Genomic DNA, 230,686 nt, shown 5'->3' on the forward strand with positions numbered 1-230,686 from the left:
ACGCGGCGAGCGCGAGGATCGCGGGAAGCCGGCGCTCGTCGACTCCGAACACGACGAACCGGCGCGGATCGAGCTGGTCGACGGATCCGGCCAGGATCGGCGCGACGAAGAAGCCGAGCACGACCGCCGAACTCCCGAGCACGACCACGGTGTGCGCCGCAGCCTCCGAGCTGTGCGCGAGACTGCGGATCGCGAACACGGCGACCAGGGTCGCGGCAATGGTGAGCACGAGGGCGATGACGGTGCGCGTCACCCGACTGCGGTCACCGCGCAGCGCCCCGAGCGCCAGCATCAACCTCAGTCGGAGAACGTGTGCAACCACTCCAGCCCCTCCACCTCTCCGGCGGAGCCGGACAGCTCGACGAAGCGCTGCTCGAGCGTCTGCCCCGCACGCACCTCGTCGACCGTGCCCTCGGCGAGCACCTCGCCGCCGACGATGATGGCGATCCGGGAGCACACCCGCTCGACGAGGTCCATACCGTGGCTGGACAGCACCACCGTGCCGCCGTGCGCGACATACGCGCGCAGGATGTCGAGGATCACGCCGGAGGACACCGGATCCACCGACTCGAACGGCTCGTCCAGCACCAGGACGCGGGGCGAGTGGATCATGGCGCCGGCGAGCATGATCTTCTTCGTCATGCCGGCCGAGTAGTCCGAGACCACCCGGCTGAGCGCGCCGGTGAGATCGAAGGCGCGCGCGAGGTCGGCCACGCGCTTCTCCACGACAGCGGAGGGCAGCCCGCGCAGCAGCCCGTAATAGTGCAGCAGCTGGCGTCCGGTGAGCCGGTCGAAGGTGCGCAGGCGATCGGGCAGCACGCCGAGGACCTTCTTCGCGGCGAGCGGATGGACGGCCTGATCGATCCCGCTCACGCGCACGGTGCCGGCATCGGGGCGCAGCAGCCCGGCGATGATCGACAGCGTCGTGGTCTTGCCCGCGCCATTCGGGCCGACGATGCCGTAGAAGGATCCGGCGGGTACGGTCAGATCGATCCGATCCACCGCGACGGAGTCGCCGAACCGCTTGACCAGCCCCCGGACCACGAGCGCGTGGCCCGCCGGCGCGTCCGGCTCGGCCGCCGTCTCGACGACCTCTGACACGGGTGCCACGTCCGGTTCCGGGGCGACGACCTCTGTGGGCGCGGATACCACCGCCTCCGGCGCGATCGGCGCCGTGGTCCCCCGTTCAATGTCCACAGGAGCATCATCCACTGCCGGAGTGGTCGAGGGCGAGAGCTGGTCGATGATCGGCGCGGCTTCCTCCGGCGCGATGATCTCCTCGGCTGCCCGGGCTGTGCGGGCGCTCGGTCGGCGGGCGGGCGTCGCACGTGGCGCACTCGCCTTGACCGCGGCGACCTTCGCCGCCGACTCCTTCGCCTCCTCAGCGACGGCATCCGCCCTGGCCGATGCCGCCTTCTCGGCCGTCGCCTTGGCCGTCGCGGCGCGTACCGCGGCCGCGCGTGCGGCGGCGCGCTTGGCCGCAGCCGCGCGCGCCGTGTTCGACTGCACCTCCGCCTTCACTCGCGCGGTGTCCGCAGCCGTGCGAGGGCTCTTCGCAACGGGCCGACGGGGTTTCGTGGGCGGGGAGGAGTCCTGAGGCGAACTGGGGTCGTTCGGTGCGGCGCTCACCCCTTCACGCTATCAATCGAGGTGGTCGACATCGATCCCGACGACACGGGACGTGACATCGGAGACCGATTCCCGGTCTCCCCAAGCTGGGAAAGTTCTGTGCACCCCATAACGGAATGGCTACACGACCGGCTTCTCCCGCTCGCTCTCAGGGTGGATCGATAGCATCTTCCCTGGCACGAGGAAGTGTCCCATCGGTGAAGTAACCGTGAACACAAGTAACAGGAGCAGTTCTGTGACTCTTCAGACCATCATTCTTGCCGCAGGAATGGGATCCCGCCTCGGGCGCTCCCTCCCGAAGCCGCTGACCGAGCTCAGCGACGGGCGATCCATCATGCAGCAGCAGCACGACAACATCCACGCGGCCTTCGGCGACGATGTCCGCATCACGTCGATCGTGGGCTACCGCGCCGAGACGATCATCGAGGCGTTCCCGGATGTGAACTACGTGCACAACGAGCGCTACGACCAGACCAACACGTCGAAGAGCCTGCTCCGCGGGCTGGCGGCGACCGGCCGCAAGGGCGTGCTCTGGATGAACGGCGACGTCGTGTTCGACCCGCGCATCCTCGGCCGCGCCATCGACTTCATCGAGCGCGACCAGTCCTTCGTCACCGTGAACACCGCCAAGGTGAGCGACGAAGAGGTCAAGTACACCGTCGACGCCGAGGGCTACATCAAGGAGCTCTCCAAGACTGTGCGCGGTGGCATCGGCGAAGCGGTCGGCATCAATTACATCTCGTCGCGCGACAAGCAGGCCTTCATGCGGCAGCTGCAGCGTGTCGAGGACCAGGACTACTTCGAGCGCGGCCTCGAGCTCGCCATCGTCGAGAACGGCCTGCTGCTGGAGCCGATGGACATCTCCGACCTGTACGCGGTCGAGGTCGATTTCGCCGAAGACCTGGAGCGCGCGAACCAGTTCGTGTGACCTGATCCTTCTTCACCGAGGAGCCCGTGCCGTCCGGCACGGGCTCCTCGGCGTTCGGGGCGGGCTCGGGGTCTTCGCAGACGGCACCCTTAGGCTCGGATCATGGGGCGGACAGACGACAACGGCACGGGCGCGGTCCACAGGGGCAAGGTCCAGCGGATCCATTCGCTGCCTGATGACGCGCCGTGGGCCGGCGGCGTCCCGCCTGCGGGATCCGACGAGCATCCGATGGTGATCCGCGGGCTGGACCGGGTGCTCGCCGTGCAGCGCCCCCTCGTGCTCGCGCACATCCGCAGCATCCGGCTGCGCCACCCCCATGCCTCTCCTGCCGAGATCATCACGCTGCTGGAGCGCCGCTATCTCGCCGCCGTCACCACGGGCGGGGCTGCCGTGGGCGCGACCGCGGTGATCCCCGGGGTCACCACAGGCGTGACGCTGGCGTTGTCCGGGGTCGAGACGGCGGGCTTCGTCGAGTCGACGGCGCTGTTCGCGCAGTCGGTCGCGGAGGTGCACGGGATCTCGGTGACGAATCCGGATCGCGCGCGTGCGCTGGTGATGACTCTCATGCTCGGCAAGGAAGGCATCGACCTCATCCGGCAGCTGGCCGGCCAGGCCGCCGGGAAGGGCGCTGCCCGCCCCGCCTACTGGGGCGAACTCATCACGAAGTCGCTGCCCCGCGCCGCGGTCGGCCCGCTGGCGGATCGGCTGAAGAGCATGCTGATCCGTCACTTCGCGGCCGTCGGCGGCGCGTCCTTCATCGGCAAGGCGCTGCCGTTCGGCATCGGCGCGGTCATCGGCGGCGCCGGCAACCACGTGCTGGGGCGGCGCGTGCTGACCACGTCGCGTCGCGCGTTCGGGGTGCCGCCTCAGCTGCTGCCCGCCGAGCTCGAGCCCGTTCCTGGTGCCGAGCGCATCGAGCGCAGAGTGGCCAGGGGCGCGCAGGTGGCGGGATCCGCCGTAGCCGGTGCCGCCGGAACTGCAGCCCGCGGCGTCGGCGTCGTCGGCCGTCGTGCGCAGGAGCTCGTGCGCCGCCGCAGGACGCCGATCTCTGCACCGGAGGCACCGGGCCCGGCGCTGCATCCGGATCCGGCCTCGACCGACGCCTGACCGCTCCGCACACGAGCTCTTCGGAAGAGGTTCTGCACAGTCTCCGTATACAGCGGCCCGGGCGGACTCCGCACGTCGGGACCCGCTCCTAGCGTGACGGCATGACACGCAGCCCCGGCCCTCCCCCCGCGCGACCCGGCCATCCGGATCCGTCCTACCCTGTGCCCTGGACCGTGGATCGCCGTGACCGCACGCACCCCGTGGTCACCAACGCCGGAGCGAGGATCGACTTCGTGCGCGTGTTCGCTCGCACGACGCACGACCCGGGTCGCACGCAACTCTGGGGCCGCGTCGCCGCCGACGAGAAGCTCGAGATCTGCCTGTGCGACACCGACGTCGACGATGTCGTGATCACGCTCGCCTGGTTCCGCCCCGACGACGGCCTCGAGTACGTGTGGCGGTTCGTGGTGTAGCCGGTGACCGATCCGGCGCGGTATCAGCCCTTGCCGCGTGCGCGCTGGCGATTATTGCGCCATAGCCCCCGGCGATACGACGCGAATTCCCGCGCGCCGGGCGGCCTCGGCGAGCTCGCGATCGTAGGTCACGATCTCCTCTGCGGCGAGTCGCAACGCGATCGTCAGGTGCAGCGCATCGGCAGCACGCAGGCCACGGTGCGTCCCAGCCGCGACGAAGTCGCCCCGGGTGACATCGATGAGTTCGATCGTCTGCAGGACGTCGGCGATCTCTGCAGAGGTGACGCCACCTCGCCGTACCGCAGCGCAGTGCAGTTCCGTGTGAAGCAGTCACGCCGCGACCAGATCGACGCCCTCCGCAGTCGCCAGGTAGCCGAGCGCTGCCGACTCGCGTTCGGCGAAGCGCGCCTTCATCGCTGCCGATGTGTCGCCGTGGACCAAAACCATCAGTAGCCGCGCTCGTGCCCACGGACATCCGCGATGATGTCCGCTGTCGTCACGCCATCGGGAAGCTTCGCGCGCACGATCTCACCCAACGAGCCGCGATCTCGCGTCGCCGGGCGCGTCTGCCCCGCCGCACGGAGTTCATCCAGTACGGAACGGTGGATCGGGGAGAGGTCCGCGACCGGCTCGCCGCGGTTCGTCACAGTGATCGTCTCTCCAGCCTCCACGCGCCGAAGCACCTCGGCGCCGTTGTCGCGCATCTCGCGGTGGCTGATCGTCGACATGCGAACAGCGTAACTCCGCATAGCACCGCGAGATCATGTGAGGACTTCGATGCGAGCTCTGCCACCGAGCCGCGGCGTCCGCAACGGATCCACGTGCGGAGGTGGCAGGAACCACACCTTGCCGAAGACGCTGTCACCCTCGATACGGATTTCCCAGCCGACATCGTGGATGAGGTGTTGGCAGGTCTCGCAGAGCAGCACCCCGTTCGAAAGATCGGTGGGCCCGGCGTCTCGTGACCACCAGCGGATGTGATGCGCCTTCGTCATGCTGGGCGGGAGGCCGCAGAACGCGCACCCTCCGTCGCGCTCTCGCAGCGCGAGCTTCTGCGCCGGGCTGAACAGTCGCCGACAGCGGCCCCAGTCCAGCACTTCGCCGTCGGACCCGCAGACCCACGGGATGACTCCGCCATCGGCGGCCATCCGCCGGACCGTTGCGATGCTCACCGGCTGCTCGATCCCGTCGATCAGACCGGATCCAGTGTCGCTCTCGAGATCCTGCAGATCGACCCGGACGACGACGGTGGCCCCGTTGAGGCTTTCGACACTTTCACACGACAGGGCGTGTTCGGCGAGATGCACCAGCGCATCCGCCTGGATCGCCGTGAGATCATGGCGATCCGCATCTGGCGCGTTCCGGTCCCGCCCGTCTCGCTTCGCGGCGAACTCGGCCGACACGAAACCGTGGATCGCGGCCTGCACCGGAGCGCCCCGCTCCGGATCCAGGACGGCGTTGATGTGCAGCATCCCCGCTCGCTGGAACATGCGCAGTGACGCCTGCCCGCGAAGGTCGCCCTCGCGCGGCTCCACGCCGTCCGGGTCGAGATGCGCTTCCAGGCGAGTGATCATCTTGCGCACCTCGTCGAGGGAGAGCCCCGGCGCCTGATGCACGAGGAACACCTCGGCCTCGGCGACACACTCCCGGCCGACCTTCGGGATCATCCGGTCCAGGAACGTCAGGATCAGATCGGCTGCGGGTGCTCCGATCCGTCCGGCACGCAGCGCCTCACGCACGTCAGGGAACTTCGCCGGCAGGGCCTCCCCGATCAGGTTGGTACGGGGCGCCGTCGCCTGCCCGACCTTCACCAGACGCACGGCGTCGCCGGTGGACGCGCCGGTCGTCATCGCGATCAGCTGAGCGGCGGTGCGGAAGCCCTGCTGCTTCGCCAGCGACTGCGGACCCAGCTCGCGTCGGGACTCAAAGGCCACGCTCGCGGCGACCTCCGAATGCACGGCATCGGCGGTGCGCTTGAGCTGCCCGATCGCGTCGTTCACCGCGATCAGCTGCGCTCGGGAGAGGTCGCTCCCCGACCCAGCACCGGCCCACGTCTGCTCGAGGAGCCTTGCGGCTTCGAGCAGAGGGGCGAGGGTGTTGGACATACCACGATTCTACCAACTATCGAACATTTCTTCTAGATCACTCGACCCCTTTTTTGGCTACTGAGCTGGTTCTTTATTCCGAATCACCCCGCTGATGGTTTCGATTGAACAAGCCATGCAGGCGGGACGTGAAAGGATCGACGGGTGAGCCAGAGCGATCCTTCCCCCCGCAGTCCGGGAGTGCCCCTCCCGGAGGACAGCGGGGTGTCGTTCGTGATGCCGGTGCTGAACGAGCGCGCCTATCTCGAGCACGCGGTGCAGTCGGTGCTCGCACAGGATGTCACAGGTCCCACCGAGCTCGTGCTGGCCCTCGGCCCCTCCACCGACGGCACCACCGAGGTCGCCGAGCGCCTCGCGGCCGCGGAGCCGCGGCTGCGGATCGTGCACAACCCCGCCGCGGACATCCCGGTCGGCCTGAACGCCGCGATCCGCGCCAGCGTCCACCCGACGGTGATTCGGGTGGACGCGCACTCCGAGCTCTCCCCCGGCTACGCGCGCCAGGGCCTCGCGACCCTGAACCGCACGGGAGCGGCGAATGTCGGCGGCGTCATGCGCGCCAACGGTCGCACGCCGTTCCAGGCAGCCGTCGCCCGCGCCTACAACTCCCCGTTCGGCCTCGGCGGCGGCAGCTATCACGGCGGCACCAAGGAGGGTCCGGCAGAGTCCGCCTACCTCGGCGTCATGCGCCGCGCGGTGCTGGAGGAGATCGGGCTGTTCGACGAGTCCATCCGGCGTGGCGAGGACTGGGAGCTGAACCTGCGCATCCGCCAGGCCGGATACGCCGTGTGGTTCGACCCGCAGCTCGCCGTGACGTACTGGCCCCGCGAGAGCTGGATCCGCCTCGCCCGCCAGTTCCGTGCGACCGGCGCGTGGCGCGGAGAGCTCGTGCGCCGCTACGGGCGCCGCAACGGCGTGCGGTTCTTCGCACCCCCCGCGCTCGTGCTGATCGTGGCGCTCGCGCTGATCGTCGGAGTGCTGCAGCTGACCGGCGTGCTCGCCGGGATCGGATCCGTGCTCGCCTCAGTCGTGTACCTCCCGCTGGTCGCCTACGCCCTGCTCGTGATCGCGATGGCGCTCGTGCGCGGCCGTTCCACGGATCCGCCGCGCAGCCCGCGTGAGCGCGTGTGGACGCTGGCGGTGCTACCGACCATGCACCTGTCATGGGGGCTCGGCTTCCTCACCGGCGTGCTCCGCGGTGCGCACGACACGGTCGACGCCTCGCGCCTGGGCACGCGCAACACGCCGCTGCCCTGAGCACCTCGAGAGGTGTCAGGCGTCGAGCCAGCCGTGATCGACGATCCGGTCCACGACGCGGCGCGCAGCGGATCCGTCGTCGCGGCCGTTGAACTGCGCCTGCCAGGCGACGTAGCGGGGCGCATGCGCGGCCACCGCTGACACGTCCTCGAGCGCGGCGATGAGCTCGTCCTGCGTGCGCACCAGCGGCCCCGGGGCGCGCTCGGCGAGATCGAAGTAAAAGCCGCGCAGCGTGCCGCGGTAGTGATCCAGATCGGGGACCAGGAAGTACATCGGCTTGCCTGTCGCGCTGAAGTCGAACATCACGGACGAGTAGTCCGTGATGAGCGCGTCTGCGACCAGGAGCAGCTCAGCGGTGTCCGGGTGCCCGGTGACGTCGATGACCCGCGCACCGGCATGATCGCGGCCCGGGCGGATGGTCCGCGAATGACCGCGCACCAGCACGACGGCGTCGGCGGCCGCGGCGAGCGCGTTCGGGTCCAGGAAGTCGACCATCTCCGTGCGGTCGTCGCGCCAGGTTGGGGCGTACAGCAGCACCCGCTCGTCCGCGTCGATGCCCAGCGCGGTGCGGATCCGGGCGGCGTCTCCGGTGCTGAGCAGGTCGTTGCGCGGATAGCCGTCGACCCAGATCGGCCGGCGCAGGAACGCGTACGCCTTGCCGAGGACTCGTGCGGCGTACGGGTTCTGCGCGAGCAGCGCGTCCCAGCGCCGCGATTCGCGCAGCACCGCCAGCCAGCGCCGCGGATGGAAGCCGGAGCGGTGCAGCGCGAGCCGCTTGAGCGGCGTGCCGTGCCAGGTCTGCAGCACCCGCTGACCGGGCTTGCGGTCGAACCGGCGGCGCAGCCAGTCGTTCACGACGAGCAGCCGCGCGTCGGCGCGAGCCCGCCACCACTCCGGGGACCCCTCGATGACGGCCACGGCGCCCTCCGGCACGGGCACCGACAGATCCACCACGCTCCAGTACCGGGTGACCCCGGGGGCGCGCCGGGCGAGCTCCCGATCGATCGCCCCGGGGTTGCAGCCGCTGCCCTGGCCGTAGAAGGACTCGAAGAACACGGCGTTCTCCCGTGCGCCCGGCAGCGAGACATAGCGCCCCTCAAGTGCGAGGCGGCCTTCCGCTGTCTCGTAGGCGGGGTCGATCGGCGGGGCGATCCGGATCCTCCCGCCCTCCGCCGACACCCGCAGCCGTTCGAGGAGCACCGGATCCAGCCGCACGTCTTCGATCGGGGAACCATCGAGGGTGAGCACGTAGTCCCCGCTCGGCAGCGGCAGCTCGGGTCCGCCCCAGCGCGACACGTGCAGCGGCACGATCGCGGTCCAGCCCTCGACACCGTCCACCGCGGCGCCGTAAGCCGCGGCGCGCGACCCGAGCAGCTCGACCGAAACGGGAGCGGGCCCGGAGCCTGCGATCAGCAGCGACTGCTGCGCCTCATCGACGCGGACAGTGGTCATGCGTTTCCTTTCGGTGCGGTGCGGTGCGGGCGAGGATCGCCGCGAGGACGCGCTCGGCGTTGCGGCCGTCGCGGTGCGCGTGCATTTCGGCGCTCAGCTGCCGCGAGCGCGCGGCCCGGCGGGCGGCCTCCGCACCGCCCGCGAGTGTCTGCTCGAGCTGGGCGACCGCCTCTTCCCAGTCGGAGGCAGGATCGTCCCCCGCGACGTCGGCGTAGCGGCCGTAGAAGCCGCGGGTGCGCGCGTACTCGTCCGGATCCGGAGCCAGGTAGACGACGGGCATGTCCAGCAGTCCGACATCGTAGGCGAGCGAGGAGTAGTCGGTCATGAGCACGTCGACGGCCGGGAGTACGGGTGTGATGTCGGGCACCAGCGCGGAACCGATCGCGCGCACCAGATCGGTCTCGATCGGCGGACGGTAGTCGCCCTCGCCGAGCGGGTGCGAGCGCACCAGCAGCACGGTGTTCGTGCGCTTGAGCATCGCGACGATCCGCTCCCACTCGGCATCCGAGGGCACGGCGGGGTCGGCGGCGCCGTCCCGCCAGGTCGGCGCGTACAGCACGACCTTGGCGTCGTCCGGAATCATCCCGACCGCCGTATCGCGGAGGGTGACGGCCTGCGCCCGGCGTACCGCGGGTTCCCCCGCAGAGAGCACGTCGACGCGCGGCTCGCCGGTCACGAGCACCTGCTCCACGCCGAGCGCGAAGGCCGACTCGAGCCGCCCGCGCGCACGATCCGAGGCGGCCGGCAGCACCCGGATGCGCCGGGTCTGCGCTCGATACAGGGCGCCGATGAGACGCTGCAGGGGCGCGAAGCGCGGCAGGAAGGCGCTCTGCACGGTCGCCGGGGAGTCCAGGCCGATGCGCTTGAGCGGGATCCCGTGCCAGAGCTGCACGAGGAACGCGCCGGACGTGGCGTAGCGGTTCGCGTCGCCGAATCCGTGCGTGACCACGACCACGCCAGCACGGGCGGTCACCCACCAGCCGCGCAGGCCCCCTTTGGGGATCGTGCGGATCCCGAGCGCGCCGGCGTCGCGAGCCTCCCGCGCGGAACCGGTCAGCCAGAGCGGGCTCTCCCCGACCGCGGACGCGGCCGTCCAGAGCGCGAGGGCGCCGTCGCCGATCCCCGCCCCGCATCCGATCACCCAGCCGCGGCCGCGCGGGATGACGAGGGTGCCGAGGCGTCCGGCGAGGTAGAGCGGGATCCGCAGCAGCTTGCCGGCGTTGCCCGCACGGAAGGAGAAGGACGCCACCCCGCGAGCCTATCGCGGGGTGGCGTCCTTCTCCTTCGTGGTTCGAGCGGGGCAGCGCCCGGGTCAGGAGCGGCGGATCACTGGGAGAGCGTGCCCAGCGTAACCGTCACATCCTGAGACTGTCCGTTGCGGTCGAACGTCAGCTTCGCGGTGCCGCCGCCGGCGATCGCCCGCACCTGCGCGGTGAGGTCGCTCGCATCGGTGATCGGCGTGCCGTTGAAGCCGGTGACGATGTCGCCCGCCTGCAGGCCGGCCGCAGCCGCGGCGCCGCCGTTCGTGACGGAGGCGATCGCCGCGCCGACGACCGTGGCGCCCTTGACGCTGCTCGCGTCCTGCACCGACGCGCCAAGCAGGCCGTGCGTGGCCGTGCCCTTCGCGATGATGTCGTTCGCGATGCGGTGCGCGATGTTCGACGGGATCGCGAATCCGACGCCGATGTTGCCGGACTGGGCGGACGAGGACGACGAGGATCCGGTGCTCGCGATCGCGACGTTCACCCCGATCAGCTTGCCGTCGCTGTCCACGAGCGCTCCGCCGGAGTTGCCGGGGTTGATCGCCGCGTCGGTCTGGATGACGGCGATCGAGATCGTCGCCGTCGCGCTCGACGAGCCGGATCCGCGGCCCGGGATGTCGAACTGGAACGGCTGCTGGCCGTCCGGGTTCGGGCTCTGCTGCGGTGTGCTGCCGCCGCCGGACGGCGCCGCCGAGGACTGGATCTGGATGCTGCGGTTCAGCGCGCTGACGATCCCGGTGGTCACCGAGTTCGCGAGGCCCAGCGGGGCGCCCACGGCGACGGTCATGGAACCGACGTTGAGCTTCGACGAATCGGCGAACTCCATCGGCGTGAGGCTCGAGCCGTCCTTGACCTGCAGCACGGCCATGTCGTAGGTCGGGTCGATGCCGACGACGGTCGCGTCCAGGATCCGTCCGTCGGACGTGGTCACGGTGATGGTCGGGTTGGAGACCTGGCCGTCGAGCGTCGCCACGTGGGCATTGGTGAGGATGTGGCCCTGTTTGTCGAGCACGATGCCCGATCCGGAACCCGCGGCGCTGGACCCGGTGACGTTGATGGTGACCACGGACGGCACGGCCTTCGCGGCGATCGCGGTGGCCTGGGAGACCGATTCGGGGTTGTTCACCGTCACCGTGCTCGGCCCGGTGGCGGTCTTGGAGGGCGACGACGAGGCCGTGAGAGCGCCGTAGCCGACGGCTCCTCCGACGCCGGCGATGCCGCCGACCAGCGCGGCTGCGATGACGATGGCGGCGATCTTGCCCCCGCCGACGCCGTTCTTGGGCTTGTGGGCGGTGGCCACCGGTGCGGAGGCGACCGGACCGGTGACGACTCCGAAGGCCGCGCCGGCGGGTGCCGTCGCCTCGGTGGCGGCCGGGAATCCGTATCCGCCGGTCGGCGGAATCGGCTGGGTCGGTGCCGTGCCGGCGGCGTCCGCGGGTGCGGGGTGGCCGGGCACGGCGGGGGTGGACGAGAACGCCGGGGGCACGGAGTGTCCGGCGTCGGGGTGCGGCGTCTGCTCGCTCATTTTCTCTGCTCCTTCGAACCTTGCCCTTACAGACTGACGTTCGATTCTGTGTTTTTCTTATGCTCGATGGGAGATTCCGCTATGCCGTTACCCTGGGCGGCATGAGAAACCTGCACGGGGCGTGGCGTCGGACGGCCGCAGGCGCGGGCCTGCTCTCTTCCACGGGCGACGTCGCTCCCACCATCTTCGCCGAGATCTCCGGGCTCGCGGCGCGAACCGGCGCGATCAACCTCGGTCAGGGCTTCCCCGACGAGGACGGCCCCGCCGAGGTGCTCGAAGCCGCGCGCGCCGCGATCCTGGACGGCGCGAACCAGTACCCGCCCGGGCGCGGCGTGCCCGATCTGCTTCATGCGATCGCTGAGCACCAACGGCGCTGGTACGGGCTCGCGGTGGATCCGGACCGGGAGATCCTCGTGACGGCGGGCGCCACCGAGGCGATCGCCGCGGCGCTCCTGGCCCTCGTGGACGGCCCCGCGGACGAGATCGTGGTGTTCGAGCCGTTCTACGATTCCTACGCCGCCATCGCGGCGCTCAGCGGCGCCACGCTGCGGACGGTTCCGCTGCGCCTGCCCGACTTCCAGCCGGATCCGGCGGAACTGGCCGCCGCTGTCACCGACCGCTGCCGGGTGATCCTCGTGAACGACCCGCACAACCCCACCGGCGCCGTGCTCTCCCCCGAGATCCGCGCCGAGATCGTCCGGCTCGCCACGCGGCACGACGCCGTCATCGTGACCGACGAGGTGTACGAGCATCTCGCCTTCACGGCGCCGCACGTGCCCCTCGCCACGATCGAGGGCGCCGCCGAGCGCACCCTGACGATCTCGTCGGCGGGCAAGACGTTCTCGGTGACCGGATGGAAGATCGGCTGGATCCACGGCCCTGCCGACCTCATCACCGCCGTGCTCAGCGTCAAGCAGTTCCTCACCTACGTCAACGGGGCGCCGTTCCAGCCGGCAGTCGCCGCGGGCCTGCGCCTGCCGGACGCGTTCTTCACGGGTGCTGCCGAGCGGCTGCGCGCCAAGCACGACCTGCTCGCCGAGGGCCTGACGGCGGCCGGCCTCGAGGTGCACCGCCCCGACGGCGGGTACTTCACCGTGGCCGATGCGACGGCCATCGGCGGCGCGGATGCGGCCGCGTTCTGCCGTGCGCTGCCCGAGCGGATCGGCGTCGCAGCGATCCCGCTCACGGCGTTCGTGCGCCCAGAGCACCACGCCCGCTACCGCGGGTTGGTGCGCTTCGCCGCCTGCAAGCGGCCCGAGGTGATCGCCGAGGCCGCCGCGCGGCTGGCGGGACTGCGCGGGTGACTGAGATCGCTCAGCGCGGCATGACGCGGTAGCGGCGCAGCCGCAGCACCGGATTGACCTCGCGCACCCGGGCGATGAGGTCCGGGTCGAGTTCGGCGACGGCGATCCCCTCAGAAGTGCCGATGCCCGCGATCGTGACGCCCTGCGGATCGATCACCGCGGAACGTCCGACACCGATCGGGGTCGGGTGATCGGCGGCGATGACGTACGCCGTGTTCTCGATCGCGCGGGCGGCGAGGAGGGTCATCCAGTGCTCCTCCTTGAGCGGCCCGCGCACCCACTCGGCGGGCACGACGATCGCATCGGCCCCAGCGTCGACCAGCGTGCGGGCGACCTCCGGGAAACGCAGATCGTAGCAGGTCATCAGGCCGAACGTCAGGCCGGCGACCTGGAACGTCGCCGCGGATCCGAGCTCACCCGGCTCGATCCACCGCGACTCGGTCTGCCCGAACGCGTCGTACAGGTGCTGCTTGCGGTAGACGGCGAGGATCCCGGTCGCGTCCGCGGCCACGAGCGTGTTGCGGATCCGTCCCGCGTCCGCCCGCTCGACCATCCCCGCGACGATCACGACGTCGTGACGGGCCGCGAGCTCGCGCAGCCGGGCGGAGAAGGGTCCGTCGAGCTCCTCCGCGTGCGCGGCGAGGGACTCGTCGAAGGGATCCGTGAAGAAGCTGGAGTACTCCGGCAGCACGACCAGGCGCGCCCCCCGATCCGCCGCGAGCGCCACGAGCTCCCCGATCCGTTCTCTGTTCGAGCCGCGGTCGGCGACGGGCGCGAACTGGCAGACGGCGACGGGCATGATTGCGGCGGTCATGGATCCCATCATCCCGCACGATCCCGCGACAAACCGCGCCCTCCGCGCGCCGTGGTGGGAAAATGGAGACACTGGCCCGCGGCACGTCACCGGAGCCGGAGGAGGCGGTTCCCATGATCCCGCTCATCATCATCTCCCTCGCCGCGATCGTCGTGATCATCGTGTTCTTCATGGCGGCCCGGATCGTGCGCCAGTACGAACGCGGTGTGGTCCTGCGCTTCGGCCGGCTGCACAATGTGCGCGAGCCGGGGATCCGGTTCATCTTCCCGATCGTCGACGTCCTGATCCCGGTCTCCCTGCGGATCGTGACGATGCCGATCCAGTCCCAGGGCATCATCACCAAGGACAACGTCACCGTCGGGGTGTCCGCCGTGGCCTATTACCGAGTCATGGATCCGGTGAAGTCCGTGATCGCGATCGAGAACGTGCGCTCGGCGATCGACCAGATCGCGCAGACCACGCTGCGCAAGGTCGTCGGCCAGCACAACCTCGATGAGACGCTCTCCGACACGGCGGCGCTGAACGTGAACATCCGCGAGATCCTCGATGTCACGACCGTGGACTGGGGCGTCGAGGTGACGCTCGTCGAGCTCAAGGACATCCTGCTGCCCGACTCGATGAAGCGCGCGATGGCGAAGCAGGCCGAGGCCGAGCGTGAAAAGAGGGCGAAGATCATCGCAGCGGAGGGCGAGGCGCTCGCCGCCGCCCAGCTGGGCACCGCGTCCGACACGATGATGTCGCACCCCCTCGCGCTCCAGTTGCGGACCCTGCAGACGCTGGTCGAGATCGGCGTGGACAAGAACACTCTGGTCATCGCGCCGGCGCCGCTCGTGAATTCGATCGGCGACGTGATGAACATGATCGACCGGGAGGCCGCCGTCGCTCAGATGCGTGCGCACTGAGTGCCGAAACTCCGAAAGAACGCACGAATGCCGAAGGCCCCCTGATCGGATTTCTCCTGATCAGGGGGCCTTCTCTTGTTGCGGGGACAGGATTTGAACCTGCGACCTCCGGGTTATGAGCCCGGCGAGCTACCGAACTGCTCCACCCCGCGGCACAAGGAATAGCCTAACACGGGATCTCACAGGGCACCAATCGGGGCCTACTTCGTGGTGGTGCTGGACGACCCCTCGAGCTGGATGAGCCGGTTCACCGCGTCGGTGAGGGCCTTGTCCTGCACCGCGAACGCGCTCAGGTCCCCCGCCTTGAGAGCGGCGTCACGCGCCAGCATCGCGGCCTTCGCGTCCTGCAGCGCGGCCTGGATCGCGGCGGTGTTGCCGGACGGCGTGGTCGTGCCGCCGGTGCCGGGAGACGGTGTCGGGTTCGGAGTCGGCGTGAGGTTGCCGTCACCGCCGGTCGCGCCCGAGTCTCCGCCGAACAGCTGGTCCAGGGCCTGGGTCAGCGTGTCTGCGAAGGCGATCTTGTCACCGAAGGCGACCAGGATCTTCTGCAGGCGCGGCAGCTGCGTGCCCGATGACGCCTGCACGAACACGGGCTGCACGTAGAGGAACCCTCCTCCGACGGGAAGCGTCAGCAGGTTGCCGTGGATCACCTCCGACTGGCCCTGTTTCAGCAGGTTGAGCTGCTGGCCGACCGTCGTGTCCGAGTTGAACGTGTTCTGCACCTGGCCGGGGCCCGGCACCGTGGTGTCCGCGTCGATCTCGAGCATGCGCAGCTTGCCGTACGAGGCGGACTTCTTGCCCGCCGTGGATCCGGCGTCGGCGTCGACCGAGAGGTAGCCCATCAGCACGTTGCGGCTGGTCGAACCCTGCGAGGCGGGGATGAAGGTCGTGTACATGGAGAACTGCGAGGCCGTCTGCCCCGGCATCTTCATGGTGAGGTAATAGGGCGGCTGCAGCTTCGGGTTGCTGGTGTCGCTCTGCGGGTCGTTCGGCGTCTCCCACTGGTTGTCCTGGCGGGCGAAGGAGGCGGCGTCGTTGACGTGATACGTGCCGAGCATGGCGCGCTGCACCTTGAACAGGTCCGTCGGGTAGCGCACGTGGCTCATCAGCTGGGCCGACATGTCGCTGATCGGCTTGAGCGTCGACGGGTAGATCTTCTGCCAGGTCTTCAGCACCGGATCCGTCGGATCCCAGGCGTACAGGGTCACCTTGCCGTCGTAGGCGTCGACGGTCGCCTTGACCGAGTTGCGGATGTAGTTGATGTCGTCGGTGACAAAGCCCGGCGCCGTGTTCACCGAGTCGCTGATCGCCTTCGGCAGGTTCACGCTCGAGGAGTACGGGTAGCTGGAGCTGGTGGTGTAACCGTCCACGATCCACACGATGCGGCCGTCCACGATGCTCGGGTACGGGTCGCCGTCGAGCGTCAGGTACGGCGCCGCCTTGGCGACGCGCGTCGCCGGATCCCGGTCGTACAGGATCTGCGAGTCGGCGTTGACGCCGTCGGAGAACAGGATCTGCTCGGACTGGAACTTCAGCGCGTACAGCAGCTTCGTGAAGAAGTTGCCGATGCGGGGCCCGCCGTCGCCCGTGAACGTGGTCTTCGTCTGGCTCTCGCTGGCGTCCTTGCCGCGCGGGTAGTCGATCTCGGTGGGTGCGGTGCCCTTCGGCGCGCCCACGATCGAGTACGCCGGCGACGACTCGCCGAAGTACACCCGCGGCTCGTACTTCTGCGAATCGGTCAGGGCGCCAGAGGTCGGGATCCCGCGCTCCAGGAAGACGGGTTCGCCGTCATCGGTGCGCTGGTTGCCGGCGGCGGCGACCAGCCCGTAGCCGTGCGTGTAGACGAGGGTGTCGTTGTTCCAGGTCTGGCTGCCGATCCGGGAGGTGTCGATCTCGCGGACCGCGACGACCGCGTCCTGGGTCTTGCCGTTGATCGTGTACCGGTCGACGTCGAGGTTCTCGGGGAACTTGTAGTAGCTGCGGTACTGCTCGAGCTGCTGGAACGTCGGCGGGATCACGTTCGGATCCATGATCCGGATCGAGGCGGTGGTGTCGGCGTCGCTGCGCAGCTGTCCCGCCGCGGCGGTGGTCTGCGCCTTGAACGGCGTCGTCTGCACGCTGTCGAGTCCGTAGGCGGCCTTGGTGGCCTTGATGTTGCGCTCGTAGTACTGCGCCTGCAGCTGGTTCTGGTTGGGCTTGACCTGGAAGGTGTTGACCGCCCACGGGTAGCCGACGCCGACCACGAGGGCGGCGACGATGAGCAGCGCGGTCGCGGCGAGCGGGAAGCGCCAGTGGCCGATCACCGCGGTGATGAAGAACAGCACGGCGACGAGGGCGGCGATGATCGCGAGGATCGACAGCCCGGGGATCACGGCGGTGACACCGGTGAAGGCGGGGCCGGTGATCCGATCCTCGGGCGAGGTCAGGGTCTTGAACCGGTCCATCCAGAGGCTCACGGCCTGCACCAGGAGGTAGAGCCCGGCGATCACGGCCAGCTGCACGCGCGCGGCCTTGGAGATGCGCAGCTCGCCCTGCCCGATGCGCACGGATCCGTACAGGTAGAGCACGACGGCGGAGACGATCAGGCACAGGATCAGCACGGCCGACACGAAGCCGAGCAGCGCCTGGTAGAACGGCAGCGCGAACAGGTAGAACCCGGTGTCGAGTCCGAACTGGGCGTCCTTCTGGCCTGTGGCGACGCCGTTCGCCCACTGCCAGACGGTCTCCCACTGTCCGGCGGCGGCGAAGCCGGAGAACAGGCCGAAGAACACCGGCATCCCCCACATCGCCAGTCGGCGCAGCGGCTCCACGACCTCCTGGTAGCGGTCCAGCTGCGAGCTCAGCCGCACGTAGACGGGCCGCAGCCGGTAGGCGAGCTGAATCGCGATGAACATCGGCACCGCCATGCCGAGGAAGCCGATCGCGAACATCACCGCCGTCGCGATCCAGCGCGTGGTCAGCACCTGCGCGAAGTTCAGCTGGTCGTACCAGAGGAAGTCCGTGTACATCGAGGCGAACACGAAGAACGCCGCGATGAGCACCGCGAGGATCACCACCGTCGCGAGCACGATGCGTCGGGTGGTGCGGGGCGCGGCCGGATTCGATTCCGAGGAGGTGGTCACCGTCCCATCCTAGGTCGGGCTCTCCTGGGCATCCTTCGTGCCGGCGACCCCGGCTTCGCCCGTCGCGAACGCCCGCATGCTCCGTGCGCGGTCGGGCTACTTGACGTCGGCGGCCGTGCAGGTGGGCAGGGCCTTCACGTCCCCGCCGTCCGCGATGACGGTGAGCGCCTTGAGCGACTCGCCCAGGCTGTCCGTGCGGATCACCGTGAGCCCCGCGGGAACGTGCCCGTACACCTCGTTGCAGTTCGATCCCGGAGCGAGGAAGTAGTCCGCGCCCGCCGATCGTGCACCGTACAGCTTCTGCCGGATGCCGCCGATCGCGCCGACCGTGCCGTCGGCCGTGATCGTGCCGGTACCGGCGACCTGCGTGCCGCCGTTCAGCTCGCCGGGGGTGAGCGTGTCGATGATCCCGAGCGCGAACATCATCCCGGCGCTGGGGCCGCCCACGTTGTCGAGCTGGAGCTTCACATCGATCGGGAAGTCGTACTTCTGCTGCAGCGTGATGCCGAGCAGCCAGGTCGCGGTGCCGTTGGAGTCCTGCTTGCGCGGGGTCACCGCGACGTCCTGCCGCTTCCCGTCGCGCTCGATCGTCAGCGTCACCGGCGCGCCGTCGGACTTCTGGATCTGCGCGCGCAGGGCGTCCGCGTCGGCCGGGTTCACGCCGTCGACGGCCACGACGACGTCCGTCGGCTTCAGCAGGCCGCTCGCGGCCGATCCGTCCACCACGGAGGCGACCTGGATCGTGACGGGAACGTCGTGTCCGAGCTCACGCAGCGCGGCGGCCGTCGCCTCCTGCTGGGAGTCGACCATCATCAGCTGATTGGCCTGGTCGCGCTGCGAGGTGGTCACGCCCTGGGGGAAGACCGCGTCCATCGGGACGACGGCCCGGGACGGATCGAACCAGGCCAGCACCAGCTCCATCCAGGATGGCGGATGCTCCCGGTTGCCCACGACCTGCACGGTCGTGAGATCCAGGGATCCCTTCGTCGGATAGGTCGTCGCGCCGTTGACGGCGATGAGCGGCTCGGACTTGCCCTGGGCGTCCTGCACCTTGCCGAGCGTGTTGAACACGGGCCCCGGCTGCTCGATCACGAACGGCAGCGGCAGGAACGTGAGCACCAGCAGCGAGGCCAGCGACACGATGAACGCCACGAGCCCGATGCGGGTGGCGCGCCCGGCGCGGCTGCTCGTCACGGTGCCTCCCAGGTGACCGACGGATGCTCGTTCGCGAGCGGCGTACAGCGGAGCGGCCCGGATCCGGGCCGCCGATCAGTTCGTGCGTCTAGCGTAGTCAGCACGGGCTATACACGTGCTGAGAGGGACTGGGCGATGGCTGAGAACGACCCGAATTCCGAGGACTTCCTGCAGTTCCTGCGGCGCATGCTCGGCGAGAACGCGGAAGGCATCGACCTGAGCGCGCTGCAGGGTCTGGAGGGGATGAACCTCGACCCGGCGATGATGCAGCAGATGATGCAGCAGATGCAGCACGCCATGAACACGGACCCGTGGGAGACCACCCTGCGCCAGGCGCTGCACATCGCGAACCGCGACGGGCTCGGCATCGACACGGGTGCGCGCTCCTCGCTCGCCGACGCCTTCGCCCTCGCGGATCTGTGGGTCGGCGAGGCCACCACGATCTCGGAGCTGGCCGCTGCGCCACGTGCGCTCACCCGCGGCGAGTGGGTCGAGCAGACCCTTCCGGTGTGGAAGGAGATCGCCACCCCCGTCTCGACGAGCATCGCGGACGCCCTCATGACCGCGCTGGAGGGGCAGACTCCCCAGGACATGCAGAGCGTGGTGCAGGGCGCGGGCCGGCTCATGCGCGGGATCGGAAGCTCGGTGTTCGCGGCGCAGTTCGGCCAGGTGCTCGGCAACCTCGCGCTCGAGGTCGTCTCCGGCGGCGATGTGGGGATTCCGGTGCTCCCGGCAGGCACGGCGGCCGTGATCCCGCAGAATCTGGCCGCGTTCGGCGAGGGCCTGGAGATCCCGGAGGACCAGATCGCGCTGTATCTGGCCGCCCGAGAGCTCGCCTACGCGCGGCTGTACCGGCACGCGCGGTGGCTGCATCTGCACGTGATGACGCAGATCACCGAGTTCGCGAAGGGCGTCACGGTCGACATGGACGCGCTCGAGGATCTCGCGAGCAGGCTCGACCCGAGCGATCCGGAGGAGCTGCGCCGCGCGATCGAGGGCGGCGCGCTGCTGCCGGCGCAGTCCGAGGCCCAGCGCGAGGCGCTGGAGCGGCTGGAGAACCTCATCGCGACGATCGACGGCTGGGTCGACGTGGTCACGACGCAGGCCACGTCGCGCCTGCCGGACAGCACGCGGATCGCCGAGGCCGCGCGTCGCCGCCGGGCCGCCGGCGGACCCGCGGAGGATGCGCTGGGTGCGCTGGTCGGCCTGCAGATCCGGCCGCGGCGGCTGCGCGAGGCATCCGCGATGTGGCAGGCCGTCACCGACGCCGTCGGCATCGAGGCGCGCGACGCGCTGTGGGATTACCCCGATCTGATGCCGGACGCCTCGGACATCGACGACCCCGCCGCTCTCGTGGCCCGGCTGCAGGCGCGCGCCCGCGGCGAAGAGCCGGCGCAGGACGAGATGGACGAGGCCCTGGAGCGGCTGCTCAGCGGCGACGACTTCGGTGGCCCGGCGGAGGGTGGCGACGAGGACGACCCCGAGAGCGGCTCCGATGGGGATGGATCCGGCGAGAAGCCGGTCTGAGCGGGTTATCCACCGATTCCGCATCGCGCGCCCGCCGCGCTCGCCGGCGCAGTCATGATCGTGGCATGACCACGACGCTTCACCTCGATCCGGCGCACCCCGTGCTGTGGCGCGACGCGGACACCGTGCAGTTCGGCCTCGACGCAGCCCTGACGCTGCCCGTCGAGGGCCCCTGGCTGCCGCGGCTGCTGCATCAGCTCTCCCGCGGCGTGCCGGAGCGGGGCTTCGAGGTCCTCGCGCACGGACTCGGCGCGCCCCTGCCCGCCGCGCGCCGGCTGCGCGCCCTGCTCGACCCCCTGCTCATCGCGGACGCCGCACGGCATGCGGTCCGGCTGGTCGCCGCCCCGGTCGTCGGCGCCAGGACGGTGTTCCGGCTCGAGGAGGCCCTGGACGACGCCGGCGTCGACGTCGTGGACGACCCGTCCGCGCCCGCCCTGCTGATCCGGCATGGCGCGGTGCCCGCGCGGGACGCGGTGTCGTCGCTGTCCGAGGACCGCCCGCACCTGCCGGTGTCCTTCGACGCCGGCGGCTCGACGGTCGGGCCGCTCGTCGTCCCCGGCCGCACGCCCTGCCTGTCCTGCCGTGACGCGCACGACCGCGATCGGGATCCCGCGTGGGCGGCGCTGCACGTGCAGCTGCTCGAGCGCGATCCCGGCCGTATACCGCTCGCGGGCATCGCCGCGGCCGCCGCCGCGGTCGGCGATCTGCTCGCCGGTCACGCGGATGCGGTGCGCGCCGGCGTCGGCCTGCAGATCCGGATCAGCCGCGCCGGGCCCCGATCATCGCGGACGGCGGAGTTTCACGCAGAGTGCGGCTGCCGATCTCCCCGAGGAATCGCGAGGGACGACGTCCGCCCCGATCTGCGTCCCGCGACCACGTCATCGTCAGCGTTCGCGCGGCCCGCGTGATCCCCACGTAGGCGAGCCGGCGCTCCTCGTCGATCGCGTCGAAGCCGCTCGCGTACGAGATCGGCAGCAGGCCCTCCGAGCACCCGATCAGGTAGACATGCGGCCACTCCAGGCCCTTCGCGGCGTGCAGGGTCGACAGCGTGACGGTGCTCAGCACGGGCTCGTGCTGGTCCTTCGCCCGCGCGAACAGGTCGTCGGCGAAGGTGCGCATGCTCGCCTCGGCCGGGGCGTCCTCGGCGAGGCGCAGCACCGCGCGGCGAGCCTCCCACGCGTCACGGAGAGCTCCGCCCGCCTCGGGCGGCTCGTCGGTGTAGCCGAGGCCGCGCAGCACGTCGCGGACGGCGGGCAGGAACGAGTGCTGCTGCGGAGCGACCGCGGCCGCGCGCAGCGCCTGGACGGCCTGGCGCACCTCCGGCATGTCGAAGAAGCGCCGGCCGCCGAGCACGGTGGCCGCGACGCCGGACGCGGCGAGCGCCTGCAGCAGCGCGCCGGACTGCGAGTGCGCGCGGTACAGCACGGCGATCTGCTCCGCCGGCGCCCCAGCCGCGATCCGCGCCGCGATCGCGGAGGCCACCCCCCGCGCCTCCTCGGCATCGCTGTCGAACGCGATCACGGATGCGGTCTCCGCCACCTCGTCGGACGGCGGGTTCGCCGGTGCGGCGGCGAGTTCGAGCGCCCCAGGCCGGCCGTGCATGAGCGCGTTCGCCACCTGCAGCACGGGTTCGGCGGAGCGGTAGTTCGTCTCCAGCCGCACCACGGTGGCGTCGGGGTGGCGGCGTTCGAACTCCAGCAGATAGCGCTGGTCGGCGCCCGCGAACGAATAGATCGTCTGCGAGGCGTCGCCGACGACGCAGAGGTCGCCGCGATCCCCGAGCCACAGCTCCAGCAGCCGGTGCTGCAGCGGCGAGACGTCCTGGAACTCGTCCACGGTGAAGTGCCGGTACTGCTCGTGCACGGCGGCCGCCACCCGCGGCTCGGCCTCGAGCATCCCCGCGCAGGCCAGCAGCACATCCTCGAAGTCGAGCTGATGCCGGTCGTCCTTGAGCGTCTCGTAGGCGCGGGACAGGTCGGCGACCTGCGTCGCGTCGAAGCGGCCGATCGAGCGTCCTCGCTGCGCGGCCTCGTCGATCGAGATCATCGCGACCTTGCGCCATTCGATCGCGGAGGCGATGTCGCGCAGGGTGGCCTTGTCGGGCCGGATCCGCAGCAGGTCGGCGGCCTGCGCGAGCAGGCGCACCTTGTTGTCGACGATCGCGGGTGCGGGAGCACCCGCCAGCGACGGCCAGAAGAACCCGAGCTGCGCGAGCGCCGCGGCGTGGAACGTGCGCGCCGCCACGCCCTCCACGCCGAGCCGGCGGAGCCTTCCGCGCAGCTCCCCCGCCGCCTTCGCGGTGAACGTCACCGCCATCACCCGCGACGGCGAGTATGCGCCGGTCTCCACGCCGTGCGCGATCCGGTGCGTGATCACGCGCGTCTTGCCCGTGCCGGCGCCGGCGAGCACCGCCACGGGGCCGCGCAGCACGGACGCCGCCTCGCGCTGCCGCTCGTCGAGGCCGTCGAGCGCACTCACCGCCGGTACCAGTCCAGGATCAGTCGGTGCGCGATGGAGGCCTCCCCCGGCAGCCCGACCGGTCCCGCGCCGGCCAGGGCGGATCCGATCTCCGCGCGGGTGAGCCAGCGCACGTCGATGATCTCCTCGCCGTCGCCGCGCGCCGCGGATCCGTCGGCCACCGTGGCATGGAAGCCGACCATGAGGGAGCGCGGGAACGGCCAGGGCTGCGAGGAGAAGTACGCGAGATCGCGCACGCGGACACCGGCCTCCTCGAACAGCTCGCGATGCACCGTGGTCTCGAGCGACTCGCCCGCCTCCACGAACCCCGCGAAGCACGAGTACATGCGACCCTTCCACTGCGCGTTGGCGCCGAGCAGCAGGCGTTCGCCGTCCGCGCTCTGCACCGCGACGATGACCGCGGGGTCGGTACGCGGGAAGTGCTCCCGGCCGCAGGAGACGCACCGGCGCGACCAGCCGCTCTGCCGCAGTTCCGCGACGCCTCCGCACACCGGGCAGAACCCGGCGTCGCGCAGCCATCCGGCGAGCGCGATCGCGGTGACCAGGACGTCGGCCTCGAACGCGCCGAGGACCGGCAACGCCTCGCGCAGGTCGCCCCAGCGCGGCGCGAACGAACCGTCCGCGTCGGTGTCGTCGTCGGGATCCTGCAGGGCGAGCAGGAGTCCGGATCCGTCCGCGCGGCGGCCGAGCAGGGCCCAGTGCCGGGTCCGCGCGAGCACGGGGTCGCCGGACGGGAGGAAGATCAGCCCGTCGCCCAGCGGCACGCGGCGCTCGCGCACGACCAGCACGTCCGTGCTCGGATCCGCGCGGAGACGAGCGAGGGCGTCCGAGTCGTCGCGCCACTCGGCGGCTCGGTCCAGGGCGGTGTCCTGCGCGTGCATCGTGTCCTCTTCTAGGCGTGGCGGGCCCGGCGAGGACGAGGCTCGACCTACCCTGGTGACATGGCTCGCTCACCTTTCACTCTAGCCGCGGCGGTCACGGCAGCGGTGCCCGGAGCCGATGTCGTCGGCGCCCGTGCGCTGTCCGCAGACGGTGACGCGCGCTTCGACTCGGCCGTCGCCACGCTGGCGGACGGCCGGGAGGTGGCGATCCGCGCCTCGAGCGATGACGACACGGCGGCAGAGCTCGCCCGGGAGAGCCTCGCCCTGCGGGCGCTGACCCCGGGAGCGCGAGCGATGCTGCGCTTCGCTGCGCCTGAGCACCTCGGCGACGGACGCGTGGGCGATGCCCGCGCGCTCGTGACCACGCTGGTGCCGGGGTTCCAGATCGACGCGGCAGAGATCCCTGCCGGCGCCGGTGCCGCGGTCGCGATCGGCAAGGCCATCGCGGGCGTGCACGCCCTTCCCGTCTCCGTGGTGCGCGGCGCGGGACTCGCCGAGCGCACCCCCGAGCAGGCGCGTGACGAGGTGCGCACCCTCATCGACCGCGCGGCCTCGACCGGACGGGTCTCCGCACGGCTGACCGTGCGCTGGCGCGAGGCGGTGGACGCCGACGAGCTGTGGCGCTTCGAGTCCGCGGTGACCCTCGGCGGCGCGCACGCGGAGTCGTTCCTGTTCGCCGACGACGATGAGCGCGGTCCGCGCGTGGTCGGAGTGATCGGCTGGCATGCGCTGTCGATCGGCGATCCCGCCGTGGACCTGGCCTGGCTCACCCTGGCCGCCGATGCACGGTCCGACGTGCTCGACGCGTACGCATCCGCGACCCTGCGCGCGCCGGACCCCGGTCTCGGCACGCGCGCGCGGCTGCTGGCCGAACTCGAGCTGGCGCGCTGGCTGCTGCACGGCCATGACACCCGGCGCTCCGACATCGTCGATGACGCCGCGACACTGCTCGACGCTCTCGCCGACGGCATCCACGACGATCTCGCGCCCCGGCACCACCCCGGCGCCGGGGTGGACGAGGCGATGTCCGCGCTCGACCGCGTCCCCGAGCGCGCGCCGAACCCGATCGACACCTCGATGCAGACCGACACGTACGACGCGGCCGCATTCGCCGGTCTCACCGCCGATGACACCTCGGCCTTCGGCCCGCGCGGAGGACAGCGCGACCCGGAGTCGTCCGCGCCCGAGGCGTCCGAGGCGTCCGACGAGCACGCCGCCGTCGAGGCCGCGAGCGACCACGAGGCGACGGGCCCGATCGCGGATCTCGACCCGAATGCGACCGCAGAGCTCGGCGAGCTCCGCGACGAGCTGACGGGTGACGAACGTCAGACCCCCCGCCCCCGCACGCTGCTGCCCAGCGAGGGCGGCATCGCCGGCGAGGAGACCGACGTCGCCGAGGCTCAGCGCGCGGCGCGCGCCGCGTTCCAGCGCTGGACCAGCGCCTCCTCGGAATAGACCCGGTCGTCGCGGATAATCAGATCGTCCGCGACGTAGAACAGCGCGACATCGATCTCGTCGAGCGGCACGCCGAACCGGCGGTGATAGGCGAGCCGGTACAGCGCGAGCTGCAGCAGCCGCTCCTCGCGCTCGGCCGCCGTCGCCGGCGGGCGGCCGGTCTTCCAGTCCACGATCTCGATCCGGCCGCCGCGATCCGCACGGCGGTACACAGCGTCCAGCTTGCAGATCACGATCCGCGGCGGCTCCCCTGCACCGACCGGCAGGGCGAAGTCGATCTCGGTCTCCACCGCGATGGGCAGCAGCGGCGCCCATTCGCTGCGCTCGAAGATCTCGCGCAACCGGGCGAGATCCTGCTCGTCGGCCAGCGCGATCTCGTCTGCGCCGCTCCCGCGCTCGGCCGAGAGCTCGCCCGGCCCGGCCTGGTCGTCGTCGAGATCCCACAGCGCATCGTCGAGCGACGTGCCGACGCCCACCGCGCCGGAGCGGTGCTCCACCCAGGCGTGGAACAGCGTGCCGAGCCGGGTCTGCCGATAGGGCCGTTCCGGCATCGGCCGGGTCAGCGAGCGGATCGTGCCGCCGTAATCGGTCACGTAGTCCTTGAACCGCGAGGCGGGCACCCGCGTGGGTGCGTCGGCGACGACGCCGCGCTGCCGCGCCGCACGTTCGGCGAGCAGGCGCTCCAGCTCCTCCGACGGGGCGGGGGCGACCGGCGCGGCCATCGCGGCCCTGACCTCCTCGGCCGCCGCCGACACCCGGGCGCGCCGCCCGCCGAGCGGATCCATCGGCCAGACGCTGGTGCGCGCGGCGCCCTCGTACGGGTTGTCCTCGCTCGCAGGGCCTGCGATCGGGTCCAGTCCGAGCACGTCGATCGCTTCGAGCAGGTACGGGCTGGGCTTGCGGACCGACTTCTGTCCCGACCAGTGCGATCCGGTCAGCAGCAGATCGGTGCGCGCGCGGGTGATCGCGACGTAGGCCAGCCGGCGCTCCTCGGCCCGCTGATAGTGGCGATAGCCGTCCTTGAACCTCCGCAGGGCTCCGCCGTGCGGATAGGCCTTCGTCACGCCGGCGGCGAGCGCATCCAGTGCCGCCTTGTGCCGCTTCTTCTGGTCGTCCCCTGCGGCGTCCATCGCGGCCCGTGGATCCCACTCGAAGCGCGGCAGCGCGTCCCGGTCACCGCGCAGATCGAACGGCACCACCCCGAAGCCGAACCAGCCCTGCGCGTCGACGATCCGGCCCGGCAGCTCCTCCTCCACGAGGCGCACGACGGCGACGGCGTCCCACTCCAGGCCCTTGGAGCCGTGGATCGTGAGCAGCTGCACGACTCCGGGCTCGGGCGGCTCCGTGCGCGGCATGAGCTCATCGGTCATCTCGGCCTTGTCGAGCCAGGCGAGCAGGCTCGAGATCGTGCCACGATCGTCGGCGGTGAGGAACGAGCGCACCTCGTCGCCGAAGGCACGCAGCTGGGTCGCCGCGACGCGCGCGGGGCCCCGGCTCTCGTTCACGGCGAGCTCGATGTCCAGGCGCAGCTCGACCTCGATCAGCCGGATGAGCTCGAGGATCGGCTGCCCCGCCGCGCGGCGCAGCCGCTCGAGCATCTCCCCCGCCGACCGCAGTCGCGCCCGCCCCTCGGGACTGATCCGCTCCAGCAGCCGGTAGTCGTCGCGGCCGGTGCGCACGAAATCCACCGCGTCGATGATCGACACGGCCTCGTCGGCGCCGCGCGAGGTGCGCAGCCGCTCCTTCAGCTCGTCGCCGAGCGGGGCGAGGGCGCCGTCGCGCACGGCGAGCTCACGCGCCAGGTCGTACAGCGCGGCCATGTCGGCGACGCCGATCGCGAACCGCGGGCCGACCAGCAGCCGGATCAGGGCGGATCCGGCGGTCGGGTCGTGGATCACCCGGAGCGCGGAGACGACGTCGACGACCTCGGGGGTGGCGAGCAGGCCGCCGAGCCCGAGGATCCGGTGCGGGATCCCGCGGGCGGCGAGACCGCCTGCGAAGGTCTGCATGTGCCGCTTCGAACGGAACAGGATCGCCCCGGTGTGCGGCCTGCCGGTGGCGACCTCATCATGTGCGGCGCGGAGGCCGTCGAACCAGGCCGCGACCTCGGCGGCCTCGTCATCCACGGTCTCGCCGAACCGCACCCCCACCCGGCCCGCGCCGGAACCGGGACGCGCGGCGAGCTCCGGCACGGCCAGGCTCGGCTGCTGCAGCGGGAGCAGCACGCGGTTCGCGACGTCGAGGATCCGCTCGTCGTTGCGCCAGCTCGTCATCAGGCTGTACGTCTCGGAGTTCTGCTGATCGGCGAACGTGCGACCGAACGCGTACAGGTTGTCGGCGCTCGCACCGCGCCAGCCGTAGATCGACTGATGCGGATCGCCCACCGCCATCACGGCGCCGTCGCGGAACAGGGCCGACAGGAACCGGGTCTGGATCACCGACGTGTCCTGATACTCGTCCAGCAGCACGACGCGATGCTGCAGACGCAGCTCGGCGCGCACCTCCGGGGCTGCCTCGACGATGTCGAAGGCGCCCCCGACCTGATCGGCGAAGTCGAGCACACCTCGGCGACCTTTCGCGGCGATGTACTCGCGCACGAGGTCGGCGAGGATCGGCATCGTCCTCAGGTTCACCACGGCCTTGTCGACGTCGGCGTTCGAGCGGTAGTCCTCGAAGGCGTCGGCCTGCCGCCGCGCGATCCGGACCATGTCATCGATGTCGACGCGGTGGTCGAGCACATCGCCGGCGAGGCGCTGCACGGCGTCGATCACGCCGCCCAGGGCGCGATCCACCTCGTCGAGACCCGGAAGCTCCGCTCGCAGCACCACGGCGCGGGCGATCAGCCAGGACGCGGACTGGCTGAGCATCGCGGCATCGGGGTCGCGGCCGATGTGCGCGGCGTGCTCGCGCACGATGCCGTCGGCGAACGCGTTGTAGGTCGACACGCGCGGACGGATGATGAGCTCCTCCGCCGGACGCGGCGCGGTCGGATCCCATCCGGTCCCGTACCGCTCGGCGAGAGCGTCGAGCACCTCGCGCTGGACGGCCGCCCGCTGCAGGACGGATCCTGCGGCTCCGATCCTGGTCAGCGCGCCGGTCGCGACGAGCTCGGGCAGGTGCGGCAGCAGCCCGCGGCGCCCGTACTCGTCGATGCGGTCGAGGCGGAGCGCGATCCGCTCGGCGAGTTCGCCCGCGGCCTTTCGGGTGAAGGTGAGCCCGAGGATCTCGTCCCGCGCGACGAGCTCGTTCGCGACGAGCCACACCACCCGGCCGGACATGGTCTCGGTCTTGCCGCTGCCGGCCCCCGCCACGACGAGCGCGGGGCTCGGCGGCGCCTCGATCACCCGCTGCTGCGCGGCGGTGGGCGCCGGAAGCCCCAGGGCCGCGGCGATGTCGGTCGCGGAGATGCCGTGCCGGCCCTCCCAGGCGCTCACGCGCTGACCGCCGGGATCGTGTGGATGCGGCACGGACTGATCCGCACCTGGGTGTCGGCGCAGTGCGCCTCGACCTGGGCCGTGAAGCTCGACGCGGCCATGCCGCGCCCCGCCTCGGCCACCCGCTCCAGGAACGCGCTGCGGGCCTCGTCGCCGAGCCGGTGCTGGTGGGCGACCCGGTACGGGCTCGCGCCGATCGTCTGCGCCACGAGCACCAGCCGTGCGCCGGCGAGCGCCGCGGGATCCGCCCCCTCGACGAGCCCCTGCTCGACGGCGAGCTGATAGGCCGCCAGCTGCGCGTGCTCCACGACCTTCGCCTCCGTCTCGGGTTCGTACTTCCCCGTCTTCAGATCCACCACGACCACCCGTTCGCCTCCCGCGCCGTCGGCCATCATGCTCCAACTGCGGCCGCGCGCGGCCTCGTGCTCCCCCGCCCCCGACGGATACACCTCCACCCGGTCGATGTAGCCGTTCACGATCGCCTGCCCTGCGGTGCGCTCGGGATCGACGGGATGCACGGCCGGCTCGTCCTGGCCCAACTCCACCGCGAACCGGAACGGCGCCTCCGAGCCGACGACCCGGCCGTGGTCGCGCCGCACCGTCGCGAGATACGCGTGCAGGCGCTGCAGATACAGGTCGGCGCGGCGGCGCTCCTTGCTGTCGATCCACGGCGTCTCGAAGTCCAGTTCACCCCAGCGCTCGTCCAGGATCCGCCGCATGGCGTCCAGGTCTCCGTTGGGGACCAGCTCCATCGCGGCGTGCACGATCGTGCCGATGCCGGCCGAGGGCGGCGCCACCGTGTCACCGCCGAGCGCGGACACGGCCCAGTTCACGCCGCACTCCTCGAACGCCTCCAGCCGCGACGGCGAGACGCGCACGGGTTCGGCGTCGAGGTCTCGCAGCGGGCGCGCGTCGGAGGGCGCGCGCACGCCGAACCAGCCGTCCGGATCCGCCCCCGGCACCTCGGCCTCGGCCAGCAGCCGCAGCTGCCCGGCGGCGAAGGCCCTGGCCGCGGGATCGGCCGAGGTGGTCAGGACGCGGCGGTGTCGGGCCACGAGCCCGCGCAGGGTCAGCGGGTGCGCATGCCCGTCATCGACGGGCAGCGGATCCGGCAGGAATCCGAAGAAGGCGCTCGGGCCGTGGTCGTCGTCGTCGACCGCGGTGACGAGCAGCCGATGACGCGCCCGCGACACCGCCCGCACGAACAGCCGCAGCTCGTCGTGCAGGGCGGCACGACGGCGATCCAGGGTGGAGTGCACATGCTCCGGCTCGCCCGAGCGGGCGGCGGCGACGGCCTCGCCCAGCCGCCAGGTCTCCAGCAGACCACCGCGCAGCCGCACATTCGGCCAGACCCCGTCCTGCACGCCGGCGATCACGACCGCGTCGAACTCGGTGCCCAGCGCCGTGGCGGGCGTCATCAGCGTCACCGTGGCCGGACGTTTCCGTGCCGACAGCGAGTCCTCCGGGACCTCGCTGTCCAGGATGTCGTGGATGAACGCCTCGGGCCCCTTCTCCGGCGCACGCTCGACGGAGCGCTTGGCGGCGTCGAACAGGGCCACCAGCGCGTCCAGGGCGCGCGCGGTCTCGGCGCCTCCCCCGCCCGGCCCTGACCCGTCCACCGCCTCCTGCCACGCGACGGCGAGCCGACGCCCATCGCGCTCTCGGGAGCCGTCCCACACCCGCCAGAGCAGCTCGTGGATCGTCTCGCCCCGCGCCCGGCCCTCGCGGACCTCGCTCAGCACGCGCCCGAACCGGTCCGCCGTGCGGGCCTCGGCGGTGTCCACCCGCGCCAGCAGCGCCGGTTCGGCGAGCGCGTCCCGCAGCAGCAGCCGCGCGGGAGCGGATCCGCCGGCCTCCAGCTCGAGGTGGCGCAGCCGCGCGCGCAGCCGGCGCAGCCCCACGCCGTCCAGCCCGCCGAACGGCGTGCGCAGCGCCTCCGCCACCAGCTGCGGATCCCGTCCGGATGGCTCGGTCAGTGCGAGCCGGACGATCCCGACGATGTCACGCACCACGCCCTCGCTGCCGAGCGGACGCTGCACGCCGGCAGCCCTGGTCGGCACCTCGCGGGCGCCCAGCTCGGCCTCCAGCATCGCCACCTGCCGGGTGTCGTGCGCGATCACCGCGATCCGGTCCCAGCCGATGCCGTGCAGCACATGCCACTCGCGCAGGGTGCGCGCGATCAGATCGTGCTCCTCATGCGGCGAGGGCGCGAGGAACGCCGACACCTCTCCCTGCCGCTCCCCATCCACGGCCGTCGCGTCCGGCGCCGGCGCACGCCGGTGCTCGACGCGGCCCGAGACGCCGATGGTCTGCACGACGGTGCGGGTGAGGGCGGTGAGCGACGGATCCTGCCGGTGCGGCCGGTCGAGCACGTGCACGTCGCCGAGCATCGCCGCGAGCCCGGCGAACAGCTCGGGCCCCACCCCCCGGAATGCGCCGGAGGAGATGTCCGGATCCCCGAACGCCATGATCGCGATGCCGCGCGCGCGCAGCGCTTCCACGAGCGCCGTCCCGCCCGCCGTCAGCTCCTGCGCGTCGTCGATGAGCACGGCCCGCAGCCGGCCCAGCGGACCGAGCAGCTCCGCGTCCGCCGTGCGCAGGATCGCCGCGGCCTCGGCGAGCAGATCCGCCGCATCCCGATGCGCGGCACGCGCCCGGTCGAGCACGGTGCGGTAGTCGTCGGCGAAGGAGCCGACCGCCCGCCAGGCCGCACGCTCGGACCGCCCCAGCTCGGCCGAGGTGACGCCCAGCTCCGTGCACTCGGCGAGGAAGGCGCGCAGCTCCGAGCGGAACGCCCGCGAGGATCGCACGGTCGCGCCCAGCTCGTCCGGCCAGCGCCGCGCGCCGCCCGGCTCCGCCTCGTCTTCCGCGTCGCCGGCCAGCAGATCGGCGATGATCCGGTCCTGCTCGGCGCCAGTGAGCAGGGCGGGCGGCTGCTGTCCGCTGTGCACCATCGTTCCGCGCACGAGCTGGAACGCGAACGACCCCAGCGAGCGCGCCAGGGGGCCCGGCGTCGCGATCCGCACCCGCACCCCGATCCGGTCGCGCAGCGCGGTGGCGGCCTGCCTGTTCGGCGTCAGCGCGAGCACCTGCTCGGGGGCGAGCCCGCCGTCGAGCAGCGCCGCGACCCGCTCCACGAGCGCGTGGGTCTTGCCCGTGCCCGGCCCCCCGATCACGGTGCCCGTGGCGGTCGCCGAAGCGTCGATCACCGCGAACTGCGCAGCGGTCGGGACGAGGGGTGCGGGCATGCCTCCACGTTATCGGCGGCGGCCGACATCGCCCTCGGCGAACAGGGCCCCGTGCACGGTCCCGCCCTGCTCGGCCCGCGATAGAGTGACGGAACCCTCAACCTTTCAAGGAGCATTTCCGTGGAGATCCGCATCGGCATCATCAACACCGGCCGCGAGCTCAGCTTCGAGACCTCAGCCTCCGCCGACGAGGTGCGCACGCAGATCGCCGCCGCCCTCGATCAGGGCGCGAGCCACGTGACGCTCTCCGACGTCAAGGGCAACTCCTACATCGTCCCGACGGCGAGCCTCGGTTACGTCGAACTCGGGACCGAGGAGTCCCGCCGCGTCGGCTTCGTCGCCTGAGCCGCATGTACATCCTGCTCGCGCTGATCGCCGCCTGCGCGCTGGGCATCGCGGTGCACTACCTCATCCCGCACCGGGATCGCCGCGGCGTCGCACTCGCGCCGGCGATCGCCACGGCCGTGGCCGCTGCGGCGTACGCGCTCGGTCAGTGGGCGGGCCTCAAGGAGTCGAGCGTCTGGCTCTGGCTGATCGCGCTGGGCGGCGCGGTCGCGCTCTCCGTCGCCATGACGCTCGTGCTCACCCAGGTGCGGGTGCGCCGCGACGCGGAGCACCGCGCCGCGCTCGGCATCTGACACAGAATCGAGGTGCGTGCGGTGAGCGTGTTGCTGGTAGTCGGCTACGGTCCGGGTATTTCGCAGGCGGTCGCGAACCGTTTCGCGCGCGAGGGATACGGCATCGCGCTCGTGGCGCGCAACCTCCAGCGGGTCGAGCAGGCGGCGCTCGAGTTGCGAAGGACGGGTGTCGCGGCAGCGGCGTATCAGGCCGATGCGAGCGATCCCGACGCGATCCGGCGCACGGTCGCGCAAGTCCAGCAGGATCTCGGCCCCATCTCCACCGTTCTCTGGACCGCGTTCCGAAACGGCGGGGTGAACAACGTCCTCTCCACCGCGCCGGATCAGATCGAGCGGGTCTTCGACATCGGCGTCGCCGGCCTGCTGACGTGCGTCCAGGCGGTCCTCGAAGACCTGAAGTCCGAACCTGGGGCGTCGATCCTGGTCGCGAACGGGGCGCTCGGCGAGAACACCACCGAAGCCGACAGTTTCGCGAAACTCCTCGACAACGACGGAGTCGCGCTGGAGAACGCCGCCAAGTCCAAGCTCGTCGGCATTCTCGCCGAGCGGCTCCGCGACTTCGGCATCTACGTGGGCGAAGTGACCGTGGTCGGGTCCGTGGCGGGAACCGCGACGGCGGGCCCCTCGACGATCACGCCCGCGCGCATCGCGGATCAATTCTGGCGTCTCACGCAGACGCGCACGACGACGCGCGTGCGGATTCTTCCTTCGTCCTGACCGCCGGCGTCGCCTCAGGGTGACCGGCCCGGTCGCTCAGGACGCCAGCCCCATCGCGTCCATGCGGCGGGCGTGCGCGCCCATCAGCTCAGTGAACACCGGCTCGAGCTTGTCGTGCTCCGCACCGGGGAGGTGCGGACGCAACGCGGCCCGCGCGACCAGGATCGTGTCGCCGACCAGGCGCCGGCCCCACATCGACAGCAGTGAGCGCCACTGCTCGTCGCTCGCGATCGTGGCGCCGATGATCCCGATGATCTCGTGCCGGTCGTCGGCCTCGGAGAGGATCCGAGCGACCTTCGCGCCGGTGTCGCCGTAGCTGGACGCGAGGGCGACGTAGAAGTCGTCCAGCATCCCTGCGGTCAGATATACCGCGAGCATCGTCTCGGCGATGCGGGGCCCGATGGTCTTGCGGCGGAACCCGTCCAGCTGCTCGCGGAACGGCAGCATCACCTCGGTCGGGTCGTCACCCTTGGCCGCGATGATGTCGACGATGCCACGGTGCTTGGCGAGCGCGGCCCCCGCGGCGCGGGACAGGATCTCCTTCTCGGACAGATCGGTGGTGGCGCGGATCAGCCGGGTGAGCGTCTCGAAGTAGCCGAGCTGCAGATAGGCCGCCTGCCCGAGGAAGGTGTTCAGCTCGGGCGCGAGCTCGGCGAAGTCGACACGGGTCGCATCGCCCTGATCCCCTCGGGAGCGCAGTACGAGCGTGCGCCGGGGCGCCTTGTCTCGTTGCCAGAACCACCTCACCACGCGCTCAGCCTACTTCAGGGCCGGATCCGGAGGATCCCGCACCCCTCCGGTAGGCTGGACCCGCTCCGGCGACGGATCGGAGCCCCGCGCCTGTGCATACGGATCCGGCGTGGACCTCACCAACGAGGCGGCGCCGCACTCGCCAGGCCCGCCGGACAGGCAAGAACATACTGTGACGACTTTCGCCGAACTCGGCATCGATCAGGACATCGTGGACGCCATCGCGGCGAAGGGCATCGTGGATGCCTTCCCGATCCAGGAGCAGACCATCCCCCTCGGCCTTCCCGGCCAGGACATCATCGGCCAGGCCAAGACCGGCACCGGCAAGACCTTCGGCTTCGGCGTGCCCGTGGTGCAGCGCCTCGGCCTCAACCCGGAGCCGGGGGTCAAGGCCCTCATCGTGGTGCCGACGCGCGAGCTCGCCGTGCAGGTCTATGAGGACATGGATCTGCTCACCAGCAACCGCTCCACGAGCGTCGTCGCGATCTACGGCGGCAAGGCCTACGAAGGCCAGATCGACCAGCTCAAAGCCGGGGCGCAGATCGTCGTCGGCACCCCGGGACGCCTCATCGACCTCGCCGGACAGCGCCTGCTCGACCTGTCCCACGCCACAGAGGTGGTGCTCGACGAGGCCGACAAGATGCTCGATCTCGGCTTCCTCGCCGACATCGAGAAGATCTTCCAGAAGGTCCCCGCGGTCCGGCACACGCAGCTGTTCTCGGCGACCATGCCGGGACCGATCGTGGCCCTTGCGCGCCGGTTCATGACGAACCCGATCCACATCCGCGCGAACGACCCCGACGAGGGCCTCACCCAGGCGAACATCAAGCACCTCGTCTACCGCGCGCACTCGCTCGACAAGGACGAGGTCATCGCCCGCATCCTGCAGGCCGAGGGCCGCGGCAAGACCGTGATCTTCACGCGAACCAAGCGCGCGGCGCAGCGCCTGGTCGACGAGCTGAGCGACCGCGGCTTCAACGTCGGCGGCGTGCACGGCGACATGGGCCAGGATCAGCGCGAGCGCTCGATGGCCGCGTTCAAGGCCGGCAAGAGGGACGTGCTGGTCGCGACCGACGTCGCCGCCCGCGGCATCGACGTCGACGACGTCACGCACGTCATCAACCACACCATCCCGGATGAGGACAAGACGTACCTGCACCGCGCGGGCCGCACCGGCCGCGCCGGCAAGACGGGCATCGCCGTGACGTTCGTGGACTGGGAGGACCTGCACAAGTGGGCTCTCATCAACCGCGCCCTCGAGTTCGGTCAGCCCGAGCCGATCGAGACGTACTCGTCCAGCCCGCACCTCTTCGAGGACCTGAACATCCCGGCCGGCACCAAGGGCCGCCTGGTCACCGCCCCGGTGTCGGAGAAGCCCGCGCGCAAGCCGCGCGAGCCTCAGCGCGCCGCCGAGGCCGCTGCCGAGGGGACGAGCGAAGGCGGGACGAAGCGCCGCCGCCGTCGCCGCCGCGCCGAGGACGGCGTGGGCTCGACCTTCGCCGAGGGCGTCGAGGCACCCGCCGACAAGGCTGCCGCGACCGGTGACGCGGATCGCGGCGCCGAGCGATCCGGGACGCACGACGGTCAGGGCGCCGAGCACCACGATGGCAAGCCCGCCGCCCAGCGCCGCCGCCGTCGCCGCCGCCCCTCGGGTGGCGCGGCCGCCGGCAGCGCCCCGCAGACCGGAGCCTGAAGCCCGCGCAGCCCTGCGGCCCGCTCGTTCGCGCTGCTGTTTCCTGAGGACGCTGCGCCTCTTTCCGCAGCGCTTTCAGGATTCGGCAGCGTAAGCGGATCGCTGACGGCGCCGACGGGGAGCCATCCCCACCGCGACAAGGGTGCGCGCTTCAGCCGACGGGATACACCGGGGCCGAGCCCGAACCGCGGTCGATGATGCGCTGCAGCATGTCGGCGGCCGTGGTGTTCTCGCCGGGGACGTTGGGCTTGCCCGCACCGTGGTAGTCGCTGGAACCGGTGACGATCAGGTCGTACTCGTCGGCGAACCGGCGCAGCCACTCCCGCCCCTCGGCCGTGTTCTCGCGGTGGTCGATCTCGAGCCCGCCGAGACCGGCGTCGATGAGGCGTCGCAGGGTGGCATCGCTCATCCGCTCCCGCCCCGCCGGGTGCGCGATCACGGGAACTCCGCCGGCGGCGACCACCAATTCGATCGCGGTGAGCGGATCCGGCGCGTGGTGCGCTTCGTAGTACCCCTCGCGCGGGTGCAGGATCCCGTCGAACGCCTCGCCGCGGTCGCGCACGATCCCGCGCGCGACGAGCGCATCCGCGATGTGCGGGCGGCCCACGGTCGCACCCGGATCGGTCTGCTCCAGCACGTCCTCCCAGCGCAGCGGGTAGTCCCGCCCGATGTTGCGCACGATGCGCGCCGCGCGGCCGATCCTGTCCTCGCGGATGCGCGCGGTCTCCGCGGCGAGATCGGCGTCTTCCGGATCGAACAGGTAGGCGAGCAGGTGCACGCTGCGCCAGCCGTCCTTCGATGACAGCTCCATGCCGGGGATGAACGTCATCCCGTGCGCCGTGGCAGCCGCCGCGGCCTCTCCCCATCCCGACGTGGTGTCGTGATCGGTGAGCGCGATCGTGCGCAGCCCCTCCTGCCGTGCCCGCTCGACGACCTCGGCGGGATCTTCGGTGCCGTCTGAGCGGTTCGAGTGCAGATGCAGATCGACGGGCCCGGCGAACAGGGGCGGGCGCTGGTGCGGATCGGCATCGGACATCCTCCGAGCGTAGCGACTCCGCGCACAGCGGGTCCGGAGCCGGGCACCAGAACCCTCACAGACGCGCTCGCCTAGGCTCGTGCACGATGTTTCGACTGATCGGGATCCTGCTCACCGTCCTCTTCGCGATCGCGACGGCGATCGTGACCTGGCCCCGGTTCTTCCGTCTCGAGCAGACGTTCCCGATCACGCAGATCGTGGCCTCCCGCGGGATCCTCGTGCTCGTGTTCGGCGCGATCCTGGTGCTCGCCCTGCTGCTCCTACTCGCCCGGCCGATGCGCGGTTTCGCGGCGTCGATCGCGATCGTGGCGCTGCTCGGCGGCGGTGCCTCGGCGGCCGTCGGCGCCCTGCGCGGCGTGGATGGGAGCACGCTGCCGCAGAAGTCGGCGACCAGCGTCCGGGTGCTGGCCTGGAACACCGCAGGCGAGGCCGTGTCGGCCGACGAGATCGCCCGGACGATCGTCGATCAGAAGGCCGACATCGTCGCGCTGCCCGAGACGACCGAGACGGCGGGCGAGGACATCGCGCTGAAGCTGCGCGCGGCCGGCCACCCGATGTGGGTGCATCACGTGCAGTACCGGCCCGATGTGCAGAAGGGCCCGGACTCCTGGCAGACCACGGTGCTCATCGCGCCGTCGCTGGGCGACTACTCGGTGCTGGAGTCGTCGGCGGACGGCACCAGCAACACCGGATCCGTGCCGAGCGCAGTCGTCATGCCGGTGAACGGCGACGGCCCCACCGTCGTCGCCGTGCACACCGTGGCGCCGCGGCAGGATGACATGGGCGGGTGGAGCAAGGATCTGCGCTGGGTCGCGGATCAGTGCCCCGCGGGCAGGAACGTGATCCTGGCCGGCGACTTCAACGCCACCCTCGACCACATGGCGGGCCTGGGCACCGCTGGCGGCGACATGGGCGCCTGCCGCGATGCGGCGTCACGGGCCGGATCCGGCGGTCTCGGCACCTGGCCGACCTCGCTCCCGGCGCTGGCCGGCGCCCCCATCGATCACGTGATGGCGACGCCGCAGTGGCGCGCGAGCGGATCCGAGGTGCTGCCGGGATCCGCGCACGGCAGCGACCATCGCGCCCTCGTGACGCAGCTGGAGCGCGTCTCGCCCTGACCCGGCGCACGCGGCCCGGGACCGCCGATCGTCAGGGACGGCGCCGGATCCGCAGGACGAGCGCGGCGATCCCGCGCCAGCCCACCAGGAACACCAGCAGTGTGATCGTCGCGACGATGATGAACGCGACCGCGGTCCCGGCGCCGGACACCACCCGCAGCAGCATTCCCCCGACGACGACGATCGCTCCGAGCGGTGCGCCGATGCGCAGCGGGGCGGTCGGATTCCTCCATGCGCGCAGGATCGCCCAGCCTGCGGCGAGCCCGACGAGGAAGGGCCACGCCGTGTCCAGGACCCCGAGCACGTCCACGGAATGCTCATGGCTGGCGCGCCCGATCGCGGCGAAGACAACGACCAGCAGGGCGTCGATCCCCAGTGCCCACGGCCAGGAGAGCGCGGAGACAGCGGGCGAGACGGATTCTGCGGAGCGGGTCATGAGTCCACGTTAACGGGACGCCCTGTGCGTGCGTCGAGGCCCAGGCGCACCACACATCGCCGCTCCCCCATAACCTGAATCCTCGCTATCAGCAAGCATTGAATTAGCTGGGAACACCGGCTAGAAACGAGGGAAGGCGCTTGCCTGCGCCGGCCACCAGCCGGCACCCCACCTGTTCGAGAGGATCCTCACCCATGAGGTTGCTAACCCGTCATCGGTCATTCCATCCCGTCGTCTGCACCGTCGCAGCGCTGGGCATGCTCCTGGCCGGCTCCGTCAGCGCGAGTGCTGCCACGAGCGAGGCATCGACGCCCGTGCCCATCGACCCGCCGGACGGCACTGTCATGAGCTACGTCGTCAACATCGACAACGCGAACCCGGGCCAGACCCGCAAGGCCGAGAAGGCGGTCGTCGACGCCGGCGGAGTCGTGGTGCAGAGCTGGCCGGAGATCGGCGTCGTGATCGCACAGTCCGACCGCGCGGCATTCCGCGACACCGTGAAGGTCACCGGCAAGAACGTGGTCGCCTCGGTCGGCGCGACCCGCACCGCCGAAGTGAAGGACAAGGTCACCGGCCCGCAGGCGCCGTGGGGTCCCGGAGCGTCCGGATGGAACCAGGGCAAGAACAAGCCCGTCAACGGCGACGAGCCCACCACGCCGGTCCCCGCCGAGTCCTCGGACGCGATGGAGGGCCAGCAGTGGGACATGAGGATGATCCAGGCGGATCAGGCCAACCTCGTCACCGACGGCAGCCGCAACGTGCTCGTGGGCGTGCTGGACTCGGGGATCGATCCCACCCACCCCGACCTGCAGGCCAACATCGACGTCGCGGACTCGGTCAACTGCACCACGGGCGGCCGCCCCGACCAGAGCGTCGGCGGGTGGTACCCGACCACGTCGGATCACGGCACGCACGTCGCCGGGACGATCGCGGCCGCACGCAACGGCGCAGGCATCGTGGGAGTGGCGCCGAACGTGCGCCTCGCCTCGGTCAAGGTCGTGAACGACGACGGGTACATCTACCCGGAGTACGCCGTCTGCGGGTTCATGTGGGCCGCGCAGCGCGGGATGGACGTCACGAACAACAGCTACTACATCGACCCGTTCGAGTTCTGGTGCGATGACCAGCCCGACCAGGCGGCGGTCCGCGAGGCCGTGGCCCGCGCCGTCAACTGGTCCAACGCGAAGGGCGTCGTGAGCGCCGCGGCCGCAGGCAACTCGGGCCTCGACCTCACGGTCAACACGACCGACGCGGGCAGCCCGAACGACGCGCCCCAGCCGATCCGCCGCACGATCAACCAGGGCTGCAAGGACATTCCGACCCAGATCCCCGGCGTGGTGACGGTGTCCTCGCTCACCAGCACGGGCCAGCTGTCGTACTTCTCGAACCGCGGCCTCGGCGAGATCGACGTCGCAGCACCCGGATCGAGCATCCTGTCCACGACCCCCGGCGGGAAGTACGGGCTCAAGAGCGGCACCTCGATGGCCTCCCCGCACGTCGCCGGCGTGCTTGCGCTGATGAAGTCCGCCCACCCGGAGCTGACCCCGGCGCAGATGGTGGACAAGCTCCGCGCAGACGCGACGCCGACCGCCTGCTCCGCTCCGCAGCTGAACCGCGGCCCTGCCTGCGAGGGCACGACCGCGCTGAACAGCTATTACGGCTACGGGATCGTGAACGCCCTCAAGGCCGTGCAGTGATCGCGCGCTGAATCGATCGGGCCCGGGGTCGCCATCACGGCGGCTCCGGGCCCGTTCTCGATCCGCGCCGGATGAGAGGATGGAGGCATGACCTCTGAGCACGACACGACCGAGCAGACCGGCGATGACGCCACGCAGACCGCCGGCACCGCGGCGGCGAGGACGAACAGCCGGCAGCCCTTCCCGCAGGGCTTCCTCGACACGATCTCCACCGGGTGGGCCGAGCGCCCCGAGACCCTTCCCGCACCCCGGACACAGACCCGCTACGCCGCCGCACGCCGTGCCGCCGTGTCGGCCGCGTTCCTCGGCAAGCGCCTGGTGATCCCCGCAGGATCCCTGAAGCAGCGCAGCAACGACACCGACTACCCGTTCCGCGCGCACTCGGCCTTCGCCCACCTCACCGGCTGGGCCGCCGACTCCGAGCCCGACTCGCTGCTCGTGTTCGACCCGACCGCCCAGGGTCACGACGTCACGCTGTACTTCCGCGAGCGCGCCGACCGCACCACGAGCGAGTTCTACTCCGACGCCACGATCGGCGAGTTCTGGATCGGTCCGCGCCCCGCGCTCTCGGGAGTCGCCGCCGACCTCGGCCTGAAGACCGCTCACCTCGATGATTTCGCCGCCTCGGACGCCGACCTCGTCGTCGACGAGGACGCTGCGCTCACGCAGTTCGTCTCGGAGCTGCGCCTGGTGAAGGACGAGTACGAGATCGCCGAGATGCGCCGGGCGATCGAGATCACCGCGAACGGCTTCGACGACATCATCCGCGACCTCCCCCGCGCCATCGCGCACCCCCGCGGCGAGCGCATCGTCGAGGGCGTGTTCCACCAGCGCGCCCGCAGCGACGGCAGCTGGGAGGGCTACGACACGATCGCCGCGTCCGGCCCGCACGCCTGCTACCTGCACTGGACCCGCAACGACGGTGCCGTGATCGAGGGCGACCTGATCCTCATCGATGCCGGCGCCGAGGGCGACAGCCTGTACACCGCCGACATCACCCGCACGCTGCCCGTGAGCGGGACGTTCAGCGATGTGCAGCGCCGGATCTACGACACCGTGGTCGAGGCCGCGGACGCCGCCTTCGCCGCTGCCTCTGTCGGGGTGCCGTTCCGCACCGTGCACGCCGCGGCCATGGACGTGATCGCCCGCCGCACCGCCGAGTGGGGTCTGCTCCCGGTCAGCGCCGAGGAGGCGCTCGATGCCGACCGAGGCGGCCAGCACCGCCGGTACATGGTGCACGGCACCAGCCACCATCTCGGCATCGACGTGCACGACTGCGCACAGGCCCGCCGCGAGATGTACTACGACGGCCTGATCGAGCCCGGCATGGTGTTCACGATCGAGCCCGGCCTGTACTTCCAGATCGACGATCTGACCGTGCCGGAGGAGTACCGCGGCATCGGCGTGCGCATCGAGGACGACATCCTGATCACCGCCGACGGACCGGTGAACCTCTCAGCGGCGATCCCGCGCACCTCCGCCGAGGTCGAGGCGTGGATCGCACGCGTGCAGGACGGCGCCTCCTGACCGAGGACATGCATCCCGGATGTCGGTGGCCCGGAGGAGGATGTCGGTGACGGATTTCAGCCGTTGATCTGCGGAAATCCACCTTCGGAATCTTCGTTCAGCTCTTCCGTGTCTCGTACTTATGTACAAACAAAGTCATGTCGAACCCCCGCTCTTCCACCCTCGCCGCAGACCGCGGCGAGCTGCTGGACGAGTGGGTGAGCACGAGGGCCGAGATCGCCCGGCTCGAGGCGCGGTCGGCGGATCTGCACGGGAACGGTGGGGGCGGCGTTCGCCGATGCAGAAGCGCTGGCCGCGCACTTCCCCGGCCTGCACGAGGCTCTCCGGGCTGGGAGGATCTCGGCGCAGCACGTCCGCGTGCTCATCGTCCGCCGACCCTGTCCGCGACGCGGTGCGCGACGGGTGCCTGCCGGAGGCGACGCTCGCGGTGTACGAGGCCGCGTGCCTCGTCGTCGCCGAGCAGGACTCCCCCGCCCGCACCCGGGTGCACGCGCGTCAGATCGCCGCGACGCTCGCCGGGGAGAACCTCGAAGAACGCCATGCTCGTGCGACCGCGGAGCGGTGCGTGTCGGTGAAGGCGCTCGAGGACGGCATGGCACTGCTGACCGTCGTGCTCCCCGAGATCTATGCGGCCGCGATCAAGGACCGTCTCAGCCGGCTCGCGGGCGCCATCGCGGCCGACACGAGAGGCGAGACCGAGCGTGCCCTCGGGATCGCGTTCACCGATCCGGTCACCGATCCGGGTGCGACCATCGCGGCCGGCGCCACGTTCGCGCTCGACCCGGAACATGACCTCCACGATCCTGCGACCGACACCTGCGCGGCGAAGAAGGTCGGCCCCGACGCCCGCCGCGAGTTCGTCGCGATCGACGGCCGCACGCGACGCCAGATCGAGGCCGACGTGCTCATCGATCTGCTGCTGGCCGGCAGCCCGTCGGAGATCCTCGGCAGCGGGCTGGAGAACATCACCGCTACGGTGCAGGTCACGATCAGCGCCACGACCCTGGCCGGTGAGGACGACCGCTTCGCCGAGTTCGACGGACACGGTCCGCTGCCCCCCGACGTCGCTCGAGAGCTGGCCCGGCTCGCGTCCGGGTGGAACCGGCTGTTCCTCGACGAGGGCGGCATGATCACGAAGGTCGACCGGTACACCCCCACGGCCGGCATGAAGCGGTTCCTCCGCGCCAGAGACCAGCGCTGCCGGTTCCCCGGCTGCCATGTCCCCGCCGCTCGCTGTCAGATCGACCACAACCATGACTTCGCGTGCGGCGGCACCACCGACCTCGGCAACCTCAGCTGCTTCTGCTCGGCCCATCATCCGCTGAAGCATCCGGATCTCGATGACGAGTTCCGCTGGTACGCCCGGCAGCTCGACGACGGCACCGTCGAATGGATCAGCCCGACCGGCCGCATCTACGCGGATCCACCGCCGCGCCGCGTGATGTTCGTCTGCGTCCTCAACGATCGGAGCGCGCTGCGAGCGCGGCCGCCATCTGCCGGACGGCCTGCTCGAGGATCGGCCGTGGTGTGGCGAGGATGAAGCGGAGGAAGCCCTCCCCGGCTGCACCGCAGGCGATCCCGTCGGTGAGGGCGACGCCGGCCTGCTCCCGGAAGAAGTCAGCGGGTGATCCGTCGATGCCGAGGGAACGGGCATCCAGCCAGGCGATGTAGGTGCCCTCCGGCGCACGGTACCCCATGCCGGGGATGTGCTCCCCGAGCAGCTCGCCGAGCAGGGTGCGGTTGCCGTCGAGGTACTCCAGCGTCTCGGTCAGCCATTCCCGGCTGTCGTCGAAGGCGGCCGTGGTGGCGATGACGCCCAGATTCGCGGTGCCATGCTCCGCCCAGGCGACCTCGGGGCGCGCCCAGGTCTCCACGTCCGCCGCGTTGCTGAGGATCACCTGCGCCGTCTTGAGGCCCGGCAGGTTCCACGCCTTGGAGGCGCTGGCTGCGGTGATCGTGTGGCCGGCGGTGACCTCGCTGATGCTCGCGTACGGCACGTGCACGTGCGGGGCGAACACGAGCGGGGCGTGGATCTCGTCCGAGAACACCCGGCCCCGGTGCCGTTCGACGATCGCGGCCACCGCCTCCAGCTCTGCCCGCTCGAAGACCCGGCCGAGCGGGTTGTACGGATTGCACAGGATCAGCAGCTCGCCGCCGGCTGCGAACGCACGGTCGATCCCGTCGAGGTCGTAGACGTGGCGGCCGTCCTCGAGGAGCATCGGGACCTCGATGATCTCGCGCTCATGCATCGCCGGGATCGTGAGGAAGGGCATATACGCCGGAGTGGGCAGGATGATCTTCGAGGCGGGAGCGGTGAAGTGATCGATCGTGGTGCGCAGCGCCGTGAGCACATCCGGCACCGGCCTGATGCGCTCGACGGGCACATCCCAGCCGTACCGGTCGCGCTGCCAGCGCGCACAGGCCTCAGCCATCGCCGCTGAGACGGCGCGCGGAAGGTAGCCGATGAGCCCGTCGTCGATCGCGGCCTTCATGGCGTCCTTGATCGCCGGCGCCGTGCCGAAGTCCATCTCGGCGACGAACGCGCCGATGGTTCCCGGGAACACCGACCACTTGACGCTGCCGACCTCCCGCAGCCTCTCGATGCCGATCGCGTCCAGTTCCTGCGCCGTGCTCATCAGCCGTCCTTTCGACCGGTCGCCGTGCGGGTGAACTCCGCGACCAGCGAAGCCAGGGATGCGCCGACCTCATCGGCAGGGCGCTTATGGCCCTTCACCTCGAAGGAATGCCCGCCGCCGTCGATCCAGGCGATCCTGGCGTCGCGGCACGATGCCACCGCCTCCTCCAGCTGGGACACCGGCTGGATGAACGGATCGTTCGATCCCTCCACGAACAGCTGCGGCTGCGGCACCGCGGGCAGATGCTCGACCCGGAGCTTCTCCGGGCGTCCCTGTGGGTGCAGGGGGTAGCCGAGGTAGACCAGGGCTGCGGCATCCAGGCCGTGCTCCCCGGCGGCGGCCATCGACGCCATCCGCCCGCCGTACGACTTGCCGCAGGCGATCACGGGAGCGCCGCCGGCCCTCCGGGTCGCCTCGGCGACGACCGCGCGCCAGGCGAGGATCGCGTGCGCGGCGGGTCCGGGCATGCGCCGGCCCGCCTCGACATACGGGAAGTTGAAGCGCAGGGTCTGCAGGCCCTGCGCGCGCAGTGCGGCGGCGAAGCCGAGGAGGAAGGGATGATCCATCCCGGCACCCGCGCCGTGCGCGAGCACCACCACAGGGGCCGCGACGTCACCGGTGGATCCGAACGCGGCCGAGACCCTCACCTCGCCGGCCGGCAGCGGCACGGGGATCCGGAGGCGCTGCTCGGCGGCCTCGGTCATCGCGCGGAGCCGTCGTCCCCGGACGGCTCGTCGGAGCGCTCCTCTGCGGCAGGTGCGGCCGTCGGGGCCGGAGGTGCAGGCGGAAGCGGCGGACGAGCCGGGACGACCCGCTCGCCGTACCGCGGCGGCTCGTCCATCGTGGACGAGGGCGCCGGCGCGGCAGGCGGGGTCGGTGGGGCGGCGGCGGCGGCCGGCGCATGCGGATCGACCCGTTCGCCGTACCGCGGCGGCTCGGCACCCGCAGGTCCCGAGGGCTCTGCCGGAGGGATCGGGGTCACCGACCGGCCGAGCACCTGCCGCGCCTTGCCGACCGACGCCGGCAGCACGGTCACGTCGTAGTGGTCCGCGCTCAGCTGCATCACGCTCGCGTAGTCACGCCGGCGGCGCAGGACCGAATAGGCGATGAGACTGAGGATCATGCCGATCGCGACGCCGACGAAGATCACGCCGACGAACGCCTGGATCGGCACAGACGGGTTGCCGAGCACGAAGATCGCCGACAGGAACAGCCCGATGAGCACGCCGTTCACCGCTCCCGAGCGCGCCGCGTTCGCGTAGCCGAGGCGACCCGTCACGCGCTCCACGGTGCGCACGCCCATCCCGACGATCGCGATCTCGCGAGCCGGCACCTCCCCGGCGATCAGTTGCGAGACGAGCTTCTGCGCGGCGTTGTAATCGGTGACCGTCGCGACGGTCTCACCGATCTCTCCGACGCCTCCCGAGGTGTTCAGCATGCTCATCCGACCATTGTTCCATGCGGGCGCACGAGGACCCCTCGGAGCGCGTCACCGACCCCGGATCCTGAAGGCCGGGACACTACGCTGGAACCATGAGCACACAGCGGGTTTTCGTCGCGCGCCTGGCCGGGTGCGCCGTGTTCGACCCCGCCGGCGACCGGATCGGCAAGGTCCGGGACGTCGTCGTCGTGTACCGAAGTACGGCCTCCCCGCGGGTCATCGGCCTGGTGTGCGAGATTCCGGGGCGCCGTCAGGTGTTCCTCTCGATCGGACGGGTGAGCTCCATCAGCACCGGTCAGGTGATCACCTCGGGCCTCATGAACGTGCGCCGGTTCAAACCCCGCAACGGCGAGGTGCGGATCATGGCCGAGCTGGTCGGCCGCCGCGTGGACTTCGCGGACGCCTCCGGCACGGCGGTCATCGAGGACGTCGCGATCGAGCCGAACCGGCTCGGCGAGTGGTCGGTCGGCCAGCTGTTCCTCCGCAAGCCGAAGACGAGCGCCTCGCCGTTCGCCAAGGGTCCGACGACGTTCGCCGTGTGGAGCGAGGTGCGCGAGCACAGCGCCCCCGGTGAGGCGCAGTCCGCCGAGCAGCTCGTCGCCACGTACTCCGAGATGCACCCCGCGGACCTCGCCAACACCCTGCTGGATCTGCCGCAGCAGCGCCGCATCGAGGTCGCGGAGGAGCTGCCGGACGAACGTCTCGCCGACGCGCTCGAGGAGATGCCCGAAGACGACCAGATGGACATCCTGGATCGCCTGGGCGACGAGCGCGCCGCCGACATCCTCGACCAGATGGAGCCGGACGACGCGGCCGACCTGCTCGCGCAGCTGCCGCAGGGCCGGCTCGAGCATCTGCTGGACCTGATGGAGCCGGAGGAGGCGGAGGACGTGCGCATGCTGCTGCGGTACAGCCCCGACACGGCCGGCGGTCTGATGACCCCCGAGCCGATCATCCTGTCCGCCGACGCCACCGTGGCCGAGGCGCTCGCCCTGATCCGCCGGCACGAGCTGCACCCAGCCCTCGCCGCCGCGGTGTTCGTCACCCTGCCGCCGTTCGAGACGCCGACGGGGCGCCTGCTGGGCATGGTGCACTTCCAGCGGATGCTGCGCTATCCCCCGCACGAACGACTCGGCGCGATCGTCGACGACACCCTCGAACCCGTGCCGGTGACCGCCTCCGCCGCCGAGGTGGCCCGCATGCTCGCGAGCTACGACCTCGTGTCCCTGCCCGTGGTGGATCAAGCGCACCGCCTGGTCGGCGCGATCAGCGTCGACGACGTGCTCGACTACCTCCTGCCCGACGACTGGCGCTCCCACGACGCGGATGAGCAGACCGTCCCGAGGCGGGGAACGGCAGGATGATGGCGAAGAGGTCGGCCCGCCGGGGCCTGGACGCGCCCCTCGGGCGCAGCGGGATGCTCGGCCGCGGGAGCGGATCCGCGCTGCCGTCCAGCGACACGTTCGGGCGCTTCTCCGAGGCGTTCGCGCGGGCGATGGGCACGTCGGGATTCCTCATCGGCATGTCGGTGTTCGTCGTGATCTGGCTGTGGTGGAACATCTCCATGCCGCGCGCCTGGCAGTTCGATCCCGCGGCGACGAACTTCACCCTGCTCACCCTGATCCTGTCCCTGCAGGCGTCCTACGCCGCTCCCCTGATCCTGCTCGCGCAGAACAGGCAGGACGACCGCGACCGCGTGCAGATCGAACAGGACCGCCAGCGCGCGGAGCGCAACCTGGCGGACACCGAGTACCTGGCCCGTGAGATCGTGGCACTGCGGATGGCGCTGGAGGAGAGAGCGAGCCAGGGCATCACCCGCGAGGTCCTGCGCGCCGAGCTGAGGGCGATGCTCGCCGAGCTGCGTGACGAGGATCCGGTATGACCGATCCCCGGGCCGAGGCCGTCCGCCGCGCCGTCGGCGCGGTGACCGACCCCGAGCTGCGCCGTCCGATCGCCGACCTCGACATGCTCCGCGACATCACCGTCGAGGGGGAGACGGCGCACGTCGGCATCGTGCTGACGATCGTGGGCTGCCCCGCCGCCACGAGGATCGAGACCGACGTGCGAGCGGCCGCCGCGGCCGTGCCGGGCATCGAGGCCGTCGAGGTCGCGGTCGGGGTGATGACGCCGGAGGAGCGCCGGGCCCTCACCGAGAAGCTGCGCGACGGCAGGGCCCCGCGCCAGATGCCGTTCGGGCCGGACTCGCTCACCCGCGTGATCGCCGTCAGCAGCGGCAAGGGCGGTGTGGGCAAGTCCTCGCTCACCGCGAACCTGGCCGTCGCGCTGGCCGCACGCGGACGTCGTGTCGGCCTGATCGACGCCGATGTGCACGGCTTCTCGATCCCGGGTCTGCTCGGGATCGCCCCGGGCACCCCGCCCACGAGGATCGACGACCTGATACTGCCGCCCGTCGCGTACGACGTGAAGGCGGTCTCGATCGGCATGTTCCTGCGCGAGGGCGAGTCGGTCGTCGCGTGGCGCGGGCCGATGCTGCACCGCACCGTGCAGCAGTTCCTCACCGACGTCTTCTTCGGCGACCTCGACATCCTGCTCATCGACATGCCCCCGGGAACCGGGGACATCGCGATCACGATCGGGCAGCTCCTGCCGCACGCTGAGGTGCTCGTGGTGACCACCCCGCAGGAGGCGGCGTCCGACGTCGCGATCCGCAGCGGCCTCGTCGCCCGGCAGACCGGGCAGCGCGTGATCGGCGTGGTCGAGAACATGGCCGCGATGGCGCTGCCGGACGGCACGCTGCTGGAGCTGTTCGGATCCGGTGGAGGTCAGGCCGTGGCGGATGCCCTGTCGGCTGCGGGCGATCCCGTCCCCATGCTCGCGTCGGTGCCGCTGAGCCCCGCGCTGCGCACAGGAGGCGACGCCGGCGTGCCCGTCGTGCTCGCCGATCCCGAGGACCCGGCGGCGCGCGCGATCCTCGCCCTCGCCGACACGATCGACGGCTCCGGTCGAGGTCTGGCCGGGCGCCGGCTGAACGTCACCCCGCACTGAGCGGAGTCCGCAGGATCAGGTGGCTTCGCTGTCGTACGGCGGAAGTTCCGTGGCCGAGAACACGCGCGGCGCCGTCGACGCGGCCGGCCGGTCTGCGCCGGCGGAGGCGGCGTTCATCGCGGTCGCCGTGGCCAGCAGCGCGGCAGCGGATCCGGCAGCGGGCGCGATCGCCTCGGGTTCCGCGATCGCGGATGCCGCCGCGGCGGGCCGTGCGGGGCTGTCGTCCATGAGCGCATCGCGGATGATCCGGCGCGGGTCGTACTGGCGCGGGTCGAGCTTGCGCCAGTCGAGCTCGTCGATCTCCGGACCGACCTCCTCGCGCATCCGGTCCTTGGCGCCGCGCAGGTAGTCGCCGGCCCGCTTGACCATGTGCGCGAACGACTCCGCGTAGCGCGGAAGGCGCTCAGGACCGACGAGAAGGGCCGCGATCACGCCGATCACGACCAGCTTCTCGAAGGTGATGCCGAAGAACATCTCACCAGGGTAGCGTGGATCATCATGAGTGAGCAGGACGCGAACGCGCGCTACGTGCGCGAAGCCATCATCGAACCGGATGAGATCGTCCGTGCCCGCGCGCACGCCGTCGAACTCGGGGCTCAGCCGATCAGCGCCGCCGTCGGAGCGCAGTGCGCGGTGATCGCCGCGGCGACCGGCGCGCGCTCGATGGTCGAGATCGGGACCGGCGCCGGCGTCTCCGGCCTGTGGCTGCTACGCGGTGCGCCGAAGGCCGTGCTCACTTCGATCGACAACGAGCCCGAGCACCTCGCCGCCGCCCGCTCCGCCTTCCAGGACGCCAGGATCGCGCCCACCCGAGCCCGGTTCATCGCCGGTCGTGCGGCCGACGTGCTGCCGCGCATGAACGAGGCCGCCTACGACATCGTGCTCGTGGACGCGGATCCGGAGAACGTGATCGAGTACGTCGAGCACGGCCTGCGCCTGGTGCGCGCCGGCGGGACGGTCCTGGTGCCGCGAGTGCTCGGCGGCGGCCGGGTGGCGGATCCCGTGCAGCGCGACGACGTGACGAGCGCCTACCGCTCGCTCATCCAGGAGACCCAGCAGTCGCCCGCCGTGCTCGCGGCCCTGTCCACGGTGGGCGAGGGACTGCTGCAGCTGACCAGCATCGCCGACTGACACGGCGAAAGGGCCGCCGTTCCGAGGAACGGCGGCCCTTTCAGAATCTGTGAATCGTGCGGGTCAGGCCGGCGTCACGACGGCATTGAGCACGTCGTGAAGCTCCTTCGCCTCAGCGTCGTTGACGGAGACGACCAGGCGTCCGCCGCCTTCGAGCGGGACGCGCACGATGATCAGCCGACCCTCCTTCACGGCCTCCATGGGTCCGTCGCCAGTCCTCGGCTTCATCGCTGCCATCGCGGTGCTCCCTTTCCTCGGTGGTCTACTCCTCCCATATTAGTGGGTTCTCGGACACCGCTTACCCCTCCGGCCGAGTCAGGGCACGCGCCAGAAGGTGTCCGCCAGTCCGTAGACGTTCGAGATCCACAGCCACTGCGTCGCGAGGCACAGCACCAGCACGCCGCCGCGCACCCACCAGGACCGTCGCCAGCCCACCGCACCCCAGAGCGGCGCCACCGGGAACAGCAGCCGCATCGTGCTCGACTGCGGGAAGAACACCGCGAGCAGGTACAGCAGATAGCTCGCGCTGAACAGGCGGATCTCCGGCCCGAGCCGGCGCACTCCCGGTCCCGCGATCAACGCCCAGCCGAACAGGGCGACCAGCACCACCAGCACGGCCAGTCCCACCCACCCGGGAGCGCCGAGCAGCTGTGCCCAGTACGGCATCGCCGTCAGCCAGCCGTCGAACGGCGCGAATGCCGCGTGGCCGGCTCCCGGCATCCAGAAGGCGCGCCACGAAAGCTCCGTCTCCATGTACGCGTTCGGGTTGTGCGTGACGATCCCCGCGATGACCTGCCACGCGAATCCGGCCGCGACCGCCAGCGCGCCCAGGCACAGATAGTTCGCGATCTCCTGCGGCGCGAGCGGATCCTGACGGCGCCGGATCCAGCGCAGCACGAGCATGAGCCCCAGCATCAGCGCGAAGGCGAGCACGCCGGGACGCGTGAAGCCCATCAGCACGATCAGCGGATAGAGCCGCACATAGCGGCGGCGGATCAGGCCGTCCAGGGCGAGCAGCAGGAACAGCATGTTCAGCACCTCGGCGTAGCCGACCTGGAACAGGGCGCCCAGCGGGCCCGAGGCGAAGAACACGACCGTCCAGATCGCGGCCATCCGCCCGATCCGCCCCCGCATCATGCGGAACAGCACGACACAGCAGAAGTAACCCGCCACGAGCGACACGATCACCGCGCCGATCGGCCAGAATCCGCCCAGCGGCCAGCTCACCGCCTGCGCGAGCCAGGAGTACACCGGCAGGAACGCCCACGAGTTCTGGGTGACATGCCCGTTGGGACCGAGCGGCAGCACCTGCGGATACCCGTACACCGAGATATACCAGTACCACTGCGCGTCCCAGCCGGCGACGAAGGATCCCAGGCTCGCATGAGGCCCGAACCGTGCGCCCGGTGCCGTGGACATCCCGGTCGCCGCGAGCAGGAACCCGGTCGTGATCAGACGCGCCCCCACATAGATCGCGAGGATGCCCGCCCACGCGGGCGTGCGCGCATACGCCCTGGCGGCCCAGCGGGGCCCCGTGCGGGGGCGCGTCACCGCAAGCGCCGGCTCAGACACCGCTGAGCCAGGAACGCAGACCCCGCTCGGTGCTCTCGATCTGCGCGACCGGGACCCTCTCCTCATCGTGATGCGCGAGGTGCGGATCGCCCGGGCCGTAGTTGACGGCGGGAATGCCCAGCGCGGAGAATCGCGCCACGTCGGTCCAGCCGTACTTCGGCTTCGGGGTCGCGCCGACCCCGGCGAGGAAGTCCCGGGCGATCGGAGCGTCCAGCCCGGGGCGGGCGCCCTCGGCGACGTCGGTGACCTCCACCGCGAACCCGTCGAACACACGCCGCACGTGCGCCTCCGCGTCGGCCGCGGACTTGCTCGGGGCGAAGCGGTAGTTGACCTCGACCTCGCAGAGGTCCGGGATGACGTTGCCGGCGACGCCGCCGCTGATCCGCACGGCGTTGAGGCCCTCGCGGTAGTCGAGCCCGTCGACGGTGATCTCGCGGGCGCGGTACTCGGCGAGACGGGCGAGGAGGGGAGCCGCGCGATGGATCGCGTTCTCGCCGATCCACGACCTGGCCGAGTGGGCGCGCACGCCGGCGGTGCGCACGACCGCGCGCAGTGTGCCGTTGCAGCCGCCCTCGACCTCGCCGTTCGACGGCTCCCCGAGGATCGCGAAGTCGGCCTGGAACAGCTCGGGGCGGCGGTCGGCGAGCAGCTTCAGCCCGTTGCGGGCCGCCTCGACCTCCTCGTTGTCGTACCACATCCAGGTGATGTCGACCACGGGTTCGACCAGCTCGGCGGCCAGCTTGAGCTGCACCGCGACGCCCGCCTTCATGTCGACCGTGCCGCGACCCCAGAGGAACTCCTCGCCGTCGAGGACCAGATCGCGGCTGGGCACGTTCGCGTTGATCGGCACGGTGTCGATGTGCCCGGCGATCGCCACGCGCTGGGTGCGGCCCAGGTTCGTGCGCGCGATGATCGTGTTGCCCTCGCGGATCACCTCGAGGTGATCCAGTGCACGCACCGCCTCCTCGATCAGGTCGGCGAGCGCCCGCTCCTCCCCCGAGACGCTGGGGATGTCGCAGATCGCACGGGTGATGTCCAGGGACGACGCGGTCAGGTCGAGCGGCATGAACCCCACCCTAGCGCCGCGTCATGAGGGCGAAGCTGGGCGCGACGATTCGGTACCGTGGAGGCATGAGCGACGCCCGCACGATCTTCGGCTCCGGCCTGACCACCCTCGCCGACGACGGCACCGTCCTGGACGCCTGGTTCCCCGAAATCGGCACCGAGGCGGTCGCCGGCTCCGACCTCTCGGCCTTCACCGGGCCGGACGAGCGCCGTGCGGTATCGGTCGAGACCGTGCAGCTGCGGATCGACCTCGATGAGGCCCCCACCTCCACCGCCGACGTGTATCTGCGCCTGCACGCGCTCTCGCATCTGCTGGTGCGCCCCAACGAGCTCAATCTGGACGGGATCTTCTCGTATCTTCCGAACATCGCCTGGACCAGTGCGGGCCCCATGCTCCCCGCAGACGCAGCCCGGCTGCGCCCTGCGCTGCAGCGCGCGGGGATCCAGATCTCCGGCGTCGACAAGTTCCCCCGGCTCACCGACTACGTGCTGCCCGCGGGCGTACGCATCGCCGACGCCTCGCGGGTGCGGCTGGGCGCGCACCTCTCCCCCGGCACCACCGTCATGCACGAGGGCTTCGTGAACTACAACTCCGGCACCCTGGGCGCGTCGATGGTCGAGGGGCGTATCTCGCAGGGCGTCGTGGTCGGCGACGGATCGGACATCGGCGGCGGATCCTCGATCATGGGCACCCTCTCCGGCGGCGGCACGCACCGCGTCTCGATCGGCGCGCGCACCCTGCTCGGCGCGAACGCGGGCATCGGTATCTCCCTCGGCGACGACTGCATCGTCGAGGCGGGGCTCTACGTCACGGCCGGCACCAAGATCGTCCTGGCCGACGGCGCACCCCTGGCCGACGGCGGTCGCCCGGTCGTGAAGGGTGCCGCGCTGTCCGGCGAGGACGGGATCCTGTTCCGCCGCAACTCGCTCACCGGAGCCGTCGAGGCCGTACGCCGTGCGGGCGCCGGCGTCACCCTCAACGAGGCGCTGCACGCCTAAGCGCGCAGCGATCCGATCGCGAGCTCGAGCACGCGCCGGCGCTGCGCGTCGTCGTCGTAGGCGACCGCGCTGACCCCGGCGATGAGCTTCACGACGTCGCCGATGTCGAGGTCCGCCTTCGCGGCGCCCTCCTGCTGCGCGCGCTTCAGCAGCGGATCCCCCGCCGCGAGCATGACGACACGGCACTCGGCGAACACCGTCGACTCGCCGTTCAGGCCGTCCAGCAGCACGTGCTTGGTGCCGACGTACTCCACGAACCGGTCCAGCCAGGCCTCGAAGGCCGCCCAGGGCGCGAGCCCCGAGACCTCGTCGGCGGCGTCGGCGAGAGCCGCGACCTCGCGCAGGTAGAGCGTCTCGATCAGGTCGTCGCGGGTCGGGAAGTTGCGGTACAGCGTCCCGATGCCGACGCCGGCGCGCCGCGCGATGTCCTCGAGCGACGCACCTGATCCCTCTTCCGCGAAGACATCACGGCCTGCGGTGACCAGGGCGTCGAAGTTCCGCGCGGCGTCGGCGCGGCGCGGTCGCCGCTCCTCCAGCGTCATCGTCGCCCGGTTCTGCACGCCCATCGCGTCGTCCTTCCAGAAAGTCCTCGAAACCTCTTGCAAACCGGAGGCACCCTCCGGTAATGTCTATCCGGAGGAACCCTCCGTTCGGAGGCCTTCTTCCACTTTACTCCGTTTCCCCAGGCTCCGGAAGGGAACTCATGTCCCGCTCATCCACCTCGATCCTGGTCGCCATCGCCGTGGCGGTCTCGTCCATCGCGCTGCTGCAGAACCTCGTCATCCCCCTCGTCCCCCTCGTGCAGGCGGAGTTCGGCGTCACCGCCGATGCCGCCAGCTGGACGATGACCGCCTGGCTCATCGCCGCCGCGGTCGCCACCCCCACGCTGGGCCGCATCGGCGACCTGCGCGGGCGGCGCACCACCTTCCTCATCACGCTCGGGGTCACGGCTCTCGGCGACGTGCTCGCCGCCGTGGCGCCTTCTCTCACCATGCTGATCGTCGCCCGCGTGCTGCAGGGCATCGGCGGGGCGCTGTTCCCCCTGGCCTACGGGCTGCTCCGCGACGCCCTCCCGCGCGAGCGGGTCACGGGCGCGATCGGCGTCGTCAGCGCCGTGATCGGCATCGGCGGCGCCGCGGGCACGGTGCTGGCGGGGCCCATCGCCGACCTCGTCGGCTGGCGGGGCACCTTCGCGATCCCGTTCCTCGTCGCCATGATCGGCGCCTTCCTCACCGTCGCGGTGGTGCGCGACAGCGGCACCCGTGCCCACGGCCGGGTGAACACGCGCTCCTCCCTGCTCCTGTCGGCGTGGCTGGTCGCCCTGCTCGTGCCGCTCAGCGCCGGCGCCCGCTGGGGCTGGACGGCGCCGGCGACACTGGCCTTCTTCGGCGTCGCCGTGCTCGCGTTCACCGCGTGGATCCTGTCCGAGCTGCGCTCCGCCGAGCCGCTGGTCGACCTGCGCCTCATGACGTCGCCGGCGATCTGGCCCGCGAACGCCGCGTCGCTGCTGATCGGCGCGGGAGTGTTCGCGTTCTGGGGCTACCTGCCGCAGTTCCTCGAACTCTCCCCGTCCGCGGGCGGCACCGGGCTCTCGGTCCGCGACGCCGGGCTGGTGCTCGTGCCGATGCTGATCGGCATGAGCGGGATCGGCTTCGCCGCCGGCGCCCTGAGCAGGATCGTGTCGCTGCGGACCATGCTCGCCACCGGGTCGGTGCTGATGGGCGTCTCGGCCGCGTCCGCAGCGCTCGCCCACACGGCGCCGTGGCAGCTCGCGATCGCCGGGGCCGGGTTCGGCATCGGCTGCGGCCTCGCCTATGCGGCCTCCGCGAGCATCGTCGTGCAGGGCGTCCCGGCCGCGGTGACCGGCGTCGCGACCGGCGTGAACGCGAACCTCCGCACGATCGGCTCCGCGATCGGATCCGCCGCGACCGGAGCGATCGTGTTCGGCGCCGCCCCGCACGGGTCCGCCCCCGGGTTCGCCAAGGCCTGGGGACTGGTCGCCGTGTGCACGCTCGTGGCGGGGGCGATCGTCTGGGCCGTCCGCACCCGCCCCTCCGACGGCACCGCCACGACGACGCTCCCCGAGCTCGTCGACGCGGTCTGAGCGCCGCGCCCAGGGATCCGCGCTAGGATGGTGAGGTTGTCGGATCATCCGGCTTCTCGTCGCCATCCTGGATCCCTGGGCGCGGAGCACTTCCGAGTCGCTCCCCCTCGCGATCTGGTTCTGTGAGCGGCGACCTCTTGCGTCGTTGCAACACAGACTTTCACCGCGACGCCCCTACCCGCGGCCGTTCCCCGGCCCAGGAGACACCCATGACTTCCTTCCTCGATCTCGGCGTGCCCGCCCCGCTGGCCGCCGTCCTCGCCGCCGACGGCAAGACCGAAGCGTTCGCCATCCAGCGCGATACGCTCCCCGACGCCCTCGCCGGCCGCGACCTGCTCGGCCGCGGCCGCACCGGCAGCGGCAAGACCATCGCCTTCGCCCTGCCCCTGGTCGCCCGCCTCACGGGCTTCAAGGCACGCCCGCAGTACCCGCGCGGCCTCGTGCTGGCACCGACGCGTGAACTCGCGTCGCAGATCGCCGCGACCATCACCCCGCTCGCCCAGGCCGCGAATCTGCGCGTCGCCACCGTCTTCGGCGGGGTCAGCCAGCGCCCGCAGGAGGACGCGATGCGTCGCGGTGTGGACATCCTCGTGGCCTGCCCCGGCCGCCTCGAGGACCTCATGAAGCAGGGCATCGTGCGTCTCGGCGACGTGCGGGTCACCGTGCTCGACGAGGCCGACCACATGGCCGATCTCGGCTTCCTGCCCGGTGTCACCCGGATCCTCACCGCGACACCGTCCGAGGGCCAGCGCCTGCTGTTCAGCGCGACCCTGGACAACGGGATCGACGTGCTCGCGCGCCGCTTCCTGTCCCGCCCCGTCAAGCACGAGGTCGACGAGGAGAGCGTTCCGGTGGGTGAGATGACCCACCGGGTGCTCGAGGTCGCCGACGCCGACGCGAAGAAGGATCTCGTGCAGACCCTCGCCTCGGGCGCCGGCCGACGGATCCTGTTCACCCGCACCAAGCACCAGGCGAAGAAGCTCGCCAAGACGCTGACCGCCGCGGGCATCCCGTCCGTGGACCTGCACGGCAACCTCGCCCAGGGCGCGCGCGAGCGCAACCTCGCCGCGTTCTCCGCCGACCCGGCCGACGGCGGGGTGCGGGTGCTCGTCGCGACCGACGTCGCGGCACGTGGCGTGCACGTGGACGACGTCGACCTCGTCGTGCACGTCGACCCGCCCGCCGAGCACAAGGCGTACCTGCACCGCTCCGGCCGCACGGCCCGTGCGGGCGCCGCCGGCACGGTCGTCACCGTGCTGACCCCCGAGCAGCGCCGCGACGTGAAGGATCTGCTCCGCAAGGCGAAGATCAGCGCCGACATCGAGCAGGTGACGCCCACCTCGCCGACCGTCACTGCCCTGGTCGGCGAGACCGCGGCCTACGTCAAGCCGGTCCTGAAGCCCGTGCAGCAGCAGCCGCAGCGCCAGACGCCCAGGAAGCCGGCCGCTCAGGGCCAGGGTCGTCAGAGCCAGGCTCGTCAGGGCCAGGCCCGTCAGGGCCAGTCCCACCAGGGCCAGGCCCGTGCCGCCCAGCATCCGGCCACGGCCGGCGAGGCGCCCGCGCGTCGTCGCCGCCGCCGGTCCTCGCGCCCGCAGGGCACGGCGGCCGGACGCTGACCCGCTGAACGCACAGAAGAGGGGGGATCCGATCCGGATCCCCCCTCTTCGCGTCTGCGTGCGTCTGCGGCGCTCAGCCGCGGCGGAAGTCGCGCTCGGCAGCGCCCGTGTACAGCTGCTGCGGGCGGCCGATCTTGGTCTGCGGGTCGAGGTTCAGCTCGCGCCACTGCGCCAGCCAGCCGGGCAGCCGGCCGATCGCGAAAAGCACCGTGAACATCCGCGTCGGGAAGCCCATCGCCTTGTAGATGACGCCGGTGTAGAAGTCGACGTTCGGGTAGAGCCGGCGCTCCTGGAAGTAGTCGTCGGCGAGCGCGATCTCCTCGAGCTCCTTCGCGAGGTCGAGGAGCGGATCCGTCACCCCGAGCTCGGAGAGCACCTCGTCCGCCGCGGCCTTGACCAGGGTCGCGCGGGGATCGTAGTTCTTGTAGACGCGGTGCCCGAAGCCCATGAGCTTCACGCCGTCTTCCTTGTTCTTCACCCGCTCGACGAAGCGCTGCACGCTCTGGCCGGAGTCGCGGATCCCCCCGAGCATCGTCAGCACGGCCTCGTTCGCGCCGCCGTGCAGGGGCCCTGAGAGGGCCTGGATGCCGGCGGAGATCGAGGCGAACTGGTTGGCACCGGTGGATCCCACCAGGCGCACCGTCGACGTGGAGGCGTTCTGCTCGTGGTCCTCGTGCAGGATCAGCAGCAGCTCGAGCGCCCGGGACATGACCGGGTTGATCTCGTAGGGCTCGCTGTGCACGCCGAAGTTGAGCTTGAGGAAGTTGTCCACGAAGCTCAGCGAGTTGTCCGGGTAGAGGAAGGCCTGGCCCACGCTCTTCTTGTGCGCGTAGGCGGCGATCACGGGGAGCTTGGCGAGCATGCGCACCATGTTCAGCTCGACGTGCTCGGGGTTGTGCACATCGGTCTCGCCCTCGTAGTACGTCGAGAGCGCCGCGACCGCGCTGGACAGCACCGACATCGGGTGCGCCGTGTGCGGCAGGGCCGAGAAGAAGTGCTTCAGGTCCTCGTGCAGCAGCGTGTGCCGGCGGATCTTCTCGTCGAACTCCGCGAGCTCCGAGGCACTGGGCAGCTCGCCGTAGATGAGCAGCCAGGCGACCTCGAGATACGAGCAGGTGTTCGCGATCTGCTCGATCGGGTACCCCCGGTAGCGCAGGATGCCCTTGTCGCCGTCGATGAACGTGATCTCCGACTTGGTCGACGCCGTGTTCACGAAGCCGTAGTCGAGACCGGTGTGCCCGGTCTGCCTGGTCAGGGTGGAGAAGTCGATGCTGGCGCGTCCGTCGGTCCCTTGCAGGATCGGGAACTCCGCGGTCGTCTCGCCTACTGTCAGCGTCGCCTTCGTAGGCCGCTCGCCCGCTGCGCTCACGCAGACCTCCTCATGCTGAAAGTGTGGGGGATGCACGATCAGGCCGGTGGGCCCGCGATCGCGTCGCTCATACAGCCTAGCCCGCGTGGGAACCTACTGTGACAACAGCCAAGAGTTCCGCGGCAGGCCCTGCGGGAAGCTACGAATTCGCTGCCGAGCGCTACGAAACCGTGCCACGCAGCCGCGCCGCGGCCGCCTCGACGCGCTCCAGCGGCGCGGTCAGCGAGAGCCGCACGTGCTCTGCGGAGAAGTCGCCGTAGAAGGGTCCGGGACCCGCGAGGATCCCGAGATCCGCGAGCGCACCCATCGAATCCCACGCGTCGCGTCCCTGCGTGGCCCAGAGGTACAGCCCCGCCTCCGAGCCGTCGATGCGGAAGCCGGCCTCGATGAGGGCGGGGCGCAGCAGCTCGCGGCGCCGGCGGTAGCGCTCCTTCTGCACGGCGACGTGCTCGTCGTCACGCAGGGCGACCGCCATCGCGTGCTGCACGGGGGCCGGCGGCATGAGGCCGAGGTGCTTGCGCGCCGCCAGGACGTCGCCCACGACGCGGGCGCAGCCGGCCACGAACGCGGCGCGGTAGCCGGCCAGGTTGGACTGCTTGCTCAGCGAGTAGACCGAGAGCAGGCCTGCACGCGTGCCGCCCGTGACCCGCGGATCGAGCACGGAGGGCACCGGCTCGGTCGCCCACCGGCCGTCCCAGCCGAGCTCTGCATAGCACTCGTCGCTGGCGAGGATCGCGCCCAGCTCGCGCGCACGGCGCACGGCCGTGGCGAGCTCGTCGACACTCCAGGTGCGCCCATCCGGGTTGCCGGGGGTGTTGATCCAGATGAGCTTCGTGCCCTCGGGCCACTGCGCCGGGTCGTCCTCGGAGACCACGGTCGCACCGGCGAGAATCGCCCCGACCGCGTAGGTCGGATAGGCGACCCGCGGCTGCACCACGATGTCGCCCGCGCCGAGCCCGAGCAGGGTCGGCAGCAGTGCGACGAGTTCCTTGGAGCCGATCGTGGGAAGCACATTGTCGACACGCAGATCCGGCACCCCGCGCCGGCGCGCGTACCACTCCACGATCGCCTCGCGCAGGGCGGGCGTCCCCACCGTCTGCGGATACGAGTGCGCATCGGTCGCCTCGGCGAGGGCGTGCCGGATGATCTCCGGTGTCGGATCCACCGGGGAGCCGATGGCGAGGTCGACGATTCCGCCAGGATGCGCGGCCGCGCGCTCACGATACGGAGCGACGGCGTCCCACGGGTAGTCGGCGAGGTCGCGGACGCTCACTACTCCCCCTGCGGGGGAAGTGCGGCGATGATCGGGTGGTCGAACGGGTAGACGCCGACCTTGGCGGCCCCGCCGGGGGATCCGATCTCGTCGAAGAACTCCACGTTCGCCTTGTAATAGTCGGCCCATTCCTCGGGCAGGTCGTCTTCGTAGTAGATCGCCTCGACCGGGCACACCGGTTCGCACGCCCCGCAGTCCACGCACTCGTCCGGGTGGATGTACAACGAGCGCTCACCCTCGTAGATGCAGTCCACCGGGCACTCGTCGATGCAGGCACGATCCTTCACATCGACACAGGGAAGAGCGATCACATAGGTCACCGTCCCAGTCTACGACCCGCCGCCCTGCCCCTGGCCCTGCTCCCCCGGTCCCTGAGCCTGTCGAAGGGCCGCCTCCCGCTGCAGCCGGCGGATCCGGGAGAAGTCCGGCCATGCGACCACGAGCAGCACCAGGACCGCCACCGTCCAGGTCCAGACCACGCCGAGCACGTCGTTCGGGACGATCACTGATCCGCCGGGGCCGCTCCCGGAGATGACGACCATGCCGGCCAGCATCCCGAGTCCGGTGATCAGAGCCGCCCAGCGGTCCTGCAGCAGCAGGCGCACGGCGAGCAGCATGCCCCCGCACGCCAGCACTCCGAGCACGATCCCGAGAGCCGCGGACCCCAGCGTGGCCGAGAGCACCGGCGTCTGCGCGATCCAGGGCACCCCGGACAACGACGAGGCGTGCGCGACGGTCGCTGCCAGCCCGAACATCGCCCCCACGACGAGCAGGGCGACCCACGACAGCACTCTGCTCACCCAGGATCCGCGCACGGCTCGAGCTTACGCGGCCCACCCTACGAGCCGCAGGAGAGCGGCGACCGCCGCACCCGCGATCACCACCACGAGGAACGACTGCCGCAGCCACAGCAGGCCCGCGGCGACCAGCACGGCCGGAACCCGGGCGTCCACCACGATGTGCTGTCCCGAGGCGAGCGCCTGCACCGCCACGAGAGCGGCGAGCAGCGCCACCGTGAGCAGATCCGTGATCCGGGCAGGGCGCGGCGCCTCCAGCGCGGAGGCGGGCACGAGGTAGCCGATCCCCTTGAGCGCGAGGCAGCCGATCGCGGCCAGCAGCACGGCGTTCCACAGTGTCATCGCGTCTCCTCCTCCTGCGCCGCGGGGACGCCCTTCGGCGCGAACCAGTCGAACCAGCCCACGGCGATCGCCACCAGCGCCGCGACGAGCACGGGCAGGCCCGGGATGAGCACCGGCGTGAGCGCCGTCGCCACGGCGGCCGCCGCGATCCCGACCGCGATCGCCTGACGTCTGCGGAGCCGGGGCCAGAGCAGCGCGAGGAACGCGGCCGCCGCAGCCGCGTCGAGCCCGTACGTCTTCGGATCCCCCAGCACGTCGCCGAGCAGCGCACCGAGCAGCGTGCTCAGGTTCCAGCCGACGTAGATGCCGATGCCCGTGATCCAGAAGCCGACCCTGCGCGCCCCCGGCGAGCGCTGCGCGAGCGAGACCGCGGTGGACTCATCGATCGTGAAGTGCGCGGCGGCCGCCCGCGTGAGCGCGCGGCGGCCGATCACGGGCGACATGCGGATCCCATAGGCCACGTTGCGCACGCCGAGCAGCAGCGCGGAGGCGATCGCGGCGGGAGCGGCGGCCAGTCCCCCGGCCCCGATCACCCCGGCGAACGCGAACTGCGATCCGCCGGTGAACATCACCAGGCTCAGCACACAGGTCTGCCACACGTCGAAGCCGCTCGCGACGGCCAGCGCCCCGAACGAGATGCCGTACGCGCTGGTCGCGAGCGCGACACCGAGCGCCTCTTTGCGCGCCACGCGGACCTCGGCGGCGGTGTCCTCGCCCTGCGGATCCGTCGTTCGGTTGACTGAACGCATGACTAACATTCTGAACACCCGTGGAACCGTCTGTCAAGATGAACGATCGTTTGGAATACTGGCCGCATGGACGATCTCCGCGCACGCATCTCCCGGTCCCTCCGTCGCGAACGGGAAGCCGCCGGGATCTCGGTGTCGGAGCTGGCCCGCCGCGCCGGGGTCTCGAAGGCCACCGTGTCGCAGCTGGAGAGCGGATCGACCGGCCCGAGCGTCGAGACGCTGTGGGCGATCGCCGACGCCCTGGGTCTGCCGTTCGCGGCCTTCGTCGAAGAGCGCGTGAGCATGCCGACCCTGATCCGTGCGGACGAGTACGCCGGCGTGCCCTCCGCAGCGGCGCCCTACGTCGCCACGCTCATCGCGGCGTGCCCGCCCGGCGCCCGCCGCGACATCTACATCATCCAGGCCGAGCCCGGCGAGCCGCGCCGCTCCGCGCCGCACCACACGGGCACGACCGAGCACGTGGTGCTGATCAGCGGGCGCGCGCTGATCGGCCCGTCCGACGCCGCCTCGGAGCTGCACCCCGGCGACTATCTCTCCTACCCGGGCGACGCCGGGCACGTGTTCGAGGCGCTCGAGCCCGGCACGTCGGCGGTGCTCATCTCAGAGCTGCGCTGACGGCCGGGCTGGGGCGTCGGTGAGGCCTCGTCCGCCTCAGACGTTCGCGTCCTGGCGCTTCAGACGCGCCGTCTCACGGGCGCGGATCGTCTGGTCGAGCGTGACCTTGCGGATCCGTACCATCTCCGGGGTGACCTCGACGCATTCGTCGTCGCGCGCGAACTCGAGGCTCTCCTCGAGCGAGAGGCTGCGCGGCGGGGTCATCGACTCGAAGTTGTCGGCGGTCGACTGACGCATGTTCGTCAGCTTCTTCTCCTTGGTGATGTTCACGTCCATGTCGTCGGAGCGCGAGTTCTCGCCGATGACCATGCCCTCGTAGACCTCCTGCGTGGGCTGCACGAAGAACGACATCCGCTCCTGCAGGGCGATGATCGCGAACGGCGTGACGACGCCCATGCGGTCCGCCACGATGGAGCCGTTCTGGCGCGTCACGATGTGACCGGCCCAGGGCTCATAGCCGTGCGAGATCGCGTTCGCGATGCCGGTGCCGCGCGTGGTCGTGAGGAATTCGGTGCGGAAGCCGATGAGGCCGCGCGACGGCACGATGAACTCCATGCGCACCCAGCCGGTGCCGTGGTTGATCATGTTGTCCATGCGACCCTTGCGGCTCGCGAGCAGCTGCGTGATCGCACCGAGGTACTCCTCGGGAGCGTCGATCGTGAGGTGCTCGAACGGCTCGAAGGTCTTGCCGTCGACCTTCTTCGTGACGACCTGCGGCTTGCCGACGGTGAGTTCGAAGCCCTCACGGCGCATGTTCTCGACGAGGATCGCCAGGGCGAGCTCGCCGCGGCCCTGCACCTCCCAGGCGTCGGGGCGGCCGATCTCCACGACCTTGAGCGAGACGTTTCCGATCAGCTCGCGGTCCAGGCGATCCTTCACCATGCGGGCGGTGAGCTTGTGCCCCTTGACCTTGCCGACCAGCGGCGAGGTGTTGGTGCCGATCGTCATCGAGATCGCCGGGTCGTCGACGTGGATCTGCGGCAGCGGTCGCACGTCCTCGGGGTCGGCGATCGTCTCGCCGATCGTGATGTCCTCGAAGCCGGCGATCGCGACGATGTCGCCGGGGCCGGCCGACTCTGCCGGGTAGCGCTCGAGCGCACGGGTCTTCAGCAGCTCGGTGATGCGCGCGTTGCTGGTGGTGCCGTCCGCACGCACCCAGGCCACGGTCTGGCCCTTCTTCAGCGTGCCGTTGAAGACGCGCAGCAGCGCGAGACGGCCGAGGAACGGGCTGGAGTCGAGGTTGGTGACCCAGGCCTGCAGCGGGGCGTCATCGTCGTAGGCCGGTGCGGGGACGTGCTCGAGGATCGCCTCGAACAGCGGCTCGAGGTCGGCGTTGTCGGGCAGCTCGCCGTTCGCCGGACGGTTGCGCGAGGCGGCGCCGGCGCGACCGGAGGCGTAGACCACAGGCACGTCGAGCAGGGCGTCGACGTCGAGGTCGGGCACATCGTCGACGAGGTCGGACGCGAGGCCCAGCAGCAGATCGTGGGCCTCCTCCTCGACCTCGGCGATGCGGGCGTCGGGGCGATCCGTCTTGTTCACCAGCAGGATCACGGGCAGCTTCGCCTCGAGCGCCTTGCGCAGCACGAAGCGGGTCTGCGGCAGCGGGCCCTCGCTCGCGTCGACGAGCAGCACGACGCCGTCGACCATGGACAGGCCGCGCTCGACCTCGCCGCCGAAGTCGGCGTGACCGGGGGTGTCGATCACGTTGATCGTGACCGGGGTCTCGGTGTGGATGCCGCGGTAGGTGATCGCCGTGTTCTTGGCGAGGATCGTGATGCCCTTCTCACGCTCCAAGTCGTTCGAGTCCATCGCACGCTCTTCCATATGCTCGTGCGAGCCGAAGGATCCGGTCTGGCGGAGCATCGCGTCGACCAGCGTGGTCTTGCCGTGGTCGACGTGCGCGACGATGGCGACGTTGCGGAGATCGGAACGGAGGGCGTGCGCCATGAAAAATCCTAAGCAGAAGGGGGTTGCGCCCGGGATTCCGGACTCTTCAGGATACATGACGGGGCTGAACGAGGCCTGCGCGGCGGATCCTGATCGGATCCCCGTACGCTCGTCGCATGAGGATCACGCTGCCGCTGGACCCGCCGGACGCACCGCCGCGCGGGCGGATCAGGTGGGAGATCGCGATCGTGCTCGCGCTGGGCCTGGGCCAGTCCGCGGTGTACTCGGTGGTGCAGCTGCTCGACCGGCTGACGCTGAGCACGCCGCTCGCCGACCAGACCGCGACGCTGAATCCCGCGCAGTCCAGCCGCGAGCTGTTCGACCTCGTCTACCAGCTGCTGGGCATCGCGTTCTCCATCGTGCCCGTGCTGCTGGTGTGCTTCCTGCTCTGGCGTTCGAGCCGGCCGCGCCTGGGCGCGCTGGGCCTGTACGGCACCCGGATCGGCCGCGACACCGGCTGGGGCCTCGGGCTGGTCCTCGCGATCGGGATCCCCGGCCTGGCGCTGTACATCGTCGGGCGCCTGCTGGGGCTGTTCGTGGCCGTGGATCCGGGAGCGCAGAGCAGCTACTGGTGGACCGTCCCGATCCTGCTGCTGTCGGCGGCTCGGGCCGCGGTGCAGGAGGAGTTCGTGGTGCTGGGATATCTGTTCGCCCGGCTCCGCCAGCTCGGCTGGGGGCCGTGGAGCATCGTGCTGAGCACCTCGGTTCTGCGCGCGAGCTATCACCTCTACCAGGGACCCGGCGCCTTCATCGGGAACCTCGCGATGGGCCTGCTGTTCGGCTTCCTGTTCCTGCGCACCGGCCGGCTGCTGCCGTTCCTCGTCGCGCACTTCCTCATCGACGCCGCCGCCTTCGTCGGCTACCCCTGGGCGGCGTCGCTCTGGCCCGCCCTGTTCGGCCTCCCCGCGCACTGACCCCGGCAACACCCGCGCGGCCCGCTCCGGCCCCTCGAACCCTTCGAGCCCGTCGAGCCCTGGGAACCCGCGAGACTGCATCTGCGCGGTGAGACTGCAGCACGTTGCCGCAGTCTCGCGTCGGACACGCAGTCTCGCCGGTTTGGACAGGGGTGGCGCGATCGTGGTGGTTGAGTCCGCGCGGGTGGCGGCCGTCGCGCGTTGTGCACCGGTTTCGTGCCGAGGCCGATCGAGGGTTGCGGGATTGCCCAGGATGAGCCCATGCCCGTCATGGAACTCACCGCTCTGGCGCCTTCGCCCATACCGCTGATCCGCTCGGCCGCGACGACGAACCCGTCCGGGCTCGTCTCCGCGCATCGGCGGGGAGAGCTCACCCGTGTCATCCCGGGGGTGTACGTCGGCACCGCAGCCTGGCGCACGCTCGCCCCGGGGAAACGGTATCTGGCGAAGGTGCATGCTGTGGCGGCCCGGCATCCCGAACTCATCCTCTGCGGGCCGTCGGCGGCAGCGCTTCTCGGCGTGGTCCTGGCTCGGACCGCGGATCCCATTCACGTGCTGGACGCCCGGGGCACCAGCCGGCTGTCCGGTGCGGTCAGGACCTTCGTCTCGCGTGACGAGCGCGAGATCGAGAGTCAGGACGGGATCCTGTTCACCTCGCGCGCGACACGATCGTCGACGTCGCCCGGGCAAGCACGCCGGGCGTCGGACTCGCCTACGCCGATGCGCTCAGGCGAAAGGCACCGGACGTCACGATCGAACAGCTCCAGGCGGTGAACGAGTCACGCCTCTCGTCCCGGTATCGGCGACGGGCCCGCTGGGTGCTGGATCGCGCGACCGGCATCCCCGAGAGCGTGCTGGAGTCGCTCAGCCTCGCTGTCATGGAGTTCGGCGGTTTCGAACTTCCAGAGCTTCAAGTCGCCTTCCGCACGGAAGGCGAAGAGGATCGTGTCGACTTCTTCTGGCGCGATCGTGACCTGATCGGCGAGGCGGACGGCGCCGTCAAGTACTCCGGCGAACTCGGGGATCCGAGCGACGTGATCCGGGATGAGAAGCGACGCGAAGCGCGGCTGCGCCGGAAGGTGCGCGCCCACCTGCGATGGGGGATGGCCCGAGATCCGAGATCCCGACCTGCTGACGACCATGCTGGCCCGCACCGGCGTTCCGCGTATCGGCAGCCCCGATCCCGCCATGCTCGCGGCTCTCCGTCTCGCCCTGCGTTGACTCACCCTCGAAGCCCGCGAGACTGCAACGATGCCGCGAGACTGCAGCACATTGCTGCAGTCTCGCGGCGCAGTTGCCGTCTCGCGGGTTGGAGGCTGGTCGCGGGTTGGGGGCTGGCCTATGGGATCAGCGGGTGACGGCGATCGCGATCACGGCCCAGACCACGATCACGACCAGGGCGGCCAGCGCCGGCCAGTCCCAGCTGCGGCGGATCGGCGCGTCCGCACCGGTCGGCTGCTCGACCGCGTGCTCCCACCGCGCGCTGACCTCGGTCAGGGTGCGCAGGCTCTCCGGCACCTTCACGCCGTCGCCGCCGCGGCTCATCCGCGGGGACTGGATCCGTCCCGGTCCGCCCCAGCAGGACAGGCGGCGCCCGTCTTCGAGTGCGAAGTCGAGCTGCCAGCGCAGATCCAGCGCCGTGACCCGGCGCCAGCCGAACGACGTGCGGCGCAGCACGTTCTGCACGACCGCGCCCTCCTCATCGACGCGCACCATCGACACCACGCTGATCTCGTAGATCAGCCAGAGCACCAGCAGCACCCACGGCGCGTACAGGAGCATGAGCCCCCAGCTGCCGCGCACCACGGCGTCGCCGAGCAGGAACACCGACAGCACCGCGCACACCACCAGCACGGCGATGCCCGTGGTCGCGCGGTACGTCCGCGCGCCCACGGGCAGCAGTTCGGGAGAACTCACGCGCTATGACCGCCCAGGGGGATCGAGACGCCAGGGATCGCCTGCAGCAGACGATCCGTGTACTCCTGCTGCGGGTTGGCGAAGATCTCATCGACCGTGCCCTGCTCGACCAGCTTGCCCTTCTCCATCACGCAGACCAGGTCGGCCGCGACGCGCACGACAGCCAGGTCGTGGGTGATGAACAGGTACGTGAGGTCGAGCTCGTTCTGCAGCTCCGCGAGAAGCTTCAGGATCTGATCCTGCACCAGCACGTCGAGTGCCGATACCGCCTCGTCGAGGACGACGATGTCGGGCTTGAGCGCCAGCGCACGGGCGATCGCCACGCGCTGCCGCTGACCACCGGACAGCTCGTTCGGATACCGCGTCGCGAGCTCCCGCGGCAGCGAGACCTGATCCAGTAGCTCCAGCACGCGCGCGTGCCGTGAGGCCTGATCGCCGACGCTGTGGATGTCGAGCGGCTCCGAGATCGTGTTGCCGATGTTGCGCAGCGGATCCATGGATCCGTACGGGTCCTGGAACACGGGCTGCATGCGCCGGCGGAGGCCGAGCGTCTCGCGCCCGGACAGGGCGGACACGTCGGCGCCGTCGATCTCGATGGTGCCGGCCGTCGGGTTCTCCAGCTTCAGCACCATCTTGGCGACGGTCGACTTGCCCGAGCCGGACTCGCCGACCAGTGCCAGCGTCTTGCCCTTCGGGATGTCGAACGACACCGCGTCGACCGCGCGGAACGGCACGCTGCGGAACTGACCCTGACGAATCTTGTAATCCTTGGTCAGATCGCGCACGCTGATCGCCGGCGGGATGCCCGCGATGTCGTCACTCGTCTCGATGCCCCGACGCTCGGCCACGGCCTGGATGCGCTGGGACGCGATGCTGGGCGCGGCCGCCACGAGCTTCTTCGTATACGGGTGCAGCGGGTTCTCCAGGATCTCCCTGCTCGGACCCGACTCGACGATCTCGCCGTTCTGCATGACGATGATCTTCTCGGCGCGCTCGGCCGCCAGCCCCAGGTCGTGCGTGATGAGGAGCACCGCGGTGCCCTTCTCCTGGGTCAGCTTGGCGAGGTGATCGAGGATCACGCGCTGCACGGTCACGTCGAGCGCCGAAGTGGGCTCGTCCGCGATCAGCAGCTTCGGGTCGGCCGCCAGTCCGATGCCGATCAGCGCGCGCTGCCGCATGCCGCCGGAGAACTGGTGCGGGTACTGATGCAGGCGCTTGGAGGCGTCCGCGAGTCCCGCCTGCTGCAGCACCTCGACGGCGCGGGCCTCGATCTCCTTGCGTCCGGTGGCGAGGCCGTTCGCACGGACCGCCTCCTTCACCTGGAAGCCGATGGACCACACCGGGTTGAGGTTGGACATCGGATCCTGCGGCACGTAGCCGATCTCGCGTCCGCGCAGCCGCTCCATCTGACCGGTGGTCAGCTCGGTCAGCTCCTGACCGTCGAGCGTGATGCTCCCGGCCGTGACATGCCCCGTTCCGGGGAGCAGGTTGATGATCGCCGAGGCGGTCGTGGACTTGCCCGAACCGGACTCCCCCACGATCGCCAGCGTCTCACCCGCGAACAACTCGAGGTTGATGCCGTGCAGCACCTCGCGAGATCCGGACTGGGTGTCGAACGCGACCTTGAGATCGCGGATCCGCAGCAGCGGCGTGTCTGTCGAAGCACTCATCGGCGGGCCCTCGCTCTCGGGTCGAGGGCGTCTCTGACGAGCTCGCCCAGCATGATGAACGCGAGGACGGTGACGGTCAGCGCGATCGACGGGTAGATCAGGGCCATCGGGGCCACGCGCAGAGACTGCTGCGCCTGGCTGATGTCGTTGCCCCAGCTCATCGTGCTGCTGCCGAGACCGACGCCGAGGAACGACAGCGTCGCCTCGGCGACGATCGCGGCGGCGAGGCTCAGCGTGGACACCACGAGCAGCGGCGCCATCGCGTTCGGGATGACGTGCCCCATCAGCGTGCCGAACCGGGACTTGCCCAGGGCCCGCGACGCCATCACGAAGTCGGCCTGCCGCACGCGGAGCACCTCGGCGCGCACCACGCGGGCCGTGGAGGCCCACGCGAATCCGCCGATCGCGACCGCGAGAGTCAGCACGTTGCGGAACTGTGCGAACACGCTCATCACGACGACCGCCGCGAGGATGTACGGGATCGAGAAGAAGATGTCGCCGATCCGGGACAGCAGCGAGTCCAGCCAGCCGCCGTAGAAGCCGGCCAGAGCGCCCATGACCAGACCGATGACCGATCCGATGAGTGTGGCGATCACGCCGACCGAGACGGAGGTGCGCGCACCCCACACGGTCCGCGCGTAGATGTCGCAGCCCTGGAACGTGAACCCGAGCGGATGCCCCGCGGTGGGACCGGAGTTCGAGTTGGAGAGCTGGCAGTTGCTGTTCGGCGGCGTCTGCGTGAACAGCGTCGGCCACACGGCCATCAGCAGCACGAGGAACACGATGACGAGCGAGATCCAGAACATCGGCCGGCGGCGGATGTCGGCCCAGGCGTCCCGCCAGAGGTTCGACGGCTTCTCGCCGACCTTGACGGTGTCGACCGCGATCGTGGTCTCTTTGATAGGGGCGACGTAATGCGTCGCGCTGGTGTCACTGGACATAGCGGATCCTCGGGTCGAGAAGGCCATAGAGCATGTCGACGACCAGGTTGACGAGCACGTAGATGATCACGAAGACCGTCACGAACGAGACGATCGTCGGGCCCTCGTGCTGCAGCGTGGCGTGGAACAGCGTGTTGCCGACGCCGGGGACGTTGAAGATGCCCTCGGTGACCGTCGCGCCGACCAGGAGCACGCCGAAGTTCGTCGCGGAGTTGGTGATGACCGGGATGAGCGAGTTGCGCAGCACATGCACGGGGATCACGCGGCTCCTGGACATGCCCTTGCTGTACGCGGTGCGCACCCAGTCCTGGTTGAGCGTGTCGATGACGGATCCGCGCATCAGCCGCATGCTTGTCGCGTACAGGCTCACACCGAGTGTGATCGCCGGCAGCCACATGCCGCTCCAGTCGTTGTCCGCGCCGACGGTCGGACTGAACCAGTGCAGCTTGACCGCGAGGAAGTACTGCGCCAGGAAGGCGAGCACGAACACGGGCAGCGAGATGAAGATCAGCGAGACGACCAGCATGCTGTTGTCGAAGATCTTGCCCTTGCGCAGCGCAGAGAAGGTTCCGATGATGATGGCGAGCACGAACTCGATGCCGATCGCCATCACTGCGAGACGTCCCGTGACCGGCAGCGTCGCCGCCAGGACGTCGTTCACGGACTGACCGGAGAACGTGGTGCCCATGTCACCGCGGAAGATCCCCGTCAGGTAGAACCAGTACTGCACGATGAACGGCTGATCCAGGTGGTACTGGGCGGTCAGCGCTGCGTGCAGTTGCGGGCTCGGCTGCTTGTCGCCGAAGAGCGCCGCGATGGGGTCGCCGGGCATGGCGAACACCAGAAAGTAGATGAGCAGGGTGGCCCCGATGAAAACCGGGATCACCTGCAAGAGGCGTTTGAGGATGTAACCGATCATTCGCCCTCCCTCCAGATGAGGAGGCGCCTCGGGTGCCGGCACGGTCTGTGCTGGTTTGGCGCCTCACTGAGAATCGTGTCACGTGTTCGACGCGCACGACACTGTTTTCGACAGCGCGCGAGGCGGTGACGTGATCGTCACCGCCTCGCGGGTGTGATCCCTCGGGCCGGTCAGCCCTTGGTGATCTCGTAGTACAGCGGAACCGAGTTCCACCCGAACTGAACGTTGCTGACGCCCTTGGCGAAGCCGCCGTTCACGTTGGAGTACCACAGCGGGATGGACGGCAGGTCCTTGAGCAGCAGCTCCTGGGCCTGGGCGTAGTCCTTCGTGGACGCGGCCGGGTCGGACTCCGAAGCGCCCTTCGCGACCAGCTTGTCGAACTCGGGGTTCGAGTAGTCGGTGTCGTTCGACGACGCCTTGGTCGAGTACAGCGGCTGCAGGAAGTTGTACTGCGCCGGGTAGTCGGCCTGCCAGCCGGTGCGGAACGCGGTCTTGATGGTGCGTGCGTTCACGTCCTTGCGGAGCGAGGCGAAGTCGACGTACGGGTTGCCCGACGCGTCGATGCCGAGGTTGTTCTTCAGCTGGTTCGCCACAGCGTCGACCCAGGCCTGGTGGCCGCCGTCGGAGTTGTACGCGATCTGGAAGGATCCGCTCCACGGCGAGATCTTGTCGGCCTGAGCCCACAGATCCTTCGCCTTCTTGGCGTCGAACTTCAGCACGTCCGCGCCCGTGAGGGAGTCGGACCAGCCCGCGATGACCGGCGAGGTGAAGTCGCTGGCCGGGGTGCGGGTGCTGTTGAAGATCGTCTTCGTGATGGCGGCACGGTCGATCGCCATCGAGATCGCCTGACGGCGCAGCTTGCCCTCGTCACCGGTGAAGTGCGCGAGGTTGTTCGGGAGCGAGAACGACTGGAAGATCGCGGCCGGCTGGTTGACCGCACGGTCGCCCAGGTCGGACTCGAACGTCTGCTGCGCGGACGACGGGATCTGGTCGATCACGTCGACCTTGTTGCTCTGCAGGTCGGCGTACGCGGCGTCCGGCGTCGCGTAGAACACGAACGTCAGTCCGCCGTTCTTCGCCTGACGGCCACCCTTGTAGGTGTCGTTCTTGACCAGGTCGAGCTGGATCTTGTGCTGCCAGGCGCCGGCCTTGGCGAACTTGTACGGGCCGTTGCCGATCGGGTTCTCACCGGCTGCCGCCATGTCCTTGAGGGACGCCGCGGGCAGCGGGTAGTACGCCGAGTAGCCGAGGCGCTGCGAGAAGTCCGCGGCGACGGGGTTGGCCAGCTTGATGTCGAACGTGTAGTCGTCGACCTTCTTCAGGCCGGTCAGCGGGGAGTCGGCCGAGTCGCTGAAGCCCTCGATGTCGCTGAACCAGGACTGGTTGAGCTGCTTGTTCGAGAACAGCGCGCCGTACTGCCAGGCGTTGATGAAGCTGTCGGCCGTGACCTTCTCGCCGTTGGAGAAGGTGTTGCCCTGCTTCAGCTTCACCGTCAGGTCGCTGGCGTCGTCGACCTTGATCGAGTCGGCCATGTCGTTGACGAGCTTGCCCTTGGCGTCGTAGTACGCCAGACCGGCGAACATCGAGTCGAGGATCTTGCCGCCGCCGACCTCATTGGTGTTGGTCGGGATGAGCGGGTTCTCGGGTTCGCTTCCGCTGACCTTGATGATGGCGGTCGAGTTGCCACCCGTGGTGGGGGTGGCGTTTCCGCCGCTCGTACCCGAGCAGCCGGCGAGGGCGAGTGCGCCCATCGCGAGCAGCCCGACGCCCGCAAGGGCGATCTTGTTGCGCTTCACGTGTGTCCTCCTGTGGACAGTCAACTGCAATCTGCATGCTCGTCGTCGAGCATGAAGGGATATTCGAGCGTAACCGCGGTGCGCCCGATCCGGCGAACCGACTGCGTTAACCGTTACTCACTGGTGACCTGAACACGACGCGCCCCGGAGCATGCTCCGGGGCGCGTCGTGGTCTGTCGAACGGGTGCGAACGTCAGGCGAACGCCTCCACGGGCGGGCAGGCGCAGACCAGGTTGCGGTCCCCGTAGGCGTTGTCGATGCGGCGCACCGGCGGCCAGTACTTGCCCGCGATCAGCGCGTGCACCGGGTACGCGGCCTTCTCTCGCGTGTAGGCGTGCTGCCACTCCCCCGCGATCAGCGCGGCCGCGGTGTGCGGCGCGTTCACGAGCGGGTTGTCGTCGGCCGGCCAGACGCCCGTGGCGACCTCGTCGGCCTCGGCGCGGATCTGGATCATCGCCTCGACGAAGCGCTCCAGCTCGCCGAGATCCTCCGACTCCGTCGGCTCCACCATGAGCGTGCCCGCGACCGGGAACGACATGGTCGGGGCGTGGAAGCCGTAGTCGATGAGGCGCTTCGCCACGTCGTCGACGGTGATTCCGGTCGCCTCCTTGAGCGGACGCAGATCGAGGATGCACTCGTGCGCGACCCTGCCCTGCTCGCCGGTGTAGAGCACGGGGTAGTGCGCGCCCAGGCGCGCGGCGACGTAGTTCGCGGCGAGGACCGCGGCGGCCGTCGCGTCGCGCAGGCCGTCGGCGCCGAGCATCCGGACGTACGCCCAGGAGATCGGCAGCACGCCCGCGGATCCGTAGGGCGCCGCCGAGACCGGCCCGCCTTCAAACACGTGACCGCCCGCGTGCGCGGCGCGCTGCGCCTGCGGATGCCCCGGAAGGTACGGCGCGAGATGCGCCTTCGCCGCCACGGGACCCACGCCGGGGCCTCCGCCGCCGTGCGGGATCGCGAACGTCTTGTGCAGGTTGAGGTGCGAGACGTCGCCGCCGAGGTCGCCGAAGCGGGAGTAGCCGAGCAGCGCGTTCAGGTTCGCCCCGTCGATGTACACTTGGCCGCCGACCGCGTGCACGGCCGCCGTGATGTCGAGCACATCGTGCTCGTACACGCCGTGCGTGGACGGGTACGTGATCATCAGCGCCGCGATCTCGTCCGCGTGCTGCGCGATCTTCGCGCGCAGGTCGTCGAGATCGACGTTGCCGAGCTCATCCGTGGCCACGACGACCACCTTCATGCCGGCGAGCACCGCCGAGGCGGCGTTCGTGCCGTGCGCGGAGGATGGGATGAGGCACACCGTGCGGTGGTCATCGCCGTTCGCGAGGTGGTAGCCGCGGATCGCGAGCAGGCCCGCGAGCTCGCCCTGGGATCCTGCGTTCGGCTGCAGGGAGACCGCGTCGTAGCCGGTGACATCGGCCAGCCACGCCTCCAGCTGATCGATGAGCGCGAGCGATCCCTGCACGTCGGCCTCGGGGGCGAACGGGTGCAGCTGCGCGAACTCGGGCCAGCTGACGGCCGCCATCTCCGTCGCCGCGTTGAGCTTCATCGTGCAGGATCCGAGCGGGATCATGCCGCGATCGAGCGCGTAGTCGCGGTCGGCGAGGCTCTTCAGGTACCGCATCATGGCGGTCTCCGAGCGGTGCGCGTGGAACACCGGGTGGGTGAGGTACTCGTCCTGGCGCGCCAGCGCCGCGGGGACGCTCGTCACCGGGATGTACGCGAAGGAACCCTCGCCCGCGCCGAAGACCGTGGCCACCGCGAGGATGTCCTCGTAGGTGGTGGTCTCGTCGGCCGCGATGCTCACGGTGTCGGCGTCCACGCGATGCAGCAGGATACCGGCCGCGTGAGCTGCGGCGACGATCTCCTCGGCCCGGCCCGGGATCTGCACGGTGATGGTGTCGAAGTAGTCGGCGTGCACGACGTGCGCGCCCGCCTTCTCGAGCTGGGTGGCGAGGAAGCGGGCCCGCGATGCGACGCCGGTCGCGATCTCCTTCAGCCCCTCGGGACCGTGGTAGACCGCGTACATCGCCGCCATCACGGCCAGCAGCACCTGCGCGGTGCAGATGTTCGACGTCGCCTTCTCGCGGCGGATGTGCTGCTCGCGGGTCTGCAGCGCGAGGCGGTAGGCCGGGTGGCCGTCCGCATCCTGCGAGACGCCGACGAGACGGCCGGGCAGCTGTCGCTCCAGGCCGCTGCGCACCGCCATGTACCCGGCGTGCGGTCCGCCGAAGCCCATCGGCACGCCGAAGCGCTGCGTGGTGCCCACGGCGACGTCGGCGCCGAGCGATCCCGGCGACGCGATCAGCGTCAGCGCGAGCAGGTCGGCCGCGACGACCGCGAGGCCGCCCGCGAGATGCGTCGCGTCGATGACCGAGGAGGGATCCCAGATCCGTCCCGAGGCACCCGGATACTGCACGAACACGCCGAACAGCGCCTCGGGCAGGATCTCCCCCGCCGCGAAGTCGCGCTCGACCAGCTCGATCCCGACCGCGCCTGCACGCGTGGCGAGCAGCGCCTTGGTCTGCGGCAGGGCGTCGGCGTCGACCACGAACACGGGCGACGCCGACTTCGAGCCGCGGCGCGCGAGCAGCATGCCCTCGGCGACCGCGGAGGACTCGTCGAGCATCGAGGCGTTGGCCGTGTCGAGACCGGTGAGGTCGGAGACCATGGTCTGGAAGTTGATCAGCGCCTCGAGCCGGCCCTGCGAGATCTCGGGCTGGTAGGGCGTGTACGCCGTGTACCAGGACGGGTTCTCCAAGACGTTGCGCTGGATCACGCTGGGCGTGATCGTGCCGTAGTAGCCGAGGCCGATCATGGGGCGGTTCACCGTGTTGCGGGAGGCGAGGGCGCGCAGCTCGGCGAGCGCCTCCGCCTCGCTCGCGGCTGCAGGGAGGGCGCTGACCCGGTCGGACGCGACGCGAATCGAGGCGGGGACGGCCTCGCGCATCAGGGCGTCGACCGGACGCTCGTCGGCGCCGTGGGAGATGCCGATCGCGTCGAGCATCGCCCGCTGGGCGGCCGCGGTCGTGCCGATGTGGCGGTCGAGGAACGCGGTCACGCTCAGCCCTCCGTGAGTGCGACGTACGCGTCGCGGTCGAGGAGGCCGTCCACGGCGCCCTCCGCGATCGAGATCTTGATCAGCCAGCCGCCCTCGAACGGCGCCGAGTTGACCAGCGACGGGTCATCGACCACCGCGTCGTTGATCTCGACGACGGTGCCGTCGACCGGGGCGTAGAGCTCGGAGACCGACTTGGTCGACTCGGCCTCTCCGAAGACGTCGCCGCGGCTGAACGACGTGCCGACGGCGGGCAGCTCGACGAAGACGATGTCGCCGAGGGCATCGGCGGCGAAGTCGGTGATGCCGATGCTCGCGGTGTCGCCGTCCACGGCGACCCACTCGTGCTCTTCGCTGTAGTGCAGGGTGTTCAGATCGGTCATTTCTTCCTCCGGTAGAAAGGCAGGGCGGTGACGGTGGCGGGGATCTTGGTGCCGCGCACGTCGAGGAACAGGGGGGTCTCGCCGTCGGAGACGGCCGGGGCGACGAAGGCCATCGCGATCGGGTGGCCGAGCGTCGGGCTGAGCGCGCCGCTCGTGATCTCGCCGACCACGGCGCCGTCCTCGGTCTGGACGGCATAGCCGGCGCGTCCGGCGCGGCGGCCCTCGGCGACGAGGCCGACGAGGACGGGCGCGTCTTCCGCGGGCGTCACGCCGCCCTTGCCGACGAAGCTCTCCTTGTCGGCGACGACGACCCGGCCGAGGCCGGCCTGGGCGGGCTTGGTCTCGCGGTTCAGCTCGTGGCCGTACAACGGCATGCCCGCCTCCAGGCGCAGCGTGTCGCGTGCGGCGAGCCCGGCCGGGACGAGCCCGTGGTCGGCTCCCGCGGCGACGACCGCATCCCAGAGCACCGGGGCGTCTTCGGCGGGGACGAGCAGTTCGAAGCCGTCCTCCCCGGTGTAGCCGGTGCGCGCGAGCAGCAGGGGCTTGCCGTTGTAGGTCGCCGAGGCCCAGGCGTAGTACTTCTGCTCGGCCCAGGGAACGCTGACGGCGTCGATGCCGGCGGTCTCGGCGAGGATGACCTCGGCGTTCGGGCCCTGCACGGCGATGAGGGCGTAGGCGTCGGAGACGTCCTCGACGGTGACGTCGCGGCCCGTCGTGCGTGCCTGCAGCGCCTCGCTCACGGCGTCGCGATTGCCCGCGTTGCTGATGATGAGGAAATCGTCATCACCCAGGCGGTACACGATCACGTCGTCGATGATGCCGCCGTCCTCGGCGAGCAGCAGCGAGTACTTCGCCTTGCCGAGGGCGAGAGCGGAGAGGCGTCCGGCGAGCGCGTAGTCGAGATACTCCGCCGCACCGACGCCGACGACGGTGAACTCCGCCATGTGCGAGATGTCGAAGATGCCCGCGGATGCGCGCACCGCGTGGTGCTCGGCGAGGTCGGACGTGTACCGGACCGGCATCTGCCAGCCGCCGAAATCGGTGAAGGATGCCCCGAGCGCCTCATGGCGCTCTCGGAGCGGGGTGTAGCGGGCGGGTGCAGATGGGTCCTGGGTCATGGAGCTCTCCCGTGCGGATCGGTGAGGATCCGTGCGGCGCGCGGATCCGAGAACTCCCCCTCTGTCATGGGCCTGAGAGCTTCGCCCGCGCGGCGAGGTCTCGCTGCGGGGGCTTTCACCGTCGGCGGATCTCGAGCGAGATTCGCTCGAGATCGCTTTTCAGAGCGGCCGGATCTGCGCGGTGCGGATACCTGAGAGATTGGCGGGGAGGCTTGCTCCTTCGGTGTCCGGCTGTCTTCACCGGACTCTCCCGCGCGGACCATGCGGCCACGTGTTCAGTTTTTCTGCGCCCATCCTACCGTGATGCGCCTGCGCGACGGCAGCTCTTGTGTGACGTCATCGACTGGCCTTCTGGTCACGATGACTCTAAGATCGTTTTTCGGAGGTTAAAGTCATCATGACCAGAAGCAGCGGCACCGAGGATCCCATCCGCGTCGCCGTCTCGACCGTGATCTTGACGCTGCGCCGCGACGGCGCGCTGCAGGGCCCCGCGGGGCCCTCACCGCGAATCGCGCTCCCCCTCGTGCGGCGCACCAGGGACCCGTACCAGGGCTCGTGGGCGCTGCCCGGCGGATGGCTCGATGCGGAAGAGGGGCTCACGGCGGCCGCCGCGCGCACCCTCGGCGAGACCACCGGGCTCGCGCCCAGCTATCTCGAGCAGCTCTACGCGTTCGGCGCGGTGGACCGCTCCCCGAGCCGGGTGATCTCGGTCATCTACTGGGCGCTGCTGCGCGAGGAGGAGGCGGCCGCGGCGGTCGGCTCCGATCCGGAGAACGTGGCCTGGTTCGACGCGGCGCATCTGCCGGAACTCGCCTTCGATCACGCCCGGATCATCGAGTACGCGCTCTGGCGGCTGCGCAACAAGGCCGGCTACAGCCGGGTCGCACAGGGATTCCTGCCCCCCGAGTTCACCCTCGCCGACCTGCGCGAGGCCTATGAGACGATCCTGGGCCGCAAGCTCGACCCCGCGAACTTCCGCCGTCAGGTCGACGCGACGAGGACCCTTGTCCCCACCAACGCGTTCCGCACCGGCAGCCACCGCCCCGCCCGGCTGTACCGCGACGCCGCCGATGTCGAGCTGGCCGATCGTGGCCCGCTCTCCCCCGAAGAGACCAGCACTGCAGAGACGAGAACGTCATGACCCTCACCGATCCCTCTGTCGACCACGCCCTCCGCCTGATCGTCACGGGTGCCTCCACTGAGGAGACCTGCGCGACCGACCTCGCCGCCGGTCCGTGGAACTTCGATGCCGTCCCCGGGTACGGGCCCGGATCCTCGATGGGCGACGTGATCCCGACCGGATCCCCCCGGCAGGGCGAGCTGCCCGCCGCTTACCGGGAGGCCGACGAGGCGGAGCTGCACGACCGGATCCGCGCCGCGAAGGAGACCCTGGGCGAGCGCGTGGTGGTTCTCGGGCACTTCTATCAGCGCGAGGAGGTCGTCCGGCACGCCGACTATGTGGGCGACTCGTTCCAGCTCGCGACGGCCGCGAAGGAGCACCCGGACGCGGAGGCGATCATCTTCTGCGGCGTGCACTTCATGGCCGAGACCGCCGACCTGCTCTCAGGCCCGGATCAGGCCGTGATCCTGCCCAATCTCGCCGCGGGCTGCTCGATGGCCGACATGGCCGACATCGACCAGGTCGAGGAGTGCTGGGAGCAGCTCGCCGACGCCCTCGGGCCGCTGGATGTCGCGGATGCCGACGGCCTCGTGCCGGTGATCCCGGTCACCTACATGAACTCCTCCGCCGCGATCAAGGGCTTCGTCGGCCGGCACGGCGGGATCGTGTGCACCTCCTCGAACGCGCGCACGGTGCTGGAGTGGGCGTTCGCGCGCGGACGCCGGGTGCTGTTCTTCCCCGACCAGCACCTCGGCCGCAACACGGCCAAGGCGATGGGCGTGCCGCTCGCGCAGATGCCGATGTGGAATCCGCGGCGCCCGCTCGGCGGATCCTCCACCGAAGAACTGCAGGACTCGCGCGTGATCCTCTGGCACGGCTTCTGCTCGGTGCACCGCCGCTTCACGGTCGCTCAGATCGATCAGGCCCGTGCCGAGCACCCCGGCGTGCGGGTGATCGTGCACCCGGAGTGCCCGATGGAGGTCGTGGACGCGGCCGACGAGGCCGGATCCACCGACTACATCCGCAAGGCGATCGCCGCTGCGACCGAGCCCACCACCTTCGCGGTCGGCACCGAGATCAACCTCGTCCGCCGGCTCGCCGCCCAGTACCCGCAGCACGAGGTCTTCTGTCTGGATCCGGTCGTCTGCCCGTGCTCGACCATGTACCGGATCCATCCGGGTTACCTCGCCTGGGTGCTCGAAGAGCTTGTCGCCGGGCGCACCCCGAACCGGATCACGGTCGCGACGGACGTCGCCGACCCGGCGCGAGTGGCGCTGGAGCGGATGCTCGCGGCCCGACCCCCGGTGACGGTGGCGTGATGAGTGCGCGCGGCGGGCTCGACGTGCTCGTGATCGGCGGCGGGATCGCCGGACTCACGGCCGCTCTGCACGCCCATGAGGCGGGGCACCGTGTCGAGATCGTCGTGAAGGACGTGCTCGGCGACGGCGCCACGGCTCTCGCCCAGGGCGGGATCGCGGGCCTGTACGGGCCTGGCGACTCCCCTTCAGCCCACGCGGAGGACACCCTCGCTGCGGGATCCGGGCTCTCCGACCTCGCCGTCGTGCGGACGCTGGTCGGGGACGCGCCGGCCCGGATCGCCGAGCTGATCGCGCGCGGCGTGCCTTTCGACCGCGATCCGGAGGGCCGCTTGCTGCGCGGCCTCGAAGCCGCGCACTCCGCGGCCCGGATCGCGCACGCCGGCGGCGATGCGACGGGCGCGGCGATCTCGGCCGCCCTCTCCGCGCAGGTCAGGGCGGCGGGGATCCCGGTGCGGGAACGGGCGGTGCTGGCCGATCTGCGGGTGCGCGCCGGCAGGGTCGAGGGCGCCCGCCTCCTCGTCCGCGGACGGATCGAGGAGGTCGCCGCCGACGCGGTGATCCTCGCCACCGGTGGCGCCGGACAGCTGTTCGAGCACACCACCGCACCCGCCGTCTGCACGGGCGACGGGATCGCCGCCGCGCTGGGCGCAGGAGCCGAGGTCGCCGACCTGGAGTTCGTGCAGTTCCACCCGACGATCCTGGCCGGGCCGGGGCCGGCGTTCCTCATCTCCGAGGCGGTCCGCGGCGAGGGGGCGATCCTCATCGACGATGACGGCCGCCGGTTCGCCTTCGACGCGCACCCCGACGGCGAGCTCGCCCCGCGCGACGTCGTGGCCAGGGCCATCGTCCGGCGCGCGCACGAGCAGGGCGGACCGGTGCGGCTCGACGCGACGGCGCTCGGTGCGCAACTGCTCGCACGACGCTTCCCGACGATCGACCGGGTGACCCGGGAGCGCGGCTTCGACTGGGCCCGCACACCGATCCCGGTGACGCCCGCCGCGCACTACCTCATGGGCGGCGTGGTGACCGACGCCGACGGGCGCACGACGTTGCGCGGCCTGTTCGCGGTCGGGGAGGTCGCCCGCACGGGCGTGCACGGCGCCAACCGGCTCGCCTCGAATTCGCTGCTCGAGGGCGCCGTGTTCGGCGCGCGGGCCGCGGCCGCGCTCTCGGGGTCGTTGAGCGAGGACCGAGCGCCGGCGAGGACCGAGACGAAACGCCGGCTCCTCCACGACCACCGCGTTTCGTCTCGCTTCGCTCGCTCAACGACCCCTCGCTTCGCTCGCTCGACGACCCCGGAAGGAGCCGAGCCCTTCACCCGCGCCGCATTGCAGCAGCTCATGTGGGAGCGGGTCGGGCCGCTGCGCACGCACGACGGCCTCACCGAGGCGCTCGCCACGGTCCGCTCCTGGCAGCCGCCGGAGGCGATGACCCGCACCGCGCTGGAGGACCGGAACCTGCTCGAGGTCGCCGAGGCCATGATCTGCGCCGCCCTCGCTCGTCCTTCCTCGATCGGCGCACACCATCTCGAACCCGCCCCCGCGTTGATCGGAGCACGATGATCACCACCGCCGTCCTGAACCGCGTCGTCGGCGCCGCCCTCGAAGAGGACGCGCCCTGGGGCGACCTGACCAGCACCGCGCTGCTGCCCGCCGACGCAACCGCGACCGCCGACCTCGTCGCGCGCGAGCCCGGCGTGCTGGCCGGCGGTGCGGTGTTCACGGCGGCGTTCGCGCTCACGGATCCGGGAGTCGCGGTGGACCTGCATTTCGCCGACGGGGACGCCTTCGACGCCGGCGATGTGCTCGCCACCGTCACGGGATCCGCCCGCAGCGTGCTCACCGCCGAGCGCGTCGCCCTGAACTTCACCCAGCGCCTGAGCGGCATCGCGACGCTCACGGCGGCCTACGTGACCGCGGTCGAGGGGGCCGGACCCGACGGCAAGGCCGTGCGCATCGCCGACACCCGCAAGACCACGCCGGGGCTGCGCGCATTCGAGCGGCACGCGGTCGTCGCGGGCGGCGGCCACAACCACCGCTTCTCGCTTTCGGACGCGGTGATGGCGAAGGACAACCACCTCGCCGTGCTGACCCGGGGCGGGCGGGACCTCGCCACCTCCCTGCGCGAGGCCATTGCGACCTTGCCGCACACCACGCACGTGGTGGTCGAGGTGGATCGACTCGATCAGATCCCGGCCGTCCTCGCGGGCGGGGCGCACACGGTCCTGCTGGACAACTTCTCCCTCGAGGACCTGCGCACGGGAGTCGCCCTCATCGCCGGCCGCGCGACCGCCGAGGCGTCCGGCGGTGTCAGCCTCGACACCGTGCACGACGTCGCCGCCACCGGGGTCGACGTCATCTCGGTGGGCGCGCTCACGCACTCCGCCCGCGCCCTCGACCTCGGCCTCGACGTGCGGATAGACACCGACCCGCGGATCGACTGAAATGCCCCCCGGTCTGCTCTATCTCGACCACGCGGCGACCTCCCCGGTCCGCCCGGAGGTGCTCGAGGCGATAGCGCCATACCTGACCGGGACCTTCGGCAACCCGTCCAGCCATCACACGGTGGGCGAGGCCGCGGCCGCCGGACTGGAGGATGCGCGCGCCCGGGTCGCGCGCATGCTCGGGATGCGCACGGGCGACGTCGTGTTCACGGCCGGCGGCACCGAGGCCAACAACCTCGCCGTCAAGGGGATCGCGCTCGCCGCGCTCGCCCGCGGCGGCCGGCACGTGATCACGACGCCGATCGAGCACGAGTCGATCCTGGAATCGGTGGCCTATCTGCAGCGGTTCCACGGCATGACGGCGACGCTGGTCCCCGTCGACGGCGCGGGCAGGGTGGATCCCGCCGATGTCGCCGCCGCGCTCCGCCCCGACACCGCGCTCGTGGCCGTCGGGCACGCCAACAACGAGATCGGCACGATCCAGGACATCGCCGGGATCGCCGCCGCCGCGTCCGCTGCCGGCGTTCCGGTGCACGTCGACGCCGTCCAGTCCGCCGGCTGGCTGGCGCTCACCGGTCTCGGTGCCGACGCTGTCGCGATCGCGGGGCACAAGCTCGGCGCTCCCAAAGGCGTGGGCGCGCTCGCGGTACGCGGCCGCGTGCCGCTCGAGCCGCTCGTGCACGGGGGTGGCCAGGAACGCGGGCGCCGCTCTGGCACCGAGAACGTGGCCGGAGCCGTCGGGCTCGCGACCGCGCTCGAGCTCGCCGAGGCCTCCCGCGCCGAGACGGCCGCCCGCGTCGGGACGCAGTCGGCGCGGCTCATCGCCGGGGTGCTCGCAGCGGTGCCGTCAGCGCACCTCACGGGCGATCCGCAGAACCGGCTCCCCGGCACGGCGAGCTTCACCTTCGCCGGCGTCTCCGGCGAAGCGGTGCTGCTCGAGCTCGAGCGCCGCGGTGTGGTGTCATCGAGCGGATCCGCATGCGCCGCGGGCAGCGATGACCCCTCGCACGTCCTGCTGGCCTGCGGCATCGATCCGGCGGTCGCTCAGACCTCGGTGCGGTTCACGCTGGGCAGGGACGGCCTCCCCGGTGACGCGCCGGAGCGGCTGGCCGCCCTCGTGTCCGACGCGGTCGCCGCCGTCCTCGCGTGACCCGCTCCGCGCCCGCCGGATCCCTGCGCTCCTAGACTGGCCGGGTGCCCGCCCCGACCGTGACCGTGATCGTCCCCGGTCGCGACATCGCCGCCTTCGCTCCCGCCGCGCTCGACTCACTGCGTGCGCAGACCCTGCCCAGCTGGCGCGCGATCCTGGTGGACGACGGATCCGCCGACGACACGGGCCGCATCTTCGACGCCGCGGCGAGCGCCGATGAGCGCTTCACCGTCGTACGTCACACCGAGTCCCGCGGCCTCGGCGGTGCCCGCAACGCTGCGCTCGACCTCGTCGACACGCCCTATCTCGGCTTCCTCGACGGCGACGACGAGCTGTTGCCGACCGCGTTGCAGCGTCTGACCGGGACGCTGGAGGCGACCGGCAGCGACTTCGCCGCGGGCGCCTACGTACGCTCGCGGTGGGACGGGAAGCGCTATGCGAACGGACGTGTGCAGCCGTGGGTCGCGGCCGCGACGGATCCGGAACGGCACGCGACGACGATCCTCGATCACCCGGCGGCGTCCGCGAACATCGTGGCCTGGTCGAAGGTGAGCCGCAGCGACTTCTGGAGCCGCCTGCGCTTCCCGGAAGGCGTCGCGTACGAGGACCAGATCGTGGCGCAGCGCATGTACACGACGGCGCGGGCGTTCGACGTGATCCCCGACACGGTCGTGCGGTGGCGGCTGCGGGCCGACGGATCCTCGATCACGCAGGGCAAGGATCAGCTGCCGGTGCTGCGGGACTACCTCGCAGCCCTCCGCGGCGGGATCGCGGTGCTGCATGAGGCGAACGCGCACGCGGCCGTCACCGCTAGGCTCGAACTCATCCTCGCGATGGACGTGCCGCCGCTCCAGGAGATCGCCGGCACCCATCCCGACCCCGCCTATCAGGCCGCGGTCACGGCGTTCCTGGAAGAGCTGCGGTCATACCCGGAACTCACCGACGCCCGTCCCGATCCCTCTCTCGCCGCAGCACTGCGCTGGTGACCTCAGGAGACCCATGCCCGGCTATCTCGACTCCCTCTTCTCCCTCGACGGCCGCACCGCAGTCGTCACCGGCGGCAGCTCCGGCATCGGCCGCGGCATCGCGACCGCCCTCGCCCGCGCGGGGGCGGCGACCGTGATCGTCGCGCGCGGTGCGGACCGCGTCGACGCGACGGTGCGCGAGCTCGCAGACGCCGGCTGCCGCGCCGCCGGGGTCGTCGGCGACCTCGGCACAAGAGACGGGATCCGCGCCGCCGCCGAGGCCGCGACCGAGCCGTTCGGCGAGCCGGACATCCTCGTGAACTCCGCCGGGATCAACATCCGCCCGCCCTACCCGGAGATCACCGAGGCCGACTGGGACGCCACGATGACCGTGAATGCGCTCGCCCCGTTCCTGCTCGGCCAGCGCTACGCCGCCGGCATGGCCGAGCGCGGCTACGGCCGGCTCATCCACATCAGCTCGCAGCAGGCGCACCGCGCGTTCGTCGGCAGCGGGATCTACGGCGCGTCCAAGGGGGCGGTGGAATCCCTGATGCGCTCCGAGGCCGAGGCCTGGGGCGGCACCGGCGTGACCAGCAACACCCTGGTGCCCGGGTTCGTGCTGACGCCGCTGAACGCACGACTGCAAGAGGACCCGGAGAAGATCGCCGCCCTCGCCGCGCGCACGATGATCGGCCGCAACGGCCTGCCCTCCGATTTCGCGGGTGCGGCGGTGTTCCTCGCGAGCGCCGGATCCGGGTACGTCACGGGGCATTCGCTGTTCGTCGACGGCGGGCTCTCCGTGCACTGACCACGGCGGGTGGCGCCGATCAGATCGGCTCGATCTGCGCCGCGGCCACCTGCTGCGCCGCGAGATCGGCGTAGAGGCCGCCGTGCGCGAGCAGCTCCGCGTGCGTGCCCGACTCGACGATGCGCCCCTCCTCGATGACGTGGATGACATCCGCGCCGATCACCGTGGAGAGCCGGTGCGCGATCGTCAGCGTCGTCCTGCCCCGGGCGGCCTCGTCCAGCGCCTCCTGCACGACCCGCTCCGAGACCGTGTCGAGCGCCGAGGTGGCCTCGTCCAGCAGCAGCACGGGAGGATCCTTCAGCAGCACCCGCGCGATCGCGATCCGCTGCTTCTCACCGCCGGAGAGCCGGTAGCCGCGCTCGCCGACCACGGTGTCGTAGCCGTCCTCGAAACCGGCGATCACGTGATGGATGTTCGCCGCCCTGCACGCCGCGATCAGCTCAGCCTCGGTGGCGTCGGGCTTGGCGTAGACCAGGTTCTCCCGGATCGTGGCGTGGAACAGGTAGGTCTCCTGCGACACGATGCCGATCTCGTCGATGATCGACTCCTGGGTGAGGGTGCGCACGTCCGCGCCGTCGAACAGCACGGCCCCCGACGTCGCCTCGTACAGCCGCGGCGCGAGGTAGAGGATCGTGGTCTTTCCCGCGCCGGAGGGCCCGACGAACGCGACGTGCTGTCCCGGCTCGGCCGTGAACGACACCCCCTGCAGGGTGGCGCGGGTCGAGGCCGACGCGTCCGGGTAGTGGAACTCGACGTCGCGGAACTCCACCTTCCCGCGCGGGCCCTGCGCCTCCGAGGCCGTGATGGCGGTCGGCGCATCCGCGATCTGCGGCACCAGGTCGAGGTACTCGAAGATCCTCGCGAACAGGGCGGAGGAGGTCTGCACGTCCAGCGCCACCCGCATGAGCCCCATCAGCGGCATGAGCAGGCGGGCCTGCACGGTCGTGAACGCGACGATCGCTCCGGCGGTGATCGCCCCGGTCCCGCCGGCGATGAGGAACCCGGCGACGAGGTAGATGATCGCGGGGATGCTCGACATCAGCACCATCACCACGGCGAAGAAGCCCTGACCGCTCATCGCGGTGCGCACCTGCAGCCGGATCTGGGTGCGGTTCTGCGCCTGGTACCGCGCCGACTCCGAGCGCTGACGGTTGAACGACTTCGACAGCAGGATCCCGGACACGCTCAGGGTCTCCTGCGTGATCGAGGTGAGCTCGCTGAGCGACTCCTGTGTCTGCGCGGCGATCCGGGCGCGCACCTGCCCGACGCGGCGCTGCACGAGCACCAGGATCGGCATCACGCACACGGCGATGATCGTGAGGCGCCAGTCCAGCACGATCATCGCGACGAGCGACGCGATCACGGTGACGGTGTTGCCGAGGATGCTGGTCACGGTGCTGGTGAGCACCCCGGACACGCCTCCGACGTCGTTCTGCAGCCGGGACTGGATCACGCCGGTCTTGGTGCGGGTGAAGAAGCCGAGCTCCATGGCCTGCAGATGCTCGAACAGGCGCACGCGCAGGTCTCCGGTCACGCTGTTGCCCACCGTGGAGGTGAGCCAGGTCTGCAGCACGCCGAGGCCGGCGGAGAGCAGATACAGCGCGATCATCGTGACCACCAGGCCGACCAGCAGGCCCAGCTGCACGCCGCCGCCCTTCGGGAACAGCGCGTCGTCGAACACGCGCTGCACGAGCAACGGCGGGACGACCCCGAGAGCCGCGCCGAGGATGACCAGGAGGCCCGTCATCAGGATCCGCCCGCGATACGGCCGGAACAGCACCACGACGCGCTTGCCGAGATCCTCGACCTTGGGCGCCTCCGCGTTCTGCCTGCGCTGGGAATCCTCATCGACGGGACGCATGCCGCGCCCACCGCCCATCCTCGCCATGCTCATTCGCACACTCCTGCCACGGCCGGGGTCGCAGCCACCGGCACTCCGCAAGCGTACGACCGGCCTGCGACGCCGGCGCGACGCCCGCCGCCCCGTCCGCTCAAGGCGCAACGCCGGGTCGGACGGGAGGCGGGAATGGAATGTCCGACCCTGTGGTTAGCCTGAGAGGTCTATCGCGCACTCGCGCATCTCCCCAGAGCGCTTTCCCGGAGGAACGCATGTCTGCCATCGAAACCGGACCGGTGCCGACCGGCACCGGATCCTCCCTCATCCCCCGCCGTGACATGGCGGTCATCTGGGTGCTCCTCGCCGCGGCCTTCGTCGCGATCCTCAACGAGACGACGATGAGCATGGCGATCCCGCATCTCATCGACGACCTGAGCATCACGCCGATCGCCGCGCAGTGGGTCACCAGCGCGTTCATGCTGACGATGGCCGTGGTCATCCCGACCACGGGATTCCTGCTGCAGCGGTTCACGACCCGGCAGATGTTCCTCGGCGCCCTCGCCCTGTTCTCCGCCGGCACGCTCATCGCCGCCCTCGCGATCGGCTTCCCGATGCTGCTCGCCGCCCGCGTCGTGCAGGCGTCCGGCACGGCGATCCTGATGCCGCTGCTGATGACGACGCTGATGAACCTCGTTCCCGCGGAGAGTCGCGGGCGGATGATGGGCCGGGTCAGCATCGTGATCTCGCTGGCGCCCGCGATCGGCCCGACGCTGTCCGGCTTCCTGCTCGACCACTTCAACTGGCGCTCGATCTTCGTGGTCGTGCTGCCGATCGCCCTGGTCGCGATGGTGATCGGCTGGCGCTGGCTGACCGACGTCGGCGAGCGCACCGACGCCCCGCTCGACGTGTTCTCGATCGTGCTCTCTGCCTTCGGCTTCGGCGGGCTCGTGTTCGGGCTCAGCCAGATCGGCGCGATCGCCGGGGGCGACGGATCCGCGTGGCCGATGGTGATCGCGCTCGTGGTCGGCGTGCTGGGCCTCGCCTCGTTCCTGCTGCGCCAGGTGATGCTGCAGCGCGAGGATGACGCCCTGCTCGACCTGCGGGTCTTCCTCTCCCGCGACTTCTCGCTGTCGATGGTGCAGATGTTCCTGTTGTCGCTCGCGTTCTTCGGCACGCTCACGGTCATGCCGCTGTTCCTGCAGAAGGCACTCGGCCTGGAGACGACCGAGGCGGGCCTCGTCATGCTGCCGGGCGCGCTCGCGATGGGGCTGCTCGGCCCGGTCATCGGCCGCATCTACGACGCGCGCGGCACGAAGGTCCTGCTGATCCCGGGATCCGTGCTCACCGCCGCCACGCTGTGGTTCTACACGACGCTGAGCACCACCACCTCGGTCTGGATCGTGCTGGTCGCGCAGACCCTGCTCTCGATCGGGCTCGCCCTGTCGTTCACGCCGCTGTTCACCGCATCCTTGGCCTCGCTCACGCCGAAGTTCTACTCGTACGGCAGCGCGGTCATCGGCACGGTGCAGCAGGTCGCCGGAGCCGCGGGCATCGCGGTGATGATGGCCATGTTCACGCTGATCGTCAACGCGAACGGCGGCACCGGGGTCGCCACTGCCGTCGCCGCCGGATCGCGGACCACGTTCCTGATCGGCGCAGTCATCGCGACGGTCACGATCCTGGGTGCGTTCGTGATCCGCAAGCCCGCGAACCAGCCGTCAGAGGCCGACGGCGCCCCCGCTCCCGCGATGCACTGACACTCTCATCATTCGAGTCGTCCCCGCCAGCGCACGCCATAGGGTGCGCTGGCGGGGACGACTCGAAGGCTGTGGACAACTCGAAGCACCCCTGCGCGCAATGCGGCACCCTTGCCAACCATGGGATGGCGAGACGTGGCACAGGCGCAGCACGGACTGATCACTCGCACGCAACTACGCGCTGACGGGATCAGTCGCGGCATGGTGCAGCACCGGATCGCGACGGAGCGCTGGGTCGCCCGCTCTCCTCTCGTGATCGGCACGACAACGGGTGAACTCACTCGGCGTCAACTCATGTGGCTGGGCGTGCTGCACGCCGGAGGCCCCGCGCTGATCGGCGATCTCACCGCCGCTGAAGTCTCGGGCCTGAGCAACTGGCATCGCGACGAGGTCACCGTACTGGTACCGCAGGGCAACGATCTCGGCCCGCCCCTCGACGGGATCCGATTCGTCGAGACCCGACGTCCGCTGACGGCGATGCGCCGGCTCGACCACGAACTTCCGGTCTGCAGAATCGAGCCGGCCGTGCTGCATTTCGCGGCATATCAGCGTTCCAGCCGCACCGCGGAGGGCGTGATCGCCGCGACCGTGCAGCAAGGTCTGACGACACCCGAACGGCTCCTGGAATGGGTCGCCCGCCTGCGACCCCTGCGCTGGGCGAGGATGTTCCGGCAATCGCTCGGTGAGATCTCCGATGGTGCCCAGTCTGTGGCGGAACTGGACGTTCTCAGGATGTGCCGTCAATTCGGCCTCGCCACGCCTCGACGTCAGACGAAGCGCCAGGACGCCGGCGGGCGGATCCGCTTCACCGACTGTGAGTGGCTTCTCCCCGACGGGCGGCTGCTCGTTCTCGAGGTCGACGGAGCCTTCCACATGGAGATCGCGCACTGGGAGGACGACATCGCCCGCCAACGGGCGCTCGCAGCCCGGGATCGCGTCCAGATCCGATGCACCGCACGCGAACTGCGCGACACGCCCTGGTCCATCGCCCGCGACCTGAGGATCCTCGGCGTACCCCGCGCCGCCTGACCCAGTCGTCCCCCTCAGTGCACGCCAGAGAGTGCGCTGACGGGGACGACTGCAAGAGGGGGGAGGGCTGCGCTCAGGCGCGCTGGCCGGGGAGACGGCAGACGCCGTCGATGCACACGCCGACGTCGGATCCGTCGAGGTCCGGCAGCAGGGTGAGTCCGCCGGGTAGCGTCCCCTGCGTCGGGCGCTCGGCGCCCGCGGGAGTCTGCTGCTCGGATCCGGCTGCGATGGTCATCCCTCGATGCTACGCCCGTTCTGACGCGCGGGCGCGGGTGAGGCATTCGCCCCATGTCACCGGCCCGATCTCGGGCGTAGTCTTCGCTCGGGCGCAGGATCTCGCCTCCTCCGAGACCCGACGGACGCGAAGGAGCATCCCATGATCATCAGCACTCCCCCTGTCGAGACCGCCGACGGGCACGTGGCTGAGATGTACGCCGACGACCTCTCCGACGACGGCTTCGTGTTCGCGTACACACGGGCGATGGCGGTGAATCCTGAGGCGCATGCCGCGTTCCTGGCACTGATCCGGGCGATCGTGCCGTCGATCGGCGTGCGGGTCTACGAGGCGGCGACGCTCGGCGCCGCCCGCGCGATCGGCTCACCGCACTGCCTGCTCGCACACGGTCGGAAGGCCCTCCGGGCCGATGTGCTCGACGGCGACGGTCTTGCGGCGTTCGCCCAGGGCGACGACGGAGGCTTCACCCCCGCCGAGCAGGCGGTGATCCGGTATGCCGCGAAGCTGTCGACGGATCCGCGGGCCATGACCGATGCCGACGCGCGTGAGCTGCGCGAGGCCGGCTATGACGATCGCCAGATCGTGGACATCACTCTGGCCGCCGCCGCGAGGAACTGCTTCAGCCGGGCGCTGCTCGCCCTCACCGTCCCGACGGAGAAGGTGCCGGGACTGGATCTGGATGTCGCCGCCGCGCTGCGAGCCCTCGCACGATGAAGCCGGTGCCGCCGCACAGCCTCGCCCAGGTGGGAAGACCCTCCGAATACCCGCCCGCCGGTTGAGACCTCGGCGCAGAGGGGGCATCGTGGCCCGGACATGTCGCGTCCGCGGCATGTCCGCAACCGGAAGGAGTGCCTCGTGCTCACCTTGACCGACAACGCCACCGCGCTGGTCACCACGCTCGTCCGTCGTCGCACCGACACGGAAGGAGCGGGCCTGCGCATCCACACGGCGGATACGCCGGGAATGACCGGCGAGCCTCGTCTCGCCGCCGACGTCGTCGTCGTGCCGGAGGCAGACGACCAGATCATCGACCTGCCAGGGGCGCCGGTGTTCCTCGAGGGGGAGGTCGCGATCGTCCTGGACGACAAGATCCTCGACGCGAACGTGGACGAAGAGGGCGCCGTGTCGTTCTCGCTGCTGCCGCAGACCGCCTGAGCCCACCCGGCTCACCGAGGGCGTCCATCGCGTACCGCGGTGGACGCCCTCTTCCGTGCCGTTCGCGTCAGCCCAGGCCGGTGACGAGGTTGATGATCGTGCCGAGGATGAGGGCGCCGAACACGTAGGCGATCGTGGTCTGGGCGATCACGATCCGCCGGATCGCGTTGCGGGTGACGTTCGTGTCGGCGACCTGATACGTCATTCCGAGGCCGACCGAGAAGTACGCGAAGTCGGTGTACTCGGGATCCTCGTCCTGGTTGAAGATGATTCCGCCCGACCCGTCGTAGTAGAGCTTGGCGTAGCGCAGCAGATAGTCGGTCTGGATCAGCCCCCAGGAGGCTGCGACGCTGAGCACCGCGATCCCCGCGAGCGCGAACTGCGTCCAGCCCGTCGCGTGCCGGGCCTGCAGCACCACGACCAGGACGGCGGCGATGCTCACGAAACTGCCCGTCACCGCGATCACGCGAGCCGCTCCCCGGCCGGGATCCTCCTCGGTGGCATGTGCGCGGGTCTTCGCCGCGTCCATCGGCCAGACGACGAGCAGCACCCAGACCACGCTCACGAGCGCCAGAGCACCCCAGCCCGCCAGGATGCCGGCTGCGAGGCCGAGGAACGGGGTGACGACGAAGCCCGTGACGACGCCGATGACGGCCGACACCAGCGCACGTACCCGCCAGCGGTGGCGCAGAGGAAGGCCGCTCATCTCCGAATGCTAACGCGACCCGCGAAGCCATCTCCGACGCGATCGGCCTGACACACCGGACAGAGCTGGGCCGATGCACCGGAGAACACATGATCCACGATGGTCGTGCCGCACACCGGGCACGGCTGCCCGCCCCTGCCGTGCACGGCCATCGCCTCGACCTTCGCCTGTTTCAGGCGGTCCGGCGGCAGCCCGCGCCTGCCTGCTAGCGCACCACTCATGATGTCGACGATCGCACGGAAGAGTCGCTCCCGCTCGCCGTCATCGAGCTCGGCCGCGTGCACTGTCGGGGCGAGTCCGGCCTTGTGCAGGACCTCATCCGAATAGGCGTTGCCGATCCCGGCCAGCGAGGTCTGCTCCTGCAGCAGCGCCTTGATCTGCTTGCGCCGCCGGCCGAGGGCGCGCTCCAGGTCGTCGGCGGAGAAGTCCGCGGCGAGCGGATCCGGTCCGAGCGCGGCGATGCCGGCGACGTCCTCCGGCGCGTCGACGACCCAAACGGCCACCGCGAGGAAATCCCCGGTGTCGACGATCTGCAGCGCCGCGCCGTCGTCGAGCGCGATCCGCGCCACCTCGGGCACCGGCTCGTCATCGGCGGCCGTCCCAGGCGCGTGCCATCGGATCCAGCCGTTGCGCCCGAAACTGACGATCAGCCAGCCCGCGGTGGTGCGGAACCCGATGTACTTGCCGAAGCGCTGCATGCTGTCGATGCGGCCGCCGGCGAGCGCACCCGGCGGGCGACCACGCGTCTTGACGATGCGGTACTCATCCACGTCCAGCTCCGCAATGACGCGACCACGGACCCGCTCATCGAGGAACTCGACGAGCGCCTGCACCTCCGGCGACTCGGGCATGCGATCATCCTCGCACCGGCCGCCGACATCGGCGCGTCGTCAGTCCCAGGCCAGGTAGTCCTCGATCGCGAAGGCGGTGTCGACCGGGTCGCTCACGGGGAACAGGTGCCCGCCGCCTTCGATCGTGACGACCGTGGCGCGCTCGAGGGCCGCCGCGCGCAGCTTCTCGCCGTTGGCCTGCGGCATCACGTCGTCGTCGGATCCCTGGATGATCAGGATCGGCACCGCCGGGGCGATGGGAACATCGACGTCCTCGACGCCGAGCAGCAGGACTCCCAGCGCGCGATCGGTGCGCTGCGCCGAGAGGGCGCGGGCGACCGTCCCGCCCACGCCGTGGCCGCCGATCCAGGTCGCGCCGATCCCGACGTGATCCATGACGTCGCTCGCGTCCTGCACCCGCTGCTCGAGCGTGGCGCCCGCCTCGTCTTCGGCGCGGGATCCGACCCGCAGCACCCGGATCCCCTCCCCCGCGAGGATGTGAGCGACGGAACCCAGCGCACCACCCTCCAGGCCGCGACCGGGGATCAGCACCAGGGCCGGTCCGTCGCCTTCCGACATCTCGTCGACGTACGGGATCGCGCGGCCATCGGGCTCGAAGATGCTGTTCTGCGTCACTTCGATATCGTACCTAGTCCGGCTGGCCGGCCCTGTGGTCCTGGGTGTCCGGCTCGGCACGGAGCAGATCGGCGATCTCCTCCTCCGGGCGTGGCGCGATCGTCTCGTCTTCCTCGAGCTCGGGGACCGTCGGCTCGCCCGGAGCGGGGATGTGCGGGGGCGGGGACTGCTCCGCGTTGTCGGACATGGGCTGTCTCCTCTCGACACCGTCAGCGTACGCCGCGCGATCCCCCCGGTACGCTGGGGAGCGGCCGCGATCCGTGCGGGAGAGGACGCGTGTGCATGAACATCACCCAGTTGCGACGCTTCGTCGCGGTGGCCGAGGAGCGGCACTTCCCGCGCGCTGCGGCGCGCCTCGGGATCTCACTCGCCGCGCTGTACTCGTCGATCGAGAAGCTCGAAGAAGAAGTCGGACATCCGCTCATCGTCCGTGGCAACGACACCCGGCTGACCAGCGCCGGATCCCTGCTGCTCTCTGAGGCGCAGGAGCGGATCGCCGCTGCGCCGCCGCCTCCGGCGAAGTCGGGCGCCCCGTCCGGCGGAAAAGCGAAGGCGTCGAAGGGGAAGGGACGGGCGCCGGTCGTGAAGGGGCAGCCCAAGCCGTACAAGAAGCGCCAGGGCCGCTGACGCCCTCAGTCCGCTCGTCGATAGTGCATGGCGACAGCACCGTTGCTGAGCGGTGCTGCCGAGATCAGATCGAGGCGGCGGGTGCGGGGCAGCCCGCCCTGGTACAGGGTCGGACCGTGGCCGGTGATCAGGGGATGGACGAGGAAGTTGTACTCGTCGATCAGATCGAGCCTGTCCAGCTCCGTCGCGAGCTTTCCGCTGCCGACGAGCACTCCCTCGGGGGTCTGCTCCTTGAGCTGCTGCACCGCCGTGCGCAGTTCGCCGACGACGGGGTGACTGTTGGTCCAGGGGAAGTCGCTGCGCGTCGAGGACACCACGTACTTCGGCTTGGCGTCCAGCTTGATCGCCCATTCACGCAGCGCGGGCGGCGCGTCCACGTCTCCGCGGGCGACCGCCGGCCAATAGCTCTCCATCATCTCGTAGGTGGTGCGGCCCCAGAGCATCGCACCGGCCTCATCCAGAAGGCGCGTGAAGTAGGCGTGCGTCTCGTCGTCGGCGATGCCCTCGCGGTGGTCGACGCAGCCATCCAGGGTGACGTTGATGCTGAAGGTCAGGAGGCCCATGGGACGACCCTAGTCACGCTTCCTGCCGCTGCGCGAGCGTTCACGGCGTCTCCGCTCGCGCGAGATTCGCCTCGTGGCAGGGTTGGTGCCATGACATCAGCAATCGATCAGTGGGAAGCCTCCGTCGTCGATCTCTGGGAGCGCTTCGACTCGTTCGATCGCGATACCGGCGTGGCGGCGATGCGCGAGGTGGCCACGACGTGCCCGGCGACCGACGGAAGGGCGGCGTTCGAACTCGCCGGCATGTACGACTCCTTGGGATTCGAGGCCGAAGCGGGTGCGGAGTACGAGCGCGCTCTCGAACTCGGCCTCGACACGGCCCGGCATGCGCAGCTCGCCGTCCAGTACGGATCGACCCTGCGCAATCTCGGCCGCATCGACGAGGCGATCGCTGTCCTGCAGGCCGCGCCGACGCATGAATCGACAGGCTCCGCACCCCGTCTCGTCCTGGCGCTGGCTCTCCACAGCGCGGGACGAAAGGATGAAGCGCTCCGAGTCGCGATCGAAGCGCAGATCGACACGTTGCCCCGCTACCAGCGTTCGATGCGCAGCTACGCCGCCGCGCTCACACCTTCAGCGGCGTGATCGAGGCGACCTGCTCCGCTGCTCGCGAGCCGCGCATCAGCACTTTCCTCACGAGGCGCTCACCGCGCCGGGAGCAATCACGTCAAGTCCGGCAGCCCGCGCCGCCTCACTGAGCCGGTGGTCGTATGTGAGGACGGCTTCAATATCAAGGCGCATCGCCGCCTCCAGATGAAGGGCATCGAGGGTGCGCAGAAACGGCATCGGGAGGAATCCCGCGGACCGATATGTGGCCCTGTCCAGCGCCGCGAGCGACACGCCATCGAGTATCGCGCTGACCTTCGCTTGATCACGCCCTTCTCTCACTGCCATACGACGCAACTCCGTCTCGAGCAGATCACTCGAGACGAGCCTGACGGGAGTCCGGTCCAGCCAATCCACGAGCGCCTGAGTCTCAGGCTGCGCGATCAGGAGCGCACCGAGTGCGGAGGTGTCCGCGTAGACGAGCGGGGCGTCCTTCACACCCGATCCGCTCGTAGCTCATCAAGGATCCGCGCGATCGGACGGTCGCCCTCAGAAGGCTGAGGTGCCAGCGCTGCCCAGCCAGCCGCGCGCTTGGCCGGCCGCGCGATCAGCAAAGTGGGCGCGGGAGCGTCGAGAGGGACGATACGACCGACGGGGACTCCACGGTTCGTGAGCACGAAGGAATGCCCCTCCCCGACTGCGCGAAGAACGCGTCCGGACTCGTTGCGCAGCTCGCGCTGCGAAAGACTCTCGACTTGCGGTTCACCCACACTCATACCGCAATTGTAGCACCCGCGCTACACGTTGAGCCGGAACGTCACTGGGTGGCACGACGTGCATTCGAGTCCGTCAACCCTTCCAGTCGGTGGGCCGGGGAGTCATCTGTGCCGTTGCTCAAGAGATCTCCCAGATACCGAGCTGCGACGGAGACCCGATGGCTAGCGCTTCACCACAATGTCCGCGGGCATCAGATCGATCCAGACTTCATCCAGTGGTGCGGATGCATCAGGAGTAGATTTCACAACGCGAGTCCGGGCCGCGGGGGACGGGACCACGATCTCGCCATCCGCATCTCCGACTGAGATCCGCTCGTCGTCCTTGTCCAGTGTCACCTCGCCAATAACGATCCGCGCAAACGGGCCCGACCTAACCAACGTTCGGGCACCGGCCCACGATCCTGCTGGTGAGGGTGCGCCGCTACCGGTGCGCGCACTGCGGGAAGACGTGGCGGCAGGACACGTCGAAGGCCGCCGCGCCGAGGGCCAAGATCTCCCGTAGCGGGCTCGGCTGGGCCCTGGAAGCGATCGTTGTCGAACACCTCACCGTGACCCGTGGCAGCGTCCGCTTCAGCCCGACTAGATACCACCTAGCAGATTGCGAATCTCCTGCACATTCTGCGCATACGTCTTGCTTCCATTGTATTCGCAAAAGACATAGAACTCTGGACGATATTCTTTCACGTCCACTGCCGTTGCTAGGAGTCGAGCCACAATGGGCCCCATCTTTTCGATGCTTTCAGCATCAGACAGCGGCCTACTCGAGAGAACCTGAGCAATCCCAACGGTGAGAGTTAGGGGGAAGACCCAAACTACCAAGTTCTCTATACATCGAATCCATTTTGGTCGATTCAAATCTTCATAGACCAGAATCGCGATCAGCATGCCTACAGGTATTCCATGGCGTTCCGCGACCATTTCAACAATCTGCCCATATTGCCTTTTGATAGCGGCGGCCCGATTCCGCAAAAGCTCATTCAATGCATGAGAGTTTTCAGAGACCGGCCGATGGGAGCTCATATTCGTCAGCCGCAAGAATGCGGCAAGCGCGATAGCTATGATCAGCGCTGCCCAAGCATTGTCTCGAAGACCCTCCATCGACGGGACAAGCCACCGAAAGTCGAGCAAGACTCCCAGGGGAGCCAAACCAAGCGCAATCAGCAGTGCGAAGAGAATCATACCAAGATGGATGAACTGAATTGAAAGGTAGCCGCGAGCATCGGCCATGGCCTTCCAATGTGGAACTGAACTCACCATCCAACCCATCCCGCCGAGCAAGAAGCCGCCGAGGAAGCTCATCTGCTCGAACGTTTGAGCAATTCCAATCCCCAACGCAACTGAAACTATTAGAGGAGCAAACCGAAAGAATGCATAATTGGGCCAGCGACGATTTCGCATGGCCAACATCTCATGCAAAGTTCCGTAATTTATCGACGCTTCAAGCTTCAAATATTCTATTGGAATATCCAGCACACCTCGTCGCAACCTGAGGACTTGGGATATCCCCAGTACCAATAGCCCGGAAAAGGCGCCGATTACAAGAGCTGCAAGCATTACAGTTGACCAGTCTCAGCTACGCGCGAGGCTCGCGCTAGACGTTGAAGCGGAACTCCACCACGTCGCCGTCCTGCATGACGTAGTCCTTGCCCTCCAGGCGCGCCTTGCCCTTGGAGCGCGCCTCGACGACGGATCCGGTCGCGACGAGATCCTCGAACGAGATGACTTCGGCCTTGATGAAGCCCTTCTCGAAGTCGGTGTGGATGACGCCGGCCGCCTGCGGGGCCTTGTCGCCCTTGTGGATCGTCCAGGCGCGGGCCTCCTTCGGCCCCGCCGTGAGGTAGGTCTGCAGGCCGAGGGTGTCGAAGCCGATGCGGGCGAGCTGGTCCAGGCCCGACTCGTCCTGGCCGGTGGAGGCGAGGAGCTCTGCGGCGTCCTCCGGATCCAGGTCGATGAGCTCCGACTCGATCTTCGCGTCCAGAAAGATCGCCTGGGCGGGCGCGACGAGGGCCGCGAGCTCCGCCTTGCGCGCGGAATCCGTCAGCACGGCCTCATCGACGTTGAAGACGAAGATGACCGGCTTCGAGGTCAGCAGGCCCAGCTCCTTGATCGCGGCGAGGTCGATGCCGCTCGTGGAGAGCAGCTGCCCGCGCTCGAGGGCGTCCTTGGCGGCGTTCGCGGCCTCGAGGACCGAGGCGTCGGTCTTGCGGCCGCGCACCTCCTTCTCGATCCGCACGATCGCCTTCTCGAGCGTCTGCAGATCGGCGAGCATGAGCTCGGCGTTGATCGTCTCGAGGTCGTTCTTCGGGTCGATCGCCCCCTCGACGTGCACCACGTCGTCGTCGGCGAAGCCGCGCACGACCTGCGCGATCGCGTCGGCCTCGCGGATGTTCGCGAGGAACTGGTTGCCCAGCCCCTCCCCCTCGCTCGCGCCGCGCACGATGCCGGCGATGTCGACGAACGACACCGTCGCGGGCAGGATCCGCTCGCTGCCGAAGATCCCGGCGAGGGTGTTCAGCCGAGAGTCAGGCAGGCTCACCACGCCGACGTTCGGCTCGATCGTCGCGAACGGGTAGTTCGCCGCGAGCACGTCGTTCTTGGTGAGAGCGTTGAAGAGGGTGGACTTGCCGACGTTGGGCAGTCCTACGATTCCGATGGTGAGAGCCACGGGGTACGAGTCTACCGGGGCCGCTCCCCGCTCAGGATCCGCGGACCGCGCGGTAGGCGGCAGTCACGTACGGCATCTCGAGGGTGCCGCCCTCGCCGAGGCCCAGCTCGTCGAACAGCTCGTCCATGCCGCGGGCGATCCTGCGCTTCTCGTCATCCGGCGCCGTGATGACGTAACTGCGCGATGCGGCCATGGCGTGCAGCTCGGCCCTGGTCATCGCACGGGCCCACTCCCAGCGCCGCTCCTCGAGCGGACCGAACGGCGCGAACACCGCGACGGCGTCGTCCGCGATCATCTGCTCCGCAGGGCTGCCGTGCATGATGCCGCTGAGCCGGTGCACCCAGTCGACGCGCTCGTCGCGCACGTTCCAGATCAGCCCGAGCACGCCGCCCGGTCGCAGCGCACGGCCGATCTCGGCGGACGCCGCGACGGGGTCCACCCAGTGCCAGGCCTGGCCCAGGGTCGCGGCGTCGGCGGCCGCGTCCGCAAGCGGCAGCGACTCGGCCGTGCCGACGATGGCCTCGACCTCCGGGGTCCTCGCCTGCAGGGTCGCCAGCATCTGCGCATCCGGATCCACTGCGGCAACGGTCGTGCCGCCGAGTCCGAGCAGCGCCCGGGTGAGCTTGCCGGTGCCCGCGCCGATGTCGACGACGCGCGCCGCACCGTCGCCGCCGAGCGCCGGTTCGAGCAGCCAGCGCACCGCCTCGGCCGGATACTCCGGGCGCCCCTTCTCGTAGCTCTCGGTCTCGGCTCCGAAACTGGTCGCGCGCTCTGTCATGGTTCGACCCTACGCCCCGGATCGACGCCGCCCCGGCGCGCCTGAGCGACACCCGCCGGGCCGGGACGGAAGGTGGATCCGTGCCCCTGGACTTCACCGCGATCGACTTCGAGACGGCGAACTCCTCCCCTGCGTCGGCGTGCTCCGTGGGCCTCGTCCGCGTGCGGGACGGGGTGGCCGTCGCCCAGACCGGCTGGCTGATCCGTCCGCCCGCAGGGCACGACGAGTTCCAGGAATGGAACGTGCGGATCCACGGGATCCAGGCGCACGAGGTCGAAGACGCGGCCGGGTGGAGCGATCAGCTCGACCGGCTGTGCGCCTTCGCGGGTGCCGATGTGCTGGTCGCGCACAACGCCGGCTTCGATCTGAACGTGATCCGCCGGGCCTGCGAGGCCACCGGAGACGACTGTCCGCCGTACCGCTCGCTGTGCAGCCTGAGCGTGGCGCGCAAGGTGTACGACCTCGACTCCTACAAGCTCCCGGTCGCGGCGGCTGCCGCAGGGTTCGGCATGTTCCCGCACCACGACGCCTTGGCCGACGCGCGGGCCTGCGCGCAGATCGTGATCGACGCCGCCCGCCGCACCGGATCCGGCACGGTTCTCGAGCTCGCCGACGCCGTCGGGATCCGGATTGCGGACCCGCTCGCCGCCGCACCCGCGAAGGTGCGCACCGCCGCCTGACGCTCAATGTCCGTGGCCGGTTGCAGGATGGGGTCATGGAACCGATCGCGCTGCTGCTCATCGTCCTCGCCCTCGTGGCCGGGATCGCGCTCGGCTGGTACCTCGGGCGTTCTCGAGGCGCCACCGAGCTCGCCCGCGCGGAGGCCGAGCTCGCCGCCGTGCGCGAAGACCGCGACCGTCAGAACGACCTCTACCGCGACGCCGTCGAGCACTCCCGGCAGGCGCAGCACGACGCCGCCGACCGCGCTCGGCAGGAGAGCGCGGTGCTCACGGCCCTTGCGCCCGTGCGGGAGAGCCTGCACCGCATGCAGCAGACGGTGACGGTGCTCGAGCGCGAGCGGCAGACGCAGTTCGGTCAGCTCAGCGAGCAGCTGCGCCGATCCGAGGAGAGCGGCGAGGCGCTGCGCTCGACGACCGCCTCGCTCGCCGGCGCGCTGCGCTCCACCTCCGCGCGCGGCGTGTGGGGCGAGACGCAGCTGCGCCGGGTGGTGGAGGCGGCGGGACTCACCCGGCATGTCGACTTCGATCTGCAGACGACGATCCGCTCCGACGCCGGGCCAGGGCGCCCCGACATGGTCGTGCGCCTCGCCGGCGGGGCATCGATCGCCGTCGACGCCAAGGCACCTCTCGACGCGTTCCTCGCCGCGGGCGTGCTGGACACCGAGGATCCGCAGCGCCGCACGCTCATGCAGCAGCATGTGAAGGCGGTGCGCGCGCATGTGGACGCGCTCGCCAAGAAGGCGTACTGGTCGGGGCTCGACGTCAGCCCCGAGTTCGTCATCTGCTTCCTGCCCACCGAGTCGCTGCTGTCGGCCGCGCTCGACGAGGATCCGACGCTGCTCGACTACGCGTTCGGCAAGCACGTGGCTCTCGCCACACCCGTCAACCTGTGGGCGGTGCTGAAGACCGTCGCCTACACGTGGAAACAGCAGGAGCTCTCGGCCGAGGCCGCCGTGCTGCTCGATCTCGGCACGCAGCTGTACGACCGGCTGGGGGTGCTCGCCGGTCACGCCGACGATCTGCGCCGGGCGCTCGAGCGCACCGTCGACAGCTACAACCGCTTCGCCGGATCGCTGGAGAGCCGGGTGCTGGTCACCGCGCGGCGCTTCCCCGGCGTCGATGCGGACGCGCTGTCCTCCCCGGCACCGATCACGGCCGCGGCGCGGCGGTTCACGGCAGACGAACTCGTGCCGGACGAGCTCGTTCCGGGAAAAATCGTGCCAGACGGATCAGGAACCGGGATCCTGGCCGATCTCGGCGAGCTGCGCGCGCGGCTCGACGCCGACGACACAGCCGAGGGTGAGATCACGCGCTCCCGGGAACCCCGCTCAGGAGCATGACGACGACGCCGGAGAACAGCACGAACGCCCCGACCATCCACCAGGGGCTGATCTCGTGGCCCTCTTCGCGGCGCACGCGGAACAGCACGTCGGGACGGCGCGCGGCGTCGACCTCCACGACCTTGACGGTGCCGGTGTCGGTGACCGTCTCCTGGCGGTAGATGTTCTCGGAAGCCATCCCGCTCGCCCTTCTCCTGAATGCACGCCGATCGGCGATGCACGCCGAACGGCGCTCCTCCATTGTGCCAGGTGGTAGCTGAAAGGCGGGGAATGCGATCAGGTCGTTATGGCACCGGGTCCGACGACGCCGTGCGCCGTCACAGCCACTTCGAGACGAGATGCTCTGAGGCGACCCGTCGCAGCGTGCCGGACGCGCTGCGCAGCACGACGCTCTCCGTGTACAGGTAGTCGCCCTCACGGCGGACGCCGGCGACGAGCTGACCGTCGGTGACACCGGTCGCGACGAAGATGGTGTTGTCGCCGCGCACCAGGTCGTCGGCCTCGTACACTTTGTCCATGTCGAGGCCCGCGTCGATGCCGCGCTGACGCTCGTCGTCGTCACGGGGCCACAGCCGGCCCTGGATGTGCCCGCCGAGCGCCTTGATCGCGCACGCGGTGACGATGCCCTCCGGGCTGCCGCCGACGCCGATGCACATGTCGGTGCGGGCTCCGTGACGGGCCGCGTTGATGCCGCCGGCGACGTCGCCGTCGCTCATCAGGCGGGTGCCGGCGCCCGCTTCACGGATCTCCTGGATGAGCGTTTCGTGCCGCGGGCGGTTCAGCACCGACACCACGATCTCGTCGACCGGCTTGCCGAGCGCCCGGGCGAGGCGGGTGATGTTCTCCGCGACGGGGAGGCGGATGTCGACGACGCCGACGCCCGCGGGGCCGGTGACGAGCTTGTCCATGTAGAAGACGCTGGACGCGTCGAGCATCGTGCCGCGGTCCGATACCGCGATGACCGAGAGCGCGTTCTGTCGTCCGGCCGCGGTGAGCGAGGTGCCGTCGATAGGGTCGACGGCGATGTCGCACTGCGGTCCGGTGCCCGCGCCGTTGCCGACGTGCTCGCCGTTGAAGAGCATCGGGGCGTTGTCCTTCTCGCCCTCGCCGATCACGACGCGCCCGTCGAAGTCGACCGTGCCGAGGAATGCGCGCATCGCGTCGACGGCGGCCCCGTCTGCGGCCTCCTTCGCGCCGCGGCCGATGAACGGGACGGCCCGGATCGCGGCCGCCTCTGTCGCGCGGACGAGCTCGAGTGCGAGGTTGCGGTCAGGACGAAGAGGGCTGAGATCAGCAGTGAGGCTCACCATGAGGCCCATGCTAGGGGCGGGACTGTTACGGATCCGGAGAATTCCGCGTCCAGAACTCGAAAGATTCACACTTCTTGCCGCACGCGAAGATCCGCGCCTCCGACCCTGCCGTCACGCGCTCGGAACCGCGGATCCTGCGGCGATAGAGTGGCCCTGACCCCCGTCATCCAGCACAGGAGAAGCCATGCCCGTTGCCACCCCGGATCAGTACGCCGAGATGCTCGACCGCGCCAAGGCAGGCGGCTTCGCCTACCCGGCGTTCAACGTCTCCAGCTCGCAGACGATCCACGCCGTGCTGCAGGGCCTGACCGAGGCCGGCTCCGACGGCATCATCCAGGTCACCACCGGCGGCGCCGACTACTTCGCCGGCCAGACCGTCAAGGCGCGCGCCACCGGCGCCCTCGCCTTCGCGAAGTTCGCCACCGAGGTCGCCAAGTCCTACCCCGTCACGGTCGCGCTGCACACCGACCACTGCCCGAAGGACGCCCTCGCCGGCTTCGTCGAGCCCCTCATCGCAGCTTCCGAGGAGGAGGTCCGCGCCGGACGCAACCCGATCTTCCAGTCCCACATGTGGGACGGCTCGGCCGTGCCGCTCGCGGAGAACATCGAGATCGCGAAGGAGCTTCTCCCCCGCATGAAGGCGATCAACGCGATCCTCGAGGTCGAGATCGGCGTCGTCGGCGGCGAAGAGGACGGCGTCGCGCACGAGGGCTCGAACGAGGCCCTCTACACGACCTTCGCCGACGTCGACCAGGCCGTGCAGGCGCTGGGCCTCGGCGAGCAGGGCCGCTACATCGCCGCCCTTACCTTCGGCAACGTGCACGGCGTGTACAAGCCCGGCGGCGTGAAGCTGCGTCCGGAGCTGCTCGGCGAGATCCAGGCTCAGGTCGCGGCCAAGTACGGCACCGGCGCGAAGCCGCTCGACCTCGTCTTCCACGGCGGATCCGGCTCCACCGACGCCGAGATCGCGCTCGCGGTCGCGAACGGCGTCATCAAGATGAACATCGACACCGACACGCAGTACGCGTTCACCCGCTCGATCGCGGACTACATGTTCCGCAACTACGACAGCGTCCTGAAGGTCGACGGCGAGGTCGGCAACAAGAAGGTCTACGACCCGCGCGCGTGGGGCAAGGTCGCCGAGACCGCGATGGCGCAGCGCGTGATCGAGTCCACCCGCCAGCTCGGCTCGTACGGCCAGTCGAAGAGCTGACCGCCGCACACGACGCGAGCGCCGCAGGGATCGGCCCCTGCGGCGCTCTTGCGTCTCATCTGGCCGTCACGGCGTCGCGAGATCGCGCTGCAGCAGGACCTTGCCCGCCTGGTCCCGGATCTCGACAGAGCGGATCCCTGTCAGCGGCAGCGCTGTCGCGGCGTGCACCCGGGCCGTGACTCCGGGAGCGACCCGCCACGTCGACAGCGCGGTGGTGGTTCCGTCCGCCGACACCACCGCCAGGACGTACGTGACATCCGGGACCGTGTCCCCCGCCGGGTAGCTGCACGCCATGTCGAGCTCCGTGCCCCAGGCGGTCGGGGTGAGCGCGACGGTCGCGGTGGCGTGGACGTAGGCCGCGGAATCGAGGGCGATCTCAACCGCGGGGCGAGGCGCGAAGACGGCGACGCTCATCGGGATCGCGATGACCAGCGCCGCGGCGATCCCCGCGACCGCCCAGATCCTCCGCCGGCGGGATCGGCGCCGCCACTGTGCGACCTCGCGCAGCAGGATCGGCGCCTCGTCGACGGGCGGCGTCACGGTCCGCTCCGCGTCCTCCGCGCTCAGCCGCGAGAGCAGCGCGGCGGTCGAGGTGAGCTCCGCCACCGCCGCGCGGCAGTGCGCGCATCCGGCGAGGTGCGCCTCGTAGTCGGAGCGTTCATGCGCCGAGAGCGCCCCGAGCACGTACGCGGCGTCCCACGTCTCGTACAGCAGGTGCTCCGCGTTCACCGGGTCACCCCTCTCTCCTGCAGCGCGAGCCGCAGCGCCCTCAGCCCGTAGTGCATCCGGGACTTCACCGTGCCCTCCGGGATGCCGAGCTCCGCGGCGACCTGGGCGGTGCTGCGCCCCCGGTAGTAGGCCGCGACGATCACCGAGCGGTGCCCGTCGTCGAGACCCGCCAGCGCGTCCTCGATGAGCAGGGCGTCGAACAGCCGATCGGTCTCGTCGTCGCCGGCGCGCTCCGGCAGCTCGGCGACCGGGTGCTCGTGACGGTGACGCGCGCTGCGCACCTCGTCGATGACGATGTGCCGGGCGACCGTGATCATCCAGGCTCGGGTCGTGGCCGGCTCCTGCGCGAGGATCCGCGGCGTGCGCCAGGCCCGCAGCAGGGTCTCCTGGACGATGTCGTCGGCTCCCGCGCCGTCGCCGGTGAGATGCGTGACGTACCGACGCAGCACCCCGGCGTGCAGGTCGTAGAGCGCAGTCAACCGCTCTTCGTCGTCGTCCACAGTCGCCTCCTCACCGGAGAAACGATGCCGAGGCCCGCGTGGTTCACCGCCGCCGGCTCCGGGCTCGGCGCTACTTCTTCGCGAGCCCGTTCAGGTAGGCGAGCACGGCCGGATCCGAATAGAACGGGATCAGCATGCACAGCGAGGACAGCGTGACGAAAACCGCGCCGCCGACCAGCGGCACCCACCAGGCGAGCTTCCCGCCGCGCAGGCGCCGCACCGTCCAGGCGGCCGTCGCGATCCAGCCCACGATCAGCAGGGCGGCGGCGACCATGCCCCAGGTCTTCGCCTGGGAGTAGTTCGAGAAGGATCCGGAGATCCCCAGCATCTGCATCATCGTCGCCATGAGCGACGACGGATTCAGGAAGGCGGCGACCGAGGTGATCACGTTCCACAGGCCGTAGGCGAGCAGGGCGAGCGCCACCAGGCGGTCGACCGGATGCGCCGGGCGCGCCGCCTGCGCGGCGGCAGGGGTCGGCTGTGCTGCGGCGACCGCCGCAGGCGCCATCGGGGCGGGCGCCACCGGTGGAGGCGCCTGCTGCCCGGATCGGCGGCGCTGCTCCTCCGGCGTCGCATACTCGCCGTACTGGGGTTGGGGGCGCGACGAGTCCGTCGTCATCGTGGGCTCCGTCCGCCCAGCGCACGCTCGTCCCGCTGACCGGAGACGTCCTGGCGCAGCTCCTTCGGCAGCGAGAACATCAGATCCTCCTCCGCGGTGCGCACCTCCTCGACGTCGCCGTAGCCGGCTTCGGCGAGTGCCTCGAGCACCTCCTGCACGAGCACCTCGGGCACAGAGGCGCCGCTGGTCACACCGACCGTCGCGACCCCGTCGAGCCACTCCTGCCGCACCTCGTCGGCGTAGTCGACGCGGTAGGCGGCCTGGGCGCCATACTCGCGCGCCACCTCGACCAGCCGCACGCTGTTGGAGGAGTTCGCGGATCCCACCACGATCACCAGGTCCGCGTCGCGCGCGACCTTCTTGATCGCGACCTGCCGGTTCTGCGTGGCGTAGCAGATGTCGTCGGACGGCGGATCCTGCAGCTCCGGGAACCGCGTGCGCAGCCGGTTCACCGTCTCCATGGTCTCGTCGACGCTCAGCGTCGTCTGCGACAGCCAGACCACCTTGGACGGGTCGCGCACCTCGACCGTGTCGGCCTCGGCCGGGGAGTTCACCACCGTGACGTGGTCGGGCGCCTCCCCCGCGGTGCCCTCGACCTCCTCGTGGCCGTCGTGGCCGATGAGCAGGATCTCGTAGTCGTCGCGGGCGAAGCGCACCGCCTCACGGTGCACCTTGGTCACCAGCGGGCAGGTCGCGTCGATCGCGTGCAGGTGGCGATCCTCGGCGGCGGCGACGACCATCGGCGAGACGCCGTGCGCGCTGAAGACGACATGGGAGCCCTCGGGCACCTCGTCGACCTCGTCCACGAAGATCGCCCCCTGCTCTTCGAGCTCGGTGACGACGTGGATGTTGTGCACGATCTGCTTGCGCACGTACACCGGCGCGCCGTAGCGCTGCAGCGCCTTCTCGACCGCGACGACCGCGCGATCGACCCCGGCGCAGTATCCGCGCGGCGCCGCGAGCAGCACCCGCTTGTGTCCGTCCACCGGGTTATCCTGAAGGCGCACCCGGGTCTCCGCTCGTGCGCTACGGCGGATCTGCGGCACGGGCAGGGAAACGGCTGTCGAAGTCACATGCCGATTCTACCGGCGCGCACCTGCGCGCGGCCGGTGAGCGGGCGCAGAGCAGACCGGGAGAGACGAGAGCATGACCTCCTTCGAAGCCACCGCCGTCGCCGGCGAGGCTCCGCCTGCGGACTCCGTGCCGCCGCGTGACTCCACCGTCGACGCGCCCACCTCGATCGCCCGCCTGAACGCCACCATCCGCGATTTCGTCGCGCAGTGGGGCACGGTGTGGGTCGAAGGCGAGATCACGAGCTGGAACCTCCGTGCCGGCAACGTCTTCGCTCGACTCAAGGACACCCGCTCGGATGCGCAGATCTCGATCCGGATCTGGTCCAGCGTGCGGGCGCGGATCCCCGCGGACCTTGCGGTGGGCGATCACGTCGTCGCCGCGGTGAAGGCCGACTACTTCGTCAAGGCGGGCGACTTCAGCTTCACGGTGTCGGCGATGAAGCACGTCGGCCTCGGCGATCAGCTCGAACGCCTCGAGCGGCTGCGCGCGCAGCTGCGCCAGGAGGGGCTGTTCGACCCGGCCCGCAAGCGGCCGCTGCCGTTCCTGCCGCATGTGATCGGGCTGATCACCGGCGAGAACTCCGACGCCGAGAAGGACGTGCACCGCAACGCCGAGCTGCGCTGGCCGCAGGTGCGGTTCCGCACCGTGCACGCCGCCGTGCAGGGCGACCGCTGCGTGCCGGAGACGCTCGCCGCCCTCAAGAAGCTGGACGCGGATCCGGACGTCGACGTGATCGTGATCGCCCGCGGAGGAGGGGATCCGCAGACCCTGCTCGGCTTCAGCGACGAGCGCCTGGTGCGCGCGGTCGCCGCCGCCACCACGCCGGTCGTGAGCGCGATCGGCCACGAGAACGACCATCCGCTGCTCGACGACGTCGCAGATCTGCGCGCCTCGACTCCGACCGATGCCGCCAAACGCGTCGTGCCCGACGTCGGCGAGCAGCGCGCGCTCATCGGACAGCTGCGCGCACGGGCGACCACGCGGGTGTCGCAGCGGGTGTCGCACGACATCGCCCAACTGGAGCAGCTGCGGTCGCGCCCGGTGCTGCGGGATCCGGATCCCCTCCTCGAACGCCGAGCGCAGGAGGTGTGGCTGCTCACGGCGCGCTCGCGCGACGCCCTCGGTCGCCGTGTCGAGACGGCGGGTCGGCGTACGTCCGAGCTGCGCGCCTCGCTGCGCGCGCTCTCGCCGGCGGCGACCCTGGCCCGCGGCTACGCGATCGCGCACCGCTCAGACGGGGTGATCGTGCGCGACGTCGCCGACGCTCCCGCGGGCACGGCTCTCACGCTCACGGTGGACCGCGGATCGCTGCGGGCGATCTCCGAGGGCGAGGTGCCCGAAGGGGCAGAGGCGGGCCGTGGACGCGGCCGGGGGCCCGAATGCGCGCCGGTAGGATGAAGGAGTGACCGTGTCGAACGAGCCGTCCGCGTCTGCTCACTCCGCTTCCGGGGACAGCTCTGCGCCGGACATCGCCGATCTCGCGGGTCTGAGCTTCGAACAGGCCAGGGACGAGCTCGTGCGCGTCGTCGCCGAGCTCGAGCAGGGCGCCCCGACACTGGAGCAGTCGCTGACGCTCTGGGAGCGCGGCGAGGCCCTGGCGGCCCGCTGCGAGGAGTGGCTGCTCGGCGCCAAGCGGCGCCTGGACGCGGCCCGCTCCGCCGTCGAGGGGGACGCCCGATGAGCCGCGCACCCAAGCACGCTCCGATCGTGGCCGAGCTCGGCCGCCCAGAGACCGCGCAGGAGGCCGCCGATCGCAAGGCCGCCTCGTCGGCGGCGTATCGCTCCAGCCAGACCTTCCGCAGTCTGATCGCCGCGCTGATCGCCACCGTCGGCGTGGTGCTGATCATCGTGCTGCTCGTCCCGCGCGGGGACATCACCAGCGTTCCCGGCGTGGATCTGAACAGCGCCGCCAAGAACGCGCAGAGCACGATGAACCGTCCCGTGCTGGTGCCGGTGCTCCCGTCGAACTGGCGCGTGAACAAGGCCGTGCTCGTCGACGGCAAGCCCGCGGTGTGGGACATCACGGCCGCGCCCGAGGCCGCCGACGCACGCGGCTACGCCCACATCGCGCAGGCCTTTGACGCGAGTGCGGACTGGGCGCGCACCCCGCTGCACGGCACGGCGCCCACGGGGACGATCTCGATCGGCGGACGCACCTGGGACCAGTACCGGCTGCCGAACGCCGACCAGTCGGGCAACATCACCGACGCGCTGGGCGCGCAGGTCGGCAAGGACTACATCCTCGTCTACGGCGCCCTCGGCAAGGCGGCCACCGCGGAGCTGGTCGCGAAGATCAGCCCGCAGATCGATGACCTGGAAGGCGGACGATGACCCCTGTGCGCGAGCATGCCCTCACCCCTGACGAGGCCTGGCGCCTGATGCACGAGGGCAACCGGCGTTTCGTCGCCGGCGACCCGCAGCACCCGAATCAGGACGTCGGCAAGCGCCACGAGCTCGTCGACGGGCAGGCGCCGCTCGCGACCCTGTTCGGCTGCTCCGACTCGCGCCTGGCCGCCGAGATCATCTTCGACAAGGGGCTCGGCGACCTGTTCGTGGTCCGCAACGCCGGGCAGGTGCTCGGCGAGTCGATCGTGGCGAGCCTGGAGTACGCGGTCGCCATCCTGGGCGTGCCCCTCATCGTCGTGCTCGCGCACGACAGCTGCGGCGCGGTCCGGGCCGCGATCGACGGCACCGCGATCGACGCGGCTCCTCTCCCCCCGCACATCTGGCGGCTGATCGCACCGATCGTCCCGGCCGCACGCAAGGTGCTCTCCGAGCAGGGCGGATCCACCACCGCCGACATCGACGCCGAGCTCGTGGGTCAGGAGCACCTGCGCAACACCGTGGACGATCTGCTGCAGTCATCCGAGCTGATCGCCGCCGCCGTCGCGGAGGGCACCCTCGGCATCGTCGGCGCGAACTATCGTCTGGTCGACGGCGCCGCGATGCCCGTCGTCACGGTCGGACTCTCCGACGTGCACCCCTGAACATCCCCCTTCACCCACCGTCGCATCTGGAGGAAACGCAGTGACCGACATCGAGTACCGCATCGAACACGACACCATGGGCGAGGTGCGTGTGCCCGTGAACGCCTTGTACGGGGCGCAGACGCAGCGCGCCGTGGAGAACTTCCCGATCTCCGGCAAGGGCCTCGAATCGACGCAGATCGCCGCCCTCGCCCGGATCAAGAAGGCCGCCGCGCTCGCCAACAAGGAGCTCGGCACGCTCGACGGCGCCATCGCCGACGCGATCGCGCAGGCCGCCGATGAGGTCGCCTCGGGCGCGCACGACGACGAGTTCCCGATCGACACGTACCAGACCGGATCCGGCACCTCGTCGAACATGAACATGAACGAGGTGCTCGCGACCCTCGCCACGCGGATCCTGGGCGCGACCGTGCACCCGAACGATCACGTGAACGCGTCCCAGTCGTCGAACGACGTCTTCCCCACCTCGGTGCACATCGCCGTGACGCAGGCGCTCATCGACACGCTCATCCCGTCGCTCGACCACCTCGCGGTCGCGCTGGAGGCCAAGGCCGAGCTGTGGAAGGGCGCCGTCAAGTCCGGCCGCACCCACCTCATGGACGCCACCCCGGTCACGCTCGGCCAGGAGTTCGGCGGCTACGCGCGCCAGATCCGCCTCGGCATCGAGCGCGTGCAGTCCGCCCTCCCCCGCGTCGCCGAGGTCCCGCTGGGCGGCACCGCGGTCGGCACCGGCATCAACACCCCGCTCGGCTTCCCGCAGAAGGTCATCGCGCTGCTCGCCGCCGAGACTGAGCTGCCGATCACCGAGGCCAAGGATCACTTCGAGGCGCAGGCCAACCGCGACGGGCTCGTCGAGGCCTCCGGCGCCCTGCGTACGATCGCGGTGTCGCTGACCAAGATCAACAACGACCTGCGCTGGATGGGCTCGGGCCCGAACACCGGCCTCGGTGAGCTGCACATCCCCGACCTGCAGCCGGGCTCGTCGATCATGCCGGGCAAGGTCAACCCCGTCATCCCCGAGGCCGTGCTGATGGTGTGCGCACGCGTGATCGGCAACGACGCGACCGTCGCGTGGGCCGGTGCCTCCGGATCCTTCGAGCTGAACGTGGCGATCCCGGTCATGGGCACGGCACTGCTCGAGTCGATCCGCCTGCTCTCGAACGCCGTGCGCGTGCTCGCCGACAAGACCGTCGACGGGTTGCAGGCCAACGTGGAGCGCGCGGCGGCCCTCGCCGGCATGAGCCCGTCGATCGTCACCCCGCTGAACAAGGTCATCGGCTACGAAGCCGCCGCGAAGATCGCCAAGCATGCGGTCGCCCAGGGCATCACCGTCCGCGATGCCGTGATCGCCCTCGGCTACGTCGAGCGTGGCGAGATCACGGTCGAGGAGCTCGACGCCAAGCTCGACCTGCTCTCGATGACGCACGCCGGCTGAGGCCGGTCGTCCGCGGCTCGGCCGGGCTGAGGCTCGGCCGGGCCGCGTCGTGCATTCCCGCGCGCTCGTCCTCCACAATCACGACTCTCGCCGGGTTCTGCACCGAGTTCGTCCCCGCCCCCGCACGCGTATGACGGCGTCGGCATCCTCTTGTTAGCTGAGAGGAGCATCGACGATGTCACGGAGAGCACAAGCGGCGGTCGAGACCGGACGGAAGCTGTGGTGGGGCATCGCCCGGCATCACCCGCACACGGGCGGACGCCCTCGCGGACGCGGAGGATCGCGTGCGCTCGTCGCCGTGGGAGTGGCCGTGGCCGCCTTCGTGACGGCGGTGGCCATCGCACCGGAAGCATCGGCGGTGTCCTCGTCCGGGCCGGGTGTGCAGGGCACCTACGGTCACATCGGCGCCAGCGTCGCGCCAGGGGTGGGCAACGTCTACTGCATCGACAGCAGCCTGGACATCCCCTTCGGGCGGGGTGTCGTCACCGACACCGTCGTCTCATCTCTACCCGCGCGACCTGGCGTATCCCGCGCCGTCGACGCCGATCGCGACGCGGTACGCGGCGTGAACTTCATCGTCAGCACCTGGGGCAGCACGGGAGATCCCGTGACCGCTGCGGCGGTGGGCATCGCGACCATGTCGTTCCTGAAGACGGGCGGCTTCGACACGGCCGCGTCCTACGTCGGCAGGGACGATGTGATCCGACTGGCACGGAGCATGTACGACCAGGCGCGGGCCGTGGCCGCCGCCGCGGCCGGGGCGACCGCGCCGAGCGGGACGGTCGTGCTCACCGTCGATCCCTCCGACAACTCTCTGGGGTCGTTGCGCGTCGACGCCACCGTCCCTGCGAGCGGCACGCTCACCCTGACCCACGGGACCTTCGTCGAGAGCGGTACCGACACGCTCGCGGGCGTCCGCACCGGCGTGGACTACCCGATCGTGGGCGTGCCGCCGGCCGCCGACGGCGCGCCGTACCGGATCGGGGCGGCGAGCGTCGGCGGCTTCACCGGGGGACGGATCTGGCCGGACCGCATCCGGGTGCTCGACTACGGCGGGGGCTTCCAGCGCATGATCGTCGGCGTGGGCCAGGTCCCGTCGAGCTTTCCCGTGCGCGGCGAGGACCAGCACGAGCGCACCACCACCTTCCAGCCGGTCCTCACCAGCCGGACGGCGATGGTGAGCCCCGACGGCACGCTGAGCGACACGCTCGCTTTCGCCACGGCCCCGGACGAGAACCGGGTGAACAACCCGTGGCCGCGTCGAGACGGCGGATACCACCCGGTGTCCTTCACCGTCACCGCCTACGCCGCGGGGGGCTCCGCTCCCGCCGAGACCCCGGACGTCCCCGAGGATGCACAGCCCGTGGGTGCGGCCGCCGTGCTCGCCGCAGGTCCCGGAACGTCGCAGACCGTCGTGATCCCGGGCACGCATGCGCAGGGACGCTACACGTTCGTGGCGTCCTACGACGAGGCCGGAACACCGCCGGAGACCCGCGCGCTCCTCCCGGCGGATTACGCCTGGTCCCACGCGTACGGCATGGCGTCCGAGACGACGACGGTGCCGATGCGGGTCACGCTGTCCTCGAAGATCCTCTCGGACTCGATCGGTCCGGGCGGAAGGGGCGACGACACGGTCTCCGTCGACACGGATGGACCGTGGCTGAGCGACGCCGACGGACGGCCGATCGAGATCATCGCACTCGGCGCGTACATCCATCTGCCGCCGTCCCTCGGCACGCCCGTGCCGACCGACGCACTCCCCGACGGCGCCGAGATCCGCGGCATCGTCAAAGCCGTCTTCACGTCCGCGGGCACGCAGCAGACGACCTCGCTCGAAGTCCTCTCCGGCGAGATCTCCGCACCCGAGGTCGGCGACGGCAGCATGACCTGGCAATGGTCCGTTCCTGCCGAAGCGCAGTCGTCGCCCGAACTGGTGATCCCCATCACCGAACGACTCGGCCTCCCCGAGCAGACGCAGCGCATCGCACTGCCGACCGTGACCACGAAGGCCCAGACGGGTGTCCCGTGGGGCGGATCCGCGACGGACACGGCACTGGTCACTGGGCCCCTGCCGGGCAGAGGAACAGTCGCCGTCCGATGGGAGGCGTTTCGCGCTCCGGATGGCGCGACGGATCTCACCACTGTATGTACCGCGGACAATCGACTCCCCCTCGACGGCACGCCTGTGACGGTGACGGCGAGTCCGGGCGAGTATGCGAGCCCCGCGGTCGGGGACGTCCGCTTCCCGGTCGTCTGGCAGGAGATCGTGACCTGGATCCCGACCTCGGGTGCGCCGGTCGACTTCCACCGCGGCGAGTGCGGGATCGCGGACGAGGTCAGCACTCCGCTCCCGCCCGTCGCGTCACCGCCGCCCGTCTCCGCCCAGCTCGCGGCCACGGGTGGCTCCGCACCGGTCGCCGCGCTCTGCTTCGCCGCGGGCCTGGGCCTCACCGGCGTCCTGGCGCTGCTCCTCGCCAGGGCGAGACGACGCCGCCGCGCGGGGCGGACTCCCGTCGCGCGGTGACCCTTCGCCGGGCTGACCTGTCAGCTGAGTTCTCCGCCCTCCAGCAGCTCGGTGACCAGGGCGGCGATCGCGGAGCGCTCGGAGCGCTGCAGGGTCACGTGGCCGAACAGGTCGTGGCCCTTCAGGGTCTCGATGACGCTCGCGATGCCGTCGTGGCGGCCCACTCGGAGGTTGTCGCGCTGCCCCACGTCGTGGGTGAGCACCACCCGCGAGTTCTGCCCGATCCGGCTGAGGACCGTGAGCAGCACGTTGCGCTCCAGCGACTGCGCCTCGTCGACGATCACGAACGCGTCGTGCAGCGAGCGACCGCGGATGTGCGTGAGCGGCAGCACCTCCAGCAGACCCCGCGCCACGACCTCCTCCATGACGTTGCCGGAGACGACGGATCCGAGCGTGTCGAAGACCGCCTGACCCCAGGGCCCCATCTTCTCGCCCTGGTCGCCGGGGAGGTAGCCGAGCTCCTGCCCGCCGACCGCGAACAGCGGCCGGAACACGATGATCTTCTTCTGCTGCTGGCGCTCCAGCACCGCCTCGAGGCCCGCGCACAGCGCGAGGGCCGACTTGCCGGTTCCGGCGCGACCGCCGAGGGAGACGATGCCGACCTCGGGATCCACGAGCAGGTCGATCGCGATGCGCTGCTCGGCGGATCGGCCGTGCAGGCCGAACACCTCGCGATCGCCGCGGACCAGCGAGTACTCGCCGTCGCCCGTGATGCGTCCCAGGGCCGACCCGCGCTCCGAGTGGATGATCAGTCCGGTGTTCACCGGGAGCCCGATCGCCTCGGCGCTCGAGCCAACCTCGCTCTCGTACAGGTCGCTCATCTCGTCACCGGAGAGCGAGATCGAACTGATCCCGGTCCAGCCCGAGTCCACGGCCTGCTCGGCGAGGTACTCCTCGGCGTTGATGCCGAGCGACGCCGCCTTGACGCGCATCGGGAGGTCCTTGGAGACGACCGTGACATCCTGCCCGTCCTGGGCGAGATGCATCGCGATCGCGAGGATCCTGCTGTCGTTGTCGCCCAGGCGGATCCCGCTCGGCAGCACGTTCTGGTCGGTGTTGTTCAGCTCGACCCGCAGCGTGCCGCCGTCGCCGATCGGGACCGGGAAGTCGAGCCGGCCGTGCTCGACGCGCAGTTCGTCGAGGTGGCGCAGGGCCTGTCGCGCGAAGTAGCCGATCTCCGGATCGTGCCGCTTGCCCTCGAGTTCGCCGATGACGACGACGGGGAGCACGATCGAGTGCTCGGCGAACCGGAAGAAGGCCCGCGGGTCGGACAACAGCACGGACGTGTCGAGCACGTACGTCTTGAGGCCCTGGTCGGGTGAGGACTGCCGGTCCTCGCCCTGCGCGGTGCTGGTGCGGGTGCTGCTGTTCAGTGCTGTACGTGCGGCCACGACCCTCTCCCGACCCGGGATCTTTCCCGGTGCTGTGCGAGTCGACCAGGGGGCCACGAGTCGCGATCCTGAAGGCCGACCCGATCGGGCGCCGTGCCCGATGCCATGACGGTACGACGCCGCGGTGTCCGCACGCATCTCCGACACGCGAGGTTGAAGGTTAAGGCGCGATGAACTCTCCCGCACCGGCGACGGCGTCGTCGAACAGCGCGAGGGTCTCGGGCGTGGTCCCGGCGTGCGGCGCCACGCGCACCGCACCGGATCGCACCGTGACGCGCACGCCGGCGGCGGCCAGTACGCCGCCGAACCCCTCCGGATCCGCCGGTGCGAGCATCACGAGCCCTGCCCGCTCCGCGGCCGAGCGCGGGGAGGTCACCGGGATGCGGTGCCGATCCGCGATCTCCAGCACCGCGTCGACGTTGTGCGACAGCCGTTCCATCACCGACCGCGCCCCCACGGCACGCAGCTCCGCGGCCGCCACGGCGAGCCGCCCCGCCGCGAACGAATCCGGCGGGCTGACCGCATACGCCTGCCCCGACGGTGCCGGATCCGGCACCTCGTCCGCGGGAAGGCCGGGCACCACCGTGCCGGTGAACCCGCTGAGCACGGGACGGATCCGCTCGCGCGCCCGCGCCGTGAACCGGGCGAAGCCGGTGCCCCGCCCCGCCCGCAGCCACTTGTAGCCGTGGCCGACCACGACGTCGGCAAGAGACCAGTCCGCATCGATCGCGCCGAACGACTGCGCGGTGTCGATGATGAGCAGGCGGTCCGGCCCCAGCACCTCGCGAAGGGCGGCGAGGTCGGCCCGGTATCCGGAACGGAAGTCGACGTGGCTGACGACCAGAGCGGTCACCGCGGGGTCGAGCGCGGCGCGGACCGCATCGGCGGTCACCCGGCCGCCGACCGGCATGATCCAGCGCGGGGCCAGCCGCCCGTGCGACGCGTCCGCGGCCCGCGCCAGCGTGATCGTGATGCTGGGGAACTCTGCGGAGGACGCGACGACCGTGCCGTCGAGACCGGCCAGCGCGTGCTGCAGACCGTGCGAGGTCGACGCGTGCAGGGTCACGTCGTCCGGGGCGGAACCGACGAGCGCCGCGATCTCCGCCCGTGCTTCCGGCCCGCGCCTGCCGACCTCGGCGATGCCCTCGGGCCGTCCGGTCGCGAGCAGGTCGGCATCGGTCGCGAGCGCTGCGCGGGCGGCCGGCGACATCGGCCCGAACGCCGCCCAGTTCAGGTATCCCGGATCCTCGTGGAAGCTCACCAGGTAGTCGTCGATCGCGCTCATGCCTCGTCTCCCCGTCAGCGGCCGAAGCGGCGGTCGCGGTCGGCGTAGTCGCGGATCGCGCGCAGGAAGTCGACCTCGCGCAGATCCGGTCCCAGCGCCTCGACGAAGTAGAACTCGCTGTGCGCGCTCTGCCAGAGCAGGAAATCGCTGAGGCGCTGCTCTCCGCTGGTGCGGATCACGAGGTCCGGATCCGGCTGTCCGCCGGTGTAGAGGTGCTCGCCGATCATCTCGGGCGTGAGGTGGGCGGCGAGGTCCTCCAGAGTGCCCCCGGATGCCTCGTGCTGGGCGATGATGCTGCGCACCGCGTCGACGATCTCGGTGCGGCCGCCGTACCCGACGGCGAGATTCACGTGCAGCCCGGTGTGCGTGCGGGTGCGCTCCTCCGCCTCTGCCAGCACCCGTGCCAGCTCGGGTGGGAGGATCTCGGCCCGGCCCACGTGCTTGACCCGCAGGTCGCTCTCACGGGACAGCCCGTCGGCCAGTTCGCCGATGATCTCGATGAGGTCGGCGAGCTCGGCCGAGTCGCGCTTGCGCAGATTGTCCGCGGAGAGCAGATACAGCGAGACGACCTGGATCCCCAGCTCATCGCACCAGCCCAGGAACTCCCGCATCTTGGCCGCCCCGGCCCGGTGCCCGTGCGCAGCGGTGGCGTAGCCGAGCTGACGCGCCCAGCGCCGGTTGCCGTCGATCATCATCGCGACGTGGTGCGGAACGCGCTCCGGGTCCAGGCGCCGGCGCAGCCGTCGACTGTACAGCCGATAGAGAGGTCCGCTCCCTGGCTGATCCGAGCGTGCGTTCACTCCCCTACGCTATCGCGCCGAACCCCGCGGGCGAGTGCGGGCGCCGTCGCGATCCACGCACGGTGTCCGCATCGCATATGTGCCGCTGGCGGAATGCCGGGACGCCTAGAGTGTGCCCATGAGCCGTGCGACCCGAAACGCCGCCACTGACGCATCCCCGTTGCCTCTGCTCGAGGCCGCGGCCGTCGATGCGCAGGCCGAGATCAGGCCGACCTGGCGCGGCTGGATCCACGCGGGCACCTTTCCCGTCGCGATCGCGGCGGGCATCGTGCTCATCGTGCTCGCGCACGGCGCGCCCGCGAAGTGGGCGGCGGCGGTGTTCATGCTCAGCTCGCTGCTGCTCTTCGGCAATTCCGCGCTGTATCACCGTTTCGACTGGAAGCCCCGGACGAAGGCGATCCTGAAGCGGATCGACCACGCCAACATCCTGCTGCTCATCGCGGGCACCTACACCCCGCTCGCGACCCTCGCGCTGGCGCCGGAGAAGGGCACGCTGCTGCTCGTGCTGGTGTGGTCAGGGGCGATCCTGGGGATCCTGTTCCGGGTGTTCTGGATCAACGCCCCGCGCTGGCTCTACGTCGCGCTGTATCTGCTGCTCGGCTGGGCGGCGATGATGTACATCGTCGATCTGCTGAACGCCAACGTCGCGATGATGGTGCTCGTCTGCGTGGGCGGGCTGCTCTACACCGGCGGAGCGATCGTGTACGCGCTGAAGAAGCCCAACCCCTGGCCGGGCAGATTCGGCTTCCACGAGATCTTCCACGTCTGCACGGTGCTCGCGTTCCTCTGCCACTGGACGGCGTGCCTGCTGATCTCGCTCGCGCCGCTGAACCCCTCGCTGGGACTGCCCGCCTGAAAGGTCCTGCCCGCCTGAAGACCAGGACCGAGGGTCAGGCCTTCGTGTCGCCTGCGCCGTTCTCGCCCGCGTCCTCGGCGCGCGCGGCGGCCTCCTCGGCATCCAGCTCCTCGCGCACCTCCTCGCGGTAGCGGACCCGGCGGATCCGGCGCTGCATGTCCCAGATCAGGACGGCGGCGAGCACGACGATCACCGCGACGATCGCGAAGCCCATCGGGCCCGGGCTGACCAGGTTCGGGTCGACCGTCGGCGTCGGAGTGGGAGTCGCCGCCACTGCCGCGAGGAGAGCCTCGATCATGTGTCCGCCTTCTACGAGATAACCTGGAACTCCAGCCTAACGATCGGATGCACCCCGCCGTGACGACGCCAGCCCAGCTCGATGAGCGCTACGGCCGCGGACCCCGCCGGCGCCTGCCGATGATCGTCGGCGGCGCGATCGCGGTGGCCGCGATCGGCGTGTTCGGCTGGTGGACCGTGCAAGGCTCGGCGAACACCGTCGATGTCACGGATCGCGGTTTCGACCTCACGGATGCGCATACCGTGACGGTGTCGTTCCAGATCAGCGCGCCCGCGGACCGGCCGGTGCACTGCATCCTCGAGGCGCAGGATGTGGAGTTCGGGATCGTCGGCTGGAAGGTCATCGACTACCCCGCCTCGTCCCAGCGTGCGCGGGCGTTCACGGAGCGCATCCCGGTGGTGGGCGAGGCCACGACGGGTTTGGTGAACTCCTGCTGGGTGTCTTAGGCTCATCGTGTTGAGCGACGCCCCGGCAGGTGCCGGGGCGTCTTGGCATATCCGGGGCCATCTGGTCCCGGATCCGAATGGCAAGGAGTTCGCCGTGTCGAACGACGTACAGGTCCCCTTCCTCACGCAGGAGGCGTACGACCGTCTTGTCGCGGAGCTGGAGAACCTCTCCACGGTCGGCCGCGAGGAGATCGCCAAGCGCATCGAGATCGCGCGCGAAGAGGGCGACCTCAAGGAGAACGGCGGCTACCACGCCGCCAAGGACGAGCAGGGCAAGATGGAGGCGCGCATCCGCACGCTCGAAGCGCTGCTGAAGAACGCCAAGGTCGGCGAGGCCCCGGCCAGCCGCGGCATCGTCGAGCCGGGCACCGTCGTGACCGCGACGGTCGCGGGCGGCGAGGAGGTCTTCCTCCTCGGCAGCCGCGAGATCGCCGGAGGCACCGACCTCGACGTGTACAGCGAGGCGAGCCCGCTCGGATCCGCGATCCAGGGCCTCAAGGTCGGCGAGAAGACCTCGTACGAGGCGCCGAACGGGCGCTCGATCGCGGTTGAGATCCTCAAGGTGGAGACCTTCGCCGGCTGAGCCGCACGCCTCCTCCGCGGGTCCCGCGGAGGATTCAGTCCTGGTCGGACAGGGCGGCGGTCGATGTCGCGGCCGCCTCCCGGACCCGACTCAGGAAGCCGGCGATCGTGTCGAGCTGCGCGTCGTCGTAGTCGGCGCAGATCCGATCGAACTGCGCGTTCATGCCCGCATAGAGCCCATAGACGTCGCTGTCGCGGTCGGGCAGCACGCGGACGGTGACGGCGCGTCGATCGCCGGCGTCCCGCTCCCGTACGATCCAGCCACCCCGTTCGAGCCGGTCGAGAATGCCCGTGAGCGTCGCCGGGCGCACGCCGGTGAGCCTGGCCAGGCTGGTCGGGTTGAGCGGTCCGTGGATCGAGATGAGATCGAGGCAGTCGAAGTCGGTGTCACGCACCTCGAGGCCGAAGCCGACGCGATGGTTGAGCACCGACAGCTGCACCCTCGCCTCGCGGAGCGCCCCCCTGAGCTCGTCCGCGCGACGAGCAGCCGTCGAACTCGAGGTATCTAGTTCGTTTTTCATATGCTACCGTTCTCGTATTATATGAGTTCTAAAGCTAGAATAGCGGAAGGGTTCCCATGAAGCTCATCATCTTCGGCGCGAACGGACCCACCGGCCGCCTCCTCACGGATCAGGCGCTCGCGTCCGGTCATGAGGTGACGGCAGTCACCCGCCGACCCGAGGCCTTCGGTATGCGACACGACCGGCTGCAGGTCGTCGGCGCCGACGTGCACGACGCCGACGCGGTCGACGCGGCGCTCGCCGGGCAGGACGCCGTGCTCTCCGTCCTGGGTGTGCCGTACAGCAGACAGCCTGTGACGGTGTACTCCGAGGGCACCGGCAACATCATGACGGCGATGCGCACGCACGGCGTCCGACGCCTCGTCTGCGTCAGCGCGAGCCTGACGGATCCGAGTCTCGGTCCGCACGGCGGCTTCTTCGTCGACAAGGTCGCCGGCCCGATCGTCAGCTACTTCGGCCGCACCGTCTATGCGGATATGGCCCGTATGGAGGCCCTGGTCCGGGCCAGCGCACTGGACTGGACGATCATGCGCCCCAACGGGCTGTTCGAGACCGCGCAGGTCACCGGCTACCGGCTGGCGGAGGACTACCTCGATGCGGCCTACACGTCGCGCGCCGACCTGGCCGCCGCAATGCTGCACCAGCTCTCGTCCGACGCGTTCCTGCGGAAGATCTGCGCCATCGGGACCGTCGACGAGAAGCCCCGGCTCCTGGCGCTCCTGCTCCGCGAGGGCAGCTCGGCCAAGCGCGAGGGCGGCCCTGACGCCGACCTCGCCTAGTCCTGGACGACGAGCGGCTCGAAGCCGGCCGCGCGCAGCGTGTCGAGCGTGAGCTCGGAGTGCTCGGGGCCGCGGGTCTCGACGCTCAGCTCGAGGATCACGTCGTTGATCTGCAGTCCGTGGCCGTGCCGGGTGTGCATCGCCTCGATGACGTTGGCGCCCGCGTGCGCGATGAGCTCGGACACCCGGGCGAGCTGGCCGGGACGGTCCGGGAGCGGGATCCGCAGGGTCAGGTAGCGTCCGGAGGCGGCGAGGCCGTGCGAGACCACGCGCTGCAGCAGCAGCGGATCGATGTTGCCGCCGGAGAGCACGGCGAGGGTCGTTCCGCTGCCGTGCACCTTGCCCGCCAGGATCGCGGCGACGCCGACCGCGCCGGCCGGTTCCACGACGACCTTGGCCTGCTCGAGCAGCAGCAGCAGGGCGCGGGCGATGTCGTCGTCGCTGACCGTGACGACCTCGTCGACGAGCTCCTGGATCATCCCGAACGGCACGTCGCCGGGCTTGGCGACCAGGATGCCGTCGGCGATGGTGGGCTGGGTGGTGATCTCGACCGGATGGCCGGCCGCGAGCGACGGGCCCATCGCGGCCGCGTTCTCGGCCTGCACGCCGACCACGCGCACGGTGCGGCCCTGCTCTGCGGCGCGCGCCTTTACTGCGGCGGCGACACCGGCGATGAGCCCGCCGCCGCCGATCCCGAGCACCACGGTGTCGACGTCGGGGACGTCCTCGATCAGCTCGAGCCCGAGCGTCGCCTGGCCGGTCACGATGTCGCGGTGATCGAACGGCGGGATGAGCACGGCGCCGGTGCGCTCGGCGAACTCGGCGGCGAGGCGCAGCGGCGTGGCGACGGTCTCGCCCTCGAGGACGACATCCGCGCCATAGCCGCGGGTGGCGAGCAGCTTCGGCACCGGCACGCCCATCGGCATGAAGATCGTGGCGTGGATGCCGAGCGCCTGCGCGGCCAGGGCGACGCCCTGCGCGTGGTTGCCGGCGGAGGCCGCCACCACGCCGCGGCTGCGCTCCTCGGCGGTGAGCTTGGAGAGGCGGTGCACGGCCCCGCGGATCTTGAACGATCCGGTGCGCTGCAGATTCTCCATCTTCAGCATCACCGGCGATCCCAGCACCTTGCCGAGCGCGATCGACGGCAACGTGGGTGTCCGGATGATCACACCCTCCAGGCCGGCCGCGGCTTCCTGGATCTCGGCGAGGGTCGGGATCGTCTCGTTCGTCATCGCATGCTCCTTCTCCGTGCCCGCGGCACGGTCTGCCAGATGTAGTCGCCGTCCGGATCGGCGCCCGTGCGCCAGGCCCCGGAGTTCACGGTCACCGCCGCGACGTTCACGAAAGCCGCCAGCGGCACGGCGAACAGCGCCCCCGGGATCCCGGCGATCAACGCGCCGCCCGCCACCACGAGCACCACCGCGAGCGGGTGCACCTTCACGGCGGATCCCATCAGGATCGGCTGCAGGATGTGCCCCTCGATCTGCTGCACGGCGAGCACGACGACGAGCATCCACAGCGCGATCCACGGCCCGTTGTAGACGAGGGCGAGGAAGACCGCGAGCACTCCGGTGATGACGGCGCCGACGATCGGGATGAAGGATCCGAGGAACACCAGCACCGCGACCGGCACGGCGAGCGGGACACCCAGCAGGAACGCGCCGAGCCCGATCCCGACCGCGTCGATGAATGCGACCAGCATCTGCGTGCGCGCGTAGTTGATCACCGTGGCCCAGCCGTTGCGGGCGGCGGCGTCCACCGCGAGACGCGAGGCCTTCGGGAAGAGCTTGAGCGTCCAGCGCCAGATGCCGCCGCCGTCGGCGAGCAGGCAGAGCAGGATGAAGACGGTGAGCACGGCGCCGGTGGCCACGTGGCCGAACGTCGAGCCGACGGCGATCGCGCCGGACTTCAGCAGCTCGCCCTGCGCGGACAGGAACGCGATCGCCTGGTTCAGGAAGTCGGCGATCTGCTTCTCGGTGAGGTGCAGCGGCCCGTCGATGAGGAACTGCTGGAACTGCCCCATCGCGGCGACCGTGCGCGTCTGCACGTCCGCCCACTGCTGCGTGATCTGCCAGACCGCCAGCCACAGCAGCCCTGCGACGATCGCGAGCGTGCCGAGGAGCGCGATCGCGATCGCGAGCCAGCGCGGGAACCGGGCGCGCAGCATCGCGCTGAACACGGGCCAGAGGAGCGCGGTGAGCAGGATCGCGACCATCAGCGGGATGACCAGGATCTTGAACAGCATCACCAGCCAGATCAGCACGCCCACGGCGGCGGCGATCACGAGCAGGCGCCAGGCATAGGCGGTCGTGATGCGCAGCCCGGCCGGCACGGATCTCTCCACCTCGCCGGTGACGTCCACGCGCCCCGACACCGAGCGCTGGCGGATGAGATCGCGGAAGCGTCGACTCTCATCACTCATCGGCCCAGTCTACGGGCGCGGGCGGCGCCGCCCGTCGCCGTGTCGGCGGCCGCGGCTACGCTGGCCGACGTGACCGACATGCCCCGCCCCGCTGAGACGATGAGCGCCGCCCAGGCCCGGCGGATGGCGCTCGCCGCACAGGGGTTCTCCCGCCGGCGCCCGGATGCTCCCGCCGTGCGGCATCTGCACACGGCGATGGCCCGCATGGGCGTGCTGCAGATCGATTCGGTGAACGTGTTCGCCCGTTCGCACTACCTGCCGCTGTTCTCGCGGCTCGGCGGGTACGACCCCGCGATGCTGGATCGGGCGGTGCTCTCGCGCCCTTCCGCATCCCGTCCCGGCCGGTACACCGAGTACATCGCACACGAGGCCACGTTCCTGCCGGTCGAGGACTGGCCGCTCTGGGGGTTCCGGCGGGACGCCTTCCGGGAGAAGCGCGGCGAGTTCTGGGGGCAGAGCTCCTCGGCGCGCACGCTGGACTGGATCCGCGCCGAGCTGCGCGATCGCGGCCCATCCCGTCCCGCCGAGATCCGCGGCGACGCCCCACGCGGACGCGGAGGCTGGTGGGAGTGGGACGAGGTGAAGCACTCCCTGGAGTACCTGTGGCGGATCGGCGAGGTCGCCATCGCCGGGCGGGACGGTTTCGAGCGGCGGTACGCGCTCGCCGACGATGTGGTGCCTGAGGGGCTGCTCGGCCGGGATCTGCCTCGCGCGGAGGCCATCTCCGAGCTGGTGCGCCGAGCCGCGCGGGCGCACGGCGTCGCGACGGCCGCCGACATCGCGGACTACTACCGGATCAAGGATCGTGAGGCGATCCTCACCGCGATCCGAGGACTCGTCGAGGCGGGCGAGCTCGTGCCTGTGCAGGTGCGCGGCTGGGAACGCGGCGGACGAGCGATCCCCGCCTGGCGCCATGCGGACGCCACCCTCCCCCGCCGCATCGACGCGGCCGCGATCCTGACCCCGTTCGATCCCGTCGTGTGGTTCCGCGATCGGGCGCTGCGCGCGTTCGCACTCGATTACCGCATCGAGATCTACACGCCGTCCGCGCAGCGCCGGTACGGCTACTACTCGCTGCCCGTGCTCGTCGGGGACAGGATCGCGGCGCGGGTGGATCTGAAGGCGGATCGCGCGGCACGCACCCTGCTCGTGCAGTCCGCCTGGTGGGAGCCGCAGGCCCGGCCCGCGGCCGACGTCGAGCGGATCGCCGCGGAACTGCGCGCCGCCGCCGCGTGGCAGGGGCTGGAGCACGTCTCGGTCTCGCGCTGGGGCGACGCCTCCGCAGCGCTGGCCGACGTGCTCGAGGGGCACCCCGAACACGTCCGTCGCCACGACGCAGGGCGCGCGGAGGTGGTGCCGCGGGGAGACCGCTGAGCGGGCGACGGCCCCGGAGGGGTCAGAACTGGACGCGCGGCGGCTCGGCGATGGCGGCGCCGTCCGCGACCTCGAAGAACTCGCGCTCGGTGAAGCCGAGGTTGCGCGCGAAGAGGTTGTTCGGGAACACCTTGACCTTGGTGTTCAGCTCGCGCACGCCGCCGTTGTAGAAGCGGCGGGAAGCCTGGATCTTGTCCTCGGTGTCGACGAGCGCCGACTGCAGCTGCAGGAAGTTCTGGCTGGCCTGCAGCTGCGGATACGCCTCCGCGACCGCGAACAGGCTCTTCAGCGCCTGCTGCAGGTGGCCTTCTGCGGCGCCGGCCTCACCGGGGCTGGACGCGGCGAGCGTCTCGGCGCGCGCACGGGTGACGTTCTCGAAGACCGCCTTCTCGTGCGCGGCGTAGCCCTTGACCGTGTCGATCAGGTTCGGGATCAGGTCGGCCCGGCGCTTGAGCTGCACCGTGATGTCGCTCCACGCCTCATCGACGCGGACCCCCAACTGCACGAGCGAGTTGTAGGTGGCCCAGAGATAGATGCCGACGATGACGATCAGGACGACGATCACACCGACGACGACGAGCACAGGAACGAGAACATCCACGGACGACGACCCCCTTGCAGACGTGGTTTCGGCCCATCCTATCCCCGCATCCCTGCGCGGACGCCGGGCTGCCAGGCAACGGTCAGGTGCCGATGACGCGCTCCAGATAGCGGTTGCCGAACCGGCGTTCCGGATCCATCCGATCCCGCAGCGCGACGAAGTCGTCGAACCGCGGATGGCGCTCGCGGAGCTGGGCGGCGTCGAGCGTGTGCAGCTTTCCCCAGTGCGGTCGCCCGCCGTGGTCCAGCATGATCTGCTCGACGGCCTCGAAGTATTCGCGCGGGTCGTGCCGCCAGTACCGGTGCACCGCGATGTAGGCGGAATCGCGCTCGTACGCGGTGGAGAGCCAGCGATCGTCGGCCGCTGCGAAGCGCACCTCGACGGGGAACTCGATGCGCCAGCCGCGCTTCTCGATCAGCGCCTTCACCTCGCGGAACGCGGGAACCACCTGGTCCTGCCCCAGCGCGTACTCCATCTCGCGGAAGCGCACCGTGCGGCTCTGCGTCAGCACGCGATGTGAGAGGTCGGTGTACTCCCGGTCGCCCGTGAGCGTGACCGCGAGCCGGCTGAACGGCGGGGTGATCGCGGGGGCGAGAGCACCCGCGGCGCACACGACGCGGTACACCCCGTTCGAGAGCAGGGTCTCGTCGATCCACCGGCCCACAGCAGGGAGCGGGTGGCGCGGTGCGGACTCCGGGAGCCGCTCGGTGGTCTTGGTGAGCGCCACGTCGGTGTGCGGGAACCAGTAGAACTCGAAGTGATCGGCGGCGGCGACGCGCTCGTGCACGGTCTCGAGCACCTCGTCCAGCGGTGCGGGGGCATCGACCGCGTGCATCACGAAGGCGGGCACGCACTGCAGCGTGACCTCGACGAGGATCCCGAGAGCGCCGAGCCCGAGCGCGACCGCCGGCAGCAGCTCGGCATTCTGGGTCTCGTCGACGCGCAGGAACTCCCCCGCCGCCGTGATGAGGGTGACGCCGACGACCTGGGCGGCGATCCCGCGGAACCTCGCCCCGGTGCCGTGCGTGCCGGTCGAGATCGCGCCCGAGATGGACTGGCGGTCGATGTCGCCGAGATTCTCCATCGCCAGCCCGTAGGGCGCGAGCAGCCCGGGGATCCGATGCAAGCGGGTGCCGGCGAGCAGCGTCACTCGCCCGCGCGCCTCGTCCACCGAGACGAGTCCCTGCAGGTCGTCGAGCTCGAGCAGCACGTCCGGGGCGACGGCGATCCCAGTGAAGCTGTGGCCGGCGCCGACCGCCTTGATGCGCAGCCCGTGTGCACCCGCGGCGAGCACGGCACGCTGCACGCCCTCCGGGGTGCGCGGACGCTCCACCCCGATCGGCCGGATCGAGGCCGAGCGGCCCCAGTTCTGCCAGGTTCCCCCCATGCGGGTCACAGGAACGCCTTTCCCTCACCGCGGTACGTGGGCAGCTCCGCGACCACCTGATCGCCGTCGACGAGGTGATAACTGAGGATCCGCTCCGCGGGCTCGCCGCTCTTCGCGTGCCGCAGCCACACCCGATCCCCGACCCGCAGCGTCCGGGCGGCCGCGCCGCGCAGCGGGGTCTGCACCTCGCCGGCCGCCTCACGCGGCGCGGTGCTCAGCCCCTGCGGCCACACCGGCAGGGGCTGGCGCGAGGCGACGGGCGGTCCGGAGGCGATCCAGCCGCCACCGAGGATCGTCGCGATGTCGGGCGCGGGGCGGCGCACGACATCGAACGCGAAGGCGCTGGCCGGTGCGAGGTCGAAGGCGCGGTAGCCGTCGAACAGGTGGCCCGCGAGCAGGCCGCTGCCGGCGGTGATCTCGGTGAGCGAGGAGTCGGATCCGGTGTACTCCAGGGATCCGGTCCCCCCGCCGGTGACGAACTCCAGCGGCACGAGGGCGCGTACGGCGTCGACGATGCGGGCACGGCGTTCCTGCAGCTCGGCGCGCGAACGCGCCTGGACGACGCGGATCAGCGTGTCGCCGCTGCCGGTGTCGTCGCCCTGCCCGGCGATCTGCGCCTCGTACATCTGCAGCCCGACGAGCCGGAAGCCGTCGCGCTCGGCGGCCTGGCGGGCGAAGCGCGCCACCTCGTCCGCGCTGTGCAGCGGCGAGCGGAACACGCCGATATGCCCGAGCACCGGGGTGCGCCAGGACGCGTCGGCGTCGATCGCGATGCGCACGCGCGGACGCCGGGTGGGGGCCGCCACGGCGTCGATGAGGTCGAGCTGCGATTCGTCGTCGACCATGAGCGTGATCCGGGAAGCCGCACGCTCGTCGGCGAGCAGTCTGGCCAGCGACGGCCGATCCGCGGTCGGGTAGGCGAGCACGATGTCGTCGTGGTCCTCGGCGAGCCAGAGCGCCTCGGCCAGGGTGAACGCGAGCAGCCCGCGGTAGCCCGACACGCGCAGCGCCGCGTCGATGACCTCGCGCACCCGCACGGACTTCGTCGCGATGCGGATCGGAAGCCCTCCGGCGCGGACGGGCATGTCGACCGTGTTGAACCGCAGCGCCTCGAGATCGATCACCGCGACCGGCGCGGGCAGATGCGCCGTCGCCTCGGTCAGCCGCGGCCACCAGCGGCCGGGATCCTGCCAGGGCAGGGCTGCGGGGCGGGTGGGCGTCGTCGTCACGGCGCCCCGATCGGCGATGAGCTCGAGCACTCCCCCACCCTACGTCGTGCTCTGGGCCGATCCTGTCTACCATGGCAGACGAGAGAGGAGCGATCATGGCCCGTACATCCCGCGAGCGCCGCCTCAACGCCGCCTTCGTGAGGGTCGCCGACACCCTCACCGACGACTACGACGTGGTCGACCTGCTGCACACGCTCGTCACCGAGTGCACCGAGATCGTGGACGTGCAGGCGGGAGGGCTCCTGCTCCTGGACGCCCAGGGAGAGCTCCAGGTGATGGCGTCGACGACCGAGAGCGCCGAACTCGTCGAGGTCCTGCAGCTCGCGGCCGGCGTCGGCCCCTGCCTCGACTGCTTCGCCACGGGCGAGCAGGTCTCGGTGCTCGATCTCGGCGCCACCGACCGCTGGCCGGCCTTCAGCGCCGAGGCGCTGCGGCGGGGATTCCGCTCCGTGCACGCGATCCCGCTGCGCCTGCGCGGAGACACGATCGGCACCATGAATCTCTTCGGCGCCTCGATCGGCGCCCTCAGCGACCGTGACGCGAGCGCCGCGCAGGCACTTGCCGACGTCGCCACCATCGGCATCCTGCAGCAGCGCGTCTCCGCGCAGGCGCAGGTGGTCGCCGAACAGCTGCAGAGGGCGCTCGACAGCCGGGTCCTCATCGAGCAGGCGAAGGGAGCGATCGCACAGGGCGCGGGGATCTCGATGGACGAGTCCTTCGCCGTGCTGCGCCGCTACGCGCGTGCGCGCAACCTCACGCTGCACGCCCTCGCGGAGGCGATCTCGAACCGTGCGCTCCCGACCTCCGCACTCACGGCCTCGTTCGGGGACGAGAAGTTCCGCCCCGCCGCCCCGCCCTGGCGCCGGGAGGCGTAACCTGGATTCAGATCCGCTCGAGACCCCGGCGCGACGCCGAGAGGAGCGGGATCATGGCACTGCAGGCGACGGGTTCGCGATCATCGGAGTTCGGCCCGGTGCGACGGACGGGCAACAGCGACTTCACCGAACTGGCGCGGCTGGTGAAGACCGCGGGGTTCATGCGCCGCAGGTACGGCTACTACTGGACCAAGCTGGTGTGCGTCCCGCTCGTCGTCGCTGCGGCGATCATCGTGTTCATCGTGATCGGCGACACCTGGTGGCAGATGTTCACCGGCGCGGTCTTCGCGATCCTGTTCACCCAGATCGCGTTCCTCGGACATGACGCCGCGCACCGCCAGATCTTCCGATCCGGCCGGTGGAACGACTGGATCAGCCTCATCCTCGGGGACCTGTTCGTCGGCATGAGCTACGGGTGGTGGCAGCACAAGCACACCCGGCACCACGCCAACCCCAACATGATCGGGTCCGACCCCGACATCGATCTGCCCGTGATCGCCTTCACTCCCGAGCAGGCTTCCCGCAACCGGCCGCCGCTCGCGCGCTGGGTCATCGCGCATCAGGGCGTCTTCTTCTACCCGGTCCTGCTGCTGGAGGGGCTCTCCCTGCACGCCTCCAGCGTGCACCGCGTGTTCAGCCGCGAGCCGCTCGCCCGCCGGCCGATCGAGATCGGCTTCCTCCTCATCCGGATCATCGGCTACCTGACGGTCGTCTTCCTCGTGCTCTCGCCGGACAAGGCGTTCGTCTTCCTGGCCGTGCAGCTGGGCCTGTTCGGGTTCTACATGGGGGTGTCGTTCGCGCCCAACCACAAGGGCATGCCGCTGGTCCCGCACGACGCACGACTCGACTTCCTGCGTCGCCAGGTCATGATGAGCAGGAACGTCCGCGGCAGCCGGTTCCTCGACATCGCGATGGGCGGACTCAACTACCAGATCGAGCACCATCTCTTCCCCTCAATGGCCCGGCCGTATCTGCGGCACGCCGCGCCGCTGATCGAGGCCTACTGCCGCGAGCGCGACGTGCCCTACACGCAGACCGGTCTCTTCCACTCGTACGGCATCGTGCTGCGCTACATCAATCGCGTGGGCCTGGGCGAACGCGACCCCTTCGCCTGCCCTCTGCTGGAGCAGAGGCAGAGCATCTGAGCGGCCACAGCGGGGTGCGGTCGTGGCCACGATGGCTAGGCTCGAGGTCGGGCCCCCGTAGCCCAACGGCAGAGGCAGGCGACTTAAAATCGCCTCAGTCCGGGTTCGAATCCCGGCGGGGGCACATCAGGACCCGTCCGGTCCCGCACCGAGCCAGACGGCGTTCCATTCCAGGATGCGCGGAACCGCCAGCCCCTCGGTGACGAACGGATCGTCCGCGATGAACCTCTCGGCGTCCTCCCGCGAGGAGAACACGCCCATGGAGCCGACGTCGGCGTCGGGCGTGAGGAACGGGCCGAGGACGATCAGCCCGCCCCCGGCCGCATGGAAGGCCCGATAGTGCGCCTGGTGGCGCGGGAACACCTCGGCGAGGCGCGCCCGCTCGACGTCGTCGCGAAGCCGATACAGCACCACGTGTTCCATGACGTCATCCTCTCAGTGCCGGAAGGCGGGTCCGGTGGAGCCGTGCGGCAGCGGCGAGGTCAGCGCGTCGAGGTAGTCGACCTCCTCGCGGAGCGTGGCGAGCAGCGACTCGGCCAGGTCCTGGGTCACGCCGTTGCGGATCACGATGCGCTGCACGGTGATCTGTTCCAGATCCGCCGGCAGCGGGTACGCCGGAACCAGCCAGCCGCGCATCCGCAGTCGGTCGGAGAGGTCGAACAGCGTCCAGTTCTCGGTGTGGCCTTCGGCGAGCCGCCAGGCGAACACCGCGATCGTGGACCCGTCGCTGATCAGCTCGAACGCGGGCATGGCGCCGATCCCGTCGGCGAGGCAGCGCGCGACCGCACGGGAGGTGCCCTGCACCTCGGCATACCCCTGCCTGCCGAGCCGCAGGAACCGGTAGAACTGCAGCAGCACCTGCGCTCCGGGCCGGGAGAAGTTCAGCGCGAGCGTCGGCATGTCGCCGCCGAGGTAGCTGACCCGGAACACCATCGATTCGGGCAGCGCCGCGGCATCGCGCCAGACGACCCAGCCCAGCCCCGGATACACCAGACCGTATTTTCAGCGGATCCATCCCCTGATCCGGGATCCGGTGCTTGTCGACGAGCATCGTGGTGCCGGGGCGGCGGTGCAGCGGATTGACCCGGATGCGTTCGGATGACATGGCGATGCTCCTCGGTGCGGTGTTCCTCAGGCGGCCTGTTGCGGCGACACCTTAGCACCGTCAGAGGGAGGCGGCGAGATCGTTCGCCCAGCTCTTGAGCAGGGTCGCGTAGGCGGAAGTGACGGATCGGTTCGCCGTGTCGGCCGCGAAGGTCGCGAGCGCGGACTTCGCCGCAGTGCGGTTGCCCGCCGTGAGCGCGTTCTGTGCGGCGGTGAGATCGGCCGCGAGCCGGGATGCCACCGACGACGAGGTGATGGTGCCGCTCGACACCCCGTACGAGACGGCGCTCTGCAGCCCGGCGATCGTCGCGTGCACCGTGATCGTGAACGTCGACGTCGAGACGTTGCCCGCGGCGTCCGTGGCCGTCAGGACGATGGTGTGCGCGCCCGCCGCGAGGGTGGCGACCGCGATCTGCGCTCCGCTCCCCCAGGCCGCGCCGTCGATCGTCGCGCGCACCGAGGCGATCCCGGATCCGGCGTCGCTCGCGCCGTAGCTGAGCGTGATCCGCTGCGACACGTCGTAGGCGGTGCCGTTGGACGGAGCCGTGACGGTCCAGGAGAGCACGGGCGGCGTGCGGTCGATCGTGAACGACCGCGACACCACCACGGAGTTGCCTGCCCGGTCGGTCACCCGGACCGAGATGGTGTGCACGCCCTCTGCGGGCGGCGCGGTGAGCGTGGCCGAGGAGGCGTACGCGACCGGTGCGCTGTACGGCGCGCCGTCGATCGAGAACGCGACCTGCCAGGGCCCGGCAGGCGCCGCGCTGAACGACAGTGCGAGGGAGAGCGGGCCGGCAGCGACATAGGTGGTGCTGCCTGCCACGACACCCGCGACCGTGACGGCCCCCGACGGGGGAGAGGTGTCGACGACCAGCGTCGACGGCGCGGATGCCGTGGCCGACGTATTGCCCGCGACATCCACGCTGACCGCTGTCACGGTGTACGTGCCTGTCGCGAGTATCTGACCGGTGTACGCGACGCCGTTCACGTACACCACGGTGGAGACGGCGTCGGCCGCCTGCACCACGACGAAGCGCGGCGTCGCCACCCTCGTCACGTAGTCGGTGCTCGACGCGCCGGTGTCGTCGAGCGGGTTCAGGGTGACGGTGGGGGCCGCAGGCGGGGTCACCTTCTTCACCAGGGTCTGGGTGTAGACCGTGGGGTTGCCGGCGGGATCGGTCTCGGTGACGGTGAGCATGATCGGGCCGTCGTGCAGTGCGGCCAGGGATCCGCTCCAGAAGGTGGTCTTGCCGCTGCCGTTGAGCGTCGCGGAGCCGGTGATCGACACGACCCCGTCCGTGAACACGTACCGGACGAGAGCGCGGGTCTCACCGCGCACCGCCACGCTCATCCCGCCGACGTTCGTCTGCGTGACCGTCGAGGCGACCGGCGTCACCGAGAGCGCCGGGGGCGCGGAATCGAAGAGGATCGACGTCGTCGTCGCGGTGCTCGCGCCGATGCCGTTGGTCAGGGTCGTCGTGATGGTGAGCGGCCCGTCCAGCAGCTGCGACACATCGACCGGCACGACCAGGACGCCGCTCGTGTCGATGATGTCCATGCCGTTCGCGACGTGTCCGGCGCTGTCCGTGATGATGACGTTCGCGATCGAGCCGGCCTGACCCCTGACCGTGACGAGGTACGCGCCCCCGGTCGCGAGGTTCGCCCACGCGGCGGACGTGACCTGCGGCGCGGTCGGCGCCACGCTGCTCTTGCCGATCGGAGCGGTGAGCGTCACGGGAGGCTGCGCCGGGGCCGTGACCGTGGCCGTCACCGTGATGACGCCGTCGGCGAAGCCGGAGAGGTCCAGCACGACCGCGAACGATCCACCGGCCGAGATCGTGCCGGATCCCGAGACGATGCGGCTCCCCTGCGTGAACGAGTACGTCACGGCCGCGCCGGGCGCGCCGCTCACGACGAGCGGAACCGCGCCCGCCGTCGCCGGCGTGATGCCGGAGGGAAGGTTCACACCCGCGCCGGACGGCAACGACAGGTGCGCGGGCGCGGAGACCCCCACGACGCCCGACGAGGACCCCATGCCGGACGAGTTGAACGGCCGCACGTTCGCCGTCTTCTGCACGTCGTTGGCGGTGCCGCCGAGGTTCTCCGGCATCTGGTTGAACGGCGACCCGGTCTGCTGATGCCACGCGTCGTCGTGCTGCAGGACGAGGCCGAGTTCGCCGAACGGCTCGCCGTTGCGGGAGGCGATGCCCTGGTAGCGATCCGAGAACGGCGCGTACCGGGTCATCAGCGTCTGATCGGCGCCGTCGCTCTGGGACAGGGCGTACAGGAACTCGGGCAGGAACGGCTGCAGCGTGCGGCTGACCGCCGGCATGCCGAACTGCGAGAACGGCACGTAGTAGCTGTTGTGGTTGCCGACCCAGTCGATGAGGCGGTCTCCCCCGGTGCCGGCGAAGAAGATGTCCTGGCCGGCGCCGCCGTAGGCGAGCGTCTCCCAGGCCGGCGTGCCCCAGACGAAGTTCGCGGTAGCGAGGTGGAACGAGCCGTCGGCGCCGCGCACCAGGTTCGGCACCGGGCCGTCGTTCAGGCCGCCGTTCACGTGCGTCGAGGCGCGGACATCGATGACGTCGTTGCCCCAGCCGCCGTACACCCGCACCCGGCCCATGCCCGCGACGATGTAGTCGTTGCCGAGGTCTCCGAAGATCGCCTTGTCGCCCGTCGTCGGCATCTGCGGATCCCCCGTACCGGGGTACCAGGTGAGATCCAGCGGCATGCCCGCGTCGGTCGGATCGAACGTCAGGAAGAACGGCAGGCAGGTCGGGCTCGCCACCATCGTCTTGCACAGCAGCGGGTTCGGTCCGCCCAGGACGAAGTTGTTGCTGACCACCGAATTCAGCCACACCTCGCGGCGCGGGTCGGTCGGGTCGAAGTAGCTCGACTTGCCCGACATCCCGGCGCGGGCGGCGTTGCCGTTGCCGTCGTCGCCGAGCGGGTGCCAGCCGGCCGGGTTGCCCGGGTTGAACGGGTGGTACCAGTCGGTCTCGTACGGCGTGGCGTTGATCGCGGTGCCGGACATGTCGAAGTTGTCGGCGTAGCCGAGCTCCGGCGCCTCGGCGCCCGACACCGCGGACTGTCCGGGTCCGGCGTGGATGACGCCGTTGCCCCAGCCGCCGTAGATGATGTTGTGGCCGTAGCGCGGCTGGTAGTGGTCGCAGATCGCGTTCTGCTTGCACCCGGTGGAGAAGCTCGGGCTGCCGGCGGCCTGCGGATCCCAGTTGTACGGCCAGAGCACCGCGGTGTAGGTGAGGGCGTCCGCCACGTTGATGACGGCCTGCTGCACGTTGCCGGGAGTGGTGATCAGCTGGCTAAGGTTGGCCGCCGGGATCGGAGCGATGCCGTACAGCAGCTCGCCGTAGCTGGAGCTGTTGCGGCTCGTGAAGCAGCGTCCGCCGCCGCCGATGATGCAGCTGTCGCCGCGACCGCCGGAGATCCAGTTGTCCGCGTAGCCGGTGATGATGGTGTCGTTCTGACCGCCGCCGTAGATCACGTCGTTCGCCGGCCCGCCGTAGATGAACGCATCGCCGGACTCGGCGTGGATCTCGCTGCCGCGCATCAGGGGCACGCCGTCCACCACGATCGGGGTGCCGCCGATGTCCCCGACGCCGTTCGTGGCCGCGGCTCCGGTGACCTGCGGGCCGGGCTGGTTCGCGAGGTCCGGGCCGCCCGGGGTCGAGTCGAGCAGGTTCACGGCGCGAGCGATGATGCGCTCGGTCGCGGTCAGGTAGCCGTTCACGTCATAGCTGAAGTTCAGGTAGCCGACCGACATCGCGACGCCGTTTCCGGCTCCGTAGGTGCGGTTCGTTCCGACCAGGCGCACGATCTCGCCGTTGTTGGCCAGGATCACATTCGCGTCGTGCGCGTGCCCGTTCGGGTTCGTGATGCAGTGGTTTGTCGTGTCCAGCGTGCCGTCGCCGCAGTCCTCGCGGCCCGCGTTCAGCCCGGATCCGCCGAAGATCAGGTTCGATCCGCTCGCGCGCTCGCTCGGCAGGGTGAGGCTGAAGAAGTCGGAGTTGCCGCCGATGATGTCGTTCTGACCGCGGTTCGCGAAGATCGTGTTGCTGCCGCGGCCGCCCTCGACGTAGCTCTGCCCGTCGGTCGCCGCGACGGTCGCGGCGACGGTGCACGGCAGGGACGTGCAGGAGGCGGGCGCCGGGGCGCCGGTGAGGGTGAGCGTGCCCTGGTTCACGGCGGTCACCACGCCGACCATGACGCCGTTGACGGTGAGCGTCTGCCCGACCGCGATGCCCGCGTCGGCCCACCACAGGCCGTCGGTGCGCGCGATCGTGTGGGCGCCGAAGACGAGGCTCGCGGTCAGCCGGTACTGCAGGGCGGCGTAGTCGTCGACGGACGGGTTGATCAGCAGGGCGTTGGAGGAGTCGCGGCAGGCGCCCACGCGGTTGCCGAGGAAGGATCCGCGGAACGAGCAGGTGGCCGCGCCCCCGAAGACGCTGCCGATCGACGGCGAGCCGTTCGATGCGGTCGGGTAGCCCGTGGGCGAGTCGGGCGCGGTGATGTCGATCGAGCCGTGCGCCTGGATGATGTTGTCGTTCGATTCGCCGAAGATCATCGCGGATCCGGATCCGCCGGCGATGTAGTCGGCGCCCTTGTTGCCGGAATCGTGCAGTCCGGTCGGGCGGGTCGGATCGACGCCCAGCGGGACGGAGAGCAGGATCCCGCCGGTGCCGGAGAGGAAGTCGCCCCACCACGCGTGCCCGGTCGGGTCGTTCTGCGAGGCGCCGTCGGTGAGGCTCTGCGTGAGCGATCCGGGCGTGGTGCTGTAGATCTGCGTGCCCACGAGGTCCTGGAAGCGCGGGTTGCGGTAGTCGAACAGGTGCGAGCCGCGGCTCAGCGCGACGCTGCCGCCGATGATGAGGTTGCGGCCCGGCCCGCCCTGGATGTCGTTCGCGCCGTCGCCGCCCACGATGACGTTGTCGCCGCCGGACGCGTAGATCCGGTTGTCGCCGTGGTTCTGGGTCGCATCGGAGTACGCGGCGAGGATGTCGTGCGTCGTCTGGATCCGCTCCACGCGCGCGTCGCCCCACGGCGTGGTGCCGCTCGCCGGGCAGTAGACGTTGAGCGCGCTCGTCCCGGTCGGCCGGCAATAGCCCTGCGGCGGGCCGACGGTGAAGGAGGCGCTGCCGACGGACATGCTGCCGATCGCGTTGCGCGAGAGGGTCGCCGTCTTCAGGTCGGCACTCACGGCCGTGATGATCGTTCCGGCGGAGAGCAGCGTACCTGCGGTGTCGGCGATCACCAGACCCACGTCGGTGAGGCGGAAGCAGGCGGCCTGGCAGGTGATGGTCGCGACGCCGTTGAGGGCCGAGCCCAACGGCGCGTGCGAGGCGAGCGCGCCCGTGACGGTACGGGTGCCGCCGAGCGGTCCGGCCGTGATCACGCCGACCGTCGCCTCCTGGGTGTCCTGGGTGACGACACCCATCGCGCCGAAGATGATGTTGTCGTAGTCGCCGTAGCGGTCGGTCGTCGTGGCGCCGGGCACGTCGCCGTAGATCAGGTTGTCCCCCGCCACGAGCGGGTCCGCGTTCTCGTAGACGCTGTTGTTCACCGTCGGGAACGAGACCGCCCGCGTGATCACATTCGTGTTGACGCCGTTCGCGCCGAGGATGATGTTGTCGCCGCGCCCGCCGTAGATCGTGTTGTTCCCCGAGCCGCCCGCGATCAGGTCGCCCGCCTGGCTGCCGGAGATCGTGTCGTCGCCGGATCCGCCGTAGATCGTGAGGCCGACCGACGGCACCTGGCCGTTCGGGACGCCGGCGAACAGCGCGCTCGCGTCGATCACGTTGTTGCCGGCGTGACGGAACGGGTTGGCGACCGGGAACACGAACTGCGGCGTGCCGACGCCCACCTGGTTCGGGAACGGCTTGGATCCGAACACCCGGCTGGTCTGCGTGTGCGGGTCGCCGGAGTACCAGATGCCGTCCTGCGAGGTCGCGCCGTAGACCACGAGCGGCGAGGGCGCGTAGCCGACCACGGCGACGCTCACGTTCGGGTTCGTGAACGCGGGTCCGCTCAGGGTCAGGACCGTGGCGGTGACGCCGGTGATGGTCCAGGCCGGCAGGCCGCCGACCTGCAGCACCATGCCGTACACGAAGCCGTCGGCGATCCAGGATCCGCTGGCGCGCGTGAGCGTCGGCGAGGTGCCGGACGTCCCCGTCGCGAAGGTTCCGGTGACGGTCGGCGGGGTCGCGCCGGGGCCGGGGCCGGCGCCGCCGGTGACCGTGAAGACATTGCCGCCGTAGCGGACCGCGTTGCCGCTCGCCGCAGCCTGGGCGACCGTGACGCTGCATGTGGGGCTGCTCGCGCACGGGGGCGTGACTGCCGCGGTGAGCACGAGGATGTCCTGGGTCGGACCGGCGAAGCCCGTGACCGTTCCGACCACGACGCCGTTCACGGTGACCAGCTGCCCGATCGAGAAGCCCGCCTCGACCCAGCTGCGCTCGTCGGTGCGGATGAGGGTGTTGCCGACGAAGTGCACGTTCGTGGTGACGTGGACGGCGGGGTCGAAGACCGCGACAGTGCCGTGCACGCCGGTCCCGGCCGCCGGCCCGTGGCCTGTGAAAGTGATGACTGCGCCGGTGATCGCCGTGATGACGCCGATCGGCACGCCGTTCCACATCAGCTCCTGGCCGACCGCGAACTGATCCGCCACCCAGGCGGTGCCGTCGTCGCGGGTGAGGGTCGTCGCGGTGATGTCGAAGTCGCCGGTGATGCTGAGGGCTGCGGCGCCGCCGCCGTGCAGCGCGGTGAGGCCGCCGTGCACGAAGGTCGTGCCGGGTGTGCCCTCCTCGTTCGTGTACGGGCCGCCCACGAGCGTGCCGGTCACGGTCAGCGTGTCGTTGCCCTGGCCCTCGAGGATGTTCAGCGACTGGATCGTGGACAGGCTCGCGTTGGTCTGGATCTGCCCCGTCGCCGGGTCGACGGTGACCGAGCCGAAGCTGATGCCGCTCGGGAACACCGGCGGTTCGCCGAACGTGGGCTTGGCCGGGTTGCCCGGCTCGTAGCCCTTGTGGTGCGTGAAGTCCAGGCCCGGGCCCATGCCGAAGCCGGTGAGCGTGGTGGAGCTGAGCACGCCCGTCTGGTTCTGCTGCGCCCCGTCGTCGAAGATGTTGAGGACGTTGACCTGCTGCGCCTCGGGCGGCTGGATCCCGATGCCGAACGGCAGCGCGTTGCCCTCCTGCGGCAGCATCACCGGCAGCTGCAGCGCGGCATGGTTGTCGACGGTGGGTCCGCCCTCGACCGACAGCGGCCCGCGGATCGCGGAGAGCAGGTGCGGCGTCTTCGGGAAGCTCAGCAGCGAGGCGCTGCCCGGCGGGACGTTGTACTTCGGATCGGCGACGACGCCCATCGCGACCGGCTGATACCAGTTGCTCGACGTGAACGTCACCTGCGCCGCCCACTGGGTGAGGGTCAACGTCATCGTGCCGCTGGCGCCCAGCACCGCGGCGAGCGCGGTCTTGTCGGTGACGGTGAGGATGTCGACCCGGGTGGAGGTGCTGCCGGTGAGCGCCTGGATCTTCAGCATCGTCCCGGAGGCGCCGATCTTGAAGATCTGCCCCTCGAGGAAGCCGTCATCGAGCCAGCTCGAGCCGTCGGCGCGGGTGAGCGTGCCGGCGACGGAGTCGTAGACCACGGGTCCGGTGAAGGATCCGGCGTTCACGACCCGGCCGATCGTGACCGTGTGCGGCCCGGCCGTCGGCGCGGCGCTCAGGGTCAGGGTCGTCGCGGTGACCGCCACGACCGTCGCGGTCAGCGGCGCCCCGGCACCCGTGAGCTGGATCTGCTGCCCCGGTGCGAAGCCGTCCGCGAGGAAGCTGCCGAGCTCGGTCGCCGCGAGGCTGACCACGGTGCCGGCGATGGTGACGGCGCCGCTGAAGAACGTGACCGTCCGGCTCCCGCCGATCGCGCCGTTCGTGACCCGCCCGCCGTCGGTGACGATGTCGGTCTGGCCGTCGGTCACGAGCGCGACCGTGACGTCCTGGCCGGGGGCGGCCGCGAGGCGGATGCTGATGCTGGATCCGGGTCCGGGCACGGTGCAGAGCGCGTCTCCGCACTTGGTCACGACCATGCCCGCGGGCGCCTGCACGATGCCGGCCGGGGTCAGGTCGTTCATGACGAGCACGTCCCACGGCGTCAGGCTGTTGTCGACGCCGACGTATTCGGGACCGCTGCTGGTGACGCTCGCGACCAGGTAGGAGTTGTGCGGGTCGGCGATGCTGTAGTGCAGCGTCGCGTCCTCCTTGACGATCACGGGCGTCGCCCAGTCGAGCGTGGAGAACGTGATCGTGTACACGCCGGCGGTCGTGCCGAACGCCGGGGTGACCACGTGGAATCGCGGATCCGTGCTGGAGAGCGAGATGCGCGGGTCGTTCGCCGCGGTGATCGTGACGGTCACCGGCGCACTGGGCTGCGCGGCGAGCACGACCGAGGCGTAGCCGGAGATGGCGTACGTCGCGTTGCCGCTGCCGCCGAGGATGAGGTTGCTCGCGTTGCGGTCCGGGATCGCGAAGACCAGGCCGGTGACCGTGGAGGTCGCGTTGGCCGAGAGCTGCGCCCAGGTGCCGTCCGCGGCGACCGCGACGATCGTGGTGCCCGCGGGGATCGCGCTGCCGGTGTCGGCCTCGACGAGGCTGCGGCCGACGTCGCCGCCGTTGAAGCCGGCGCTCGCGGAGTACAGGATGTTCGACCCGTTCGTGGTCGAGCCGTCGCGGTACTGCTGCACCGCGGCGAGCCGGCTCGGCAGGGCGAAATGGATGCCGCTCGCGTTCGCGACCGGGGCGGACAGGACCACCGTGTGCGCGTCGACGACGGAGAGGATGACGGTGTTCGCGGGGATCGCGGCGCTGCCGTCGATCGAAGAGATCGGCTGGCCGACGTCGCTGAGCGTGAAGTTCGCGGCGCTCGAGGTGAAGGTCGTGCTGCCGCCTGCGACGCCGTCGGTGAAGCGCGAGGCGATCGAGATGCCGGTGGTGTTCGTGTTGCCGAGGTCCGTGACGAGGATCGCCGGGCTGCCCGGATCGATCTTCGTGACCTCGACGTTGCGCACGGTCGCGTTCGCGAAGAACGGATCGGCGCTGAGCACGCTGTGGCTGATCTCGTACGTGCGGACGCCGTCGTTCAGCGCATCGTTCATCGCGCCGGCCCACACCAGCTGCGGGATCTGCCAGTTGCCGGGTGTGAAGACCAGCACGAGCGCGCGCTGGGGAAGGTCGGCCGGCAGCGCGTCCATGATCATGTGCTGGTAGAAGTCGCTGTCCGCCGTGGTCGTGCCGGGGTTCGGGACGGTCCCCAGCGGAGTGGTGGCAAGGAGGATCGAGTCGCCCTGCGGGGTGCCTTCGCGGTTCAGCCGGATGTCGGGCTCGGCCGTGACCGCGATGTACACGGTGGAGGTCGGCGCCTGCGCGAGCCGCACGCTGTACGAGTCGATCGTGCCGATGGGCGGCCTGGTGGCCTGAGAGTTCTGCGTCTCCTTCACGAGCGTGCCGCCCGCGTGCTCCGTGATGATGACGGCGCCCTGCGAACCCTGCGCGACGCTCACCGCGACGCCCGGGATCACCACGTCCTTGTAGAGCTGGTCCTGCGTGATCACGGCGAGGTTGATCGTGCCGCTCGTGCCGTTGATGTCGCGCGAGTACACGTTGCCGCTGACGTCGCCGGCGACGTTGATCTGGTTGCTGCCGAGGCCGCCGATGACCCGCACGGCCACGCCGGGGGCGGTGGAGAGCACGTCGATCGTGTCGTCGCCCTCGAGCGCGTCGACCTCGATCACCTGCACGTTGCGGTAGGTCACCGACATGCCGGCGCCGAAGATGCCGTGGTCGGTCACGACGATGTGGTCGGCGAACTCGGTGCCCAGGATGATCAGCTTGTTGAAGCCCGTGCCGCCGTCGACCGACACCGGCGCGTTCATGTTGTATTCGACCTGGTTGTTGCCCGCGCCGGTGCGCACGTCGGTCTGCGCGGCGGTGGAGTAGCCGTTGGTGGTGATCGGGATCGGGATGCACGCGGGAGCCTCGAGCGTGGTGCACCCGCCGGGGAGGATGATGTTGCCGGCCGCGTCGGTCTGCGCGAGGGCGAAGCCGCGCACGATGAACAGGTTGTTGCCGCCGTCGCCTTCGAGGTGCACCACGGCGTGGTTCGAGTAAACGGTGAAGGTGTTGTTGCCGGTGCCGCCCTGGGCGACCAGCGGGGCGCTCGTGCCGCGGGACAGCCAGCCGCGTGTGGTCGCGACGGTGGCGACGTCGAAGACGTTCTCGGCGGCGAGGTTGCCGGAGGCGCCGTAGGACGGGGCGGGCGAGGCGACCGCCCCGGCACTGCGACGTTCGCCGTAGAGCTGCCCGATCTGGAACTGGTTGTCGCCGGATCCGCCGTCGAGGTAGGTGGGCGCGGCGTTGTCGTCGACCGCGAAGTAGTTGTTGCCGCCGAGGGAGTAGACGTGCAGGCCGCCGTTGATGGCCGAGTCGTAGTTGATCCGCTCGACGCCGTAGACGCCCGTGGTGCCGGTCGTGCTGGTGCCGCCGAGGTTCGCCTGGGTGCCGGCGAGCGTCGAGTGCAGCAGGGCGACGAAGCCGGATCCTGCCGAGTACGGGTCCGCGGAGACGGGGTGGGCGCCGGTGCCCTGGTAGAGCGGGGGCCGTGCCGCCGTCTCGCCGAGGATCCCTGCCGGGGTGCCGCGCAGCAGGAAGATGTCGTTGGTGGCGTACTCGTGCTGGGTGGACGGGTCGATGCCGGTCGCATCCGGCGTGCCCGCCGAGTAGGTGTCGTACCCGTAGATGTTGAGCGTGTCGGTGCCGTCGGCGGGGCGGTGCGAGCCGAGCACGTTGATCTCGTAGTTGTTGCTGGTGAACTGGCTGCCGCTCGTGAAGATCGAGTAGATGTTGCTGCCGGACTGGCCGTCGAGGGTCAGGGTCGCGCCGCGGCTCACCTGCTGGCCGAGGGCCACCATCGACTGCAGCCGGTTGACGACGAACGTGTCGACGCAGGTCGGTGGACCGTTGCAGAGCGGGGCGTAGACGCCGGCCTGGGTGGGCGAGCCGTCGCCGTAGGCGCGGGTCTGTCCGACGAGGATCGTGCGGTCGAAGACGATCGTGTCCGCCTCGGAGCCGCCGAACACCCGGGTGAGGCCGCCCGTGCCGTTGGCGATCTCGCCGGGCAGGCCGCCCGCGGCCGCCTGGCCGCTGCGCAGCACGATCACAGTGCCGTCGCCCGTGGTCGGGTCGGGGGCGGTGGTGTCCAGCGCGGGCACGGCGCAGACACCGGATGCGGCATCGTGGCAGTCGCCGTAGATGTCGATGTTCCCGGTCGCGTTGTCCGGCAGGTTCGGGTCTGCAACGACGGCGGCGAGGGTGCTGGAGAAGGCGAGGATCATGCTGCTCGGATCCGTGACGATGTCGTCCGCGGACCGGAGCAGGATGTTGCCGCCGTCGGATTCGATGAGGCCTTGCAGCACGGCCTGGCGAGCGTTCTCGACGACGAGCGTGGAGCCCGAGTGCAACAGCAGGATGTCGTTGCCCTCGGCGCCGGTCTCGGTCGTGGTGAGGCGCACGCTGTTCGGCCCGGTGACGTGGCCGGGGTTCTCCCCCGCGTGCGCGAGCAGCACGTTCATCGGGCCCGCGACCTCGGTGAGGAAGATGCTGCCGTCGGCCTGAGAGGCGACGTCGCACGTCGCGGTGACGGCGCGCTGCGCATCGGTGGCGTTCTGGTAGTTCGCGCCCTGGAAGAGCAGCGTGTACGTGCTCACGCAGCCGCTGCCCTTCGCGGAGTCGAGCTTGAGGTCGTTCAGGCCGTTCGCGGCGCCGATGCTGCCGTACTGCGCGAGCAGGTCGACGGTGTTGCCGAAGATGTTCGCCGCGGTGCCGCCGGAACCGGCGTTGTGGCCGTCGGTGATCGAGCCGTGGAAGTTCGTCAGCGAGATGTCGGCGCAGCTGGTCGCGCTCGCGCCGTAGCAGGTGGTCACGGTGTCGACGTGCAGGTCGCCGGTGGTCTGCGAGATGCGGATGACGCCCGGCGCCTGCGCGTTCAGCACGCCGAACCTGTCGATCGAGGACCGGATCTCGAGGAAGTTGCTGTCGATGCCGATCGTGCCGTTCTGCGCGGTCAGGGTGATGTTCACGCCCACGACCTGCGGTGTCGTCGCGGCCGGCGTGTGCCCGGAGGCGGGCGGGTTCGGCGACGGCTGCGGCGCGTCGTAGATCGATCCCGGCGCGGTCAGCGTGACGTCGTCGTCGGTGGAGCGGATCAGGCCCGCACGCAGATCCCCGTACTGCTCGGTGAGGGTGATGAAGCCGTTGGTGTCGGCGTTCACGGTGCCGTACGTCGCCGCGGTCACACCGGAGGCGGGCTGCTCGATCTGCACGAGGCCGACGATGTTGATCCGCGTCGCGGAGGGAGCGTCGTCCGCCGCGAAGACGTCGATCTGCCCGTTGCTCCCGCGGGATCCGGCATCCAGGAGACTGAAGTCGTAGGTGCTGTCCGTCGCGCTGCCGCCCGTGGCGAAGGCCCCGGGTTCGAGCGTCGGGTGCGGGCTCGTGCAGCCGTCCGGGTAGAAGCAGTGGGCGCTGTCCGGGTGGTAGAAGCTCACGTACTGCCCGCTCGGACCGGGCGTCGCGGTCACCTGGATGCCGGGCACGGAGCCGACCGAGGTCTGGTACTGCGTGGCCTGCAGCCGCACGAAGATGCTGTCCCCCGCCACGAGGTGGTCGATCGGGATGACGTAGGCGGGCGTCTGCGGGTTCGCGATCGCGGGGTCGCGCAGCAGCGTCTGCAGGTCGAGGTACTGGCTCGTGCCGGAGTTCGCGGTGACGTCCTCGTCGTTTCCCGCCCACTGGACGAGGTCGATGTTGAGGTAGGTGCCGGAGGCGGCGATCGCGGTGCCCGCGACGAGGTGCAGGATGTTCGTGCGGATCAGGTCGGTGTGCGGGCCGCTGAAGGTCGAGCTGGATCCGCCGCGCGCCGTCGACGAGGAGATCGATCCGGTGCTGGTGATGTCGGTCTCGCCGATCGGGTTCAGGATCGTGCCGTTGATGAGCAGGTCCGGCGAGGAGGTCGGGGCGTCGTTCGTGATCGTCACGAGCGTCGGGTCGACGTGGCGGACGATCGCGAACATCGCGCTGACCGTCGGGGCGGCGAGCGTGACCGTCGGCGTGCCGACGTTCAGGACCGTGATGTCGTCGACGACGAGCCGCAGCGTCGAGTGGTTGAGGATGGTGACGGCGCCCCAGTTGTCGCGGTAGTAGAACGTGCCCCAGTAGTGGGTGGACGGTGCGGCACCGCCATTCAGGCTGTTCTGGATCGTGCCGCCGCCCGAGCTCATCAGCACATCGCCGGTGTCGTGGTTGATGAGGTCGTCCACCTCGACGACTCCCCCGCCGCTGAAGTCGGTTCCCGGCGCGGGGTTGCTGACGCCGTTGACGGTGATGTTGACGGCGGTCACCACGTGGCCGTCGGGGCCGATGATCAGCAGCGGGCTCGGGCCCTCGTGGATGATCACGTCGGCGTTCCAGTCGACATGCCTGGTGCCGGTGTTGTCGACCGGGTCGCCGGCTTTCGTCTCGGCCTGGACGTACAGGGCGAGATGCGTCTGCCCGGCGGGGTGCGCCAGGTGCCACGGCGACGGGTCGGCCGGGTCGAGGCTCTGGTCGTTCGTGTTCACGCCGTACTGGATGCGGGTGCCCGCGACGACCGTCGCTCCGGAGTGCGCCGCCGCCGTCTCCGAGAACTCGTTGTTGTCGTATCCGTCGCTGTACGAGGGGCCGATGCACCAGCACTCGGGGTCGTCGTCGTGGGAGCGCGCATTGCCGCTGTGGAGCGCGCGGATGTCCACGCCGCTGTCACCCTCGACCCAGGTCGGCGTGCCCGTCTGGCCGTCGACGAGCGCGGTGTCGTGACTCTTCAGCTCGGAGACCGCCTTGGCCGTCGCGAAGCCGGCGAAGGCGATGAAGATCGACCGCGAGTGGCTCGTGATCTTCGATCCGGTCGTCGTGGCGAGCAGGTTCACGGATCCGCCGACCACGTGGGCGCCCGCGCCGATGACCGAGGCGGAGTTGTCGGTGAGGTGCACCTCCGCGTGCGACACGGATCCGCCCGCGAGACCGCCGCTCTCGGTGTCCGCATCGGCGTTGGCGAGGAAGGTCGCGGTGGAGAACACCCGCACCATGCCGCCCGCCGTGATGCTGACGCCGCCCGCGTCGACCTGCGTCGCCGCCGTGGTGCCGCTGATGCCGTCGGGGCCGGTCCCGACGAACGCCGAGGTGTTCGCGGTCCCGTCCACGTGCGAGGACACGCCCGCACCGGAGATGAGTCCGCCGGATCCGTTGCTCGTTGTCGCCGTCGCGTTCGTCTGCGTCATGGCGCTGATGCCGACGTTGCCGCCCGCGGTGATCGATGCGGCCGCGTCGTAGGCGCGCACGGTCGGGTTGACGGTGGTCTGCGCGGTCTGCGAGGTGAACGACCCCAGCCCGCCGCCGCCGCCGTTGGCCGAGGCGTTCGTCACGCCGGTGCCCGGAGGAGGCGACGCGGCGCGCAGCGACGAGCCGTCGGCGGTAAGCAGCTTCTGAGTGCCCGCGAGCGACCCGGTGAGCTGCAGCACGAGCTGCTGCGCGCCGGATCCGGCGGTGAGCGCGGCCCCTGCGAGGAAGAGCGTCTGGTCGCCGAACACGTGCGTCGTGGTGAGCGACTGCCCGGTGAGGGTGATCTGACCGGATCCGTTGCGGCTGCCGACCGTGTAGGTGGCGCCGTCGGCGAGGCCGATGCCCGCGGGCGCGAATGCCTGCACGTCGCGCGACTCGGGCGGAGCGGAGATGTGGATCGGGGTGACCACAGACGCGACCGGGCAGGCGGAGTCGCCGGCGTGGCCGACCGCGTCGCAGTAGGTCGCGGCGAGGCGGATCGCATAGGCGCTCTGCCTGATCACGTAGTAGGTGGCGCCGACGGTCAGCTCCGGGATCTTGTGCGATGCGTCGCTGATCCGGTAGATCACGGCCTGACCGTCGTGCAGGTTGTGATCCGAGAGGGTGACCGCGTGGGTGTTCGGATCCACGTTCACGGTGGGCAGGTAGACGTTGTAGGCGGATCCGCTGTCACCGGTGACGTGCCCGCTGCCGTCGACGGTGACATCGACCGCGTGGTTGCAGTAGTCGCACGCGGGGTGGCCGTTCACGGCCGGGATGCCCGCCCCGTGCGTGAAGGTGCTCGCCGGCGCGGACCGGTAGGTTACCTGCTGGCCGGCGGTGAACGACGTGCCGCCGATGAGGTTGCCGCTCACGTCGCCGGTGTGGAACACGCTGGCGGCCTGCAGCGCGTCGGTCTGGGAGGCGTAGAGCGCGATCGTGTAGGCGTCGATGACCCGCACGTAGTAGACGCCGCCGTTGGTCAGGCCGATCGAGGAGGCGTTGGCCGGGTCGTAGCGGTAGATGAGGGCGTCGCCGTCCTCGAAGTGGTGCGGCCCGCTGAAGCGCAGCAGACCTCGGGAGGTGTCGACCCCCGATGCGCCGGGCACCAGACTCAGCGCGTCGATCGACGCCGCGGTCCAGGTGACGCCGAAGCCCAGGTGGTCGGGGTCGGGATCGCCGTTCACGACCGGCACGACGACCGAGTACACGTGACCGCTGCGGAGCCCGCCGATCGGGTTCGACGAGCTGTACTGCACCTGGTCGCCGGTGGACAGACCGTGCTGCGGGAACAGCACGGTGTCGGAGGGCGCGGCGCCGCCGTCGGCGTTGAGACCCGTGATGTCGTCGGTGAGCAGGGCACCCTGCGGGTCGGCCAGCGACCGCGCATCGAGCGTCACCGTGCCGCCGGCGAGGATCGTGCTGTTCGCGCCGAAGTGCGCGTCCACTGTCGGGGACGTGGTGGCGTCCGCGCCGGGCAGGCCCACGTTGGCGATGCCGCCGCCGACCACCTTGGCGGTGCCGACGGCCTGCGCGCGATGCGAGATCGCGGTCACGGTGACGCCGTTGGTCGCTCCCGTGCCGAGCACCACATGCACGCCCGTGCCCAGATACGCCTTGACGGTGGGGTTCGCGGTGGCCGATCCGACCGCCGCGCCGATGGTGAGGCCGATCGAGCCCGCTCCCGCCTTGGCGCCGGCGCCTGCGACGGCCGCGTCGTCGGCCGTGACCGAGAGGGATCCGGGCCGCCCGGACACGGTGCCGACGGTCGCGCCGTCATCGACGAAGGCCGAGACCGTGCCGCCGACGGTGGCGATCGCCTTCATGTCGGTGCCGGAGCCGAGGATGCCGCCCGCGCCGCCGGTGACGTTGGTGAGCACGATCGCCCCGCGAATCGCGTGCACGGTGATGGCCGTACCGGGACTGTGGATGTTCGTCGATCCGCCCAGCGCGGCCGCGTCGGTGCCGTCGATGGCGCCGGTCGCGGAGACGGCCGAGACCCCGACGGCGAGCGACACCGAGACGATGTCGAGCCTGGTGGTGGCCGCATCCGTCGCGTCGGTCTGGACGGTGAGCTGACTGCCGGTGACGAGCTCGCCGCCGAACGCCGCGGTGCTGCCGCCATGGTCGGCCGCGGTGGATCCGATGATCCCGACGCTGATCACGAGCGAGGCGTTGACGCTGCTCGTGGTGGAGACGACGGTGTTCTGCTTCACCGCGCTGATCATCGCCGCCCCGGACAGGGTGACCGTGCTGTGCGCGCCGACGGCGGCGGTGACGAGGGCCGCGGACTGTATCGTCGCGTGCGCGTCGTTGGCGCCGGCGGCCCCGAGTCCGCCGATGCTCAGCATGTCGGTGACCGAGGACGCGTTGTTCGTGCCGTTCGCGGTGATCGAGAGCGAGGCCGCGTCGACGCCGACGTCGACCGAGGCGGTGGTCGCGGCGGCGATGTCCGCGGTCGGCACGCTGACGCTGATGCCGATGAGGCCGCCGCCCGAGCCCATCTGCGTCTTGGTGTAGGCGGTGTTGTGCGATTCGGCGTCGAACGTCACGGGGCCCGTGCTCGTGATGGTGCGGGGCGCACCGGCGTAGAGGGCGACCGCCTCGACCTTCGCGGCCGCGCGGATCTCGGCATCGGCGAGGCTCACGGAGATCCCCGCGAGGCCGCCGACGCTCACCACCAGCAGCTGCGACTCGGCACGGTTGGCGCCGATCGCGCTGACGGCGACGCTCGCGGAGCTCGTCACGCTGCCGGAGAGCTCGGCGTGCACGGCGCCGCCCATGAGCGCCTGAGCCGCGAACACGGCGCCCGCGCCGACGAATCCGGCGCTCAGGTTCCTGCCGATCGCGATCGCCTCATTGCGGGCGTTCGGTCCGTGGATGTCGGCGGTCACGGTGACCGCGCCGCCCGACGCGATCGAGGCGCCCGAGCTCACGGTGGCGGCGATGTCGGCGCCGTCCGAGATGGTCGCCTTCGCGACGCCGACGTTGAGCGACAGGCCGGCGATGCCGAGGATGTCGACCTCCGCGTTCGCGTGGTTCTCGCCGCGCGCGTGGACGGTGACGCTGGCGGATCCGCCCACCCGGCCGGTGAGCATCGCGGTGGTGTGCCCGGAGATCGTGGCGATCGGGATCATCGCGGTGATGGCCGCGGCGCCGATCGCGATGCCCGGCGTCGTGGCGCTCACGACGTTGCTGGCGTTGGTCTCGACGTCCACTCCGCCGCTGGTGGTGACGTCGCCGCCGAGCTCGGACTCGGTGTTGCGGCCGCTCGAGGCGATGAGCAGCGTGAAGCCCACCGCGGCGGCACCGGTGGAGATGTTCACCGCGACCGGGGTCATGTCGGTGCGCGTCCCGGTGGCGCTCACCGTGACGCCGGTGCCGCCGATCGTGACCGATCCGTGCGCCGCGGAGGCGGCGCGGGTGGTGCCGGTGTAGTTCAGGATCGCGACGATGCCGCTGATGCCGGCGAGGATGCCGCCCTGCGCCGAGACGGCGAGGATGTTCGGCGACACGTGGTCGGTCGAGGTGACGGTGATCCCGCCGATCGCGCCCCCGGATCCGATCGCCACGTCGCCGATCGTCGCGGTGGTGTCGCCGCTGAGGTTCAGCACCGCGACCGCGACGCCGACGGCTCCGGCGGCGAGCGTGATGCCCACCGCGTAGGCGGTGATGGTGCGGGTCGCGAGGGTCGTGACGTCGATCTTGGTGCCGGCCTCCGGGATGCTCGCACCGGTGTCGATGTGCGCGGCCTGCGAGCTGGTGTCGCTCAGCACCACGATCTGGCCCGTCACGGAGATGCCGGCGACGGATCCGGTGACGGCGATGTCGGTGACGTTCTCGGTCAGGTTCGAGTGCACGCCCACGATGCCCGCGGCGGAGACGCTCGCCGTGTTCGCGACGCCCGCGTCGGTGTGCAGGCCGATCGTGAGGACGGAGATGCCGGCGCCGAGGGCGCCGAGGCCCACGCTCGCCGCGCCCGCGAGGGCGACGACGTCGAGGCGGTCGTCCGCGGTGACCTGCACATCGGACAGCATCGAGTGCACCGTGCCGTAGATGGTGGCGGACGTTCCGGCCGGCGGCGCCGGGTGACCGACGGTCGGGTGGAAGGTGTCGGCCGTGACGGAACCGCCCGGCGATGCCGCGACGAGGCCCTGGTTCGCGCGGTCGCCGCCCGAATACACGTAGCTCGCATACGGGGCGTTGATCGGCGTCCACTTCGTGCCGTCCGCGGCGATCGAGGCGCCCGAGGTGAAGGCGACGTTCGCCTGGTAGTAGTGCCCGCTGCCGTCGGTGACGATCACGCCGTTCTTGTAGGCGTGGCCGGCCTGGTAGTTCGCGACCTTCTGCGCCGCGGTGCCGCTGAGCGCGCTGCCCCAGCCGTCGCCCGATCCGGAGGCCGTGCCGTCGGCCTGATCCTGCGCCGACATGGCCCCGCTGTCGCCCGTGGCGGCACTCTTCGGGTCGGACAGCTCCCAGTACGCCGCGTCGGAGGTCGTGTGCACGTGCGCGGGGTCGCTGTTCTTGCGGGCGACGTAGGTGTGTCCGGAGTCGGTGACCACGTCGCCGGTCGTGTAGCTGTTCGCCGACGAGTAGGCGCCGCGCTGCGGGCCGTTCGCGTCGCTGTTGTACTGGTCTGTGGGGGTCGTGCCGATGGACCAGACCGACACCGCGCCGGCGAGGCCGACGAATCCGCCGCCCACGCTCACCGCGTAGCTGGAGACGTGCTTGATGGCGAGCGCGTTCACGGCGACGGCGCCGTTCGCCCAGACGTCGGCGGTGCCGATGTAACTGGTCACGCTGACGTTCGCGACGCCGATGTCGATGCCGCCCGCCGCGCCCACGAAGCCGCCGGCCACGCCGCCCGCGAAGGTGAGCGAGTCGAGGCGGTCCGTGGCGTTGACCGTCACCGACTGATTCGCCGCGACGCCGCCGATGATCGTGCCGGATCCCTTGTTCACGGTCGTGCCGTCGTCGATCCAGGCGCCCGTGGCGACCGTGAGGATGCTCACCCCGACGTTGCCGCTGACGCCGACGAACCCGGCCGCGAGTCCCGCGACGATGCCGAAGAGCTTCTCGGTGGATCCGGCCTGCACCGCGAGGCCGTGCACCGTCTGCGATCCGAAGGAGTCGTTCGCGATCGTTCCGTCGTCGATGCAGCCCTGGCCGGTGTTCGGGCATCCGTACCCTGCCCCCGTGCCCTTGACGATGACCGTGTTGTTCGTGCCGAGGTGCGCCTGGGTGCTCTTCGTGGCCACGACCACGTCGACGCCCACACCGACGCCGACCCAGCCGACGGCGAGGGAGGCGGTCACGAGGATCAGCGAGGTGTCGTCCGAGGCGAGCACGGCGATGTCGCCGTCCGAGCGCAGCGTGACCGCGTCGCCCGTGTACGCGTTCGTGAAGGTCTTCAGCACGGTGACGCCCACGGTGCCGGCGATGCCGACCGTGGCGCCCGCGGCGGCGAGGTTCACGGAGACGACGGCGTCGCTCGTGTGCGAGACGACCTCGATGTCGTGGCGGGCGTTGACGATCGCGTCGTGGTCGATGAATGCGTCGGCGTGCAGCTCGACGACCCGCACGGCCGCGGACAGACCTACCGCTGCCGTGCCGCTCACCGCGACGGAGGCGGCGAGGCCGAGCGTGCGGTAGTTGTTGCCGGCGGCGACCCGCACGGACTGCCCGGATCCGGCCGCCGCGTCGTCCGCGGCGCAGGCCGCGCTCGCGCAGTTGATCTTTGCGTGGTCGCCGATCGACGCGGTCGTATGCACGGTCAGCACGGAGATGGATCCGGAGAGGTTGACGGCGACCGTTCCGGCGGCGCCCGCGGAGACTCCGAGCGAGGCGATGTAGTCGCTGTTGGTCGCGGTGACCGCGACCCCGGAGAACCCGGACGAGGTGCCGGTCGTGATGGTCTGCGGGCCGGTCTGCCGGCCGTCGGCGCCGGGCAGCTGTCCGGAGCGGACGAAGCTGTGCGAGCGGCCTGCGCCCGTGGAGCTGAACGTGATCGGAACCTTCGCGCCCGGCACGGCCATTCCGTCGTGCTTGCAGTCGTCGGCGTTCAGCGTCGCCTCGCACTTGGTGCGCGCGATCTGGAAGTGGGTCGGCGTGTGGTCGACGACGTAGTAGGTCGCGCCGTCCACGAGTCCGCCGATGGGGGTGCCGCCGCCGGCGCTGTACACGACCGGGTCGCCGTCCGCGGCGTTCGGGTCGTACGGGAGCACGATGTAGTCGGTGCCGACATCGACGGGGGCGTTGAAGCGCGGGGCGTCGTCGCCCGCGGCGCCGGGGGTGTTGGTGGGGATGAAGCGCTGAGATTCGCTCATCATCCCGGAGGGCAGGGACATGCCGGTGATGATCGGGGAGTCCGCGTTCGGGCCCCGGATCTGGATGCACGTCCCGCATCCGTTCACCAGGTGCACGAAGTACGTCGCGCCGTCGGAGAGGCCCGTGATGGGCGAGCCGCCGCCCGCGTCGTAGACGACCTGCTGACCCTCGACGAAGTTGTGCGTGTAGCCGAGGTTGATCGTCGTGCCGTCCAGCATCAGACCCTGCGGCAGCGGTGCGTGCGGCAGCGGTACCGGGTAGCCGCCCTGGTAGCCGCGCGGGTCGAATCGGGTGTCCGTGCCCGAGGTGCTGTAACCGCCCGTGTTGACCGTGCCGTGCGTGGTGGCGCCGCCGAGCGCGGTGACGACGGCGGAGGACCCGATGGTCGCGTTCGTGGTCTTGGTGACGACGGGCACCGCGACGCCCGCGCCGATCGCGGCCGTGCCGCCGACGCTGATGTTGCCCGCGATCACGAAGAGACTCAGTGCCTCGTCGGCGGAGACAATGACGTTGCCGCCCGCCCGGACGTTCGCGCTGGACCCGATCCCTGCGGTCGTCGTCACGCTGATCACGGGGACCGCCGCGTTGACGGTGACCGCGGCCGTGCCTCCGACCGCGACGCCCGCCGAGATCGACTTGATGTCTTCGCTCGAGGTCGAGGTGACGACGACGTCGCCGTTGGCGTGCACGGTGGACGACGAGCCGATGTTCGCCGAGGTCGTCTTGTGCAGATCCTCGACGTCCAGGCCGACGCCCACGCCCGCCGTCCCACCGACCGCCACCGCACCCGCGAGCGCGAGGATCGTCGTCGTGTCGGACGCGGTCACGGCGACCGCCTGCGAGGTGTTGGCGCTCGAATTCGTGCAACTCGCGCCGACGCAGTTCACGGTCGTGCCGGAGCCGATGCCGGCCGTGGTGACGTCCGTAAGCACGTCGATCGCGACGGATCCCGCGACCCCCGCGTTGTTGCCACCGGCCCCGGCGACCGCGACGAGAAGGATGTTGCCGACCTGCGTCGCAGAGACCGTGAGCCCCGTGCTGCCGTCGGCCTCGATGTCGGCGTGGTCGCCGATCGTCGCGACCACGTCGCCGTTGCGGACCAGGAGAGCGAGCGAGGCGCCGATGCCGGCGCTGCTCGTGGAGATCGCGACGTTGCCGGAGGCGATGCTGAGCTTGTCCGCGTGGTCGGAGGCGGTCACCGCGATGTCGCCGCCGGCGTGCACGACCGCGTTGTCGCCGATCGTGGCCGATGTGGCGTGATCGCCCGGGTTGATCACGATGACGGCGAACGTGCCGGCGACGGCCGCGCTCGAGTCGGAGGCGCTGCCGCCGACGACGATCTCGAGGAGGTTCTCCGTCGAGGTCGCGGTGACCGAGACGCCGCCGCCCGCGGCGACCTTCGCGCCAGCGCCGATCCGCGCCTTCACGTCCTTCGTCATGACCAGCACGAGGATGGATCCGGCGACCGAGGCGGATCCTCCGCTGAGCGCGAGCCCGCCGGAGACGTCCACGATGTGCGTGTCGTCCTGGGCGGAGACGGTCACGGACTGGCCGGAGTCGCCCGTCGTGGTCTGGTTGACCTTCGCGCTGTCGCCGATGTACGCCTCGGTGTCGAACAGCAGCACGTCGACCACGATGGTCGCGCTGACGGCGAGTCCGTCGCCGCCGACCGCGCCGCCGAGGGCGAACGACGAGATCGCGGGGAGATGGTTGTCGATCGTGCTGTTGCCGGTGGTCGGCGCGAGCGGCGCATAACCCTGATGCGCCGTGACGTCGATCGCGCCGGACGCCTGCAGCGTCGTCACGGCGGCCGAGCCCGTGCAGTCGGGATCGGTGGTCGGGTCGGAGCCCGAGCAGACCGAGGCGATCGTGCCGACGGCGGGCAGGATGTTCACGGCGAACGCGCCGCCGATGCCCTTGCCGCTCGTGGACAGCGCTCCGGAGAGGGCGAGGTTGAGCAGGCGCATGTCGGTCACGGCGTTGACGTCGATGCCCGCGGTCGAGGTGACGGTGGCTCCCTGGCCGATCCGCGCCGCGGTGTACAGGTTCAGCACGTTGATGCCCGCCGAGGCGGCGACGCTCGTGCCCGACTTGCCGCCGGCGGCGGCGAACGCCCAGACGATGAAGTCGTCGTGCTTGCCCGCAGGGGTGATCGCCTCGACGGTGATGCCGGCGCCGGTCACTGTGGCGCCCTGCTGCACGTGCGCCTTGTTCGTCAGGTTCAGGTAGTTGAAGCCGATCGCGGCGCCGATCTCGGTGCTGCCCGACGTCAGGTCGATCGCACTGCTGATGGCCTTGGCGGTGTTGCCGGTGAGATCGGACGCGCTGACCGTGACCGTGCCGCCCGTGGCCGTCACCGTGATGCCGGCGCCGACGCGGGCCTCGTTGGTGGCCTCGATCCAGTTCCAGGCGATGGATGCCGCGAACCCGGTGCCGCCGCCGCTCTGGCCGGTCTTGCCGCTCGAACTGCTGTTCGCCGACGTGGTCTGGTCGTTCGACTTCGGCGTGGTGCTGCCGTCGGTCGCGCCGCTGGTGTTCGGGTTGTCCTTGATCTGCTGGTCGGACTTCTTGTCGGCCTTCGTGTCGGAGTTGCCGGAGTCGTCGCTGGTGCCGCGCGCACTCGCCGTCGCCTTGGCGCTGTCTGCCATCTCCGAGGTCGACGAGATGGCGACCGAGGTGGCCGTCACCGAGCGATCTGTGGCCGCCAGGGTCACCCAGTTCAATACGACGTTCAGCGCGACCACCGCGCCGACGGCGACATCCTTGCTCGCGGCATCCGCCGCTCCCACGGTGTCGATCTCGTTCGTGTGCTCCGCGGTGATGCTCAAGGCGCCGGTCGCGGTGAGCGCGGCGCCGGTCCCGAGGCGGGCGGTGACGTTGTCGTAGTTGCTCACGACCAGCGCGACCGCGGGCGTGATGGCCGGGTTGTCGCCCGACGTCTTCGTACCCGCCTCGACCTCGGTCGAGATCTGGCGCCACCCCTTGGCCTCGAGTTCGACGGCTCCTGCGCCCGTGACGGATGCGCCGTTCTCCACCTCGGACCGGACGCGGTTCGACGAGAGCGAGGGGGTGTCCTGCCCGACGAGGATGTTGAGGGCGACCGATGCGCCGACCCCCACCGAATCGCCGGTCTCCGCCTTCGCGGATGCCTTCGACGCGTCGCGCTCGTTGCTGCGGCTCTTCATCGTGAGGTCGTCGCCGCTGAGGGTGACAGACGCCCCGGTCGGCACAACCGCTTCGGTGCGGTTCTTCACGATGTTGATCGACACGGCGCCGGCGACGCCGATCGTCGTCGAATCGCCCGCGCCTGCCTCGGCCTGCGCCTCGATCTCGTGCTCGTCGAGACGGAAGATCTGGTCGGTCGTGGGAGAGGCCGGGAGGTCGACTCCATGCGCGAACGGACCTGCGACCGTGCTCCACGCATGCCCGCTGGACGCGAACCGGTAGAGCCCTGCCGTGTGCCCGAGTCCGTCATCCGCGGTGAGCTGGTAGTAGTCCTTGTCCTTCGGGCCGTCGGTGGGAAGCTTCTCGCCCGAGTTCGCGGTGCGGAACAGCCAGGTCGTGCCGTTCCACTGGTACAGGCTTCCCTGTGGGTGGGAGTCCTTCGCCTTCGTCAGGGTGAACCAGGCGTCGGCCGCGGGCGAAGTCGGGAAGGTATCGCCGCTCGTCGGAATCGTGCTCGTCGGGCTCTGCGCATCCCAGCTGCCCGAGCTGTTGTACTTGTAGACGCCCTTGTTGTTGCTGCCATCGTCCTTCGTGAGCACGAAGTACGCGCCGTCGTACGGGCCGGGCAGGTCCTTGCCGCGGTCGATCACGTCCCAGGACGTGCCGTTCCAGTGCCGCAGCACGTCGTGGTTGTTCGGGTCGGCGATGTCGGTGACCCCGGCCTCCGCGTCCAGGCCCGTCGCCACGATCGTCGAGACGCCGGTGGTCGCGCGGTTGGTGATGTCGACCGAGTTGACGCCGACGCCGGCACCGACCCCGACCGCGGCCTTCGCGGTGGTGTCGCCCTTGCCGTGCGCGGAGGAGTCGGTGTGCGCCGAGCTCTTCAGCGTCAGCACCCCACCCGCCGTGATGGTCAGCCCGTCGGCGATCGTCGCGGTGCTGATCGTCGTGACGATGTTAATCGCGAGCGCGGCGGCCACCGAGAGCGACGGCGAGCTCGAGCTGCTGTTGTCCTGGCCGTCCGCCGTTCCGGTCTTCGGGGTCGAGGTCTTGCCCGAATCCTTGCCTGCGGCGTTGTTGTCCTTCTGCGTGGTGTTCGCGTTGCCGAGGTTGTTGTCGGCCTTGCTGTTCGTGTCCTGGCCGTCATTCGAGGCGCCGCTCGCGGCGGCCTCGGCCTCGCTCGTGGTCTGCGAGCTGCCGGTCGCGGAGAAGGTGATCGCGCCCTGCGCGTTCAGGCTGCGGTCGGTGTGCGCGTCGACGGCGTGGTTCACGACCGCGAGCGCGAGGGACAGCCCGATCCCGGCGGTGGAGCCCACCGTGGTGTCGCCCTTCGCGGTGGTGTCGACCGCGCCCGTGAAAGCAGCGCTCACGGCGATGGCACCGCTCGCCTGCACCAGGAGGCCCGCCCCGAGGGCGGCCTGCGACGATTCGTTCGCGATCGATACCGCGACGGAGGGGGTGACGGTCACTTTGCCGCCCTTGCCACCCGCATCGGTCTCGTTCGTCAGCGCATCGGCGTTCGTCGAGTTCAGCGTGATGTTGCGCGCTCCGGAGAGCGGAGGGCCGTTGGCGGCAGCGGTGTTCAGGTCGAAGCCGGTGAAGACGTCGTTGTTGACGAGGTTGAGGGCGACCGAGGCGCCGATCCCGACGGTGGCGCCGCCTTCCTGGTCGGCGGAGGCCTTGGTCGTGCTGCTGCCCGAGGATCCGGCCGTCATCGTCACGTCGCCGACGCCGGTGATGTAGACGCCACCGCCGCCAGCCGGCGATGCGTGCACCTCGGCGGTGGTCTTCTCGTTCACGAGGTTCATCGCGAAGGCGCCCGCGAGCCCCAGCGTGCCGTCGGAGCTGGACGCGCCGGCGGTGGCCTCGGCGTCGATCGCGTGCGTGCCGCTCGGAACCGTGTTCATCGTCGCGGACAGGGTCAGGCCGGTCGCGGCGTGGACCGTGCTGCCGGCGCCGATCGAGGCGTCATTGGTGATGTTCACGAGGTTGACCGCGACCGCGGCGCCGATCGTGAGGGTCGAGCCGGTGCTGGCCTTGCCCGTCGCGATGGCCTTGGCGTGCGTGGTGTTCGTGGTCGTGAGCGTCACCTGGCCGTTGCTCGCGGTGACGGACTGGCCGTCGGCGAGCCGTGCGGTGGAGGTCGAGTCGACGATGTTGAACACGATCGCGGCCGCGACGCTGATCGAGGTGCCGCCGCTGCCGCCGGCGCCGTCTCCGGACTTCGCCGCCGGGGTTTTGCTGCGACTGCCCGAGCCGCCGTTCGTGGTCGAGCGCCCGTTCGCGAAGGAGGCCTGGCTGTCGCCCTTGCCGTTCACGGTCGTGGGGTCGCCGCTCGGATCGCTCGCGTTCTGCTCGCCCTTCGCGCCCGCGACGCTCGCGCTGGCCTCGGTGTCGGTGTCGCTCGCGTCATCGGCCCGGAAGCTCACGCCGCCTCCGTCGGACACTGCGTTGCGGCCGAGGGACGAGTCGGAGCGGTGCGTGGCCAGTGTCATCGCGAACGACGCGCCGATGGCGAGGTCGCCCCCGTCGGTGGCGCCGGTCGCCGTGGTCACCGCCTTCGCCGTCTGGCTCGCGTGCGCGGCGATCGCACCGGTGGTGTGCAGGTCGGCGCCGTCGGCGATCCCTGCGGACGTGGAGACGTTGTCGACGTTGAGGGCGACCACGGCGGTGAAGGTGAGGCTGCCGCCGCCCTTCGCGCCGCTCTTCGCGGTCGTGCCGCTGTCGCTCGCGCCGGTGGCGTTGAGAGTCAGTGCGTGCACGCCCGCCAGGGTCGCACCGCTGACGACGCCCGCGTTCGTGGAGTTGTCGACGATGTCGATCGAGATCGACGCTCCGACGCCGATGGACTTGCCGCTGCCGTCCTTCTTCGAGGTCGCGTCCGTGCGATCCTGCACATTCGATCCGCCGGTCAGCGTGAGGTCCGCGTTGACGGTCGGGGTGCCGCGCACCTCGGCGCGGGTCTTCAGGACGGCGACGTTGACGGCGAGGGATCCGGCCACGCCGACGGATCCGCTGCCGGAGGCGCCCGACTGCGCGGTCGCCCCGTACTGCGACTGCCCCGGCGCGACGGCCTCGACCGTGACGCCCGTGGCGTTCAGCGTGGCGCTGCCGGCGAGATACGCCTCGGTCGTGAAGGTCGCGACGTTCACCGCGATGCCGATGCCCACCCCGCCGGATCCGTCCGCGTTGCCGCCCGACGCGGATGCGGCGTCGACGTTCTTGGCGCCTGCGTGAACGGTCTGCGTGCCGCCCGTCGTGACGACGAGCGTGCCGGATGCGGGGGCGATGTAGGCGTGCGTGCCACCCGTGAGGATGACGACGCCGAGGGCGCCGGCGACCCCGGAGCTGCTGCCGCTCGTGCCGCCGGCGTCGCCGTCGGCGGTCTTCGCCTGGCCGTTCGCCCGGCTCGGGTCGTTGACGCTCTTGTCGTTTCCGGTGGAGCCCTTCGGGCTGGTTTGCGCGGTGGCGTTCGCGGCCTGGTCGCTGTCGGCCGCGACGGAGAGGTCGGCCGCGGTGAGGGCCGTGGCCGAGGCGGTGTCGATCGCCGCGGTCGTGTTCTGATGCACGAACACCACCGCGATGCCGGCGCCGCTGCTCGCGGGGCTGGCGTCTCCCGTCGCAGCGACGTTCACGTGGTTGATCGCGTGCAGGGCGACGTCGCCGGTCGCGGCGAGGGTCGACGTGCCGGTGAGCGTGGTGAGGGCGTTGCTGAAGACCGTGACCGTGGCGACAGCCGCGTCCTGCTGCGACGAGGATCCGTCGGCTCCCGCACTCCCCTGGCTCTTGCCGCTGTCGACCTGCGGATTCGCCGTGCCGTGCACGTCGGAGGTCGTGGTGAACATGGCCGTCGACCCGCTGCTCAGCTGCGCGGACCCGCCGACGGAGACGGTCGCGCCGGCATCGATGATGAGGTTGTCGGTGTACTTCTCGTTCGCCGTGAAGGTAGGCACGGACGCGGTCGCGGACAGGGCGAGGGCGCCGGTGGTGTGGATCGAGCCGCCCTGCACCGTGACGGCCGCGTGGTCGCTCACGATGATCCCGTAGAACGAGTCGGGGGTCACGGTCGAGGTGGCGGTCGCGGTGAGGGTGTTCGCGGTCACCGCGGCGTCGGTGAAGGAGATCGAGGTGTCGGCGCAGTGCGTCGCCGGAGTCCCGCTCACGAGGCAGGCCACCGCGTTCGAGAACCCGCCGGTGACGGTCTGCGTCGCGGTGAGGGAGACGTCGCCGGCGGTGAGGCTCATCCCGCTGTCGAACAGGATCTGCCGGAACACCACGGTGAGGTGAGCGGCTGCGAGGTCGAGGGCGCCCTGCAGGTGCAGGACGTCGTTGCCGGTGCCCTGGATCGTGAGGGAGTTCGTCGGGATCACGAAGTCGGTGACCTCGGCCGCCCCGGGGCAGTTCATGTTCATACTGCCGGCCACGGCGGACGGGGACAGCGTGCAGGTCGCATCCGCGGAGCCGAGATCGAATGCGATGTCGGCCGAGGTGTTCACGGTCATCGGCGCGATGCGCGCGTAGATCACAGTGGTGTGGTCGAGGACGACCGTGCCGGAGTGCGCGTCGACGGGGCTCGAGACCGTCTTCGCCGCCGCGCCCGCGAAGTTCAGGGTGTTGAAGCCGGTGCCGCCGTCGAAGCGGATCGTGAGCGCCGGGTCGACCGACCCGCGATCGATCACGAGCGTGTCGTCGTGGCCGCCCTGGACGTCGATCTCGGTGAGACCGGCGAGCGCCGTCGAGACCGTGCCCGCCGGGGTGGTGAAGCTGACCGTGCCGTCCGTGTGGAACGCGAGCGTTCCGGTGCCGGCGGGCAGCTGCACGGTCCAGGTTCCGGGCACCACGGTCGGGGCGGCGGGCGGGGCGGCGGGGGTGGGCGTGGCCGGTACGGTCGCGGAGGGGGCCGAGGTCGGCGCGGGTGCCGTGCCCGCAGGCGCGGAGGGAGCGGGGGCCGGATCCGTCCCGGGCGCCGGAACGGTCACAGGCGCGGGAGCGGGAGCAGGAGCGGGAGCCGGCGCGGGAGCAGGGTCGGGAGCCGGAGCAGTGGCGGGAGCCGGCGCGGGTGCCGGCGCGGGAGCGGGAGCCGGCGCGGGTGCCGGCGCGGGAGCGGGAGCGGGAGCCGGGGCCGGAGCGGGAAGCAACGCGGCGTCGACGCCGTAGCTCTCTCCGGCCGACAGGGAGGGCGTCATCACCGTGCCAGGTGTGTGGTCGAGACCGAGCACATGCCCGAGTTCGTGGCGGACCACGGTGAGCAGGTCCATGTGCGCGGATGCCGGGTCGCCCGGGAAGGTCACGTCCCAGCCCCAGCCGGCGGCGTGCGCGTCGATGACGACGGAGCCGCCGTCCTCGCTGCCGAGCCAGCCGGCTCCGAGATCGCCCACCGAAGCGCTGAATCCGGAGAAGTCGGCCGCAGGATCGACGGCCACCCATTCGGCCTTCGCCTGCGAGACGGCGGCGTCGAGCTGCCCCTGGGTGAGCACCGCCGAGGCGTCCACCGGGGTCGCCGGTGCGGAGTCCGCCATGAGCGGCGACGGGGCGGGTGTCGGCGTCGTGGTATCGGTCGTACCGGTGCCCGTGGTTCCCGTCCCGGTCGTTCCCGTCCCCGTGGTTCCCGTCCCGGTCGTCCCGGTCCCGGTGGATTCGGTCCCCGTGGATCCCGTCCCGGTCGTCCCCGTCCCGGTCCCCGTGGATCCTGTCCCCGTCGTTCCCGTCCCGGTGGAGGGAGTGCCCGACGAGCAGGTGACGGAGTTTCCATCGGCGCTGCGCACGCAGTGCATCTGGGATGCCTGGCTCTGCGGCGTCTGCGTCGTCGCGGGTGCCGGCGCGGGATCGGGTGCGGGTGTCACCGTGACGACGGTTGTCCCTGTGTCTGTGGAGGGGGCGGCGACGGTTGCGGACGTCGCCGCTGCGGCGGCGGCCGCCGCAGCCTGGGCTGCCGCTTCCTGCTGCGCCTGCTGCACCGCCGCCTCGTACGCGGCCTTCTCGGCGAGGTACGCGTTCAGCGCGTCGGCGTAGGCCGCGAACGCCTGCTGCGCGATCAGCCCCTGGAGCCGCGCCTGACTGTTCGCCAGGTCCGAGCTCAGCGCCACGACCGGCGCTGCCGGCGCGTGCTGCGCCGCGATCGGTGCCGCATCGACGGGCAGCGGCACCGCGGATGCGCTGGTGGGGAACGACATGACGAGGGCCGTCGCGAACGCGGCGATGACCGCCACGGCGCGCGAGCGCCAGCTGCGCGCGACCGACAGATCAGGCACGCGCTGCCCCAAGTCATCCGTCCTGGCGATCACCAAGACCTCCCAGCTCCGTAGAACGCACAGCTCCATAGAACCGGTAGACGCGCTCCCCCACGCGGATACCGAGACAAGTGTTACTCGCACTGACGCTCCCCCGTCAAGAGCGACATCGGCGGGCGGTCGCCGCCGTGTCGCGGAGGAACGTCCGCGACACAGAACGGGCCGTATGTCAGGGACGGCATACAGGCTGTTCCTGCGGCGTTTCCCGGGTGCCGGCGCTTCCCCGATCGGGCGGAGAAGCAGAACACCCCCGACTCCTCCGCACGGAGGACTCGGGGGTGTTGCGAGCGATGCGGCCGCTACTTGGCGGCGCCGACGGGCTCCTTGGCCTTCTCAGCCTTCGCCGGAGCGGCCTCCGCGACCGGACGCGGACGAGCCGCGAACTCCTCGAACACGGCGCGCGGCGTCTGCACGGCCTCGAGCCCGACGATGTCGCGACCGAGCCAAAGGTTGTTCCACCAGCCCCAGAGCACGCGGAACTTGCGCTCCCACGACGGCATGGCCAGGCCGTGGTAGCCGCGGTGCGCGATCCAGGCCAGGAAGCCCTTCAGCGCGAGCCCGCCCGACTGGAAGACGCCGTTGTAGAGGCCGAGACCGGCCACCGCACCGAGATTCTTGTGGAAATACTCCTTCGTGTCCTCGCCGCGCAGCACCGCGACGAGGTTCTTGGCGAGGCGCTTGGCCTGGCGCACCGCGTGCTGGGCGTTCGGCACGCACATGCCGCCGACGCCGCCGCCGGACAGGTCGGGCACGGCAGAGACATCGCCGGCCGCCCACGCGCCCTCGATGAACTCGTCCGCGGTCCCGACGCGCAGGTCGGCGCGGGTCTGGATCCGGCCGCGCTCCTCGACGAGCAGGTCCCCGCCGCGCACGACGGTCGGGTTCGCCATGACGCCGGCGGTCCAGATGATGAGATCGCTCGGAATGACCTCACCCGTGGAGAGCTCGACGTTGCCGTCGACGGCGCCCTTGACCTGTGTGTCCAAGTGCACGTTCGCACCGCGCTTGGCGAGATCCTTGAGCACCCACTCGCTGGTCTTCAGCGACACCTCGGGCATGATCCGGCCCATCGCCTCGATGAGGTGGAAGTGGGTGTCGTCGAACGTCAGCTGCGGGTACTTCGCGATCAGCGAGGAGGCGAAGGAGCGCAGCTCCGCGAACGCCTCGATGCCCGCGAAACCGCCGCCGACCACGACGACCGTGAGCAGGCGATCCCGCTCGGGGCCGGCCGGGATGGACGCCGCCTTGTCGAAGTTGGACAGTAGCGTGTCACGCACGGCCACGGCCTCTTCGATGGTCTTGAGGCCGATCGCGTTGTCGGCGATGCCCGGGATCGGGAAGGTGCGCGACACCGCGCCGGCGGTCACGACGATCTGGTCGTACGCGAACTCGTACGACTCGCCGACCGTCGGGGTGATCGTGGCGACCTTCTCAGCGTGGTTGATGCCGGTCACCTTCGCGGTGACGACGTGCGTGCGCTTCAGGTGGCGACGGTGCGAGACGACGGCGTGGCGCGGCTCGATGGATCCGGCGGCCACCTCGGGCAGGAACGGCTGGTAGGTCATGTACGGCAGCGGGTCGACCATGGTGACCTCCGCCTCGCCGCGGCGCAGGTGCTTCTCCAGCTTCCAGGCGGTGTAGAAACCGGCGTATCCACCGCCCACGATCAGGATCTTGGGCACAGCGCGGTTCTTCGCCACAGTGTTGTCTGCCACAGGGGCACAACTCCTCGTAATCAGGATTTTGGCGTGCGATGTGCGCGCGCCGAACGGATGCGCCGGGCAGCAGCGGTGACGCCAAGCGCTATCAGAATACCAGGCACGGTGAGCGCGACGAGCGGCAGGGTACCGTACAGCAGCGAATCCGGGCTGGGCACGAGCGGAGAGCCCACCACGGTCGGCGTATCGGCCTGCGGCAGGGGCGGGATCGCGGCCGGGGTCCTGGTGGGCTGGGCCGGCTGGGCGGCAGGGGCGCGCCGGTGCAGGCGGATCCATTCCGACAGATCCCCCAGCGGGTTCGCGGTGACCGGCGGCAGCGACGCGGAGACCGCCGCCGCCGCGTCGACCAGGCCGTACCCGTACTGCGGGTCGGGGTACGACGTCGCCTGGGCCGCGGGATGGGCGGTCTGGATCACCTGGTTGATCACGTTGTCGGCGTCCATGTCCGGGTGCGCTGCCCGCACCAGCGCGACGATCCCGGCGACGATCGGCGCGGCGCCGCTGGTGCCGTTCCACGTCTCGATCGTGCCGTTCGCGTCCACCCCGAGCAGCGCCTCGCTGGGCGCGGACACCGCGATCGTGATGCCCTGCGTGGAGGCGGAACGGCTCGCCACCCCGCGCTGATCCACTCCCCCGACGGTCAGCACGCCGGGAATCGTCGCCGGGGCGCCGACCATGGTCGTGCCGCTGCCGCGGTTGCCGGCGGCGACCACGACCACCACGTCATGGTCGAAGGCGTAGAGGAAGGCGTCGTCCCAGCTCTGATCCCACTCCAGCGTGTTGGTCGTGAAGGACAGGTTGATCACGTTCGCGCCGTGGTCGACGGCCCACACCATCGCGTCCGCCACCTGCTTCGCGAACGGCACCGGCGCCGTGGTGCCGAACCCGAGCGAGATCGACAGCAGCTTCGCCTCCGGGGCGACACCGATCATGCCGGTGCCGTCGGGACGCGCCCGGCCCGCGGCGAGCGACGCGACCCTTGACCCGTGGTCGCTGTCCAGCGGTCCCAGCGGTGTGCGCCCGTCGGAGGATCCGATCCCGGAGACGTCGGTGCCGTCCGCGACCGCGCCGTCGAACTGCTGCGGGCCCTTCGCGATCCCGGTGTCGATGACCGCGATCGTGACGCCCGCGCCGCGCGTGGTCTTCCACGCCGTGTCGACGTGCGCACCGCTGATCCAGTACTCGGCGGCGCGCTCCGGATCGGCGGGAGGCGTCGGGCTCGGCGTCGCGGCCACGAGCGGCAGCACGAGCGCGAGCAGGATCCCCGCGATGACGATGCGCCCCCGCGGATCCGCGCGCCGCGACGGCGGCAGCAGTGTCATCGCGCCCGTCTCATCGCGCCTGCGCGGCCCCGGGCTCTGCGCACTCGCAGCGCTCCGGCGACCAGGTCGAGCGCAGCAGCGCCGCGTCCCCGATCGGATTGACGCCGGGACCGGCGGCGAGCGCGTGACCGGCGAGCGCGTGCAGGCACTTCACCCGGGTAGGCATGCCGCCCGCGGACACCCCGGCGATCTCGGCGACGTCGCCGTACGCGGCCCGATCGGCGAGATAGGCCTGGTGCGCGCGGAGGTAGGCCGCCGCCGTGTCGTCGTCCTCCAGCAGGGCGGCGAGCTCCGGCATCACGTGATCGGCCTCGAGCGTCGACAGAGCGGACGCGGCGGCCGGGTGGGTGAGGTAGTAGAACGTCGGGAACGGCGAGCCGTCGGGAAGCCGCGGCAGCGTCGCGACCACGGTCGGATTGCCGCACACGCATCGCGCGGCGATGCCGACCACACCGCGCGCCTCACGCCCGAGCTGCGCCGACACGACCGCGAGCTCGGCCTCGGTGGGCGGGGCGAAGGGTGGCGTGGTCACCCCTCCAGGGTACGGGGTCTTCCCGGGGAGGACCGTCTGAGTCGTCTCAGTGCGCGGCGCCGGTGGCGGTCTGGGCGAGGCCCGCGCCCGTCACGCTCCGCAGCAGCTGCGCGGCCCAGTCCGAGGAGCGCTCCTGCGGCTTGTCGCTGACCGGGGCCTGATCCTTCGGCTGCGCGGCCGCGGCGATGTCGTTGTCGATCAGGTACACGACCTCGCCGGGCTTCACGTAGAACAGCCGCTCCCTGGCCTGCGCGGTGATGTAGGCCGGATCGTTCCAGCGCGCGCGCTCGGCCTTCAGATCATCGATCTTCTGCTGCGTGACCTGGACCGAGTGCTCGAGAGCTGAGATCTTCTGCTTCTGGTCGAGGTACGTGCCCAGTGTCGGCACGAGCACCCAGGCGCCGAGCACGACCAGCGACAGCATGATCACCATGAAGCCGCTGAGACGGATCCCGCCGACCCAGCCGCGCACGTCGACCTGCGCCGTGCGCTCAGACGCCGAAGGAGGAGTCCGCCGTGTGGTCATGACTCCTCCTCCGTCAGCGTCTGGTCCGTTCAGCCCTTGAAGCGCGGGAAGGCGGAGCGCCCGGCGAAGACCGCCGCATCGCCCAGCTCCTCCTCGATGCGCAGAAGCTGATTATACTTCGCGACCCGCTCGCTCCTGGCGGGCGCGCCGCTCTTGATCTGGCCCGAGTTCACGGCGACGACGAGGTCGGCGATCGTGGTGTCCTCGGTCTCGCCGGAGCGGTGCGAGAGCATCGTGGTGTAGCCGGAGCGGTGCGCCAGGCTGATCGCGTCGAGCGTCTCGGACAGCGTGCCGATCTGGTTGACCTTGACCAGCAGCGAGTTCGCGACACCGAGGTCGATGCCCTTCTGCAGGCGCTCCGGGTTGGTGACGAACAGGTCGTCGCCGACGAGCTGGATCTGGGATCCGAGCGCCTCGGTGAGGCCCTTCCAGGCGTCCCAGTCGTCTTCGGCGAGGGCGTCCTCGATCGTGACGATCGGGAAGTCCTTCACCAGGCCGACGTAGTAGTCGGTGAGCTCGGCGGCGGTCCAGTCGCGGTTGTCGAGACGGTAGACGCCGTCGTTGTAGAACTCGGTGGCGGCAGCGTCGAGGCCGAGCGCGATGTCGGTGCCCGGCGTGAAGCCCGCCTTCTCGATCGCCTTGACCAGGAAGTCCAGGCCCTCGCGGTTGCTGGGCAGGTCGGGCGCGAAGCCGCCCTCGTCACCGAGGCCGGTCGCGAAGCCGGCCGCCTTCAGCTCGCCCTTGAGCACGTGGTACACCTCGGTGCCCCAGCGCAGCGCCTCGGAGAAGCTGTCGGCGCCGATCGGGGCCAGGAAGAACTCCTGCATGTCGATGCCGTTGTCGGCGTGCGAGCCGCCGTTGATGACGTTGAACAGCGGAACGGGCAGCAGGTGCGCGTTCGGGCCGCCCAGGTAGCGGAACAGCGGCAGGTCGGCCGAGTCGGCGGCGGCCTTGGCCGTGGCGAGGCTCACGCCGAGGATCGCGTTCGCGCCGACACGGCTCTTGTTCTCGGTGCCGTCGACCTCGATCAGGATCTCGTCGATGATGCGCTGCTCGCTGGCCTCGACGCCCTCGATGGCGGGGCCGAGCTCGTCGATGACCGCCTCGACGGCCTTGCGCACGCCCTTGCCGCCGTAACGGCTCTTGTCGCCGTCGCGCAGCTCGTACGCCTCGAAGGCGCCGGTGGATGCGCCGGAGGGGACGGCGGCGCGCTGCACGATGCCGTCGTCGAGGAGCACCTCCACCTCGACGGTCGGGTTGCCACGGGAGTCCAGGATCTCGCGTGCGCCTACAGCCTCGATCAATGCCACGGAAGTGCTCCTTGCGTCGGAAGGATTAGGGGTGGAGCGGCGTCGGTCCGCCGCCCAGTCTAGCCAAAGCCGCGGCAGGGCACCGGGTTCCGGCCGGGAACGATGAAGGGCCGCGCGGTGCTGTCCGCGCGGCCCTCCGAACTGCTCCGGGCGCGAGCCCGGAGCAGCGTGGATCACTTCTTGTACGACTTGACGATCTCCAGCAGCGCCGGCACGTTCGCGTAGGCCTGCTCGGCGTTCTCCTTGGTGACGATCACCGGGGCGAGCAGGAACGACGGGACGACCTTGACGCCGTTGTTGTACGACTTGGTGTCGTTGACATCGACCGTGGAGCCCTTCTGCAGCTCCTGCGTCATCTTGATCGCCTGGGCGACGAGCAGGGTGGTGTCCTTGTTGATCGTGGAGTACTGCACGCCCTCCATGATCGACTTCACCGACTCGACCTCGGAGTCCTGACCGGTGACGACCGGAACCGTCTTGCCGGCCTGCTGCACCGAGGTGATGATGGCGCGGGCGAGGGTGTCGTTCGGCGAGAGGACGCCGTCGAGGGTCGCGGAGCTGTAGTTCGCCGTGAGCAGGGCGTCCATGCGACGCTGCGCGTTCTCGGCCTTCCAGCCGTCGGTCGCCGTCTGGGTGATCTCGGTCTGACCCGAGACGACCTTCAGCGTGCCGTCCTTGATCTTCGGGTCGAGCACGTCCATCGCGCCCTTGAAGAAGACCGCCGAGTTCGCGTCGTCCGCAGACCCGGAGAACAGCTCGATGTTGTACGGAGCCGGGTGCCCGGCGCGCTTGGCGAGACCGTCGAGCAGGGCCTGGCCCTGCAGCTGACCGACCTTGAAGTTGTCGAACGCGACGTAGTAGCCCAGCGCGTCCGTGTTCTCGATCAGACGGTCGTAGGCGATCACGGTGGCGCCGGCGTCGTGCGCGGCCTTCACCTGCGTGGACAGCTGCTTGCCGTCCTTCGCACCGATGATGATGACCTTCGCCCCGCTGGTGACCATCGCGGAGATCTGGTTCTGCTGCTCGGCGACCGTGTTGCTGGCCGGCGCGTACTGCACGTCCGGCTTGAAGCCGGCAGCGCTCAGCCCGTCCGTGAACAGCTTGCCGGCGAGCACCCAGTTCTCACTGGTCTTGTCCGGCAGAGCGACGCCGATCTTGGCATCGGCGGCGAAGCCCTTGGCAGCCGCACCGCTCGAGGCGGGGGTGCCGCCGCGCTCGGACGAGCAGCCGGTGAGCGCGAACGCACCCACGACGACGATCGCTGTCGCCGAAAGGAGGATCTTCTTCATGTGATCTCTTTCTCTCTTGGTGTGTGCAGGGACGGATCCGCGCGAGGCGGGCCCGCTCCCCTACTTCCCGCTCGCGTTGCCGGGAGCGGAGGTCGAAAAGGGCTCTTCCTTGCGGGAGAACTGACGGGTGAGGAATCCGGTGAGGGAAGGGCGGCCCTGCTGCTTGTTCCAGACGTCGACGCCGACGGCGAGCAGGAGCACGAGGCCCTTGACCATCGAGACGATGTCGGCGCCGGCGCCCAGCAGCGCCATGCCGTTGTTGAGGAAGGCCATGACGAGGCCACCGATGATCGAGCCGATCACGGTGCCGATGCCGCCGGAGACGGCCGCGCCGCCGATGAACACCGAGGCGATCGCGTCGAGCTCCCAGCCGTTGCCGTCCTGCGGGCCGGAGGCCGTGGCGCGGGCGACGTAGATCATCGCGGCGACGGAGGCCAGCACCGACATGTTCATCATCACGAAGAAGTCGGTCCAGCGGTCCTTCACACCAGACAGGCGCGCGGCCTGCCGGTTGCCGCCGACCGCGTACAGGTGCCGACCGAAGACGGTGTTGCGCGTGACGAACGTGTAGATGATCACGAGGACCAGCAGGATCAGGCCCGAGATCGGGAAGCTCGTTCCGGTGCGGCCGGTCGCGAAGAGGTAGCCGGCGACGAGGATCAGCACGGACAGGATGACGACCTTGACGGTGCTCACCCACGCGGGCGCGACGTCGGTGCCGGCCTTGCGCTGCGACCGGCGCATCAGGAACTCGAAGCCGATCACCCACAGCACGGCGAGCACGGCGAGCAGCATGGTGAGCACGTTGAACGGCAGCGGGATCGCAACCTCGGGCAGGTAGCCCGCGCCGATCCACTGGAAGTCGGCGGGCACGGCGACCGAGGTGGACTGCCCGAACCACTGGTTCGCGCCGCGGAAGAAGAGCATGCCGGCCAGTGTCACGATGAACGCGGGAACGCCGACGAACGCGACCCAGAATCCCTGCCAGGCGCCGACGAGCACGCCCACTCCCAGACCGAGCAGCACCGCGGCCCACGCCGGGAAATGCCAGTCCGACATCGATTTGGCCACCACGATGCCCACGAAGGCTGCCACCGAGCCGACGGACAGATCGATGTGGCCCATGATGATGACCATCACCATCCCGATCGCGAGGATGAGGATGTACGAGTACTGGTTGACGACGTTGATCAGGTTGCCGGGCGAGAGCGTGAGCCCCTGCGTCCAGACCTGGAAGATGATGATGATGACGACCAGGGATCCGAGGATGCCGAACTGGCGCAGGGTCGACTGTCCGCCGCCCATCATCTTGGTGATGTCTCGGAACTGGAAGCCGTGCTTCGCGGTGTCGGTTGCGGTGCTCATGCGGAGGCTTTCTGATTCAGGGAGGTCATGCTGCGCATGAGCGCCTCCGGGGTGGCTTCGGATGCGGGGAGGCAGTCGGTGACGCGACCCTCGAACACGGTGTAGATGCGGTCGGACATGCCGAGCAGCTCGGGCAGCTCGCTGGAGATCACGATGACGCCCTTGCCCTGCGCGGCGAGTTCGTTGATGATCCCGTAGATCTCGTACTTCGCCCCGACGTCGATGCCGCGCGTGGGCTCATCGAGGATCAGCAGATCCGGATCCGTGAACATCCACTTCGCCAGCACGACCTTCTGCTGGTTGCCGCCGGAGAGCGTGCCGACGCCCTGCTCGACAGAGGGGGTCTTGATGCGCAGCGACGTGCGGTACTGCTCGGAGACGCGGGTCTCCTCGCCGCCGTTGACGACGCCGCGACGGGTGATCTTGGAGAGCTTGGCCGAGACGATCGACCGCTTGATCGAGTCGAGCAGGTTGAGCCCGAGCACCTTGCGGTCCTCGCTGACGTAGGCGAGACCGTGCTTGATGGCGCTCTTCACGTCCGAGAGGACGATCTCCTGGCCGTCCTTCACGATCGTGCCGGAGAGGAACTGCCCGTAGGAGCGGCCGAAGATGCTCATCGCGAACTCGGTGCGGCCGGCTCCCATGAGCCCGGCGATGCCGACGACCTCGCCGCGGCGCACCTCGATGCTCGATCCCTTGACGACCATGCGCTCCGCCACGCTGGGGTGGCGCACCCACCAGTCCTTGACTTCGAAGAACACGTCGCCGATCTCGGGGGTGCGGTCGGGGTAGCGGCTCTCCAGCGACCGGCCGACCATGCCGCGGATGATGCGATCCTCGTTGATCTCGCCACGGCTGATGTCGAGCGTCTCGACCGTGCGGCCATCGCGGATGATGGTGATCTCGTCGGCGATCTGCTCGATCTCGTTGAGCTTGTGGCTGATGATGATCGACGTGATCCCCTTGGCCTTCAGGCCCAGGATCAGGTCGAGCAGGTGCTGCGAGTCGTTCTCGTTCAGGGCGGCCGTCGGCTCGTCCAGGATGAGCAGCCTGACGTCCTTGTTCAGCGCCTTCGCGATCTCGATGAGCTGCTGCTTGCCGACGCCGAGGGTCTTCACCGGCACGTCGGGATCTTCCCTCAGGCCGACCCGGGCGAGCAGTTCGATGGTGCGCTTCTTCTGCGCCATCCAGTCGATGCGCACGCCCTGGCGGATCTCGTTGCCGAGGAAGATGTTCTCGGTGATGGACAGCTCGGGGATCAGCGCGAGCTCCTGGTGGATGATCGCGATGCCGGCGTGCTCGCTGGCCGGGATGTCCTTGAAGCGCTGCTCCTGGCCGTAGAGCAGGATCTCGCCGTCATAGGTGCCGAACGGGTAGACGCCCGAGAGCACCTTCATGAGGGTGGATTTGCCCGCGCCGTTCTCGCCGCAGATGGCGTGCACCTCGCCGCTCCGCACGGTGATCGACACATCGGAGAGGGCCTTCACACCCGGGAACTCCTTGGTGATCGACCGCATCTCGAGGATGGGGCCGGCCACGCTGGGCAACGTCGTCGTATCGCTCACGGATCTCCTTCGATACCAAGTCCGTCAATGTTACCGTTCACATCGGGTTACATCGTGCCCTGCGCGAGCGGGCAGTGTCAAGTGCCCTCCCCGATTTCGTGTCCCTACCGTGACGCGGCGGACTCGCGTCCGCAGAGCACCGGGACGACCGGTCCGAACACGGGCGCGGAATCGCCGCGGATCTGTGCGAGCAGGATCTGCACCGCGCGGCGACCGAGCTCGGAGAAGTCCTGATGAACGGTCGTCAGCGGCGGCGCGACGTGCGCGGCGACCGGCACGTCGTCGAAGCCGACCACGCTGATGTCCGCCGGGATCCGCATCCCCGCGTCGCGGAAGCCGTGCATCAAGCCGATCGCCATGAGGTCGTTCGCGGCGAACACCGCGGTGAAGTCACGCCGGCGGGCGAGCTCCTGACCGGCGAAGTAGCCGAAGTCCGCGGTCCAGTCGCCGCGGATGGGCGGGATCGTCGACAGGTCCGCATCGCGCATGGCGTCGAGGTAGCCGCGCATCCGCGACTCCGCCTCGATCCAGTCCTGCGGACCCGCCAGATGCAGGATGTCGCTGTGTCCGAGCCGGATCAGGTACTCCGTGATCATGCGGGCGCCCGCCACCTGATCCGCGGAATGGCTGATGCCGTCGGAACCGGAGGCCGTCTGCAGACTCACGAACGGCACCGACACGGCAAGGCCGCGCAGCACGTTGAACACCCGCACCTGCGGGGCAAGCACGACGATGCCGTCGACCGATTCGCGCACCAGCTGACGCACCGCGTGGCCGATGGCCTCAGGGGTGGTGTCGGGCAGATTGAGGGTGCTGATCGCGTAGCGCTCCGCGCGCGCCGCGTCCTCGATCGCCGCGATCGAGGAGGTCGGCCCGAACTCCCCCGTCGTCGCCGAGAGGATCCCGAGCGTGTTGGATCGGCTGGTCGCCAGCGCCCTGGCGGCGACGTTCGGCCGGTAGTCCAGGACCCGGATCGCGTCGAGCACCCGCTCCTTGGTCTCCGGGCGGATGCTGGGGTGCTCGTTGAGCACTCGGGAGACGGTCTGATGCGAGACGCCCGCCAGCCGCGCGACATCGCGGATGCTGGGCATCCGGGCACGCTCAGAGGAACTCGACATGCAGAGCCTCCTCGATGTGCACGGTCACATGGATGCTTCCATTATGACTGTGCGGACCCTCGGACGCACGCGCCGACGTCAACCGCGCGTGTGGGCGCACGTCTGTCCGCGCACGTTCGGCGGTGCGCTGACCGGACCTCGCCTCAGCGCCCCTCGTCGACGACCTGGGCGCCGCGGACCGGACCGTGGGCACGAAGTGCGGTGCGGCCGGTGCTGCGCAGCCGTTCCGCGACCCGGTCGGCGGCGACCGCGTCGGTGCACAGCAACGCGATCGTCGGGCCGGATCCGGACACGATCCCCGCGAGCGCCCCGGCCGCCACGCCGCGCTCGATCGTGCCCTCGAGTGCGGGCCGGAGCCGGAACGCCCCGGCCTCGAGCTGGTTGCTCAGACAGGGCGCGAGGGCCTCGGCATCGCCGGTGAGAAGCGCCTCGAAGAAGGATGGCGGCACATCGAACGGGTCGAGCGGACTGTCGGCGTAGACGCGATCCTCCTCGGCCCGCGCGACGTCGTAGGCCCGGTAGACCTCGGGGGTGGAGAGCCCGTCCTCGTCGGTGATCAGCACCCACTCGTACCGCCCGCGGGCGAGCGCCGCGGTGAGCACGTCGCCGCGGCCTGTGCCGACCGCGGTGCCGCCGGTCAGCGCGAACGGGACGTCGGCGCCGAGACGGGCGCCCAGCTCATGCAGCCGGTCGTGACCGAGGCCGGTCCGCCACAGCTCGTTGCAGGCGACCAGCGCGGCAGCGGCGTCCGCGGATCCCCCGCCCATGCCACCCGCGACCGGCACGCTCTTGCGGATCTCGAGGTGCACCCCGCCGTCGTATCCGGTCGCCGCGGCGAGCACCTTCGCCGCGCGCATGGCGAGGTTGCGGTCATCCAGCGGCACCGTCGACGGATCCGCGACGCCCGAGACGGTGAGCGAGAAGTCGTCCGCCGCGGTCGCGATCACATCCTCGTACAGGGACACCGCCTGGAACACGGTGGACAGCGCGTGGTAGCCGTCGCCGTCGATCGGCCCGACTCCGAGGAACAGGTTGATCTTGCCCGGCGCGCGCACGTGCACCCGATCGCGGCGCGACCCCGCGTCGCTCATCGGATCAGAGCTCCGAGGAGACGGACCAGAGATTGACGTCGAGGCCCGCACGGGCGATCTCATCGATACGAGCGAGTTCCGCGACGGTGAGCTCGGGGGCGTCGAGAGCGGCGAGGTTCTCGTCGAGCTGCGCCGGACGGGACGCGCCGATGAGCGCGGATGCCACCACGCCGTCGCGCAGCACCCACTGCAGCGCAAGCTGCGCGAGGCTCTGCCCGCGTTCGCGCGCGACATCGTCGAGCGCGCGCAGCGTCGCGAGACCCGTTTCGCTCAGCGGCACGTCAGGGAGCGACCCGCGCTTCTGCGCGCGCTCGGCGACGCCCTCGCGCAGGTACTTCCCGGTGAGCAGCCCCTGCGCGAGCGGAGTGAACGCGATCGCCCCCAGGCCCTCCTCGCGCAGCGTGTCCGTCAGACCGCCCTCGACCCAGCGGTTCAGGATCGAGTACGAGGGCTGGTGGATGACCAGCGGCGTGCCGAGTTCGCGGGCGACGTCGACCGCCGCCTCTGTGCGCTCCGCGCTGTACGAGGAGATGCCGACGTACAGGGCCTTGCCCTGCCGCACCAGGGTGTCCAGCGCGCCGATGGTCTCCTCGATCGGGGTGACCGGGTCGACCCGGTGCGAGTAGAAGATGTCGACGTGGTCCAGGCCCATCCGGGTCAGCGACTGCTCGGCGCTCGCGAGGATGTACTTGCGGCTGCCGAGGTCGCCGTAGGGCCCGGGCCACATGTCCCAGCCCGCCTTCGACGAGATGATCAGCTCGTCGCGATAGGGCCGGAAGTCCTCGGCGAAGATGCGGCCGAAGTTCTTCTCGGCGGATCCGTAGGGCGGGCCGTAGTTGTTCGCGAGGTCGAAGTGCGTGATGCCCCGGTCGAACGCGTGGCGCAGCAGCGCGCGCTGATCGTCCATCGGGATGTTGTCGCCGAAGTTCCACCACAGCCCGAGCGAGATCGCGGGCAGGTACAGCCCGGAGGATCCCACCTGACGGAAGCGGGCGCTCTCGTACCGATCCGCGGCGGCGGTGTACGGGCGATGGATGTCGAGAACGTCGGGGCGGAAGCGCGGCTCGGTCACCACCCCAGGTTAGCCGGGTCGGGCCGTCTCGGGGCCCGACGGACACCCGGATCGGCGCAGACCGCCGCCGAGCGGATGCGGCGGAGGTGGCCGCCGCCTGCGTGTGTCGCTAGGATGATCGGCCACGGCGGACCGAACCCGATCCGCACCAGAGCGACGCTCGCCCGAGTGCGGGGTCCCGACCCGGCCTGGCATTCGCCGGAGCGTGCGGCGACAGGATCTGCCTTGCATTCGTACCGGCGCATACCGTTCGTCCTCACTGCGGCGGGCGTGCTCTGCACGAGCATCGCGGCCGCGGCGCTCACGACATCCGACTCCCTATGGTGGTTGTCGTGCTTCAGCCGGCTCGGTGCGACAGGCGACGCCTCCAGCGCCGTGTTCAACTCCGGTGTGATCGCGGCCGGGGCGCTGATCGGGCTCTCCGCCGTCCCCGTGGCGATCGGATTGCGCGGCTCATCTTCCGCGGTATTCCGCGCTCACCGATCCGTTTCGAGCGTCGTGCCGCTGCTCATCGCCGCGCTCGGAGTCAGCCTCATCCTGATCGGCCTGCTGCCGCTCTCGCTCTCCGTCTTCGCTCACGAACGAGCCGCCAACGGAGCACTCGCGTCTTCGGCGGCACTGCTGCTCGTGCACCGCACGCTCCTGCGGGGGCTGTCGAAACTGCTGGATCGCCTGGCGGTGGGGACGATCGTCGTCCTGGTGCTCGGCATGGCGGGGCTGATCACCGGAGTGCTCACTCTCACCGTCTTCGAGGCGCTCGCGTTCGGCTCGGTCATCTCCTGGCTGCACGTGCTCGAGATGCGGGTCAGACGGCTCGAACCCGCCGCACTCGCGTCATTCTCGGCAAACTCTCAGCAAATGATTTTGTCCCCCATTTGGGGGACAATGCAGTCCGGTGTTACTGTCTAGTCCTCAGCTGGGGACTGTCGATCGTGATCTGGGGACTCGATTGACCTGAAGGTACCTTCAGGTGGAGTGATGTGCCCTCTCGGGAACCCGTCTCCCAGGGGGCACAACTCTTCCCGGCTACGCCCCGACGCGCGCGATCCGGTGGTAGTCCTCGACCGTGAGGTCCTCGCCGCGGGCGGTCGGCGCCACGCCCGCCGCCTCGAGCGCCGCGGTGGCCTCGGCCGAGCTGCCGAAGAGCCCGGACAGCGCCTGGCGCAGCATCTTGCGGCGCTGGTTGAACGCGGCATCGACGATCGCGAACGTGCGGATCCGCTCCTGCTCGGTGCCGCGCGGCTCCGGATCCCGGTGGAAGCCGACCAGCAGGCTGTCGACGTTCGGCACCGGCCAGAACACCTGCCGCGACACGGTCCCGCGGAGCTTCCACGGGCCGTACCAGGCGGCCTTGACACTCGGCGTGCCGTAGATCTTGGAACCCGGCTTCGCCGCGAGGCGCTCCGCGACCTCCGCCTGCACCATGACGACACCGCGCTGGAGGTACGGGAACGTCTCGAGGAAATGCAGCAGCACGGGCACCGAGACGTTGTACGGCAGGTTCGCCACGAGCACGGTGGGCTCGCCCGGGAGCTCGGTCACGCGCATCGCGTCGGCATCGACGACCGTCAGCGCGCCCTCGGAGACGCCGCGGTCGAGCGCCGTCTGGGGCAGGCGCTCGGCGAGGCGATGATCGATCTCGACGGCCGTGACCGACGCGCCGGTCTCCAGGATCGCGAGAGTGAGGGATCCGAGCCCCGGCCCGATCTCGACCACCCGCTCGGACGGCCGCACCTCGGCGGCCTGCACGATCTTGCGCACCGTGTTCGCGTCGACGACGAAGTTCTGGCCGAGCTTCTTCGTGGGCGTCACGTCGAGTTCGGCCGCGAGCCGGCGGACGTCGGCGGCGCCGAGCAGGGAGACGGTCATCCCGCCATTCTCCCGCAGGTCCGCGCGACGTCCGTACCCGACTCTAGGATCGATCAGGTGTCCAGCATCGGCGAACTCATCGCACCCCGCCGCATGGGCACGGACTTCCGCTGGCTCCTCGCCTCCTCCTGGACGAGCAATGTCGGTGATGGCGTGGCGCTCGCCGCCGCGCCGCTGCTGATCGCGTCGATGACGTCGTCGCCGATCCTGGTGGCGGCGGGCGCGATCCTGCAGTTCCTGCCCTGGCTGGTGTTCGGTCTTCACGTGGGCGCGATCGCCGACCGCTTCGACCGCCGCCGACTCGTGATGTTCGCGAACGCCGCCCGCACGGTGGTGCTGCTCGCGCTGTGCGTGTTCCTGGTGACCGGGGCCGCGAACATCTGGATCGTGCTCGCCGCGTCATTCCTGTACGGCACTGCCGAGGTGTTCGTCGACACCGCCGGATCCACCCTGCTGCCCATGCTGCTGAAGCCCGCCGACCTCGGCCTCGGCAACGCCCGGCTGCAGGCCGGCTTCCTCGTCGCGAACCAGTTCGCCGGCCCTCCGCTCGGCGCGTTCCTCTTCGCCGCGGGGCATGCGTGGCCGTTCCTGCTCGAAGCGGTGTGCGTGAGTCTCGCGGTCGTGCTGATCTCGCGGATCGCTCGCACGCCGGTGCCCCCGCGAGGCGAGACGGCGCCACGTACCGACGGGACCGGATCCGCGCCTGCGCCGGAACGCACGAAGGTGCACACCGACATCGCGGAGGGCCTCGGCTGGCTGTGGCGCAACCCTCCCGTGCGCATGCTGGTGCTCATCATCCTGCTGTTCAACGTGACCTGGGCCGCGCCCTGGGGTGTGCTCGTGCTGTATGCCACCACGCATCTGCACATGGGCGCGATCGGGTACGGCGCCCTCACCACGGCCTCCGCGGCCGGCGGACTTCTCGCCACCGTGAGCTTCGGCTGGCTCGAGAGGCATGTGACGTTCGCGACGATGATGCGCGTCTGCCTGTCCCTGGAGGTGCTCATGCACCTCGCCTTCGCGCTCACGACAGCAGGCTGGATCGCTCTCGTGATCATGGTGGTGTTCGGCTTCTACGCGTTCATCTGGGGCACGATCTCCACGACCGTGCGCCAGCGCCTGGTCCCGCACTCGCTGCAGGGGCGGGTGGCATCGGTGAACTCGGTCGGCGTGTTCGGCGGAATGGTGATCGGTCAGGCGCTCGGCGGGGTGATCGCGCAGACCTGGGGGCTCACTGCGCCGTGGTGGTTCGCCTTCGGCGGCGCCGCGCTCACGCTGCTGTTCGTCTGGCGCCCGATCTCGCAGATCACCTCGACCCCACCTGTGCAGGATGACGCGCCCGACGGGGTTCAGGCGAACGAGCCGTAGACCCCGAGGGTGTTCGCGGCGATCTGCGCACCCAGTTCGTCCACGTCGAGGCCGAGCTCCGCGGCCAGGAAGCGCAGCGTGAGCGGGATCAGATAGGGCGCGTTCGGTCGACCGCGCAGCGGCGCCGGCGTGAGGAACGGGGCGTCGGTCTCGATCAGGATCCGCTCCCGCGGCGTGATCGCGAGCGCGTCACGCAGGTTCTGCGCGTTCTTGAACGTGACGTTGCCCGCGAACGAGAGGTAGTACCCGGCGTCGGCGCAGACCCGCGCCATCGCCTCGTCTCCGGAGAAGCAGTGGAAGACCGTGCGCTCCGGGGCGCCGACACGACCCAGGGTCTCCAGCACGTCGTCGTGCGCATCGCGGTCGTGGATCTGCATCGCCAGGCCGTGCTTCTTCGCGAGCGCGATGTGCGCCTCGAACGACGTGTGCTGGGCGGCGCGACCGGACTCCTCGGTGCGGAAGTAGTCCAGCCCGGTCTCGCCGATCGCCCGTGTGCGCGGGCGCGCGGCGAGCTCGTCGATCACCGCGAGGGCGTCATCGAGCCCGCCCGCCGCAGCGTAGGCCGGGGCATCGTTGGGGTGGATCGCGACGGCCGCGAGCACGCGCGGATCCGACTCCGCCGCCGCGACCGCCCAGCGCGAGGACTCGATGTCACCCGACGCCTGCACGACTCCGAGGATCCCGACCGCCTCGGCACGATCCAGCTGCTCGCCGAGGCTCAGCTGTTCGTACCCGTCTTCGCCCACGGGACCGTCGGCGATCTCGAGGTGGCAGTGGTTGTCGTAGACGCCGACGGCGAGCGGCTCGGGCGGCGGCGGATAGGTGAGATCCTTGCGCCCCTTCGTCGCGCGCTCGCGCACGTAGGTGTCGGGCGTCTCGGCCATGCGCTCCCCCGCCTCCGACGTCAGGCCGTGGCCTCGATGCGCGGGAACAGCGGCGCGAGCGCCTGCACCTGCGTGCCGGCCGGCAGCTGGCCCCAGCGTCCGGCGTCGCGGATCGGCTGCGCCGTGAGCGCGCCGAGCCCTGCCTCCGCGCCCAGCGCCTCCCAGAGCTTCGCGGTCGCCTGCGGCATCACCGGCGAGAGCAGCACGGCGAGCGCGCGCAGCCCCTCGGCGCACGTGTAGAGCACGGTGCCGAGGCGATCCTTCTGCTGCTCGTCCTTGGCCAGCGACCACGGCTCGTTCTCGGTGATGTAGTGGTTGAGCGCGTCGACGATCGTCCAGACGTCGGCGATGGCCTCGTCGATCCGGAAGCGGTCGATCGCGGCGTCGGCGTCGGCCGCCGCCTTCGCGACGAGCTGCTGCACGTGCAGATCCTGCTCCGTGTACTCCGCCGCCGCGGGGATCACGCCGCCGAAGTAGCGCTCGATCATCGCGATCGTGCGCGAGGCGAGGTTGCCGAATCCGTTCGCGAGTTCGGCCTGGTAGCGGGCCGACAGATCCTCCCAGGAGAAGGATCCGTCCTGTCCGAACGCGATCGCGGAGAGGAAGTAGAACCGGTAGGCGTCGGACCCGAACACGTCGGTGATCTCGGTCGGCGCGATGCCGGTGAGCTTCGACTTCGACATCTTCTCGCCGCCGACGAGCAGCCAGCCGTGCGCGAACACGCCCTTCGGCACCTCGAGGCCCGCCGCCATGAGCATGGCGGGCCAGATGACGGCGTGGAAGCGCAGGATGTCCTTGCCGACCACGTGGTACCCGGGCCAGCGACGTGCGAACTGGTCGGTCTCGGTTGCTGAGCCTGTCGAAGCTCCGTAGCCGACCGCGGTCACGTAGTTCAGGAGCGCGTCGACCCACACGTAGATGACGTGCGAGGTGTCCCAGGGCAGCGGGATCCCCCAGTCGAACGTCGACCGCGAGATCGACAGATCCTTCAGCCCCTGCGACACGAACGAGACGACCTCGTTGCGTGCGGAGTCGGGGCGCACGAAGTCGGGATCGGTCTTGTACAGCTCGAGCAGCCGGTCCTGGAACTCGCTGAGCTTGAAGAAGTAGTTCTTCTCCTGCAGCAGCTCGAGCGGCTTGGAGTGGATCGCGCAGACCTTGAGGCCCTCGAACGGACCGGTGCCGTCGACGATCTCGGACTCGGGCTTGAACTCCTCGCAGCCCACGCAGTACAACGCCTCGTACTCGCCGGCGTAGATGTAGCCCGCGTCGTAGAGCTTCTGGAAGAAGACCTGCACGTTGGTCTCGTGCCGCTCCTGCGTGGTGCGGATGAAGTCGTCGTTGGCGACGTCGAGCGTCGTCAGCAGCGGGTACCAGCTCTCGGTGACGAGCTTGTCGACCCACTCCTGGGGGGTGACGCCGTTCGCGGCCGCGGCCCGCAGCATCTTCTGCCCGTGCTCGTCGGTGCCCGTGAGCATCCAGGTGTCGTCGCCCGACTGGCGGTGCCAGCGCGCGAGGGTGTCCACGGCGACGCTGGTGTAGCCGTGCCCGATGTGGGGCACGTCCGACGGGTAGTAGATCGGCGTGGTGATGTAGAAGGACTCGCCTGCGGGCATGCGTTCGATTCTAGGCGGGAAGCGGAGGGCGGTTCGGACGATGACGCTCGCGAAGCACGACGTCCGCCTGGCTCCGGTCCGCCGAGCGTGCGCCTGCCGCGGAGATGTACAGCTGCTTCGGACCGAGTTCGCGGATACGGTCCGAAGAAAGCGCACATCTCCGCGCGAAGCGCACGCACGAGCGGCCGGCGGAGAGGCCGGCCACCGGCACGGCGCCCAGAACGGGCCTCAGCGCGCGGCGAGCGCGGCCTGGTACAGGTCGCGCGAGCGGAGGCCGGTCGCGCTGGCGACCTCGGCGCAGGCCTCTTTGAGGCGCACGCCGGAGGCGACCAGCGCCTGGACCTGGGCAAGCGCGTCGTCCGCGGACACCTCCCGGGGCGCGGCGCCGGAGACGACCACCACGATCTCGCCCTTCACGCCTTCCGCGGCCCACTCCGCCAGCTCCGCCACGCCGCCGCGGCGCACCTCCTCGTAGAGCTTGGTCAGCTCGCGGCACACCGCAGCCCGCCGCGCGGGGCCGAACGCACCGGCCATGTCGCCGAGCGTCGCCGCGAGGCGGGACGGCGACTCGAAGAACACCATCGTGCGCGGCTCGGACGCCAGCCCGCGCAGCGCCGTGCGCCGCTCCCCCGGTTTGCGTGGCAGGAAGCCCTCGAACGTGAAGCGATCCGTGGGCAGGCCCGATACGGCGAGCGCGGTCACGACGGCGCTCGGCCCGGGAATCGCGGTCACCGTCACGCCGCGCTCGGCGGCCGCGGCCACCAGCCCGTAGCCGGGGTCGCTCACGGTCGGCATGCCGGCGTCGCTGAGCACCAGGATGTCCTCGGTCTCGGCGAGTTCGGCGAGCTCGGCCGCCTTTGTCTTCTCGTTGTGGTCGTGCAGCGCGACCAGGCGCGGACGGTTCACGATCCCGAGGCCCAGCAGCAGACGGTGCGTGGTGCGGGTGTCCTCGGCCGCGATCAGCGTCGCGTTCTCCAGCGCCTCCACGAGACGCCGCGACGCATCGCCCAGATTGCCGATCGGAGTGGCCGCGAGGATGATCACCCGCTCAGCTTAGGCTGGTGCGGTGACCGCGCCCCTGCTGCCCGACGTCGACGTCATGCGTGACGCCCGCCCGACCGGCTGGGAGCGCCTGCGCGACGCGTGGATGCAGGATCCGGCCCGGCTGCGGCTGCTGAGCTGGCTCGCCCCGACGCTCATCGTGCTGCTGGCCGCGGTGCTGCGGATCGTCGGCCTCGGGCATCCGCACACGCTCGTCTTCGACGAGACGTACTACGTCAAGGACGCCTGGTCGCTGTGGACGCAGGGCTATGAGGGATCCTGGCGCACCGGCGCCAACGACCTGTTCGCGAAGGGCGACACGAGCGCCCTGCAGGACACCGCCGCGTTCGTCGTGCACCCTCCCCTCGGCAAGTGGCTGATCGCGCTCGGGATCGCCGCGTTCGGGCCCGGATCCAGCTTCGGCTGGCGGATCGCCACGGCGCTCATCGGCACCCTGAACGTCCTGGTCGTCTACCTGATCGCCAAGGAGCTCACCCGCTCCATCACGGTCGCGTCGCTCGCGGCGCTGTTCCTGGCTGTCGACGGCCTCGGGATCGTGCTGAGCCGGATCGGCCTGCTCGACGGGATCCTCACGTTCTTCCTCCTGCTCGGCTTCCTGTTCCTCCTGTACGACCGGCGACGCACGATGCCCCGGCTGCAGGATCGCGCGTTCCACGAACGAGGGGACGAGCCGACGCTGTGGGGACGGGTGCTGTGGCGGCGGCCCTGGCTGCTCGCCACCGGGATCGCGCTGGGCGCGGCATGCGCGATCAAGTGGTCGGGCGTGTACGTGCTCGCCGCGGCCGGGATCTACGTCGTGGTCACCGACGCGCTCGCCCGCCGCCGCGCCGGCATCGCGCTCTGGCCGACCGACGCGGCGTTCCGGCAGGGGCCGATCAGCTTCCTGGCGCTGGTGCCGGCGTCCGGCGTCGTCTACGTGGCGAGCTGGACCGGCTGGTTCGTGACGAACGGCGGCTACGACCGGCACGTCACCGACAACGTGCTCACGTCGTGGTTCAAGTACCACTCCGACATCCTGGCGTTCCACGTCGGGCTCACCTCCTCGCACCCGTACGCGAGTCCCGCCTGGCAGTGGCCGCTGCTGCTGCGCCCCACCGCGTTCTGGGTGGGCGGGCAGGACGCCCCGTGCTTCGGCACCGACCACTGCATCGGCACGATCACCTCGATCCCGAACCCGCTGATCTGGTACCTGGGCGTCGCCGCCGCGGTGTACCTGCTGGTGCGGTTCGTCCGCGGCCTGATCCGCCGCACGCCGATGCCGTGGAGCTACGCGATCCCGCTCGTGGGCCTGGCAGGCACCTACCTGCCGTGGCTGGCGTTCCCCGAGCGCACGATCTTCCAGTTCTACACGGTGGTGATGGCGCCGCTCCTGATCCTCGCGCTCGTGCTCGCGCTGCGCGACATCGCCGGCAGACCGTCCGATGACCGGCATCGACGACAGGCCGGGCAGCGCACCGTCCTGGTGATCGTGGTGCTGATCGGGCTGCTCAGCGCCTTCTGGTATCCGCTGTGGATCGGCCTGCCCGTGCCGTGGTGGTTCTGGCAGGCGCACAACTGGATGCTGAGCTGGATCTGAGGGGGCAGACATGCGCATACTCGACGCGGTCGACGAGACGCTGATCGCCCGGCTGCGGGCGCAGCAGGAGTTCTTCTGGCTCGACCTCGCCGATCCCACCGAGGCCGACGTGGAGCGCCTCGGCACGCTGCTCGGACTGCATCCGCTCGCCGTCGAGGACAGCGTGAAGCGCGGACAGCGCCCGAAGCTCGACACCTACGGCGAGACCGCGCTGCTCGTGCTGCAGGGCGGGATCGAGTCGCACCCGGAGGACGAGAACGACCACCCGCTGGAGGAGGTGCACTGCCACCTCAGCGGCGAGTTCATCGTCACGCTGCACGGCGCGCGCTTCACCGATCTGCAGCATGTGAAGACGCTGCTGGAGCGCTCTTCCGCCCCCAAGACCGAGCGCTACTACGTCTACAAGATCATCGACGTGATCGTGGACAGCTTCTTCCCGATCCTGAGCGACCTCGATGAGGAGATCAACCAGCTCGAGGATGCGATCGTCTCCGGCGCCGGCCGGCACGAGCTGCAGGAGACGTTCCGGCTGAAGCGCCTGCTGCTGAAGCTGCGCCGGGCCGTGGTCCCGATGCGCGACCTGTTCGCACGCGAGGCCGAGGTCATCACCGATCTCGCCGGGCTGGAGAGCGACAGCCACGACTACTTCCGTGACATCTACGACCATCTGATCCGGATCACCGACGAACTCGACGGCTATCACGAGATGGTCTCCGGCTGCACCGACCTCTACCTGTCCACGGTCGCGAACCGGCAGGGCGAGACGTCCAAGCAGCTGGCCATCATCGCGTCCATCTTCCTGCCCCTGAGCTTCCTGACCGGATTCTTCGGAATGAACTTCGACTGGTCGATCGCGCACGTGCTGTCGGGACCGTGGTCGTTCTTCCTGCTCGGGATCGGATCGATGGCCGTGTCGGGCGCCATCATGTGGTGGTGGTTCCGCCGCAAGGGCTGGACCGGGAACGACGAGTAGGCCGGGTCAGCCTCATCGTGCGCGCTCGAGGAGCGACGGATCCATCACCGGCAGCCGGCAGACGAATCCGCGGCAGTCGTAGGCCGCCCCGTCCACGCCATCTCTCGCATCGAACAGCGTGAAACCTGCCGCCGTCCACGCGCGGGCCTGATCAGGTGTCACGACCGCGATGACATCGGCGTCCGCAGCACGACCCGCGCGGGCCAGGGGGCCGGTCGGATCCGAGGTGACCACCACGATCTGACGCGGCGGGGTCGCGATCCCCGCCGCGACGCGCAGCAGCGAACCGTGTCCGAACGGATGCTGCAGCGCCACGCCCGCCCGCCCGGCGATCAGTCCTTCGGCCCGTGCGCGATACTCCTCCCCCGCGCCGAGCCGCCAGGCCGTGAGCGCGGCCGCGGCGACCGCCGCGGTCCCGGACGGCAGGTCGCCGTCGGTCTCATCGGACGCCCCCGGGACCCCGAGCGCGGCCAGCACCGGATCCTGCGCGGCCTCGGACGACAGCACGTCGCGCGCCGCGATCGCCCATTCGACATCACCCGTGGCCAGGGCGAGCGAGAACAGCCCCTCCGCGAGCAGGCCCAGATCCGCCGCGGTGGCGACGGCGGGCGACGCGACGCCGTCCAGCGAGGTCCGCACCAGCGTCCCTCCCGCATCACGGTTGACGGTCAGGACGGTGCGAGCGGCCTCCGCCGCGGCCTCCCCCCAGGCCGGTTCGCCGAGGACGGATCCGGCCCGGGCGAGGGCGCCGATCGCGAGGCCGTTCCAGCCGGTGATGATCTTGCCGTCCACGGCGGGCGGCTCGAGCCCCTCCCGCGCCCCGATCGGACGGTGGTAGAAGCCGCCCTCGCTGCGCGCGCCGTCGATCCACGACTCCGAGTCCTGCGCGGCGCCGAAGCCGCCGCTGGGGTGGCGCAGCACGGCGAGCAGGAATCCGACGATCCCGCGCGCGACATCCTCCCGACCCGCATCGAGCGCGACCTCGAGCAGCTGCGCGTTGTCGGTCAGCATGCGCTCGTAGTGCGGCACCGTCCAGTCCGCGCGGGTGGCGTAGCGGAAGAAGCCGCCGTCCTCGTCGTGCAGGGCGGAGGCGGCCATCGCATCGAGCGCCCGCGTCGCCACGTCGCGCTGCCCTGTCACCTGCAGGAACCGCAGCGTGGTCGCGACCGGGAACTTGGGCGCGCCGCCGAAACCGCCGTACCGACGGTCCTCCCGCGCGGCGATCCCGGCCGCCGCCTCGGCGATCGCAGCCTCGTCCGGCAACGCCGAGGGCTCCGAGACCGTCATGGCAGCCAGCGCCTCGGCGACCGCGCCGGCCTGTTCGTCGACCTGCATGCGCCGGTCGGTCCAGGCCTCGCGCACCGCCGTGAGCACCGTCCGGAACGAGGGCATCCCACCCTGGGCGACCGGCGGGAAGTACGTGCCTGCGTGGAAGGCACGGCCCTCGGGGGTCGCGAACACCGTCAGCGGCCAGCCGAGGTTGCCGGTGAACGCGGCAGCGGCGGCCATGTACGCCGCGTCGACGTCGGGATGCTCCTCCCGGTCGACCTTGATCGCGACGAAATCGCGGTTCAGGTCATCGGCGGTGGCCGGATCCGAGAACGACTCCCGCGCCATGACGTGACACCAGTGGCAGGTGGAGTAGCCGATCGAGATCAGCACTGGCACGTCGCGGCGCCGTGCCTCGGCGAACGCCTCCGAGCCCCACGGATACCAGTCCACGGGGTTGCCGGCGTGCGCGCGAAGGTACGGACTCCCGGTGCCGGCGAGGCGGTTGCTCATGCGCTCACGCTACGCCGGAGCGCAGCTTCTGCGCCGCTCAGCTGAACTGATCGGGGTGGGTGCCGACGCGGCCGGATCCGTCACCCGGGTCGAGCGCGTCGATCGCGGCGAACTCGACGTCGCTCAGGGCGAAGTCGAACAGGTCGAGGTTCTCGCGCAGCCGCTCGGCGCGCACCGACTTCGGGAAGACGATGTTGCCGTGCTGCAGGTGCCAGCGCAGCACGACCTGCGCCGGGGTCTTGCCATGCGCCGCGGCCGCCGCGGCGACCGCGGGCGTGCCGAACAGGTCGTACTTGCCCTGGCCGAGCGGACCCCAGGCCTCGACCTTCACGCCATGGTCACGCGCCCAGGAGACGACGTCGCGCTGCTGATAGGCGGGGTGCAGCTCGATCTGGTCGACCGCGGGGATCACTCCGGTCTCCGTGACGATGCGCTCCAGATGCGGGACGAGGAAGTTCGAGACGCCGGCCGAGCGGGCAAGGCCCCGGTCGCGGATCGCGACGACCTTCTCCCACGCGTGCACGTAGTTGTCCTTCGCCGGGGTCGGCCAGTGCACCAGGTACAGGTCGACGTGGTCGAGGCCGAGCTTGTCCAGGCTCTCCGCGATCGCCGTGTCGGCCTCGTCGCCGTCGTGGCGGTCGTTCCAGAGCTTGGTGGTGATGAACAGCTCGTCGCGCGGGATGCCGCTGGACGCGATCGCCGCGCCGACACCGGACTCGTTGCCGTAGATCGCGGCCGTGTCGATGTGCCGGTAGCCGATCTCCAGCGCTTCGCTGACCGTGCGCTCGGTGTCGGCGGGATCCACCTTGAAGACGCCGTATCCGAGCTGCGGGATCGTGTGGCCGTCGTTGAGCGTGATGTCGGGGATCGTCATGGATCCAGCCTAGGGGCGACGATCGCAGCCGAGGGCGATACGCTGGAGGGCTATGTCTGCGCCCGTCATCTCGTATCCGCCGGAACTCCCGGTCAGTGCCGCGCGCGACGAGATCGCCGCGGCGATCCGAGATCACCAGGTCGTCGTGGTCGCCGGTGCGACCGGGTCCGGCAAGACCACCCAGCTGCCGAAGATCTGCCTCGAGCTCGGCCGGGAGCGCATCGCGCACACGCAGCCGCGTCGGCTCGCGGCCCGCACGATCGCCGAGCGCGTCGCCGAGGAGCTGCAGGTTCCGCTCGGCGGGCTGGTCGGCTACAAGGTGCGCTTCACGGATCAGGTTTCCGAGGAGACGCGGATAGCGCTCATGACCGACGGGATCCTGCTCAACGAGATCCACCGGGACCGGCTGCTGCGCCGCTACGACACGATCATCATCGACGAGGCGCACGAGCGCTCGCTCAACGTCGACTTCCTGCTCGGCTACCTGCACCGGATCCTGCCCGAGCGCCCCGACCTCCGTGTCATCATCACGTCGGCGACCATCGACCCGCACAGCTTCGCCCGGCATTTCGCGAACGCCGACGGGGAGCCCGCGCCCGTGATCGAGGTGTCGGGCCGGACGTATCCGGTCGAGATCCGCTACCGCCCGCTCGTGGAGGCGTCCCGAACCCAGTCAGAAAGCGGTCCACCGGCCGATTCTCGACCGAAAGCACCGAATCGACTGAGTTCGGCACGCCGTTCCGACGAGCCCGAGGACGAGGTCACCGCGATCGTCACCGCCCTGCGAGAGCTGGATCGCGAGGAGCGCGGCGACGTGCTCGTGTTCCTGCCCGGCGAGGCCGAGATCCGCGACGCCGCCGACGCGATCCGCGGGGCGTACCGCTCGCAGACGGCACCGGTCGAGGTGCTGCCGTTGTACGGCCGGCTGTCCGCCGCCGAGCAGCACCGCGTGTTCGAGCCGTCGACCGTCGCGGGTCTGCGCCGCCGCGTCATCCTGGCCACGAACGTCGCCGAGACGAGCCTCACCGTGCCCGGCATCAAGTACGTGATCGACACCGGAACCGCCCGCATCTCCCGGTACAGCAACCGCTCCAAGATCCAGCAGCTGCCGATCGAGGCGGTGTCGCAGGCCTCGGCCAACCAGCGCTCCGGTCGGGCCGGCCGCACCAGCGCCGGCATCGCGATCCGCCTGTACGGCGAGGACGACTTCGACAAGCGGCCGGAGTTCACCGAGCCCGAGATCCTGCGCACCTCGCTCGCGTCGGTCGTGCTGCAGATGCTCAGCCTCGGCTTCGGCGACATCTCCGAGTTCCCGTTCCTCACGCCTCCCGGGTCGCGCGATGTGCGCTCGGCCATCGACCTGCTCGTCGAGCTCGGCGCGGTGCGGGCCGGACGGGCGGGATCCGCCGACGTCCCCGAACTCAGCCGGATCGGCCGCGACATCGCCCGCATGCCGATCGATCCGCGGTTCGCGCGTATGCTCGTCGAGGCCGGAAGGATCGGCGTGACCGCGCCGGTGCTCGCGATCGTCGCCGGCCTCTCGATCCAGGACGTGCGCGAGCGGCCCTCCGCCGACGCGTCCCAGGGCGTGCGCGACGAGGCGGAGCGGATGCACGCGCGCTTCGCGGATCCGACCAGCGACTTCCTGTCGATCCTGAACCTGTGGAACCACCTGCGCGAGCAGCAGCGGGAGCTCGGATCCAGCGCGTTCCGCCGGCTCTGCCGCTCCGAGCACCTGAACTACGTGCGGGTGCGGGAGTGGTTCGACGTGCACCGCCAGCTGCGGACGCTCGTGAAGGCGGGCCTCTCGAAGGCCTCCGGGACCGATGCGCCCGTCACGGGATCAGATCCCGACGCGGTCCACCGGGCCCTGCTCTCCGGACTGCTGTCGCAGATCGGGATCCTCGACGAGCGCACGACCGCCAAGGGGCCGACAGCCAAGGCGAAGGATCAGAAGCACCGGATCAGCGAGTACCGCGGCGCGCGCGGGATCCGGTTCTCCCTCTTCCCCGGATCCGCCCTCCGGAAGAAGTCGCCGCGCGCGGTCATGGCCGCGGAGATCGTCGAGACCTCGCGCACCTTCGCGCGCACCGCTGCGGCGATCGATCCGGCCTGGGCGGAGGCGCTCGCGGGCGACCTCGCCAAGCGCCAGGTCTCCGAGCCGCACTGGTCGAAGGAGTCCGGGGCCGCCGTCGCGTTCGAGAAAGTGACGCTGTTCGGCGTCGAGATCGTGCCGCGCCGGCGCGTGCAGTTCGCGCGCATCGACCGGGCGGCGTCCCGAGAGCTGTTCCTGCGGCACGCGCTCGTCGAAGGCGAGTGGGATCCGAGCCGCATCGACAAGCGCGTCTCCGCGTTCTGGCGGAGCAACGCCGAGCTGCGCAAGCGCCTGGAGAAGCTCGAGGAGCGCGAGCGGCGCCGCGACATCCTCGTCGGCGACGAGTCCGTGTTCCGCTTCTACGACGAGCGCATCCCCGCCGACGTGTTCGACGTGCGCTCGTTCGAGGCCTGGTGGCGCGACGCCCTGGCGACCACGCCGCGGCTGCTGGTGATGCGCGAGGACGACCTCCTCGACGACGCCGACCGGGCCGATCGGCAGGACTTCCCGACGCGGTGGACGCAGGGCGACCAGGTGCTCGGCCTCGCCTACCGGTTCGAGCCGGGTGCCGCCGACGACGGCGTGAGCGTCGTCATCCCGCTCGCGCTGCTGCAGCAGGTGCAGGATGCGGGCTTCGACTGGCAGGTGCCGGGTCTGCGCGCCGAGCTCGTCACGGCGCTGCTGCGCGCGCTGCCGAAGGCGATCCGCCGGCATGTGGTGCCCGCGGCGGACTGGGCCGAGAAGTTCGGCGCCGAGCTCGCGGCAGCGGGGCCGGAGTCGCACGAGGGGCTGCCCGGGCGCAGCCTGCGCGACGCGCTCGCCCGCCTCATCCAGCCGCTCGCGAATCAGCGCCTGTCTGCGGACGACTTCGACCTGGAGCGGGTTCCCGCGCACCTGCGGATGAACTTCCGCGCCGTCGACGAACGCGGGCGCGTGGTCGGATCCGGCCGCGATCTGACGGTGCTGCAGCGCGAGCTCTCCGACCGCTCCCGGGCCAGCGTCGCACGCTCGATCGGGCGGCAGTCCGCGACGCCGGCTCGGCAGGGACCAGGGCGCGCCGGTGCAGCCGCGGTCGCGGCCGCGGCCTCATCGACGACCCCCGCCGAACGGGACGGCATCACGACCTGGGATCTCGGCGACCTTCCCGCCGTGCTCGACTCGCGCGTCGCCGGCGGCGTGGTGCGCGGCTACCCGGCCCTGGTGGATCAGGGCAAGTCGGTCTCGCTGCGCGTGGAGGCGACGGCCGACGCCGCGCTCGCCGCGACCCGCGACGGCGTGCTGCGCCTTGTGCTGCTGGGCATCCCCTCCCCCGCGTCGTACGTGCAGGAGCACCTGACCAGCGCGGAGAAGCTCGCGCTCGCCACCTCCCCGTACCCGAACGTCGCCACCCTCATCGAGGACGCCCGCACGGCCGTGGCCCGCGCCGCGATCGACCGGCTAACGGGCCCTTCGACAGGCTCAGGGACCGGGGGTGCGGCCGGGTCGGAGACCGGGGGGATCGTGCGCTCCGAGGCGGAGTTCGCGCGCGTCCGCGATGGCGTCTCCTCCGTCGTCGTCGACGAGCTGTTCGCGCTCGTCTCGCTCACCGCGAAGATCCTCACCCGCGCGCGCGACGTCGAACGTGCGATGAAGGGACAGAACTCGCTCGCCTTGCTCGGACCCCTGAACGACATCCGCGGCCAGCTCGACGCTCTGCTGCCGTCCGGCTTCCTCTCCCGCGCCGGCGTCGAACGCCTCGCGCATTACCCGCGCTTCCTGGACGGGATCCTCGACCGGCTGCGGAACCTCGCCGATGCCCCCGGCAAGGACCGCACACGGATGACCGAGTACGAGCGCATGGCGCAGGCCTACACCGACGTCGGCGGAACACTTCCCCTCGAGCGGACTGCGGATCCCCGCCTCGTCGAGGTGCGCTGGCTGCTCGAGGAGTACCGGATCAGCCTGTTCGCCCAGCGGCTCGGCACCGCACAGCCCGTGTCACCGCAGCGGATCCTGAAGGCGCTCGCCGGAAGATGACACGAGCGGCCGTGCCGCCCTTGCGCACCCGTAGCCTGTAGTCATGACGCAGGCGATCGTGCAGACCGAGATCGGCGGACCCGAGGTCCTCACCCTGGTGGAGGTGCCGGATCCGGTCCCCGCGGCGGGCGAAGTCATCGTGCGCATCGAGGCGGCGGGCGTGAATCCGATCGACGTGAAGCAGCGCAGCGGCGCTCGCCCACTGCCCCCGATCACCGAGCCCCGGCATTTCGGGTTCGACGGCGCGGGTGTCGTCACGGCGATCGGATCCGGCGTCGAAGACATCGCGGTGGGCGACCGGGTGGCGATCCGGGACACCCGCGGCACGTATGCAACAGCGCTCGCCGTCGCGGCCGCGCACGTCGCCGCGCTGCCGGATGCGGTCTCCGCGGCGGAGGGGGCAGCCCTCCCGATCCCCGCCGGCACCGCCTATCAGTCGCTGCGCTCCCTCGGCGTGGGCGAGGGCGACCTGCTGCTCGTGCACGCCGGGTCCGGCGCGGTCGGACAGGCCGCCATCCAGTTCGCCATCGCGTGGGGCGCCCAGGTCATCGCGACCGGCAGCCCGGCCTCGCACGACCGGCTGCGCGCGCTCGGCGCGATCCCGGTCGCGTACGGCGAGGGCCTGGAAGACCGGATCCGTGCGGCCGCGGACGGGCGCGAGATCACCGTCGCGCTCGACGGCGCCGGCACCGACGAGGCGATCGAGGCCTCCCTCGCGCTGGTCGCCGATCACGACCGGATCGCGACGATCGTGCGCGGCTGGGAGGCCGAGCGCTTCGGCATCCGGGCGTTCAGCGGCGGCAGCCCGATCCCGCTCACCGCGCAGGAGATCGCGTGGCGCGCCGAGGCGCTGCCCGCCACGATCGCCCTCATCGCCGAGGGACGGTTCTCAGTCGAGTTCGGCCCCGAGCTCCCGCTCGCCGAGGCCGCGGAGGCGCACGGGCTGATCGAGGCGCACGCCGCGCGCGGCAAGATCATCCTGCGCCCCTGAGCCCCAGGGCACGCCCGGCATCCGCAACAGTCCGAAACATCCCAGCGGGGATCGCCCGCGCGCCGGAGGATGGAGCGGTGACCGCTCCCGACGCCCTCCGCGCTGCCCCCGACACCCGCTTTGCCACAAAGCAGGTGCAGGCCGGATATGTGAGCGGCGTCGGGCAGAACACGGCCGTCCCGCCGCTGTACCAGTCCGCGGCGTACGAGTTCTCCTCGCTCGCGGAGGCCCGCGACCTGTTCGCGCTGCGCCGCGCGGGCAACATCTACAGCCGCAACGCCAGTCCCACCCAGCAGCTGCTCGAGGAGCGCGTCGCGGTGCTCGAGGGCGGCGTGTCCGCGGTCGCCGTGGCGAGCGGTCAGGCGGCGGTCGCTGTGACGATCCTCGCCCTCGCCGGCCGCGGCGGGCATGTCGTGGCCGCCGACCGTCTCTACGGCGGCACGGTCGATCTGCTGCAGGACACCCTCGACGACTTCGGCATCACCGTGACCTTCGTCGACCAGGACGACCCAGCCGCCTGGCGGGCCGCCGCGACCGCGCGCACCCGCCTGTTCTTCGCCGAATCCGTCGCCAATCCGCTCGCGCAGGTGCTCGACATCCGCACCGTCGCCGACATCGCGCACGAGGCCGGGGTCCCGCTCGTGATCGACAGCACCGTCGGCACCCCCTATCTGATCCGCCCCGGCGAGCACGGCGCCGACTTCGTGGTGCACTCCGCGACGAAGTACCTCGGCGGGCATGGCACCTCCCTCGGCGGCGTCGCGGTGGATCTCGGATCCTTCGACTTCGGTGCGGATCCGGCACGCTGGCCGCAGTTCACGGTCCCCGCGGCGCGGTTCGGGCCGCAGTCGCTCTGGGAACGGTTCGGGCGGGGGTTCGCGTTCGCGACCCTGGTCAAGGCCAAGTACGTGCACGATCTGGGGCCGTCGCTCTCGCCGTTCAACGCGCACCAGATCCTGCAGGGCATCGAGACGCTCGATCTGCGCGTCGCGCGTCAGAGCGCATCCGCGCAGGCGATCGCCGAGGCGCTCACCGGGAATCCGGCGGTCGCCGCCGTGCATCATCCGGGTCTGGCCGGCAATCCCTGGCATGACCTCGCCACGCGCTATCTGCCCCGTGGCGTGCCCGCCGTCTTCTCGATCGACCTCGCCTCCTCCGGCGATGCGGCCGAGGATCAGCAGCGCGTGGAGCGCTTCGTGGACGGCCTGAAGGTCGTGCGTCTGGTCGCCAACATCGGCGACGCCCGCAGCCTGGTCTCGCACCCGGCGTCGATGACCCACTCGCATCTGAACGACGAGCAGCGCGCCGCCGCCGGGATCGGCGAGACCACGATCCGGCTGTCGATCGGCATCGAGGATCCCGCCGACATCCTCGCCGATCTCGAGCAGGCGCTCGCCCTCGCCCGAGTGCGTCAGACGCTCGCCGCGGTCTGAGTGTGCCTCGGTACGCTGATCCCGTGCCGATCCTGAACAAAGACATGACGCTGTGCATCTCGCTGTCCGCGCGCCCGAGCAACAACGGCACGCGGTTCCACAACCACCTCTACGAGGCGCTCGGCCTGAACTGGATCTACAAGGCGTTCGCCCCGACGGATCTCGCGCAGGCCATCGCCGGCGTGCGCGGACTCGGGATCCGGGGATGTGCGATCTCGATGCCGTACAAGGAGGACGTGATCGCGCTCGTGGACCGGATGGATCCGTCCGCGACCGCGATCGATTCCGTCAACACGATCGTGAACGACGACGGCGTGCTGACCGCTTACAACACTGACTACTCGGCGATCGCGCAGCTCATCGAGCGGAATGCGCTGGATCCGGCGTCGTCCGTGCTGCTGCGCGGATCCGGCGGCATGGCGAAGGCCACCGCCGCCGCGTTCCGGGACGCCGGCTTCACCGACGTGACGATCATCGCCCGCACCGAGAAGGCCGGGCGGCCGCTCGCTGAGCTGTACGGCTTCGCCTGGGCGGCGGATGTCGGGGATCGCACCGCCGACATCATCGTCAACATCACGCCGATCGGCATGGCCGGAGGTGCCGAGGCCGACTCTCTGTCCTTCCCCGAGGCCGCGATCGACGCCGCGACGACGGTGTTCGACGTCGTCGCGCTGCCGGCCGAGACACCGCTGGTGCGCGCGGGCCGCGCGGCGGGCAAGACCGTGATCACCGGAGCCGAGGTCGCCACGCTGCAGGCGCTCGAGCAGTTCGTGCTGTACACCGGGATCCGCCCGAGCGACGAGCAGGTGCGCGCCGCCGAGGAGTTCATGCGGGTGCAGTGATGTCCCCGGCGCCCTCTGACGTCTGGTCGCCGACCACGGGCGAACCGCTCCCGGGCCGATCCGGGCCGCTCCGGTAGACTCGGACGGTCATGCCCTCCGTGTCGAACTACCCCTCCCCGCGCCTGGATCCGCGCCCGGTCGAGACCTTCACCGCGACGCTCGGCGACCTCGCCGCCCGCCTCGGGTCTCCGGCTCCCACCGAGGGCGGCACCCGCTTCACCGGCGTCTCCGTGGCGACCGATCTTGTGCGCGCCGGCGACCTGTTCCTCGGGATCCCGGGAGCGAACGCCCACGGCGCGCGGTTCGCGGGCAAGGCCGTCGAGGCAGGGGCGACCGCGGTGCTCACCGACGCGGAAGGCGCCGCGCTCGTGCCCGACGGCGTACCGACCCTGGTCGTGGAGAGCCCTCGCCTCGCCGCCGGCCCCGCGTCGGCGTTCCTGTATCGGGATCCGGTCGCGTCGATGACGAGCATCGGCATCACCGGGACCCAAGGCAAGACCACCACCGCGTTCTACGTGGCCGCCGCGGCGGGCATGCAGCGATCCGGAACGATCGGATCCATCGGCACCACGGTCGGCGACGACTTCTTCCCGCCGGTGCTCACCACCCCCGAAGCGCCCGAACTGCAGGCGCTGTTCGCCGTGATGCGCGAGCAGCGGCTGAGCACGGTCGCCGTCGAGGCATCCAGCCACGCGCTGACCCTAGGGCGCGTGGACGGCTTCGCCTTCGACGCAGGTGTCTTCCTGAACCTCGGGCACGACCACCGCGACTACCACCCCACGCAGGCCGAGTACTTCGCCGCGAAGGCGCTGCTGCTGACCCCGGAGCACGCGAAGGTCGGCATCGTCGACATCGACTCGCACTGGGGCCGGGTGCTCGTGGCGCAGGCCACGGTGCCGGTGCGGACGACGTCGGCGGCCGGATCCGCATCCGCAGACTGGCGGGCTGAGGAGGTCGAGCTGCGCGCGCACGGATCCTCGTTCGTGATCCGCTCCCCCCGCGGCGAGCGCGTGCCGTTCTCCACGCAGCTCACCGGTGCCTTCAACGTGAACAACATCCTCGCCGCCGTCGCGGCGCTCGTGGAGTCGGGCCGCGAGCTCGCCGACCTGGCACCGGGCATCGCCGCCCTGCCGAGCGTCGAGGGACGGCTGCAGCGGTTCGACTTCGGCCAGCCGTTCACGGCGATCGTCGACTCCGCGCACAAGCCTGAGGCGATCAATGCCGCGCTGCGGGCGATCCGCACCACCACGCCGGAGGGCCGTCTCATCGCGGTGCTCGGCGCGAACGGTCACCGCGACGCCGCCAAGCGCCGCATGATGGGCCGGTTCGCCGCGATGTTCGCCGACGTGCTGGTGATCACCGACGACAACCCCTACGACGACGACCCGGCCGAGATCCGCGCCTCGCTGATCGCCGGCGCACGTTCGAGCACAGTCGAGATCACCGAGATCGCCGACCGCCGAGAGGCCATGGCCGCGGCGGTGCGCATGGCCCGCCCCGAGGACACGGTCGTGATCCTCGGCAAGGGTCACGAGCGCTACCACGCCCTCGCCGGCGGCGAGATCGCCTGGTACGACCCCGACGTGCTCCGCGAGGTCATCGAGGCGCTCTGACGGCCTGGATCGTCCCGGGACATCACTCCTCGAGCGGATCGACCTCGATGGGCACCGCTCCGGTCTCGATCGGCCGGCCCGTCGTGTTCGACCAGGCGCTCCACGACCCGGGGTACACGGTCACCTCGCGGCCGATGAGGGCGCCGGCGAGGGCGAGCTGCGCGGCGGTGACACCGGATCCGCAGTACGCCGCGATCGGCACCTCCTCGCCCGCGCCGACGACCTCGAACGCGGCCTCGATCTCGGACGGGCTGCGGAAGCGCCCGTTGGCGGTGAGCACCTCGGCGATCGGCAGATTGCGGGCGCCGGGGATGTGCCCGGCGACCGGGTCGATCGGCTCGCTCTCGCCACGGAACCGCTCGGGGGCGCGCGCGTCCAGCAGCACCCCCGCCCAGCCGTCGACCTGCGCGGTGTCGAGGATGTCGGCGGATCCGGGCGAGACCAGCACGACGTCGCCGGGCGCGGGGACCACCTCGCCCTCCTCGATCGCCCCGCCCTCGGCGCGCCACACGGAGAGGCCGCCGTCGAGCACGCGCACGTCGGCGACGCCGGCGCGGCGCAGCGCCCACCAGGCCCGGGAGGCGGGCAGCGAGCGGGAGTCGTCGTAGACCACGACCGTCTGCCCCTGGCCGATCCCCCAGCGGCGCGCGGCGCTCTGCAGCGCGTCATCGGACGGCAGCGGGTGTCGTCCTTCCGAGGGAGCGCCATGCCCCGCCAGCTCGGCCTCGAGATCGGCGAAGACCGCGCCGGGGAGGTGCCCGGCGAGATACTGCTCGTGGCCGTCCGTGAATCCGAGGCGGTAGCGCACGTCCAGGATCCGCACGTTCGCCCCCTCGTCGAGGAGGGAGCGGAGTTCGGAGGCGGTGATGAGCGCGGAGACGGGCATGGTCTCATCCTCTCAACCCCGTACGCTGGAAGCCATGACCGGCCACTCTCCGCAACCAGCATTGCGCTGGGGCATCCTCGCCACGGGCGGCATCGCCGCCGCCTTCGCCGCCGACCTGCGCACCGCGGGTCTTGATCTCGCCGCCGTCGGATCCCGCTCGCAGGATTCCGCCGATGCGTTCGCCGCGCGCTTCGACATCCCGCGCGCGCACGGGTCCTATGAGGCGCTCGCGACGGATCCGGAGGTCGACATCATCTACGTCGCCACTCCGCATCCGATGCACCATGCCGATGCCCGCCTCGCGCTCGAGAACGGCAAGCACGTGCTGATCGAGAAGGCGCTCACCCTCAACCGGGCCGAGGCCGAGGATCTCGCCGCGCTCGGCCGGGAGAAGGGCCTGCTCGTCATGGAGGCGATGTGGACCCGGTACCTGCCGCACATGGTGCGACTGCGCGAGATCCTCGCGGCCGGCACGCTGGGCGAGATCCGCGCCGTCTCGGCCGATCACACCCAGTCGCTGCCCACCGATCCCGCGCACCGGCTGAATGCCCTGGAGCTCGGCGGCGGCGCCCTGCTCGATCTCGGGATCTACCCGATCTCGTTCGTGGTCGCCGTGCTCGGCATTCCGCTCACGGTGCAGGCCTCCGCCCGGCTCGCCGAGACCGGCGCCGACGCCGAGGTCGCGACCGTGATGACCCACGAAGGCGGCGCGATCTCGACCACGCTGTCGTCCTCGCGGGCCGCGGGGCCGAACACCGCCGTCGTGCTGGGCAGCACCGCGCGCGTCGAGATCGACCGCGTCTGGTACGCCCCCACCGTGTTCCGGGTGGTCTCCGCCGACGGCACGGTCCTCGAGGAGTTCGACGGCCGCACCGAGGGGCGCGGCATGCAGTTCGAGGCGCTCGCCGCCGAACGGTTCGTCGCCGACGGCTCGCTCGACAGCGATGCCCTCCCCCTCGCCGAGAGCGTGGCCATCATGGGCCTGCTGGATGGGATCCGGGCGCAGATCGGCGTGCGGTACCCGAACGAGAACGTCTGACCCCGAGGAGCATCCGCCCATGGCCGAACCGCAGGACACCCGCGTCGCCGTCTATCTCGACTTCGACAACATCGTCATCTCCTGGTACGACCGCGTGCATGGGCGCAACGCATACAGCAAGGACCGGCAGCGGATCCAAGAGAACCCCTCCGACGCCGAGGTCGCAGAGCGCCTGAGCCGCGCCACGATCGACGTGGGCGCGATCATCGACTACGCCTCGTCGTTCGGGACCCTGGTGCTCACCCGCGCCTACGCCGACTGGTCCTCGCCGGTGAACGCCGAGTACCGCTCGCAGCTCGTCGCGCGCGCGGTGGATCTCGTGCAGTTGTTCCCCGCCGCGGCCTACGCCAAGAACGGCGCAGACATCCGCCTCGCCGTCGACGCCGTGGAGGACATGTTCCGCCTGCCCGACCTCACGCACGTCGTGATCGTCGCCGGAGACTCCGACTACGTGCCGCTCGCGCAGCGCTGCAAGCGGCTGGGCCGCTACGTCGTCGGGATCGGCGTGGCCGGCTCCACGGCGAAGTCGCTGGCCGCCGCGTGCGACGAGTTCGAAGCCTATGACTCCCTTCCCGGCGTCGACCGGATCCGCACGCGCCCGCAGCCCGAGCCGGAGGCGGCAGCCACCGCCACGGCCACCGGCACGGCCGCGGAGCAGCGCAAGACCGCCAAGCAGGTCCCCGCGCAGCGCAAGCAGGCCAAGCCCGTGGAGAAGGACGACGAGCCGAGCACCGCCGACCAGGACAGCGCCACCGCGATCCTGGAACGCGCCCTGCGCCTCGGCCACGACAAGTCCGACGCCGATGACTGGCTGCACAGCTCCGCGGTCAAAACGCAGATGCGCCGCATGGATCCGTCGTTCAGCGAGAAAGCGCTCGGCTACCGGTCGTTCAACGCGTTCCTGAAGTCGCGGGCCGACATCGCCGAACTCGAGGAGACGGGGCACGAGCGCCTGGTGCGCCTGCGCGACGCCTGAGCACATCGTCGGTGAGGGCGGGTTCAGCCCGCGACGATCTCCCGCACGGCACCCTCCAGATCCGGGTATCGGAACTCGAAGCCGGCGTCGAGCAGCACCTGGGGCGCGACCCAGCGACTCTTCAACACGAGCTCGGTCTCGGTGCCGAGCACGAACATCGCGGGCTCCAGCATGAAGCGCCAGGCCGGGATCCCGAACGGCGCGTGCACCGCGCGCCGGAGGGTGCGCATGAGTTCGCGGTTGTCGATCGCGTGCGGCGAAGCCATGTTCACGGCGCCGTCGATCTCCTCATGGTCGCGCAGGAACCGCACCGCCTGCACGAAGTCCGCCTCATGCATCCACGTGAACATCTGCCGCCCGTGCGAACGGACGAACCCCGGCTTCGCTGGGTCGGTCGGGTGCGGACCGATCCCGCGATAGCGCCGATGCGGGAACCACCAGCCGTCGATCTGCGGGCCGCCGATCCCGAGTCGTGCCAGTCGGAGCAGCATGGTGGCGACGGGTGCGTCGCGTCCGATCACGAGCGAGGTCCGCAGCGCGATCCGTCGTGTTCCGGGCAGCTCCCCGTCGAACAGCTCCGCCTCCCAGGCACGCGTGATGTCGGGCGAGAAACCGGTGTCGATGGATCCGTCGGCCTCGGTCTGGGCACGATCCAGCGCGTACCGGTACGCCGTGGCGGAGCTGCCGTTCATCCAGACCCTGGGCGGACGCTCCGCCGATGAGATGGCGCGGTGCAGCGCCCGGGTCGTCTCGACGCGGGAGCGCAGGATCTCGTCGCGGTTGCGATCGGTGTAGCGACAGTCCACCCGCTTGCCGGCGAGCCCGATCACGAGGTCGGCGCCGTCGACGAGCCGGAGGATCGCCTCCGGATCATCCCAGCCGGCATCCGCGCCCGTGCGTCCGATCGTGCGCACGTCGTAGCCGTCGATCCTCAGTGCATCCCGGATCGCCCGGCCGAGATACCCACTGCCACCGCCGATCACGGCACGCGGCTGGCCGCTCATTCCGAGGCCGCCTCTCCGGCCCCAGATCCGCCCTGATCCCGCTTGCGCTTCTCCAGTTCGGCGCGCAGCCGCCACTCCTCGATCTCCCGATCCAGGTCGGCGATCTGCTGCTCGGTGCTGCGGCTGTCTTCGGGAAGACTCGGCGCCACCGGCGCCGACGGTCGCGGCCGCCGCTCGCGTGCGGGGCTCGGCAGGCGGATCCCCTCGCTGTCGTACTCCCGGCCGACCAGGAACCAGATCAGCGAGCCGGCGAGCGGCACCAGGATCACGAGGATGATCCAGAACACCTTCGGCAGGTGCTTCACCTGGTCGTCGCGTCGCGTGATGATGTCGATGAGCGCGCCGATCAGCAGCGCCAGCAACAGGATCGAGAACAGGACGGCCATGCCGACAGCCTAGGAGATCACCGCCGACACGCGGCGATCACGGCAGCGTGTGCCCGGCCGCACGGAACAGCTCATACCACTCGGCCCGGCTCAGCTCTACGTCTGCTCCGTCCGCCGCCTCGCGCACACGGGACGGTGTGGTCGTGCCGAGCACGACCTGAATGCCGGCCGGGTGCCGGGTGATCCATGCGGTGGCGATGCCGGTGGGGGTGACGCCGTGCACCGCGGCGATGCGCTCCAGCGCCGCGTTCAGCTCGGGGTAATCCGGGTTGTCCAGGAAAACGCCCGTGAAGAACCCGGCCTGGTACGGCGACCACGCCTGCACCGTGATGCCGGCGATGCGGCAGTACTCCAGGATCCCTCCCCCGTCGCGCACGACGCTCTGATCGAGGCCGCCCATGTTCGCCGCGATCGGCTGCGTGATGATCGGCGCGTGCGTGATCGAGAGCTGCAGCTGGTTGGCGATGAGCGGCTGGGTGACCGCGGTCTTCAGCAGATCGATCTGGCGAGGAGTGTGGTTCGAGACGCCGAAGGAGCGCACCTTGCCGGAGGCATGCAGCTCGTCGAACGCCCGCGCGACCTCTTCGGGCTCGACCAGCGCGTCCGGACGGTGCAGCAGCAGCACGTCGATCCGGTCGGTGCCGAGGGCCGCGAGCGAACCCTCCACCTGGGCCATGATGTGCGCGTAGGAGAAGTCGAACATCCCCTGATCCGGCACGATGCCGCACTTGGTCTGCAGGGTGATCTCGTCACGCTCCGCCGCCGAGAGCCCGAGGGCCTCGCCGAACCGCCTCTCGCAGCCGTGCATGGCCCGCCCGTAGATGTCGGCGTGATCGAAGAAGTCGATCCCGCTGGAGCGCGCGGCGTCGTAGAGCTCACGGATCTGCGCATCCGTGCGGCCCTCGATGCGCATCATGCCCGCGACGACCGCCGGGGCGGATCCGGATCCGAAACGGATCTGCTTCATGCTGACTTCTCCTTCGTCGTGCTCTTCTTCGTCGTCGTGCTCTTCTTCGTCTTCGAGCTCTTGGTCTTCGCCGTGCTCTCGGGCGTCTTCTTCGCCGCCTGCTCCACGAACGCCGCGTAATCCTGCGCCGCGAGGTCGGCATACGCGTTCGCCCAGCCCACCAGGATCTCTGCGAGCTCGATGCCCTTGCCGGCGTACCCCGAGATCGCCGTGGCCGCCGGGGCCTGCGCGTGCGCCCGCGCGAGCGTGATCGCGCAGGCGACAGCGTATTCGCGATACCCCTCGTCTTCGATCACGTCGGTGTCGATCGAGCCTTTCATGTCGTGGAACTGACGCACGTAGTAGTCCTGCTCCGTTCCGCGGATGTGCCCGAGGAACGGATCCGAGAACGCCTGCAGCACCCGCTGCAGGCCGACCACCCTGGCCCCCTCGCCGCCCTCTTCGATGCGGCTCTGCAGATCGGCGGGCTGCGCGATGCCGCCGTACTCGGCCAGCACGCTGCGCCCTGCTTCCTTCACCTGCAGGATCATGGGCTCGGCGTCGGAGGTGCCGAGCATCGCGAGGTAGCAGCGGGTGCCCACGCTGCCCACGCCCACCACCCGACGTGCGACGTCGCGCACCCGGTACTGCCGCAGCAGCAGCTGGATGTCGACATTGGCCGACTCCGCGTAGCGCCGGAACGCGTCGTCGCTGATCCCCCGGATGTCCGGGTCGGCGTGCGTCATCACCGGCGGCTGCTCGATGAAACGCAGATGACCGTCGTCGCCGGTGACCGTCAGCCGGCGCGCGGCACGTTCGCCGGTGCGCTTCTCGGCGGCGGCGATGGCCTTCTGCAGATCCTGCTCGGAGTCGACGTCGAGTCCCTCCAGGTGCGTGCTCGCGTTGAAGTGCGCGAAATACCGCTGCAGCGGATCGGTCGCGACCGCGGAGCGCAGCGCCCTGGCGTACGCGATCACGCTGAGCCGGGCGGCCTCGTCCGCGACGGCGGTGCTCCGGGTCGCGCGCGCTCCGATCACGATGCTCGCCACAAGCCGCTTCAGGTCCCACTCCCACGGCGCCCAGGCGGCCTCGTCGAAGTCGTTCAGATCGAACATGAGCGTGCGCTGCGGCGAGGCGAAGAACCCGAAGTTGCTGATGTGCGCGTCGCCGCAGGACGGCACGAGGATCCCGGTGTTCGGCTCGTGGGAGAAGTCGGCGGCCATCAGCGCCGCCGTTCCACGGTAGAACGAGAACAGGTTCGCGGCCATGCGCTCGGTGCGCAGGGGAACCAGGTCGGCGAGCCGCGTGCTGTTCTGGCGATCCAGGATCCCGAGCGGATCTCGGCCGGTGGTCGTGATCTCGGCCAGCCGGGTCCGTGGTGTGCGGTCGCGGGCCGCACGGCCGGCGGCGATTCCCTCGGCCCGCGTGAGCATCGCATCCCCGACGAGATTGGTTTCGACCATGCCTCATTCTCCCCCGCGCGGCCGCGCCGATGTGCACGGTTCGCCGCTCCCATGACGTCCCCTGGTCGGGGTCGGAATGTCGATCCCCCGGCGTAGCGTCGGGACGACGGCGGATCCACCGCCACGGTTTCCCCAAGGAGCGTGCAGCATGGACTGGAAGATCGAGCTCATCTTCGTGCCGGTCACGGATGTCGACCGGGCCAAAGAGTTCTACGAGCGGATCGGCTTCCACGCCGACCATGACCAGACGCCGTTCGACGGCCTGCGTTTCGTGCAGATGACGCCACCCGGATCCGCCTGCTCGATCGCCTTCGGCACGGGTCTCGGGATCGACCTCGAGCCGGGTCGGCAGAACACGATCCAGGTCGTCGTCCCCGATGCCGACGAGGCCCTCGCCCACCTGCGCGACGTGGGCGCGGAGGCTGATGGAGTGGACGAGCAGGCCTGGGGCCGCTTCGTCACCTTCGCCGATCCTGACGGCAACCGCTGGACTCTGCAGCAGCTCCCCGACCGCAGCGGCGCGGCCTGATCCTGCGCGTGGGGACGGGTGCCGCGCACCTGCCCTCGCGACGCACGGGCCGAGGTTCGACATGATTCTCCCGCCGGAGCCCGCGCGGCGTTAGCGTGGGGGCATGACCTCGCCGATCGACCCCACCTCGACCTCCGCCTGGACCGAGCTCGCCGCCCTGCACGCGTCGTTCTCGCCCGACCTGCGCGGCTGGTTCGCCGACGACGCACAGCGCGTCGAGAGCCTCACCTTCGACCTCGCCGACCTCCGCGTCGACCTGTCGAAGAACCTCCTCACCGCCGACGTGCGCTCCGCCCTGGTGCGGCTGGCCGAGCAGACCGGCGTCGCCGACCGCTTCGCCGCGATGCTCGCCGGCGCGCACATCAACACGACCGAGGATCGCGCTGTGCTGCACACCGCGCTGCGCCGCCCGCGCGGTGCGGAGCCCGCGCTCGTCGTGGACGGACAACAGGTCGATGTCGACGTGCAGGCGGTGCTCGATGCGCTGTCGGCGTTCGCGGATCGCGTGCGTTCGGGCGACTGGCTCGGCGTCACCGGCAAGAAGGTCACGCACGTCGTCAACATCGGCATCGGCGGATCCGACCTCGGCCCCGTCATGGTCTACGAGGCGCTCAAGCCCTACGCGGATGCGGGGATCCAGGCGCGGTTCGTGTCGAACATCGACCCGACCGACCTCGCGCAGAAGACCGCCGATCTCGACCCCGAGACCACGCTGTTCATCGTCGCGTCGAAAACCTTCACCACGCTCGAGACGCTGACCAACGCACGGCTGGCCCGCGATTGGCTCTGGGAGCGCCTCGGTGCGGCAGGCGTCGATGTCGGCACCGACGATGCCCGCACGGCAGCGGTCGCGCACCACTTCGTGGCGGTCTCCACGGCCCTCGACCGGGTGGCGGCGTTCGGGATCGATCCGGCGAACGCGTTCGGGTTCTGGGACTGGGTCGGCGGCCGTTACTCGGTCGACTCGGCGATCGGGCTGTCGCTCGCGATCGCGCTGGGGCCCGACGTGTTCCGCGAGCTGCTCGCCGGCTTCCATGCGGTCGACGAGCACGTGCGCAGCACTCCCCTGGAGCGCAACGTCCCGGTGCTGATGGGCCTTCTGAACGTCTGGTACTCGAACTTCCTCGGCGCCCAGTCGCACGCGGTGCTGCCGTACGCGCAGCAGCTGAACCGCTTCCCCGCCTACCTGCAGCAGCTCACCATGGAGTCGAACGGCAAGTCGGTGCGCTGGGACGGCACACCGGTCACGACCGACACCGGAGAGGTGTTCTGGGGCGAGCCCGGCACGAACGGACAGCACGCGTTCTACCAGCTGATCCACCAGGGCACCCGGCTGATCCCCGCCGACTTCATCGCGGTCGCGAACCCGGCGTATCCGCTGGCCGATGACGGCCGCGACGTGCACGGGCTGCTCCTCGCGAACTTCCTCGCGCAGACCAAAGCGCTCGCGTTCGGCAAGACCGCGGAGGAGGTCGAGGCCGAGGGCACCACCGGCGCTCTCGTGGCCGCGCGCACCTTCGCGGGCAACCGGCCGACGACCTCGATCTTCGCGCCCGCCCTGACCCCGGCCGTGCTCGGCCAGCTCATCGCGCTGTACGAGCACATCACCTTCACCCAGGGTGCGGTGTGGGGCATCAACTCGTTCGACCAGTGGGGCGTCGAGCTCGGCAAGCAGCTCGCCCTGCAGATCGCCCCGGCGATCGAGGGCGACCAGGACGCCGTGAACGCGCAGGATCCGTCCACCCGGGCGCTGCTCGCCTACTACCACGAGCACCGCCGCTGAGTCGCGGACCCCGCGACAGCAGAACGGGCCGGATGCATCGCGCATCCGGCCCGTTCTGATCAGCCGTCTCGGCTCGTGGTCACGCCCGTCGGTACTGCCCGACCATGGGGCAGTCGAACGGGTCGCGGGCGGCGAGGCCGACGCGGTTCAGGTAGTCGATGACGATCGCGTACGACCGTCCGAGCGAGGTCTCGGTGTAGGTGACGTCGTGGGTGGCGCAGAACTCGCGGACGATCTCGCTGGCGCGGCCGAGATGCATCCGGGACATGCTCGGGAAGAGGTGGTGCTCGACCTGGTAGTTCAGCCCGCCCATGAGCCAGGTGGCCCACCAGCCGCCGCGGATGTTGCGCGATGTGTAGACCTGCTTCGTGAAGAAGTCGAGGCGTGCGTCCGGGGCGATCACGGCCATGCCCTTGTGGTTCGGGGCGAACGACGCTCCCATGTACACGCCGAAGACGGCGAGCATGATGCCGATGAACGCGGCGGCCTTGCCCAGCGGGAGCAGCAGGAAGATCGGGGTCAGCACGATCGCGAAGCGGGCGGCGATCAGGCCGAGCTCGGTCCAGCGACCCTTCACGGGCTCGCGGCCGGCGAGGTGCTTGATGCCGAGGTAGTGCAGGTTCAGGCCCTCGAGGGTCAGCAGCGGAAAGAACAGCCAGCCCTGCTTGCGGGTGATCATCCGGAACAGGCCCCGCGACTTCGCGGCGTCCTCTTCCAGGAACGAGATCGTGTCGACCTCGATGTCGGGGTCCTTGCCGACGCGGTTCGGGTTCGCGTGGTGGCGGCTGTGCTTGGAGTCCCACCACGAATAGCTGATCCCGACCACGCCGGCGGCGAGGATCCGCGCGAGCCGGTCGTTCGCGGGCCCGGAGGTGAGGATCTGGCGGTGTGCAGCCTCGTGTGCGAGGAACGCCACCTGGGTGAAGATGATCCCCAGGGCGCCCGCGATGAGCAGCTGGTACCAGCTGTCGCCGAACAGGATGAATCCGGTGATCGCACCGCCGAACGCGAGGGCGATCGCGGCCCCGACGAGGAGGTAGAACCGCGGAGTGCGCTGCATCAGCCCGGTCTCGCGCACCACCCGGGACACCTCGACGAATGCCCGCGCGACGTGCGGGAAGTCCTCCTGGCGGGCGTACGTCTGCCGGACCGGGCCGAGTGTTGCCGGGGTGATGGTGGACACGGTTGCCATCTTGGATCGCCTTACATTGTCCGGCCGAGCCGGGGCGGAAGCCAAGGGCAGGTGCCGATCGCTGTCTTCACGTTACGCGCTCGCATATGCACGGGCGGGTATGCAGGGGGTGCGGCGAGGGACCTTTCGCCGAGACCGACGAAGGCCCCCGGAGAACCGCTCGCGCTGAGCGGCCCGCCGGGGGCCTCGATCGATCAGAGGTTTCGCTTCTGACCTGCGATTTCTAGAAGTCCCAGTTTTCATCGTGAGGCGCGAGTCCCTGCGATTTCTTCAGCATCGCGGATCGCTCATGCCCTCTGTGTGCCCCTCAGAATCAGATCTGGATTCTTCCCGTCGAAACGGGTTAGGGACACCCTCAAGGATACTCTGGCCTGTCCAGAGCTGCACTGTGGGATCCACCCGGGTGCACGGAGCGCGCACGGTGCTGCGTCGGTATGAGACCAACGTATTGTTGGAGCCGCCGTGAGAAGCAGCCTCGATTTAGCCAACCTGCCTGCCGCATCGAGACTTCGATCGACAGGTTGGTCTCGCGTAGCTAATCGGCCAGTTTTCTTGCTCGGATCATGCGATGGAACGTGAGCGGGGCCGGGCCGTAGGCATCGGCAAGCACAAGGCGAAAGCGTATTCTCGATCTGTCGGTTCGGCGTATGTCCGCTGGGCCTCTAGACACCTTGCCAGCATCATGAGTCGCTTATGTGGAGCGCATCTGCAAGCTTTCGGACGCGTACGGATGTGTGTGCTCGCAGCGCGACCTTGAGGCGCCGCAAGTTGTGGTGAAGGTGATCAGTGCCCGCGAGCCCCACCCCGATGGCGTGCGCAAGCGAGGTGTCGTTCTCGACGACTCGGGCAAGAAGATTGACGATGGCGGGCCTTGGGGCCGGGCTGTTTCGCACGAGCCTCGCCAACCCTGCTGCGGCGTTCGACGCAACCTCCGGATCCGTGTCTTTGAGGAGTGCCGCGAGGGGCAACTCGGCATCATCGGAGTTAGCGAGATACCAGGAAACGTCTCGCCGCTGCTGAGGGGAGCCGGCGAGCAGGGATGCGGTGAGCGTCAAACGGTCGGGATCACCCTTGTCCAGGAGCGAGGCGTAAAGGCAATCGATCGCACCGCCCACGTCTTTGATGAGCAGGGGTACAGGCGATGCTTCGTCGATTTGACTCCGTGCTGAGTGCGCCGCTTCGAGCAGCGTTGGCCGAACTGGAGCCGGTATCGTGTCGGTGTTGCGGGCGAGGGTCAGCGCGGCCTGGCGTTTGCGGCGGGCTTCGATGGCGGGGTCGGCAATGAACTCGACGAGAGAGCGCCAGCCATCAAGACCCGGGAAGGTAATGCAGAGCTTGGCGAGATTGCCTGCGTCGTCGCCTTCGCCGGCGACGAGCCCCGTTGGGAGAGGACGCGCGCGCTCAGCATCGACGGCATTCGCGAGCGTAGTGGTGACAGCGGCAGCCTCGTCAGCATCGAGTTCCTCAAGGTTGCCGCCAATCGCGGATAGTCCGTCGAGATTGCCATCGAGGAGGCTCTGTCGGACTTGAGCTCGTCCATCCGCTTGGTTGGCGCCAATCGCGCGCCGCAGTGATGGTTGTAGCCACGGGGGCGCTTCATCAAGGGCACTAGCAAGGCGGGAACGATAGTCGTCGACCACCTGAGCGTCGGAGAGAAGAAGAGCTAGCGATGGAGCGGACATCTCGCTGTGCTCGCGAGACAGTACGTAGTCGATGAAGCGGCACCACTGTTCTTCCTGAAGGAAATCTCGCAGTCCTGCCAGAGACTCAAGTAGCGCGGGGACCACGAGATATCGTGCTGCCACTCGATCAGTGAACGGTTGCGGATCGTCGAGTGCGTCGAGCAGGAAGTTAACGAGTCTGTGGGCATGCTCAGGATCGGCGTAAATACCGGCGTGCTGGAGCAACCGCAGATCTGCGCGGCTTGTTGTTCGTGTCATCGTCGCGGGCGTCACGTGGCTGATGAGGTGACGCAGTTGGCTCAGCGGTTCCCGTCGTGCGACCTCGTGGATCGCCAGTCTGAGAGCCTTCTCATCGCCGACGCTGCGTAGCGTCTCCAACGATTCAACGGTCCGCGGGACATCCCTTGTGGGAATGCTGAGATCCACTTGCGCCCTCAGCGATGCAACGTTCTTCGCCTGGGCGAAGGAGCCAGCCAGCCGGGCTTGAACCGTCGCAGAATGCAGTGCGTTGTGCGAGGCGTATTCGTTCCCGAAGGTAACAGACTGATCGTGACTCCATGCGCGGAAGTGTTGCTTGACCGCAGCTTCAAGGCCGCCGGAGGTCGTCTGCGCGCGCCACCACGACGACGGATTGTCCATGACCGATACGACTGGTCCGAGATCAGTCGGGATCATCTCCGCTGTGTCGAACATCGCCCACGCGGCCGCCGCACGCACCGCCGAGGCAGTCACCTCGGCACCAACGGGACCGAGCTGTGCAAAACCAAGATGGGCGAGGCGTCGCGCTTCTTTTACATCCCCTTGCTCCATTGCCAAGTGCGACCGATGCACACTAATCCAGGCTTGCTCGATCGACTCCTCCGTTTCAAGAGCGAGTTGTTCAAGGAGTTCTGCCGCTTCGGTAAGCCTGTCGAAGTCCTCTAGAGCCACGGCGGTCGCGACAGCGTGCGCGACCCGAGCATGGCGCGGCTGACCCGTGGAATCGAGGCTCTCAAGTGGTGCGGCGTCGGCCTCGTAGATCCAGTTGTGGACGGCGGCGGCGAACCGCCATCCCCAGTACTCAGACTGCGAGGCCTCATCAACGGTCGGTACAGCGGGATGACGCGCGGCGTTCTGTTCCCAGCGTTCGGCGCCCGAGGACAGGCACAGTGCTACAGCTTGCGGCCACGATAGCGCTTCCTTCGTCCCCTTGTTCGGGTGAGGAGCCACGAGGTGCGCGGCGAGGAGCGCGAAACGTGCATGGGCTGCGGGATGAACGGAGTCCATATCGAACGACCACCGTGCACCCTCCAGGATGACCCTTTTCAGGGCCTGAGTGGTTGCGTCCTCCCAATGAGACCGGAACCGCTCGTCAAGCGGCTGATCCTCCGGAACAAGGATCTTGAAACCCTTCTTGGTGGGTTCGATTGTCTCGCGTTTAGCGAAGGCCCAATATCGCCTGCTGAGGTCGGCGTTCTGAATGAGCAGGATGTGCGGGAGGGGATGATTGCTCCAGTAGTTGGCGTGCCTCTGGTCCTTCTCGCCGTAGAACCACCCAGGCTTTCCTGCGATCTTCGACCGCTTCTTGAACCATGAGTCGCCTGTCTTTACCTGAACGCCGAACATGAGAGACATGTCGGCGAGTGTCTTGTCTCGGACTTGTACAAGTAGGTCAGTGCCGAGATCATGATCGCCGTTCGTCTCGATTACACCCCAGCCGAGGCTCTCGAAGAAGAGCTTTGCGGCCGTCTGGCCGCGAGCGCCTAGCTGGCGTGCCTTGGGCTGCCGCATCTTCATGTGGGTGCCTGCCTCTCCGATCAGGCGCTAATGCCGCCCGTGCCGTACGGCCGTGAGCGCCCCAGGATGCGGGCGGGTGACGTCTGCCAGGTCGAATCCGGACACCACTGGACCCCCCGGGGACCGTAGTCTCACAATTCTCTCATGGTCGATGCACCGGGCATCTGCAAGCCGGGTGAGACGGCCGCAAGCTCACCAATCGAACTCAGCATGGCTGGTTCATCGCGCGCTCGGTTGGAACGCGCTTGGTTGTCAACCATCGAGGATGCACCCGGCACGGCTCGCCTACGCTCGTGACCAAGCGCGGATGGTGTTGGTGCACGGGAGAGTGCCGGACTGGTGGCTCTGAAGCTGACAGCCCCGATCCTGACTCCGACGTCAAGGCTCCCTGAGTGTCCCGCGGCGTCGGGTCCGATAGATGAGTTTCGCGGAATCTTCGGGACGGCTCGGTGGTGCGCAGCCACGAGAATCCAGGTCGACTGGGAAGATTGAGAGGACCTACAGACTCGGGAGTGGCATGGCGATCAGTGAGCGAACGCGGAAGCTGCTCTGGACGAGGGCGCATGATCAGTGCGCATTCCCTGGCTGTCTGCAGGCGCTCACGCTCGACGTAGACAACGCGCAGACCGGCGGTTCGGATGTGGTTGTGGTCGGGCAGGAAGCGCACATCCGAGCTCGAAGCGCTGGTGGCCCGCGCTACGACGTGGACTATCCCGAAGTTGACGGCTACGAGAACTTAGTGCTGATGTGCCCAACGCACCACGCTCTGATCGACGCGAACGATGGCGCAGGCTATTCCGTTGAGGTGCTGGTCTCTATGAAGGCCCGCCATGAGCGCAACCAGCAACGGCGCGACGCGCTTCAGACGACGCTCCGGGCGTATCTCGGCGACAGGTATGCGGCGGAGGACGCAGTTCAGTTTCAGCAGGTCGACCTACGTGGACCGTCGGTTGATTCGATGTTTGTGGACGTCCCGGTCGGATGCCGACGCGATGAGTCCGCCGTTTCGGACCTGCTCATTCGTATCTCAGATGCGGCGCCAGGTGACACCGCAGAGCTTGAGGCAGCATCGGGCTTTGTGATCACGGGCGCGACGCAAGCACTGCTTCACCCAGAGTGGAAGGGCAACGCTGTCATAGTGGGCGGTCCCGGCCAGGGTAAGTCCACCGTCCTTCAGTATGTGTGCCAGTTTCATCGGGCGCGACGGCTGGGCGAGAACGCTTACACCGCCGACCAGTCCGGGCTCGTCCGCGCGACCTCTACCGCCAGGTTCCCGATTCGCATAGACCTTCGTAAGTACGCGCAATGGGCTGTTGACATGCAACCGGCTCGTCGGGGAAGGAAGCGGAAATCCAAGGACAGGTCTCGACGGGACGATGGCTGGCGCAGTCTCGAGGAATTCGTGATCGACGACATCGGTCGTCATATCGGAGCGCACGAGTTCGAAGCCCGTGACCTCGCCGTCCTCATCGCAACAGAACCGGTGCTCTTGGCGTTGGATGGTCTCGACGAAGTGGCGAGCTTGACCGCCCGCGCCAAGGTTGTCGACGAGATCGCCCGCGTACGCGGGCGCTTGAGCCCGGACGCGGCCGACCTCGTGATCCTCGTCGCGACGCGCCCAGGCAGCTCCCTGCAACCGTTGACCTCGTCAGGTGCCTTCCCGGTCTTGCATCTGCAACGACTGACTCAGGGCTTGCGGCTGCAGTACCTGCAGCGGTGGGTCGCGGTCTCGCATCTCTCCGACGAGGCGGCAACGCGCCTGCAGTCGACGTTCATGGACAGCCAGCACGTGCCGCACATCAGCGAGTTGGCGTCGTACCCCATGCAGCTCGCGATCCTCCTGCATTTGCTCCACCGGCGGCAACTGCTGCCGCAGCAACGCACCGAACTCTATGCCGAGTACCTCAAGACGTTCCTGGATCGGGAACAGACCGAAGACAAGGAGCCTCTGCTCGCAGAGCAGCGTCGCGTCGTCGAGGATACGCACGCCTACCTCGGTTGGTATCTACAAGCCAAGGCGGAGCAAGGGCAAAGCTCGGGAAGGATCTCCCGGGACGAACTACGACAGCTGCTGCGTAACTACCTGGCAGGTCAACCCGAGGAACAGAAACTCGCCGAGGAGCTCTACTCAGCGATAACAGACCGCGTCCTTTGCCTGGTGGAACGTGACGACGCGTTCGAGTTCGAGGTGCAGTCGCTCCGCGAGTACTTCGCCGCCCTGCACATCTTCGACAATCTGACTGCCAAGGGCAACGGCAATTCTCGTGATGATGGGCTGAACGCCCTTCTTGAGCGTCCGTACTGGTCCAATGTGTGTCGCTTCTTTATCGGCATGCTCACCAAAGGCGAAGTTCGCGCCCTTCGCGACAACTTGCGGACCGTCGGAAAGCGAGTCGCGCCGCAGCAGACGATCCGCTCCATGGCCGTCATGGTTCTTGGCGACCGCATCTTCCACGGTCTGATTGATACCGAGATCAAGGAGGTCGTCGACTTTGTCCTCGAGGGCCCCGGCGTGGTTCTTGCTGAGGATGGCTCGTTCGATTCGGCCGGTACACCTCTTCGGCTCGGCGATCGAGCCGGACGCAGCCAAGCTGTTGCTCATCTGAAGGGCCGCCTCGAGCAGGAGAAGGTCCCGGAGGTTCGTCACGCCGTTGCGCGAAGCCTCGCCGCGCACGCCATGCCAGACGATGACATCGCGGGCTGGTGGTGGGACCGGTTCGAAGCCACGATTGAATGGTTGCAGGCTGCTGCGGATCTGAGAGCGCTCCCGCAGGCTGACCCGGCCCGCCTTGCCCAGTTGCGTTCAGTTATTGCTGAGGCAGAAGGAGGACGCGAGTGGCTGGTCGATATCCTCGCCGAGGGTGGATATGACGGACAGGACGAGGCGATCCTGACCCGGGTGCGATCGGAACTCAATGACGGCGCCGCAGAAGCCGTCATGCACCGCGTCGAGACCACGCCTCTGGCGGACCTTGTCAACGCTGCGATCGCGGCGCTTTCCCATCCGCACCGCAAACTTTCGACGCCGCCCCTTCATCCGCGTCCGGGCTCGAAGCTCACAGCGATCGGTTCAAAGACCGCCCACCTGGTGACGTCCAGTTCGTCTGCGACGATCGACTGGGAGCAGCATCTGGCTGCCATTGCGGGCACCTGGGGCGACGGATGGATCCTTCGACGGGTTGTCGCCACCGTGCCTGCAGATGTCGACCTGTCTGCGGTCGCTGCACGGGCTCGTGCTGCGGTTCTTGCTGAGGCCGCAGACATCGAGGCCTCGTACCGCCAGAACAGGGGCGATGCTGCGTGGTGGCGTACACACCTGGCAGCGTTGACATCCCCGCGTGACAAGATGCTCGCGGTGATCGGCATCCTGGAGCATGCCCGAACCAGCGTGATCGTTGAACTCGCCGCCGCAATCGATGACCTCGTCCAGGCTTTCGATTCGAAGCGATACTGCGCGGTGGAACAATCCCTACAGCGAGATGTGGCGGCTCATCGAGTGCGTTCTCTCGATCTCCAGGACGCCCTCCGGCTTCAACAAGTGAGCTTGTCGGGGCGGACTCTCTGGCTGATCTGGAACATCGGAACCGACTCAACCCGTGAACGAGTAGCTACCCGCTTGGAACCGACTCTCCACGACCTTCTCGTCTCAGGAACGGCCGACGCACGAACAGCAGTCACGATTGCCTGCAAGACGCGGAAGCAGAAGATCGAGACCTTCAAAGGTAGCCGGCACGCGCTCCCGCCCGGTGGATGGGCCGACCAAGCGCGGCTTGCCTCAATGACGCCATCCGTCGCGAGATCCATCCTCGAGAATCCAGGCGAATGGCCAGCGGACCTTGTGCAGATCGCAACGGATAGGTTGGCAGTCAGGGCGGCAGAGCGCACACCCGCGCTGGCGGAGACCGCTGCCTCGAACCGGTGGTTCCGCGACACGGACTAAGCGGAGGGGGACGTCGCACCCGAATTGGCCCCCTCCCCCTACGGCCCAGGCGAGAGCATCCAGATAGAGAGTGATGGCGATGATCGGCAACGCGATATCGATGCCTGCAACGGTCGAGTTCACGATCATCGGCAGAGACGCGGCGACGGGAGCGGGCGAACTCGTACAAACGGATGATCGCGTCTACCTCTCCACGGAAACGTCCTTCTCCGCGACCACCGGAGCGTCGTCACGAAGGATTCTCCGAGCCCGAGTGAACGACGCACCGGCGCTGATCGGCGGAAGAGTCGTCGTGAAGGGCGGCGAGCTCGCGCTTGAAGTAACCGAAATACGTCTGGGCTCCGACGAGCTCGTACCGACCTACGGCTCTGTTCAGGCACTCTTCGAGAACGCCAACGGAGCCTCTGGATACCGGCACGAAGATGGAAACGGTCGCTTCCGCTCCGAGCCACTCCGTGCGCCCGAGCTGGGCGCGGCGAGAGCAATGGTTCTAACCATTCAGGACACGCACGGACGAATCAAACTCGAGCCGGACGGGCCAGCGCCGGTCGAGGAATTCGAGGAGCACCTCGCGGCCTTCCAAGACCTTCTCACCTTCGCCGCCGATTCTCCCTCTGGACGAATCACACTCGTGGCCACCGAACCATCAGGTACGACCGTGACCGTCCTCGGCCGCACCCGATTCGCACCGTTCAACCGGATCCTGAGAAAGCCGATCGAATACGTCGTGCGCCTCGGCAACGAGCACGCGCAGTCCGTCATTGACGCATGGTGGTCGGCGCGCTCAACGCTCCGCCCAGTGCCCCAGGTTCTGTCGGGGGCCCGATACCAACCCGGCTACGTCGAAAGCGATCTCATCGCGCTCGCCGCGGTGCTGGAGAGGTACGTGAAAACCAGGTTCCCGCTACCTGCCGACCGAAGACTGTCTGCCGATCAGCTCCGTCCGTTGAAAGCCGCCCTCGATGATCTGTCCGGGCTCGACGAACAACAGATGGCTGCCGTGCGAAAGTTCACGGCCAACCGGCCGGTGCAACGCACATACCGCGAGCACCTGCAAGCCTTCCTGACGGATCTCGGCACCGACCTCCTGACTACGGCGAGGATCCACCCGGAGGAATGGGTCGACCACCTCCTATGGGCACGGAACGATATCGCCCACGAGGGCGCACCCAACGACCAGCGGGGTACCAAGTTCGTGAGTGATCCGGAGTCGCGGGCCGTGCGCGATGCTACATGGGTCGTGCTCGCACTCGGATTCGCAAAGCAAACCCAGCTACCTGATGCAGCATTGCTCCGCGCAGCCGAGCGCCTCGGCGTACGGTACGGCTCACGTCACGCCAGCACCACCATCTTCCGGTGAATCCTGCCCGTTGCGCCAAGACCGAAGTTCGCCGCAGCAATGTACCTGCTGGTCCACCTCCGAACTCGCCATAGAAGGCGGTCATGTCATCAACGTTACGGGATGACAGATTCGGCACCGCGTGATCCGTCATATCGGGAGGCTAACTGCCCGATGCCTCTCAGACGCGGGTTAGGTGATCGTGGGGATGCTGCTAGTAAGGGGGCGGCCTTCCCGGATGAGCTTGCGTTTGCGCGATTGCCAGAAGATGGCGAGAAGGGCGAACCAAATGGGGGTGGCGATGGTCGCCCACCGGGTTGCTTCGCTATAGAGAAACGAGACCAGTAGGAAGACAAAGAATCCGAGAATCAACCAGGGCGTCACTCGCCCTGCGGGCATCTTGAATCGGGATGCCTTGTGACGTTCCGGGTAACGGCGGCGGTAGACGATGTAGCTGACGACGATCGACCCCCAGGTGAACAGCACGAGCGTTGCACACATGGTGGACACGAAGTCGAACGCGGTCGCGACGTTGTCCCCGGCGAACAGCAGCGGTACTGCCGAGAACAGTAGGACCGCGGTGAACAGAACGGCGCGGGTCGGTACCCCACGGTGATCTGTGAACGAGAGCTTGCGTGGGGCATGGCCGTCTTTGGCAAGCCCGAACACCATTCGACTGCCGGAGAATACGCCGGAGTTCGCGCTGGATGCCGCAGAGGTGAGGACGACGAGGTTCATAACCAGGGCCGCGGGGACGAAGCCCGCGAGCAGGAACATCTGCACGAACGGGCTCTTTCCCGCCTGAAGTTCGGACCATGGGATGACGCTCATGATGACGACGAGGGAGCCGATATAGAAGAGCATGATGCGCGCCACGATCGAGTTGATTGCTTTGGGGAGGTTCTTGCGCGGGTCCTCGGTCTCCGCAGCGGCGGTACCGACGAGTTCGACGCCGATGAACGAGAACACTCCCATCTGGAATCCAAGGATGAATCCGCTAAGCCCGTGCGGGAACATCCCTCCGATGTCCCAGAGGTGGCTGATGGATGCCTGGACCCCGTTGTGGGTGAATCCGGTGATCAGGAGTACAACTCCGGCCCCCAGTAGGGCGAGGATCGCGACGATCTTGATAATTGCGAACCAGAACTCCATCTCACCGAACCACTTCACCGGCTGCAGATTCAGAAGGAGCAGCAGCGCTGCCGCGGCAAGGGCCGGGATCCAGACGGGAAGTTGCGGCCAGAAGAATTGGCAGTAGGCGGCGATCGCGGTGATGTCGGCTACGCAGGCGATCACCCAGGAGAACCAGTAGTTCCAGGACACGAAGAATCCCGCCCATGGTCCGAGCATGTCTTTGGCGATGTCGCCGAAGGTCTTGTATCCAAGGTTCGACAGAAGCAGTTCGCCGAGCGCGCGCATGATTAGGAACACGAAGAACCCGATGATTGCGTACACGAAGATGATGGACGGGCCGGCGACGGAGACGAGCCGTCCCGAGCCCATGAATAGACCGGTGCCGATTGCGCCACCGATCGCGAGCAGCTGCAGATGACGGTTCTTCAACCCTCGATGAAGTTGTTCTGGGATGGCGAGTTGGATGTTCTCGGGCGTGGTCATGTCTTCTCCTGTGTGCGTGGCCGCCACGACGATGTGGTGTCTGGACGGTCAGTGGGCTCAGCGCTCGGTCGCGCGCGTTGGGTCGTCGACGACACGGAAGCCGTCGAGCAGTGGATCGTGTGCGCCGCGTACGAATCCTGAGGGCGTCGCGGCCATGGTACGTAGATAGTCGATGACGTCGGGCGTGAGTCGTTCTCCGGGCAGCACGTTCGGGATGCCCGGCGGGTACGCGGCCAGGGAGTCCGCGCTGACCTGGTCGACGGCGTTTTCCCATCGCACTACGCGAGTGGGGGCAAAGAAGGCGTCGCGCACGCCCATCGCCCGGCTGCCCGCTGCGGGCAGCGGCCGCATACGGTCTCGCTCACCAGGGGATGTCGGCAGTGCGTGCAGGGCCATGAGGACACGGTCGACGTCGGCCGGGGAGGTCGCACCGACAAGCAGCACCAGCGCGGCGGGCGTTGCGAGCTCCGCGTAGACATGGTGGTCAGTGATCAGTGTGTGAAGCGCTTCGGAGCCGGTGATGCCCGCCCCACGCATGTCGATGACGACCTTCAGTGGGTCGTTCGTCACGACATCCGGGAATGCGAGTAGGTCCGGGGTCGCATCCCGGAACCGCGGGCTGGCTTTCACTCCGGCGCGGATCGCCTCCGCGGACGCGACCGCGGCGCCGATCAGCTGCTTCCCGTCGACCATGAGATCGCGGCGGGCGAGATCGAGGGATGCCAGCAGCAGCGCGCTGCAGCTCGTGGATTGGAACGAGCGCACCACGCGGTCCGCAATCGCCTCGATCCGACGCGCGTGTTCGTGGTGGCCGAGGTGGATCATGGCCGATTGTGTGAGCGAGCCCGCGCCCTTGTGTGTGCTGGACACAACCAGGTCGGCGCCCAGCCGCACCGCGTTTGTGGGAAGCTGCGGGTGCATCCCGAAGTGGGAGCCCCACGCTTCATCGACGATCAGCGGGACGCCGTGCGCGTGCGCGACATCGGCAATCGCGGCGATGTCAGCAACGGCGCCGAAGTAGCTGGGACTCACGATGTAGACGGAGGAGGCGTCAGGGCGCGCACACAGTGCAGCCTCGATCTGCTCGGCGGTCACCCCGTGCGCGGCCGCGAGACCTTGATCCACGGACGGAGCCGCGAACACGGGGTCCAACCCGACGTGCGCGATCCCGTCGATCACGCTGGAGTGCACGCTGCGCTGCACCACTGCGGTCGGCCCCAGGGCCCGGGCGACGGTCGTGGCGATGTGGTTTCCGCCGGACGCGCCGTTCGTGATGAACCAGGCTCGGCGCGCCCCCCATGCGTCCGCAGCAAGATCCTGCGCGCGGGCCAGTGGCGTGGCGCGACCGGGCTGCGCTGCCCGCCATGTCTCACGGTCGATCGCCGCGACGCTCATCGGGAAGTCAAGGCTGAGCGCTCGTTCCCCGAGCAGGGCAGCGATGCCCGGCGCGTGCGCAGCCGATGCTTGGTGCGCCGGCACGTGCAGACGAGCCCAGTCGATCGCGGATAGCTTGCGAAGAGCGTCTGCGTAGGGGGCTTCAGTTTGAGGATCGTGCGCAGCACCCATTCGATCGGACGAAGTGTGGACGAGAGTTGGCGGCATGTGCACAACGGTATGAAGCAAGGCATGTGCACCAGAAGACCATGATGACTACCAATGCGACATAGTGTCTATGTCATGATGACCCCCCAGCAACTACGTGTGCTTGTCGGCATCCGCGAGCACGGATCCCTGACAGCGGCCGCCGCGGCCCTCGGATACGGCGTGCCAACCATCACCCACCATCTCGCCGCACTCGAAGGCGCACTTGGTGCTCAACTCGTCTTCCGGGAACGGCGCGGAGCCCGGCTGACGCCCGTCGGCGAGTCCCTGGCCGACGAGGCGGAGCAGATCCTGGTACGACTCGCGCAGGCCGAGCGACTGGTCGCCGCACAACGCGACGCAGGACTGGTCACACTGCGAGTCGGCACCTTTGCATCAATCGGGTCACGACTGATCCCGCCGGCGATCCGTGAACTGCGGCAACAGATGAACGTGCAAGTGGAAGTCATCGAAGCAGAGCCCACCGAGGTAGTGCGTCTGCTTCGCTCCGGCGATGTTCACGCCGGCCTCATCTACGACTTCGCCGACGACCCGGCCTTCCTTACCTCACAGGACTTGTCACTTACTGTGTTGCTCGACGAACCCTGGGGCGTCCTCACCGGCCTGCACCACGTGTCCGGACTCGAGATCGGAGAGCCACTCGACTTCAACGAACTCTGCGACGCGGACTGGATCTGCAGCCGCAATCAGGGCGAAGCCTCCGATCGCGTGCTGCGCCGCGCGTGCCATACAGCCGGATTCGAGCCCCGTGTCCTAATGCGCACGGATGACCTCAGCATGATCCACGGTCTCGCCGCCGCAGGACTCGGATACGCGCTGACCACTGCTGCCGCCGTCGATTCCCGATTCGACGTCGCTCTCCACCCTGCCTTCCAGCACCTCGGCATCCGACGCACCTCCTACGTTACCCACGCCGGACGCAACGCACCGGCCGTCAGAGCACTACTCGACATCTTGATGGACCTGGCCACGGTCCCCACCGCTGGCTGAGTGCTGCGTGGCTCGATTGAGCTGCCAGATTGACACACTCTGAGATCGCGGCTCCGCGGCTTTCGCGTTCAGTGCGCGCGTTGGCTATGCAAGCTAACCATGTCGTAAACCTTCTCCGTGAGCAGCGGGTCGTTGTAGAGCTTGAATCCTTCCTCCAGATGCGGCTTCAAGCCGACGGCGGCTGCTCCCCGCGCCCATGCGGTGAAGCCGGTGTGTCCAGAGCCTAGAGGCGGTGTCCTCGGTAGATCTGGGCGCGTCGTCGTGACTGGGCCTCGCCCGACGGCTCGCTCAGACGTCGAAGCTGAGCAAGTGCGCTTTGCGCCACTCGGTGCTCGGCACTTTGCTCAACAGTCCTGATCGACGTGGCGTCATCCAACGGTTCTGGACTGCTGATGTCGTAGCGGTTCCGGTACAGAGCGATGGTTGCCGCCAGTGCTTGCCACTGTGCTCTCACGTCCATGCGTGGCACGCCGAGTCGGGCAACCCATGCGGCCCCGGCGTCCTGCGCTTCCTCCACGAGTTGCAAGGCAGCGGTCTCTATGAGGGACTGCCGCTCCTCGAGTGCTGTCTGCATGTCGTCGGCAATGGGTTTGAGGGGCGTCGCGATGAGCCCGGCGACTCGCATTCGATGGTTCCTGCCGGGCCGTAGGCGGCTGGTGGCATCGTCAAGCATGGCTGCGAGCTGCGCGGCGGGGTCGGCCTGCTCGTCACCGGACGTCAGCCGGGGCGAGAGCGCGTTGAGTGCGACCGCCGCGGGGTGTCCAGCAGCTTCATGGCGGGCAAGTGCTGCTTCGAGGCGTTCGTAGTAGGGGCTGGTGAACACGTCGTCGGCCATGTTTTCGGGGAAGGGTGCGACGTCGAGCAGGGCCGCCCAGCGGTCGACATGCGCTTCGCGGGCGAGCACGTCATACTCGGCGAGCAATGTGGACAGCGAGGCGTGTCGGTCTACCTCGAGTGTCAGGGTTTCGGTGGCGGAGAGGTCGGCGTCGCTGCGCGCGAGTACGTTGGCAAGCCGGTCGATTAGGGACAGCGGCTTCGGCTGGTCGAGATGCGGTTCGACCTCGTGCGGGTCGGGCATGATCACGTAGGCGTGGTTGCGGTGCTTGCCGCGCGTCATCGCCACGTAGAACAATTCGCGCGACGAGGTTTCGGGATCGACCAGCGCGTGCGCGGTATCGACGCTGGCCCCTTGGGCGCGGTGGACTGTGGAGGCATAGCCGAGTTCAAGTTCCTCGCGCACGTACTTCGCAGGTAGTACGAGGGCTTTGCCGTGTGGCTGGTCGCCCCGCCCCAACCGGCGCACGGCAAGGGAACCATCGTCGTAGCGGTGCGTGACTTGCCAGCGGTCGCCGTTCTTGACCCACGCCCGGCCGGTGGATAGGCGGCGGTCGTTGAGCCGGGTGACGACGAGATCGCCGACGCCTGCGGTGGTGCCGTCGTGCAGACGCACACCGTCAGTCTCAACTTGTCCGGCTTCGATCAGATCGACGCGAGCGCGCTCGTTGAGCTCGGCGACCATCTCGCCCGCACCCGCGATCATCAGCGTGCGCAGACCCTCGTCGCGGTCGGTGCGCCATGCCTCGTAGATCGCATCGAGCATCGTCTCGGAGCCGCCGTCGAGCAACCTGCCCCGCTCTCGATAGTCGTCCAGTGCGTCCGTGCTGCCGTGCCGCAGCCCGAGGCTAGCCGCCTTCTCCCACTCGTTGGCGAAGCGGCGCACATCGGTGAGTTCAGGAACGTCCTGCCGGCCCCGGACGAGCATCCCGAACGCCCCGCCCGTCTCCACCGCCGAGAGTTGCGCCCAATCGCCGATGAGCACGATCTTGGCTCCGACCTTCGCCCCTTGTTCGGTGATGCGATCGAGCGCGAGGGTTCCGGCGAGGGAAGACTCGTCTACGAGCACGAGCTGCCCGGCTTCGAGGTTCCAGCGTCCGCGATGGTGCTCATAGAGGAACTTCGCAGTATTCTCCGCTCGCACGCCGAGGGAGTCGCCGAGCACTTCAGCGGCAGCCGCTGACGGCGCGAGGCCGATCACCGAGTCGCGACCGTGCACGGCGGTCCATGCGCGATGGAGCGCGCGGAGCGCGGTGGTCTTGCCGGAACCGGCGGGGCCGACGAGCAGATCGAGCGTCAGCCCGGAACGGGCGATGCCGCTGATGGCGACGGCCTGGTCGGGGTCGAGCCGGACGCCCCTGATCTTGCGTGAGGTGTGCCGCGCGACGAGCCGCGCCGTCAGCGCTGGCCCGCCGGTGCGCTGGCTGTGCGCGAGTAGGCGCTGCTCCGCGTCGAGGATGTGTTGGCTGGAGTAGGCGATCTGATCGACCCGCTGAAACCTGTTGCCCTCGCCGTCGACGTAGTGGGCGGGTAGGGCGCGGTCGTAGTCCGGGGTGAGCCGGAGCGATTCGGCTTCGGCGTGCGCGACGATCTGATCGAGCACTCGGATACGGTCGTCGGTGGTTGCGAACCGGACTCCCATGATCTGCCGCATGGTCTCGGCGTGCAGGTTGAAGCGCCCCCAGGTTGCGCGCCGGTTCGCCACGCTCATCAGCACCACGGAGGCGAGATCCTCGATCCGCTCCAGCCCGAGATCGTCCGCGCGCAGTCGGGCTTCGCTCGCACCCCGGTCGAGCAGATACTGTGCCCAAGTGGGTGCGTCCTCGCCGAGCACGGCCTCGGCCCGGGCACGCCAGTCGACGGTGAGGTCGGCCAGCGAGTGCAGTTCTTTCTCGGGTCTCGTCTCCAAGGTCGCCTGCTGCCGGAGCTTCGCAATCGTCACCGCCGAGGGTTGCCGCCCGTGCTCGGCGACATACTGCTCGATCAGCCGGTTCTTGACCTGTTCGATGCCCTCCGCGCCATCGCTGCCTCCGGTCGTGCGACGCGAGAACTCCGCGATCAGCGCCGCCGGAACGCCCTCGATCTCCCACCCGGTGTTGCGGTCTTTGCCCCGGTCGACGGGCACCCACGTCACGCCGAGCAGCCGCGCGGTGTGATCGGTGACAAAGGCGTTGTACGACTCCGAGAGAGCGACAGCGGCCTTGTGAAGTCGGCGGGAGTCGAGCGTGCGCCAGCGCCGATCCTCGCCCTGCGCCTTGTTCGACACCACGACGTGCGTATGCAGTTGCGGGTCAGCGGCTCGGGAGTCGTAGTGGTCGAACGCCGTGGCGATCACGCCCACGATCGGGATCTGCGCGATACCGCCCGCGCCGACGCGGGTTGCGGCGACGCGATCTTCCAGCAACGCGATCGTGTCTCGCATCGCGGCGTGATGAGCCTGCGCGATCAGCGCTTGCGTGCCCGCGTCGGCCACGCCCCAAATCGCGCTGACCGACTTGGGCGGTGAGAACGTGAGGTCAAACCCTGCAACGGCGGTGCGCGGCTTCTTCGCAACCTCTTCTTCACGGATGCGCTGCACCGCCTCTGCCCGCCCCTCGCCCCGCAAGTCGGCGTCGAGCTGTGCAATGCGGGCCGCAATCCGCTCGCGTGGGGGTTGCAGCGAGGGGAACCTCTTGCCGAGCTTCTCGCCGGTGACCGGGTGAATGCCTTCACCGAGCAGTCGGGCCAGGTGTTCCTCGGTCACCGTGTCGCCCTCGGTCAACGCTGGGGCGCGCCCGTCGTCGAGGCTCATCAGACCGGTGCCGACCCACGTTCCGGGCGGGCAGCCGGACGCGGCGTAGTACCGGGTCAGCGGGCTGCTCATCTCCCGATCTCCGTCACCAACGACGACCGATTTCAGTAGGTACTCGTAGCCCTTGCCTGACGACATGACCCGGATGGTCATCACCACGACGGCCCCTCCCCGAGACCGTCACGGGAAGGGCGATCTCGGGGGTCAGGTGCGCGCGCAGCGCGCGGCCCGCACTCTTAGTGCCAGACGTGTGGGGCAAAGTCAGCAGAGGCGGATCGGTAGTTGCCGGCTCCTACCTGCGTCCGGGTCGGGTGTTGTCGTCCAGGGCTTGTGATTCGGCTGCTTGGATTTCGGCGGCGCGCCGCTGGTAGTCCGCGATGACGGCCAGCTCTTCGGTGGTGTATTCGGCGTTGAGTTCACCAAGCTGCGATATGAGGCCGCCGAAGAGCGCGCCGATGCGTTCGGTGCCGGAGGTGGTGCCGATCACGGAGACCTTGCGTCCATCGCTGGGGTGGGGTTGGCGTTCGACAAAGCCCTTCTCCTCCAGTCGGTCGAGGGTGTCGCTGAGTGAGTTCTTGCGCATCCCGGCGTGCTCGGCCAACTCGCTGACGGTGGCGTGCCGGTGGCGGTGGACGAGTTCGAGGACCTTCTCCTCCGAGGGGCCCAGTCCGACCCGCCGGGCAAGGTTCGTGTGGAAGAGGATCACCGCGGTGCTCAGCTCGCGGCCCGAATCGGCTAACGCAGCCAGCACCGCGTCGCGGCCGGGCTCTTCAGGGTTGCTCGCACTCACAGAAGCCATGCTACCGTTATCTTGTTCGTTCGTTCGAACGATCTAGTGCAAACTGGCCCTCCACGCCCTTCCGAGCCGCGAGGTCTGAGAGGAATCATCACCATGACCAACGACACGAACGCGACCGACGTCTTCGCCGACCACGAGGTCGTCAAGAAGCTCGGCCGCTGGACCACAGAGCGGGAGTTCACGATCCGCGCCCGCCGCTCGACCGTGGTGCTCGATCTACGCTCTCCCGAGATCGAGGAGGGCGAAGTCGTGGTGAACATCGACGTCGACAAGACAACCCTGGAACTGCTCGTCGCCGACGATGCAGAGGTCGACCAGCGGCAGATCGCGTGGACGGGTCGGGGTCGGGTCAAGGACGCGACGGGCGGCACCGGAGGTCGACGCATCATCCTGGTCGGCTCCAGTGCGGGCAGCGAGGTCCGCGTCAAGCGCGGCGGCGTCGCGATCCTCACCACGATGGCGACCCGCGAGTTCATCGAGGACGCGAAGAACGCGCACCGCACCGGCGTGAACACCACCGTGGACGACCCCACCCGCAACCCCAACGGCAATTGACACACCGCCCGAAGACGACCCGAAACGAGACAACGTGAAGACTCTGATCATCGGCGGCGGCATTGCCGGTTCCACCCTCGCGTATGCGCTGCGCCGTTACGGACACGAGGCGCTGGTCGCTGAGGCGCGCCCGAGCCACCGCGACACCGGCGGCGCGTTCCTGTACCTCGCGCCGAATGGCGTCAACGCGCTGCGTGCACTCGGGCTCGGTGACGTGCCCGCTGTGGCCGGCGGCTTCGAGGCGTCCGGGATGGACTTCTACAACGCGCGCGGGCGCAGGATCGCCGAACTTGACGGCAGCGACGACCTCGAACACTATGGCGCACGCGGCGTCGTGCTGCGCCGCGCAAGGCTGCACGCCGAACTCGCCGATCGGGCCCAGGCCGCCGGGGCGACGTTCCACTTCAACTCCCGGCTGGTTGAGCTGCGCACTCACTCCGACAGTGCGGAAGCGGTCTTCGAGGGTGGGCTCGCACTGACCGCGGACGCGGTGATCGGGGCGGACGGCATCTGGTCGACCGTGCGGCGGCTGATCTGGCCCGACGCGCCCACGCCGTCCTACAACGGGATCGTGGACTGTGGCAGTTGGACCGAGGTCGATCTGCCCGACACCACCGGCCAGCAGATGTACTTCGGGCATCGCGCCTTCTTCGGCTACACCGTCAAGGACAAGACGGCCTACTGGTTTACCAACCTCCCGCGCCGCGACGAGCCGGCGCGGGGTGAGCTCGACAACCTCGACCAGGACGCCTGGATGGCCAGCATCCGGCGGCTCCACGAGAATGACCCCGCCTCGATCCCCACCATCCTCCAGGCTGCCCGGCACTCCCTCGGCGCGTGGCCGCTCTACGACATGCCCGTCCTCGACACCTGGCACACCGACCGTGTGTGCCTGATCGGGGACGCAGCGCACGCGGTCAGCCCCTCCACGGGCCAGGGGGCAAGCCTGGCCATCGAGGATGCCGCCGTGCTCGCCCACTGGCTGCAGCAGAACCGGACCCCTCGCGCCATGTTTGAGGGATTCGCTACCGACCGGAAGCCACGCGCCGAGAGGATCGTCCGATTCGGCCGACAGATCGGGGCCCGCAAGATTACCTCGGGCGCAGGAAACCTGTTCCGCGATCTTACCCTGTCGATGTTCCTGCGCATGGGCGGCAAGGCAACCGCCGAGCAATACGGATACCGGGTGCCTGATCAGCCGGCCAACGACCGGTGAGGCTGCCGGTGAGCGTCGTCGCCGTGGCCACCAGGCCTACGCGGTCGCGGTACGGCGGTTGCTGATCCGCACCATGACCGTCGTCGCCGGCTGCGAGCCGCGAGCTCGGAGTTCGACACGATCACCCCGCGGCAGAGGTTGAGAAGATGTCGCCAGTAAGGGCTTGCTGGAGGAGCGCGCCGTATGACACGGCAAGCGCGTCCCTGTTTGCCGCAGTCAACTCGACATCTTCGATAACCCAGAGCGCGGTGAACAAGCCGATGAGTTGAGCACAGAAGAGATGCGCTCGGAGCTTGGCATCGGGTGGCGGCAGTCGTGCTTCGACGGCGTCGATGATGCTTGCTTTCAGCTCCTGCCTGAGGAGGGCCTGAACGTCGTCACTGTCCGATGCACGCAAGAGGGCAGCAAAGGCACCCCGGCTCCGAACGAGATCGTCCGGTTGCGCGAGTACTTGGCGCACCAGCCGTTCGCCCACCTGCGAAATCGGGCCCGACAAGATTCCGGCGTCCCGCGCTCGCAGCCTGACCGTGTCGACGAAGAGCGCTTCCTTCGAGCCGAAATGCCTGATGACGATCGATGGATCAACGCCAGCGGCGGCCGCAATATCTCGGATACTGGTCGCTGCATACCCGCGCGACGAGAACTGATCCTCGGCAGCATCCCGGATGCGTGCTTTGAGGTCTGCGGACCGGTCAACGGCGTGGCGCGTCATGCCCCCATTCTCTCGATTTGCTGAGAGTTGTCAACTTAGTTGGCAAATTCTGTCGAGGTGAGTAAGACTGTCAACATCGTTTGCAAAAAGTTGGAGTCCTCGTGTCAACACCTCGATCCCTCCGGATCCGCATACTGCTGAGCTTGGCCGTGCCCGCGCTCTTCATCGTCGCCTTCCCGCTGGCTTTCATCAGCGCGTTCCATTCGCCTGCACCGAACGAAGTCACGATGACAGTCGTCGGACCACAGGCTGTGGCGACGGAAGTCGCCGATTCGCTGGATAAGACGAAGGAGTTCCAGGTCACACACACCGACGTGGTTGAGGAGGCTGAGTCAGATGTCAAAGACCGACGGGCAGTGGGCTCGCTCCTGATCACGATGCATGAAGACCCCACGCAAGGCCCCGAGACGATTACCGCTTACGTAGGGTCAGGCAACGGGCCGAGCACGGTCGCCGTCATACGGGCGGCGGCCGAGAAGGTTGCTGGTGAGCTCGACGTTCCGCTAACCGTGAAAGACATTGCGCCCGTGGCAACGAAAGATCCGATGGGCAGCAATCTGTTCTATCTGTTGATCTACTCCACTGTTGGGGCGTTCATGCTCGTGATCGTTCTTGCTGAGACAGCTCCAGGTACGAGAGCTCGAACGATGTTCGCCGTTGTTGGCGTCGGAAGCATCCTGATCCCGCCCCTCGTGTTTGGGCTCTCAGCGTTCTTCGTCGGTGACTACGGTGCTTCCTTCGGGGCGATCGCATCGGTGCTCGCGGTCGATGCGCTCTATGTCTTCACGATCGGATCGATCGCGATCCTGATGCATGAATTCCTCGGCGGGTCGCTGTTGCTGGGGGTATTGCTACTAGCGATCTTCTTCAACGTTCCGAGCTCGGGCGGTCCAGTTCCCTTCGCTCTGCTTCCTGACTTCTGGCAGAGCATCCACTCGTTCTCGTTCGGCGCCGGCGCGATGGAAGCGTTCCGAGGGTTGGTGTACTTCGACGGGCATGGCGTGAGCCGCTGGATCCTTCAACTGGCCGCATGGGCTGTCGCTGTGCCGGGCGCGGTAGCGATCGTAGCGCTTTCGAAATCGAACCACCGAATGCGGAACGAGCTGACGCTCATGAAACGCAAGGCGAGAAAGCGAGGAGTCAACGTGGCCACCGTCGCTGATGCAACGTCCTCGACCGGAGAACTCATGGAAGGGAAAGTCCGATGAGCGGTGTGCTCGAAACCCCAAACCCGGTAACGGAACCGCTCGGTGTGCAACTTGCCCCGAACAGATCACGCACGCTCGGCGCTTTGATCGCTGCGCCTCTCATCTTCATCTTTGTGTTCGTGTTCTGCTATGTGAGCGCACTGCACGCACCCACCCCGCACGACGTACCTGTCGGGATCGTCGCTTCGTCATCCACTCAGGCACAGGTCGAAGACGGCATCGCAGACAAGGCCGGCGATGACGCCTTCACGTTCATCGACTACTCCAGCGCCGACGCGGCGCGAAAGGCGATCAAGGAACGCGAAGCCTTCGCAGCAATCGTGGTCGAAGACGACAAGGTCGTCACAATCGTCGCAAGCTCGGCCGGCGTCTCCGGGACTTCGATCGTCAAGAAGATCGGGGCCGAGGTCGCACATGCTCTGAATCTGCCCGCGCAGGTCGACGACGTCGCACCCACTCGGAAAGGCGATGGCAGCGGGACCGGAATCTTCTTCCTCTTCGTGGTCACAACGGTCGGTTCCTATTTGGTGATCACGATGCTCTATCAGGCGCACCCCCGGGCTCGGCTGCGCACACAACTGATAGCAGCGGTGGCTGCAGCCATAGTCACCCCTATCGTCTGCTTCGCATTGTCGAGTATCTTCATCGGCGACTATGGGGCAGAGTTCGGCACGATCGCAGGTGTCCTGGGAGTCGCCACCCTCTACGGCCTCACCGTCGCAATGGTCGCCATCGTTCTCGTACGCGTCATCGGCCCGGTCGCGTCCCTCGCCTGCAACCTGCTCCTCACTGCCTTCAATCTCCCAAGCGCGGGAGGAGCAGTCGCAGTCGGCTTCCTGCCGCCGTTTTGGCAAGACGTGCACGGCATCTGGATCGGGGCCGGTGCGCTTGAGTCAATGCGGAGCATCCTCTACTTCGAAGGCGCGCAACTGGGGAGGTCGATGACGCAATTGCTGATCTGGACGGCTGGAGCTGCCCTCGGCATCATCATCGTCGGAATCGTCGGGGCCGTGCGCCGACGCAGGCCCATGCTGAATCGGCCGAGCGAAAGTACGCCAGCGGACCCTACCGACTTGACCGAACACTCGGAGGAAACAATCGAACCCGTCGAAGCCGCGTCCGCAGGTGCCTCGATGCCTGCGTCCAGATAGTCGCCGCGCTACATATCACAAGGATTGGATCACGACATGGGATTTCTCACCGTTCCAGCTATCGCCGACACTGTGGCGCGGTTCATGGGCGCTTTCAGCCCGCCCCCGGCGAAGGGGCTGCTCGGGTTTCCCGAGATTCCAGGCGACACCCACATCGTTCAGGTACCCACTCGCCACGGACCCGTCGCCTGCACCGTGTACGCCCCGCCCCATCGAGACAAGGACGCGACGGGCGTCTACGTGAACTTCCATGGTGGTGGCTTCGTCGTACCTGGCCGCAGGCAGGACGACCCGTGGTGCAGATACCTGGCATCCAAAGCGGGCGTCTACGTCATCAACGTCGAGTACGACACTGCTCCACGGGTACGTTTCCCGGTGCCCGTTGAACAGGCCCACGACGTTTCGCTATGGGCCGCAAGAAGCGAGCATCCATGGCACGGTCGCCCCATCGCCATCGGGGGGCAAAGCGCCGGCGGCAACCTCGCTGCAGGCGCAGCGCGACTTGCCTGGGAACAGGGCCAAGACCATATCGCGTTCCAGGTGCTTCACTATCCTCCGCTGGACCTCGTCACCGACGCCCGCCGGAAACACTCGCCTGCAAAACGGCCCGTTATCAGAGGGTGGATGCGCGATGTATTCGATACCGCCTATGTTCCCCGTGCCGCGGACCGCGAAGATCGGCTGGCATCACCTGCGTGGGGAACGAACGGGGATTCACTCGCGGGCATCGCACCCGCCATCGTGGCCACCTGCGAGTTCGATCGACTCCGGGCAGAAGGCGCAGCGTATGCGGAAAAGCTCAAGGCTGTCGGCGCACTACTTGCTTACGTCGAGATCCCACAAACGGACCACGGCTACAACCTCCTGACTGATCGCGGGACGGCGGAACGAGGTTATGGCGTGTTGGCCCCTTTGATCTCCGCAAACTTGGCTCAGTAACTTACTCCAAAGTCCTATGCGGACGGCAGTGGGCGAGAGTAAACCTGCCCATGTAGGGCCTGAACCCCCGGGGTCGCCCGTCGGCCTCCGCAATCGGGACGGGCGCGCCGACGTGCGGATCAAGAACGACCTTTGGGTTCAAATTGCGTCGAATATCGATTGTTCTCTGGGCAGCCCCTGTTCGGCGCATTGGGAATGTGCGGTTCGTCGGCACACTGTTCAGGACGGGGCCCGGTGCGTATAGATAGCGCGGGTGCGGCACCACCGTCGGCTGCGCAGGATAGCCGAAGGGCTGCCTTCAGGCTTCGTTTGCCGTAGCCAACCATTCCTCGATCACAGACACAATCTCGGGCGCGTCGGGGGTGACCGGTGGCCGGAACCTGCGAACTCGACCATCGGGGTGGACGAGGAACTTCTCAAAATTCCACTTCACACGTCCTGACTTGCCGCCGTCGTCTGGATGCACTTTGAGTTCCTGGTAGAGCGGGTGAGCGTTGATTCCGTTCACCGAAACCTTCTCGGTCATTGGGAACGTCACGCCCCAAGTCGCCGAGCAATATTCCGCGATCGCTTCCGAAGTCGACAGCTCTTGAAGGAACTGATTACTTGGGAGGCCGAGAATCACAAACCCCCGGGGACCGTATTTCGCCTGCAATTGCTCAAGCTGCTCGTACTGCGACGCAAGACCACAGCGGGATGCCACGTTGACAACAAGAGCGACCTTTCCGTCGGCAATCGCTCCAAACGTCGTCTGTGTCCCGTTGAGCAGGGTTAGGCTAATGCTATTAAGAGTCATCCGGGTCCTTGTCGCTGGTGTTGTTGAATGGGGATGCGGTGTACGTCGACACTCGTTGTCGCAGGGAGTTGAGTGACGCGACGAGCGCGTCTGACTCGGCTGAATTCATCGATAGGGCTTCTGCGATGCACTGCTCCACCCAAACAAGCTCAGATTGGAGCTCCTTGCTGTATTGGGTCGCTCGAACAAGGACTCGACGGCGGTCGCCAGGGTCCATCTCCCGGCACACGAGATCGGCTGCCTCCATGCGATTGAGCAGACCGGTGACACTGCTGGAGTCAAGCTTCAATCGCTCGGCGAGATCGCTGGGACTCGCGGGTTCGAGCTCCCACACTGCAGCCAGCGTCATCGCCTGCTGAAACGACAGCCCCCAGGGCGCGAGCAACTCCCGGTAAAGACCAAGAGTGGCGTTCACAGTGGAGTACAGAGTGAAGCACACTGATCGATCCAGTGGGCTTGGTCCACGTGGTGGCGTCATGGTATCAATGATACCCATACAAGATATTTGTATGCAAGACACCGCTCCACTGAGGAAGCGTGACTTCCCCGGCAATGACTGGATGTGCCGCGGTGGCAAGAACCGCGGCACATCGATCGCCATCACTGTTGCCTCCGGCGAACACGATGTCCTCGGCGCCCAGAAGTTCCGACCGGGCGAACATCCTCTCGAGATGCTCCATGCCGAACGACCTTGCCCTGGATCACCGCGGCGCTGATACGCCCCGACAACAACTGCCACTTCCAGGCATCCGCACAAGCTCATCCTTGGCGTGGAGGATCGAACGCTACGGGCAATCCGCTCGTGGTGCGGCGGTACTCGCGCGTTCTACGAACGTGGTCGAAAGGCGGATCCGATCGACGGCGAGAGGCTGTCCCTCAATGAGTGACAACAGGGCGCGGGCACCGGCCTGGCCCATGTCGTGGAGCGGCTGGCGCACCGTAGTGAGCGGCGGGTAGCTCTGGGCGGCGCGCGGGAGATCATCGAAGCCGACGATCGAGATATCAGCAGGGATCGAGAGCCCTTGGGCGCGTGCCGCATCCATCGCTCCGAAAGCGATGAGATCAGCCCCGATCAACAAGGCCGTGAGGTTGGTGCGCTCGAGAACCTGCGTCGCGGCTTTGAATCCGCTGGTGTAACTGAAGCCGCTGGTAGCTACCGACTCCGGATCGACCGCGAGACCGGATAATTGCATCGCATCCGCGAAACCACGGAAGCGAGCCTCTGAACTCTCGAGGTCTTCTTCGCCTCGGATAAATCCGATACGCTCGTGCCCTAGGCCAATGAGATGCTCCGTCGCTGTCCGCACTCCCTCATAGTTGTCGACCGTGACACGGGGAAGACCGACGTCCAACTGCCGAGGGTCGACTACGACAACGGGAATACGAAGGGATTGAAGCAGTTCTACTGTCTCGGGTTCGAGCATAGGCGCGATCAGCAGCAGTCCGTCGACGAGGTCTCGCGCCATGAATTCGATGCGCTCGCGTTCGCGGATCGCGTCGACGGAGACGTGCATGAGCAACTCGCGTTCATCGTCACTGATGGCCTCGGCGATGCCACGAACGATCTCATGACTGTACTCCGAGATCAGATCGAGTGAGATGATGCCGATCATCCCGGTCCTACCTGACTTGAGATTTCGGGCTGCGAGGTTCGGGTGATACCCCAGCCGCGTAGCGACGTCCAGCACACGTTCACGAGTCGCGTCGGACGCCCCAGGACGACCATTGACCACGTTCGAGACTGTCATCGACGATACGCCTGCCTCCGCTGCCACCTGGGCGATCGTCACACGTTCTTGTCGCATCTTGTGACTATGCCAGACCCGACGACTTTTCTGAGAACCGTTAGGTCTGTTCGGCTTCGATCCAGGCATGGTCAGACTTCGGTAGGAATCTCGATGGTCACGAAAGAATGACGAGGCAGGTAGACGCGCAGAAGGCCCTGCTCCAGTGCGA

The 230,686-nt window shown here is 69.7% G+C and carries 180 protein-coding genes, 2 tRNA genes, 2 pseudogenes and 2 riboswitches (2 of these 186 running past the window's edge); of the genes and pseudogenes, 79 read left to right on the forward strand and 105 right to left on the reverse strand.

The window, feature by feature from the left end:
- Both ABD882_RS16830 and ABD882_RS16835 read right to left on the reverse strand, forming a co-directional pair.
- Positions 1-292: the 5' end (the start) of a hypothetical protein gene (locus ABD882_RS16830; RefSeq protein WP_345188568.1), read on the reverse strand. Its footprint begins 1,247 nt before the window's first position; only the first 292 of its 1,539 coding nucleotides appear in the window; the start codon lies at positions 290-292; its stop codon lies beyond the left edge, outside the window.
- Positions 293-297: 5 nt separating this feature from the next.
- Positions 298-1,629, reverse strand: coding sequence for an ABC transporter ATP-binding protein (locus tag ABD882_RS16835; RefSeq protein WP_345188569.1), 1,332 nt, complete (start codon positions 1,627-1,629; stop codon positions 298-300).
- Positions 1,630-1,864: 235 nt separating this feature from the next.
- Here ABD882_RS16835 and ABD882_RS16840 point away from each other — a divergent pair, with 235 nt between their 5' ends.
- From ABD882_RS16840 to ABD882_RS16855, 4 genes are all read left to right on the forward strand, one after another.
- Complete coding sequence (locus ABD882_RS16840; RefSeq protein ID WP_345188570.1) at positions 1,865-2,557, forward strand: phosphocholine cytidylyltransferase family protein; 693 nt, start codon at positions 1,865-1,867, stop codon at positions 2,555-2,557.
- A gap of 102 nt (positions 2,558-2,659) precedes the next feature.
- On the forward strand, positions 2,660-3,664 hold the full coding sequence (locus tag ABD882_RS16845; protein WP_345188572.1) for a hypothetical protein: 1,005 nt from the start codon (positions 2,660-2,662) through the stop codon (positions 3,662-3,664).
- Positions 3,665-3,765: 101 nt separating this feature from the next.
- Positions 3,766-4,077, forward strand: a complete 312-nt coding sequence (locus ABD882_RS16850) for a hypothetical protein (RefSeq protein ID WP_345188573.1) — start codon at positions 3,766-3,768, stop codon at positions 4,075-4,077.
- 3 nt (positions 4,078-4,080) lie between these two features.
- On the forward strand, positions 4,081-4,530 hold the full coding sequence (locus ABD882_RS16855) for a hypothetical protein (protein ID WP_345188574.1): 450 nt from the start codon (positions 4,081-4,083) through the stop codon (positions 4,528-4,530).
- Here ABD882_RS16855 and ABD882_RS16860 read toward each other — a convergent pair.
- Together ABD882_RS16860 and ABD882_RS16865 are read right to left on the reverse strand one after the other, a co-directional pair.
- A complete protein-coding gene (locus tag ABD882_RS16860; protein ID WP_345188575.1) occupies positions 4,524-4,805 on the reverse strand; it encodes a type II toxin-antitoxin system Phd/YefM family antitoxin in 282 nt (93 codons plus the stop codon). The genes ABD882_RS16855 and ABD882_RS16860 overlap by 7 nt on opposite strands.
- Positions 4,806-4,838: 33 nt before the next feature.
- Positions 4,839-6,182 carry a DUF222 domain-containing protein gene (locus ABD882_RS16865; RefSeq protein ID WP_345188577.1) on the reverse strand — a complete coding sequence of 448 codons (1,344 nt, stop codon included), beginning with the start codon at positions 6,180-6,182 and terminating at the stop codon, positions 4,839-4,841.
- 216 nt (positions 6,183-6,398) lie between these two features.
- Here ABD882_RS16865 and ABD882_RS16870 point away from each other — a divergent pair, with 216 nt between their 5' ends.
- Positions 6,399-7,436, forward strand: a complete 1,038-nt coding sequence (locus ABD882_RS16870; protein ID WP_345188785.1) for a glycosyltransferase family 2 protein — start codon at positions 6,399-6,401, stop codon at positions 7,434-7,436.
- A 15-nt stretch (positions 7,437-7,451) separates the two neighbouring features.
- Here the strand turns inward: ABD882_RS16870 and ABD882_RS16875 are convergent, their stop codons facing one another.
- The 3 genes from ABD882_RS16875 to ABD882_RS16885 all read right to left on the reverse strand — a co-directional run bounded on the left by ABD882_RS16875 (position 7,452) and on the right by ABD882_RS16885 (position 11,675).
- Positions 7,452-8,888, reverse strand: a complete 1,437-nt coding sequence (locus ABD882_RS16875) for a CDP-glycerol glycerophosphotransferase family protein (RefSeq protein WP_345188578.1) — start codon at positions 8,886-8,888, stop codon at positions 7,452-7,454.
- Positions 8,866-10,137 carry a CDP-glycerol glycerophosphotransferase family protein gene (locus tag ABD882_RS16880; RefSeq protein WP_345188579.1) on the reverse strand — a complete coding sequence of 424 codons (1,272 nt, stop codon included), beginning with the start codon at positions 10,135-10,137 and terminating at the stop codon, positions 8,866-8,868. The genes ABD882_RS16875 and ABD882_RS16880 overlap by 23 nt, the downstream gene beginning before the upstream one ends.
- Positions 10,138-10,214: 77 nt before the next feature.
- The gene (locus tag ABD882_RS16885) at positions 10,215-11,675 is read right to left on the reverse strand and encodes a S1C family serine protease (RefSeq protein WP_345188580.1); all 1,461 of its coding nucleotides are present in this window, start codon (positions 11,673-11,675) and stop codon (positions 10,215-10,217) included.
- A 101-nt stretch (positions 11,676-11,776) separates the two neighbouring features.
- On the opposite strand from ABD882_RS16885, the gene ABD882_RS16890 reads away from it, so the two are divergent.
- On the forward strand, positions 11,777-12,979 hold the full coding sequence (locus ABD882_RS16890) for an aminotransferase class I/II-fold pyridoxal phosphate-dependent enzyme (protein WP_345188581.1): 1,203 nt from the start codon (positions 11,777-11,779) through the stop codon (positions 12,977-12,979).
- A gap of 10 nt (positions 12,980-12,989) precedes the next feature.
- On the opposite strand, the gene ABD882_RS16895 is transcribed toward ABD882_RS16890, so the two are convergent.
- On the reverse strand, positions 12,990-13,793 hold the full coding sequence (locus tag ABD882_RS16895; RefSeq protein ID WP_345188582.1) for a carbon-nitrogen hydrolase family protein: 804 nt from the start codon (positions 13,791-13,793) through the stop codon (positions 12,990-12,992).
- 113 nt (positions 13,794-13,906) lie between these two features.
- On the opposite strand from ABD882_RS16895, the gene ABD882_RS16900 reads away from it, so the two are divergent.
- A complete protein-coding gene (locus ABD882_RS16900; RefSeq protein ID WP_345188583.1) occupies positions 13,907-14,695 on the forward strand; it encodes a slipin family protein in 789 nt (262 codons plus the stop codon).
- A 78-nt stretch (positions 14,696-14,773) separates the two neighbouring features.
- Here ABD882_RS16900 and ABD882_RS16905 read toward each other — a convergent pair.
- The 3 genes from ABD882_RS16905 to ABD882_RS16915 all read right to left on the reverse strand — a co-directional run bounded on the left by ABD882_RS16905 (position 14,774) and on the right by ABD882_RS16915 (position 19,011).
- Positions 14,774-14,847: transfer RNA gene (locus tag ABD882_RS16905), tRNA-Met, on the reverse strand.
- A gap of 48 nt (positions 14,848-14,895) precedes the next feature.
- Positions 14,896-17,817, reverse strand: coding sequence for a UPF0182 family membrane protein (locus ABD882_RS16910; RefSeq protein ID WP_345188584.1), 2,922 nt, complete (start codon positions 17,815-17,817; stop codon positions 14,896-14,898).
- 96 nt (positions 17,818-17,913) lie between these two features.
- Entirely contained in the window at positions 17,914-19,011 is a 1,098-nt protein-coding gene (locus ABD882_RS16915) for a YlbL family protein (RefSeq protein WP_345188585.1), read from the reverse strand.
- Between the two features lie 135 nt (positions 19,012-19,146).
- On the opposite strand from ABD882_RS16915, the gene ABD882_RS16920 reads away from it, so the two are divergent.
- Entirely contained in the window at positions 19,147-20,538 is a 1,392-nt protein-coding gene (locus ABD882_RS16920) for a zinc-dependent metalloprotease (protein WP_345188587.1), read from the forward strand.
- Positions 20,539-21,297: 759 nt separating this feature from the next.
- On the opposite strand, the gene ABD882_RS16925 is transcribed toward ABD882_RS16920, so the two are convergent.
- Positions 21,298-23,016, reverse strand: a complete 1,719-nt coding sequence (locus ABD882_RS16925; RefSeq protein WP_345188588.1) for an ATP-dependent helicase — start codon at positions 23,014-23,016, stop codon at positions 21,298-21,300.
- On the reverse strand, positions 23,013-23,897 hold the full coding sequence (gene nudC, locus ABD882_RS16930; protein WP_345188589.1) for an NAD(+) diphosphatase: 885 nt from the start codon (positions 23,895-23,897) through the stop codon (positions 23,013-23,015). The genes ABD882_RS16925 and nudC overlap by 4 nt, the downstream gene beginning before the upstream one ends.
- Positions 23,898-23,957: 60 nt before the next feature.
- Between nudC and ABD882_RS16935 the strand changes: the two genes are divergently transcribed.
- Positions 23,958-25,352, forward strand: a complete 1,395-nt coding sequence (locus tag ABD882_RS16935; protein ID WP_345188591.1) for a phosphotransferase — start codon at positions 23,958-23,960, stop codon at positions 25,350-25,352.
- On the opposite strand, the gene ABD882_RS16940 is transcribed toward ABD882_RS16935, so the two are convergent.
- Positions 25,298-28,819, reverse strand: coding sequence for an ATP-dependent DNA helicase (locus ABD882_RS16940; protein WP_345188592.1), 3,522 nt, complete (start codon positions 28,817-28,819; stop codon positions 25,298-25,300). The genes ABD882_RS16935 and ABD882_RS16940 overlap by 55 nt on opposite strands.
- Entirely contained in the window at positions 28,783-32,034 is a 3,252-nt protein-coding gene (locus ABD882_RS16945; RefSeq protein ID WP_345188594.1) for a PD-(D/E)XK nuclease family protein, read from the reverse strand. Before ABD882_RS16945 ends, ABD882_RS16940 begins: the two co-directional genes overlap by 37 nt.
- Positions 32,035-32,154: 120 nt before the next feature.
- On the opposite strand from ABD882_RS16945, the gene ABD882_RS16950 reads away from it, so the two are divergent.
- From ABD882_RS16950 to ABD882_RS16960, 3 genes are read left to right on the forward strand one after another with little or no spacing between them, the layout of a single operon-like run.
- The gene (locus ABD882_RS16950) at positions 32,155-32,379 is read left to right on the forward strand and encodes a DUF3107 domain-containing protein (RefSeq protein ID WP_345188595.1); all 225 of its coding nucleotides are present in this window, start codon (positions 32,155-32,157) and stop codon (positions 32,377-32,379) included.
- 5 nt (positions 32,380-32,384) lie between these two features.
- A complete protein-coding gene (locus ABD882_RS16955; protein ID WP_345188597.1) occupies positions 32,385-32,672 on the forward strand; it encodes a hypothetical protein in 288 nt (95 codons plus the stop codon).
- 12 nt (positions 32,673-32,684) lie between these two features.
- Positions 32,685-33,389: an SDR family NAD(P)-dependent oxidoreductase gene (locus ABD882_RS16960; RefSeq protein ID WP_345188598.1), complete on the forward strand. Its 705-nt coding sequence runs from the start codon at positions 32,685-32,687 to the stop codon at positions 33,387-33,389.
- Between the two features lie 36 nt (positions 33,390-33,425).
- On the opposite strand, the gene ABD882_RS16965 is transcribed toward ABD882_RS16960, so the two are convergent.
- On the reverse strand, positions 33,426-34,139 hold the full coding sequence (locus ABD882_RS16965) for a ferritin-like fold-containing protein (protein ID WP_345188600.1): 714 nt from the start codon (positions 34,137-34,139) through the stop codon (positions 33,426-33,428).
- A gap of 172 nt (positions 34,140-34,311) precedes the next feature.
- Here ABD882_RS16965 and ABD882_RS16970 point away from each other — a divergent pair, with 172 nt between their 5' ends.
- Positions 34,312-35,832: a DEAD/DEAH box helicase gene (locus ABD882_RS16970; RefSeq protein ID WP_345188601.1), complete on the forward strand. Its 1,521-nt coding sequence runs from the start codon at positions 34,312-34,314 to the stop codon at positions 35,830-35,832.
- Between the two features lie 151 nt (positions 35,833-35,983).
- Here the strand turns inward: ABD882_RS16970 and ABD882_RS16975 are convergent, their stop codons facing one another.
- Entirely contained in the window at positions 35,984-36,868 is an 885-nt protein-coding gene (locus ABD882_RS16975) for a PHP domain-containing protein (protein WP_345188602.1), read from the reverse strand.
- An 86-nt stretch (positions 36,869-36,954) separates the two neighbouring features.
- On the opposite strand from ABD882_RS16975, the gene ABD882_RS16980 reads away from it, so the two are divergent.
- Complete coding sequence (locus tag ABD882_RS16980; protein WP_345188604.1) at positions 36,955-37,986, forward strand: endonuclease/exonuclease/phosphatase family protein; 1,032 nt, start codon at positions 36,955-36,957, stop codon at positions 37,984-37,986.
- A 31-nt stretch (positions 37,987-38,017) separates the two neighbouring features.
- Here the strand turns inward: ABD882_RS16980 and ABD882_RS16985 are convergent, their stop codons facing one another.
- Complete coding sequence (locus ABD882_RS16985) at positions 38,018-38,422, reverse strand: DUF3054 domain-containing protein (protein WP_345188605.1); 405 nt, start codon at positions 38,420-38,422, stop codon at positions 38,018-38,020.
- Positions 38,423-38,616: 194 nt separating this feature from the next.
- Here ABD882_RS16985 and ABD882_RS16990 point away from each other — a divergent pair, with 194 nt between their 5' ends.
- The 3 genes from ABD882_RS16990 (at position 38,617) to ABD882_RS17000 (ending at position 43,186) form a co-directional block, all read left to right on the forward strand.
- Complete coding sequence (locus ABD882_RS16990; RefSeq protein ID WP_345188606.1) at positions 38,617-40,119, forward strand: S8 family peptidase; 1,503 nt, start codon at positions 38,617-38,619, stop codon at positions 40,117-40,119.
- Positions 40,120-40,206: 87 nt separating this feature from the next.
- The gene (locus ABD882_RS16995) at positions 40,207-41,646 is read left to right on the forward strand and encodes an aminopeptidase P family protein (RefSeq protein ID WP_345188608.1); all 1,440 of its coding nucleotides are present in this window, start codon (positions 40,207-40,209) and stop codon (positions 41,644-41,646) included.
- A gap of 277 nt (positions 41,647-41,923) precedes the next feature.
- A complete protein-coding gene (locus tag ABD882_RS17000) occupies positions 41,924-43,186 on the forward strand; it encodes an HNH endonuclease signature motif containing protein (protein WP_345188609.1) in 1,263 nt (420 codons plus the stop codon).
- Here ABD882_RS17000 and ABD882_RS17005 read toward each other — a convergent pair.
- The 3 genes from ABD882_RS17005 to ABD882_RS17015 are packed head-to-tail and all read right to left on the reverse strand — an operon-like array spanning position 43,104 to position 45,726.
- Complete coding sequence (locus ABD882_RS17005) at positions 43,104-44,282, reverse strand: MalY/PatB family protein (protein WP_345188610.1); 1,179 nt, start codon at positions 44,280-44,282, stop codon at positions 43,104-43,106. The genes ABD882_RS17000 and ABD882_RS17005 overlap by 83 nt on opposite strands.
- A complete protein-coding gene (locus ABD882_RS17010; protein ID WP_345188611.1) occupies positions 44,282-44,986 on the reverse strand; it encodes an alpha/beta hydrolase family protein in 705 nt (234 codons plus the stop codon). The genes ABD882_RS17005 and ABD882_RS17010 overlap by 1 nt, the downstream gene beginning before the upstream one ends.
- Positions 44,983-45,726 carry a YflT domain-containing protein gene (locus tag ABD882_RS17015; protein ID WP_345188612.1) on the reverse strand — a complete coding sequence of 248 codons (744 nt, stop codon included), beginning with the start codon at positions 45,724-45,726 and terminating at the stop codon, positions 44,983-44,985. The genes ABD882_RS17010 and ABD882_RS17015 overlap by 4 nt, the downstream gene beginning before the upstream one ends.
- An 89-nt stretch (positions 45,727-45,815) precedes the next feature.
- Here ABD882_RS17015 and ABD882_RS17020 point away from each other — a divergent pair, with 89 nt between their 5' ends.
- The 3 genes from ABD882_RS17020 to ABD882_RS17030 are packed head-to-tail and all read left to right on the forward strand — an operon-like array spanning position 45,816 to position 48,729.
- The gene (locus tag ABD882_RS17020) at positions 45,816-47,087 is read left to right on the forward strand and encodes a magnesium transporter MgtE N-terminal domain-containing protein (RefSeq protein WP_345188613.1); all 1,272 of its coding nucleotides are present in this window, start codon (positions 45,816-45,818) and stop codon (positions 47,085-47,087) included.
- The gene (locus tag ABD882_RS17025) at positions 47,087-47,605 is read left to right on the forward strand and encodes a DUF1003 domain-containing protein (RefSeq protein ID WP_345188787.1); all 519 of its coding nucleotides are present in this window, start codon (positions 47,087-47,089) and stop codon (positions 47,603-47,605) included. The genes ABD882_RS17020 and ABD882_RS17025 overlap by 1 nt, the downstream gene beginning before the upstream one ends.
- Complete coding sequence (locus ABD882_RS17030; RefSeq protein ID WP_345188614.1) at positions 47,602-48,729, forward strand: Mrp/NBP35 family ATP-binding protein; 1,128 nt, start codon at positions 47,602-47,604, stop codon at positions 48,727-48,729. The genes ABD882_RS17025 and ABD882_RS17030 overlap by 4 nt, the downstream gene beginning before the upstream one ends.
- Before the next feature lie 15 nt (positions 48,730-48,744).
- Here the strand turns inward: ABD882_RS17030 and ABD882_RS17035 are convergent, their stop codons facing one another.
- On the reverse strand, positions 48,745-49,203 hold the full coding sequence (locus ABD882_RS17035) for a twin-arginine translocase TatA/TatE family subunit (protein WP_345188616.1): 459 nt from the start codon (positions 49,201-49,203) through the stop codon (positions 48,745-48,747).
- Between the two features lie 24 nt (positions 49,204-49,227).
- Here ABD882_RS17035 and ABD882_RS17040 point away from each other — a divergent pair, with 24 nt between their 5' ends.
- Positions 49,228-49,860 carry an O-methyltransferase gene (locus ABD882_RS17040; protein WP_345188617.1) on the forward strand — a complete coding sequence of 211 codons (633 nt, stop codon included), beginning with the start codon at positions 49,228-49,230 and terminating at the stop codon, positions 49,858-49,860.
- Positions 49,861-49,923: 63 nt separating this feature from the next.
- Here the strand turns inward: ABD882_RS17040 and ABD882_RS17045 are convergent, their stop codons facing one another.
- The 3 genes from ABD882_RS17045 to dapE form a co-directional block, all read right to left on the reverse strand.
- A complete protein-coding gene (locus tag ABD882_RS17045) occupies positions 49,924-50,097 on the reverse strand; it encodes a DUF3117 domain-containing protein (protein ID WP_345188619.1) in 174 nt (57 codons plus the stop codon).
- Between the two features lie 78 nt (positions 50,098-50,175).
- The gene (locus tag ABD882_RS17050) at positions 50,176-51,411 is read right to left on the reverse strand and encodes a hypothetical protein (protein WP_345188620.1); all 1,236 of its coding nucleotides are present in this window, start codon (positions 51,409-51,411) and stop codon (positions 50,176-50,178) included.
- Positions 51,412-51,424: 13 nt separating this feature from the next.
- Entirely contained in the window at positions 51,425-52,498 is a 1,074-nt protein-coding gene (gene dapE / locus ABD882_RS17055; RefSeq protein WP_345188622.1) for a succinyl-diaminopimelate desuccinylase, read from the reverse strand.
- 65 nt (positions 52,499-52,563) lie between these two features.
- On the opposite strand from dapE, the gene dapD reads away from it, so the two are divergent.
- Positions 52,564-53,496 (forward strand): 2,3,4,5-tetrahydropyridine-2,6-dicarboxylate N-succinyltransferase, encoded by a 933-nt coding sequence (gene dapD / locus ABD882_RS17060; RefSeq protein WP_345188623.1) that lies wholly within the window; start codon positions 52,564-52,566, stop codon positions 53,494-53,496.
- On the opposite strand, the gene ABD882_RS17065 is transcribed toward dapD, so the two are convergent.
- Positions 53,493-54,062: a TetR/AcrR family transcriptional regulator gene (locus tag ABD882_RS17065; protein ID WP_345188624.1), complete on the reverse strand. Its 570-nt coding sequence runs from the start codon at positions 54,060-54,062 to the stop codon at positions 53,493-53,495. The two genes, dapD and ABD882_RS17065, sit on opposite strands and share 4 nt — an antisense overlap.
- A gap of 137 nt (positions 54,063-54,199) precedes the next feature.
- Between ABD882_RS17065 and ABD882_RS17070 the strand changes: the two genes are divergently transcribed.
- A complete protein-coding gene (locus tag ABD882_RS17070) occupies positions 54,200-55,600 on the forward strand; it encodes an MFS transporter (RefSeq protein WP_345188625.1) in 1,401 nt (466 codons plus the stop codon).
- 209 nt (positions 55,601-55,809) lie between these two features.
- Positions 55,810-57,216 (forward strand): DEAD/DEAH box helicase, encoded by a 1,407-nt coding sequence (locus ABD882_RS17075; protein ID WP_345188626.1) that lies wholly within the window; start codon positions 55,810-55,812, stop codon positions 57,214-57,216.
- A gap of 73 nt (positions 57,217-57,289) precedes the next feature.
- Here ABD882_RS17075 and ABD882_RS17080 read toward each other — a convergent pair whose 3' ends face one another.
- The 6 genes from ABD882_RS17080 to ABD882_RS17105 all read right to left on the reverse strand — a co-directional run bounded on the left by ABD882_RS17080 (position 57,290) and on the right by ABD882_RS17105 (position 61,746).
- The gene (locus tag ABD882_RS17080; RefSeq protein ID WP_345188628.1) at positions 57,290-58,585 is read right to left on the reverse strand and encodes a citrate synthase; all 1,296 of its coding nucleotides are present in this window, start codon (positions 58,583-58,585) and stop codon (positions 57,290-57,292) included.
- A gap of 160 nt (positions 58,586-58,745) precedes the next feature.
- A complete protein-coding gene (dapC, locus tag ABD882_RS17085; RefSeq protein WP_345188629.1) occupies positions 58,746-59,858 on the reverse strand; it encodes a succinyldiaminopimelate transaminase in 1,113 nt (370 codons plus the stop codon).
- Positions 59,858-60,178 carry a ferredoxin gene (fdxA, locus tag ABD882_RS17090; RefSeq protein WP_345188630.1) on the reverse strand — a complete coding sequence of 107 codons (321 nt, stop codon included), beginning with the start codon at positions 60,176-60,178 and terminating at the stop codon, positions 59,858-59,860. Before fdxA ends, dapC begins: the two co-directional genes overlap by 1 nt.
- A 9-nt stretch (positions 60,179-60,187) precedes the next feature.
- Positions 60,188-60,673 carry a histidinol dehydrogenase gene (locus ABD882_RS17095; RefSeq protein ID WP_345188631.1) on the reverse strand — a complete coding sequence of 162 codons (486 nt, stop codon included), beginning with the start codon at positions 60,671-60,673 and terminating at the stop codon, positions 60,188-60,190.
- A 9-nt stretch (positions 60,674-60,682) separates the two neighbouring features.
- Entirely contained in the window at positions 60,683-60,997 is a 315-nt protein-coding gene (locus ABD882_RS17100) for an AzlD domain-containing protein (protein WP_345188632.1), read from the reverse strand.
- A complete protein-coding gene (locus tag ABD882_RS17105) occupies positions 60,994-61,746 on the reverse strand; it encodes an AzlC family ABC transporter permease (RefSeq protein ID WP_345188633.1) in 753 nt (250 codons plus the stop codon). Before ABD882_RS17105 ends, ABD882_RS17100 begins: the two co-directional genes overlap by 4 nt.
- Positions 61,747-61,812: 66 nt before the next feature.
- On the opposite strand from ABD882_RS17105, the gene ABD882_RS17110 reads away from it, so the two are divergent.
- Positions 61,813-62,361, forward strand: a complete 549-nt coding sequence (locus ABD882_RS17110) for a helix-turn-helix domain-containing protein (protein ID WP_345188634.1) — start codon at positions 61,813-61,815, stop codon at positions 62,359-62,361.
- 36 nt (positions 62,362-62,397) lie between these two features.
- Here ABD882_RS17110 and typA read toward each other — a convergent pair whose 3' ends face one another.
- Positions 62,398-64,308, reverse strand: a complete 1,911-nt coding sequence (gene typA / locus ABD882_RS17115; RefSeq protein WP_345188636.1) for a translational GTPase TypA — start codon at positions 64,306-64,308, stop codon at positions 62,398-62,400.
- Positions 64,309-64,424: 116 nt separating this feature from the next.
- Here typA and ABD882_RS17120 point away from each other — a divergent pair, with 116 nt between their 5' ends.
- Together ABD882_RS17120 and ABD882_RS17125 are read left to right on the forward strand one after the other, a co-directional pair.
- A complete protein-coding gene (locus ABD882_RS17120; RefSeq protein WP_345188637.1) occupies positions 64,425-65,222 on the forward strand; it encodes a CPBP family intramembrane glutamic endopeptidase in 798 nt (265 codons plus the stop codon).
- A 261-nt stretch (positions 65,223-65,483) separates the two neighbouring features.
- The gene (locus tag ABD882_RS17125; RefSeq protein WP_345188638.1) at positions 65,484-65,996 is read left to right on the forward strand and encodes a hypothetical protein; all 513 of its coding nucleotides are present in this window, start codon (positions 65,484-65,486) and stop codon (positions 65,994-65,996) included.
- 573 nt (positions 65,997-66,569) lie between these two features.
- On the opposite strand, the gene ABD882_RS17130 is transcribed toward ABD882_RS17125, so the two are convergent.
- The 8 genes from ABD882_RS17130 to gcvT form a co-directional block, all read right to left on the reverse strand.
- Complete coding sequence (locus ABD882_RS17130) at positions 66,570-67,139, reverse strand: PH domain-containing protein (RefSeq protein ID WP_345188639.1); 570 nt, start codon at positions 67,137-67,139, stop codon at positions 66,570-66,572.
- A complete protein-coding gene (locus ABD882_RS17135; protein WP_345188640.1) occupies positions 67,136-68,809 on the reverse strand; it encodes a dipeptide ABC transporter ATP-binding protein in 1,674 nt (557 codons plus the stop codon). The genes ABD882_RS17130 and ABD882_RS17135 overlap by 4 nt, the downstream gene beginning before the upstream one ends.
- Positions 68,806-69,750 carry an ABC transporter permease gene (locus ABD882_RS17140; RefSeq protein ID WP_345188641.1) on the reverse strand — a complete coding sequence of 315 codons (945 nt, stop codon included), beginning with the start codon at positions 69,748-69,750 and terminating at the stop codon, positions 68,806-68,808. Before ABD882_RS17140 ends, ABD882_RS17135 begins: the two co-directional genes overlap by 4 nt.
- Positions 69,740-70,669, reverse strand: coding sequence for an ABC transporter permease (locus tag ABD882_RS17145; protein WP_345188643.1), 930 nt, complete (start codon positions 70,667-70,669; stop codon positions 69,740-69,742). Before ABD882_RS17145 ends, ABD882_RS17140 begins: the two co-directional genes overlap by 11 nt.
- A gap of 170 nt (positions 70,670-70,839) precedes the next feature.
- The gene (locus tag ABD882_RS17150; RefSeq protein ID WP_345188644.1) at positions 70,840-72,465 is read right to left on the reverse strand and encodes a peptide ABC transporter substrate-binding protein; all 1,626 of its coding nucleotides are present in this window, start codon (positions 72,463-72,465) and stop codon (positions 70,840-70,842) included.
- A gap of 193 nt (positions 72,466-72,658) precedes the next feature.
- On the reverse strand, positions 72,659-75,472 hold the full coding sequence (gcvP, locus tag ABD882_RS17155) for an aminomethyl-transferring glycine dehydrogenase (RefSeq protein ID WP_425563391.1): 2,814 nt from the start codon (positions 75,470-75,472) through the stop codon (positions 72,659-72,661).
- 56 nt (positions 75,473-75,528) lie between these two features.
- The gene (gene gcvH / locus ABD882_RS17160) at positions 75,529-75,906 is read right to left on the reverse strand and encodes a glycine cleavage system protein GcvH (protein WP_345188645.1); all 378 of its coding nucleotides are present in this window, start codon (positions 75,904-75,906) and stop codon (positions 75,529-75,531) included.
- Entirely contained in the window at positions 75,903-77,024 is a 1,122-nt protein-coding gene (gcvT, locus tag ABD882_RS17165; protein WP_345188646.1) for a glycine cleavage system aminomethyltransferase GcvT, read from the reverse strand. The genes gcvH and gcvT overlap by 4 nt, the downstream gene beginning before the upstream one ends.
- Before the next feature lie 54 nt (positions 77,025-77,078).
- Positions 77,079-77,192: riboswitch (glycine riboswitch) on the reverse strand.
- Position 77,193: 1 nt separating this feature from the next.
- A riboswitch (glycine riboswitch) is annotated at positions 77,194-77,287 on the reverse strand.
- 134 nt (positions 77,288-77,421) lie between these two features.
- Between gcvT and ABD882_RS17170 the strand changes: the two genes are divergently transcribed.
- From ABD882_RS17170 to ABD882_RS17200, 7 genes are read left to right on the forward strand one after another with little or no spacing between them, the layout of a single operon-like run.
- Positions 77,422-78,165, forward strand: coding sequence for an NUDIX hydrolase (locus ABD882_RS17170; protein ID WP_345188647.1), 744 nt, complete (start codon positions 77,422-77,424; stop codon positions 78,163-78,165).
- A complete protein-coding gene (gene nadA / locus ABD882_RS17175) occupies positions 78,162-79,463 on the forward strand; it encodes a quinolinate synthase NadA (protein WP_345188648.1) in 1,302 nt (433 codons plus the stop codon). Before ABD882_RS17170 ends, nadA begins: the two co-directional genes overlap by 4 nt.
- The gene (gene nadB, locus ABD882_RS17180; RefSeq protein WP_345188650.1) at positions 79,463-81,025 is read left to right on the forward strand and encodes an L-aspartate oxidase; all 1,563 of its coding nucleotides are present in this window, start codon (positions 79,463-79,465) and stop codon (positions 81,023-81,025) included. The genes nadA and nadB overlap by 1 nt, the downstream gene beginning before the upstream one ends.
- The gene (gene nadC / locus ABD882_RS17185; protein WP_345188651.1) at positions 81,022-81,906 is read left to right on the forward strand and encodes a carboxylating nicotinate-nucleotide diphosphorylase; all 885 of its coding nucleotides are present in this window, start codon (positions 81,022-81,024) and stop codon (positions 81,904-81,906) included. Before nadB ends, nadC begins: the two co-directional genes overlap by 4 nt.
- Positions 81,907-81,919: 13 nt before the next feature.
- Positions 81,920-83,056, forward strand: coding sequence for a cysteine desulfurase family protein (locus tag ABD882_RS17190; RefSeq protein ID WP_345188789.1), 1,137 nt, complete (start codon positions 81,920-81,922; stop codon positions 83,054-83,056).
- 44 nt (positions 83,057-83,100) lie between these two features.
- Complete coding sequence (locus ABD882_RS17195; RefSeq protein ID WP_345188652.1) at positions 83,101-84,042, forward strand: glycosyltransferase family 2 protein; 942 nt, start codon at positions 83,101-83,103, stop codon at positions 84,040-84,042.
- Positions 84,043-84,055: 13 nt separating this feature from the next.
- Entirely contained in the window at positions 84,056-84,829 is a 774-nt protein-coding gene (locus tag ABD882_RS17200) for an SDR family NAD(P)-dependent oxidoreductase (RefSeq protein ID WP_345188653.1), read from the forward strand.
- A gap of 19 nt (positions 84,830-84,848) precedes the next feature.
- Here the strand turns inward: ABD882_RS17200 and ABD882_RS17205 are convergent, their stop codons facing one another.
- Complete coding sequence (locus tag ABD882_RS17205; RefSeq protein ID WP_345188790.1) at positions 84,849-86,717, reverse strand: ABC transporter ATP-binding protein; 1,869 nt, start codon at positions 86,715-86,717, stop codon at positions 84,849-84,851.
- Between the two features lie 221 nt (positions 86,718-86,938).
- Between ABD882_RS17205 and ABD882_RS17210 the strand changes: the two genes are divergently transcribed.
- Both ABD882_RS17210 and ABD882_RS17215 read left to right on the forward strand, forming a co-directional pair.
- The gene (locus ABD882_RS17210) at positions 86,939-88,423 is read left to right on the forward strand and encodes an MDR family MFS transporter (RefSeq protein ID WP_345188654.1); all 1,485 of its coding nucleotides are present in this window, start codon (positions 86,939-86,941) and stop codon (positions 88,421-88,423) included.
- Between the two features lie 135 nt (positions 88,424-88,558).
- Entirely contained in the window at positions 88,559-89,452 is an 894-nt protein-coding gene (locus tag ABD882_RS17215) for a hypothetical protein (protein WP_345188655.1), read from the forward strand.
- Between the two features lie 73 nt (positions 89,453-89,525).
- Here ABD882_RS17215 and ABD882_RS17220 read toward each other — a convergent pair whose 3' ends face one another.
- Complete coding sequence (locus tag ABD882_RS17220) at positions 89,526-89,687, reverse strand: hypothetical protein (RefSeq protein ID WP_345188656.1); 162 nt, start codon at positions 89,685-89,687, stop codon at positions 89,526-89,528.
- Positions 89,688-89,828: 141 nt separating this feature from the next.
- Between ABD882_RS17220 and ABD882_RS17225 the strand changes: the two genes are divergently transcribed.
- Positions 89,829-90,401 (forward strand): carboxymuconolactone decarboxylase family protein, encoded by a 573-nt coding sequence (locus ABD882_RS17225; RefSeq protein WP_345188657.1) that lies wholly within the window; start codon positions 89,829-89,831, stop codon positions 90,399-90,401.
- A 141-nt stretch (positions 90,402-90,542) separates the two neighbouring features.
- A complete protein-coding gene (locus ABD882_RS17230) occupies positions 90,543-90,842 on the forward strand; it encodes a Fe-S cluster assembly protein HesB (protein WP_345188658.1) in 300 nt (99 codons plus the stop codon).
- Positions 90,843-90,909: 67 nt separating this feature from the next.
- On the opposite strand, the gene ABD882_RS17235 is transcribed toward ABD882_RS17230, so the two are convergent.
- From ABD882_RS17235 to ABD882_RS17250, 4 genes are read right to left on the reverse strand one after another with little or no spacing between them, the layout of a single operon-like run.
- The gene (locus tag ABD882_RS17235) at positions 90,910-91,548 is read right to left on the reverse strand and encodes a DUF1345 domain-containing protein (protein WP_345188659.1); all 639 of its coding nucleotides are present in this window, start codon (positions 91,546-91,548) and stop codon (positions 90,910-90,912) included.
- Positions 91,545-92,399: an Fpg/Nei family DNA glycosylase gene (locus ABD882_RS17240; protein ID WP_345188660.1), complete on the reverse strand. Its 855-nt coding sequence runs from the start codon at positions 92,397-92,399 to the stop codon at positions 91,545-91,547. The genes ABD882_RS17235 and ABD882_RS17240 overlap by 4 nt, the downstream gene beginning before the upstream one ends.
- A gap of 39 nt (positions 92,400-92,438) precedes the next feature.
- Entirely contained in the window at positions 92,439-93,014 is a 576-nt protein-coding gene (locus ABD882_RS17245) for an alpha/beta fold hydrolase (RefSeq protein ID WP_345188662.1), read from the reverse strand.
- 13 nt (positions 93,015-93,027) lie between these two features.
- Positions 93,028-93,201 (reverse strand): hypothetical protein, encoded by a 174-nt coding sequence (locus ABD882_RS17250; protein ID WP_345188663.1) that lies wholly within the window; start codon positions 93,199-93,201, stop codon positions 93,028-93,030.
- Between the two features lie 95 nt (positions 93,202-93,296).
- Here ABD882_RS17250 and ABD882_RS17255 point away from each other — a divergent pair, with 95 nt between their 5' ends.
- Positions 93,297-93,641: a LysR family transcriptional regulator gene (locus tag ABD882_RS17255; RefSeq protein ID WP_345188664.1), complete on the forward strand. Its 345-nt coding sequence runs from the start codon at positions 93,297-93,299 to the stop codon at positions 93,639-93,641.
- Between the two features lie 5 nt (positions 93,642-93,646).
- On the opposite strand, the gene ABD882_RS17260 is transcribed toward ABD882_RS17255, so the two are convergent.
- The gene (locus ABD882_RS17260; protein WP_345188666.1) at positions 93,647-94,204 is read right to left on the reverse strand and encodes a dihydrofolate reductase family protein; all 558 of its coding nucleotides are present in this window, start codon (positions 94,202-94,204) and stop codon (positions 93,647-93,649) included.
- 90 nt (positions 94,205-94,294) lie between these two features.
- Here ABD882_RS17260 and ABD882_RS17265 point away from each other — a divergent pair, with 90 nt between their 5' ends.
- Complete coding sequence (locus ABD882_RS17265) at positions 94,295-94,789, forward strand: tetratricopeptide repeat protein (protein WP_345188667.1); 495 nt, start codon at positions 94,295-94,297, stop codon at positions 94,787-94,789.
- Positions 94,790-94,837: 48 nt separating this feature from the next.
- Here ABD882_RS17265 and ABD882_RS17270 read toward each other — a convergent pair whose 3' ends face one another.
- Positions 94,838-95,248, reverse strand: coding sequence for a type II toxin-antitoxin system VapC family toxin (locus ABD882_RS17270; protein WP_345188668.1), 411 nt, complete (start codon positions 95,246-95,248; stop codon positions 94,838-94,840).
- Positions 95,245-95,526, reverse strand: coding sequence for a type II toxin-antitoxin system Phd/YefM family antitoxin (locus ABD882_RS17275; protein WP_345188669.1), 282 nt, complete (start codon positions 95,524-95,526; stop codon positions 95,245-95,247). Before ABD882_RS17275 ends, ABD882_RS17270 begins: the two co-directional genes overlap by 4 nt.
- A gap of 380 nt (positions 95,527-95,906) precedes the next feature.
- Between ABD882_RS17275 and ABD882_RS17280 the strand changes: the two are divergent.
- Positions 95,907-96,089 (forward strand): annotated as a pseudogene (locus ABD882_RS17280) (ISL3 family transposase); the annotation flags it as partial.
- A 16-nt stretch (positions 96,090-96,105) separates the two neighbouring features.
- Here the strand turns inward: ABD882_RS17280 and ABD882_RS17285 are convergent.
- From ABD882_RS17285 to ABD882_RS17295, 3 genes are read right to left on the reverse strand one after another with little or no spacing between them, the layout of a single operon-like run.
- The gene (locus ABD882_RS17285; RefSeq protein WP_345188670.1) at positions 96,106-97,080 is read right to left on the reverse strand and encodes a hypothetical protein; all 975 of its coding nucleotides are present in this window, start codon (positions 97,078-97,080) and stop codon (positions 96,106-96,108) included.
- A 37-nt stretch (positions 97,081-97,117) separates the two neighbouring features.
- Positions 97,118-98,191 carry a redox-regulated ATPase YchF gene (gene ychF / locus ABD882_RS17290; protein ID WP_345188671.1) on the reverse strand — a complete coding sequence of 358 codons (1,074 nt, stop codon included), beginning with the start codon at positions 98,189-98,191 and terminating at the stop codon, positions 97,118-97,120.
- 31 nt (positions 98,192-98,222) lie between these two features.
- Positions 98,223-98,969, reverse strand: a complete 747-nt coding sequence (locus ABD882_RS17295) for a class I SAM-dependent methyltransferase (RefSeq protein ID WP_345188672.1) — start codon at positions 98,967-98,969, stop codon at positions 98,223-98,225.
- Between the two features lie 80 nt (positions 98,970-99,049).
- Between ABD882_RS17295 and ABD882_RS17300 the strand changes: the two genes are divergently transcribed.
- Together ABD882_RS17300 and ABD882_RS17305 are read left to right on the forward strand one after the other, a co-directional pair.
- The gene (locus ABD882_RS17300) at positions 99,050-99,649 is read left to right on the forward strand and encodes a 3'-5' exonuclease (RefSeq protein WP_345188674.1); all 600 of its coding nucleotides are present in this window, start codon (positions 99,050-99,052) and stop codon (positions 99,647-99,649) included.
- A 35-nt stretch (positions 99,650-99,684) separates the two neighbouring features.
- On the forward strand, positions 99,685-100,989 hold the full coding sequence (locus tag ABD882_RS17305; RefSeq protein WP_345188675.1) for a DNA recombination protein RmuC: 1,305 nt from the start codon (positions 99,685-99,687) through the stop codon (positions 100,987-100,989).
- Here the strand turns inward: ABD882_RS17305 and ABD882_RS17310 are convergent.
- Both ABD882_RS17310 and glpX read right to left on the reverse strand, forming a co-directional pair.
- Positions 100,955-101,167 carry a UDP-N-acetylmuramyl pentapeptide phosphotransferase gene (locus tag ABD882_RS17310; RefSeq protein WP_345188676.1) on the reverse strand — a complete coding sequence of 71 codons (213 nt, stop codon included), beginning with the start codon at positions 101,165-101,167 and terminating at the stop codon, positions 100,955-100,957. The two genes, ABD882_RS17305 and ABD882_RS17310, sit on opposite strands and share 35 nt — an antisense overlap.
- 139 nt (positions 101,168-101,306) lie before the next feature.
- Entirely contained in the window at positions 101,307-102,299 is a 993-nt protein-coding gene (gene glpX / locus ABD882_RS17315; protein ID WP_345188677.1) for a class II fructose-bisphosphatase, read from the reverse strand.
- Between the two features lie 184 nt (positions 102,300-102,483).
- On the opposite strand from glpX, the gene fbaA reads away from it, so the two are divergent.
- On the forward strand, positions 102,484-103,512 hold the full coding sequence (gene fbaA / locus ABD882_RS17320) for a class II fructose-bisphosphate aldolase (protein ID WP_345188678.1): 1,029 nt from the start codon (positions 102,484-102,486) through the stop codon (positions 103,510-103,512).
- 66 nt (positions 103,513-103,578) lie between these two features.
- Here fbaA and ABD882_RS17325 read toward each other — a convergent pair whose 3' ends face one another.
- The 4 genes from ABD882_RS17325 to ABD882_RS17340 form a co-directional block, all read right to left on the reverse strand.
- The gene (locus ABD882_RS17325) at positions 103,579-104,241 is read right to left on the reverse strand and encodes an anti-sigma factor family protein (protein ID WP_345188680.1); all 663 of its coding nucleotides are present in this window, start codon (positions 104,239-104,241) and stop codon (positions 103,579-103,581) included.
- Entirely contained in the window at positions 104,238-104,741 is a 504-nt protein-coding gene (locus ABD882_RS17330; RefSeq protein ID WP_345188681.1) for a sigma-70 family RNA polymerase sigma factor, read from the reverse strand. The genes ABD882_RS17325 and ABD882_RS17330 overlap by 4 nt, the downstream gene beginning before the upstream one ends.
- A 70-nt stretch (positions 104,742-104,811) precedes the next feature.
- Positions 104,812-105,360: a DUF6264 family protein gene (locus ABD882_RS17335; protein WP_345188682.1), complete on the reverse strand. Its 549-nt coding sequence runs from the start codon at positions 105,358-105,360 to the stop codon at positions 104,812-104,814.
- A complete protein-coding gene (locus tag ABD882_RS17340) occupies positions 105,357-106,397 on the reverse strand; it encodes a 4-hydroxy-3-methylbut-2-enyl diphosphate reductase (protein ID WP_425563392.1) in 1,041 nt (346 codons plus the stop codon). The genes ABD882_RS17335 and ABD882_RS17340 overlap by 4 nt, the downstream gene beginning before the upstream one ends.
- Before the next feature lie 109 nt (positions 106,398-106,506).
- Here ABD882_RS17340 and xseA point away from each other — a divergent pair, with 109 nt between their 5' ends.
- The 6 genes from xseA to ABD882_RS17370 all read left to right on the forward strand — a co-directional run bounded on the left by xseA (position 106,507) and on the right by ABD882_RS17370 (position 113,380).
- Positions 106,507-107,832, forward strand: coding sequence for an exodeoxyribonuclease VII large subunit (gene xseA, locus ABD882_RS17345; RefSeq protein ID WP_345188685.1), 1,326 nt, complete (start codon positions 106,507-106,509; stop codon positions 107,830-107,832).
- 70 nt (positions 107,833-107,902) lie between these two features.
- Positions 107,903-108,115, forward strand: a complete 213-nt coding sequence (locus tag ABD882_RS17350) for an exodeoxyribonuclease VII small subunit (protein ID WP_345188791.1) — start codon at positions 107,903-107,905, stop codon at positions 108,113-108,115.
- Positions 108,112-108,765 (forward strand): DUF4245 family protein, encoded by a 654-nt coding sequence (locus ABD882_RS17355; RefSeq protein WP_345188686.1) that lies wholly within the window; start codon positions 108,112-108,114, stop codon positions 108,763-108,765. The genes ABD882_RS17350 and ABD882_RS17355 overlap by 4 nt, the downstream gene beginning before the upstream one ends.
- The gene (locus tag ABD882_RS17360) at positions 108,762-109,421 is read left to right on the forward strand and encodes a carbonic anhydrase (RefSeq protein ID WP_345188687.1); all 660 of its coding nucleotides are present in this window, start codon (positions 108,762-108,764) and stop codon (positions 109,419-109,421) included. Before ABD882_RS17355 ends, ABD882_RS17360 begins: the two co-directional genes overlap by 4 nt.
- 40 nt (positions 109,422-109,461) lie before the next feature.
- Positions 109,462-110,856, forward strand: a complete 1,395-nt coding sequence (locus ABD882_RS17365; protein WP_345188688.1) for a class II fumarate hydratase — start codon at positions 109,462-109,464, stop codon at positions 110,854-110,856.
- 175 nt (positions 110,857-111,031) lie between these two features.
- Positions 111,032-113,380 (forward strand): hypothetical protein, encoded by a 2,349-nt coding sequence (locus ABD882_RS17370; protein ID WP_345188689.1) that lies wholly within the window; start codon positions 111,032-111,034, stop codon positions 113,378-113,380.
- 20 nt (positions 113,381-113,400) lie between these two features.
- Here the strand turns inward: ABD882_RS17370 and phoH2 are convergent, their stop codons facing one another.
- The 3 genes from phoH2 to ABD882_RS17385 all read right to left on the reverse strand — a co-directional run bounded on the left by phoH2 (position 113,401) and on the right by ABD882_RS17385 (position 116,856).
- Positions 113,401-114,753, reverse strand: coding sequence for an RNA 5'-3' helicase PhoH2 (gene phoH2, locus ABD882_RS17375; RefSeq protein ID WP_425563393.1), 1,353 nt, complete (start codon positions 114,751-114,753; stop codon positions 113,401-113,403).
- Between the two features lie 178 nt (positions 114,754-114,931).
- Positions 114,932-116,056, reverse strand: a complete 1,125-nt coding sequence (locus ABD882_RS17380) for an aminotransferase class V-fold PLP-dependent enzyme (protein ID WP_345188690.1) — start codon at positions 116,054-116,056, stop codon at positions 114,932-114,934.
- Between the two features lie 14 nt (positions 116,057-116,070).
- Positions 116,071-116,856, reverse strand: a complete 786-nt coding sequence (locus ABD882_RS17385; protein ID WP_345188691.1) for an isoprenyl transferase — start codon at positions 116,854-116,856, stop codon at positions 116,071-116,073.
- Between the two features lie 118 nt (positions 116,857-116,974).
- Between ABD882_RS17385 and trhA the strand changes: the two genes are divergently transcribed.
- Positions 116,975-117,712, forward strand: coding sequence for a PAQR family membrane homeostasis protein TrhA (gene trhA, locus ABD882_RS17390; RefSeq protein WP_345188692.1), 738 nt, complete (start codon positions 116,975-116,977; stop codon positions 117,710-117,712).
- A gap of 34 nt (positions 117,713-117,746) precedes the next feature.
- Here trhA and ABD882_RS17395 read toward each other — a convergent pair whose 3' ends face one another.
- Positions 117,747-118,010 (reverse strand): hypothetical protein, encoded by a 264-nt coding sequence (locus ABD882_RS17395; protein ID WP_345188693.1) that lies wholly within the window; start codon positions 118,008-118,010, stop codon positions 117,747-117,749.
- 59 nt (positions 118,011-118,069) lie between these two features.
- Here ABD882_RS17395 and ABD882_RS17400 point away from each other — a divergent pair, with 59 nt between their 5' ends.
- A complete protein-coding gene (locus tag ABD882_RS17400; protein ID WP_345188695.1) occupies positions 118,070-118,456 on the forward strand; it encodes a DUF4307 domain-containing protein in 387 nt (128 codons plus the stop codon).
- 94 nt (positions 118,457-118,550) lie between these two features.
- Positions 118,551-119,039 carry a transcription elongation factor GreA gene (gene greA, locus ABD882_RS17405; RefSeq protein ID WP_345188696.1) on the forward strand — a complete coding sequence of 163 codons (489 nt, stop codon included), beginning with the start codon at positions 118,551-118,553 and terminating at the stop codon, positions 119,037-119,039.
- A gap of 34 nt (positions 119,040-119,073) precedes the next feature.
- Here greA and ABD882_RS17410 read toward each other — a convergent pair whose 3' ends face one another.
- A complete protein-coding gene (locus ABD882_RS17410) occupies positions 119,074-119,559 on the reverse strand; it encodes a MarR family winged helix-turn-helix transcriptional regulator (protein WP_345188697.1) in 486 nt (161 codons plus the stop codon).
- A gap of 56 nt (positions 119,560-119,615) precedes the next feature.
- Between ABD882_RS17410 and ABD882_RS17415 the strand changes: the two genes are divergently transcribed.
- Positions 119,616-120,338: an NAD(P)-dependent oxidoreductase gene (locus tag ABD882_RS17415; RefSeq protein WP_345188698.1), complete on the forward strand. Its 723-nt coding sequence runs from the start codon at positions 119,616-119,618 to the stop codon at positions 120,336-120,338.
- Here the strand turns inward: ABD882_RS17415 and ilvA are convergent.
- Positions 120,335-121,570 (reverse strand): threonine ammonia-lyase, encoded by a 1,236-nt coding sequence (ilvA, locus tag ABD882_RS17420; protein ID WP_345188700.1) that lies wholly within the window; start codon positions 121,568-121,570, stop codon positions 120,335-120,337. The genes ABD882_RS17415 and ilvA overlap by 4 nt on opposite strands.
- Positions 121,567-122,760, reverse strand: coding sequence for an AI-2E family transporter (locus ABD882_RS17425; RefSeq protein ID WP_345188701.1), 1,194 nt, complete (start codon positions 122,758-122,760; stop codon positions 121,567-121,569). The genes ilvA and ABD882_RS17425 overlap by 4 nt, the downstream gene beginning before the upstream one ends.
- 78 nt (positions 122,761-122,838) lie before the next feature.
- On the opposite strand from ABD882_RS17425, the gene ABD882_RS17430 reads away from it, so the two are divergent.
- Complete coding sequence (locus tag ABD882_RS17430; protein WP_345188794.1) at positions 122,839-124,134, forward strand: winged helix-turn-helix domain-containing protein; 1,296 nt, start codon at positions 122,839-122,841, stop codon at positions 124,132-124,134.
- Positions 124,135-124,156: 22 nt separating this feature from the next.
- Here the strand turns inward: ABD882_RS17430 and ABD882_RS17435 are convergent, their stop codons facing one another.
- The 3 genes from ABD882_RS17435 to ABD882_RS17445 form a co-directional block, all read right to left on the reverse strand.
- A complete protein-coding gene (locus ABD882_RS17435) occupies positions 124,157-124,735 on the reverse strand; it encodes a LemA family protein (RefSeq protein ID WP_345188702.1) in 579 nt (192 codons plus the stop codon).
- An 82-nt stretch (positions 124,736-124,817) separates the two neighbouring features.
- Positions 124,818-126,131, reverse strand: coding sequence for a D-arabinono-1,4-lactone oxidase (locus ABD882_RS17440; protein WP_345188703.1), 1,314 nt, complete (start codon positions 126,129-126,131; stop codon positions 124,818-124,820).
- Positions 126,128-127,369 (reverse strand): alanine racemase, encoded by a 1,242-nt coding sequence (locus ABD882_RS17445; protein ID WP_425563394.1) that lies wholly within the window; start codon positions 127,367-127,369, stop codon positions 126,128-126,130. Before ABD882_RS17445 ends, ABD882_RS17440 begins: the two co-directional genes overlap by 4 nt.
- Before the next feature lie 77 nt (positions 127,370-127,446).
- Between ABD882_RS17445 and ABD882_RS17450 the strand changes: the two genes are divergently transcribed.
- The 3 genes from ABD882_RS17450 (at position 127,447) to ABD882_RS17460 (ending at position 129,495) form a co-directional block, all read left to right on the forward strand.
- A complete protein-coding gene (locus ABD882_RS17450) occupies positions 127,447-128,226 on the forward strand; it encodes an ANTAR domain-containing protein (protein ID WP_345188704.1) in 780 nt (259 codons plus the stop codon).
- Between the two features lie 53 nt (positions 128,227-128,279).
- Complete coding sequence (locus tag ABD882_RS17455; RefSeq protein WP_345188705.1) at positions 128,280-129,371, forward strand: fatty acid desaturase family protein; 1,092 nt, start codon at positions 128,280-128,282, stop codon at positions 129,369-129,371.
- A gap of 51 nt (positions 129,372-129,422) precedes the next feature.
- A tRNA-Leu gene (locus ABD882_RS17460) sits at positions 129,423-129,495 on the forward strand.
- A gap of 2 nt (positions 129,496-129,497) precedes the next feature.
- On the opposite strand, the gene ABD882_RS17465 is transcribed toward ABD882_RS17460, so the two are convergent.
- The 14 genes and pseudogenes from ABD882_RS17465 to mgrA all read right to left on the reverse strand — a co-directional run bounded on the left by ABD882_RS17465 (position 129,498) and on the right by mgrA (position 173,588).
- Positions 129,498-129,794, reverse strand: a complete 297-nt coding sequence (locus ABD882_RS17465) for a YciI family protein (protein WP_345188706.1) — start codon at positions 129,792-129,794, stop codon at positions 129,498-129,500.
- 12 nt (positions 129,795-129,806) lie between these two features.
- A pseudogene (locus ABD882_RS17470) lies at positions 129,807-130,373 on the reverse strand (pyridoxal-dependent decarboxylase); the annotation flags it as partial.
- A gap of 163 nt (positions 130,374-130,536) precedes the next feature.
- On the reverse strand, positions 130,537-160,638 hold the full coding sequence (locus tag ABD882_RS17475; RefSeq protein ID WP_345188707.1) for an Ig-like domain-containing protein: 30,102 nt from the start codon (positions 160,636-160,638) through the stop codon (positions 130,537-130,539).
- 338 nt (positions 160,639-160,976) lie between these two features.
- Positions 160,977-162,359, reverse strand: coding sequence for an NAD(P)/FAD-dependent oxidoreductase (locus ABD882_RS17480; protein ID WP_345188796.1), 1,383 nt, complete (start codon positions 162,357-162,359; stop codon positions 160,977-160,979).
- A gap of 53 nt (positions 162,360-162,412) precedes the next feature.
- Positions 162,413-163,717: a S8 family peptidase gene (locus ABD882_RS17485; RefSeq protein WP_345188708.1), complete on the reverse strand. Its 1,305-nt coding sequence runs from the start codon at positions 163,715-163,717 to the stop codon at positions 162,413-162,415.
- 10 nt (positions 163,718-163,727) lie between these two features.
- On the reverse strand, positions 163,728-164,249 hold the full coding sequence (locus ABD882_RS17490) for a DUF501 domain-containing protein (protein WP_345188710.1): 522 nt from the start codon (positions 164,247-164,249) through the stop codon (positions 163,728-163,730).
- Positions 164,250-164,295: 46 nt separating this feature from the next.
- Positions 164,296-164,775 carry an FtsB family cell division protein gene (locus ABD882_RS17495; protein ID WP_345188711.1) on the reverse strand — a complete coding sequence of 160 codons (480 nt, stop codon included), beginning with the start codon at positions 164,773-164,775 and terminating at the stop codon, positions 164,296-164,298.
- 29 nt (positions 164,776-164,804) lie between these two features.
- The gene (gene eno / locus ABD882_RS17500; RefSeq protein ID WP_345188712.1) at positions 164,805-166,085 is read right to left on the reverse strand and encodes a phosphopyruvate hydratase; all 1,281 of its coding nucleotides are present in this window, start codon (positions 166,083-166,085) and stop codon (positions 164,805-164,807) included.
- 173 nt (positions 166,086-166,258) lie between these two features.
- The gene (locus ABD882_RS17505) at positions 166,259-167,374 is read right to left on the reverse strand and encodes a substrate-binding domain-containing protein (protein ID WP_345188713.1); all 1,116 of its coding nucleotides are present in this window, start codon (positions 167,372-167,374) and stop codon (positions 166,259-166,261) included.
- Positions 167,375-167,434: 60 nt separating this feature from the next.
- Complete coding sequence (mmsB, locus tag ABD882_RS17510) at positions 167,435-168,739, reverse strand: multiple monosaccharide ABC transporter permease (RefSeq protein ID WP_345188714.1); 1,305 nt, start codon at positions 168,737-168,739, stop codon at positions 167,435-167,437.
- The gene (gene mmsA, locus ABD882_RS17515) at positions 168,736-170,256 is read right to left on the reverse strand and encodes a multiple monosaccharide ABC transporter ATP-binding protein (RefSeq protein WP_345188797.1); all 1,521 of its coding nucleotides are present in this window, start codon (positions 170,254-170,256) and stop codon (positions 168,736-168,738) included. The genes mmsB and mmsA overlap by 4 nt, the downstream gene beginning before the upstream one ends.
- A 152-nt stretch (positions 170,257-170,408) precedes the next feature.
- A complete protein-coding gene (locus ABD882_RS17520; protein ID WP_345188715.1) occupies positions 170,409-171,422 on the reverse strand; it encodes a LacI family DNA-binding transcriptional regulator in 1,014 nt (337 codons plus the stop codon).
- Between the two features lie 143 nt (positions 171,423-171,565).
- Positions 171,566-172,513: a 4-(cytidine 5'-diphospho)-2-C-methyl-D-erythritol kinase gene (locus tag ABD882_RS17525; protein ID WP_345188717.1), complete on the reverse strand. Its 948-nt coding sequence runs from the start codon at positions 172,511-172,513 to the stop codon at positions 171,566-171,568.
- A gap of 4 nt (positions 172,514-172,517) precedes the next feature.
- Positions 172,518-173,588 carry an L-glyceraldehyde 3-phosphate reductase gene (gene mgrA / locus ABD882_RS17530; protein WP_345188718.1) on the reverse strand — a complete coding sequence of 357 codons (1,071 nt, stop codon included), beginning with the start codon at positions 173,586-173,588 and terminating at the stop codon, positions 172,518-172,520.
- A 222-nt stretch (positions 173,589-173,810) separates the two neighbouring features.
- On the opposite strand from mgrA, the gene ABD882_RS17535 reads away from it, so the two are divergent.
- Positions 173,811-174,494, forward strand: a complete 684-nt coding sequence (locus tag ABD882_RS17535) for a DUF998 domain-containing protein (protein WP_345188720.1) — start codon at positions 173,811-173,813, stop codon at positions 174,492-174,494.
- 117 nt (positions 174,495-174,611) lie between these two features.
- On the opposite strand, the gene rsmA is transcribed toward ABD882_RS17535, so the two are convergent.
- The gene (gene rsmA / locus ABD882_RS17540; RefSeq protein WP_345188721.1) at positions 174,612-175,454 is read right to left on the reverse strand and encodes a 16S rRNA (adenine(1518)-N(6)/adenine(1519)-N(6))-dimethyltransferase RsmA; all 843 of its coding nucleotides are present in this window, start codon (positions 175,452-175,454) and stop codon (positions 174,612-174,614) included.
- Positions 175,455-175,547: 93 nt separating this feature from the next.
- On the opposite strand from rsmA, the gene ABD882_RS17545 reads away from it, so the two are divergent.
- Positions 175,548-176,822 (forward strand): MFS transporter, encoded by a 1,275-nt coding sequence (locus ABD882_RS17545; RefSeq protein WP_425563395.1) that lies wholly within the window; start codon positions 175,548-175,550, stop codon positions 176,820-176,822.
- Here the strand turns inward: ABD882_RS17545 and ABD882_RS17550 are convergent.
- From ABD882_RS17550 to rsmI, 3 genes are all read right to left on the reverse strand, one after another.
- On the reverse strand, positions 176,804-177,706 hold the full coding sequence (locus tag ABD882_RS17550; protein WP_345188724.1) for a TatD family hydrolase: 903 nt from the start codon (positions 177,704-177,706) through the stop codon (positions 176,804-176,806). The two genes, ABD882_RS17545 and ABD882_RS17550, sit on opposite strands and share 19 nt — an antisense overlap.
- Before the next feature lie 20 nt (positions 177,707-177,726).
- Positions 177,727-179,322, reverse strand: coding sequence for a methionine--tRNA ligase (gene metG, locus ABD882_RS17555; RefSeq protein ID WP_345188725.1), 1,596 nt, complete (start codon positions 179,320-179,322; stop codon positions 177,727-177,729).
- Between the two features lie 228 nt (positions 179,323-179,550).
- Positions 179,551-180,366, reverse strand: coding sequence for a 16S rRNA (cytidine(1402)-2'-O)-methyltransferase (rsmI, locus tag ABD882_RS17560; RefSeq protein ID WP_345188727.1), 816 nt, complete (start codon positions 180,364-180,366; stop codon positions 179,551-179,553).
- Positions 180,367-180,388: 22 nt separating this feature from the next.
- Here rsmI and ABD882_RS17565 point away from each other — a divergent pair, with 22 nt between their 5' ends.
- Both ABD882_RS17565 and ABD882_RS17570 read left to right on the forward strand, forming a co-directional pair.
- Positions 180,389-181,960: a dolichyl-phosphate-mannose--protein mannosyltransferase gene (locus tag ABD882_RS17565; RefSeq protein ID WP_345188728.1), complete on the forward strand. Its 1,572-nt coding sequence runs from the start codon at positions 180,389-180,391 to the stop codon at positions 181,958-181,960.
- 10 nt (positions 181,961-181,970) lie between these two features.
- Positions 181,971-182,933 carry a magnesium transporter CorA family protein gene (locus tag ABD882_RS17570; RefSeq protein WP_345188729.1) on the forward strand — a complete coding sequence of 321 codons (963 nt, stop codon included), beginning with the start codon at positions 181,971-181,973 and terminating at the stop codon, positions 182,931-182,933.
- A gap of 12 nt (positions 182,934-182,945) precedes the next feature.
- Here ABD882_RS17570 and ABD882_RS17575 read toward each other — a convergent pair whose 3' ends face one another.
- Complete coding sequence (locus ABD882_RS17575; RefSeq protein WP_345188730.1) at positions 182,946-184,715, reverse strand: thioredoxin domain-containing protein; 1,770 nt, start codon at positions 184,713-184,715, stop codon at positions 182,946-182,948.
- A 37-nt stretch (positions 184,716-184,752) separates the two neighbouring features.
- Positions 184,753-185,589 (reverse strand): aldo/keto reductase, encoded by an 837-nt coding sequence (locus ABD882_RS17580; protein WP_345188731.1) that lies wholly within the window; start codon positions 185,587-185,589, stop codon positions 184,753-184,755.
- Between the two features lie 52 nt (positions 185,590-185,641).
- On the opposite strand from ABD882_RS17580, the gene hrpA reads away from it, so the two are divergent.
- From hrpA to ABD882_RS17605, 5 genes are all read left to right on the forward strand, one after another.
- Positions 185,642-189,700, forward strand: a complete 4,059-nt coding sequence (gene hrpA, locus ABD882_RS17585; RefSeq protein ID WP_425563389.1) for an ATP-dependent RNA helicase HrpA — start codon at positions 185,642-185,644, stop codon at positions 189,698-189,700.
- A gap of 43 nt (positions 189,701-189,743) precedes the next feature.
- Positions 189,744-190,691, forward strand: a complete 948-nt coding sequence (locus ABD882_RS17590; RefSeq protein WP_345188732.1) for a quinone oxidoreductase family protein — start codon at positions 189,744-189,746, stop codon at positions 190,689-190,691.
- A 77-nt stretch (positions 190,692-190,768) separates the two neighbouring features.
- A complete protein-coding gene (locus ABD882_RS17595) occupies positions 190,769-192,124 on the forward strand; it encodes an O-acetylhomoserine aminocarboxypropyltransferase/cysteine synthase family protein (RefSeq protein WP_345188734.1) in 1,356 nt (451 codons plus the stop codon).
- A 23-nt stretch (positions 192,125-192,147) separates the two neighbouring features.
- Positions 192,148-192,966, forward strand: a complete 819-nt coding sequence (locus ABD882_RS17600; RefSeq protein WP_345188736.1) for a shikimate 5-dehydrogenase — start codon at positions 192,148-192,150, stop codon at positions 192,964-192,966.
- 89 nt (positions 192,967-193,055) lie between these two features.
- Complete coding sequence (locus tag ABD882_RS17605; RefSeq protein ID WP_345188737.1) at positions 193,056-194,579, forward strand: Mur ligase family protein; 1,524 nt, start codon at positions 193,056-193,058, stop codon at positions 194,577-194,579.
- A gap of 22 nt (positions 194,580-194,601) precedes the next feature.
- Here the strand turns inward: ABD882_RS17605 and ABD882_RS17610 are convergent, their stop codons facing one another.
- Positions 194,602-195,465 carry a sulfurtransferase gene (locus ABD882_RS17610; protein ID WP_345188738.1) on the reverse strand — a complete coding sequence of 288 codons (864 nt, stop codon included), beginning with the start codon at positions 195,463-195,465 and terminating at the stop codon, positions 194,602-194,604.
- Between the two features lie 34 nt (positions 195,466-195,499).
- Between ABD882_RS17610 and ABD882_RS17615 the strand changes: the two genes are divergently transcribed.
- Together ABD882_RS17615 and ABD882_RS17620 are read left to right on the forward strand one after the other, a co-directional pair.
- Positions 195,500-196,504: a Gfo/Idh/MocA family protein gene (locus ABD882_RS17615; protein ID WP_345188739.1), complete on the forward strand. Its 1,005-nt coding sequence runs from the start codon at positions 195,500-195,502 to the stop codon at positions 196,502-196,504.
- A 19-nt stretch (positions 196,505-196,523) separates the two neighbouring features.
- Positions 196,524-197,480 (forward strand): NYN domain-containing protein, encoded by a 957-nt coding sequence (locus ABD882_RS17620; RefSeq protein ID WP_345188740.1) that lies wholly within the window; start codon positions 196,524-196,526, stop codon positions 197,478-197,480.
- A gap of 23 nt (positions 197,481-197,503) precedes the next feature.
- On the opposite strand, the gene ABD882_RS17625 is transcribed toward ABD882_RS17620, so the two are convergent.
- The 4 genes from ABD882_RS17625 to ABD882_RS17640 are packed head-to-tail and all read right to left on the reverse strand — an operon-like array spanning position 197,504 to position 201,279.
- Positions 197,504-198,484, reverse strand: coding sequence for an epimerase (locus tag ABD882_RS17625; protein WP_345188741.1), 981 nt, complete (start codon positions 198,482-198,484; stop codon positions 197,504-197,506).
- The gene (locus ABD882_RS17630; RefSeq protein WP_345188742.1) at positions 198,481-198,870 is read right to left on the reverse strand and encodes a PLD nuclease N-terminal domain-containing protein; all 390 of its coding nucleotides are present in this window, start codon (positions 198,868-198,870) and stop codon (positions 198,481-198,483) included. Before ABD882_RS17630 ends, ABD882_RS17625 begins: the two co-directional genes overlap by 4 nt.
- Before the next feature lie 37 nt (positions 198,871-198,907).
- Entirely contained in the window at positions 198,908-199,837 is a 930-nt protein-coding gene (locus ABD882_RS17635) for an aldo/keto reductase (protein ID WP_345188743.1), read from the reverse strand.
- Positions 199,834-201,279, reverse strand: a complete 1,446-nt coding sequence (locus ABD882_RS17640) for a DUF2252 domain-containing protein (RefSeq protein ID WP_345188744.1) — start codon at positions 201,277-201,279, stop codon at positions 199,834-199,836. Before ABD882_RS17640 ends, ABD882_RS17635 begins: the two co-directional genes overlap by 4 nt.
- A gap of 148 nt (positions 201,280-201,427) precedes the next feature.
- Here ABD882_RS17640 and ABD882_RS17645 point away from each other — a divergent pair, with 148 nt between their 5' ends.
- Together ABD882_RS17645 and pgi are read left to right on the forward strand one after the other, a co-directional pair.
- Entirely contained in the window at positions 201,428-201,808 is a 381-nt protein-coding gene (locus ABD882_RS17645; protein WP_345188745.1) for a GNAT family N-acetyltransferase, read from the forward strand.
- A 103-nt stretch (positions 201,809-201,911) separates the two neighbouring features.
- The gene (gene pgi / locus ABD882_RS17650) at positions 201,912-203,591 is read left to right on the forward strand and encodes a glucose-6-phosphate isomerase (RefSeq protein WP_345188746.1); all 1,680 of its coding nucleotides are present in this window, start codon (positions 201,912-201,914) and stop codon (positions 203,589-203,591) included.
- 79 nt (positions 203,592-203,670) lie between these two features.
- Here pgi and ABD882_RS17655 read toward each other — a convergent pair whose 3' ends face one another.
- Together ABD882_RS17655 and ABD882_RS17660 are read right to left on the reverse strand one after the other, a co-directional pair.
- Positions 203,671-204,783: a fatty acid desaturase family protein gene (locus ABD882_RS17655; RefSeq protein WP_345188747.1), complete on the reverse strand. Its 1,113-nt coding sequence runs from the start codon at positions 204,781-204,783 to the stop codon at positions 203,671-203,673.
- A 680-nt stretch (positions 204,784-205,463) separates the two neighbouring features.
- Complete coding sequence (locus ABD882_RS17660; RefSeq protein ID WP_345188749.1) at positions 205,464-208,241, reverse strand: DUF4365 domain-containing protein; 2,778 nt, start codon at positions 208,239-208,241, stop codon at positions 205,464-205,466.
- Between the two features lie 517 nt (positions 208,242-208,758).
- Here ABD882_RS17660 and ABD882_RS17665 point away from each other — a divergent pair.
- Together ABD882_RS17665 and ABD882_RS17670 are read left to right on the forward strand one after the other, a co-directional pair.
- Positions 208,759-212,181 (forward strand): HNH endonuclease, encoded by a 3,423-nt coding sequence (locus tag ABD882_RS17665; RefSeq protein WP_345188750.1) that lies wholly within the window; start codon positions 208,759-208,761, stop codon positions 212,179-212,181.
- A 79-nt stretch (positions 212,182-212,260) separates the two neighbouring features.
- Entirely contained in the window at positions 212,261-213,541 is a 1,281-nt protein-coding gene (locus tag ABD882_RS17670) for a hypothetical protein (RefSeq protein WP_345188751.1), read from the forward strand.
- Between the two features lie 171 nt (positions 213,542-213,712).
- Here the strand turns inward: ABD882_RS17670 and ABD882_RS17675 are convergent, their stop codons facing one another.
- Together ABD882_RS17675 and ABD882_RS17680 are read right to left on the reverse strand one after the other, a co-directional pair.
- Positions 213,713-215,137, reverse strand: a complete 1,425-nt coding sequence (locus tag ABD882_RS17675; protein ID WP_345188752.1) for an amino acid permease — start codon at positions 215,135-215,137, stop codon at positions 213,713-213,715.
- Positions 215,138-215,194: 57 nt separating this feature from the next.
- Entirely contained in the window at positions 215,195-216,739 is a 1,545-nt protein-coding gene (locus ABD882_RS17680) for an aminotransferase class I/II-fold pyridoxal phosphate-dependent enzyme (RefSeq protein ID WP_345188753.1), read from the reverse strand.
- 75 nt (positions 216,740-216,814) lie between these two features.
- Between ABD882_RS17680 and ABD882_RS17685 the strand changes: the two genes are divergently transcribed.
- On the forward strand, positions 216,815-217,729 hold the full coding sequence (locus ABD882_RS17685; protein WP_345188754.1) for a LysR family transcriptional regulator: 915 nt from the start codon (positions 216,815-216,817) through the stop codon (positions 217,727-217,729).
- A 223-nt stretch (positions 217,730-217,952) separates the two neighbouring features.
- Here ABD882_RS17685 and mobF read toward each other — a convergent pair whose 3' ends face one another.
- Together mobF and ABD882_RS17695 are read right to left on the reverse strand one after the other, a co-directional pair.
- Positions 217,953-221,507 carry a MobF family relaxase gene (mobF, locus tag ABD882_RS17690; protein ID WP_345188800.1) on the reverse strand — a complete coding sequence of 1,185 codons (3,555 nt, stop codon included), beginning with the start codon at positions 221,505-221,507 and terminating at the stop codon, positions 217,953-217,955.
- A 139-nt stretch (positions 221,508-221,646) separates the two neighbouring features.
- Positions 221,647-222,144: a MarR family winged helix-turn-helix transcriptional regulator gene (locus tag ABD882_RS17695; RefSeq protein WP_345188755.1), complete on the reverse strand. Its 498-nt coding sequence runs from the start codon at positions 222,142-222,144 to the stop codon at positions 221,647-221,649.
- A 102-nt stretch (positions 222,145-222,246) separates the two neighbouring features.
- Here ABD882_RS17695 and ABD882_RS17700 point away from each other — a divergent pair, with 102 nt between their 5' ends.
- Both ABD882_RS17700 and ABD882_RS17705 read left to right on the forward strand, forming a co-directional pair.
- Positions 222,247-222,708, forward strand: a complete 462-nt coding sequence (locus ABD882_RS17700; RefSeq protein WP_345188756.1) for a hypothetical protein — start codon at positions 222,247-222,249, stop codon at positions 222,706-222,708.
- Positions 222,709-222,742: 34 nt separating this feature from the next.
- A complete protein-coding gene (locus ABD882_RS17705; RefSeq protein ID WP_345188757.1) occupies positions 222,743-223,924 on the forward strand; it encodes an FAD-dependent monooxygenase in 1,182 nt (393 codons plus the stop codon).
- A gap of 121 nt (positions 223,925-224,045) precedes the next feature.
- Here ABD882_RS17705 and ABD882_RS17710 read toward each other — a convergent pair whose 3' ends face one another.
- Positions 224,046-224,636 (reverse strand): TetR/AcrR family transcriptional regulator, encoded by a 591-nt coding sequence (locus ABD882_RS17710; RefSeq protein WP_345188758.1) that lies wholly within the window; start codon positions 224,634-224,636, stop codon positions 224,046-224,048.
- Between the two features lie 143 nt (positions 224,637-224,779).
- Between ABD882_RS17710 and ABD882_RS17715 the strand changes: the two genes are divergently transcribed.
- From ABD882_RS17715 to ABD882_RS17725, 3 genes are read left to right on the forward strand one after another with little or no spacing between them, the layout of a single operon-like run.
- Complete coding sequence (locus tag ABD882_RS17715; RefSeq protein ID WP_345188760.1) at positions 224,780-225,844, forward strand: ABC transporter permease; 1,065 nt, start codon at positions 224,780-224,782, stop codon at positions 225,842-225,844.
- Positions 225,841-226,995, forward strand: a complete 1,155-nt coding sequence (locus ABD882_RS17720) for an ABC transporter permease (protein WP_345188761.1) — start codon at positions 225,841-225,843, stop codon at positions 226,993-226,995. Before ABD882_RS17715 ends, ABD882_RS17720 begins: the two co-directional genes overlap by 4 nt.
- A 36-nt stretch (positions 226,996-227,031) precedes the next feature.
- Positions 227,032-227,934, forward strand: coding sequence for an alpha/beta hydrolase fold domain-containing protein (locus ABD882_RS17725; RefSeq protein WP_345188762.1), 903 nt, complete (start codon positions 227,032-227,034; stop codon positions 227,932-227,934).
- 298 nt (positions 227,935-228,232) lie between these two features.
- Here the strand turns inward: ABD882_RS17725 and ABD882_RS17730 are convergent, their stop codons facing one another.
- The 4 genes from ABD882_RS17730 to ABD882_RS17745 all read right to left on the reverse strand — a co-directional run.
- On the reverse strand, positions 228,233-228,730 hold the full coding sequence (locus ABD882_RS17730; protein WP_345188763.1) for a glutathione peroxidase: 498 nt from the start codon (positions 228,728-228,730) through the stop codon (positions 228,233-228,235).
- Positions 228,720-229,145, reverse strand: a complete 426-nt coding sequence (locus tag ABD882_RS17735) for a MarR family winged helix-turn-helix transcriptional regulator (protein ID WP_345188764.1) — start codon at positions 229,143-229,145, stop codon at positions 228,720-228,722. The genes ABD882_RS17730 and ABD882_RS17735 overlap by 11 nt, the downstream gene beginning before the upstream one ends.
- A gap of 370 nt (positions 229,146-229,515) precedes the next feature.
- The gene (locus ABD882_RS17740; protein WP_345188765.1) at positions 229,516-230,520 is read right to left on the reverse strand and encodes a LacI family DNA-binding transcriptional regulator; all 1,005 of its coding nucleotides are present in this window, start codon (positions 230,518-230,520) and stop codon (positions 229,516-229,518) included.
- Positions 230,521-230,606: 86 nt separating this feature from the next.
- Positions 230,607-230,686, reverse strand: partial view of an alpha-N-arabinofuranosidase gene (locus tag ABD882_RS17745; protein ID WP_345188766.1) — the final stretch only. Its footprint extends 1,495 nt past the window's final position; the window shows 80 of its 1,575 coding nt (coding positions 1,496-1,575); the start codon falls outside the window, past its right edge; it ends in the stop codon at positions 230,607-230,609.

This window comes from Microbacterium panaciterrae (assembly GCF_039541635.1).
Classification (GTDB): Bacteria; Actinomycetota; Actinomycetes; order Actinomycetales; family Microbacteriaceae; genus Microbacterium; species Microbacterium panaciterrae.

What these genes read in the sequence shown, in the direction of transcription:
- ABD882_RS16980 (WP_345188604.1), top strand. Translation starts at nt 36,955, where the DNA reads ATGTTTCGACTGATCGGGATCCTGCTCACCGTCCTCTTCGCGATCGCG.
- ABD882_RS16900 (WP_345188583.1), top strand. Translation starts at nt 13,907, where the DNA reads ATGATCCCGCTCATCATCATCTCCCTCGCCGCGATCGTCGTGATCATC.
- ABD882_RS16945 (WP_345188594.1), bottom strand. Translation starts at nt 32,034, where the DNA reads ATGCCCGCACCCCTCGTCCCGACCGCTGCGCAGTTCGCGGTGATCGAC.
- ABD882_RS16875 (WP_345188578.1), bottom strand. Translation starts at nt 8,888, where the DNA reads ATGACCACTGTCCGCGTCGATGAGGCGCAGCAGTCGCTGCTGATCGCA.
- ABD882_RS16955 (WP_345188597.1), top strand. Translation starts at nt 32,385, where the DNA reads ATGTACATCCTGCTCGCGCTGATCGCCGCCTGCGCGCTGGGCATCGCG.
- typA (WP_345188636.1), bottom strand. Translation starts at nt 64,308, where the DNA reads ATGGCGCACGCCCTCCGTTCCGATCTCCGCAACGTCGCCATCGTCGCG.
- ABD882_RS17285 (WP_345188670.1), bottom strand. Translation starts at nt 97,080, where the DNA reads ATGCTTGCAGCTCTTGTAATCGGCGCCTTTTCCGGGCTATTGGTACTG.
- ABD882_RS16990 (WP_345188606.1), top strand. Translation starts at nt 38,617, where the DNA reads ATGAGGTTGCTAACCCGTCATCGGTCATTCCATCCCGTCGTCTGCACC.
- ABD882_RS17135 (WP_345188640.1), bottom strand. Translation starts at nt 68,809, where the DNA reads ATGAGTGCTTCGACAGACACGCCGCTGCTGCGGATCCGCGATCTCAAG.
- ABD882_RS17655 (WP_345188747.1), bottom strand. Translation starts at nt 204,783, where the DNA reads ATGGCAACCGTGTCCACCATCACCCCGGCAACACTCGGCCCGGTCCGG.
- ABD882_RS17410 (WP_345188697.1), bottom strand. Translation starts at nt 119,559, where the DNA reads ATGAAAAACGAACTAGATACCTCGAGTTCGACGGCTGCTCGTCGCGCG.
- mmsA (WP_345188797.1), bottom strand. Translation starts at nt 170,256, where the DNA reads ATGCGGTCGATCACCAAGGAGTTCCCGGGTGTGAAGGCCCTCTCCGAT.
- ABD882_RS17070 (WP_345188625.1), top strand. Translation starts at nt 54,200, where the DNA reads ATGTCCCGCTCATCCACCTCGATCCTGGTCGCCATCGCCGTGGCGGTC.
- gcvP (WP_425563391.1), bottom strand. Translation starts at nt 75,472, where the DNA reads ATGCTCGACGCGATCGGCATCTCCCACGGCGCCGACGAGCGTCCGGTC.
- ABD882_RS17275 (WP_345188669.1), bottom strand. Translation starts at nt 95,526, where the DNA reads ATGAGTGTGGGTGAACCGCAAGTCGAGAGTCTTTCGCAGCGCGAGCTG.
- ABD882_RS16870 (WP_345188785.1), top strand. Translation starts at nt 6,399, where the DNA reads ATGCCGGTGCTGAACGAGCGCGCCTATCTCGAGCACGCGGTGCAGTCG.
- ABD882_RS17645 (WP_345188745.1), top strand. Translation starts at nt 201,428, where the DNA reads ATGGACTGGAAGATCGAGCTCATCTTCGTGCCGGTCACGGATGTCGAC.
- ABD882_RS17610 (WP_345188738.1), bottom strand. Translation starts at nt 195,465, where the DNA reads ATGCCCGTCTCCGCGCTCATCACCGCCTCCGAACTCCGCTCCCTCCTC.
- ABD882_RS17250 (WP_345188663.1), bottom strand. Translation starts at nt 93,201, where the DNA reads ATGTCCGACAACGCGGAGCAGTCCCCGCCCCCGCACATCCCCGCTCCG.
- ABD882_RS17505 (WP_345188713.1), bottom strand. Translation starts at nt 167,374, where the DNA reads ATGAAGAAGATCCTCCTTTCGGCGACAGCGATCGTCGTCGTGGGTGCG.
- ABD882_RS17635 (WP_345188743.1), bottom strand. Translation starts at nt 199,837, where the DNA reads ATGAAGCAGATCCGTTTCGGATCCGGATCCGCCCCGGCGGTCGTCGCG.
- glpX (WP_345188677.1), bottom strand. Translation starts at nt 102,299, where the DNA reads ATGGTGAGCCTCACTGCTGATCTCAGCCCTCTTCGTCCTGACCGCAAC.
- ABD882_RS17100 (WP_345188632.1), bottom strand. Translation starts at nt 60,997, where the DNA reads ATGACACTGTGGAACGCCGTGCTGCTGGCCGCGATCGGCTGCCTCGCG.
- ABD882_RS17045 (WP_345188619.1), bottom strand. Translation starts at nt 50,097, where the DNA reads ATGGCAGCGATGAAGCCGAGGACTGGCGACGGACCCATGGAGGCCGTG.
- mobF (WP_345188800.1), bottom strand. Translation starts at nt 221,507, where the DNA reads ATGACCATCCGGGTCATGTCGTCAGGCAAGGGCTACGAGTACCTACTG.
- gcvH (WP_345188645.1), bottom strand. Translation starts at nt 75,906, where the DNA reads ATGACCGATCTGAACACCCTGCACTACAGCGAAGAGCACGAGTGGGTC.
- ABD882_RS17000 (WP_345188609.1), top strand. Translation starts at nt 41,924, where the DNA reads ATGCAGAAGCGCTGGCCGCGCACTTCCCCGGCCTGCACGAGGCTCTCC.
- ABD882_RS17630 (WP_345188742.1), bottom strand. Translation starts at nt 198,870, where the DNA reads ATGGCCGTCCTGTTCTCGATCCTGTTGCTGGCGCTGCTGATCGGCGCG.
- ABD882_RS17580 (WP_345188731.1), bottom strand. Translation starts at nt 185,589, where the DNA reads ATGACGATCCCCGACATCACGCTCAACGACGGCCACACGATCCCGCAG.
- ABD882_RS16985 (WP_345188605.1), bottom strand. Translation starts at nt 38,422, where the DNA reads ATGACCCGCTCCGCAGAATCCGTCTCGCCCGCTGTCTCCGCGCTCTCC.
- ABD882_RS17545 (WP_425563395.1), top strand. Translation starts at nt 175,548, where the DNA reads ATGGGCACGGACTTCCGCTGGCTCCTCGCCTCCTCCTGGACGAGCAAT.
- ABD882_RS16975 (WP_345188602.1), bottom strand. Translation starts at nt 36,868, where the DNA reads ATGTCCGATGCCGATCCGCACCAGCGCCCGCCCCTGTTCGCCGGGCCC.
- ABD882_RS17450 (WP_345188704.1), top strand. Translation starts at nt 127,447, where the DNA reads ATGGCCCGTACATCCCGCGAGCGCCGCCTCAACGCCGCCTTCGTGAGG.
- ilvA (WP_345188700.1), bottom strand. Translation starts at nt 121,570, where the DNA reads ATGACGAACGAGACGATCCCGACCCTCGCCGAGATCCAGGAAGCCGCG.
- ABD882_RS17380 (WP_345188690.1), bottom strand. Translation starts at nt 116,056, where the DNA reads ATGAGCGCGATCGACGACTACCTGGTGAGCTTCCACGAGGATCCGGGA.
- ABD882_RS16935 (WP_345188591.1), top strand. Translation starts at nt 23,958, where the DNA reads ATGGCTCGCTCACCTTTCACTCTAGCCGCGGCGGTCACGGCAGCGGTG.
- rsmA (WP_345188721.1), bottom strand. Translation starts at nt 175,454, where the DNA reads ATGACCGTCTCCCTGCTCGGCGCCGCCGACGTCCGCCGGCTCGCGGCC.
- nadA (WP_345188648.1), top strand. Translation starts at nt 78,162, where the DNA reads ATGACCCTCACCGATCCCTCTGTCGACCACGCCCTCCGCCTGATCGTC.
- ABD882_RS17370 (WP_345188689.1), top strand. Translation starts at nt 111,032, where the DNA reads ATGTCACGGAGAGCACAAGCGGCGGTCGAGACCGGACGGAAGCTGTGG.
- ABD882_RS16885 (WP_345188580.1), bottom strand. Translation starts at nt 11,675, where the DNA reads ATGAGCGAGCAGACGCCGCACCCCGACGCCGGACACTCCGTGCCCCCG.
- ABD882_RS17570 (WP_345188729.1), top strand. Translation starts at nt 181,971, where the DNA reads ATGCGCATACTCGACGCGGTCGACGAGACGCTGATCGCCCGGCTGCGG.
- ABD882_RS16865 (WP_345188577.1), bottom strand. Translation starts at nt 6,182, where the DNA reads ATGTCCAACACCCTCGCCCCTCTGCTCGAAGCCGCAAGGCTCCTCGAG.
- ABD882_RS17355 (WP_345188686.1), top strand. Translation starts at nt 108,112, where the DNA reads ATGAGCCGCGCACCCAAGCACGCTCCGATCGTGGCCGAGCTCGGCCGC.
- ABD882_RS17700 (WP_345188756.1), top strand. Translation starts at nt 222,247, where the DNA reads ATGACCAACGACACGAACGCGACCGACGTCTTCGCCGACCACGAGGTC.
- ABD882_RS17235 (WP_345188659.1), bottom strand. Translation starts at nt 91,548, where the DNA reads ATGAGCGGCCTTCCTCTGCGCCACCGCTGGCGGGTACGTGCGCTGGTG.
- ABD882_RS17605 (WP_345188737.1), top strand. Translation starts at nt 193,056, where the DNA reads ATGCCCTCCGTGTCGAACTACCCCTCCCCGCGCCTGGATCCGCGCCCG.
- mmsB (WP_345188714.1), bottom strand. Translation starts at nt 168,739, where the DNA reads ATGAGCACCGCAACCGACACCGCGAAGCACGGCTTCCAGTTCCGAGAC.
- hrpA (WP_425563389.1), top strand. Translation starts at nt 185,642, where the DNA reads ATGTCTGCGCCCGTCATCTCGTATCCGCCGGAACTCCCGGTCAGTGCC.
- ABD882_RS17415 (WP_345188698.1), top strand. Translation starts at nt 119,616, where the DNA reads ATGAAGCTCATCATCTTCGGCGCGAACGGACCCACCGGCCGCCTCCTC.
- ABD882_RS17455 (WP_345188705.1), top strand. Translation starts at nt 128,280, where the DNA reads ATGGCACTGCAGGCGACGGGTTCGCGATCATCGGAGTTCGGCCCGGTG.
- ABD882_RS17125 (WP_345188638.1), top strand. Translation starts at nt 65,484, where the DNA reads ATGCCCGTCATGGAACTCACCGCTCTGGCGCCTTCGCCCATACCGCTG.
- ABD882_RS17105 (WP_345188633.1), bottom strand. Translation starts at nt 61,746, where the DNA reads ATGCGTTCAGTCAACCGAACGACGGATCCGCAGGGCGAGGACACCGCC.
- ABD882_RS17110 (WP_345188634.1), top strand. Translation starts at nt 61,813, where the DNA reads ATGGACGATCTCCGCGCACGCATCTCCCGGTCCCTCCGTCGCGAACGG.
- fbaA (WP_345188678.1), top strand. Translation starts at nt 102,484, where the DNA reads ATGCCCGTTGCCACCCCGGATCAGTACGCCGAGATGCTCGACCGCGCC.
- ABD882_RS17335 (WP_345188682.1), bottom strand. Translation starts at nt 105,360, where the DNA reads ATGACGACGGACTCGTCGCGCCCCCAACCCCAGTACGGCGAGTATGCG.
- ABD882_RS17495 (WP_345188711.1), bottom strand. Translation starts at nt 164,775, where the DNA reads ATGACCACACGGCGGACTCCTCCTTCGGCGTCTGAGCGCACGGCGCAG.
- ABD882_RS17590 (WP_345188732.1), top strand. Translation starts at nt 189,744, where the DNA reads ATGACGCAGGCGATCGTGCAGACCGAGATCGGCGGACCCGAGGTCCTC.
- ABD882_RS17395 (WP_345188693.1), bottom strand. Translation starts at nt 118,010, where the DNA reads ATGATCGAGGCTCTCCTCGCGGCAGTGGCGGCGACTCCCACTCCGACG.
- ABD882_RS17680 (WP_345188753.1), bottom strand. Translation starts at nt 216,739, where the DNA reads ATGCCGCCAACTCTCGTCCACACTTCGTCCGATCGAATGGGTGCTGCG.
- ABD882_RS17685 (WP_345188754.1), top strand. Translation starts at nt 216,815, where the DNA reads ATGATGACCCCCCAGCAACTACGTGTGCTTGTCGGCATCCGCGAGCAC.
- nadC (WP_345188651.1), top strand. Translation starts at nt 81,022, where the DNA reads ATGATCACCACCGCCGTCCTGAACCGCGTCGTCGGCGCCGCCCTCGAA.
- ABD882_RS16890 (WP_345188581.1), top strand. Translation starts at nt 11,777, where the DNA reads ATGAGAAACCTGCACGGGGCGTGGCGTCGGACGGCCGCAGGCGCGGGC.
- ABD882_RS17485 (WP_345188708.1), bottom strand. Translation starts at nt 163,717, where the DNA reads ATGACACTGCTGCCGCCGTCGCGGCGCGCGGATCCGCGGGGGCGCATC.
- ABD882_RS17035 (WP_345188616.1), bottom strand. Translation starts at nt 49,203, where the DNA reads ATGTTCTTCGGCATCACCTTCGAGAAGCTGGTCGTGATCGGCGTGATC.
- ABD882_RS17550 (WP_345188724.1), bottom strand. Translation starts at nt 177,706, where the DNA reads ATGGCCGAGACGCCCGACACCTACGTGCGCGAGCGCGCGACGAAGGGG.
- pgi (WP_345188746.1), top strand. Translation starts at nt 201,912, where the DNA reads ATGACCTCGCCGATCGACCCCACCTCGACCTCCGCCTGGACCGAGCTC.
- nadB (WP_345188650.1), top strand. Translation starts at nt 79,463, where the DNA reads ATGAGTGCGCGCGGCGGGCTCGACGTGCTCGTGATCGGCGGCGGGATC.
- ABD882_RS17140 (WP_345188641.1), bottom strand. Translation starts at nt 69,750, where the DNA reads ATGTCCAGTGACACCAGCGCGACGCATTACGTCGCCCCTATCAAAGAG.
- dapD (WP_345188623.1), top strand. Translation starts at nt 52,564, where the DNA reads ATGAGCGACGCCCGCACGATCTTCGGCTCCGGCCTGACCACCCTCGCC.
- ABD882_RS17010 (WP_345188611.1), bottom strand. Translation starts at nt 44,986, where the DNA reads ATGACCGAGGCCGCCGAGCAGCGCCTCCGGATCCCCGTGCCGCTGCCG.
- ABD882_RS17665 (WP_345188750.1), top strand. Translation starts at nt 208,759, where the DNA reads ATGGCGATCAGTGAGCGAACGCGGAAGCTGCTCTGGACGAGGGCGCAT.
- ABD882_RS17220 (WP_345188656.1), bottom strand. Translation starts at nt 89,687, where the DNA reads ATGACCATCGCAGCCGGATCCGAGCAGCAGACTCCCGCGGGCGCCGAG.
- ABD882_RS17430 (WP_345188794.1), top strand. Translation starts at nt 122,839, where the DNA reads ATGCCCCGCCCCGCTGAGACGATGAGCGCCGCCCAGGCCCGGCGGATG.
- ABD882_RS16920 (WP_345188587.1), top strand. Translation starts at nt 19,147, where the DNA reads ATGGCTGAGAACGACCCGAATTCCGAGGACTTCCTGCAGTTCCTGCGG.
- ABD882_RS17305 (WP_345188675.1), top strand. Translation starts at nt 99,685, where the DNA reads ATGGAACCGATCGCGCTGCTGCTCATCGTCCTCGCCCTCGTGGCCGGG.
- ABD882_RS16845 (WP_345188572.1), top strand. Translation starts at nt 2,660, where the DNA reads ATGGGGCGGACAGACGACAACGGCACGGGCGCGGTCCACAGGGGCAAG.
- ABD882_RS17620 (WP_345188740.1), top strand. Translation starts at nt 196,524, where the DNA reads ATGGCCGAACCGCAGGACACCCGCGTCGCCGTCTATCTCGACTTCGAC.
- ABD882_RS17225 (WP_345188657.1), top strand. Translation starts at nt 89,829, where the DNA reads ATGATCATCAGCACTCCCCCTGTCGAGACCGCCGACGGGCACGTGGCT.
- ABD882_RS17015 (WP_345188612.1), bottom strand. Translation starts at nt 45,726, where the DNA reads ATGAGCATGCTGAACACCTCGGGAGGCGTCGGAGAGATCGGTGAGACC.
- ABD882_RS17625 (WP_345188741.1), bottom strand. Translation starts at nt 198,484, where the DNA reads ATGAGCGGCCAGCCGCGTGCCGTGATCGGCGGTGGCAGTGGGTATCTC.
- ABD882_RS17025 (WP_345188787.1), top strand. Translation starts at nt 47,087, where the DNA reads ATGGCGAAGAGGTCGGCCCGCCGGGGCCTGGACGCGCCCCTCGGGCGC.
- ABD882_RS17205 (WP_345188790.1), bottom strand. Translation starts at nt 86,717, where the DNA reads ATGGCGAGGATGGGCGGTGGGCGCGGCATGCGTCCCGTCGATGAGGAT.
- ABD882_RS17265 (WP_345188667.1), top strand. Translation starts at nt 94,295, where the DNA reads ATGACATCAGCAATCGATCAGTGGGAAGCCTCCGTCGTCGATCTCTGG.
- ABD882_RS17120 (WP_345188637.1), top strand. Translation starts at nt 64,425, where the DNA reads ATGAGGATCACGCTGCCGCTGGACCCGCCGGACGCACCGCCGCGCGGG.
- ABD882_RS17200 (WP_345188653.1), top strand. Translation starts at nt 84,056, where the DNA reads ATGCCCGGCTATCTCGACTCCCTCTTCTCCCTCGACGGCCGCACCGCA.
- ABD882_RS17710 (WP_345188758.1), bottom strand. Translation starts at nt 224,636, where the DNA reads ATGACGCGCCACGCCGTTGACCGGTCCGCAGACCTCAAAGCACGCATC.
- ABD882_RS17145 (WP_345188643.1), bottom strand. Translation starts at nt 70,669, where the DNA reads ATGATCGGTTACATCCTCAAACGCCTCTTGCAGGTGATCCCGGTTTTC.
- trhA (WP_345188692.1), top strand. Translation starts at nt 116,975, where the DNA reads ATGAGCCGTGCGACCCGAAACGCCGCCACTGACGCATCCCCGTTGCCT.
- ABD882_RS17020 (WP_345188613.1), top strand. Translation starts at nt 45,816, where the DNA reads ATGAGCACACAGCGGGTTTTCGTCGCGCGCCTGGCCGGGTGCGCCGTG.
- ABD882_RS17660 (WP_345188749.1), bottom strand. Translation starts at nt 208,241, where the DNA reads ATGAAGATGCGGCAGCCCAAGGCACGCCAGCTAGGCGCTCGCGGCCAG.
- ABD882_RS17170 (WP_345188647.1), top strand. Translation starts at nt 77,422, where the DNA reads ATGACCAGAAGCAGCGGCACCGAGGATCCCATCCGCGTCGCCGTCTCG.
- ABD882_RS17260 (WP_345188666.1), bottom strand. Translation starts at nt 94,204, where the DNA reads ATGGGCCTCCTGACCTTCAGCATCAACGTCACCCTGGATGGCTGCGTC.
- ABD882_RS17255 (WP_345188664.1), top strand. Translation starts at nt 93,297, where the DNA reads ATGAACATCACCCAGTTGCGACGCTTCGTCGCGGTGGCCGAGGAGCGG.
- ABD882_RS17075 (WP_345188626.1), top strand. Translation starts at nt 55,810, where the DNA reads ATGACTTCCTTCCTCGATCTCGGCGTGCCCGCCCCGCTGGCCGCCGTC.
- ABD882_RS17210 (WP_345188654.1), top strand. Translation starts at nt 86,939, where the DNA reads ATGTCTGCCATCGAAACCGGACCGGTGCCGACCGGCACCGGATCCTCC.
- ABD882_RS17465 (WP_345188706.1), bottom strand. Translation starts at nt 129,794, where the DNA reads ATGGAACACGTGGTGCTGTATCGGCTTCGCGACGACGTCGAGCGGGCG.
- ABD882_RS17675 (WP_345188752.1), bottom strand. Translation starts at nt 215,137, where the DNA reads ATGACCACGCCCGAGAACATCCAACTCGCCATCCCAGAACAACTTCAT.
- ABD882_RS16860 (WP_345188575.1), bottom strand. Translation starts at nt 4,805, where the DNA reads ATGTCGACGATCAGCCACCGCGAGATGCGCGACAACGGCGCCGAGGTG.
- ABD882_RS17360 (WP_345188687.1), top strand. Translation starts at nt 108,762, where the DNA reads ATGACCCCTGTGCGCGAGCATGCCCTCACCCCTGACGAGGCCTGGCGC.
- ABD882_RS17720 (WP_345188761.1), top strand. Translation starts at nt 225,841, where the DNA reads ATGAGCGGTGTGCTCGAAACCCCAAACCCGGTAACGGAACCGCTCGGT.
- ABD882_RS17670 (WP_345188751.1), top strand. Translation starts at nt 212,261, where the DNA reads ATGATCGGCAACGCGATATCGATGCCTGCAACGGTCGAGTTCACGATC.
- xseA (WP_345188685.1), top strand. Translation starts at nt 106,507, where the DNA reads ATGACCTCCTTCGAAGCCACCGCCGTCGCCGGCGAGGCTCCGCCTGCG.
- ABD882_RS17040 (WP_345188617.1), top strand. Translation starts at nt 49,228, where the DNA reads ATGAGTGAGCAGGACGCGAACGCGCGCTACGTGCGCGAAGCCATCATC.
- ABD882_RS17310 (WP_345188676.1), bottom strand. Translation starts at nt 101,167, where the DNA reads ATGGCTTCCGAGAACATCTACCGCCAGGAGACGGTCACCGACACCGGC.
- ABD882_RS17425 (WP_345188701.1), bottom strand. Translation starts at nt 122,760, where the DNA reads ATGAGTGATGAGAGTCGACGCTTCCGCGATCTCATCCGCCAGCGCTCG.
- ABD882_RS17730 (WP_345188763.1), bottom strand. Translation starts at nt 228,730, where the DNA reads ATGACTCTTAATAGCATTAGCCTAACCCTGCTCAACGGGACACAGACG.
- ABD882_RS16850 (WP_345188573.1), top strand. Translation starts at nt 3,766, where the DNA reads ATGACACGCAGCCCCGGCCCTCCCCCCGCGCGACCCGGCCATCCGGAT.
- ABD882_RS16995 (WP_345188608.1), top strand. Translation starts at nt 40,207, where the DNA reads ATGACCTCTGAGCACGACACGACCGAGCAGACCGGCGATGACGCCACG.
- ABD882_RS16895 (WP_345188582.1), bottom strand. Translation starts at nt 13,793, where the DNA reads ATGACCGCCGCAATCATGCCCGTCGCCGTCTGCCAGTTCGCGCCCGTC.
- ABD882_RS17725 (WP_345188762.1), top strand. Translation starts at nt 227,032, where the DNA reads ATGGGATTTCTCACCGTTCCAGCTATCGCCGACACTGTGGCGCGGTTC.
- ABD882_RS17615 (WP_345188739.1), top strand. Translation starts at nt 195,500, where the DNA reads ATGACCGGCCACTCTCCGCAACCAGCATTGCGCTGGGGCATCCTCGCC.
- ABD882_RS17030 (WP_345188614.1), top strand. Translation starts at nt 47,602, where the DNA reads ATGACCGATCCCCGGGCCGAGGCCGTCCGCCGCGCCGTCGGCGCGGTG.
- ABD882_RS17005 (WP_345188610.1), bottom strand. Translation starts at nt 44,282, where the DNA reads ATGAGCACGGCGCAGGAACTGGACGCGATCGGCATCGAGAGGCTGCGG.
- nudC (WP_345188589.1), bottom strand. Translation starts at nt 23,897, where the DNA reads ATGCACGCGCAGGACACCGCCCTGGACCGAGCCGCCGAGTGGCGCGAC.
- dapE (WP_345188622.1), bottom strand. Translation starts at nt 52,498, where the DNA reads ATGCCGCTCGACCTGACCGCGTCGTCCCTGGACATCACCCGTGCGATC.
- gcvT (WP_345188646.1), bottom strand. Translation starts at nt 77,024, where the DNA reads ATGACCCAGGACCCATCTGCACCCGCCCGCTACACCCCGCTCCGAGAG.
- metG (WP_345188725.1), bottom strand. Translation starts at nt 179,322, where the DNA reads ATGCCCGCAGGCGAGTCCTTCTACATCACCACGCCGATCTACTACCCG.
- ABD882_RS17575 (WP_345188730.1), bottom strand. Translation starts at nt 184,715, where the DNA reads ATGAGCAACCGCCTCGCCGGCACCGGGAGTCCGTACCTTCGCGCGCAC.
- ABD882_RS17520 (WP_345188715.1), bottom strand. Translation starts at nt 171,422, where the DNA reads ATGTCGAGTTCCTCTGAGCGTGCCCGGATGCCCAGCATCCGCGATGTC.
- ABD882_RS17525 (WP_345188717.1), bottom strand. Translation starts at nt 172,513, where the DNA reads ATGAGCGACGCGGGGTCGCGCCGCGATCGGGTGCACGTGCGCGCGCCG.
- ABD882_RS17295 (WP_345188672.1), bottom strand. Translation starts at nt 98,969, where the DNA reads ATGACAGAGCGCGCGACCAGTTTCGGAGCCGAGACCGAGAGCTACGAG.
- ABD882_RS17240 (WP_345188660.1), bottom strand. Translation starts at nt 92,399, where the DNA reads ATGCCCGAGTCGCCGGAGGTGCAGGCGCTCGTCGAGTTCCTCGATGAG.
- ABD882_RS17065 (WP_345188624.1), bottom strand. Translation starts at nt 54,062, where the DNA reads ATGGGCGTGCAGAACCGGGCGACGATGACGCTGGAGGAGCGGCGACCG.
- ABD882_RS17640 (WP_345188744.1), bottom strand. Translation starts at nt 201,279, where the DNA reads ATGGTCGAAACCAATCTCGTCGGGGATGCGATGCTCACGCGGGCCGAG.